The following is a 228,144-nucleotide window of genomic DNA, read 5'->3' on the forward strand; positions in this document are numbered from 1 at the left end:
ACTGAGCTACAAGCCCCTAACACGAGGGACATGCCGGCGCGCACCCGACTTATCGTCGGTGCGTCGCACAGCGCTCAGCCCTGGCGCGTGTTCGTCCGCGAAGAAAGAGAAACGAAGACGGCGAAATCCCGCCAATGGAGCTCAACAATCCTGAAACTGTTGGCCCCTGAATGTTTCTAAAACGGTTCGACAGTGAGCGTGAGCTCGCTGAAGAACCATCCTTAGAAAGGAGGTGATCCAGCCGCAGGTTCCCCTACGGCTACCTTGTTACGACTTCACCCCAGTCGCTGACCCTACCGTGGCCGGCTGCCTCCCTTGCGGGTTAGCGCACCGTCTTCAGGTAAAACCAACTCCCATGGTGTGACGGGCGGTGTGTACAAGGCCCGGGAACGTATTCACCGTGGCGTGCTGATCCACGATTACTAGCGATTCCAACTTCATGGGCTCGAGTTGCAGAGCCCAATCCGAACTGAGACGGCTTTTTGAGATTTGCGAAGGGTCGCCCCTTAGCATCCCATTGTCACCGCCATTGTAGCACGTGTGTAGCCCAGCCCGTAAGGGCCATGAGGACTTGACGTCATCCCCACCTTCCTCGCGGCTTATCACCGGCAGTCTCCTTAGAGTGCTCAACTAAATGGTAGCAACTAAGGACGGGGGTTGCGCTCGTTGCGGGACTTAACCCAACATCTCACGACACGAGCTGACGACAGCCATGCAGCACCTGTCTCCGGTCCAGCCGAACTGAAGAACTCCGTCTCTGGAGTCCGCGACCGGGATGTCAAGGGCTGGTAAGGTTCTGCGCGTTGCGTCGAATTAAACCACATGCTCCACCGCTTGTGCGGGCCCCCGTCAATTCCTTTGAGTTTTAATCTTGCGACCGTACTCCCCAGGCGGAATGCTTAAAGCGTTAGCTGCGCCACTAGTGAGTAAACCCACTAACGGCTGGCATTCATCGTTTACGGCGTGGACTACCAGGGTATCTAATCCTGTTTGCTCCCCACGCTTTCGTGCCTCAGCGTCAGTATCGGGCCAGTGAGCCGCCTTCGCCACTGGTGTTCTTGCGAATATCTACGAATTTCACCTCTACACTCGCAGTTCCACTCACCTCTCCCGAACTCAAGATCTTCAGTATCAAAGGCAGTTCTGGAGTTGAGCTCCAGGATTTCACCCCTGACTTAAAGACCCGCCTACGCACCCTTTACGCCCAGTGATTCCGAGCAACGCTAGCCCCCTTCGTATTACCGCGGCTGCTGGCACGAAGTTAGCCGGGGCTTATTCTTGCGGTACCGTCATTATCTTCCCGCACAAAAGAGCTTTACAACCCTAGGGCCTTCATCACTCACGCGGCATGGCTGGATCAGGCTTGCGCCCATTGTCCAATATTCCCCACTGCTGCCTCCCGTAGGAGTTTGGGCCGTGTCTCAGTCCCAATGTGGCTGATCATCCTCTCAGACCAGCTACTGATCGTCGCCTTGGTGAGCCATTACCTCACCAACTAGCTAATCAGACGCGGGCCGATCTTTCGGCGATAAATCTTTCCCCGTAAGGGCTTATCCGGTATTAGCACAAGTTTCCCTGTGTTGTTCCGAACCAAAAGGTACGTTCCCACGCGTTACTCACCCGTCTGCCGCTGACATATTGCTATGCCCGCTCGACTTGCATGTGTTAAGCCTGCCGCCAGCGTTCGCTCTGAGCCAGGATCAAACTCTCAAGTTGGACTTGAACTTTGAACCGGCTGATCACAACGTTTGACGAGGTCCCACCATTCTTCGCCGACCGAAGTCTGCGAGCTGCCTGCGATTCACATCGCTGGCAACGATGGTGTAACCTTTAAACGTGTACCGCCGAAGTCTTTCGTCCACCCTCAGAAAGTCAAAAGCCGAAGCTTTCAAGTATTCCGAGAGACGCAAGGACTCCGCCGTCCACGTTTCTCTTTCTTCATCTTCACTTGTCAAACAGCCCGGGATCCGATGACCCCACACCCTTAGAGGGTGGTTCTACCCTTCAGCGACGAACAGTGAACCTCAACCGATTTATGTCGGCTGCTGTGTCACTCATCGAAGTGAGGAGCATCAGTGGCGCGTTCGCTCGCCTTGGTCAATGACCCGGCGGCGCCGCGCTCAGTGGTTGGTTTATAGTCCCCACCCCTCGGGATTGTCAACGACCATTGTCAACAAATCGTCGCACGCCCAAATCGTGTGTGCAGTGCAGAAAAGTTCTCGTATTTTCTGTAGCTTAGGTCGGAGGTAAAAATTCGCGACCCAACCCGCGTTGCAAAAAACTTCAAAAAAAGTTTGTCGCCGACGAGCTCGAGAGGCCCTCCGGAACGGGTTCCCCAGCCCCCGGAACGGGGTCCCTGGCGCTCCAGACCGGGCAGCGGCATCGACCTGCTTCAGGAAGCTTTTCCACCTCAAACGCCGCACTTGAGCCACAATCCTGCGACGTTCTGGCTATAAGACATGCATTGAACCGCTCGTAACCTGTGGGGGCACGGGTGGTTTTTCAGGGGGACCAGGCGATTTTCTCCAAGAACCCGTCGCCTCTTCCCTACGCGGCCGAGCAACATCGAGAGATCTGCACACCATTGACGTTCGAGATCGCGGCTAGCTAATGGCCATCGGCTTCTCGATTTCGATGCGTGTGGCTCGCCACACTGCCGAGATTCCTCTTCGGAGGATTGAGGTGGGGACGACGACGAGCAGAGGTTGATCGCAGTTGCCGGAATTTGGGGGGATATCGGGTTGAGCCAACGGGCGTCACGCGGAAGCGGTAATGGGCGCGAGACCGGGATGATCGATCTCGGTCACGAACCGCCGCTTTCAGTCGACGGCACCGAGGCTGCGGTGATCGATCGCCGCCGTGTCTCCGTACAATGGTTCAGCGGCACCATTCTGACTGGATTATGTGGCGCGGCCCTGATCGGCGGCGCCGTTTTTGCGTCGCTCGACGGCGAGATGACCTTCGCCAAGGTGCCGGAGCGCGTCGAAGGCGCGCTGCGCGGCGCCTTCACCGGCAATGATCGCGTCGTCAGCCTGCACAAAGGCGACCGCCTGCCGCCGCCGAGCGAATCCTCCGCCTCCCGCAGCCTGGTGCGCGTGTCGACCGTGACCCGCGTCGGCAATCGCGACGTGATGCGGGTGCGGCCCTTCATCCGCATCTCCGGCAATCTCTCGATGACCACGAGCGATCTGTCGTCCAAGATTCCGGCATTCAACGCGCAGCGTCTGTTGACCGATGTCGGCTCCGACACGCCGGCGGCGGCCGAGGATCCGAATGCGGCCGACGCCGCCGAGCCCGACGCCGAGGTCTCTTTCGTCACCAAGGATCTCGGATCGGTGCTGCCGAAAGCCAAGCTCGCCGCCGTTGTCGCGCTCGACGACGTGTTGATGCGAGTGCGCGACGCCGCCAACTGGCGCGGCTCCGGCGGCTCGGTGCGCTACGCATCACTTGCTAATGCCGCAGCCGATGCCACCGGCGCCGGCCCCGATATCAGGATGGCCTACGCCACCGAGGGCAACACCTCCGACCCCTATGCCGGTTTCGAGACCCGCGTGGTGCCGGAGAACGTCACCCTGCTGCCGAAGACCAAGGAGCAGGTCACCGGCGGCAATCCGGTCGGCGAACGGGTTCACCTCGTCAAGAAGGGCGACAGCATCACCTCGATCCTGCGCGATCAGGGCGCAACGCCCGACGAGGCGAAGGCGATTGCCGCAACGCTCGGCCCGCGCGGCCGCGACGGCGGGCTGAAGGAAGGCCAGAAGGTGCGGATCCTGATGGCGCCGGCAGCGCCAGGCGCCCGGCTGCAGCCCTATCGCGTCATCGTCGCCAACGAATCCATCGTGGAAGCTGTCGCCGCCCTGTCCGATCTCGGCAAATACGTCGCCGTCGACGTGCAGAGCATGAACACCACGACCGACACCGCCGACAATTCCAGTGACGATGACGAGGATGATGGCAGCGGCGTGCGGCTCTATCAGAGCATTTATGAGACCGCGCTGCGCAACAAGGTGCCGCCGACCGTCATCGAAGACATGGTCAAGATCTACTCCTACGACGTCGATTTCCAGCGCAAGGTCCAGCCCGGCGACTCGTTCGACGTGTTCTTTGCCGGCGAGGACGAGGGCGTCACCAGCACAGAAAAGACCGAGGTGCTCTACGCCGCCCTGACCGTGGGCGGCGAAACCAAGAAATACTACCGATTCCAGAGCTCGGACGATGGCCTCGTCGACTACTATGACGAGACCGGCAAGAGCGCGAAGAAGTTCCTGGTGCGTAAGCCGGTCAACAACGCGATCATGCGTTCGGGCTTCGGCGGCCGCCGCCACCCGATCCTCGGCTATGTGAAGATGCACACCGGCGTCGACTGGGCCACCGCCTACGGCACGCCGATCTTCGCTTCCGGCAATGGCGTGCTTGAGAAGGTCGGATACGAAGGCGGGTACGGCAAATATATCCGCATGAAGCATTCGAACGGCTATGAGACGGCCTACGGCCACATGTCGGCCTTCGCCAAGGGCATGGAGATCGGCAAGAAGGTGCGGCAGGGCCAAGTGATCGGCTTTGTCGGTTCGACCGGCCAGTCGACCGGCCCGCACGTCCACTATGAAATCCTGGTCAACGGCCGATTCGTCGACCCGATGCGCGTGAAACTGCCGCGCGGCCGCTCACTCGAAGGCCCGATGCTGGCCAATTTCGAGAAGGCGCGCGACGGGATCGAAGCCCAGATGTCCAGCCGCGGCAGCTCGCGCATCGTCTCGGATGCAACGAGCTCCACGTCGCAGACGCGCTCCACCACCAACCGCTAGAGCGTTTTCGAGCGAAGTGGATACCGGTTCGCGTGAAGAAAACGCGTCAAAACTAGAATCCAGAGCGCCGTTCCGATTCATTCGGAACGGCGCTCTAGTTCAAAAACGGAACGATTTGCGTCGGTCAGGATTTGTCCCGTCGGGCAAACCTTGCACAGGAGGCGCGCATGACCAGCCTCACCCGCGAAGATGTGCTGAAGGCCGTCGGCCATGCCGACGATGTCACCATCGCCAGGATCATCGCATCCGGCGCCACGATCACCGAGCTTGCCGAAGCCCAGGCCTGGCTTGCCAATGACGAGCCGCTGATGAACGCCGGCAGGCCGCTGGCCACAGGCCGCGCCCGCGAGCTGGTCGATATTCTGTCCGAACTCGAACCCGCCGATGACGACGAGCCCGGTCAGCTCAGTCCACCGATCGTCCCGCAGGACTAGCCCGGACGACGAAGCCCTCCCCGCGACCGCGGGGAGGGCTTTTGCACGCGTATCAGTTCAGCTTGCGCTTCGAGACCGGTGCATCGAATTGCACGATCTCGGCGGTGTTGGGCACCTGACCGTTGAAGGTCAGCACGTTGCCCTTCTCCGAAATCAGCACGCGATCGCCGTCCTTGACCTCGCCGGCGAGGATCATTTCGGCCAGCGGGTCCTGCACGCTGCGCTGGATCACCCGCTTCAGCGGGCGGGCGCCGTAAGCCGGATCCCAGCCCTTTTCTGCGAGCCAGTTCCGCGCCTTCGGATCGAGCGTGAGCTCGATCTTGCGATCCTCGAGCAGCTTGGTCAGCCGCGCGAACTGGATCTCGACGATGCGGCCCATCTCGTTCCGCTGCAGCCGGTGGAACAGGATGATCTCGTCGATGCGGTTCAGGAATTCCGGCCTGAAATGCGCCCGCACGACGCCCATCACCTGATCGCGAACCGCCGCGGTGTCCTCGCCTTCCGGCTGATTCACCAGGAATTCCGAACCGAGGTTCGAGGTCATGATGATCAGTGTGTTGCGAAAGTCGACGGTGCGGCCCTGACCATCGGTCAGGCGGCCGTCATCGAGCACCTGCAACAACACGTTGAAGACGTCGGGATGTGCCTTCTCGATCTCGTCGAACAGCACGACCTGGTAGGGCCGGCGCCGCACGGCTTCGGTCAGTGCACCACCCTCGTCGTAGCCGATATAGCCGGGAGGCGCGCCGATCAGCCGCGAGACCGAGTGCTTCTCCATGTATTCGGACATGTCGAGGCGGACCATCGCGGTCTCGTCGTTGAACAGGTCAGCGGCGAGCGCCTTGGTCAGCTCGGTCTTGCCGACGCCGGTGGGGCCCAAGAACATGAACGAGCCGGTCGGCCGGTTCGGGTCCTGCAGGCCTGCGCGGGCACGGCGCACGGCGGTTGCCACCGCGCGCACCGCTTCGGCCTGGCCGACGACGCGCTTGGCGAGCGCGTCCTCCATTTTCAGGAGCTTGTCCTTTTCACCCTCGAGCATCTTGTCGACCGGCACGCCGGTCCAGCGCGAGACGACCTGCGCGATGTGGTTGGCGGTGACCGCCTCCTCCATCATCTCGCCGCCGTTCGGCTTGCTGCTTTCTTGCGCCTCGATGTCGGCGAGCTTCCTTTCCAGCTCGGGGATCCGGCCATAGGCCAGTTCGCCCGCCTTCTGGAATTCGCCGCGACGCTGCGCATTGGCGAGTTCGACGCGGAGCGCATCGAGTTCGCTCTTCAGCTTCTGGGCGTTGGAGAGCTTGTTCTTCTCCGCGCTCCAGCGCGCCGTCAGCGCAGCCGACCTCTCCTCGAGCCCGGCGAGCTCCTTCTCCAGGGTCTGCAAGCGGCTCTTCGAGCCGGCATCGCTCTCCTTCTTCAGCGCCTCCTGCTCGATCTTCAGCCGGATGATGTCGCGATCCAGCGAATCGAGCTCTTCCGGCTTCGAATCGACCTGCATCTTCAGCCGCGCCGCCGCCTCGTCCATCAGATCGATGGCCTTGTCGGGCAGGAAGCGGTCGGTGATGTAGCGGTTCGATAGCGTTGTCGCGGCCACCAACGCGGAGTCGGTGATGCGCACGCCGTGATGCTGCTCGTACTTGTCCTTCAGGCCGCGCAGGATCGAGATGGTGTCCTCGACCGTCGGCTCGCTGACATAGATCGGCTGGAACCGGCGGGCCAGCGCGGCATCCTTCTCGACATGCTTGCGGTACTCGTCGAGCGTGGTCGCACCGATACAGTGCAGCTCACCGCGCGCGAGCGCAGGCTTCAGCAGGTTGGACGCGTCCATCGCGCCGTCGGCCTTGCCGGCGCCGATCAGGGTGTGCATCTCGTCGATGAACAGGATGATGCCGCCCTCGGCGGACGAGACCTCCTGCAGGACAGACTTCAGCCGCTCCTCGAACTCGCCGCGATATTTCGCGCCGGCGATCAAGGCGCCCATGTCGAGCGACAGCAGCTTCTTGTCCTTCAGGCTCTCCGGCACGTCGCCATTGAGGATGCGCAGCGCCAGGCCCTCGACGATCGCGGTCTTGCCGACGCCGGGCTCGCCAATCAGGACGGGATTGTTCTTGGTCCGCCGCGACAGCACCTGGATGGTGCGGCGGATCTCCTCGTCGCGGCCGATCACCGGATCGAGCTTGCCGTCCCGCGCAGCCTGGGTCAGGTCGCGGGCATATTTCTTCAGCGCGTCGTAGGCGTTCTCGGCGGTCGCGCTGTCAGCGGTGCGGCCCTTGCGCAGCGCTTCGATCGCCGCATTCAGGTTCTGCGCCGTGACGCCGCCCTTGCTCAGGATGGAGGCTGCCTCGCTGCCCTTCTCGAGCGTGAGCCCGAGCAGCAGCCGCTCGACGGTGACATAGCTGTCGCCGGTCTTGTCGGCGGCCTTTTCCGCCGCGTCGAAGGCACGCGCCAGCTCCGGCGACAGGTAGACCTGTCCGGCACCGTTGCCCGAAACCTTCGGCAGCTTGTTCAGCGCCTCTTCGGTCGCTTTCAGGATCGCTCTGGAATTGCCGCCCGCACGGTCGATCAGACCGCCGGCGAGCCCCTCATTGTCGTCCAGCAGCACCTTCAACAGATGCAAGGGCGAAAACTGCTGGTGACCGTCGCGCATTGCGAGCGACTGGGCAGACTGGATGAATCCGCGCGAGCGCTCGGTGTACTTCTCAATGTTCATTCGTTTTCCCTCGGCCTGCCATCGTCACCCATTCAGGCATGACAACGGCATCTTCATTGGGTTTTCCGCGGGCCGCGTTGACGTTCCTCAACCAGCCTCTGGTCGTCGCCATCATTTTTCAGGCTTGCCGCAGATGTGGGCACTTGGTTCCGAAACGGAAGAGCCACAGTTTGCGATTTCACCCGGTGGAGCTCAGCGCCGCACGATGGCGACAAGGTAGCGGCAGGGCTGAGCAGTTTCGTTTCGGAAGACGATGTCCGACGGCGGCCCGAGCTCGACGCGGTCACCCGCGGCAAGCTCGTGGCGCTCCGCCCCTTCCATCAAGGTGAGGCGGCCGCTGATCACCCACACCACCTGGCGGACCAGGTGATAGGCGCTGGCAGGGAAACCGGCTTCCTGCCTGGCAGGCAGCTCGACTTCCACCAGTTCCAGCGGATTGGCCGGATGCAGGAACACCTGCCGCCGCAGATAGGCCGCCTTGGGATCGCGCCATACCGGCTGATCCTTGGCCCGCTGCAGGCGGGAACTGTGTGAGGCAATCTCGAACAGCGCCGCCATGGTCAGGCCATAGGCCGTGGCAATCCGCGACAGCGTCGCCGCCGTCGGGCTGGCCTCGGCCCGCTCGATCTTGCTCAGCATGGCCTTGGACACGCCAGCCCGCCCGGCGAGTTCCGCCAGCGACCAGCCGCGCCCCTCCCGTTCGGCGCGAACCCGCCGACCGAGAGCCTCATCGGCCTTGTCTTCTATAATTGACATAACGTCTTATATAGTGGACGGTAGGGAGCATTCAAGAGGCCCGTCGAGGAACGACCATGATTATCCGCCCCGCCACCGAGCAGGACATCCCTGCGATCACCGCGATCTTCAATGAGGCGGTCGCCAACTCGAACGCGATCTGGACCGAGAAGCAGGATTCCGACGCCGAGCGGCTGGCCTGGATGAGGGCGCGGCTGGCGCTGGGCTATCCGGTGCTGGTCGCAGCCGAAGGGTCTGTGGTGCTGGGGTACGGCACGTTCGGTGATTTCCGGGCCTTCCCGGGTTACCGCTACAGCGTCGAGCACAGCGTCTACATCCACGCCGATCATCGCGGCCGCGGCCTCGGTCGCGTGATCGTCGACGAGCTGATCGCTGCGGCCACCGCACTCGGCAAGCACGTCATGATCGCCGGCATCGACGGCGGCAATCCGGCCTCGCTCCGGCTGCACGCGCAGGCCGGCTTTGTCGAGGTCGCGCGGATGCCGGAGGTCGGGCGCAAGTTCGGCCGCTGGTTCGATCTCGTGTTCATGCAGCGCGTGTTGGACGCCCCGGGCGCGGCGCGGCCCGACTAGCTGCCTTGGCATTGGCGGCGGTTCTCCCCGTCCGCCAAACAGGCTAGAGCAGGCGAATGGACACGACGCACACCTCCTCCGCCCGGATCACCGGCATCTACCGCTATCCCGTCAAGGGTCTGACGCCCGAGCCGCTGCCCCGCGCCGAGCTCAAGATCGGCGAGACGCTGCGCTCAGATCGCCGCTACGCGATCGAGAACGGCCCGAGCGGTTTCGATCCGTCGGCGCCGAAATGGCTGGCGAAGCCGCATTTCCTGATGCTGCAACGGGACGAGTGGCTGGCGCCGCTGCGCGCCCATTTCGACGATGACAGCCATGTGCTGACGTTGCGCCGGGACGGCGCGATGGTGGCCCAAGGCGATCTCGAGACCGAAGCAGGGCGCGCGGCGATCGAGCGCTATTTCACTGACCGTCATGCCGGCCAGATCAAGGGGCCGCCCAAGGTGCTGGTCAGCCCCGGGCACAGTTTCTCCGACGTGCCGCGCAAGGTGGTCTCGATCATCAATCTGGCCAGCCTGCGGGCGATCGAGGACATGGTGCATGCGCCGGTACATCCGTTGCGCTTCCGCGCCAATCTCTATGTCGAGGGCTGGCCGGCCTGGCACGAGGCCAGCCTGCTCGACCAGACCATTGCGATCGGCAGCGCACGGGCCAAAGTGGTGAAGCGCATCACCCGGTGCGCCGCGGTCAATGTCGATCCCGATACCGGTGCGCGCGACCTCTCGGTTCCGAACACGCTGATGCAGCGCTTCGGCAACAACGAATGCGGCATCTACGCCGAGATCATCAGCGACGGTGGCGCGGCCGTCGGCGACACGATTGCCGCCGAATAGCCTGTAGCGTCGCAGGCTGGGCAAGGCGCGCGTGCGCCCCTGCCCAGCCTTCGACGGCTCAGTTCGACGGCATCACATAGGCGTAGATCCGGCCGCGCGAGACCGGCGTCTCGCGGACGCGGTGGCTGCTGTTGCCCGAGATCATGATCGGATTGCCCTTGGCATCGACGCCGGTGATGATCCCGACATGACCGCCGCCACGGCGGCCCATCACGGCGATGGCGCCGACCTGCGGCCCCGAAACGCGCGTGCCGTATTTGGCGAACGAGCTCGCCATGTCGGAGCCGGTGCCGCGATGGCCGGTCTGCTGCAGCACCATGTTCATGAAGCGCGCGCACCACAGGCTGGAGCGCCCGGTCGGATTGCCGCCGCCGAGATAGCGGCGCGCCGTGTCGACGATGCCGGATGAGCCGAAGCCGCCGGTCGCATTCATATCGGTGTTGGACGCGGTCTCAGCGCCGGGCAATACGGCCGCATTGGCCTCGCCGAAGCCGCCCGCCTGCATCCGGGCGTGACGCTCGGCGCGCGACAGCCGCGCTGCATGCCTGTGGTGATGATGGGCAAAATGCCGCGCGTGATGGCCGGTAGGGGCCGAATGCGCGTGACGCGCATGGTGCGGACGGGCGGAAGCCGGAGCGGCGGAAATCACGGCGAGCGTGAGCGAACACAGAGCCAGCGCCAAAACTCGAAGCGACCGGCGATACGCAAGCAACTGAACCATACTTCACGAGTCCTCTGAATCGCCCCCCGATTCCCCGTCGCGTTCCCACGAGGAATGCGGCGGTGGTTTTGAAAATCGGGATGTGGCGCGAGGAAGATTTCATGCGGCGCTCAGGAAACGATTTCTGGGTCATTCCGCGCAAATTCCATGACGAAAATAGCCAGAACTGCCGCATTGCAGCCGCGGAAATTAATTGCAAATCTGGGGGCGGCCAACGAGAAGGAATTTCAAATGCCCCACGCCCTGACGAAAGATCATGTCCGCCTCCACTTCGAAGAGGCAGGCAGCGGGACCCCGATCATTTTCCTGCACGAATTCGCAGCGGACCATACCAATTGGGAACCGCAGATGCGCTACTTCTCGCGCGGACACCGCTGCATCGCTTATTCCGCGCGCGGCTACACCCCGTCGGACGTACCTGCGAACGCCGACGTCTACACCTACACACACTTCTACACCGACGCGCTCGCGGTGCTCGACCACCTCGGCATCGCCAAGGCCCACTTCATCGGGCTCTCGATGGGCTCCTATTCGTCGCTGCAGGTTGCGCTCAACGCGCCGGAGCGCGCGCTGTCGATGACGCTGGCCGCCGTCGGCTCCGGCTCCAGCCTCGAAAATCTCGATGCCTTCCGCGCGCAGTGCCGCGCCAATGCCGAGCAGTACGAGGCGATCGGCTCGATCGAGGTCGCCAAGGTGACGCGCGAGGCGCCGAGCCGGATTCCGTTCCTGGTCAAGGACCCGCGCGGCCACGCCGACTTCTACGCCGCGCTCGCCCGCCACGACGCCAAGGGTTCGGCCAACACGATGCGCAGCTTCCAGGGCGGCAGGCCCTCGATCTACACCATGACCGACGCCATCAAGCGCGCGGCGACGCCGGCGCTGATCCTGTGCGGCGACGAGGACGACAATTGCATCGCGCCGAGCATGTTCCTGAAGCAGCATCTACCGGCCGCCGGCCTCGCCTTCTTTCCGAAGTCGGGCCATGTGCTCAACCTCGAGGAGCCGGCGCTGTTCAACGAGATGGTGGAGCGCTTCATTGCGCTGGTGGAAGCCGGCCGCTGGCCGGTGCGCGATCCGCGGTCGCTGGTCGCCGGATGATTGTCCCGTGTCGTCGCCGCGCGCAGGACGCAGCCAGAGCCCGCGCAGTGGATGCGGACAGCGCCCGCTGTCTGCGTCCGGAATGTGGGCAAACGAAATCCATCGACGTTCCCACGGCACCGGGCGAACGATGAGAGCAGGTTACCTTCTTCTGCTCTGCGCCGTTTCAATCGGGCTTGCGGTCGTCTCCAGGGCGGCTTGCGCGGGAGGCCTCGTTGAGGAAATGAAACTGGAGGCCGCGGGCGCTGCGGCGAACACGTCCTATCTCCTGGATGGGAAGCCGCAGCCTTCAATCCCGATCGGGTGGGCCGTGATGAGCCCAATGATCGTCGTCATCGGCGACGATCAGTACGCGCCCATTTTCGCGCCTTGCGATCCTGCCAATCCAGGTCTGTACTGCGTTGAAATCCTGAGAAACGGCGCGACGTTCTCGGAGCCGCTGGATATGGGGCACGCCTTCGTGCCGGACGGCTTTCAGGCCGAGCTCGCCTATCATCCCCCGCTGTTGTTTACCGACGGAACCAGGCTGCTGGTCACTTACTGGGTCCGCGCGAAGGATCACCGTTCCATCATCCAATTGCTCTCGCTCGATCCGAAGGCATCGACTCCCGCTCCTTGGACGTTGCTATCGAGGCTTGAGAACCGTGGTGACGAGCTTCTGAGCTACCTCGGAGGAGCGATGGGCCCTGCCGGCGAAATCGTGATCGCCGGATATGGGACCGGAGGACCTGCGCGAAGCCACCGGCTCGAAATAACAAAAATACTTCCGCCATACACCGGGCCCTGGATGCCGAAGCAGCTCATCGCCGAATATCCCTCGCCGGCCTACGCACCGGAATATCCGCATGTCGCCATTCGCGACGACGGCAGCATCAGCATCTTGACCGTGCTCGCCAACTACACGCCATGCTCAGAGAGTGAAGTGACATATTCCGTCTACAAGAACGTCATCGCGTTCGAGGGACAGTATGCCGGATCGTTCGTCGCGAGATGGAGCGACGCTACGGCGGACACCGTGGCCGATCCGGAAAACCACGGCGACAGCTGCCTGTTCGGGGCCGACCGCTATCCGCTGGCTCACTTCTGGGACAAGCAGTCGCGCGCGATCTATTCGATCGTACGCAGCGCCGACCTCGACGAGGTCGATGCCACGCACAAGGTGGCCTCGAACGTCCGCTTCTCACGGACGTTCAAGCTCTATCGGGATGGCAACCTGATCGTGCCCGACCTTGCAGTCTATTTCTCGCAATATTTTGCCGACCCCGAGCATCCCTGCTACAGCCCGCAGAGCGCGTGTCACATCCACGCCATGACGATGACCCGTCTCGACAATGGAGAATTCGTCATCTTCGCCAATGCCCGCGACGATGATCCCGCCATGACCTATTCAAAGATCGGCGTCATCTGGTCGAAAGATCTCCAGACATTCTCCGAGCCGGTCTATCTGCCGACGTCATACGGTCCTGGATACAGCGTATTCGTCGCGCAACCCGACAAGAACGGCATGCATTCGGTGGGCAAGCTTCAGTTCTTCAACGCGGGCAATACGTACAACCCGGCGCAACTCAATTACAACCAGCGCCTGACCGTGTGGCGCTATTCCCTCGAGTAGCGCCGGCCTCTCGTCGCAGGCGCGACGCGATCAACGAAAGCGCGAACGGTTCGCACGCGCCCGCCGATATCATTCGCCGCCTGTCGCCTGAGCGAACGTGGCGCGGATGTCTCTTTCCATCTCCTGTTCGAAATTGCATTTCCCGCAATACTGCGCCTGCTTGTAGAATTCGTAGTTCCTTCCACGCCTGACCGCCTGTTTTGTCACGGTGAGCGACAACGGCAGCGATGTCATGTCCCCGGCCGGATCGGGAAACTTCACATCGAGCGCAATATGGCCTTGCTCGTCGGGCCGCAATGCCGGGAAGTCCTGGATGAACGCCATCTTGGTGATGCGGTTGTCGACGATATCGGCGACGATTCCCTCCAGCCGATAGCCGTAGCGCACGTCGTCAGGGTGAATGACCAGCTTGCGCAGCAGGGGATGCACGATCAGCTTTGGGCTGGTCTTCTTGACGAAGACAAAGTTGGCGGGCTCGGAACCGGACGCCGCACCTGCGAACGTCCAGCGGCTTTTTGCGGCCTGGTCCTCCGTATTGACGATATGCTGTCCCGCCAAAGGATAGAGCTCGTTCGAGGGATTTTGTGCAAACTCCAATTCCTTCGAAGTCGGCGCCAGATCGTCCGCATCGGCCAGGGCCATTGTCGCGTTGCTGCCCGGCAGCGGCTTCGCATCGACCGGCGCCAGCTGGCCACCGAACGCGACGCCAAACCGGGCCTTGATTTCCCCGCTGGTCAGCCCCTTGAGATCAGGTGGCCCGTGGTCTGCAAAGGGGACGAAGTTTTCGTTCTGCGATCCGAAATACAGCCTGAAAGTCTTGCCGGCGGCATCGCTCCAGAAAATCCGGTCGCTTTCGAAGAGCATGGCGACGTCACCATTCTCCGGCACGGCCATATCCTTGAGATCGAGCTTCGTTGTCGCTCCCTCGGACGAAGCGTGAATATCCCTCAGCGTAACCATGCGGAACGGACGATTCGCCGACTCGATCATGATGTTGGTTGGGTTGCGGAGGTACGCGCCATCGACGGCATTGATACCGCGCTGCGGCAGCAGCAATCCGGTGGGAAACCGCTCGGCCGTCACATTCTGGAAGGTAATGTTCTCGGTCTGGGAATTTCCGCCGATCGCAAAATCGGTATCCATGTGACGTTTGCCACCATAGGCGTGGACGTTGCGGATCAGCGTGTCCCGGACGTAGGGGATGAACAGCGCGTGCCGGCTGACGTTCCAGACCGTGATATCCTCGATCAGGCTCCGGGAGGGATGCGGCGCAAGCAGCTTGTGATTCCAGATCTCGACCCCGTCGGTCGAGCCGGCAGCGTAGTTGCGTGCGAAGTACAAATCGACGTCCGACGTCGAAATGCGGCCTTCCGCATCCGCGTTGACGCGGTTGTCGGTATTGCGCGCATCGAAATAGGTACGGCTGCCTCCTTCCGCGAACGAATAACCGAACACGACATACGCACCCGCGGCGTGTCCAAAAGCCCAATTGTCCGTTACCCGGACGCCGGCGCTTTGCATCCAGAAGCCGTGCCCTTGATGACCATTGTCGAAGATTCCCATTCGGCTGACGAGATCATCGCCTGATCCGGTCGATCGGACGGCGAGGTTGCCGCGAAACGATCCGATCTCCGTGCCGTTCTCCGCAAAGAAATGCGAGCCGGCGATCGCGAACGTCACATTGTTCTCTGCCAGAAGATGACCGCCATGGTTGACGATCCCATGCTTCGGACTTCCCCACACGACGCTGTTGCGCACCACATGAGGCGGGACATCGATGCGCGCGCCCGAGACGACGTGGAAATGAAGCGCGTATCGGCCGACGGTGTTGCCGTCCGATCCGGGGACCAGTTTTCCGGTCTCATCGAGATCGGGTGCGGTCTGGGCCCGCTTCGCGTCGGTACGGCCGAGATCGCGGAACTCGGCGCCGTCGATGTTCACACCGGTCTGCTGATGCAGGAACATGATATGGCCGCGCGCCGACAGGGGCGCCGCAGCCTCGGAGGCAATACGGATGTTCCTCGTGAGGTTGCCCATCGGAACGGAGCTGCCGTCCGGTGTCAGATGCGCATGTCTGAGCGGCCGATCGAGCCGGATTTGGTCGCCATCGACGGCGGCAATGGTCGGCGTCTCGTCCTCGTTGCTCGTGTCGCTGGTCCCGGGCACGATCAATTCATCCCCGACGGCCCAGTTCGACGGCGGCTGATCGAACTTGAATTCTGAAGCTCCGGACAGGAGCTGGCTCTGCGGTATCTTCCAGGCGGTCTTTTCGGCGCCGTGAATCCGGATCGCGCCCATCGAAATCAGCCCGCCCGCCATGTCGAACGGATCATGCTTTCGGTCCCGGTACGTTCGCGCGGCGAAGGTGAGCTTTGCGACGACGGACTTCGGCACAGGATGATCTTCGGTCCCGATCTCGAGCGCCCCTTCAGGCGTGACGACGATCGTCCCGGCATTGATGGAGGCTGCGCGATCGGTGCTCCAGACCATGGCACCATCGACGCGAATCCAGTCGATCTTGGCAGGAACCTCCTGATCGACCTTGACGGTCACTCCGGATGGAATGCGCACCCTTGCGCCGGCGGCGGGCGGCTTGCCCTCAGCCCAGGTGGCGGGGGCGCTCCAGTCACCCGACTTCACGGCAACATCGGTCTCCGAGCACAGGGCCACAAGTTCGAGTGCCGCGGCATGCTCGCGATGGCGCGCCGGATTGGACGCGTGACCCGCAGCATGCTCGGACGCGTTCGCGTTGCAGGCGCCTTGCGATCGCGCGAGATGATGCTGATGCCCCGCGGGTTTGATGATACCAACAGCCCAGACGGCTGCGGACACTGCCGCAACGACAGCGAGCGCAATCGAGAAACCTGTTCGCATTGCCTTCCCCAGCAATTAACCGTTCGGCGTCAACCTGGATCGACCACCATCAGCCCGTGATCGATTTGCATCGCCTGGGGCGGCCCGCTGCATTGTCGCATGGCAATGGCGATCTGAAAAGCTAGACGGCGAATATCCGGCGCGATGCAACGGGACCGTGCACGCCGTGCATCGATTACTTCGCCTTGCCGCCCCGGCTGAGCAGAAACACGCCCTGCTCGCCGAACATGTTCCACACCCACCAGGGCAGGTTGAGCGGCACCGGGCGGCCGTAGAGATCGAGCGCCACCGCGCGCTCCATCTTGACGTTGATCTGCTCGCAGAGCTCCACGAAGTCCTTGATGGTACAGAAATGGATGTTCGAGGTGTCGTACCAGCTCGCGGGCAGATTCTCGGTGCGCGGCATGTGGCCGCCGATCAGGAGCTGCAGCCGCATCTTCCAGAACCCGAAATTCGGGAACGAGACAATGGCGCGCTGGCCAATCCGCAGCAGGTTCTCCAGCACCACCTTGGGCTGCCGCGTCGCCTGCAGGGTCTGCGACAGGATGACATAGTCGAACGCGTCATCGGGATAGTTGACGAGGTCGGTGTCGGCATCGCCCTGCACCACCGCGAGGCCCTTGGCGACGCAGCCATTGACGCCCTCGCGGGACAGCTCGATGCCGCGGCCGTCGATGCCGCGGCTCTCCAAGAGCTGCAACAACTCGCCATCGCCGCAGCCGACGTCGAGCACGCGCGAGCCCGGCCGTACCATCTCGGCGACCAGGAGATGATCCCTGCGATAGCCGCCAGTCCGCTCCGGCGCAACGCCCGGCAAGGGCAAGGTTTGCTGCATGCTCATGACTGGCCGCCGTCTTTCAGTCCGCGCGCCTTGCCTGCGGCCTGCAGGAAAGCGCGGGAGATCTCCAGGAACTCCGGCACGTCGAGCAGGAACGCGTCATGGCCGCGATCGGTCTCGATCTCGGCGAACGACACCCGCGCGCTCGACGCGTTCAGCGCATGCACCAGCGCCCGCGATTCCGAGGTCGGAAACAGCCAGTCGCTGGTGAACGACACCACGCAGAACCGCGTCTTGATGCCGGCGAACGCAGTCGCCAGCGCGCCGTTGTGATCGGCGGCGATGTCGAAATAATCCATCGCGCGCGTGAGATACAGATAGCTGTTGGCGTCGAAGCGCTCGACAAAGGACGAACCCTGGTAGCGCAGATAGCTCTCGACCTGGAAATCCGCATCGAACGAGAAGGTCGGCAGCTCGCGGTCCTGCATTCGCCGTCCGAACTTGCGATGCAGCGCGGCGTCCGAAAGATAAGTGATGTGCGCGGCCATCCGCGCGACCGCCAGTCCGCGATGCGGATGGGTGTCCTCGTCGACATAGCGGCCGCCGCGCCAGTCCGGATCGGCCATCACGGCTTGGCGGCCGAGCTCGTGGAACGCGATGTTCTGTGCCGAGTGCCGCGTCGAGCAGGCGATCGCGAGCGTCGAGAACACGCGCTCGGGATAGGCCGCGGTCCATTGCAGCACCTGCATGCCGCCCATCGAGCCGCCGACCACGCAGAACAGCGTCGTGATGCCGAGGCGATCGATCAGCATCGCCTGCGCGCGCACCATGTCGGGGATCGTGATGATCGGGAAATCGAGCCCCCACACCTTGCCGGTCGCCGGATTCAGCGACGCCGGTCCGGTCGAGCCCATGCAGCCGCCGATCACGTTGGAGCAGATGATGAAGTATTGTTCGGGATCGATCGGCTTGCCGGCGCCGACCATGGTGTCCCACCAGCCGGGCTTGCCGGTGACGGGATGGGTGTTGTTGACGTGCTGATCGCCGGTCAGCGCGTGGCAGATCAGGATCGCGTTGGACCTGTCGGCGTTAAGCTCGCCATAGGTCTGATAGGCGATCTGGAAAGGCGCGAGATCGATGCCGCAATCCAGCTTCAGCGGCTGATCCATGCCGAACTTCGCCACCAATGACGACGGGTGATCGGTCTCATGGGCGCGATCATCGCTCTGGGTTTGCGGTATCGGACGCACGTTGCTCATCTAGGCGACCCTGCCCTCGCGCGGGAGGGCTCGAACAGAAATCAGGCCATAAAAAAACCCGGCCTGAACAAGGTTCGGCCGGGAGCTGATCTGTCCCCGGCCTGTTTAGCGAGTTGTTTAACGTGGCTGCAAGCCGGCCGGCTCAAATGACCACGGAGTGGAGCGAACCTAGTCCTCAGGCCCCCCGTCGTCAAGGCGGCCAGCGAACGTCCCCTTGCCGGAGGCCATAGTTAACCGTTTGCGCAAGGCTGGACCGCGAGGTTTCTCTTTGCTTTCGCCGGCCGTCTTTCCTAATCAGGGACCCTGTCCGGCGCGGCATCGGGCCGCCCGGACGACAAGGTTTGAGAGCATGTCCAACCCACCCCCATCGCCGCCCTCGCTGCAGGAGCTGCGCAAGGAGATCGATGCGATCGACGAGCAGGTTCACCGCCTGCTGATGGCGCGCGGCGACATCATCGACCGCCTGATCCAGGTCAAGAAGACCCAGGAGGTCGGCTCGGCGTTCCGCCCGGCGCGCGAGGCCAGCATGATGCGCGAGCTGGTGCGGCGCCATCGCGGCATCCTGCCGCTCGACACCATCGAGGGCATCTGGCGCGTCATCATCTCGACCTTCACCTACGTGCAGGCGCCGTTCGCCGTGCATGCCGATGTGTCCGTCGGCGAGTCGGCGATGCGCGACTCGGCGCGGTTTCATTTCGGCTTCGTGGTGCCTTACGTCTCGCATTTCAGCGCGCAGGCAGCGGTCGAGGCCGTGACGAAGTCGAAGGGCGACCTCGCGCTAGTCTCCGCGATCGCGAGCCGCACGCCGTGGTGGAATGCGCTCGAGGCCGATGGCGCGCCGAAGATCATCGCGCGGCTGCCGTTCCTCGAACGCGCCGACCATCCCGCCGCGCTGCCGGTGTTCCTGATCTCGCGGGTCGCCGACGACGCCATGGTGACCGAAGTGCAGATCTGGAGCGTGCGCGTCTCAGGCTGGAACGCCGATGTTGCCCGAGCGCTCGCCCCGCTCGCCGAGATCGTCGCGGTCCCCGACACCGCGTTCGACGGCGCGGCCTTGCTGGTCTCGGTCACCGGGCACGATTTCGAGAAGATCAAGCTCGCCTTGATCGAGGCCGGCGCCTCGGTGCGCTCTTCGGCCCTCGTCGGCAGCCACGCAACGCGCTATACGGTGCCCTCTAACGGATCGGCCAAGAGCTAGCCGTCTGTATATCCGGAGTTGATAATGTCCCGCCCCGTGCCGAATCCCGGCATCCTCGATATTGCGCCCTACACGCCCGGCAAGAGCCCGGTGCCGGAACCGGGCCGCAAGGTGTTCAAGCTGTCCGCCAACGAGACGCCGTTCGGTCCGTCGGCGAAGGCGATCGCGGCCTACAAGGGCGCGGCTGACCATCTCGAGGACTACCCGGAAGGCACCTCGCGGGTGCTGCGCGAGGCGATTGGCCGTGCCTACGGGCTCGATCCCGATCGCATCATCTGCGGCGCCGGCTCCGACGAGATCCTCAATCTCTTGGCGCACACCTATCTCGCCCCCGGCGACGAGGCGATCTCGACCACCCACGGCTTCCTCGTCTACCCGATCGCCACCATGGCGAACGGCGCGAAGAACGTGATCGCGGCCGAGAGCAATTTCACGGCTGACGTCGACGCCATCCTCGAGGTGGTGACGCCGAAGACCAAGTTGGTCTGGCTCGCCAACCCGAACAATCCGACCGGCACTTACATCCCGTTCGACGAGGTCAAGCGGCTGCGCGCCGCGCTGCCCTCGCATGTGCTGCTGGTGCTCGACGCTGCTTACGCCGACTATGTCTCGCGCAACGACTACGAGCTCGGCATCGAGCTGGTCGCGACCACCGACAACACGGTGGTGACGCACACCTTCTCGAAGATCCACGGCCTCGCCGCGCTGCGGATCGGCTGGATGTTCGGCCCGGCGCATATCGTCGATGCCTGCAACCGGATCCGCGGTCCGTTCAACGTCACGACGCCGGCGATGCTGGCGGCGGTGGCGGCGATCGAGGACGCTGCGCATGTGCAGATGTCGCGGACGCACACCGAACAGTGGCGCAACTGGCTGACCGAGGAGATCGGCAAGCTCGGACTCAAGGTGACGCCGAGCGTCGCCAATTTCGTGCTGATCCATTTCCCGGCCGACACGGGCAAGACCGCGGCGGAAGCCGACGCCTATCTCACGCGGCGCGGCCTCGTGCTGCGCGCGCTCAACAATTACAAGCTGCCGCATGCGCTGCGCATGACCATTGGCACCGAGGAAGCCAACCGCCTCGTGGTCGAGGGCCTGCGCGACTTCCTGGCCGGAAAGTGAACATCGACGTGACCACGGCTCCGATCTTCAATCGCATCGCCCTGATCGGCTTCGGCCTGATCGGCGGCTCGATCGCGCGCGGCGCGCGCGCGCAAGGCCTGGTCGGCGAGATCGTGACCACCGCGCGCTCGGAGAAGACGCGCGCCCGCGTCGCCGAGCTCGGCATCGTCGATCGTGTCGTCGAGACCAATATCGAGGCGGTGAAGGATGCCGATCTTGTCATCCTGTGCATCCCGGTCGGCGCCTGCGGTCCGGTCGCGGCCGAGATTGCCGCCCATCTCAAGCCCGGCGCCATCATCTCCGACGTCGGCTCGGTGAAGGGCGCCGTCGTCAAGGACATGGCGCCGCATCTGCCCGACGGCGTGCACTTCGTCCCGGCGCATCCGGTGGCAGGCACCGAGCATTCGGGCCCGGATTCGGGCTTCGCCGAGCTCTTCATCAACCGCTGGTGCATCCTGACGCCGCCCGAAGGCACCGATCCCGCGGCGACCGACCGGCTGCGCGCGTTCTGGGCCGCGCTCGGCGCCAAGGTCGAGATCATGACGCCGGATCATCATGACCTCGTGCTCGCGATCACCAGCCATCTGCCGCATCTGATCGCCTACACCATCGTCGGCACCGCCGACGAGTTGGCGCAGGTGACGGAATCCGAAGTCATCAAGTTCTCCGCCGGCGGCTTCCGCGACTTCACCCGCATCGCAGCGTCGGACCCGACGATGTGGCGCGACGTGTTCCTCGCCAACAAGGACGCCGTGCTCGAGATGCTCGGCACCTTCACCGAGGATCTGTCGAAGCTCACCCGCGCGATCCGGCGCGGCGACGGCGAGGCGCTGTTCGACCACTTCACGCGCACCCGCGCCATCCGCCGCGGCATCGTCGAGATCGGCCAGGATTCCGCCGCGCCCGACTTCGGCCGGCCGCATGCGAATTTGAAGAAGTAGGGTCAGGCCCGCGATTTCTCCACTTGGTCGTCCTGGCGAAAGCCAGGACCCATTGCCACCGCATTGGGTTGTGAACGGGAACGTGGCCTCAGTGTCGTCCAGCAATTTACATTCGGGGTGATGGGTCCCCTGGGTTCACAAACGAAGTGCAACACTTCCTTGAGGAGGTGTTGCCATGGGGCGGACTTACAAGCAGCTCTCTCTGGACGACCGATGCGAGATTGCCTGTCTATCGGCCAATGGCAGCTCGGTCCGGCAAATCGCGGCAGCTCTGGATCGCTCGCCATCAACAATCTCTCGGGAACTGAGCCGTAATCGGAGCGTTCAGGCTGGCTACAAGCCAAATTATGCCCAGCAACAGATGCGAGCGCGGCGCTGGACGGGCGGACGCCTCGAACGGGAGCCCGTCCTGCGCCGCGCGGTGTTGCAACGCCTTCGCCGAGGTTGGTCGCCGGAGCAGATCGCCGGCCGGCTGGCCCGCGAGTGCGGGCACAAGGTGATCTCCCACGAGACCATCTACCGCTTCATCTATGGCCAACTCAGGCGCACCTCGGACTTCAACTGGCGACGCTACCTGCCGCGCGCCAAGAGCAAGCGCGGCCTCCGCGGCAAGCGAGGCGGCAGCCCCGCAAGCTTCATCGAAGGCCGTGTTTCCCTGGCAAATCGGCCCCTTGAGGTTGCCGACCGTAGCGTCGCCGGGCATTGGGAGGCCGATTTGATGATGTTCTCGAAGTACGGTCAGGCCGTGCTGACCGTGCATGAGCGCACCTCTCGCCTGCTGCTCGGCATCCGCCTTGCCAGCAAGGTTGCGCGCGGTGTCGCACGCCATCTCGTCCGCTTCTTCGCTGCCCTTCCACAAGAGCTGCGCCAGACCGTCACCTTCGACAACGGCACCGAGTTTGCCGGTCACTTGGCGCTACATCGCCTCTCGATCGAGACCTTCTTCTGCGATCCCCACGCGCCCTGGCAGAAGGGTGGTATCGAGAACGCCATCGGCAGGATGCGCCGCTTCATCCCTCGCAAAACGGATCTCGTAACCCTCTCGACCGCCAGATTCCGCCAGTTCATCGCCACCTACAACAACACCCCACGTAAATGCCTTGACTACCGCACGCCTGCGGAGTCCTTTGCCGATCAAGTGTTGCACTTCGAGTGTGAATCCACCTCCTGGCTTTCGCCAGGACGACGGTGAGGATAGTTCTCGCGCGATACGACGCACCGTCATTGCGTACTTCATCTCGGTGTCATCGCCCGCCCGAGTCGAAGGGCTGACAGGTTTTGCTGTGTTGCCCGTCGGGTTGATTTGTCGCACCCGGCTCGCGCCGAACAGCTTCGCGCCGCTTCATCGCCTCTGGTCAAGGCAACGACCGAAGCAGCACTCCATCGATCTTTCCGTCGGATGCCAAAATGATCCGCCATTCCATGTCGACATTGGCGAAGTTGACGTCATAGACATCCCAACCGTCTCGTCCGACGCCCTTGAAGCGAATCGTTTGCATGCCCCCGGCCAGATCCAGCGCGGCGATGATCGCCGGAGCCTGCTCGCGGGCCACCGCCGCCATGATGTCGCTCATGCCGGCGTAGTCGACGGCACCTTGCTGGTGCTGGATCATCAGGTGGCGGATCGCCTCCTCGGTTCCCGGCGACGGCGTCTTGCCATCTATCTTCTTTGCCAGCGCGGTCGCCGCATCTCGGGCCTGCTGGTCGTCGATCCGGGTCGCGTTGTGCGTCAACCCGCCTTGATGAAGCGTGAGGGCGTTCGTGATTCCGTCCGGCTCGACGACGAAGGTAATCTGCGCCGCCGTGGTCTTGAGAAAAAACGTGTGCTCGCTTTCGGGATATATCTCCGAGGCGAACTGTCCGAGAGGCTTCGCGAATAGATGACCGCCATCGCGTGTGATCGTCACCACCTGCCCGCCGATCTGAAACCGAAAATGACCGACGTAGCGCTCCATCACGCCGGGATCGATTTGAATCGCAGCGCGGGGCCGGGCCTGTTCGTAGCGCCGTTGAGCGACGGCATCGAAGGATGCTTCGGCAATATTGGTCTCTTTGGCCAGCACAATGAGGTCGGCGATCGAGAGCGATCCGCCGGCCGAAAGCTTCAAACGCGCCACATTCACCAATGCAAGGCCCTCATCGGCGCGGTTGCGCAGTTGAAGGATCGACGATTGTTGCATGGCCAGGATCTGGTCGAGATCGATCGCGCGGCCTTCGAGAAGCTTGGCGATTTGCGCCAGGCTGAGCCCCATTCGCTTTAGCGCGAGGATCTCGTGCAGGCGGCTGATCTCCGCGGCCCCATAGAGCCGCCAACGCTTCGCCGTGCGGCGCGGCGAAATCAGGCCGCGGCTCTCATAGAGCCGAAGTCCGCGTACCGTGAGACCGATGCGAGCGGCGCACTCTGCCGCGGTCAGCAAGACGTCCTTGTCGGCTTTGTCTCTCGGCTCGTTCATCGACGGAGGCCCTTTCGCCGGTACCCTACGGTGTGACCTTAGGTCCGGCCAAGGCCTTTTTCGGCGCGGCAGGCGATAAACCGCTTGAGCCGACCCCAAGGTCATAGGTCAGAAGCGGGCCAGGAAGACCCTTCAATGCAGAAGCAGCCAAGAGACACTCGCGCATGGACGACGGTCCTCCCACCTCGCCACTCAACCATAACAACGGGAAACTCATCTCATGAAAAAGCTTCTGCTCGGTGCGGTCGCTGGTATCGCCTGCGCGGCTCCTGCGGTCGCGGCCGATCTTCCGGCGCGAACCTATCCGAAGGCGCCGGCCTATACGGCGCCGGAGGCGGCCTATAACTGGACCGGCTTCTATATCGGCGGCCACGTCGGCGGTGCCTTCGCGGGCAACAACAGCCTGGGTGGGGACAAGGGCCGCTTCCTGGGCGGCTTGCAGGGTGGCTTCGACTACCAATTCGCATCGAGCTGGGTGATCGGTGCCGAGGTTCAGTTCAGCGGGCTTACCGGCAACGCTGGCAAAGGCTCGGCTCTTCCGGCAGGCACCCAGGTAACAGGCAATCAGCTTGGCTCGATTACCGGCCGGCTCGGCTACGCCTGGGGCCCGGCGCTCCTCTACGCCAAGGGCGGATACGCCGTCCGCGACAACCTCAATATCGGCGCCGGCTCCGGCGGAATTCCGGTGGTCGTTGCGACCAATGGCAGTCACCGGAGCGGCTTTACCCTCGGCGGCGGTCTCGAATACATGTTCGCGCGGAACTGGTCCGCGAAGGCCGAATATCAGTACTACAACTTCGGCAACACCACCTTCGCCGGCGGCCCCGCCACGATCGTCGGCGTCCGGTTCAGGGACGACGAGCATACCGTCAAGGTGGGCTTCAACTACCGCTTCGGCTGGGGTGGCTAGCACATAGGATGGGTAGAGCGCAGCGAAACCCATCCTGCAATTCCTGATCAGGGCCACATGGAAAGGGCCATCTGTCTCGTCACTTCCCCGACGCGCAAACCGTTCTTTGGATAAGGCTCCCCGACGGCCTCGATTTGCTGCCCGCATAGGCTCGCAGGATGGGCAGATCGACTCTTCCGGGGCGCCAGCCTGTCTACCAGTCGACGGAGCGGCCTGGTAGCCTCGAGCGAGAGAGGCCGTTGCCGGCAGTCCACCCGGCGGAGGCCGACTGGCGCGGCTTCGGTGACAGGAGCGACAAGATGATACTCAGTCCGGATCATGTGACGATCGCAGTGGCCGACGCCGGCCCAGCGATCGCATTCTTCGCACTCCTTGGATTCAGAAAGACTCACGTCGCGACCATCGACGGTGGCATTCCCGCCCAGTACATGGGCATGCCGGCCATGAAAGCGCAGCACATCACCCTCGCGCTTGAAGGAGCGGACTTCGAAATCCAGCTGCTCGAGTTCGACTCGCCCCCAGGCACCGATCCGGGGGTGCACCCGACCAACCTGCGAAAGCTCGGCTTCAATCACCTCGCGTTCCGCGTCGACGACATCGAGGCGGCCACCGCGCACCTGATCGCCAACGGTGTAACCATGCTGAGCGACGAGATGGACTACATCAGCCGAAAGCTCCGGCTGTTCGAGGGGCCCGAGGGCATCACCTTCGAGTTGGTCCAGCGGGACGAATGAAACTCCGCTGACATTCTATCCTCCTCATTCCAAGGCAGCCCGCAGGGCTGAACCCTGAATCCATTCATCTACAATCGCTGTGGCTCAATGGATTCCGGGCTCGTGCTTCGCACGCCCTCAGGTGCGCGTTTGCGCACCGGGGAATGACGAGGAGAGATGCCTACGCCGGCGGCAGGCCGAGCGACTGCGCGGCTTCCATCCAGACCGGCAATTCGCGCTGATACAGCGCATTGCTGTCCTTGAAGCCGATCGCGGGCTCCAGCACGAAGGTCGCGAGCACCTCCTTCACCTTAGGATCGCTGTTGGCGGCGACACAGAGCTCGGATAAGCGATCCACGATCGGCTGCGGCGTCGCCTTCGGCAGCGCCCAGCCCGAGAAGCCGCTCACGGTGAAGAATTTCGATGTCGCGCCCTGTTCGGGCAGCGTCTTGATCTCAGGGATCGCATCGACCTTCTTCGCGTGCACCCCAAAGACGACGCCGCGGCTGCTTTGCAGGACGGTTTGCGCAGCGGTGTAGCTGCCCATCGCGACATCGAGCGTGCCTTCCGCCAGGCCCGTCCACATCGGCGCTTCGCCGCGATAGTGGATCGGCTCGATATTGAGGCCGTATTGCTTGTTGAGCTCGTTGATCGTCATGTGCGGGGCCGAGCCCGCGCTGTAGGTGCCGAAATTCACCTTGCCGCTGCTCCGCGCATGGGCGACGAATTCCGCCAGCGTCTTGACGCCGAGCTTGGGGCTCGCGACCAGCAACAGCCCGGCGCCCGGAATGACGCTGACCAGCGCCAAATCCTTGTCCATGTCGTAGCCGGGGTTCTTCATCATCGCCCGGTTCATCACGTAAGTGGTCGAGATCGAGCACAGGATGGTGTGTCCGTCGGGCGCGGCGCGCGCCACCTCGGCGGCGCCGATCGAGCCCGAAGCACCCGCCTTGTTCTCGATGACGACGGTTTGTCCCACCTGCCTTGCGATGAATTCGCCGAAGGCGCGCGCCAACAGATCGGTCTGCCCGCCGGCCGGGTAGCTGCAGATCATGCGGATTTGCCGCGACGGCCACGCCGCCTGCGCCGAGGCGCCGCGCGACAGCAAGGGCATCGCGAGCGAAGCTGCTCCGGCAGCGATGACGTGACGGCGGCTGAATTCTGCTGGCATGTAAGTCCCTCCCCGATTTTTCAGCGAGGGTACCGCATCGGTCGATCTCAGCTACGGGACAGATTGGCGCAGCGGCTAGTCAGCGACGGCGCTCACCGTCGCATTCGTTGATCCCTGATCGGCCCCGCTGCCGAGATCGGCGCGACCTTCTGGGTCAGCCGCTGGCGGCCGACGAGGCCGGCGGTTGCCAGCATGACGTCGCCGCCGAACCACCACGAGCCGATCACGAACTCCCAGGCACGTGGCGGAATCTCGTCGAACACGATGCCATAGACCGACACCAGTGCGGCCAGCGCGGCGAGGAAGATGCCGCCCGCGCTCATGAGCTCGACGGCATCGATGCGCCCCGTGGCGCGCAAGGCGGGCCTTGGAATATCGATGCCGAGATAGAAGCCGACGGCGCCGATCACGATCGCCGTCACGATAAAGACAAGTGTACCGAAGAAGGCGATGTGCCCCTTCGCGAGCTGGGCCGCGACGAAGGTGCCGGCCATGGCGCCGGCCATCGCGAGACCTGTTCGCTGCAACACATGCGCGGCGCGGCTGACCATCATCAGTTCGCGGGCGAGCACGGCCCTCTCCTTTCTGCTCACGATCCTCATCTGCAGTGTCCTTTACCAGCGGTGCGCTCCCTCTCCCCGTTCTTACGGAGAGAGGGCTGGAGTGTGGGGCCGTCTCGGCAACAATGTCGACGAACGGACTCGCGAAAACTCCCCCTCACCCGGATCGCATCTTCATGCGACGTAGCCGAAGCTCTGCCCCGGCGTTCTTAAGGACGGCCGCCGAAGGCGACCTACGCCTCTCCCCGCACGCGGGGCGAGGTAACCGAAGCCCTAGAACGGGTAGTAGCGGATCTGGGTCATGACGATGTGGTCGTCGGTCTTCGGCGCGCCGCCGACACCTTGGAAGGCGAAGCGCTGGTTATAGGAGTACTGCACGCCGGCCTTGATCGCCCCGTAATCGCCCTTGAAGATCGTGTCGTAGAGACCGACCGTGTATTGCCTGACCTCCGAAGTGTTGCCGTTGCAGGTCGCCGCCGGCGAGTTCTCGATGTTGCATCCGAGATTGTTGTAGAGCGGATTGCCGTAGCCGAACGGCACCGTGCCGACATTGGAGAACGTCGCCTTGGTCTTCTCGAGGCCGGCATAGGCATAGAGATCGAGCGACGGCGTCGTGTGCCAGACCGTGCCGAGCAGGAACGCCGTGATCGGCAGCGGCTGGATCGAGCCGTCCTGGCGCACCGTCGCATCCGGGAACGGCGTCGCCGTGAAGCGGCCGAGCGCGCCGTGCGACGCCGAGCCCTGCAGCTCCAAGAGCTGCGGCACGATCTCCGCCGAGAAATGCCCGCCGAAGCTCACCGTGTTGACGTCGTGATTGGCGAAGTTGAAGCGATCGTAGAAGTCGCGATACATCGCCCAGCCCTCAACATGCAGCTTGTAGGGTCCGAGCCGCGGATCCCACGCACCCTTCACGGTGAAATCAGGCACGTGATTGAGGCTGACATTGTTGGCGTTGTTGAAGAAGCTGCCGCCCGGCCCGGTGAGGTTGACCAGGAGGTTCGGGTTGAGCACGCCCTGCGGGCCGGCCGCGGGCGTACCGACCAGCGGCGTGTTGCCGCCGAAGAACGAGGTCTGCGGGTTTTCCGCCGAGACCGCGAGCTTGAATTCGGGCCCGATGTCCTGCCAGACGCGAATGCCGGGCTGCCGCGCCGCAAGGAAGCCGGGCACCGATTCGAAATCGATCACGCCGGGCGCATCGACCCCGCGCGGATCGATGCCGGACTTGCTCGGCGCATTCAGCGACCAGCTCTGACCGGCAAGCACATGCAGGCCGAGATCGGTGCGGCTGACCTCGACGCTGGCCTGACGCAGCCGCGGGTTGAACGAGTTGGTGGCGACCGAGTTCGCGGTCTGCGCCGCGCCTTCGAAATCCATTTCGCCGTAGCCGGCGACGCGGGTGTTGGCGAAGATTTCGGCTTCCGCAAGTACCGAGAAGCGGGTCTGCCGCGCCGAGAAGCGCGATTCTCCGGTGTTGAAGTTCTTGCTCTGCGGGAACGGAATGAAGGCGTAGACCGAACCGGTGTCGGAGGCGAGATTGCGGGTGCGATAGATGCCGGTGAGATCGACCCAGCCGCCGAAGGTGAAGGTGACGCCCTTGTAGCAGAGCTTGCCCGATGCGCAGGGATCGAACGGCACCGGCGCCTTGGCCGCCATCCGCATGTTCTGCATTGCGCTCTGTCTTGCCGCCAGCGCCTCCTCCTTGCGCGCCTGCACTTCCATTTTCTGTTCGAGCTGCTTGAGCCGCGTCTTCAGCGCCTTCAGCTCGGACGCATCGTCTTCCGCAAACGCAGAACCAGTCGACAGCAGCATGCTGCCGAGCAGAATTCCCCCGAGAATTCGCATCGCTTCTCTCCCACGCGAGGTTGTTTCCTCAGGCCAGAGAGAGCGGTATTCGAGGACTGATATTCGCGGCGGCCCGCAATATTCCGGTCACGTTTTTCTCATAGCGGCCGCGGGAATGTTTTGCCGCGACAGACGATATCGCGCGCGAGGGGTTAAGGTGTCGATGCACTGCGGAGGGTGGATTTGCGCAGCACAATCCGCCTCTCAGCCTGCGGAGAGCGACGGCGGACATGTAACAACACCGGTCGCGAGATCGAATTGTCGTTCGGCGCCTGCTTCAGGCTGCCATGGACATTCGAAGGACGAAGGACAGCAACATGATCAGTGAAGTCATTGTGGTCGGTGACCTGAAGTTGCGGGATGACGCCTCGCTCGACGAATACAGCCGGCTGGGCGAACGCATGTACGACATCGTCAGCCGCCTTCCGGGATTCCTCTCGGTGAAATCGTTCAAGGCGGCGGATGGCGAGGAGCTCACCCTGTTTCGCTTTGCCTCGGAAGAAGCGCTCGAGACTTGGCGCCAACATCCGGACCATGTCGAAACCATGCAGCGCGGACATGCCGAATTCTACGCCAGCGGCTTCCTGCAGATCTGCAAGGTGATCCGCGAAGTCGGCCCGTTTGAGCATTCCTGACGATGCGCAGGTGCGTAGGGCGGATCAGCGTAGCGTAATCCGCCGCACAGCGGGGCGGTGAACAACGGCGGGTTACGGCTTCGCCTAACCCGCCCTACGAAACACCGCTCAGAACAGCGGCGGAACCTGCGCGACCTTCAGCGGCCCCAAGAACACCGCGCCGTCGGCGAAGCGCAGCGGGAAGTTGCGCGCCTTCTTGCCTTCGAGCGTGGCTTCCGTGCCGAGCGAATTGATGCCGGCGGAGATGCCGGCATTGGCGTTCTGCTTGATCACCTTGCCGAGGCCGGGGATCGCGCGATCCAACGCACCGAACAGATTGCTGAGGTCCTGGCTCTTCACGCCAGGTGCGACGCGATCGAGCGTCGCCTGCGGCACGCCGTCCTCCAGCATCTTGTCGATGCCGAGCGCGGGAATGACGCGCTCGAGGCCGGCCACCGTCATCTGCAGCTCGCCCTCGATGCGGCCTTGCGCGTTGAGGCGGAGCGTGCCGGCCGCGACCGACAGCACGTCGCCCTGCTCGATCCGCGACTGCTGGATCTCGACGCTGCCGCCGGCCGCCTGGATCTCGCGGAAGCGATCCGGCCACGGCTTCGGCGAAAAATCCTTCAGGCCGTTCAGCCGCGCATGGATGTCTGCGTTGAACGGCTGGGTGAGCAGGGGATGCACGTCCTGCAGGGTACCGCCGGCGATCTGCAGCACGGTCTCGATCGCCGGGTTGTTCGGGGCCGAGCCGTCGACCTGCCGGCCGTGCAGCTCGATATGATTGACGCGCATCAGCGGCGTCGGCGCGGGACCGCCGGTGCGATCGATCGCGAGATTGTCGAACACCAGCGAGGCGCGCTGCGGCACTGCCGGCAGGCCGACCACGCTGGAGCGTCCCAGGCTCCAGTTGACCTGTAGCGTCGGCTGCGCGTTGCGTTCGGCGATCGTGGCCGGTCCCTTGAACTCGGCGATCACGAGCTTGGGATCGTAGACCTGTGCCACGACCAGGATTTCGGCCAGCCGCGCCACGAACGCCATCTGCGGCGAGGCGGTCTGCGACACCAGCATCACGCTCGGATCGGTGCAACGGACCTCGAATCGAAACGGGTAACCCGCCACCGAACGGTTGCCGCAATCATAGACCCGGCCGGCCGTCGCCTCCTGCGCGCGCCAGGCATCGGCCTGCACGCCGACCTGCGAGGCGGCAAAGAACCAGAAGCCGCTCCACGCGACCGCGGCGATCAGGACCACGACAGGGACGGCATAAAGGCCGAAGCGCGAGCGACGGCGGGGGGCTGAGTTCAAATCGGACATGCGGCGTCCTTTGGCGGGCGAATTTGTCAAAATCGAAGCGGCGGCAGGCCGCGGGCACCGCTTACGCACCTGTTGTGCAATCCTCGCGCAACCTTTGCGTAACCCTCAGGTAACCCTTGGAAACATCACGGAATCTGCTTCGCTTCGACGGCGTGTTCTGCTAGCCCATCTGCGCGATGTCAGCAAATCCTCCCCATTCCGAAACCGACGGCGACCTCTGGGTGTTCGGCTACGGCTCGCTGATGTGGAAGCCGGGCTTCGAGTTCCTGGAGCAGGTGCCGGCACGGCTGATCGGCGAGCATCGCGCGCTCTGCGTCTATTCGTTCGACCACCGCGGCACGCCGGAGAAGCCGGGCCTGGTGCTCGGGCTCGACCGCGGCGGCGCCTGCCGCGGCATCGCGTTCCGCGTCGCCGCCCGGCTGCGCCACAACACCATCGCTTATTTGCGGGCGCGCGAGCAGACCACCAACGTCTACCGCGAGGTGATGCGCTCGGTGTGGCTGGAGAATGCGGCGCGCGATCGCGTCTCCGCTCTGGCCTATGTGGTCGATCGCGGCCATGTGCAATATGCCGGACGGCTGTCGCTCTCCGAGCAACTGCGCCTGGTGCAGCAGGGCCACGGCCGCTCCGGCAACAACCGCGACTATGTGCTCTCGACCGTCGCATCGATCGAGAAGCAGGGCTTTCGCGATGCGCCGCTGCATCAGCTAGCGGTGATGCTGCATGATTCGGGCACGACGCTGCATCGGGATGCGCGTGCGGCTGATGGGCTCGACCAGGCCTGAGTGCGGCCGCGCCATTGGCGTCGATCGCGTGAGGAACCCCGTTCGCGGAATTTTGCCACGGCGCGAACAACATTGTGGTCTCAATTTCCGGTCGCTGGAATGGAATGACCGGAATGCGCCCCTCTTTGCCCAAGCTCGCCGCGCTCGGCCTGCTGTTGCTGCTGAACTCACCATCCTATGCCGGTCTGCGAGAGGATGGCGCGGCGTGCGACGCCAAGGATCCGCATCCGGAACTCGCGATCCCCGCCTGCACCCGCCTGATCGCCGCCAATCCGAGGGGGCGCGACCTTTCGATCACCTATTACAACCGGGCGCTGGCCTGGCATAACAAGGGCGATCTGGAAAAAGCCAGGGCGGACTACGATCAGTCGATCGCGATCAATCCGTCGTTTGCGCCCTCCTATGGCCAGCGGGCGAAGGTGTATCTGCAAAACCAGGACTACGACCGCGCGCTGAGCGATTTCGATCAGGCGATCCGGCTCAAGCCTGCCGGTCCGTTCAGCGCCGGCTGGTTCAACAATCGCGCCGAGCTGTTCGTCGCCACCGGCGACTATGATCGCGCGCTGGCCGATTACGGCAAGTCCATCGAGCTCGATCCCAACTCGTGGTACGCCTATGTCAATCGCGCGCTGGTCTATGATTTCAGCGGCAAGGACCGGCTCGCGGCGCTGCATTGCCAGGATGCGATCAAGCTCGCGCCGCGCGCAGCCGGACCCTATTATTGCCGGGCCGTGGTCGAGATCAGCGCCGGCGATCTCGACAATGCCGCACGCGATATCAAACGCGCGATCGCGATCCAGGACGGGCAAGCCGAGTTCTACTCGCTGCGCGGCCTGACGCTGGCCAGCAAGGGCGAGCTCGACCAGGCCATGCGCGACTACGACCACGCCACGCAACTCAATGCACAGGGCGCGCTGAACTATGCACGGCGGGGCCTCACCGACGAGAAGAAGGGCGATATCGAAGGCGCGCGCGCCGACTTCCGCCACGCGCTCGACGTCATCGGCCTCGATCAGCTCGACCGCACGCAGGGCCAGCGCGTCGCCCGCGAAGGCCTGAAACGGCTGGATCAGGTCGCCACCACGGAGAAGAGCGTCGTCGCCGATCACGGCGCGACCAAACCTGACACGGTCAAGCCCGCCCCCGCGCTCGCCGCGGCCGTTCCGCTCGCGCCGCTCGGCGCGGGCCCGAAGGCAACGACGGCCGAACGGCGCGTCGCCCTGGTCGTGGGCAACTCGAAATACCGCTCGGTCCCGGCCCTGCCGAACCCCGGCCAGGACGCCGCGGCTATTGCCGACACGCTGCGCGCGGTCGGCTTTCAGGATGTCCGCCTCGTCACCGACGCCACGCGGGACAGCCTGGTCGAGGCCCTCAAATCATTCGCCAGCGCGGCGGACGGCGCCGACTGGGCGGTGATCTACTATGCCGGCCACGGCATGGAGATGGCGGGTGAGAACTATCTGGTGCCGGTCGACGCCAAACTCGCCACCGACCGCGACGTGTCGTTCGAGGCCGTCGCGCTGACCCAGGTGATGGGCGCCACAGAAGGGGCGCGCAAGCTGCATCTCGTCATTCTCGATGCCTGCCGCGACAACCCGTTCGCCAGCCAGATCAAGCGCACCGTCGCGTCACGCTCGATCGGCAGGGGATTGGCCCAGGTCGAACCCGACAGCGGCACGCTGGTCGTCTACGCCGCCAAGCACGGCCAGGTCGCGCTCGACGGCGACGGTGGTCACAGCCCGTTCGTGACCGCCCTGATCAAGCGCATGCAGACGCCGCGGATCGAGATCCGCAAGCTGTTCGACCTCGTGCGCGACGACGTCATGGCGGCGACGGATCGGCGCCAGCAGCCCTTCAGCTACGGTTCGGTGCCGGGAGCTGAGGATTTCTACTTCGTCGGCGCGAGCCAGAATGCGGCGAAGTAATCCGTGTCCGCGCAGTCGAGAACGATGCGATCGAGAATATGGCCGCCGTCCGGCATTTGTTGCGGCAAGACAAATCGCGGCGGGTGTATGGCGGCGGCCTGTGACATTTAGGCTTTTGCATCGCGGCACGGACGGATAGAAGCTCATCCGCGAACATCGACACTGATGCAATGAACCTCTCCGCCCCATTCATCCGCCGGCCGGTCGGCACCACGCTGCTGTCTCTTGGACTGGTGGTGGCGGGCATCATTGCGTTCTTCAAGCTGCCGGTGTCGCCGCTGCCCGACGTCGACATCCCGACCATCATGGTGCAGGCGACCCTGCCTGGCGCGAGCCCGGCCGACGTCGCTTCCACCGTGGCGAGCCCGCTCGAGCGCCACCTCGGCCAGATCGCCAGCGTCACCGAAATGACGTCGACGTCCTCGCTCGGCTCCGCCCGCATCACGCTGCAGTTCGACATCGACCGTGACATCCATGGCGCCGCGCGCGACGTGCAGGCGGCGATCAACGCGGCGCGCGCCGACCTGCCGACCAACCTCCGCGCCAACCCCACCTACCGCAAGTTCAACCCGGCCTCGGCGCCGATCCTGATCTACACCCTGACCTCGGACACGCTGACGCCGGCCGAGCTTTATGATGCCGCCTCGACCGTGCTGGCCCAGAAGCTGTCGCAGGTCGAGGGCGTCGGCGAGGTTTCGGTCGGCGGCGGCTCGCTGCCCGCGGTGCGCGTCGAGCTGATCCCGCCGGCGCTCTACAAATACGGCATCGGGCTCGAGGACGTCCGCGCCGCCCTGTCGAGCGCCAACGCGCACAGTCCGAAGGGTGGCATCGACGTCGGCGACCAGCGTTACCAGATCTATGCCAACGACCAGGCCCGCAAGGCCGCCGACTACAAGCCGCTGGTCGTCGCCTACCGCAACGGCGCGGCGGTGCGCCTGACCGACGTCGGCGACGTCATCGATTCCGTGGAGAATGTGCGCACGCTCGGCCTTTCCAACGGCAAGCCCGCCGTCGTGATGATCGTGTACCGGCAGTCGGGCGCCAACATCATCAAGATGGTCGACAGCGTGAAGGGGCTGATGCCGCAGCTCAAGGCCTCGGTCTCGCCCGCGATCGACATCACGCTGGCGATGGACCGTTCGAAGACGATCCGGGCCTCGCTGCACGATGTCGAGATCACGCTGCTGATCGCGGTCGCCCTGGTCATCCTGGTCGTGTTCGCGTTCCTGCGCAACGCCCGCGCCACGCTGGTGCCTGTGGTGGCGGTCGGCGTATCGCTGATCGCGACCTTCGCCGTGATGTATCTGCTCGGCTACACGCTCGACATCTTCTCGCTGATGGCGCTGACGGTTGCGACCGGATTCGTGGTCGACGACGCCATCGTGGTGCTGGAAAACATCACCCGCCACATGGATGCCGGGCTGTCGCGGCTCGAGGCGACGCTGGTCGGCACCCGCGAGGTCGGCTTCACCGTGCTGTCGATGAGCGTGTCGCTGATCGCGGTGTTCGTGCCGATCCTGCTGATGGGCGGCCTGGTCGGCCGCCTGTTTCGCGAATTCGCCATGACGATCACAATCGCGATCGTGATCTCACTGGTGGTCTCGCTGACGACGACGCCGATGATGTGCGCGGTGGTGCTGCGCAAGGAGGAAGGCCAGTCGCACGGCTGGATCTACCGGATCAACGAGCGCGTCTTCGAGCTGATGCTGAGCGGCTACCGCGCCACGCTCGGCCTCGCGCTGCGGCATCCGCTGCTGGTGATGCTGATCCTGGGCTGCACGCTCTATCTGAACGTCCATCTCTACACGGTGGTGCCCAAGGGCTTCGTTCCGCAACAGGATACCGGGCTGTTGATCGGCTCGATCCAGGCCGACCAGAGCACCTCGTTCCAGCTGATGCAGCAGAAGCTGACGCAGTTCATCGACATCGTGAAATCAGATCCGGCGGTCGATACCGCCGTCGGCTTCACCGGCGGCGGCGGCGTGGGTCCGGGCGGCACGAACACCGGCACCGTGTTCGCCTCGCTGAAGCCGATGGACGACCGCAAGCTGCGCGCCGACAAGGTGATCGAGCGGCTGCGCGACCCGCTGGCAAAGGTGGCGGGCGCCACCCTGTTCCTGCAATCGATCGGCGATCTCGGCGCCGGCGGGCGCTCGGGCAATGCGGCCTATCAATACACGCTGAAGGGCTCGACCTTCGAGCAACTGAACGAGTGGACGCCGAAGCTCGTCGCCGCCTTGCAGAAGGAGCCGACGCTCGCCGACGTCAACACCGACCAGCAGAACAAGGCGCTGCAAGCCAATCTGGTGATCGATCGCGACGCCGCCTCGCGGCTCGGGATCACAGTCAGCCAACTCGACAACACGCTCTATGACGCGTTCGGGCAGCGCCAGGTCTCGACCATCTTCGTCGCGCGCAACCAGTATCACGTGATCATGGAGGTCGCGCCGCGCTTTTCGCAGGACCCGCAGACCCTGAAGGAGGTCTACATCTCGACCTCGGGCGGATCGGCGAGCGGCACGCAGAGCACCAATGCGGTGGCCGGCACGGTGGCCTCGTCGTCGCAGAAGAGCCCGATCAACTCGATCGCCGCCAGTGTGGTGCGCAATCAGGCCACCAACTCGATCGGCGCCAGCGGCAAGGGCGTCGCCTCGACCGGAACGGCGGTCTCGACCAGCGCGGAGACGATGATCCCGCTGTCGAGCGTCGCCCGCTTCGAGCATGGCGAGACGCCGCTTGCGGTCAACCACCAGGATTTGCTGGTCGCCAGCACCATCTCGTTCAATTTGCCGCCGGGCGTCTCGCTCAGCACCGCGACCACCACGATCGAGAACGCGATGCACACGCTCGGCATGCCGGCGGGCATTTCCGGCGGGTTCGCGGGCTCCGCGAAGATCTTCCAGCAGGCGCTGGCGAACGAGCTGTTTTTGATTCTCGCAGCACTCGCGACGATCTACATCTCGCTCGGCATGCTCTACGAGAGTTACATCCACCCGCTGACCATCCTCTCCACCCTGCCCTCGGCCGGCGTCGGCGCGGTGGCGGCGCTGATGCTGTCGCATACCGACTTCGACATCATCGGCATGATCGGGGTGATCCTGCTGGTCGGCATCGTGAAGAAAAACGCGATCATGATGATCGACTTCGCGCTCGACGCCGAGCGCCAGCGCGGATTGTCGTCGCGCGATGCGATCTACCAGGCCTGCATCATGCGCTTCCGCCCGATCATGATGACGACGCTCGCCGCGCTGTTCGGCGCGGTGCCGCTGATGATCGGCCTCGGCGAAGGCAGCGAGCTGCGCCAGCCGCTCGGCATCGCGATCTTCGGCGGCCTGATCCTGAGCCAGATCCTCACGCTCTACACCACGCCGGTGGTCTATCTCTATCTCGACCGCGCCAGGCTCTGGACCCAGCGGCGCCGCGCCGCGCGCCGCGCTCGGCGAGCAGCGGCGAGCGCGTCCTGACCAAGCCGTGCACTCATAAAGCCGCCACGCGTGTCCGGGGTAGCGAGATCCGCCTTACCCTGAACAGCAGGCGTCGGCTATGCCTGAGTTGATGTCTGCCAAAGGCCAATAGCCGTCGTCAGCAGATGCAGCACAATACCAAGGGCTATTTCGGTGCGGACAGTCTATCAACTTCCTGTTGGAATTTCTGCATGTCATAGCCCGCGCCTTGCAGCATCGTGCTGTTGAAACGGACCAGCGCGGCGGTCGCGACGGCCTCCTTTATTTGCGCATCGGTCGCACCAGCGGCCTTTGCCAATTTGGTGTGACCGTAAACGCAATAGACACAGGGAATCTGTGCTGCCACGCCGAGGGCAATGAGTTGCTTGGTCTTCGCGTCCAAAGCCCCCTTGGGATTCATCAAGGCCAACTGTAGGTCCCAATGCTGCTTCAGTGCCTGGTCAGGAAGTGTCTGTTTGAAATAATCAGGGGCCTCCTGGGCGCTGACGCCTGGTTCCGTTGCCAAGGCCAACAGCGCTAAGCCAGCGCTCGCTAGTAAGGTTCTCATGACTGATCTCCCTTAAGGGGACGCCGACAAAAAATCAGCGCGCAACCATGGTCTCCTGCAATGAAAGTCGCCGCATCGCCTCCCTGTGGCTCGAAACCACACCAGCGGCTTGCAGCTACCTTGATTACAGCAGGGAAATGCGACCGGCGAAATATGCTCAATGGTCTATTTTGCGCAGCAGCAATTGGGAGTCGCCTATGTCTCTTGCGGGTCACAAGAGGGCATCTCGGCGACCGCCTGTCAGCGTTACCTCCCAAGGCGGACCTCCCGGATTTATTAGCTCAGATTGGATCGTCATCGCGCGTTAGCTTCTTGTCCGAGCGTGATCTCCGCCGCAAACGCTTCCGCGTTTGTCGCGGGGGGCGACTGCTTCGCACTTTGCCGGATCGTGCTCTGGGGTCGTTGACAGACCTTGTCCCGCCTTGCCAATTTGCCGAAAGGCCCAGCGCAAGGAACTGACATTGTGACTCCAGCACCCGAAATCGCCGCGTCGCGCTGGTTCAACACCAGCGAGCCCCTGAGCCTGGCCGGGCTGCGGGGCCGACCGGTTCTGCTGCACGCATTCCAGATGCTGTGTCCCGGCTGCGTCTCGCACGGCACGCCGCAGACACAGCGCGCATTCGAGCTGTTCAAGCATTCAGACCTGCAAGTGATCGGGCTGCACACTGTGTTCGAGCACCATGCGGCGATGACGGAGGTATCGTTGGAAGCCTTCATCCACGAGTACCGGCTGACCTTTCCGATCGGCGTCGACGAGGCCGGCGACGGCACGCCGATCCCGGTCACCATGCAGCGCTACGGCATGCAGGGAACTCCAACCAGCATCCTGATCGACCGCGACGGCAACATCGTGCATCACGGTTTCGGGCAGCAGAGCGACATGGCGCTCGGCGCGATCATCGCAGCCGAGCTTGCCGCGCCGCACGGCTGATACCGGCCCACACGGTCTGCAACCCATTCCCGCAGCTGCGTTATGACGGCGTCGCGCAAAGCGTGATACCGTTTCGCCAACCAGAACCATCGCCTTGCGGGAGGATCTCGTGAAAACCTATCAGCTCTACATCAATGGCCAGTATGTCGACCCCGCCAATGGCGAGTGGTTCGAGACGATCGATCCCTATCGCGGCGAAGCCTGGGCCAAAATCCCGCGCGGTACGGCCGCCGACGCCGACAAGGCGGTGAAGGCCGCCAACGAGGCGATGTGGCGCGGACCGTGGGCGAAGATGACCGCCTCCGCCCGTGGCAAGGTGATGCGCAAGCTCGGCGACCTGGTCGCGGCCAACGCCGAGCGCCTCGCCGAGATCGAGGTGCGCGACAACGGCAAGCTGATGGCCGAGATGCTGGGCCAGCTCCGCTACCATCCGGAGTGGTGGTGGTATTTCGGCGGCCTGGTCGACAAGCTCGAGGGCGGCCTGGTGCCGATCGACAAGGCGGACACCTTCGCCTACACGACGCATGAGCCGGTCGGCGTCGTCGCAGCGCTGACCGCCTGGAATTCGCCGCTGCTGTTCGTCGCCTGGAAATGCGCCGCCGCGCTCGCAGCCGGCTGCGCCGTGGTCGTCAAGCCCTCGGAATTCACCTCGGCCAGCACGCTGGAATTCGCGGCCCTCACCAAGGAGGCCGGAATTCCCGACGGCATCTTCAACGTGGTGACCGGCTTCGGGCCCGAGGCGGGCTCCGCGCTGATCTCGCATCCCGGCGTCGCCAAGATCACCTTCACCGGATCGGACACAACAGGCGCAAAGGTCTACGAGACCGCGGCCAAGAGCCTCAAACGCGTCTCGCTCGAGCTCGGCGGCAAGTCGCCGAACATCGTGTTCGAGGATGCGGACCTCACGGCGGCCGCGGCCGGCGCGATCTCCGGCATCTTCGCCGCGACGGGGCAGACCTGCATCGCCGGTTCGCGCCTTCTGGTGCAGAGCTCGATCAAGGAGAAGTTCGTCGCGCGCGTGCTGGAGCTGGCGAAATCCGCCAAGATCGGCGATCCCATGCAAGCCGACACCAATGTCGGCCCGATCACGACGCCGGCGCAGTACAAGAAAGTGCTCGATTACATCGATATCGCGAAGGCGGAAGGCGCGCGCTGCCTGCTCGGCGGCAAGCCGGCCACCGGCGACGGCATCAAGGGCGGCCAGTTCGTCGAGCCGACCATCTTCACCGATGTCGACAACACCATGCGGATCGCGCGCGAGGAGGTGTTCGGCCCGGTGCTGTCGATCATCTCCTTCGACACCGAGGAAGACGCCATCCGCATCGCCAACGACACGATCTACGGCCTTGCCGCCGGCATCTGGACCAAGGACCTCGCCCGCGCCATCCGCGTACCGAAGCAGCTCCGCGCCGGCACGGTGTGGGTGAACACCTACCGCGCCATCAGCTATATGATGCCGTTCGGCGGCATGAAGTTCTCCGGCGTCGGCCGCGAGAGCGGTATCGACGCGGTGCGCGAATATCAGGAGACCAAGAGCGTCTGGATCTCGACCGCGACGGACGTGCCGGCGAATCCGTTCGTGATGCGGTGAGGAGGGCTCAGATCTTTGGTTCACCTTTCCCTGATGGCGGAAAGGTGAACCGGGCTGACGCGCCGCTGCCGCTAATGCATCGCCATCGGATTGCCGCCGTCCACGACAATCGTCTGCCCCGTCACGCTGTCCATTCGGCAATAGGCCACCACAAGCTGGGCGATGTCATCGGCGCTTCCGGTTCGTCCAAGGACTGACTGGGCGCGCGCCGTTTGCCGCATGGCTTCGGGCACGCGCTCCGCCATGCGCGTTCCTTCAACCAGGCCGGGGGCAACACAATTGACGGTCACTTCGGGCGACAGCGTGACTGCCAGGCAATGGGTGAGGTGGATCAATGCCGCCTTGCCGACCGCGTAGGCGATACTGCTGCCGCCTGGTGCAACCCCGGCGATTGAGGCAATGTTGACGACGCGACCGGCCTTGTACCGCCGAAGCTCGGAGGCAAAGCCGCGCGCCAGCAGAAATGGTCCGCGAAGATTCGTTTCAAGGATCCGATCCCAGATCTCGGGCGTCAAGGCGTCGAGTTCCTTGAACGGGATGCCGACGTTCCAGGCAGCGTTGTTGATCAGGATATCCAACCGACCAAAGTGGCCGGTCACGGCTTTGACACACGCATCGATCGATTGAGGATCGCGCTGATCAAGCTGTACTGCGTGACTGCGCCGGCCAGCTTTCCGAAGCGCGTCGACCAGTTCACCCGCGCGCGCCGTTTCCGCCACGTAGGAAACGGCAACGTCCGCGCCGGCGGCGGCGAGAGCCTTGGCTATCGCCTCTCCGATTCCACCGGAGCCGCCGGTGACCAAAGCAACTTTTCCGTTGAGCTCCATGGCTGGCTTCCCCTTCGTCCACACGAACGGCAACGCTCGAGGCGAAAGATACACGTTTCAGCGCATCCGGCAAAAATTGCGGTAAATCCATGCGCGTCCGTGTCCGGGCGAATACGCTGTCTTTATCTCCCGCCTTGATCGGACCAATGACTATCGGCTTTCGACGCTCGATCGGCGATGATCTGGTTCGCTGATGCATGCCCCCGCGATTCTGTGCGACGGGAGGCCGAGCGTGAACGAGATCGGCCCTACCCCCTTGCCTCGCCCGGCACCCCGCCGAACAGTTGCGCCTGCTCGGCGCGGCCGGCGTCGACGATGCGGGTGGTGGCGGTTTCGATCTGGTCGCGCAGGCGGGTCATGAACTCGTCGCGCGGCAGGCCGGGCGGCAACGGATCGAGGAATTCGACCACCAGCGTGCCGGGATAGCGCATGAAGGTGCGGCGCGGCCAGAACAGCCCGGAATTGAGCGCGATCGGCAGGCACGGCACGCCGCTCTCGGCATAGATCTGCGCGACGCCGGCCTTGTAGTTCGGCGCGGCGCCGGGCGCGGTGCGGGTGCCTTCCGGAAAGATCACGAGCTGGCGGCCGAGCTTCACCTCCGCAGCCGCACGCTTCAGCGTCTTGATCAGCGAGCGCGGGCCGCCGCCGCGCTCGACCGAGATCATGCCGACCTTCTTGAGGTACCAGCCGAACACCGGGATCATCATCAGCTCGCGCTTGAGGATGAACAGGGGGTGCTCGAAGAAGCGCACCAGCGCGAACGTCTCCCAGAACGACTGGTGCTTGGAAGCGACGATCAGCGGGCCCTGCGGAATCTTCTCGATGCCGCGGAACTCGATCCGGATGTTGCAGATCACGCGCATCAGGAACAGGCTGGTGTTGGCCCACGCGGCCTCGATCGCCATCATCGCGCCGCGCGGCAGCAGCAGCGCCGGCAGCGCGACGATGCAGAGCAGCACCAGCACCAGATAGAACAGCACGTTGAAGATCAGCGAGCGCAGGAAAATCATTTCAGTCCTTGTTCGCCTGCGCCGTTGCCGGGCGGCGCGGCGTAGCTGCCGGCTGCTCGGCGAGATCGGAGGTCAGGTCGAGGCCGATATCGGCCAGCCGCACCCGCATCTCCGCAGCGACATATTTGGCGTATTCCGATAGCAAGAGACGGAACGTTCCGCCACTCGTCCACCACGGCTCGTCGCGCCATTTGTCGCCGACGACCGCGAACGGGATCAGCGTGATATCGGGCATCGCATGTGACAGTTCCACGATCGCCCTCGGCATGTGGTAGTTCGAGGTGACCACGATCAGCGACTTGAAGCCGCGTTCGTGCGCCCAGCGCCGCGTCTCCGCCGCATTGCTGCGGGTGTTGACCGCCGAGCGGTCGAGATCGACGCAGCATCGCATCAGCCCCTGGCTGTCCGGCACCGAGCGGGAAATGTCATTGGCGTCGTTGGTCGGATGCACGCCGGAGATCAGGAGGCGCTTGCCGTAGCCCGCCGCCAACAGCTCCATGGCGTCGGACACCCGCGACGAGCCGCCGGTCAGCACCACGATGCCGTCGGCATTGTGCGGCGGATCGGTCTCGACGCCGCGCAATTGCGACAGGAAGCCGATGAAGCCGACCGCGGCGGCAATGAAGGCAAGCGCCAGCGGCACGACGATGACGACGCGCAGCCAGCCGCGCGCCTGCGCGGCATGGCCTTTCGGCGACGTATCGTCGGGCTGCAAACTCATGTGATGCTGATATCCTTCCCCCCGGGGATTTTAGAGCATGATCCGGAAAAGTGGAAACCGGTTTTGCCCGGCCAGGCCGGCGCTGATGCGCGCGAAATCACACTCCGGCGGCGACACGCGATCACGAAACCGGCCCCATGATTGCGACGCCGCGGGCCGTCAGTCGATGTCGTCGAGCGTGGCGAACAGGGTGCGCCGCGACGCCCATGCGGTGATCGCCGCGATCAGCACCGCCTGCAACGCCAGGACGAGGTAGCCCGACGGACGCAGCGAGAACGTGCCGAGCAGAGCCGCGAACTGGTCGCCCACCGGCGTGCCGGAGAACCAGTTGGCGATCGACTCGGAGAAGCCGAACGCAAGCATCGCCGCGCCGCCGCCGATCAGCCCGCCCTCGAGACCGAGCCGGAGGAAATGCCGCAGGGAAGCGGTTGGCGATGAAGCTGTCGCCGGCGCCGACGAAATGCAGCACCTCGACGATCGGACGGTTGGACGCCATCGCGCCGCGGGTCGCGAACGACACCGAGATGATGGTGGCGATGATCACGAGGATCAGGATGCCGACGCCGGCAAACACCGTGGCGCCGGTCATCGAGCGCATGCGCTCGATCCAGGCGCGGTGATCGTCGACGCTGGCGGTCGGCGCGACCTGCGTCACCCGCGCGCGCAAGCCGGCGAGATCGAGCGTGGTGCCGGGCTGCACCCGCGCCACGATCACGCGCGGCACCGGCAGTTCGTCGATCGAGAGCCCGCTGCCGAGCCAGGGCTCCAGCAGCTTGGCGGATTCCTCCTTGCTGAACGGACGGACCTCGAGAATGCCGGGCTGCGCCCGCATCGCCTCCACCGCGGCCTGCGCGTCGCGGTCGAGGTCGCGGCCCGGCGAGGGGCGCACCTGGATGGTGATCTCGCTCGACACTTCGGACTGCCATTCGGCCGCCGACGCGCTGACCAGCAGCACGGTGCCTGTCGTCAGCGAGGCGAGGAAGGTCATGATCGCGACCACCGCGACCAGCGCGCGGCCCGAGATCGAGGCGCGCGGCACGATCGGCGACATGTTGCGCGCGGTGGCCGGGACCTGCGGACGCTCGCGCCCGAGATCGACCAACGACACTTTCTCGTCGCCGCTCCTACTCATAGATGTGCAGCCGTCCCTGATGCAGCACCAGCCGCCGCGCCTCGTATTGATCCATCAATGTAATGTCGTGGGTCGCGATGATAACCGCGGTGCCGGATTTGTTGAGCTCGATGAACAACCGCAACAGGCGGCGTCCGAGCGTCGGATCGACGCTGCCGGTCGGCTCGTCCGCCAGCAGCAATTGCGGCCGCGAGATCACCGCGCGCGCGATCGCCGCGCGCTGCTTCTCGCCGCCCGACAGGATCGGTGGCAGCGCATCCATGCGCTCGCCGAGGCCGACCCATTTCAGGAGGTCGATCACCTCGCGGCGATAGGTCGATTCCTCGCGGCCCATCACCCGGAACGGCAGCGCGACGTTCTCGTAGGTCGTCATATGGTCGAGCAGGCGGAAATCCTGCAGCACGATGCCGATGCGCTTGCGCAGGTCGGCGACCTGGTCCTTGCTCAGCAGGGAGACGTCCTTGCCGAACAAATTGACCAACCCGCGGGTCGGCCGCAGCGACAGGAACAGCAGCCGCAGCAGCGAGGTCTTGCCCGCGCCGGACGGCCCGGTGAGGAACTGGAACGAATGCGCCGGGATCATGAAGGAGAGGTCGCGCAAAATCTCCGGGCCGAGCCCGTAGCGCAGACCGACATTTTCGAACCGAACCAATGCGCTAGCTCCGTTCGAGAGGGCCTGTGGCCCAATACCCAATACTGGCGGCCCGCCGAGCGGCCGCGAACCGCACAGAAAGCTTGTGCGTCGGTTATGGTTTCCGATTCGTTAACGGTCGCTCAGTAGCATCCGGGCATACCACACGGTCGAGATTCGGCTCCATATGCATATCGTTTGCCCGCATTGTACAACATCCTACGCCATCAATCCGGCCACCCTGGGTGAGGCCGGACGCACGGTCCGTTGTTCCCGCTGCCGCGAGGTCTGGCTGGCCCGTCCGGAGGACGCGATCGGGGCGACCGCGCCGACCTTGGCCTATGAGGCCGCCGGCTCCAATCTCGCCGCCGAATGGGACGCGATGGGCCGCGAGGAGGCTGACACGACCCCGATGGTCGAAAGCCCCTCGATTTCGGCCGATTTGCCCACCGAGGACGCCGCCACGGAATGGCCGGCGGTGGCCGAGGCGGATGCCGCCGCCCATGCCGGCACCCAGGACACCGCCGGAAAGCGCCGCTTCCGCCTGCCGCGGCTTCCCCGGCTGTTACGCCTGCCTTCGCTGCCCCGGATACCCTTCATGCCGGTGATCGGCGCCCTGCCGACCACCTGCGCCGCGATGGGCGCGCTGATCATTGCGCTGTTCGTCTGGCGCAACGACGTGGTGCGGCTGCTGCCGCAGACCGCGCTGTTCTACAAGATGGTCGGGCTCGACGTGAATTTGCGCGGCCTCGCCTTCAAGGACCTCAAGATCACCAACGAGACCGTGGACGGCAAGCCGGTGCTGGTGATCGAGGGCATGATCGTCGGCCAGACCAGGAAGCCGGTCGAACTGCCGCGGCTGCGCTTCTCGGTCCGCGACGCCCAGGGCGCCGAAATCTATGCCTGGAATGCGGTGCTGGAGCAGCCGGTGCTCAATCCCGGCGAGCGCGCCTTCTTCAAGTCGCGCCTCGCCTCGCCGCCGCCCGAAGGCCGCAATATCGACGTACGCTTCTTCAACAAGTATGACCTCACCGGCGGCCGCGCCTGAGGCTGACGGCCACCACTTTCGGAAACCGACCATCGCCATGACGCGTGTTCTGATCGCCGACGACGAAGACTCGATGCGCTCGCTGGTGGCCCGCGCCATCGCCATGGACGGCCACGAGACCGTGACCGCGCAGGACGGCGCCGAGGCGCTGGAGATGCTGACGCGCGACGAGGGCGCGTTCGACCTGCTGCTCACCGACATCCAGATGCCCGTGATGGACGGCATCGCGCTGGCGCTGACCGCGGCGCGCGACTTTCCGGAGTTGAAGATCCTGCTGATGACCGGCTTCGCCCACCAGCGCGAGCGCGCCTCAGGCCTCGAAGCGATCGTGCATGACGTGGTGACCAAACCGTTCTCGGTTGCCGATATCCGCACCGCGGTGGCGGACGCGCTGGCGGCGAGGAAGGCGAGCTAGGGCGTCATTGCGGGGCGAAGCAACTTGCCTCACATTCCGTGTCATGCCCCGCGAAAGGGGGCATCCAGTACGCCGCGGCCCTCTCGATTCCATCGCTGGCGCCTCTGGAATACTGGATCGCCCGGTCGAGCCGGGCGATGACAGTAGAGGGCGCGGAGCCTTCGCCTCCGTCATTGCGAGCGAACCGAAGCAATCCATGGTTCAACGCAGGCGGAAGCATGGTTTGCTTCGTCGCTTCAGCGTAAAATTGCTTTGCAATTTTGTCGCGAGCTCCTCGCAATGACAATTGAGCCTCAATAATCCTTCAACAGCCGCTCGATGTAGTCGAGCTCGAACTGCGGGCGTGACGGATCGGCGAGGCGGCGGCGCAGCTCTTCGAGGATGCGGCGGACGCGCTGGACGTCGATCTCGCCGGGGATCTTCACCGTGTAGTCGTCGCCGAATTCGCGGCCGTGCAGCGGCCGGCCGAGCGGATCGGTCTGGTTGCCGCCGCTCTGCTGGCGGCCGGCGCGGTTGCCCGGGCCGTCGCCAGGCTGATCGCCGTCGCCCTGCTGCATCGCGTCGGCGAGGCTCTGCGCGCCCTTGCGCAGCGCATCCAGCGCGCGGCCTTGCGAATCCACTGCACCGTCGGCATTGCCCTCGCCGAGCCGCCCGGAGGCATCGCCCATCGCGGAATCTGCCTGGTCGAGCCCGTCGCCGTCATCACCCTGATCGCCGCCCTGGTCGCCCTGCTGGGCCTGGTCGCCCTTCTGGCCTTGCCCCTTCTGGCCCTTCTGGCCGCGCTGCTCCGGTCCCATGCCGCGCTTGGCGAGCTCTTCCTGCAGCTTCTTCAGACGATCGCGCAGCGCCTGCTGATCCTGCTGCAGGTCGCCCATCGACTGGTCGCCCTGCTTGCCGCGCATCCGGTCGCGACGGGAGTCCTGGCCCTGCTTGAAGGTCTTGTCGCGCAACTGCTGCTGCTTGCGGATCATGTCGCCGAGCTCGTTGAGCGACTGCTGCATGTCGTCGTCGCCCTGATTGGGCTGCGCCATCTGCAGGTTTTCCAGCATCTGCTGCATCTGCTCAAGTAGCTGCCGCGCCGCATCCTTGTCGCCGGAGCGCGACAGCCGCTCCATGCGATCGAGCATGTTCTTGAGATCCTGCTGGCTCAGCACCTTGGCATTGGGATCGAGAGGGCGGGCGAGCTGCTGCGGATTGTTGCGGAACTGCTCGACCATCTGGCGCAGGAAATTGTCCAGCGCCGCGCGCAGATTGTCGGTGAGCTTCTTGATCTCCTCGTCGCTCGCGCCGCGCTCCAGCGCCTGCTTGAGCGCGTCCTGCGCCGCGCGCAGCGCCTTGTCGACGTCACTGATGTTGCCATCCTCGATGGTAACGGCGAGCGCCCATAGGCTGGCGACGACCTCGCGCAACTGGTCGTCGGTGCGCGCCGCCTCGAGCTGGCGGCTCACGGTATGGAGGCCGAGGTAATAGCCGGTTTCCGGCATGAACATTTCCGGCGCGATCATCAGCGCGTCGAGCGCGACGTAGACCTGGCCGTTCTGGTTCGCATCGAGCGCCAGGATACGGCGCTGCTCGATCAGCGCGCGCGCCAGGGGCTTGGTGAACAGCCGCTCGGGCAGCCGCATGTTGAAGGGCTCGCTCCTGCCCTCATTGCCGGCCTCGTCCTTGGCGGTCAGCGTCAGCGTCACGTCGGCGCCGGCGTAAGGATCTTCGCTGAGATCCTTGACGGTCTGGCCGACGCCATTGCGGGTGCGCGCATTCGGCAGCACCAGCGGAAATTGCGGCGGCTCGAACAGCGGACGCGGCTGCGCCGCCTTGCCGTCGGCATCCTTTGACGCTTCCTTGGGCGCATCGGCCGGCCGCGGCGCGAACTGCGCGCTGGCTTCGGTGACGCCGTAATCGTCCTCGAGCCTGTAGGACATCTGCAAGGCGCCCCGCGCCTGCCGCTCCGGGTCCTTGGCGAGCGCAATCGACGGCGGGCGGTCCGGCGTCGCGGTGAATTTCCACTGCGGCTGGCCGGCCGGGGCGCGAACATGCGCGGTGCCGTCGCCGGTGATCTTGAAATGCCGCTCATTGGTGCCCTTGGGCGCCTGCCCCTCCGGCGCGACCTCGGCGACGCCGCCGCCGACCACGACGTCGATGGTGCCGCCGCTGGAGCGCACCAGCAGCGTGCTGCCGGCCGGAACCGCGAGCGGGGTCGAGTCGGCCGCGTTGGCGTCCTTGTTGGCGTTGGACAGGATGATCGGCGGCTTGCCGGTGTAGTTCGGCGGCGTTACCCAGGCGTCGACCCGGACATTGGCCGGCGCCATGATGCCGTTCCAGTCGAACGCGGAGGCGACCCGCAGGCCGCGCTCGTCACCGGCGGCGACATAGGTCGCGACCAGCATCACGATCACCAGCGCGCGCAGCGCCCACGGATCGTGCAGCGAGACCCGCGGCCGCGGCAGGCCGGCGCGGATGCGCTTGATCGAGGCCAGCGTGCGCTCGCGCTGCGCCTGCCAAAGCGCCAGCGCGAACGGATCCTTGTTGGTGAGCGTGTCGGAGAGCGTGGTCGCCGGGCGATGGCGGACGCCGGCGCCGCGGTCGAGCCGGCTCAGGCCCTCCTCGCGGCTCGGCCAGCGGAAGCGCAGCAGCGGCAACAGCGCCACGAGCGCGGCAATACCGAACAGGCCGGCGCCGGCCACGCGTGCTGCAAACGGCAGCACCAGCCACAGCCCGGCCCAGGAAGCGACCAGGAACAGGCCGGCGACCGTCAGGAACCGCGCCAGATGCGGCCACGCCCGTTCCCACGCAATCGCGAACTTTGCCCGCTGCAGAGCCTCGGCCAGCTTCAATTGCGTCAGCTTCAGCCGCGCGTCCGCATCGCTGTCGTTGACGGCGCGTGACGGGTTCTCAGACGGGTCGATGTTGGCTCCGCTCAATAAGATCTCCGGGTAGCCGGCAGGTCAGCCTAGCACAGCGGCGGCTTTGAGGCACCCGTTCCGCGACGTAACCCACACCGGGAAATACGCATAACACGAAGGCGTGACTGCGGCGGTTCGACCCCGTAACGTCCCGGCCGAACCAACGCCTTAACGCATGAGGAAACGACATGGACCAGAAGACGCACGACAAGGGGCTCGAAATCCGCAAGGCGGTGCTCGGCGAGGCCTATGTCAACAATGCGCTGAAGAATTCGGACAGCTTCAACAAGCCGTTCCAGGAACTGGTCACGGAATATTGCTGGGGCGCGGTCTGGGGGCGCGAGGAATTGCCGCGCAAGACGCGCAGCATGCTCAACCTCGCCATGATCTCGATCCTGAACCGGCCGCACGAACTGAAGGCGCACATCAAGGGCGCGCTGACCAACGGCGTGTCGCGCGACGAGATCCGCGAGATCTTCATGCAAGTCTCGATCTATGCCGGCATCCCGGCCGGCGTCGACAGCTTCCGCATCGCGCGCGAGGTGTTCGCCGAGCTCGACAGCAAGGCGTGAGGCGCACGCCGCCTCCGCATCGTCGTCCCGGCGAAGCCGGGACCACATCGAACGTGGGGCGCGCGGCTCGGCACATAGGGACGTAGAGGAAACGACATATGGAAATCGGATTCATCGGCCTCGGGAAGATGGGCTTCCCGATGGCGCGCCGGCTGATCGAGGCCGGCCACAGGCTCACCGTGTTCGACACGAGCAAGGAGGCACTCGACAGGCTGGTTGCGCTCGGCGCCGCAACGGCAACGTCACCGAAGGACATCGCCGACCGCGTCGAGACCGTGATGGCGAGCCTGCCCTCGCTGCAGGCCTCGCTCGAGGTCGCGACCGGCGCCGGCGGCGTGATCGAGGGCAAGCGCGTCAGGCGCTTCATCGATCTCTCCACCGTCGGCTCGCAGATGGCGGTGAAGATCCACGACCTGCTGGCGAAGAAGAACATCGTGCAGATCGACAGCCCGGTCTCCGGCGGCGTCTCCGGCGCCGAGAAGGGTACGCTGGCGGTGATGGTGTCGGGCCCGCGCGCCGATTTCGAGCTGGTGAAAGCCGCGCTCGACGTCATCGGCAAGGTGTTCTTCATCGGCATCAAGCCGGGCTCCGGCCAGACCATGAAGCTCGCCAACAATTTCCTGTCGGCGACCGCGATGGTCGCGACTTCGGAAGCCGTCGTGATGGGCGTCAAGTCCGGGCTCGATCCGGCGGTGATGATCGACGTGATCAACGCAGGCTCGGGGATGAACACCGCGAGCCGCGACAAGTTTCCGCGTTCGGTGCTGCCGCGCAGCTTCGACTTCGGGTTCGCCACCGGCCTGATGGTGAAGGACGTGCGGCTCGCGGTCGAGGAAATGCGCTCGCTCGGGCTGTCGATGGAAGTCGCCGAAGCGGTCGGCCGGCTCTGGGAAGTCATCATCCGCGACGAGGGACCGGACTCGGATTTCACCGCCGCGATCAAGCCGATCGAGAAGGCCGCGGGCGTGATCGTCGGCGGCGGCAAGGGCGGCAGTCACGCCGCGAAGTAAGCGCCGTCGACAAGATAACGCCGTCGTCCCGGGCAAGCGAAGCGCGACCCGGGACCCATAACCACAGGCTTTCGTGGCTTGGCTGAGCTGAGGCCCCAGCTCAGCACGACAATCGAGAGCGGTGGTTATGGGTCCCTGCTTTCGCAGGGACGACACCGTTTTAGTGAGGCGCGACGCCGGCCATCACAGCCAGGGCGCGGGCTTGTCCATCGCGATCAGCGCGTCGACGTCGATGCGTGGGCGGACCACGGCGTACTGGTCGTCCTTGACCAGCACTTCCGGCACCAGTGCCCGCGTGTTGTAGGTGCCGGCCTGCACCGCGCCATAGGCGCCGGCGGTCATGATCGCCAGGAGATCGCCGGCCTTCGGCTGCGGCAGCGAACGGTCGAGCGCGAGATAGTCGCCGGTCTCGCAGACCGGGCCGACCACGTCGGCGACCATGGTCGGTGTGCCCTGCGCAGGCTGGCGCACCGGCAGGATATCGTGATGCGCTTCATACAGCGTCGGCCGGATCAGGTCGTTCATCGCTGCGTCGATGATCACGAAGTTCTTGGCATCGCCCGGCTTCACATGGATCACGCGGCTGACGAGGATGCCGGCATTGCCGACGATCAGCCGGCCCGGCTCGAACATCAGCGTGCAGCCGAGATTATGCGTGACGCGCTTAACCATAGCGGCATAGGCCGCCGGCGCCGGCGGGGCAGCGCGGTCCATGTAGTAGGGAATGCCGAGGCCGCCGCCGAAATCGACATGCGAGATGTCGTGGCCGTCGGCGCGCAGCGTCTGCACGAATTCGGCGAGCAGCCGAAATGCGGCCTCCAGCGGGCCGAGATCGGTGATCTGGCTGCCGATATGTACGTCGGTGCCGGTCACCTTGATGCCCGGCAGCTTCGCCGCGCGGGCATAGACCTCGCGGGCGCGCGCGATCGGAATGCCGAACTTGTTCTCCGACTTGCCGGTTGAGATCTTGGCGTGGGTGCCGGCATCGACGTCGGGATTGACCCGCACCGAGATGCGCGCGGTCGTCTTCATCTCGACCGCAAGGCGCGACAGCATCTCGAGCTCGGGCTCGGACTCGATATTGATGCAGAGGATGTCGGCGGCGAGCGCGGCACGCAGCTCGCCCTCGGTCTTGCCGACGCCGGAGAACAGGATCTTCGACGGCGGTATGCCGGCCGCGAGCGCCCGCTTCAGCTCACCGCCGGACACCACGTCGGCGCCGGCGCCGAGCTTGGCCAGCGTGCGCAGCACCGACTGGTTGGAATTGGCCTTCATCGCGTAGCAGACCAGCGCCCTCTCACCGGCAAAGGCCTCGGTGAAGACGCGGTAGTGCCGCTCCAGCGTCGCGGTCGAATAGCAATAGAACGGCGTGCCGACGGCCTCCGCCAGTCCAATGAGATTGACCGCCTCGGCATGCAGCACGCCGTTGCGATAGTCGAAATGGTTCATGACACGCTTTTAGATATTAGTTGCCGAGCAAGGGATCGAGCACGAAAGACCGTTTATTGCCTTTCGACGCGGCCGGCGCGGCATCCGAGCCATAGGTCGGATTGAACACGCTGGGCTGGGCCGCGCGCTCGCTCTCGGTGTCGCCCGGTGCTGTGGCCGGCGCGGCGTTCGCGGTCGGCGGCAGGTCGAGCGGTCCCTTGCGGCCGCAGCCGCCGAGCGCAAGCGTTGCAGCGCTCAGCACAATGATGGCCCATCCCGAGGGGGTCAGGCGGTTCTTGCTAATCACGACGAATTCCCCAATTTGGGCGGCACCATACAAACATTGGCGTGCTCTGGCGAGAGGCGGAGCGCCATGAAATCACGACCAAATTTTCCGGATCAGCCCAATTTTCGCTCTTTTTCCAGCCGCTTGGCCCAGGCTTTGGCCTGGGCCATCACATTCTTCGGCGCCGTGCCGCCGAACGAGGTCCGGCTCTTGACCGAGGATTCGACGCTCAGCACCTTCAGCGCCTCTGCCGTAATCTTCGGTTCGACCTCCTGCATGGCCTTGAGCGGCAGCTCGTGCAGCGCCACGCCCTGTGCCGAGGCCAAGCCGACGATGCGCCCGGTGACATGGTGGGCGTCGCGGAACGGCATTTTCAGGGTGCGCACCAGCCAGTCGGCCAGGTCGGTGGCGGTGGCATAGCCCTCGCCGGCCGCGGCTTTCATCTTCGCCTCGTCCGGCACCAGATCCTCGACCATGCCGGTCATGGCGCGGATCGCGAGCGACAGCGCCTCGAACGCCTCCATGGCCCCCTGCTTGTCCTCCTGCATGTCCTTTTGATAGGCGAGCGGCAGGCCCTTCATCACGATCAGGAGCGCAGTGAGCGCACCGATCACGCGGCCGGTCTTGGCGCGCACGAGTTCGGCGGCGTCCGGGTTGCGCTTCTGCGGCATGATCGAGGAGCCGGTCGTGAACTTGTCGCTGAGCTTGACGAGACCGACCAGCGGCGAGGTCCAGATCACGATCTCCTCGGCGAAGCGCGACATATGCACCGCGCAGATCGCGGCCGCCGACAGCGTTTCCAGCACGAAATCGCGATCGGACACCGCGTCGAGCGAATTGGCCATCGGCCGGTCGAAGCCGAGCGCCCTGGCGGTCGCAGTGCGGTCGATCGGAAACGAGGTGCCGGCGAGCGCCGCCGCACCGAGCGGCGATTCGTTCAGCCGCTTGCGCGCATCGGAGAAGCGGCCGCGGTCGCGGCCGGCCATCTCGACATAGGCCAGGAGATGATGGCCGAAGGTCACGGGCTGCGCGGTCTGCAGATGGGTAAAGCCCGGCATCACGGTTCCGGCATGCTCCAGCGCGCGGGCGACCAGCGCCTGCTGGAACGCGGCCAGCGCCGCATTTGTCTCGTCGATGGTGTCGCGGACATAGAGCCGGAAATCGGTCGCGACCTGGTCGTTGCGCGAGCGCGCGGTGTGCAGCCGGCCCGCCGCGGGCCCGATCAATTCGGACAGCCGCGACTCGACATTCATATGGATGTCCTCGAGCGCGCGCTTGAAATCGAAATCGCCCTTGCCGATTTCTGACAAAATCGTGTCTAGACCTTTGCCGATATTTTTCGCATCAGCTGAAGTGATGATGCCCTGCGCAGCGAGCATCGCGGCGTGCGCCTTGGACGCGGCAATGTCCTGGGCGTAAAGGTGACGGTCGACGTCGATGGAGACGTTGATTTCCTCCATGATGGCGTCGGGACGCTCCGAGAACCGGCCGCCCCACATCTTGTTGCTCATGACATCTCGCTCACGAATTTGTATTTCAGGCCGTGCTGTTTCTTTGGCCGTAGTGGCGAAACAGCATGGCGGTTCCGGACGTATTCCCGGCACTGCATAGCCATATCTGACCCAGGATGACAAACGATATGCCCGAGACGACCCCATCCGAACCGACCGCCAAGCCGACGGCCAAATGGCGCATCCCGCTGGTGATCGGCGCCGTGCTGGCCGGGGCCGTGATCGGCTATATCGGCGTCTCCGGTCTCAGGCATCCCGCCGGCGGCGACGTCGCCTGCAACAGCGCGGTGGATCTGGCGAAGAAGATCGCCCCGCTCGCCCATGGCGAGGTCGCGGCGCTGACCATGGCAACCACGCCCTTGAGGCTGCCCGACCTGACATTCGAGGACGCCAACGGCCAGCCCAAGAAACTCTCGGACTGGCGCGGCAAGACGGTGCTGGTCAATCTGTGGGCGACCTGGTGCGTGCCCTGCCGCAAGGAAATGCCGGCGCTCGACAGCCTGCAGACCAAGCTCGGCGGCAAGGATTTCGAGGTGGTCGCGATCAACATCGACACCCGCGATCCGGACAAGCCGAAGAACTTCCTGAAGGAAGCCAATCTGACCAATCTCGGCTATTTCAGCGACCAGAAAGCCAAGGTCTTTCAGGACCTTAAGAACATAGGCAAGGCGCTGGGCATGCCGACCTCGGTGCTGGTCGACGGCAAGGGCTGCGAAATCGCCAATATCGCCGGTCCCGCCGAATGGGCGAGCGACGATGCGATCAAGCTGGTGAAGGCGGCGCTAGCCCCGGCCGCGGCAGGGTTCTGATCAGGCGACGGCGTTGAGGTTACCGCCGACGCCGGGACCGAGATTGGCGGTCGACGGCGTGCCGAGCAGGGTCTGAACCGCGAACTTTTCCGCATCGAGGTTCTGCTTGGTCACGCGGGTCGCGATCTGACCCTGCAGATTGCCCTGCTGCATCGACAGGATGCTCGACACCATGCTCATCATGTCCATACGCGGCACTCCCAAACTCGGCTCTTGCGTAGCGCGCGAAAGTTAATGCTTGGGTAACGCATGGCCGCGTCAGGCTGACGCATCGTCGCCCTCATGGCGCAACAGATCGCCGGGCTGGCACTTCAGATAGATGCAGATCCGTTCCAGCGTATCGAACCTGACGCCCTTCACCTTGCCCTGCTTGAGCAGGGACAGATTGGCCTCGGTGATCCCGACATATTCGGCAAGCTCTTTCGATTTCACATTGCGCTCGGCGAGCATCACGTTGAGCCGGACCCGGATCGGCATCGAAGACCTCAGACGAATTGCGCGTGTTCGTCGGCGATCGCATTGGCTTCGGCCATCAGCCAAGCCGTGACCGCAACCAGACCCGCGAACAGCAGCGCCAGCAGCGTGTCGGAACCGAGCGCGATGACGACGGACTTGCCCTGTGCGTAGGTTTGCCAGCTCAGCAGGATCGAGAGCAGCGCACCGATCACGGGCTTCAGCAGGGTCGAGAGCAGCATCGCGATCGCGAGGTCACGCAACCCCGCGACGTTTGCGGCCGTGAAGAAGCGGCCCTGCGCGAACGACGCGAAAGCGCGACGCACGCGCGACAAGCCCCAGATCAGACAGGCGAGCGGCAACGCCGAGACCAACAGACCCATCAGGCGGACCAGCCAGCCGATCGGATGGAATGCGATGCCGGTCAGCCCTGCATCGCGCAGGATCGCCTCATCCGGGCTCGCCAGCCAGTAGGCCAGCAATCCGACCGCGAGCACGAACGAGATGCCGGTGCACGCATAAGCGAGCACGCGGCTAAGCGCGCGGATACGTTCGAGGCGGGCCGGCCGCGCGGATGGGGAAAGGTCTGACGAGAGGGACGCGGACATGGCTCAACCTCGGGATTGCTGATCTAACATTATTGTTTTACGATAATTAGTATCTGCAAGTCAACCTGCCTTAGGAGATGAGATTATGCTCGTTCGTCCCGCTCACGCGATCCGCGCCGTCCTTCTCTTGACGACAGCGGCGCATGCGCAGCCCTCGACGTCGCGCGGACAGATCTCGGTCGCACAGGTCAGGGCCATGCTGGACCAGGCCGCGACCAATCCGACCGCGCGCCAGACACTGAGGGCCTATCTGGCCGGCACCGGCGAAACCGCCGGCTGGCTGCTCGATGCCGCGCGCAGCCTGCCGCCCTGCGCCCGGCGGCTGACACTCGACGCGCAACAGGCGCGTGATGCGATCGCGAGCGCGGCAGCCACCGCCGCGACCGAGACGCCGGCCACGCCCCTGATCATCCGCGACATGCTCAAGCGCGCGGGATGTCGCCTGACAGAATGAGAAGCGGACAATGCTTGCGCGGTCAGGCTGCGTTCGCGGCGAAGGCCGCACCGAGGGTGCGCAGCGCCTGCCGTGTCCGCGCATCCGACAGCTTGGAGTGAAGCATGACGTCGCGGGACGGCAATGGCGGCAGGCCAAGTCGCGGCCCGAGGTCGACGGTATCGGCCGGCGCCACCCGGCGCGCCAGCGCGGCAACGGCGAGGCCTGCGGATATCGCAGCGCCGATGGTCGAAAGCCCGCCACCGACGAACGCCTCGGTCCAGGCGATGCCGGCAGCGTTGAGCGTTTCGACCGCCATGGCGCGCACGCTGCAAGGCTCGGCTTGCGTCGCCAGGCGCAGCGGCTCACCGGGCCGATGGTGAAAATCGGGCGCGGCCATCCAGCCGAAAGGTTCTTCGAACAGCACGTCGCCGTCGCGGCGCTTGGCATCGTGGCGCAGCACGATCGCAGCATCGAGCCTGCCGTCGTCGAATGCGCTGAGCACCGAACGCGACGTATCGACATGCAGCTGGATCACCAGGCCCGGATCGGTCGTGTTCATCCGCTTCAGCAGCGAGGCCAATTCCGATCCGACGATGTGGTGGCTGATGCCGACGACAAGCCGACGGTGTTCGACCGCAAACGACCCGAGCGCCGATTGATGCGCGGCCACCAGATTGCGCGCGGCGCCGAGGAAGGCAGTGCCCTCCGCCGACAGTCGAACCAGCCGCGGCGTTCGCTCCAGCAGCCGGCGGCCGAGCCCATCTTCCAGCCGCCTGATCTTCAAGCTGACCGCGGACTGCGTGGTCTCCATGACCTGCGCCGCGCGCGTGAAGCTGCTGAGGTCGGCCACCAGGACAAAGGCCTGCACGGCCTCGACATCGAGCGCCTTCATGACCATCCATTTAAAAATGAAATCATTGAAATACATTATCATACCGTTTTTCAATGATCAACGAACTCCTAGGATTAGCGCAGTCAACGATTGCCACCAGGAGACAACATCATGCCGCTGACCCGCGTCTCACTGCGACGGGGCAAGCCCGCCGCCTACCGCAAGGCCATTCTCGAGAGCCTCTATCGCGCCATGCGCGAGACCTTCGATGTGCCGGACGGCGATCGCTTCATGACGATCTCCGAGCACGATGGCGACGATTTCGCCTTTGGCGCGGACTATCTCGGCATCAGGCGCAGCGACGATCTGGTCATCATCCAGATCACGGTCAGCAACACCCGCCCGGTGACGCAGAAGCAGAAGCTCTATCGACGGATCGCCGAACGGCTGACGGAGAGTCCCGGCCTGCGCACTGAAGACATCTTCATCAATCTGGTCGAAGTGCTTCCGGAGAACTGGTCGTTCGGCAACGGCGGGGCGCAGTACGTCCGATGACCGCGACACCGATCCTCTCGCCGCGCATGAGCGGCATCAAGCCCTCACCCGCATCGGTGCTGCGGCGCCGCGCCCGTGAACTGCGCGCCGTCGGGCGCGACATCATCGAGCTGTCGTCGGGCAATCTGGACTTCCCGACACCCGACCATGTGATCGCGGCAGCGCATGACGCGGCACTGCGCGGCGAAACCCGTTACACCGATGTCGACGGCACGCCTGAGCTGAAGCGGGCGGTGCAGGCCGCGCTGCTGCGCGACCATCATCTCGACTATCGGCCGGACGAGATCGTCATCACCAACGGCTCGACGCAGGCGCTGTTCAACGCGCTGCTCGCGACGCTGGCGCCTGAAGACGAGGTGATCATCCCCGCGCCGTATTGGGCGCCCTATCTAGATCAAGTGCGGCTCGCGGGCGCGACGCCGGTGGTCGTGCCGTGCGCGCAGAACAACGGCTTCAAGCTGCGCGCCGAGGATTTGCAGGCGGCGATATCGGCGCGAACGCGCTGGATCGTGATCAACAATCCGGTCAATCCCTCGGGTGTGTTGTATTCTCCGGAATATCTCTTCGAGATCGCCGCGATCCTCTTGCAGCATCCGGACATCTGGGTGCTTGCCGATGGGCTCTACGAGCACATCGTGTTCGATGGCCGACCTGCGCCGACGCTGGCGCAGATCGAACCGCGCCTGAGGCCGCGAACGCTGACCGTCAGCGGCCTCGCCAAGAGCTACGCCATGATGGGATGGCGCATCGGCTATGCCGCCGGCCCATCGGCGCTGATCCGCGCGATGATCACGATCCAGTCGCAGACGACGTCGGGCGCGTCGTCGATCAGCCAGGCCGCCGCGGTCGCCGCGCTCGACGGCGCGCAGGATGTGCTGGCCGAGCGCGGCGCCATCCTTCGCACGAGGCGTGACCGCTTTGCGGAACTCGTGAACGGTTGCAGCGGGCTCGCCTGCACGCCGCCCGGAGGCACGTTCTATCTGCTGGTCGGTTGCGCCGGCGTGATCGGCAAGCACGCGCCTGACGGCAAGCTGATTGCGACCGACCGCGATTTTGCGACTTACCTGCTTGAACACGCCGATCTGGTGGTGTTTCCCGGCGAGGATCTCGGGTTGTCGCCCTATATCCGCCTCAGCTTCGCCAACCCGTCATCGATCATCGAGGAGGCCGGCAGGCGGCTGAAGCGCGCCTGCGAGGCGCTGCAATGACGGCGCACAGGCAAAGCCAGCGCCTGGCGCTAACCGCGCATCTGCTCGGACTTGGAGTTGGTGTGACGATGACTGCAGGTCTCGTGCCCGCGACGCTTGCGCTGTTGCGGGCGCTGATCTGACGAGAGGGCGCGAATTACCGCGTCGGGACCGGCTTGTCGCCGCGGTAGTCGTAGAAGCCGCGCTGGCTCTTGCGTCCGAGCCAGCCGGCTTCGACATATTTCACCAGCAGCGGGCACGGCCGATACTTGGAGTCGGCCAGCCCCTCATGCAGCACCTGCATGATCGACAGGCAGGTGTCGAGGCCGATGAAATCGGCGAGCTCGAGCGGGCCCATCGGATGGTGCGCGCCGAGCTTCATCGCGGCATCGATCGCCTCGACGTTGCCGACGCCCTCATACAGCGTGTAGATCGCCTCGTTGATCATCGGCAGCAGAATGCGGTTGACGATGAAGGCCGGGAAATCCTCCGACACCGCGACCTGCTTGCCGAGCTTGGCGACGAACGCCTTGGCAGTGTCGAAGGTCACATCGTCGGTGGCGATGCCGCGGATCAGCTCGACCAGCTCCATCGCCGGCACCGGATTCATGAAATGAATGCCGATGAATTTCTCCGGGCGGTCGGTCGAGGCGGCGAGCCTTGTGATCGAGATCGACGACGAGTTGGTCGCGACGATCGCTTCCGGCTTCAGCACCGCACAGACGTCGTGGAAGATCTTGCGCTTGGTCTCTTCCTTCTCGACCGCGGTCTCGATCACGAGATCGCAATCGGCCAGCGCATCGATGGTCTCGGCGGAGGCGATGCGGTCGAGCGCCTGCTTGCGCTCGCCCTCGCTGATCCCCTTCTTGGCGACCTGGCGGGTCAGATTGCCGTTGATGGTCGCCAGCGCCGACTTCAGCCGGTCGGCGGAGACGTCATTGAGCACCACGTCGAAACCGGCCAGCGCCGCCACATGGGCAATACCATTGCCCATCTGGCCCGAACCGATCACACCGACCTTCTTGATTGCCACCGTCATCTTGTCATCCACCGGAACGGCGCGCATGTCGCGCCTGCCCAATTCCAACGATACCCGAAGTGAAGCCTTCCGGGTTGCCCAATCCGCCGGAAAACGTTTCCCGGGACCATGATGTGATTGCAGGCAATCACATCCCGATCCCATTTCCCCTGTCGGGCATGATCCTTCCGGAAAACCGTTTCCGGATCATTGCCTCGAAAATAACAACACCGGCCGGAGCTTACCCACCCGGCCGGTGTCTTGTCGCTTACTTTCCGAGCTTGCCGAGTGCTTCGGTCAGCTCCGGAACCGCCTGGTAGAGGTCGGCGACCAGGCCGTAATCGGCGACCTGGAAGATCGGTGCGTCCTCATCCTTGTTGATGGCGACGATCACCTTGGAGTCCTTCATGCCGGCCAGATGCTGGATCGCGCCGGAGATGCCGACCGCGACATAGAGTTCCGGGGCCACCACCTTGCCGGTCTGGCCGACCTGCCAGTCGTTCGGCGCATAGCCGGCATCGACCGCGGCGCGCGAGGCGCCGACGCCGGCGCCGAGCTTGTCGGCGAGCGGCTCGATGTACTTGGCGAAGTTCTCGCGGCTCTGCATGGCGCGGCCACCCGAGACGATGATCTTGGCCGAGGTCAGTTCCGGACGGTCGCTCTTGGCGACTTCCTCGCCGACGAACGTGGACAGGCCCGGATCGGCGGCGGATGCGGCGTTCTCGATCGCGGCGCTGCCGCCTTCACCGGCCGCGGCGAAGGTCGAGGTGCGGACCGTGATGACCTTCTTGGCGTCCTTCGACTTCACGGTCTGGATCGCGTTGCCGGCATAGATCGGCCGCTCATACGTGTCGGGCGCGACGACCTTGATGATCTCGGAAACCTGCATGACGTCGAGCAGCGCTGCGACGCGCGGCATCACGTTCTTGAAGCGCGAGGTCGCGGGCGCGACGAAGGCGTCATAGCCAGGCGCCAGCGCGACGATCAGCGCAGCCAGCGGCTCGGCAAGGTCGTGCTCATAGGCCGGACCTTCGGCCACCAGCACCTTGCTGACACCGGCAAGCTTGGCGGCAGCTTCCGCCGCCGCCTTGGTGCCCTGACCGCCACCGGCAACCAGCACATGAACGTCGCCGCCGAGCTGGCTCGCCGCGGTCAGCGCCTTGTTGGTCGAGTCCTTCAGGGTCTCGTGGTCGTGTTCGGCAATCAACAGCGTCGTCATCAGAGAACCCCGGCTTCGGTCTTGAGCTTGTTCACGAGTTCGGCGACGTCCTTGACCTTGACGCCCGCCTTGCGGCCCGCCGGTTCCGCGGTCTTCAGCACTTCCAGACGCGGCGTCACGTCGACGCCGTAGTCAGCGACGCTCTTGTCGTCGATCGGCTTCTTCTTCGCCTTCATGATGTTGGGCAGCGACGCGTAGCGCGGCTCGTTGAGGCGGAGGTCAGTGGTGACGATCGCCGGGCCCTTGAGCTTGATGGTCTGCAGGCCGCCGTCGACTTCGCGCGTGACCTTGAAATCAGAACCATCGACCTCGAGCTTGGAGGCGAAGGTCGCCTGCGACCAGCCGAGCAGCGCGGCCAGCATCTGGCCGGTCTGGTTCGAGTCATCGTCGATCGCCTGCTTGCCGAGAATGACGAGGCCGGGCTGCTCCGCATCGACCACCGCCTTGAGGATCTTGGCGACCGCGAGCGGTTCGACATTGCCTTCGGCCTTGACCAGGATGCCGCGGTCGGCGCCCATCGCAAGCCCGGTGCGAATGGTCTCGGAAGCCTGCGCCGGTCCGATCGACACCACCACCACTTCGGTCGCCTTGCCGGCTTCCTTCAGCCGCAGCGCTTCCTCGACGGCGATTTCGTCGAACGGGTTCATCGACATCTTGACGTTGGCGAGCTCCACGCCCGATCCATCGCTCTTGACGCGGACCTTGACGTTGTAGTCGACGACCCGCTTTACCGGCACAAGAACCTTCATCGATCCTCTTTCGCTTTGATTTTATGGGTTTCGGTTGGCTGGCGCGGAACCTAAAGGTACCGTCCCCCCCGGTCAACGCGGCAAAGCCAAAAAACCGTCCCCCGGTTTTGAACCAGTTTAGCGGTTCTGGCCCGGCACCCACAACACGTCACTGGCCCCTTTATTGTTCTGGAAGCGGCTGGCAACGAACAGGAAATCGGACAGCCGGTTCATATACTGGATACCAGCGGCATTGACCGTCTCGTCGGGTCGAGCGGCGAGTTCCACCATGATCCGTTCCGCGCGGCGACATATCGTCCGGGCGAGATGCAGATATGCAGAAGCTGACGTCCCGCCGGGCAGCACGAACGAGGTCAGCGGCGCAAGCTGGTCGTTCAGGCTGTCGATGTCGCGTTCGAGCCGCTCGACCTGGCTCGCCAGCATCCGCAGACGCTCAGCCTTGCCCTCGCGCTCGGGCACCGCAAGGTCGGCGCCGAGATCGAACAGATCGTTCTGGATCCGGCCGAGCATCGCATCGACCTCGGGGCTATCGGCCAGATGCAGCCGCACCACGCCGATCGCTGCGTTGGTCTCGTCGACAGTGCCATAGGCGGCAACCCGCAGATCGTATTTCGGCCGCCGCTCGCCGGTGCCGAGCGCAGTGGTGCCGTCATCGCCGGTGCGCGTATAGATCCGATTGAGAACGACCATGGCCGTGATCTCCTAAGGTTTGCGCATCGCGCACGTCGCTCGAAACCGCCCTACCGCCCCATCGCCCAGACCGCGAGCATCGCGATGACGATGGCGACGAACTGCAGCAGCACGCGCAGCCGCATCAGCTTCTGCGATGTGTTCGGCGAGCCGCCCTTCATCATGTTGACGAGGCCGAGCAAGAGCACCAGCGCGACGGCGCCGACGGCGATGGGAAGAATGATCGTGCTGAGGACAGATGTCATCTGCGGTACATAACACCGCAGGACGCGGACTTCCACACAGGCGGCGCATGCAACCAACTGGCTTTTCAATGCGTAATATCAGATGCTGGGTCCGTCCTCGGACCGAGCGGTTTTCGACAATGCCGGGTGGAATGTGAAGCAGCTTCGTTACGTCTACCACGTCGTGATGGATGCGTTTTACACGTTCCTCGCCGACGACGGCTGGGCGATCGCGAGCCACATTGCGCTGTCGACCCTTATGGCGCTGTTTCCGTTCCTGATCGTGCTGACGTCAGTGGCCGGCTTCTTCGGCTCCAAGGAGCTTGCCGACCAGGCGGTCGGACTGTTGCTGCAGGTCTGGCCGCAGCAGGTCGCCGAGGCGCTGTCCGGCCAGATCCACGACGTGCTGACCAGCACCCGCGGTGGCATCCTGACCATCGGCGCGGTGTTCGCGGTGTACTTCGCTTCCAACGGCGTCGAGGCGCTGCGGGTGGCGCTGAACCGCGCCTACGCCGTGATCGAGCCGCGGCGCTGGTACTGGCTGCGGCTGGAATCGATTGGCTACACGCTGGTCGCGGCGTTCACCTCGCTCGCGATGGCATTCCTGATCGTGCTCGGTCCGCTGATCATCGAGGCGGCGCGGCGCTATATTCCGTTCTTCGTCGAATCCAACGAGAGCCTGCTCAACACCGCCCGTTACGGCGTCACGGTACTGGCGCTGGTCGTCGCGCTCTTCATCCTGCATGCTTGGCTGCCGGCGGGCCGCCGCGGCTTCACGCAGATCCTGCCCGGCATCATCTTCACCATAGTGGCGTCGCTGATCTCGGGCATCGGCTTCGGCATGTATCTGGCGCGCTTCGCCAACAACTACGTCACGATGTATGCGGGGCTCGCCTCGGTGGTGATCGCGTTGGTGTTCCTATATTTCATCGCCGCAATCTTCGTGTTCGGCGGCGAGCTGAACGCGGCGATCATCAAGTCCCGGCTGCCGCGCGGCGTGCCGCTTCAAGCAGCGCAGTCGCGAGTGCCCGCGGAGAAACAGGCTTGACCAGGAAGGCGTCGGCGCCGGCGGCGCGCGCCGCGGCCTCGTCCTCGGCGCGACCGGAGATTCCGACGATCACGATGCGGCCGTGCGGCGGCGGCAGCGCGCGGATGCGCTTGATCGCCTCGACACCGCCGATGCCGGGCAGCACCATGTCCATCAGCACGGCGTCGAAGGCACCCTGCGCGAGCCGATCAGGCGCGCCCTCGCCCTGGCCGATGAATTCGGCATGGTGACCGAGCTCGGTCAGGATCGTGTTGAGCACGACGCGACCGAACGGATTGTCCTCGACGCTGAGCAGCCGCAGCCCCTGCGATGACGGCGTCGCTGCGCCTTCGCTCGAGGACGCGCCGACCGGTCCTGCGGCTGAAGCCAGCATAACGTTGAGCGTGAAGACGGTGCCGCCGCCCTTGCGCTGGGCCACGACGATGTCGCCCCCCATGGCGCGCGCGAGCTGCTCGACCGAGGAAAGGCCGAGCCCGGCGCCGCCGAACCGCGCGGCGATCGAGACATTGGCCTGCGAGAACGGCCGGAACAGGCGCTTGACCTCCGATAGCGTGAGACCGATGCCGCTGTCGGAGATCGCAAAGGCAACGCCGATCCTGCCGTCCGCCGTTCCCTTGGCCGATCCCTTGACCGATCCCTTGGCCGCGCGCGCCGGCGCGACGTGCAGCTCGATGCTGCCCTGCTCGGTGAACTTGACGGCGTTGTCGATCAGGTTCTCCAGCGCCGCGCGCAGCCGGACGGGATCGCCGACCGCAAATGCCGGCAGCTTGGCGGAGATCTCGACCGAGGCCCGCAATCCCTTGGCTGCGGCGCGGCCGGCCAGCGAATCCCCGGCATGGCGCGCCAGCGTGCGAAGGTCGAAGAAGTCCTGCCGGATCTCGAGCCCCGGCCCCTCGCTCCGGGCAGCATCGACGAACAGGGTCGCAAGGTTAGCCAGATGCTCGGCGCCGGCCTTGATGGTGTCGACCCAGCGCCGCTCGCGCTCGCCGAGATCCGATGTCGCGAGCAGATTGCTGATTGCCAGGATTCCGGTCAGCGGGGTCCTGACCTCATGGGCAAAGGCGGCAAGCGCGGTCTCGATCAGACCGGGACCGGCCTTCGGCGCAGTTCGCTTACGGCCCGGCTTCGCGACCGCCTTGGTGACCGTCTTAGTGACCGTCTTGGCGACGCGGGTCTTCGACGGCTCGCCCTTGGCTCGCCGCTTGCTGCGCCCTCCGCGCGATACTTTCGCCATGATCTCCGTGACCCCGCCCCGCGGGCAGCATGGCATGCCAGGAGCGGCAGAGTCACGGCGCCCTTTGGGTGAAGCCAAGGCAAGTCACGATGATGGTAACCAGTCCATCCACCCGCGGTACCTCACCCGCTTGCGGGCAGGGCTGTCGCACATGGCACTTGGCCGACAGCCATACGCGATAGCCTGCCGTCGCAGGGACGCGTCGCCAAAATATCGAAAACAACCCCATGCAAAGTAGCCGGCGGCTACCGGCGTTCGACACGGCAACTTGACACGTCGGGCAAATCAGCGGCAGACTTCCGTTATTCCGAAATCATGTGCAGCACGCTAGAGCAAGCCGACCAGGCGGCGGATATCGCCCGGGCTGGCGCCCTCTGCCCGCAGCTCGCGCAGCCCGGTCGCCCGGGTCGATTTCGACAGCTTTTGGCCGGCAGCGTCCCGGATCAGCGTGTGGTGCCGGTAGGCCGGCACGGGCAGTCCAAGCAGCTCCTGCAACAGCCGATGCACGCTGGTCGACCAGAACAGGTCAACGCCCCTGACCACATCGGTGACGCCTTGCATGGCGTCGTCGATCACGACCGAGAGATGGTAACTGGTTGGGGTCTCCTTGCGCGCCAGTATGACGTCGCCCCAGGCCTCCGGCCGGGCCGCCACGTTCCCGGTCTCGCCGGCCGGTCCCTCGCCCGCCTCCTGCCAGCGCAGCCCGCCGGTGCGCGCGCGTGCTGCCGCCATGTCGAGCCGCAGCGCGAACGGCGCGCCCTGCGCGATCAGCCGGTCGCGCTGCTCGGCCGAGAGCGATTTCGCCGCCCCCGGATAGAGCGGCGCGCCATCCGGATCGCGCGGCCACGCGCTGGCCGACTCGCGGTCCGCGACCAGCCGCGCAATATCGGCGCGGCTCTCGAAGCTCGGATAGACCAGCCGCTCGGCCGACAGGCGGTCGATCGCCGCGCCATAGGCGGCAAAATGCTCCGACTGCCGCCGCACCGGGGTCTCCCAGGCGATGCCGAGCCAGGCCAGGTCTTCATAGATCGCCTGCTCGAACTCGACCCTGCAGCGCGTCGCGTCGATGTCCTCGATCCGCAGCAGGAAGCGTCCGCCCGAATCGCGCGCCAGATCGTGGTTGAGCAGCGCCGAATAGGCATGGCCGAGATGCAGGTAGCCATTCGGACTCGGGGCGAAACGGAAAACGGGTGGCATGGTGTTCGATCGCGCGTCATTGCCGGGCCCGACCCGGCGATCTTGATTTGAGCATGATCTCGTAAACCGGTTTCCACTTTTCCGGACCATGCGGCTGGACAAGACTCTGTTACGATAGGAGATGGATGCGCGGGTCAAGCCCGCGCATGACAAGCCGAATGCAGATCCCGCAATGCTGATCCATCTCGAAACCCAGGCCGACCTCGACGAGGCCATCCAGAAGCTGGTCGACCAGGATCGCCGGCTGCGCCCGATCCTCGAACTGACCGGCATGCCGGCCATCCGGCAGCGCGAGCCGGGGTTTGCGGGACTTGCCGCGATCGTCTGCGGCCAGCAGCTGTCGACCGCGAGTGCTGCTGCGATCTGGGGCCGTGTCAGCCAGGCGTTCGACCCGTTCCACCATGATACGATTCGCAAGGCGCGCGCCGACCGGCTCGGCCGGCTCGGGCTCTCGGCAGCCAAGATCAAGACGCTGAAGCACATCGCGCGCGAGCTCGCCGAGGAGCGGCTGAACCTGGACGTGCTCGCCAACGAAGAGGCCGATGCCGCGCACAACACGCTGACCGCGCTGCCCGGGATCGGCCCGTGGACCGCCGACGTCTATCTCTTGTTCTGCCTCGGCCATGGCGATGCCTGGCCGGCGGGCGACCTCGCCGTGCAAGAAGCGGTCAAGGTCGGACTCGGGCTGAAGGAGCGGCCGACGCCGAAGCAGATGGCACCGCTCGCCGAGCCGTGGCGTCCGTTGCGCGGCGCCGCCGCGCATCTATGGTGGGCCTATTATCGCGTGCTCAGGAATCGCGAAGGCGTGATCGCCGGCGCGAAGTAGGTCGTGGAGAAAACATTCCAACTGCGTGAACGCGTGTTATAGCATCAGCAGACGAATATTCATTCAATTTGCCGGCCTCGCCCATTTTGCCCAGCACATCCTTCCAGCAAGGAGGACAGACCTGGTATCGCTTCGCATCCCGCTGACGCTTCTCCTGATAACCCTCGGGGCTATCGCCGCGGCGTGGTGGTGGCTGGGCATCCCGGTCAGCCTGGTGCGCGCTCCGATCGATCCGAGCGATAAAGTCCAGTGCATCTCCTACGCCCCGTTCCGCAACAATCAGACATCACTTGCTCCCGCGACGCAGGTCACGCCGGAACAGATCGCGGAAGATCTCGCCCAACTTGCGAAGATATCCGACTGCATCCGCACCTACGCGACTGATCTCGGTCTCGACCAGATTCCCGGGCTCGCGGCCAAGGCGGGGCTGAAGGTCATTCAGGGTATCTTCCTCGATCGGGACCGAAAGAAGAATGCGACGCAGGTCGAAACGGCGATCCGCCTCGCCAAGCAATATCCCGACACGATTGTCGCGCTCGTGGTCGGCAACGAGGTTCTGCTGCGCAAGGAAATGGCGGCGTCCGACCTCGCCGCCATGATCCGCTCGATCAAGGCACAGGTCAGCGTTCCCGTCACCTATGCCGACGTCTGGGAGTTCTGGCTGAGCAATCGCGAACTTGCTGACGTCGTCGACTTCATCACGATTCACATCCTGCCATATTGGGAGAATATTCCGATCCCCGCGGAACGTGCCGCTGCCCACGCTGACGAGATGCGCCGGCAGATCGCGGCGGTTTTTCCGGGCAAGGAAATCTTTATCGGAGAAGTAGGTTGGCCGAGCGAGGGGCGCATGCGCGAGTCCGCGCTGCCGTCGCGCGTCAATCAGGCACGCGTGGTCTCGGAGGTGCTCGACCTTGCCCGGCGCGAGCATTTCCGCGTCAATTTGTTCGAAGCGTACGATGAAGGATGGAAGCGCGAGATCGAAGGCACGGTCGGTGGCTCCTGGGGCCTGTTCGATTCCGAAGAACGCACGCTGAAATATCCGGCTGGCCTGCCGATCAGTAATTTTCCGTTCTGGAAATTGCAAATGTGCGGCGGAATGGCGCTGGCGATCCTGGTGTTCGGCGCGGCATGGCTGACCTTGCGTCGCAAGCCGAGGGAGCCAAAGGAAGCAAGGCTCGTGTCATGGCTTGCGGTCGGACTCTCTGCGACCACAGCCGGAATCCTGTTCGGGGTCGCCGCGCAACGACTGGTCTATGAGAGCTACGGCACCGGAGGCTGGCTGGTGTGGGGCTCGCTTCTTGTGGCGGCAACGGCCTCGCCGGTGTTCGGCGCTAACGCCCTGATGTCGGGTCGCACACCGCCCAGCTTTGCCGAATTGCTGGGTCCGAAGGGCTACCACACTGAATCGATACTGGTGACGATGCACGGATTGGCCTTGATGGTCACCGCCGTGATCGGCACAGCGACCGCACTCGGCCTTATCTTCGACCCGCGCTTCATCGATTTTCCGTTCGCCCCCCTCACGATGGCGGCGGTGCCTTTTGCAGCTTTGACGCTGCTCAATCCTCCCGGGAAGGGAAACCGCCCTCTCGCGGAATCGATGTTTGCCGGCATTTTCGTTGCAGCGGCAATCTACACTGGGCTCAACGAAGGGCCAGAGAACTGGCAGGCGCTGTGGACTTGCGCTGCCTTCATGTTGCTCGCGGCAACGTTATGGCGGGCCCGCGCCTGAAAATACGTACTAGAGCCCTTTTCCGTTCCGATGGAATCGGAACGGGGCTCTAGATTTTCGTTTTGACGCGTTTTCTTGACGCGAACCGGTATCCACTTCGCTCGAAAACGCTCTACCCGCGCAGCCTGACGCGGTCCTCGCGCGCGCAATCGGTGACGAAGCCGATGACGGCGCGCACCGAGGGAAGCTCGACCAGATCGGGATGGGCGAGCAGCCAGAGATCGGAGAGGCTCGACAGCTTCTGCGGCGCGACCCGAACCAGATCGGGATAGTCGGCCCCGACCAGGCAGGACAGCGCGCAAATCCCGAGCCCGGCCCGCGCCGCCGCAAGCATATCGCCCTGCGAGGAGCAGCGCATCACCAGCGTGCCCTGCCGCGTGATGACATCGCTCCACCGCGCCAGCCGCGCATTCGAGGCCTGGTCGGCGAACCCGATCACGCTGTGCCCCCGCCACTCGTCCGGCCGCTCCGGCAGCTTGCGCCCGACCGCATAACCGCGTGACGCATAGAAGCCGGCGCCGAGCCGTCCGATCTTGCGCCCGATCAGGTTCTCGTCCCCGGCATCGACCGGCCGCAGCACCACGTCGGCCTCGCGCCGCCGCACGCTTGCCGGAAACGGGTGGGTGATGATCTCGAGCTGGATGTTGGCGTGATCGCGCAGGAACGGCCCGAGGCGCGGCATCAGCCAATGCGCTGCCAACGTCGCGCCGATCGACAGCTTCACGACGCCGCGAGCCTGCTCGCCGGTGGCGGACGCGGCCGCCTCCGCGCGCAGCGCCGCCGCCGCCATCACCTCGGTGTGCTCGCGGAACTTGCGGCCATGCGGTGTCAGCGAGAGGCCATCATTGGATCGGGCGAACAGGCGGGTCCCGAGCTGCTTCTCGAGCGCCGCGACGTTGCGGCCGACGGTGGGATGGCTGATGCGCAGCCGCCGCGCCGCGCCGGCGAAGCTGCGCGTCTCCGCCACCGCGACGAAGGTCTTGCAAAGCTCCCAGTCCATGTTGCCGCCCGCGCCGTTGTTCATTTCTGGCCAATCAGCTGTTCAATATTGAACGTCATGACGCGGCCGTCCAGCCTTATATTGCCGCGCCAAGGGAGCCGCCGCTTCCGGCCATCACAACAAATCGCGATCCGTCCCGGCACCCGGCCGGGCGGCGCATGGAGGATCCGAACAATGTCGCTGCCCGCCTCGCTCGCCAACAGGCTTGAACTGCCGGTCGTCGGTTCCCCGCTGTTCATCGTCTCGGGGCCCGAGCTCGTGATCGCACAGTGCAAGGCCGGCATCGTCGGCTCATTCCCGGCGCTCAACGCCCGCCCGGTCGAGAAGCTCGACGAATGGCTGACGCGGATCGACAACGAGCTCGGCGAGTACCAGGCGCTGCATCCGGAGAAGAAGGTCGCGCCCTACGCGGTCAACCAGATCTGCCACGCCTCCAATGACCGGCTGATGCACGACATGGAAACCTGCGTGAAGCACAAGGTGCCCATCATCATCACCTCGCTGCGGCCGCCGTCCGAGATCGTCGAGGCCGCGCATTCCTACGGCGGCGTGGTGTTCCACGACGTCATCAACGTGAAGCACGCCCGCAAGGCCGCCGAGCAGGGCGTCGACGGATTGATCCTGGTCTGCGCCGGCGCGGGCGGCCATGCCGGCACGCTGTCACCGTTCGCGCTGGTGCGCGAGGTCAAGCAGTGGTTCAAGGGCACCATCCTGCTGTCGGGCGCGATCTCCGACGGCTGGAGCATCGCGTCCGCACTCGCGCTCGGCGCCGACCTCGCCTATGTGGGCACCCGCTTCATCGCGACCGAGGAAGCCAACGCCGACCTCAGGTACAAGCAGGCGCTGACCGAATATGCCGCGCACGACATCGTTTATTCGAACCTGTTCACCGGCGTGCACGGCAACTACCTCGGACCGTCGATCGCAGCCGCGGGCCTCGATCCCACCAACCTGCCGGTCGCCGACAAGACCAAGATGAATTTCGGCTCCGGCGGCAACACCAAAGCCAAGGCCTGGCGCGACATCTGGGGTTCGGGCCAGGGCATCGGCCAGATCACCGACGCCCCGCCGGTTGCCGAACTGGTGGCGCGGATGAAGGCCGAGCTTGCGCAGGCACGCGACAGCTTCACGACGCGGCTCAGCGCCTGATCGGCAATCCCTGATATCTCGCAGGAGAGCAGGATGAAGCGTCCGCTGTCATTGATCCTTCTCGCCCTGCTCACGACGATGTCCGGCATGGCACGGGCCGGCGACGGCCCGTGGGGCACGTTCGAGAAGAACACGCTCAATCCGGGCGAGGTGTCGCAGGCGACGCCGGCGGATGTCGGCCTGGCCTTCGAGCGCGTCGCAATACCGAGCCACGATCGCCGGCTCGACGGCTTCCTGGTGCATGCGGCCGCATCCTGCCAGCCGGCACCGGCGCTGCTGATCTTTCACGGCCGGGGCGAAACCGTCGCCGATTGGATCGCGGTGCAGAAATTCCTGCACGACAAATGTGTGTCCTCGCTGGTGTTCGACTATTCAGGGCACGGCCGGAGCAGCCCTCCCGGGACGATCGACAACATCAACGATGACAGCGTCGCGGCGCTCGATGCCTTCTTGAAGCTGTTTCCCGCCGACGGACGGCGCTGCTTGCTCAGCCACTCCCTCGGCGGCGGTCCATTGCTTTACGCGGCAACGCATAGTGACGCCAAACCGGACTGCATCATCGTAGCAAGCCCGTTCTCGTCGCTGCGCGATATCGCCATTCGAGGTGGCGCGCCCGAGCAGGCCATGCTCAAGCTGCCGGACGTCTGGAACAATGTCGACGCGGCGAGCCATGTGTCGATCCCCCTGCTTTGGGTTCACAGCCGATCGGACAAAACGATCCCTGTAGATCTCGGACAACGGGTCTATGATGCCAAGTCGGGGACGAAGACCTCCAGCGTGATCGATGGATTTGATCACAACGCGATCTACAAGGAGATGCCTGACGCGATCTGGTCACCGATCATCGCGTTTGCGAAGACCAAATGAGCGGCGCGGGCCGGAAACTAAGACCGAACACCGGCCGGACGATCGCGAGGAAACGGAACGGAATATGATCATCAGCGGCGACAGACAGATCAGCTATAGCGACATTCACGCCCGCATCGCGCGGGCGGCGACCGGCTTCCGCGCGCTCGGCGTTCAGGGCGGCAAGCCGGTCGGCATGATGCTGCGCAACGATTTCGCGCTGTTCGAGGTGGTCGCAGCGTCAGCCGCACTCGGTAGTCCGGTGGTGCCGATCAATTGGCATCTGAAGGCCGACGAGGTCGCCTACATCCTGTCCGACAGCGGGGCCGACACGCTGGTCTGCCACGCCGACTTGCTGCCGCAGATCCGCGACGGGTTGCCGCCGGCGATCAAGCTATTGGTCGTGACGACGCCGCCGGAGATCGCCGCAGCCTATGGCGTGGCGCCGGAACTCACGCACGCGCCCGATGGCGTCGCCGACTGGGACCAATGGCGCGACACCCATGCGCCGCTGACCGACGCTCCGCTCGGCGCCGCGCCGATGTTCTATACTTCGGGCACGACCGGACTGCCGAAGGGCGTGCGGCGCAAGCCGATGCGTCCCGAGCAGCTGCCGGCGGCGGCCCGTATCGGTGCGCTCACCTACGGCGTCAAGCCCGACGAAGATCAGGTGATCCTGATGAACGGGCCGATGTACCATTCGGCCCCGCATTCCTACGGCATGCTCGCATTCCGCAATGGCTGCAGCATCGTGCTCGAACCGCGCTTCGATCCCGAGGATCTGCTGCAACTGATCGAGCGTCACCACGTCACCCATATGCATATGGTGCCGACCATGTTCGTGCGGCTGCTGCGCCTGCCGGAGGAGACGCGGCGCCGCTACGACCTGTCGTCGCTGAGCTTCATCGTCCATGGCGCGGCGCCCTGCCCGGTCGACGTCAAGCGCGCGATGATCGGGTGGTGGGGACCTGTCATCAACGAATATCTCGGCTCCACCGAGACCGGCATCCCGGTGTGGCATTCGTCGGCCGAGGCGCTGGCCAAGCCCGGCACTGTCGGCCGCGCCATCGAGGGCGGCATCGTCAAGATCTTCCGGCCCGACGGCACGCAATGCGACGTCGGTGAGCCCGGCGAGATCTTCATGCGCCAAACCTTGATCTCGGATTTCGACTATCACGGTAATGCCAAGGCACGCGCCGAGGCCGATCACGACGGCCTGATCAGCGTCGGCGACGTCGGCTATGTCGACGCGGACGGCTATCTGTTCCTGTGCGACCGCAAGCGCGACATGGTGATCTCGGGCGGCGTCAACATCTACCCCGCGGAGATCGAGAATGCCCTGATCGGCATGGCAGGCGTCCGCGACTGCGCGGTGTTCGGCGTGCCCGACGACGAATATGGCGAGCGGCTGTTCGCCTGCGTCGAGCCGGAAGCGGGCAGCACACTGTCGACAGCGGCGATCCAGGATTTCCTGCGCGGCAAGCTCGCCAATTTCAAGGTGCCGAAGGACATCCGCTTCATGGACGCGCTGCCGCGCGAGGCCACCGGCAAGATCTTCAAGCGCAAGCTGCGCGACCTCTACCGCGACGGACAGCTTCGCTGACGAGGTGACGGTGAGGCGAACGGCGTTTGAAACTTAGTTGCTGTTGCAAAAGGCCGGCGATCGACGCAACTATGCCGGCGCATCTGAAGCCGGGATCATCGCCATGAACGCCACTGACTTCATCGTCATCCGCAACGACCTGCAGCAATGCAAGGTGATCGAGACGCGATTGCCGGACGCCACGGCGCTGCCGGCCGATGCGCTGCTGGTGAAGGTGACCCGCTTCGCCTTCACCGCCAACAACATCACCTACGCCGTGATCGGCGAGCAGCTGAAGTACTGGCACCTGTTCCCGGCGCCCGAGGGCTACGGCATCATCCCGGTGTGGGGCTTTGGCGAGGTGCTGGCCTCGAAACATCCCATGATCGCAGCCGGCGAAACGCTGTTCGGCTATTTCCCGATGGCGACCCATCTGGTGATCGAGGCGGCCGATGTCAGCAAGCGCGGCCTGCGTGACGGCGCCGCGCACCGCCAGGAGGTCTCGCCGGTCTACAATGCCTATGCCCGCGTCTCCGGCGATCCGACCTATGCCGGCCAGCAGGGCGATTTCCGCGCGCTGCTGCTGCCGTTGTTCATGCTGTCGTTCCTGGTCGACGACGCCCTGGCCGAGAACGCGTTCTACGGCGCACGCCGCGTCATCCTGTCGTCAGCCTCGAGCAAGACCGCGTTCGGGCTCGCCCATCTGCTGCACAAGCGCGGCATCCGGGTGATCGGGCTGACCTCGAAGGGCAATGTCGATTTCGTCACCTCGCTCGGCTGCTACGACGAGGTCGTCACCTATGACCAGGTTGCCACGATCCCATCGGCTGAGCCCGTCGCCTATGTCGACATGGCCGGCAACAGCGCGTTGCGCGAGACCCTGCACCGGCACTTCGGTGCGCAGATGGTCTATTCCGGCCGGGTCGGGCTCACCCATCGCGCGAGCGAGCCGGATGAGCCGACGCTGCCCGGTGCCAAGCCGGTGTGGTTCTTCGCGCCGGACCAGATCCGCAAGCGCGCCAAGGAATGGGGTCCCGGCGGCATCGACCAGCGTTTCGGCGCCGCATGGACAGAGCTCGTGCCGCATCTGCCCAACTGGCTCGATGTCGTCGAGCGGCGCGGCCCGGCCGCGGTGCGCGAGGCCTATCTCGATACCCTGCAGGGCCGCGTTCCGCCGGATCAAGGCCTGATCCTGTCGTTGGCCGAATAGGCGATATCCCGTCACGCCCTTTCTGCGGCCTCGCCAATGGGTATAGGCTTGCCGGCAAGGGAACGCCGCCAAGAAAACGTCACCAAGGGCGGCCGATGACGAGAAACGCTCAATGCTCGACAAGACGGACGATATTTCGGTCGCCGCCGACAATTGGCTTGTGCAGTTCGAGGATGCGCTGGCGGGCCCCGACGATGTGCTGCTGAAGCCGCTGTTCCATCCCGAGAGCTATTGGCGCGACGTGCTGGCGCTGAGCTGGAACATCCAGACCGTCAACCGCGCCTTTGCCATCATCGAGGAACTGCCCGCGCATGCCCGCCGCAGCACGCCGCATGATTTCCGCATCGATGCCGAGCGCGCGCCGCCCCGCCGGGTGATGCGCGCCGGCACCAACGCGATCGAGGCGATCTTCAAGTTCGAGACCGCTGTCGGCCGCGGCCACGGCATCGTGCGGCTGATCCCCGACGCCGCCGATAGCGATCGGCTGAAGGCCTGGACGCTGCTGACCGCGTTGGAGGAACTGAAGGGATTCGAGGAGCAGCAGGAACACACGCGGCCGCGTGGACAGGCTTATTCCCGGGACTTCCGCGGCCCCAATTGGCTCGACCTGCGCAAGGCGTCCGCCGAATATGCCGGCCGCGATCCCGATGTGCTGGTGGTCGGCGGCGGACAGGCCGGGCTCGCGATCGCCGCGCGGCTGCAACAGCTCAAGATCGACGCGCTGATCGTCGACCGCGAGGCGCGCGTCGGCGACAATTGGCGCAAGCGCTACCACGCGCTGACGCTGCACAACCAAGTGCAGGTCAATCATATGCCCTACATGCCGTTCCCGCCGAACTGGCCGACCTACATTCCGAAGGACAAGCTCGCCAACTGGTTCGAATCCTATGTCGATGCCATGGAGCTGAACTTCTGGACCGGTACCGAATTCGTTGGCGGCAGCTATGACGAGGCAAAGGGCCGCTGGACCGTCGAGCTGCGCCGGGCCGACGGCACGACGCGAAAGATACAGCCGCGCCATGTCGTGATGGCGACCGGCGTCAGCGGCATTCCGAGCGCGCCTGATATCCCCGGCTTGAAGAGTTTCTCCGGCAAGGTGCAGCATTCCAGCGGCTATGAAGACGGCGAGCATTGGGCGGGCAAGCGCGCGCTTGTCATCGGCACCGGCAACAGCGGCCACGACATCGCGCAGGATCTGCATTCCTCCGGCGCCCAGGTCACCTTGGTGCAGCGCTCCTCGACGCTCATCACCAATATCGAGCCGTCGGCGCAGCTGGCCTATGCCGCCTACAATGAAGGCTCGCTCGAGGACAACGATTTGATCGCGACCTCGATGCCGCTGGCGCTCGCCAAACGCAGCCACGTGCTGATGACCGAGCAGTCGAAAGAGCTCGACAGACCGCTGCTCGACGGTCTCGCAAGCAAGGGCTTCAAGCTCGATTTCGGCGACGGCGGCACCGGCTGGCAGTTCAAATACCTGACCCGCGGCGGCGGCTATTACTTCAACGTCGGCTGCTCCGATCTCGTCGCGAGCGGCGCGATCGACCTGAAACAGTTCGCCGACATCGAGACCTTCGTGAGCGAAGGCGCGCGGCTGAAGACCGGCGAGACGGTTGCCGCCGACCTCATCGTGCTCGCGACCGGCTACCGGCCGCAGGAAGAGCTGGTGAAGAGGCTGTTCGGCGAGGCGATGGCCGCGCGCGTCGGCCCGATCTGGGGCTTTGGCGACGGCCAGGAGCTGCGCAACATGTACACCCGCACGCCGCAGCCCGGCCTGTGGTTCATCGCCGGCAGCCTCGCGCAATGCCGCATCAACTCGCGCTATCTCGCGCTGCAGATCAAGGCGATCGAGGAAGGTCTGCTGCCGCGCGACGTCGGGCCGGTGGCGAGGTTACAATAGCCAACATCGTCATTCCGGGGCGATGCGCAGCATCGAACCCGGAATCCATCGGGCCACCAACTCTGAGGATAAATGGATTCCGGGCCTGCGCTTCGCGCATCCTGGAATGACGAAAAGGGGAGACAACAATGCCAACCATCCTCGGCACCGGCGAGCACCGCTACCGCGCGGTGGAGAACTTCGCAAAACTCCCCGACGGCTGGAGCCTGACGGACGTCGCCTCCGTCGCGGTCGACAGCAAGGACCGGGTCTATGTCTTCAACCGCGGCGACCATCCGATGGTGGTGCTCGATCGCGAGGGGAATTTCATCCGGGGCTGGGGCGAAGGCGTGTTCGCACGCGCGCACGGCCTGCATATCGACGCCGACGACAATCTCTACTGCACCGATGACGGCGACCACACCGTCCGCAAATGTTCTGTTGGCGGCAAGGTGCTGCTGACGATCGGCATCCCGAACAAGCCGGCGCCGTTCATGAGCGGCGAACCGTTCCATCGCTGCACCCATACCGCGCTGTCGCCGAACGGCGAGATCTACGTCTCCGACGGCTATGGCAATGCCTGCGTCCACAAATACACGCCCGATGGAAAGTTGATCAAAACCTGGGGCGAGCCCGGCACTGATCCCGGCCAGTTCAACATCGTGCACAATATCGCGACCGACGCCGACGGCTGGGTCTATGTCGCCGACCGCGAGAACCACCGCGTCCAGGTGTTCGACGGCAACGGCAGATACGAGACGCAGTGGAACAATCTGCACCGGCCGTGCGCGTTGTGCTGCTGCGGTGGCGGCAAGCAGCCGAATTTCGTGATCGGCGAGCTCGGCCCCGGCATGGCCGTCAACCGCAAGGTGCCCAATCTCGGCCCGCGGCTGTCGATCGTGGATGGCACTGGCAAGCGCATCGCCCGGCTCGGCGGCGAGCACGGCCCCGGCGTCGAGACCGGCAGATTCCTGGCGCCGCACGGCATCGCGCTGGATTCGCGCGGCGACATCTATGTCGGCGAAGTCGGCGTCACCGACTGGAAGACCAGCTTTCCGGACACCGAGATGCCCGCCGCGGTGCGCGTGACGCGGTGCCTGCAGAAGCTGGAGCGGGTGACGGCGTAGTTTTGTAAAGGCCGCTCTTTGTCTTACCCCGTCACCCTGAGGAGCGCCGCTCGCGCGCGTCTCGAAGGGTCGACGGCCCGGCTGGTGGCCGTGCATCCTTCGAGACGCCGCTTCGCGGCTCCTCAGCGACTGTGTTCTTCGTCAAGCGGGTTGCCATGGTTTTTGGTCCCTGAGCATGGCGTTGAGGGTGGTGAGAACTTTGCGCGCGACGGCGATGAGGGCGACCATCTTGGGCTTTCCAGCGGTCACCAGGCGCCGATAGAAGACCTTGAGCTGCGGATGGTATCGGCTGGCCGACAGAGCGGCCATGTAGAGCCCGGCGCGCAGCTTGGCTCTTCCGCCGCCGATCATGCTCTTGCCCTTCCAGCGGCCCGACTGGCGGGTGAACGGGGCAAGACCGGCGAGGCTCGCGATCTGGCGCCGATTGAGTGCGCCGAGCTCCGGCACCTCGGCAAGGAAGGTCCGCGCGAGGGTGTTGCTCACGCCAGGAAAGCTGACCAGCAGTTCCTCCTTAGCGCGCCAGACTGGCGAGCCGCGCACCAGCGTGTCGATGTCGTTGTCGATCTCCGGCAGCTCCTTCTCGAGGACCTTGATATGGCGGGCAAGGCTCTTGCGGACGCGGACATTCTCGGCCCGCTTCTCGCGCTGACGCTCGGCAACGATCATCTCGATGATCTGCCGTCGGCGACTGACCAGTTCAGCCAGCAGCCGGGCTTCCTGATCCGGCATGGCACGTGGCTCCGGCTTTACGGCCTCGACAAACCGCGCGATCACTGCCGCATCGATCGGGTCCGTCTTGGCACGCTGACCAACCGCCTGCGCGAAGTGCCGGATCTGGGCCGGATTGACCACCACCAGCGGCAGCTGAGCGCCCGCCAGCGCAGCAGCGACGATGGTCTCGAAGCCGCCGGTTGCCTCCACCGCAATCAGCGCTGGCGAGATCACCTGCAAGCGCGCAACGAGCTCTTCCAAGCCTTTGCCGTCACGCGCCACGGCAAAGGCTTCCCCGCTCGGACGCACATGCACGTCCAGCCGGTCCTTCGACACATCAATGCCAACGTAGATCGCGTCCATCTGCACCCCTCCTTGCGCAACCGGGCTCGCCAGGCGGCCCTCGCGACTGTTCGGGTTCAATGGAACAACGGACGGGGCGCCGCGCTGAGGATCGGGCTTCAAAGCCCTGGGATGAAGCGGTCTCCCGTCCGCTACCGCACCGGACACTCTATCCGATCCGGCGATTCGAGACTTACAAGGATGACGGGTCGAAGAGCGCCCGCCGCAATCAAATCTCGCCGATCACCTCGCGGCGGCGCTGCTCGGATTCTTCCGCGTAGCGCCGCATCGCGTGCGCTTCGGTGAGGAGGCCGATCGGCCGCCGGTCGCCGTCGTCCTCGACCACGGCGAGCGATTCCGCTTCGGCGGCGTCGAACACCGCGATCGCCTCCTGCACGTTCATGGCGGGATGCAGCACCACGTCGGCGTAGCGCAGGATGCCGGCAAGTCCCTTGTCGGCCTCGAGATCGGGCGCGTGCGCTTCCGCGACCAGCGCGAGCCCGGCATAACGCCCCTCGCCGTCGACCGCGACGACCTGGGTCTTCGATCCGGGCGGGAATTCCTCGCGAAACGCCTCGATCGGCATCGCGGCGTTCACCGTCGTCATGTCCTGCCGCATCATCTTGCCGACCGTGAGATCGCGGATCCAGCCGATATCGGCGGCGCTGCGGATGGTCTCGCCGCGCAGATGCAGCCGCCAGGTCGCGAACGAATAGCCGAACAGCTCGCGCGTGATCGTGGTCGAGATGATGACCGCCACCAGCACCGCGGTGGTGAGCCAGAGATTGCCGGTGGATTCCAGCGCGATGAACGACATCGTCAGCGGACCGCCGATCACCGAGGCCGACAGCGCGCTCATCCCGATCACGGCATAGGCGTTGGGATCGAGATTGAGCCCCGGCCACACGATGTCGACGCCGGCGGCGAACAGCCGGCCGCCGAGCGCGCCCATGAACAGCGTGGCGAAGAACAATCCGCCGCGGAAACCCGAGCCGAGCGACACGATCGAGGCAACCGCCTTCAGCGCGAACACGCCGGCGATGAAGGTGAGCGGCATCGCCACGATGCCGGCGAAGCGCAGCGCGCCATGGCCCGACGACATCACCTGCGGCGTCAGCAGCGCCATGGCGCCGACCGCTAGCCCGCCGAGCGCCGGCCGCAGCGGCGGCCAGAGCCGGGTCTTGGCGAGCAGCGTCTCGCACAGCGCCACCCCGCGCATGATCGCAATGCCGGTCAGGGCCGCGACCACGCCGAGCAGCGCGGCGATCGCAAGATCCCGCCCGAGCACGTCGCCGACGGTTCCGACGCCGACGCCGAGCGGCAGCGGCTCGAAGGCATGGGCGACGAAATAGCCGGTCACCGCCGCCACGCCGACCGGAGTCAGGCTCGCCGGCGTATAACCGCCGATCACAAGTTCGAAAGCATAGAAGGCGCCGGCCAGCGGCGCGCTGAAGGCCCCGGCGATTGCCGCCGCCGCGCCGCAGCCGACCATGATTCGCTGGTCGTTGCGGCGGAGATGAAAGCCGCGGCCGAGCGAGGCGGCCAGACCGCTGGACAACTGGGTATAGCCGGCCTCGAGCCCGACCGAGCCGCCGACGCCGCTCGACCAGATCGTCTGCAGCGCCACGATCACGCTGCCGCGGAACGACATCCGGCCGCCATACAGCGCGTTGGCCTCGATCGGATCGATTTCCCGGGCCGGCCGGACCCGAAGCAGCAGCAGGAACGCTACGCCAAGCACCAGTCCGCCAACCGTGGGAACCGCGAGCGCCCGCACGGGATCGATGCTGAGCTGGCTCGACAGCCGTTCGCCCAGCGGCAGATTGAACAGCACCGAATGCAATACGGTGACCAGGCTGCTCATGACCGCGACCACGAGGCCGCCGATGGCGCCGATCAGCACCGCCAGCACCACGAGGCTCGTCTCGTGCGCACGCACGAATGCGCGCAACCGGCGCGGCGCCTCGAGATAGCTTGTGGTCGTGGTCATCGGCAGGGTCCGTCACTGGCCGACAGGGCCTTGCGGCTCCCTTTAAGGGCCTCGCGGGCGGGAGGCAATCGGGGCAGGAACATGGCAGGGCATGGCGGATAAGCCGCTCATTGCTCTTCACAATCCCGTCACGCTGCCTGTAGTATGTGAGTGCATGCTGCTTCGCAGCTAATGGGAGATCAGGAGCGTTATTTGAACGCACATGTCTCGCAAGGCGGTTGGCCGGTGCTGGTCTTGAATGCGGACTTCCGGCCGCTGAGTTATTACCCGCTGTCGCTGTGGTCCTGGCAGGACGCGATCAAGGCGGTGTTCCTCGATCGTGTCAACATCGTCGAATATTACGACCGGGCGGTACGAAGTCCTTCCTTCGAGATCCAGTTGCCGAGCGTCGTCTCCCTCAAATCCTTCGTCAAGCCGACCACCCACCCCGCCTTCACCCGGTTCAACGTTTTTCTTCGCGACCGATTCAGCTGCCAATATTGCCTGTCGGGCGACGACCTCACCTTCGATCACATCATTCCGCGCAGCAAGGGTGGCCAGACCACCTGGGAGAACGTCGTCGCCGCCTGCTCGCCGTGCAATCTGCGCAAGGGCAATCTGACGCCGCAACAGGCCAAGATGTTTCCGAAGCAGACGCCCTACGCTCCGACGGTGCATCAGCTTCACCGCAACGGCCGGCTGTTCCCGCCGAACTATCTGCACGAGAGCTGGCTCGATTATCTCTACTGGGATACTGAGCTCGATCCGTAGGGCGCGCTGGCGGCGCGGAGGATATGTGCCGGGACTCGTCGGAGCGGCACTCGCTCAGGGATGAACGACGATCAGACCAAACGTTGGTTGCGACTGCAGCGCCGCCTCGTGTTCCGGCACCGCGCCTTCGCCATGGCGTTGACGCGCGTTGCCGAAGTGAACGACGCCGTTATGCGCGGTGATATCTATGTCGGCGGCCTCGCCGGCGAGGACTGGAGCCGGTTGATGCACGACTTCGGTTGAGAGCGGGCAGCGCGCTGCGTCGAGCAGTTATCGCGCGGTCACCCGTCTTTGGTCATCGCGGGACCTTATTCGACCGTTGGAGCGCGTCATCAACGCGGCATCTGCCCGTTGCCTTCCCGCTTGCCCAGCTCCGGCGCTGGCTGTCCCGGCGGGGGCAGTTGCGCTGCCAGGACCATGCCGAGCATTGCGATCGCCGCCATCACGAGCGTCCAGCTGACGTAGAGCTGGTGACCGATCAACGCGCCGCTCAGCAGCGGAGCGCAGATATTGGCGCCCGACATCAGCGATTGGTTGAGGCCCATGATCATGCCCTGCCGGTTGATCGCGGTGCTGCGCGACAGTTCAGCAGTCAGCGTGCTTCGGGCGAACATCATGCCGACGATGATCAGCGTCAGGAATGCCACAAGCAGGCTGATCCGGTCAGCGAACGCAAGTCCGACCAATCCGGCTGCCATGCAGGCGAACGCCGCCAGGACAATGATGCGATCGGACGCGAAGATATTCGCGCGGGTGATCAGGGCACATTGCACGACCATGTTGATGAAACCGGCATAGGCGAATACGGCGCCGAGCTCGCGGGCGCCGAAGGCATGCCCGTTCCAGCTGAACCGCGCCGACAGGAACAGGCCGATCTGCGACAGGAACATCGAATTGACGAAGAAGAACACGATAAGCAGACCGAGCACGCGCCACGCATACCGCAACCCGAGGATCGTGTGCGGCAGCGCCGGCTCGGGCACCCGCTGCTGATAGAGCGGCTCTGCGGCCGGATGATCCGGCGACAGCAGAGCGATCGTGGCGACGATGCTGATCAGCGACAACGCTGCGGCAGCCCATACCGGCGCGGTGTCGCCGAGTGGACAAGGAGGCCCGACAGCGCGGGGCCGACCAATAGACCGGTCCCGATCGCGCCGCTGGTCATGCCGAGCGCCGGCTTGCGGGCCTGCGGCGGGCTGTGCTCGGCCGCATAGGCGTGCGCCACCGAGATGTTGCCCGACGTCAGCCCGTCGATGATGCGGGCCAGGAACACAAGCGTCAGATTGCCCGCGATGGCCAGCAGAACGAAGCCGACGCAGGTGCCCACCTGGCTCACGACCAGCACCTTGCGGCGGCCGTAGCGATCGGAGAGCACGCCGACGATCGGGCCGGCGATCAGCTGACACAGCGCATAGACCGAGATCAGCGCACCGATCACGAATGGTGTCGCCCCAAGCCGCTGCGAGTAGAACGGCAGCAACGGCAGGATGATCCCCAATCCCGTCGCATCCACGGCCACGACGATGAAGGTCGGGACCAGCGCCAGACTGCTGTCGCCCCGGAATTCTTCGCCCGCTCCTGCCGTGGAGCTCGTGCCCATTGCCGCTTGCTCGATCGCTTTTGCGTGATCACCAAGAATGTTCCGGACTATATAGTTGCAGCCTACGCGACGGCTATACCGCTGCTGGTGCTGTCGCGGCAGGGGGAGAATGTCCGTCAGGGTGTGCTCGCCGATGAACTTGGGATCGAGGGGCCTTCGCTGGTGCGGCTGATCGATCTGCTGCAGACCGAAGGCCTGGTCGAGCGTCGCGAGGACCCGACCGACCGGCGCGCCAAGACGCTGCATCTCACCGCGGCCGGCGACGCCAAGGTCGAGGAGACCAACCGGATACTGCGCCGCGTGCGGGCCAGCGTGCTGAAGGATATCGGCAGCGAGGAACTTGCGGTAACCTTCGAGACGCTGCAGCGCATCGACGAGCGAGCGAGCCGCCTGCACGACGCCAAGAGCGCTGCAGCCAAGACCGCTTCAGATAAGACCGCTCCAGGGGCGAAATAGTCATGCGCGCGGAAGAGCCGTTCCTGGTCCGCCACGCGGATCTCATCTTCGCGTTGAAGACATTCGCCGCGTCGATGCTGGCGCTCGTCATCGCATTGGCGATCGATCTGCCGCGGCCCTATTGGGCGATGGCGACGGTCTACATCACGTCACAGCCGCTGGCCGGCGCGACCAGCTCGAAAGCGTTCTTCCGCGTGATCGGCACTCTGGTCGGCGCGAGCATGACGGTCGCCCTGGTGCCGAACCTGGTCAATGCACCGGAGCTGCTGTGCCTCGCGATCGCGCTCTGGGTCGGACTGTGCCTTTATCTGTCGCTGCTCGACGGCACGCCGCGCAGCTATGTCTTCATGCTGGGCGGATATACCGTCGCGCTGATAGGTTTCCCGTCGGTCGCCGACCCGGGCAGCATCTTCGATGTCGCGCTGGCGCGGGTCGAAGAGATCTCGCTCGGCATCATCTGTGCCAGCCTCGTCTCGACTGTGGTGTTTCCGCGCAGCGTCGCGCCGGCGGTCGGCGGCCGTGTCAGGAGCTGGCTGTCGGATGCGCGCCGCCTCTCCCGCGACGTGCTGCTTGATCACGGGACCAGCGAGACGCGCCGGGCCCAACGCCTTCGCCTCGCGACCGACATCGTCGAGACCGATACGCTAATGACCCATGTCGCCTATGACCGGCTGGCCGACGTCGGCACCGTGCGCGGCCTCGGCGAGGTCCGGCTGCGCATGCTGATGCTGCTGCCGATCATCACGTCGATCGAAGACCGCCTCGCCGCACTCGGCGAAGCGGCGGTGCAAAGGCAGCCGGAGCTGCGGCACCTGATCGACGATCTCGCCGCATGGATCGTCGACGACGATCGCCAGCGGCAATCCGGCGACGCGATCCGCGCTGCGATCGCCGAGCGGCAATCTGCCCTCGACGGCCTGGTGCCGCGCGAGCGCATCATCACGATCAGCCTGCTGCTCCGGCTCCGCGAGCTTGTCGACATCTCGGCCGACTGCCGCGCAATCGGCGATGCGATTGCCGCGGGGAAGGATATCTCCGCCGTCCCGCTGGCGTTCCACCCGGAGTCGGGAGCCGCGCCGGTCCGTCACCGCGACCACGGCATGGCGCTGTGGTCCGCCGCGGGGGCGGCGGTTGCCATCCTGATCTGCTGCGGGTTGTGGATTGCGACCGGATGGCCGGATGGCGCCTCGGCGCCGATGATGGCGGCGGTCGCTTGCTCCTTCTTCGCCGCGCAGGACGAGCCGGCGCGCAGCATCCGGGCCTTCGGACTGTTTTCGCTGGTCGCGATCGTCGTCGTCGCGATCTATCAGTTCGCGCTGGTGCCGGGCATCTCCCATGTCGAGGTTCTGATCGCCGCGCTCGCGCCGACCTTCCTGCTGTACGGCTTCCTGATCGCGCGGCCCAAGACCGCGCCGATCGGCATGGCGCTCGCCGCCAACACCGCGACGCTGCTGGCCTTGCAATCGACCTACAGCGCGGATTTTGCCAGTTTTGCCAACACGTCGGTCGCCTTCTTCCTCGGCGTCGTCATCGCCGAGATCGTGACGCGGGTCGCGCGCGGCGTGGGCGCCGAATGGATCGCCAAGCGGCTGATGACGTCGGGCTGGCAGACGCTGGCGGTCGCGGCCGAGCGGCGCGGCCACGGCGATCGCGCGCAGTTTGCCGGCCTGATGCTGCATCGGCTCGGCCTGTTGGTGCAGCGCATCGCCTTCATCTCCGAGAGCGACCGCCGCGATGCCGACAGCCTGGTCCAGCTGCGCATCGGGCTCAACATCATCGACCTCAGGCGGGCCCGTTACGGCCTCGCCGCATCGACCGTGCGTGCCATCGACGACATGCTGGACGACCTCGCGGCGTCGTTTCGCGCCCATGCCGACGAGGCAATGCCGGCCGAGCTGCTGTCATGCGTCGATGCGGCGCTCGCCGCGGTCGTCAAGGATCCCAACGAGCGCGCCCGGGACGATGCATTGCTCGGCCTCGTCGGCATCCGCCGCGGCCTGTTTCCGGATGCACCTGCGTATCGATCGCAGCCCGAGGAGAGCTTTGCTGCATGAGATATGAGCTCGACATCTACGGTGTCCTGGTCCCGGCGCTGCTGCTGTGGCTGATCGTGGCCTATGCGCTGAGCGCGGTGGCGAGCCGGATCATGCAGCGCTTCGGGCTCTACCGGCTGGTCTGGCATCGCGCGCTGTTCAATTTCGCCCTGTACGTATGCCTGCTGGGCGTCGTCGTCTATCTTTCGGAGTTTCTGCCATGAAAGGGAATTTCGCCTGGCTCGGCCGGGTTGCGCTGACCGCGATCGCGCTCGTCGCTGCGCTCGCCGTCGGCCGCGCGCTCTGGGTCTACTACATGGAGTCGCCATGGACTCGCGACGGCAGGGTCCGCGCCGACGTGGTGCAGGTAGCTCCCGACGTCTCCGGATTCGTCACCGACGTGCTGGTCAAGGACAATCAGCAAGTGCATCGCGGCGATATCCTGTTCCGGATCGATCGCGCCCGCTTTGCTCTCGCGTTGCAGCAGGCCGACGCTGCGGTCGCCGGCCATCGCGCGACGCTTGATCAGGCCGACGCCGACCTCAAGCGCTACAGTGCGCTGACCACCGATGCGGTTTCGCAGCAGAAGCAGGAGCAGGTCCTGGCTACGCAGCTTCAGGCCAAGGCCGCCTACGACCAGTCGGTCGCCGATCGCGCGGTGGCGCAGCTCAACCTCGATCGCAGCGAGGTGCATGCATCTGTCAACGGCACCATCACCAATATGGACCTGCGGCCCGGCGCCTACGTCACCGCGGGCAAGGGCGTGATGGCGCTGGTCGACACCGATACGCTGCATGTCGAGGGCTATTTCGAGGAAACCAAGCTCGCGCGCATTCGCGTCGGCGACAAGGCGCAGGTCCGGCTGATGGGCGAGCCGGTCCGGCTCACCGGACATGTCGAGAGCATTGCCGCCGGCATCGCGGACCGTGACCGTACGGACGGCGCCAACCTGCTTGCTAACGTCAATCCGACCTTCAGCTGGGTCCGGCTCGCACAACGCGTCCCGGTGCGCATCGCGCTCGATCACCTGCCGGATCGCATCGCACTGGTCGCTGGCCGTTCGGCCACGGTCGAGATCATGGACTAGAGCATTTCGGTCCTGATTGAATCAGGACCGAAGCTCTAGACTCTTGTTTTGACGCGTTTTCTGCACGCGAACCGGCGTCCACTTCGCTCGAAAACGCTCTAGCCGGCCATGCTCGCTATTGCACGCCGTAGCGCGTGAAGTCGTCGCCGATGCTGCCCTGGATCACCTTGGCCGCGGAGATGTCGACATTGCCGCCGGCCTTGTCGCCCTGTTTCAGCTTCGCCAGCCCGCGTCCGTAGAGCGCGCTTGCCAGCTTCGGATCGATGCGGAGCGCGGCGCTATAGTCGTCGATGGCCGCGCGGAGCTCGCCGGTCTTCAGATAGATCAGGCCGCGCGAGTCGTAGGTGGCGGCATTGGCCGATCCCGATTGCAGCGCCTTGTTGCAGTCTTGCAGCGCCTCCTGCAACGCGCCGAGGATGGCCCGGCTCCAGCAGCGTCCGTTCCACACGCCGTCGAGGTTCGGCTCGAGGCGAATAGCCTGATCGTAATCCTGCACGGCGTGGGCATAATCATGTTTCTTCAGATAGGCACCGGCGCGATTGGCAAAGGCTTCGCCGTAATTCGGGTTGAGCTTGATGGCCTGATCGAACGCGTCGGTCGCGCGATCGTATTCGCGCTTCCTGAAGTAGGCCACGCCGCGGTTGTTGAACGGCTTGGTGTAGGTTGGATTGAGCTCGGTGGAATGATCAAAATCCCCGATAGCGCGGTCATAGTCTTCCTTGGCGGCGTAGGCGTTGCCGCGGTTGTTGTAGGCGATCGCAAGGCCGGCCGGCGTCATGTCCTGCCCCGCATCGATCAGCGCCGTGCAGGCGCCGATGCGCGCGTCGGCCAGCGCGTGATCGACGCCGCTGCACAGCTCGATGTTGCGCAGATAGTTGCTCTTTTGCTTCGGGTTCTGCGCGCCCACCGGCGATGCAAGCAAAAGCAGAATGAACAGCGCCGTCAGGCCGCCACTCCCGCCGGAACCTGCACGAGGCTTCATGTCGGGCTCCGGTTTTGACGACGCCGCGTCACTGGTTTCCATGAATGGCCGCTCAAACCCGACGCCCTGCTCGCCTAGCACCCTCGACAAATATTCGGATTGAACCTGTGGTAGGTGTTTTGCTCGGGCTGCGGCGCCACGCGTGTCGCGGGCTTCCTGAGAAGCTTGCTCTTGCCCTCTTCCACGAGCGTCGCGAACCTGACCGTTCCATCGTCGGATATTTCGATGCGCGGCGTGGTGCCTCGAATTCCCATCGTCGCGGCGGGTGTGTCGATCTTCATGTCACCGGTCTTCGCAATATTGCCGGCAACGAAGGTGAACGTTCCATTGGCCAGCTTGAACAAGGTCGAATTCGACTTGCCGTTCGGGTCGTATACAAACTCGGTCAGGGTCATCTTGGCGTTGCTCGACAGATTGAACGAGGTGCCATCGGTGAAGTTGATCCCGACGCGTCCATCGACTCCGGTCTTCACCACGTCGCCCATATAGACGGGATCGCCAACCTTCGCTGGGGGCAATTGATCAGACAGCGCGGCCTGAACGACGACCGCACTGGGATGTTCGATCGTGACTGAACCCGTGACCGTCACGACCTTCCCGATGAACTTCGCTGAGGAATCCTGAACAGCGGGCTGGGCCGGTTCGGTTTGCGCCAGCACCGGAACGGACGTCAGTGCGGCGACGAGCGTGAAAACGGTGCCGGCGAGCAATTGAACAACAATATGAATGCGCACGATCCCCTCCCTCGAGAAGATCTTGTCGTGTCGCGGCTCGATGGTGATGTGGACCGCCGGGCCGAGACCGCAGGACCTTGAGTGCCAAGTTGCAGCAGACAGGCCTAAATGCCTGTACCAGTTCGACTAAAAATTAATAGGTGGACAATAAACTTGGTGAATATACACTAAATCTAGTGGGGCTCCACTCGCGATACTAGTGGGGCTCCACTCGCGATAAAGGACAGCAGTTCTGTCATTTTTGCGATAGCTCCCCGCCGTACTGGAATCACATTTCGACGACCGAATTTAATTTCAATCAGGACGTTTCTGCGGGCAAGCCTATGGCTGCCGGTGCGGGGTCATTTCACCTCGTCGCGGGCGCAAGCCAGACCAAGAAACATACGGCGCCGCGTTCCGCCTGAGCTGTTTAGCAGGCGAAAAGCCAATGTTAGTCGCGTCCGGCGTAGCGTTCGGGGACGCGTGTCTGGCCATGTTCGGCCAGTTGCCCCGAATGGTTGGCGTTGTTCAAACGGCCGCCGGCTGCGGCACGATCACGCGTGCACGCGGCGTTGCCATTCAAATCGTGCCCGGCGATCCCGTTTGCCAGGGCGACGTCATCGAGATCGCAGCCGGCGGCCGGGTCGCAATCCGCATGGTCGATGGCACGGTGCTCGACCTGCCGGCTGACACTCGACTGGAATTGGGCGACTTGGAAGACCGAGGTCGCACCCTCCGCCCGGGGAGGTTCGCCAAGGCCAGAAGCATCTTGCGCATGATCAGCAGCCGGCTGGCAGGTTCAACCGTCCTGGCGGCGGACACGCCTGTTGGCACCATTCGGGCCAGCGGCCTTGGCATGCTGTCGTTCGCGGCGCTGACACTCTCACTCCTGGAGGACGCGCGGGCTGCGGAGCCGAACGTCACGATCCTCGACGACGACAAGATCAACTACAAGGACCTCCACCACGGTGTGTTCGAGCTGGTGACCAAGGAGGCGATCCCCAGACACATCGTCGTCGACGATCCCGGAGTGACGATCATCTTGAGCCCCAAAGGGTCGTCGGTCGGGGTGAACCAGGTCACGAATAGCCCGACCCACATGGAGGAATTGCGCGACGCCCAGCAGGAGGCGCTTGCCAATTTCCAGAAGGGAACGGGATCAAAAGGGTCCGGCATGCCGGCTCCCGAAGGGTCGCCGCTGCTGCAACCCATCAATTTTATTCAGCCTGCCTCGCCGTCGCCGACGCAAGATCCGCTCGGGCCGCTGCCGGTCGTTACCTTGGCGCATATCGAGTTCTTCAAGCCGCCGCCGGCGCCGCCCGTGCCGCCGAGCCTGAACCTTGGCGCAGGACCGACGGAAGTCGATACGTCGGCATTCGATGACTTCAAGACCACGAGTGGGACCTTTTCCGCGAGCAGCCAGGGCGGCGCGCTGACCTTCGGTATCAGCGGTGGAACTGTGGGCAGCGTGCTAGTGGGTCAGTCGACATACAACGTATCGAGCGTTGGTCAGTTCGGCACGCTTTACGTCAACAGCATCTCCGGAAACTATACCTTCGTTCCGAACAATGACGCGATCAACGCGTTGAAGGTCAACGCGATCCAAAACTTCGTCATCACCGTGGGGGATGGCACGCTCTCGACGAGTGAGAGCTTCAACATTACCATCGTTGGTGTCGACGACGCCTCCATCATCTCCGGCGCCAAGGCTGGCGCGGTTGTGGGGGCAGTTGGCGTCAGCGGAGCCTCGCCCGGTCTGCTCATCGCGACCGGCACGCTCACCGACACCGACGTCGACGACCCCGCCAACACCTTCACCGCGGTGAACGCGCCGACGACAAGCGCGGGCGGCCATGGCACATTCACCCTAACGACGGGCGGCGTGTGGACCTATACGCTCAACAACGCCGACAGCTCCGTGCAAGCCCTCCACGTCGGCGACACGCTGACCGACAGCTTCACGGTGACCACGATTGGCGGAACCCCGCAGGTGGTGACGATCACCATCCACGGCCCGCTGATCGAGGCCAGACCGGCGCCGTCGCTGACGCTGAGCGAGACCCATCTGACGGCGACGGCGCTGGACGACAACATCGCCGGCTCGGTACCGGACGCCGCGTTGACGACGACCTCCGGCGAGTTCTCGGCGGCATTCGTTACCGAAGCGGGTCTGGCGGTCAGCTACGCGCTGACGATCACCGGCGGCAACGGTGCAGCGTCGGGGCTGATCGACTCGCACACCGGCCTCTCCGACGTGCTGGTTCAGAACGGTAACACCATCGAAGGCCATGTCGGCACAGCAAGCGGCACGCTCGCATTCACCATCACGGTCGATCCGGCGACCGGACGCGTAACCTTCGTCGAACACCGAGCGGTGGAACAACCGCTTGGCACCAGCCCGGACAACGGCGAAGCGATCGCGCTGGGGACAGGCATTGTAAACCTGATCGCGACGGTGACGAACAGCGACGGCCAGTACCAGGATGTAAGCATCGATCTCGGCAAGCAGCTGACGATCACGGACGATGCCCCGAGCATCAAGGCGAACGCAACCGCCCCGTCGCTGACGCTGAGCGAAACGCATCTGACGGCGACGGCGCTGGACGACCACATCGCGGGCTCGGCGCCGTGCGCGGCGCTGACGACGATTTCGGCCGATTTCTCGACGGCATTCACTTCGGTTCAAGGCGCCGATGGCGCGACGACCCACTATGCGTTGGCGATCAACGGCGGTAACGGCACAGCGTCGGGCCTGATCGACTCGCACACGGGCTGCGCCGACGTGCTGGTTCAGCACGGCAACACCATTGAAGGCCATGTCGGCACGGCAAGCGGGGAGCTGGCATTCACCATCGCGCTTGATCCGGCCAACGGAAGCGTGACTTTCACCGAGTATCGCGCGGTGACGCATCCATCCTGCACCAGCGCCGATGAAGCCGTGTCGCTGACCGCCGGCATCGTGAACCTGGTTGCCACCATCACGGACAAGGATGGCGACACCCAGAGCGCGAGCATCGACCTCGGCAAGCAATTGACGATCACGGACGATCACCCGACCATTTGCGGCTTCCCGGAGACCTTCGTCGCCGCTCAGGACAATCAGACCGCAAATGGCACTTACCATGTCGATTTCGGCGCGGATGGCGACGCCGCGATGCGCGTTGCCGTCCACGATGGCGCAGTCGGCTGCACGGGATACGATCTGGCCACGTCATCCCTGGGTGACGGCATCACCTCGGTGCACGTCACCGGACATGGCGATGACTACAGCTTCTACTATACGACCCATGAGGCGGGCGGCGGTGTCGAACTCGATGCGTATCTCGGGGATTGCGGTGGCACGCTGACCGATCCGTACTTCAAGTTGCTGATCGATCCGGATGGAACCTATTGCTTTGACCTTGAGCACGCCGGACTGTCGAAGAACGTCACCGTTAGCGGCTCCGATTTCGACGCCCCGGCCTGCGGCACGCCGTCATTGACCGCTCCGGACGGACAACTGGTGATTACCGGATCCGACTGCACCGGCCATCCGCTCGACGTCAAAGCGTCGGAGTGCGGTATCGCGGTCGGTGACAGCGGACTGCAAATGGATCCCACTGAGCAGTTGAATCTCGCGTTCTCCGGGAAGCAGTCGCAGGTCAGCTTCGATCTCACACAATGGCAGGGTTATGGCACCGCCGGCGTGATCCTCAAGGTTCTTGACGGCAGCGCCGACGTTCACGACTTCTGCATCGATGTTCCCAAACCGCTCTGCGGCAGTGCCAGCTTCGTGGTCCACGAGACATCGGACGCGTCGTTGATCGACACCTACACTTTTGATGCCGCGACGACGACGTACACGCTGTACGTTGACAAGGCATTCAATCAAGTCCAGGTCGACTACGATCGGCCGGAGGCCGGGCACCCCACCTTCGCGGTCAACAACATCAACTATACCGAAAAGACGAGTATCAACGCGGATCTCCTGTTCGATGTAACTGCGGTCGACGGAGATGGCGACTCGGCTACGACCAATCTTCAGGTCGATATTCAGTGCCATACGGCGGGAATGGACGCGTTCACATTCGCGCCCAGCCCGGACAGTGCTGCTGCACCACCGGTCGGCGGCAGCACCAGCGCTCCGGCGCCCGTCGTCAGCGCTGCGTCAACGAGCGGCCACGAAGACGCAGCATGGTCGCAGGCCATGGTGCCCTTCGCAGGGGGCGGAACGTCTGGAACCGAGCAGTCCTTTCATTTCGCGGAGCAGCTTCCGAGCCTTGAACAGCAGGGAGCTTCGGCCCCTCTACAATTCGATCAAGCCGCCGCGTGGTTTGGTCACAGCCAGGATTTCGCCGGCTTTCACCTGGCACAAGGGGCTGCAGATGGAGCGCCAGCAACTGGGCCGGCGATCGCCGAGCACCAGCCGGTTTATTCCTCAATCAACATGGACGCCGTCGTGACCCATACGCCTCACGATCTGATCGTCTAGCTATCCCCCGCGCTCAGGGCCAGCATCTGGCCCGCGTCGGATCTTGACGCGGGCCAGGATGATTTCTCGTATCAGTGCCAGCCTTCGCCGGCCTTCAGCGCCGCCGAGAGGCTGCGCACCGGGCGCGTCACCAGCGGATCGAGATCGAAGCGCTTCTCGAGCAGCCGAAGGATCGACGTGGTGTCGAAGTCCTCATGCGCGACGCCAGACTTGTTGAAGCGCTTGGCGATCAGCAGCGCCGGAATGCGGGTGCCCGGGCCCCACTGGTCCGCAGCACGGGCCTCGGCACCACGGCGGTTGTGCGGCGGGGGCGGAACGTGGTCCCACTGTCCGCCGAACTCGTCATAGGTGATGACGATCAGCGTGTCCCTGCCGTCCGGCCCTTCGACGATTGCCTTGACGAGATCGACGAGATGCTGGCTGCCTTCGGATTCGCTGGTGTAGCCCGGATGCTCGTTCTCCTCGCCGATCGGCTTGATGAAGCTGACCTGTTTCAGCCGGCCGTTCTTGGCCGCCTGGATGAACTCCGCCTCGTCCTTCAGGTGATCCCTGCGGGCCTGCGTTCCGGGCGCGAAATTGGCGAAGTAGTTGAGCGCCTGATGGTGGAACTGGAAGTCCACATCGGGGCAGTTCGGGAACACCGCCGTGGCGAGATGGTTCGGATCGGTGCAGGTCGTGCCGTTGCCGTTGGTCCAGCCGGACGCGCCGACGTCGCCATTGGCGTTTGACCAGCCGCCCGAATACCAGGCCCAGTCAACATGCTTGGCCGACAGCCGATCGCCGATATTCGGCGTGTGCAGTGGCGGCAGGCGCTTGATGTCCGGGGTGCCCGGCGAATAGGGCTGGTAGGTCGGCTGCGTGGTGTTGACCGCGTAGTCGCCGCAGGCGAGGCCAGCCGGCAAGCCGGGCTGGTTGCATTTCGCCGTCAGCTGCGCGTCCTTCACGGTCGAGACCGGCGTGTAGAGCGGCGTGCTGGTCGGCATGCCGTTGGCGTCGACGATCGCGTGAAAGTCATTGGCGCTGCCGTCGTTCAAGGCACCGACGAACTGCGGCGCCGCAGCCGCGACCAGGAACTGGTGGTTGAGGAACGAACCGCCGAAGGCGCCCTGGAAGAAGCTGTCGGCGATCACGTAGTTCGGCGCACCGTGGCCGTGGAGATAGGTGTAGATGGGCAGCTTCTTGGTGTCGTAATAGCCCATCACCAGACCCGCAGCGTCGCTGCCGGTCATGTAGCGGTTCTGCCGGCCGCCGTTGAGCTGGTACTGCTCGCTGTAGAAGCGATGCACGATATCCTCGGTGCAGCCGCCGGGCGAGCCGGTGCCGTTGAGGAAGCCGTGCGCCGCGAAGGCGCCAAGCGGCTTCGGACAGGTGGTCGCCGAGGTCGGGATGAAGTCGTTGATCTCGAACGGCTTGTTCTTGAAGGCGCTGAGGATCGCGACCGAGCCTGTATTGTCGGTGCAGGTCGTCGGCTGCGGCGACGGTGAGGTCAGGTTGACGTCATTCTGCAACAGACAGGCATAGACGGTCTGGTTGTCCTGCCGGACCTGCAGCGTATGCGCCTGATCGGCGTCGGAGGTGCCATTGATCCGGTCACGGCCGACATCGCCCCAGTGCCCATAGAGGTTATCGAAGCTGTGGTTCTCCTGGTAGATGACGACGATGTGCTTGTACTGATGCACACCTTCATGGCCGCGGTCGCGCAGGTCACGCAGCTCGTCCCTGACCTCGTGCTTGAACTCATCAATGATCTTTTCGACCAAATTCTCGGCCTTTGCCATCGGTGAGATGGCAACGGCGCCAGCAACAACTGCGAGCGCCGGAATGGCTCCCCAAAGCCGCATAGTGCTCTCCTGATTTCAGAAAGAAATAGAAATGGAGTTACACGCTATGCAAAACACATTTCGCCGGGATGACCGTTTTTCGACGCGCGCACAAACACGTGAAAAGATGCACGGGCCGATGAATTCGTCGTTCTGTCAAATGCAGATCGGCTTGCGTCCCGTTCATCGATCGTCATCAAACCGCAATCAACGATCGTCTATCCAAACAGATGGTCATTGATCCTGCCGACAGGAAACTGTCACCTCCGTGACATCTTCCGGTCTACGGCAGCGCATATGCATTGTGACAGGGGCGGTTTTCTCGCAATGGCTTGGGATATTCTGGCGTCCGGCTCCGGGAAATGTCGTGCGGCATCGGCCGATCTTGGCGTCACCGCATCGGTCGCACTGCTGACGCTCTTCGTTGTGCTCCTCCCATCGCGCGCGATAGCATTCCCGCTCGGCGGCGACCAGACCGTGCTGCCGGCCGGCACTGAATTTTCCGAGGAAGCGTTGGCCCGGCCGCGCGAAATCTTTCATTCCGAAGCCATGGGCGGGCGAAAGTCCTATCTGGTAAATCTCGGCGATCTCGCGTTCAATTCGCCTTCCATCCTCGGCGGCAAGGCCCGGCAGGCCGAGATGAGCTGCGGCACCTGTCACGTCAACGGCGCATCGAACCCGAAATTGTTCGTTCCGGGCTTATCCTCCCGCCCCGGCACCTTCGACACGACCAGCCTTGTCTTCAACGCCAAGACGTTCAACAGCATCCTCGATCCGGTCAGAATCCCGAGCCTGCGGGGCGCCCGCTTCCTCGCCCCCTACGGACATGACGGGCGCATGACCTCGCTGCGCGACTTCGTCTATAATGTCATCGTCAATGAGTTTTCCGGGCCGCGACCGAGCGATGCGGTTCTCGACGGCCTCGTCGCCTATATCAACGATATTGATTTCCTGCCCAATCCGAAGATTGCGCCGGGCGGCCGGCTTGCCGCGCAGGCCAGTGTTGAGGAACGGCGCGGCGAGGCGCTGTTCTTCAAGCCGTTCCCGAAGCAGGCCGAGCTGAGTTGCGCCGGCTGTCATCTTCCGGCCGGGACCTTCAACGACCAGCTGCGTCACGACGTCGGATCGGGCGGATTGGTCAAGACTCCCACGTTGCTCAACGCCAATTTCAACGCGCCGTATTTCCACGACGGCCGCTATGACAGCTACGAACAGGTCGTCGGTCATTTCGATCGCGTGTTCGACCTCGAATTGTCGACCCAGGACACGCAGGACCTCGCGGCCTATCTGAATGCGGTCGGGGACGGCGAACGCCCCTTCGACAAGGACGGCGTCGTGCTCCGGATGAAGGAAGTGCTGGAGCTTTCGAGCGTGCTCGAGGTCGCGATCCCGGCCGCCGACACCGCGGTGGTGTCGCTGGCCGTCACCGGGGTCGGCGCCGAACTGCGCGAATTGACCGAGCACATTCCCGACATCAGGAACACCTCGGTCGGCGGCAAGGACGAACGGCTCGCGGCGCGCGCAATCCTGAAGGATCTCGTTCTGACCTTGCGCCGTATCGACCTCGAAGTCGGGGCCGGCCGGATCGACGAAGCGATGGCGGAATACCGCAAATTTGCCCAGCTGGTGAATTTCGACGTTCCGGTCGCCCTGAAGAAGGCCGAGCCCTGGTCCCTCTTCAACAGCAACGTGCATCAGTCGCACTACACGGCGCTCGGCCGAATACTGCCGGTGACAGGCCGGCAGCCGCAGTAGTGCCTGCACTCACTGCGAAGCCGGCGGCGCGACCCATACGTCGCTCTGCTTGATCCGGCGGATCAGCGCTTGCGGGTCGAACTTGCGCAGACCTGCGGGAATTTCGAAGGTTTGCGCCGGCTGCGGTTCGTCGCGGATGTGATCGGCGACGATCACCGTCCCGTCCGCGGTCTCGATCTGCGCCGGAAACCCGCGCGCGCGGTCGACCCAGCCGGTAAAGCCCAAACCGGACGGCGCCGCTACGCGATAGACGTCGGTGTTGCGCCCCGCGATTGCTTCCTCTCCATCGCGCTGGCAGTGCCATGTCGCGACATCGACCGGCGCGGAGAGCTGCGCCATTGCCAGCCATTGCCGGCAGGGATCGCTTGGGTCGACCGGGACGAACAGCTGGGTGAGCGGGCTCGATTGCATCGCCTTCATATAGACGTGTGCGGCCGGGCGGACGAAATAGGCGCCGGGCTTGGCGGTATCGAGTAGAAAGAAGCCATCGGGCAGCGCGGTTGGATCGATCCGCGCCTTTCGGCCCGAGACCCGCAGCGTTCCCATGGCGGTTGTCGTATCGTCCTTCCTCGCGACGAGGTCGGCGGAAAACTGCTGCGCCGCGGCCGGCAACGGTACGTTGGCCAGGATGGCCATTGCGAACAGGCAGGCGGTAGCGCTCCTGCTGCCCTTCCACATCTTCTTGCATGTCTTCTTGCACGTCGTCACGTCGCGCTTCATCGCATATCCCCGGTCGGTCAGCAGGCGGGCAGGCAGAACATGACAGCGCCGACCGAACCAATGATTCGATCGGCGCCGATCTCAGTTCAAATCAAGACCTCGTCCTGGACGAGAGCTCGATCACTCGGTGTAGGACAACGCGACCGGCTTGCTGAAGTCGAACGCGTCGAACATGTCAGACAGCGCCGGGCTGTTGGTCGGGACGTACTCGTTATTCCTCGAGTAGGTCGGGTTCGGCAGGTTGTCGCGGCTGCGGTGCGTGAGCGGCTCGAGAGCCCAGTTGCGCTCAATGAACTTCAGCAGCGAAACGTGGTCGGCGTAGTTGTGGTTGACCTTGCCGCCCGTCGAATAGGGCGAGAGGATCAGGGTCGGAATACGCGGTCCGTCGCCGAAGAAGTCGATCGACTGCGTATAACCGGAGTCCCAGTAGCCGCCGGCCTCGTCCCAGGTGATGAAGACCGCGGTGTCAGCCTTCAGCTCCGGGTTGTTGTCCAGCGCGTTGAGCACGTTCAGGACATAGGCCTCGAACAGATCAACCTTCGAGCTCTGCGGATGACCGTCGAGCAGACCGTCCGGCTTGCCGAACGACACCGCGGGCAGCGTGTTGTGCTGGATCGCCGTGATCAGATCCGCCGTGTCCTTCATGTGAGCCTGACGCACGGTCGGATTGGCCATGATCGAGGTCGCATACTGGAACGGGTTGCAGATCTGGCAGTAGGCAACACCGAGCGCGTGCGCCGGATCGGCGACCGCGGCGGCGCCGAGGTTGGGGTTCGAGGGGTTGGCGGCAACCGCAGCGTTGGAAAGCGCCACGGCGTCGTTGAACGCACCACCATAGAACGCCCAGGTGATGTTCTTCTCGATCAGAGCGTCACCGATCGTGCGAACCGACGACGGCGGGACGTTGTTGCCGCCCGACAGCGCGCCGTTCGGCAGATAGCCCGGATTGACGTTGTTGAGCATGTAGTAGTGGTTCGGCTTGCAGTTCGGCTCCGCCGCGTACGGCAGATTGTTGAGATAGGTGACGATCGGCTTCACGCCGGGCTGGAACACGTCGGAGCAGTTGCTCCAATTGCCGTCGACACTATAGCGGTTGACCGAACCCGCGACCGGATTCGGGTTGGCGATCAGGGTGGCCGGCGGCGTCACCGGATTGCCCTTGCCGTCGCTCCAGAAGGCCGCATCGCCGGTGCCGAGCATGAAGTGGTTCGCGCCGGTGCCACCGTGGAACGACTGGTGGAAGTTGTCGCTCAGCGTGAAGCGATCGGCGAGCATCTTCAGGATCGGAGCCTGACCCTGCTGGGCATTGTAGAAGCCCATCGAGTTGGCCATGCTCTTGTTGGATGCCGAATAGGTCGCCATCACGAACGGGAACAGGTCGTTCTGGCAGCCCGAATTGTTCTTCTTGGTGGCGTTGGCGGCGCTACAATCTTCCTGCTGCCAATCCTGATAGAAGCGATGGGTCGAGTCGCCGGTGTAATCGTCGTCGCTGATCTGCTCGCCCTGCAGCTGGAACGGTCCGTTCAGACCGCCGGCGCCGGGAATGCGGGTATCCAGCACACCGGTCGGCAGGCCGCTGAAGCCGGTGGTCAGGATGTCGAGATCGGCCGGGTCCATGTCCTTCTCGACGCTGGCTTCGGTGATCGTCTTGAACGGGGCGCCGGTGTCGCTCTGCGCGGTCGGCGTACCGTTGGTGTTCGGCTGCGGCATCAAATTGGTCGCGTTGTAGGGCGACTTCGCGATCGCCGGCGCGCCGATGTAGAAGGACGGCTGGCCCGCAACCGAGTACTGCTGCGCTTGCGCGAAGTTCGGTCCCGGCGTTCCATCCTCGTTGACGATGCCCTTCGACAACAGGTTGGAGATGGTCTGGCCCTTGCCCTTCGGCTTGTAGATACCGAACGTGTGATCGAGGCCGCGGTTCTCACCGATCAGGATGATGACGTGCTTGATCGGCGAAGCGGTCTTGCCCTTGCCGCCGTGATCCTTGTCGTCGTGATCGTGATCATGCTTGACGCGATCAGCTTCCTGATGCGCCTGGTGATTGTGATGCGGACGCTTGTCCCAATCACTGTGTCCGCCCGGATAGTGAGCGGCATATGCGGCTGTTGCGACGAGCACCGTTGACGCGATGCAGAGCGCGGTGCTGGTTCGCCAGTGCTTTTTGTAGTTCAAACTCATTGTCGACCTCAGGGTGTTTGCGGTTAGCAACACACACTGCTTAGTGCGACAGTATGACGCATGGTTTTCGCTTACGTGAAAGCGCGCGAGAAATTTCGAAACGTTCAAATATTTTCTGTGGAGACATCTGCTGCTTCAGCTGCATCTCCACGATTCTATTCTTCAGCTGAAGATCGAAAGCAGATGCAGCGCCCACGGAACGACGCGGATCGCAAATGCTCTATGAATCAGTTCGATTAATGCGAGATGTGCCGCGAGCGCATCACCTCGCGCAGCGCAGCGTAATGCTGATCATGCACATCCTGATTGAACAACGACCACGGCTCGGCGCTCGCCAGTAATGCAGGCACCGCAGCAGCCGTCAGATTGCGATAATTCCTGAACTCGGTTGCAGCATCGGCGTTACGCCCCGCGGCAACGGCCATCTCGATTCGCCGCAGCGTGAGCACGAGCTCCTTCAGCCCGTTGCGCGCAAGCACGCGCTGCTGCTCGCCGCCCGACACGCTGGTGTTCTTGCGATCGGGATATCGCTCGGTCAACTCGCGCAGCTCGCGGCCGATCGTATCGACTGCAAGCGCGACGATGTCCTTGTCGCCGGCAGGAATCGCGGTCGCGAGCACTGTCGAGAAATCGTTGATCTCCTTCAGCGTTGCACCGGCACCGTCGCGTTCATAGGGCTGCACGCCGTCGCCGACGGCCGTGAGATAGGCGACGAGGTCACCCTTGTCCTGCGCCGAGAGATCAAGCTGAAAGGTCCGGTCAAAATAATCAACGACCTGGTTGAAATTGTCGAAGCGGCCATCGTGGAAGTATGGCGCGTTGAAGTCGGCATTGCGCAGGGTCGGCGTCTTGAACAGTCCGCCCGAACCGACGTCATGCTGCTGGTGATCGACAAAACCGGACGACGGAACGTGGCACCCCGCGCAGCTCAGCGCCGGATCGTGCGGGAACGGCTTGGCGAACAACGCTTCGCCGCGGCGCTCCGCGTCGGTGATCTTGCCGGCCAGCCGCCCGGCGGGACCAAGGCTCGGATTGGGCAGGAAATCGATGTCGTGAAGATAGGCCACGATCGCATCGAGCGTGGCCGGCGACGGTTCGGGACCTGCGAACTCGCTGGTGATGACGTTGTGGACGAAGTCACGCAGCGAGGCGAACCGGCCATCGGCGCCGTAGGGTGCAAGATAGCGGGCGCCGCGCAGGCTCGGGATCCGCACCGGATCGAACGACAGGTTGTTGGCCTTCGGATTGAACAGCGGGCCCGTGGTGTCGAACGTGCCGGGCCGGCTCGACATCTTCGGCATGAAGAACTTGGCGTTGTTCGCACCATTGACGTGGCAGGTCCCGCAGCTCACGCCGGCCTGCCGCGCCACCTCGCCGAGCAGCCCCGGAGAATTGAAGGCGAGATCGCCGAGATTCACCAGATACGACTTGGCTCCGGTCCGCTCGGACTGAAACACCTCGCGCGGCTTGTCGAGCGCATCCTCGTTCAGCTCGGTCGCAACCGGCAACACGGTCTTGTCGCCATCGACCGGAAACGCCGCCGCGCGCCCGAGCAGCGCGAGGGCGATGACCGCGGAGAGCAGCGCGGCCGGACGCAGGTGAAGCGATCTCATCGCGCCTGCGCCTCCAGGGTCGGGCGCTGCAGCCCGAGCTTTGCCGAGGCGCTCTGCAATGCGACGACCAGCTCCTCGCTGGTCTGGCGCAGATCGGCGATATTGACATGCGGCAGGTCCGGCGTCGCGACGATCGCCTCGAGCTGCTCGATCCGGTTCGTCACCATCTCGTCGAGCTTGCCGTCGACCGTATTGAGCGCGGCAGAGAAGATCGTGTGGTAGGCAAAGTCGATGCCGGCGATATTGTTGCGCATGTCGTCCAGCGAGGTGCCGCTGATGCGCGACTCGCCGCCATCGGCTTTGCTTTCACCGACTTCGTAAGCGAGCCGCACGGTGCCATCCAGGAGACCCTGCGGCGTCAGCTTGATATCCTTGAGCTTGCCGTGAAGATCGTTCAGGTGATCGACCAGGCCCGTGGCATCGGTGGCGACATCGGTACTACCAGCCCCGAACAGTTTCGCTTCGATCGCGTGAAATCCGCTGTCGGCATTCGGCCAGGCGTCGATCTGCGCATCGAGCTCGGGCACGAAGCCTGCAGTGAACACTTCCGAGCGCTCCCATCCGGCGCGCGCCGACAGCCAGGCCTTCTTGGCGCCGGGCAAATCCGCCGCAGCGGCGCGCTCGCGCAATGCACGCGCGCCCGCCAGCGCACTGGCAACGCCCTCGATCAGATACGGCCGATAGCGCTCGGCGCCGTCCTCGAGCGCGCCCGCATTCGCGGCGCGCACGCCTGCCGACGCTACCAGCAGAGCAAGGCACGCCGCCACTCGCATCTTGTGCATAGTCAACCCACTCGTCTGCCGCGAAGGGCTCGCGGCACATAATCGGGGCGAACTATTGTCGGTATCCTATGCGGATTTGTGACAGCGCAGACTTTTTGTCGCATCTTTTCTGCTTCGCGATCGTTGTTGACGATCACAATCCCGCAAACGCATTGCTCGATTGAAAATGCACTGTTCAACGCGCGTGAGTTGTTGCAACACAGTGTGTTCAAGCGTCACACTTGTCCCACCACCATGCCAATCGATCGCGAAGCTCTTTATTTCATTGCATCCTACGGCACGCTTTGCGTGCTGTGCTGCACCGTCGCGCTGATCGATCTGCGCCACGGCATCATTCCCGATTGGCTGAATCTCGCGATCGCGGCATTGGGGCTTGCACATGTCGTCATCACTGAAAGTATCACAGCCGCGTTCAGTGCGATGGCGATCGCCGCTCTCGTCGGCGCCCTGTTCTTTCTATTGCAGAGACTCTACTTCGTCTTGCGGCATGTGGACGGCTTGGGACTGGGCGACGTCAAGTTTCTTGCCGCCGCGACGATCTGGGTCGGCGCTTTTGGGATTCCGACCCTGCTGCTGATCGCGGCACTCGCGGCACTTGCTGTCGCCGGCAGCCTGCAACTCGCGGGGCACGAGATGAAGCGCCAGACGTCGATCCCGTTCGGTCCGTTTCTGGCGCTCGGGCTTCTCCTGACGCCGGCCCTGCAGGGCTGGCTGGGATTGAACTAGCGCGGGAGCGAGTGCTCAATCACCGCTGGATCCGCGCCGCCAGCGGCCTCCTGTCGGCACTGACGGGAACGAGGCGGACATCGCCGCTCTCCTCGGTGCCCGGCTGAGGTAATGTGAGCACGGCATCGTGCTCGTCTTTCTGCATCGTGACTTCGCGTCCGCTGATGGTTCGCAGCTTCCATCCCTGGAAATCGTCGCCGAGCTTCAGCCGCAATGCGGTCTTGTTCGCTTGGTCGAGAAAGATCCCGAAGCTTTCGTCGTCTCCCGCGATCGTGCCGACGAGCGACAGCGGCGGCGGTTCGAGCACGACCTTGCGCGGCGGCGTCGGCAACGGCTTGCTGACTTCCGGTTCCGCGACGACGGCAGGCGGCGGCCGCCGCGACGGCGAGAACACCGGGCGGTCGCGGGTGTTGGACAGCGTCTTGAGCGGAATGCCCCACAGCGGATTTGCGCTGAGCGGCCGGGGCGTCGGAGCCGGCGAAGGCGTCACCCGGACCGAGGTCACCGGTTCGGACGGCGGCGGTGAACTCAACACCGGCCCGCCCAGGCGGGTATCATCGAGCGTCCCGGCGTCCAGTGCATCGCCGGATGGGTCAGGCACCGCAGCCGGCGCCGAATAGGCTGACACCGCCAACAGCACGATGGTTGCAGCGAAGCGTCGCATCACTTGGCCCCTCGCCATTGTCCGGATACACCGAGCAGCACGCGCAGTCTGCCGGGATCGGCGCCCTTGGCCGCTTCGTCGGCGACGGGTTGCACGACCAGTTGGTCGATGAACAGGAACGGCATGCCGGCTTCGAGATCGTAGAGCACCTGCTGCAATTGCGCCTGCTCGATCTCGCTGCTCGCGACCATGCTGATGAAGCCGGCCTTGGCCGGCGCGTTGGGAACGTCGAGCTGCGTCGACAGCACGTTGCCGCCGGCCTTGATCACCGCGCCCGATACGCGTTGCAGCAGCGTGGCGCCGGCAACGGTGACGGTCGCCCCCTCGAGATAGGCGGAGCCGGTCGGCATCGGGGACTGGCCGGGCGCGGTATTCGCCTTGGATCGTCCCTCGAGTTGCTCCAGCATTCCGGCCGACGCCGCAACATCACTGCGCAGGCCGATGATATCCGAAAGCGACGAGATGACGACGAACAGCAGCAGCACGAAAAGGCCGAGATAGCTCGCGGTTGCGACCAGTGGCGAAGTGCTGACGGCGGTCAGCGATCGGGATGCTGCGCTCATGAGCCGGACCCAAAAGAAGCGGATAAATTAGCCTCGACGTGGAACCGCTCCGCCGATTCATTCGCGGCGCGGGTCGTCGGCGCGAAGAACGTCGCGCGGGTGAATTGCGGCGACTGCTCCAGCAAGCGGATCAGGGAGGGCGCATCCTGGGTCAGTCCCACCACCTGCACCTTATTGCCCTCGATGCGGAGCTCCGTCACATAGGTGGTGTCGGGCAGGACGCGCGAGATAGCTTCCAGAACCATGACGCTCGACGGCGTCGTCTGCTTGCGCTTGGCGAGCAGGCCGATGCCGGACGAGTCGCCATTGGCATCGAGACGCAGCGCGGCGCGGCGCTGCGAGATCCGGTGTTGCAGGTCCTCCTGCTCGGATTGCAGCCATCCGCCGAGATAGATGTTGAGCAGCAGGGAGACCGCCGCCGCAGCCGCCGTCGAAACCAGGCCGATGCGCAACAGGCGCGGAACCGCAGGTCCGCCAAGGCCGCGCAGCGATCTGTCGAGCAGCGTCACCTGCTGCGGGGCGCCGTCGCCGCCAACCGCCGGCGCCGAGACCGCAACGGAGCCGGCGCCGAGCATCCCGGCCATCCGGACCAGCGGATCGACCTTGGTCGCCGCGGTCGCACTGAACGCGACTTCAATGCGGTCATTGGCGATCGCCTGTGGCGAACCCCAGCCAAACACCGCATCGGCCGCGGTCCATGGCGTCAGCCGGTCGACCTGCGCGCGGATCATGCCATCGAGGAAGTCGCCCGCCTGGCTCGGGAAATCGAGTACGCGGCTGACGACGTAATCAGATCGCAACCGCACCTCGATGCGGCTGCCGTCGAACGCGGTCTTCCACTCTGCCGACAACGGAGGCTGCGGCGCGTCGTGATCGAGCCGGAACGAAACCGGCTCCGACGGCGAGCCGTCCCTCGCCACGGCGGCGCGGGCCGTGTACGTGCCGTCTGCATTCTCGTCGAGCTCGATGCTGCGCCGGAGCATGAACCTGCCGGCAACGCCGTCGACGGCCGTCGCGACCGCGCCGATCCATTGCTCGAACCATTGCCGTGCCTCGGCGAGCATAGCCATCAACCTCTCCTCTGCGGCAGAACCGTACTGCGCGGCTCGACATCGTTCTGCCAGGACAACACACGATAGGGCTCGACCTTGTCGCCGAGCGCGATCACCGCTTCAGACGTGGTGCGGTGACCGTTGCGGAACCGGATCGAGATTGCGATCCGATAGCAGGGGCTCTGCGCCGTCGATGCCGCAGTTTGCGGGTTCGGCGCCTGCGATCCAGCGGTGAGGCTGCCGCTCGGCGGGGGAGCCGGCGAGCCGAAACCGTCCTGCTGCTTCCCCGATGCCTTGTCCACGGCAAGAGCGACTTCCGGCGCAGCGATCGCCGGATCGACATCCGGACTGCCGTTGAACACCGTCACGAACGGCAACACGCGATCGACGAATGCTTCGGGGATGCCGGCGACCAGCGCCAGCTCATTGACATGGGTGAACAGCCCCTGCCGCGGCGAATAACCGAGCGCGTTGTAGCGCGCGGCCTCCACGTTCTCGCTGCCCGGCACCGGCCGGGTTCGCCAGCCGACGATCCGATCAGCGTACTCGCTGGCCGCGTCCTTCCGGGCGCCGAGCACCACGAAGAGGCCGATCAGCATCTCCTTCGATGCATAGTTCAGGTCGACGCGGCCGGCCTCCGACGCGAAGGTGACAGCAACGCTGGCGTCGTCCAGCCCGAAATGAAACGCCCCGTGCTGCGGCCTCGTCTTCTCATCCGTCAGCGTCAGCTGATAGGCGGTGAGTTCGAGCCCGGCCGACACCAGCGCCTCGGTCTGCAACGACAGGTCACTGGCCGCCAAGGCGCGCGCCGACGCGGCAAGATAGGCCGAGAAGATGATCGCCAGCGACGACAGCGCAAGCAGGATCCAGAGCACCGCAACGATGACGAAGCCGCGATTGGCCTGCGATCGGCCGATATTGCCGGAGGCGCCCATCAGGTCTTCCCCTGATCGGCAGCACCGTCGGCACTTTGCTTGTCGCCGCAATTGCCGTCCGGCTTGGTGCAGTCGCTCGGAAGCTGGACGTGGACCGGCGCGATGGTCGACACCGACAGGACGCGCTGGCTCGCCGCGTCACGCACGGTCAGCCGGATCATCGCCGGCAGCTTGTTGGCATCCTTCCACACACTCTTCCAGGCCCGGTCGGGACCGGCATAGGCGAACGACAGGCGATAGGGTGCGCGCAGCAGCACGACGGGGCTGCCGAGATGCACCTGTTCCGACAGCGACACCCCGTCGGTCAGCGGCGCGAAGCGCGTCTGCGAACGAACCGTGACAAACTCGCCGCGATCCCGGGTTTCGCCAAGGCGCACCAGGTCGAGCCCCGGCCCCGCATTCGGCCCCACCGACGTACGCACGAACATCACGGACAGTTCCGATCCGTCGAACAGCGGCTTGTGGGTATCGCGGCTGGCGGCAACGAATTCCGCCGCTGCGAGGTCAGCGCCGATCCGTTCCAGCGCGATGCCGATCAATTCGCTGCGCTGGATCCGGTCGAGCCCCCTGTTCCAGCTCGGCAGCCATTGCGCCGTGATACTGGCGAGCGCCGACAGCAACAGCCCCATCAGTGCCAGCGCGACGATGGTCTCGATCAGCGTGAAGCCGCGTTCATGCGTTCGCTGTGCTGTGCCTGCCGGGGTCATTCCGATGACCTCGGCATCAGGCGCACGGTGCGAATGTCGGACAACGCGCCGCCCGGAGACTTGACGCGAATTCGCACCAGCTCCGGCGCCCAGGGCACGTTGCCCTCGGGTACCGTCCAGTCGCCACCGAGCGGACTGACCTCGATGGTCCAGCGGTAGCCCTCAGCCTGTCCCGTCGACCTGCCTGACTGCAATTCGGCGCGCGGCGGAATGCCGACCGTCATCAATGTGCGCACCGCCTGCATCAGCGCAACGTGCTGCTCCATGGCCCGGACGCCGCGCGTCTTGACGCCCATCACCGCGCCGATCGCAACGATCGAGACAGCCACCAGCGCCAGCGCCACCAGCACCTCGATGATGGTGAACCCTGCATCCGTGCGGTTAGTTGGCGGCAACGTCGCGAGCAACGATTTCAACCCTTCCGGTGAGCCAGTTGACGCGGACCTCATATCCCGCATCGAGCCGCGTCAGCGCGATTGAGCCGCCGCAGGAACCGCCATTGGCGAAGAAGCGGATGGTCGACAGTGCGGCGCGGCGCTGACAGCTCTGCGGCAGCACCGCATCGAACCGCACGTCATCAGGGATTCGCACCGTCATGCGCGACGCGCCGGAGTGAATCACCCGGCTCGCCGCATCGACCAGGGTCGCAACGCTCGTGCTGCGCTCGATGGCGGCATTGCGATCGGCCTTCAGCAGCGTTGCGGTCTGCAACGCATAGGCCTGCAAGCGCGATCGCGAGGTCTGGTGCGGAATGAACGGGAGCAGCACGGCCGCCAGCAGCGCGATGATGGCAAGGACGCACACCATCTCGAGTAGGGTGAAACCGCGCTGCGACGCCTCATTCATGCTCGCCATGCATCCTTATTGTTGGTCGTTGTTGGCGGCTGTCGTCTTTTCAAGCGAGATGTCGGCCGAGGTGCCGCTGCCGCCCTCCTGACCATCGGAGCCATAGGAGACGATATCGTAGGGGCCGTGTTCGCCGGGCGAGCGATAGAGATAGGCATGGTTCCACGGATCGTTCGGAACGTTGCCGCCCTTCAGATACGGACCATTCCAGGCGGCGACCCCCGGCGTGCGCCGGACCAGCGCGGCAAGTCCCTCCGCCGTGGACGGGAAGCGCCCGGCGTCGAGGTAGAACAGGTCGAGCGCGCTGGAGAAGCTCTGCAACTGAATGCGCGCGGTCTTGACCTTGGATTCGCTGAGATAGTTGAGCACGCGCGGCCCAATCAGCCCCATGATGAGGCCGATGATCGCGATCACCACCAGCATCTCGACGAGGGTAAAGCCCGCCTGCCCTGAACGTCGAGGCGGTTGTGCGCGCGTCGGATCGCGTCCCGCTCGCATGGAAAATGTTTCGATGATCGTGTTGCGCGATATCATGACCGATGACCCCTGCTCTAACCGACTAGCTGCGTGACCGAGAGCAGCGCTGTCATGACCGACACGATCAGTCCGCCGACGACGGTGCTGATCGTGATGATCGCCAGCGGACCGACGATGCCGACGACGCGGTCCAGGCTGCGCTGCAATTTTGCTTCGTAGAATTCCGCGACCCGCCCGGCCAGCACCGGCAGCTGCCCGGTCTCTTCACCGAGTCGCAGCATGCGGACCGCCATTGGCGGCAGGCTGTCCGCCACGGCGAGCGCGTCCGACAATTTTCCGCCATGGCGGACGCGATCGGCGGCGGCGGTCCAGTTCGCCTCGCTGCCGGTCACCGCCATGATGTCGACGAGGATGCGCAATGCCGCCGTGAGGTTGACGCCGCTGCCGAGCAGGACGCCGAGATTGCGGCAGAACAGGCTCGCGCGATAGAACTGGAAGGCGCTGCTGATGCCCGGCACCCGCGAGATCCCGCTGACCAGCGCGGCGCGCACGCGCGCCTGCCGCAACAGCCACCATGCGAGCGCAATCGTCGCCGCACTGATCAGGCTTGCCGCCGTGGCATTGGCGCGCAGGAAGTCCGACACCGCGATGAAGCTGGCGAGCGCCGTATCCGACTTGCCGCCGAAATCGCCGAGCACCGTCGAGAATTGCGGCAGCACGAACAGCAGGAAGAACAGCATCACGCCGGACGCGGCGACCAGCACGAAGGCCGGATACTGCATCGCGTCGGTCAGCTTGCGCCGCATCTGCTCGGAACGCGCGCGCTCGGTCCCCAGCATCTCGAGCACCGAATCGAGCGTGCCGGAGATCTCTCCCACCCGGACCAGCGCGATATACATCGGCTGAAACAGGGTCGGATGATCGGCAACCGAATCGGCAAAGCTCTCGCCGGTGAGCAGGGCTGCGCGGATCTTTGCCACCACCGGACGCATCCGTCCGACATCGGCATCGCCGGACAAAAGCTCCAGGGCATCGTCGAGACGTGCGCCGGCCTTGAGCAGCAGCGCGAGATCACGCGTGAACGTGGTGACCTCGACAGCACTCGGCCCGCCGAACAGGCTGCGGCCACCGGTGGCGCCGGATGCGCGCCTGTCCTCGGTGGTTTCGATCGGCAGCAGCTTGAGATATTCGATCCGCCGCGCCACCTCGGACGCGGTCGGTGCCGAGATCGTGCCGTTCACGATCTCGCCCGCCTGGGTCAAAGCGCGATAGCGATAATTCGGCACGGCGTCACCGCACCGTCGCAACGCGGAGGATCTCGGCGGGCGAGGTCAATCCGGCGCGGCATTTGGCAACCCCGTCATCGAGCATCGTGGTCATGCCCCCCCGGATCGCCATCGTATCGATCTTCATTCCGTCGGTTCGCTCCCCGATCAGTTCGCGCAGCTCATTGGACAGTTCGAGCAGCTCGAACACACCGAGCCGGCCGCGATAGCCGGTCCCGCCGCAACGTTCGCAGCCGCATGGCTCGTGAATGATCTCGCCCTCCCGGAACCCGAGCGCGGCGAGCCGGGGATCCTCGGTGAAATCGGCCGTCGCCAGCGGCCGCGCGGTCTTGCAGCGCTCGCACAATTGCCGGACCAGGCGCTGCGCGATCACGCCGCGCAACACCGACCGCAGCAGATAGCCTTCGACCCCGAGGTCGAGCAGGCGCGGCACCGCGGCAGCCGCCGTCTCGGTATGCAGCGTCGTCAACACCAGATGCCCGGTCAGCGCCGCATGCACCGCGACATGCGCGGTCTCGGAGTCGCGGATTTCACCGACCATGATGACATCAGGGTCCTGGCGAACGAAGGACCGCAGCGCGGTGGCGAAGGTCAAGCCGATCGCCGGCTTGACCTGGGACTGGTTGACGCCGGGGATCTCGTATTCGACCGGGTCCTCGATCGTCAGAATCTTGCGGCTGGGCTCATTGAGGATCGAGAGGATCGTCGCCAGCGTCGTGGTCTTGCCGCTGCCGGTCGGTCCCGTGATCACGACCATGCCGTATGGCAGCTTCAGCAGCCGCCGCAGCTTGGCTTCGTCGGGCTCCAAGAATCCCAGCTTCTCGACGACCAGCAGACCGCGATCCTTGGGCAGGATACGGATGACGGCGGATTCGCCGTGTTGCATCGGCATGATCGCAACGCGGATATCGATGTCGGTGCGCCCGGCCCGCAGCCGCGCCGCGCCGTCCTGCGGCAGGCGACGCTCGGCGATGTTGAGATTGGCGATGATCTTGATGCGGGAGACCACCGCCTGTGGCAGCACCCCCGACAGCGCCGCGACCGGCCGCAGCAGGCCATCGATGCGTAGGCGCACCATGAGGCCGGCGGAGAACGGCTCGATATGGATATCGCTGGCGCGCAGCTCGACGGCCTTCTCGATCAGATCATTGACCGCGCGCACCACCGGCGCGCCGCTGGCGAGATCGCGCAGGCTCTCGATGTCGTCTTCCCGGGGCAGCGCTGCCGCCATATCGGCGGTCTCGGCCTCCTCGGCGCTGGAAGAGTTGTTCAGGGCGATGGCGACGTCTTCCGACGAAGCCACCTTCACAGTGATGCCGGCGCCGAGCACGATCTGCGCCGCCCGCAGCGTCGCCTGGTCGGTCGGGTCGACGACCGCGAGGACAGTGCTCCCATCGCCAGTTCGGCACGGATAGACCATGGTCTCACGCAGGAAGCGCGGCGAGAACGCCGCGACCAGCGGTTCGGCCGATGTCATGTCCTGGAGTGTCAGGCGGCCGAGCCCGAAGAAGCGCGCGGCCTCATCGGCGAATTCGGTCGGTGAGAGGCTGGTGACCTCCCACAGCTTCAATTGCTTGAATTCGGCGCCCTGCCCGGTCCGCTCGGGCGATCCGTCGATCGGCGCCAAATGATTGTTCTGGCGCAGATAATCCACGAACCGAACGGACAGGTCGTTGGCCATTCTCGATATCCCGCCACACTATCCCGGATCAGTCCGTGCCATCCGCCGCAGCGTTCGGCTCTCGGCAATTCTGCGGTTATCGATCCGAAGTGTGACAGCTGTGCGAAGTCACATCGTTCGCCTCGCTCAAGAAACCTTGACGTGGCATCGCGGACACGGCTGCGCCCAGCTGCACGTTTGGGGCGCGACGCGATGGGCAGGTCGCGAACGACAATCATGTAACTAATTTATTTCTGTCATGTTCGATCGATAAGAGTCCCTCCGGGGTAGGACCGATCGTCGCACGCCGTCGAAATTTCAGTTAGTCAGAGCGAAGGGCCTTCATGCAACGCGTAGGCACAGTGGGCCGCTGCCCGACGATCCGTGGCGGCCTGGCAGCCATTTTTGCCTTGACGTCACTGGGGTTGCTGGCGTCCTGCAATTCCGCGACGGTCGGCGAGAGCGTGGACGCGTCTCAGGTCGACGTCACCGACAAAGTGCGATCGCTCGATCTCTTGCCGCGCCAGCCGCAACCGGTGAGCGGGCTTGCGGCAGCGGGCGGCAGCCAGGGCGGCAGCGTCCGCGCGGCGATGTATGAGGGAAGCGAAGTAACCGGCGTCGCCGACGCGCGGCCGCAGCCGGCGTCGAGCGGCAATGGCTTCGATCTGAATTTCGAGAGCACGCCCGTTGCGACCGTCGCCAAGGTCGTGCTCGGCGACATCCTGCATGTCGGATACACCATCGACCCGCGGGTGCAGGGTACGGTGAGCCTGGTGTCGGTCCGCCCGGTGCCGAAATCCGACATGGTCTTCGTGCTTGAAAACGCGCTGCGCCTGAGCGGCGTGGTGTTGCTGAAAGATACCGCGGGCTATCGCCTGACGCCGCTCGGCGACGCCGTCGGCGGCGGCCGCGTCGATGCTGCGGCGGCCAATCCCGAACCCGGATTCGGCATCTCGGTGGTCCCCCTGCAATATGTGTCGGCGCAGACCCTGCTGAAGCTGACCGACAGCTTCGCCACCAGGGCGGGCTCGATCCGCGCCGACACGACGCGCAATCTGCTGCTGATCCAGGGCACCGGCGCCGAGCGCCGCACCGCGGTCGATACCGTGCTCAGCTTCGACGTCGACTGGATGCGCGGCCAATCGGTCGGCATCTTCCCGATCTCGAGCGGCTCGCCGGCACCCGTCATTGCGGAGCTGGAGAAGATCGTCGATTCCGGCGAGAACGGTCTCAGCCAGAACGTCATCAAGTTCATGCCGATCGCACGCCTCAACGCGGTGCTGGTGGTGACCAAGAAGCCGGACATGCTGCACACGGCAGCAACCTGGATCAAGCGCCTCGACCGCAACGACACCGCGCGCACCTCGGTCCATGTCTACCGCGTCAAATACGGCGACGCGCGCCAGATCGCGCGGGTTCTGACCGACATGTTCCTCGGCGGATCGTCCGGCAATCTGCTCGACAGCGCCGACAGCCAGCTCGCGCCCGGCTCCGGCACCTCGTCGACGTCAAGCGTCGCCGACCGTCTGTCGGCGAACGGCAACTCGGGCTCGAACTCGGGCAGCTTTGCCTCGCGCGGCACGTCAGGGACAGGCGCAGCCGGCCAGGGCCTCGGCCAGGGATTTGGCGCCGGCGGGCAAGCGAACAATCAAAATCAGGGCCAGGGCAACAATGCCGCGCTGGATGCCGGACGCGGCGCTGGTTCGGGCTCGGGCAACGGCCAGCCCGTCATGCAGGACGTACGGATCACGCCCGATGTCGTGAACAACAATCTGCTGATCTATGCCGACCAGGCCAACTACCGCATCATCGAGTCGACGCTGCAGCAGATCGACGAGCCGCAGCTCCAGGTCGCGATCGATGCGACGATCGCCGAGGTCACGCTCAACAACACTTTGTCCTATGGTGTGCAAACCTATCTCACCAGCAGGAACCTCGGCCTGAAGCCGAACATGGGCTCGTTCACGGGCACCCAGGCCACCACGGCGCCCGCGACCACCACGGACGCGACCACCGGGGTCGCCTCCGTCGCAGGCTCGGTCACCAATGCCTTCATCAACCGCGCCTTCCCGGGCTTCAACTTCCTGATCGGATCGGAGACGCAGCCGAGCCTGATCCTGGATGCGCTGCATGCCGTCACCAGCGTCAAGGTGCTCTCCAATCCGTCGCTGGTCGTGATCAACAACCAGGTCGCGACCTTGCAGGTCGGTGACGTCGTCCCGGTGTCGACCGGCAGCGCGACGGTGCTGACCGGAAGCAACACGGTGGTCAACACCATCGACTATCGCAACACCGGCATCATCCTGCGGGTCTCGCCGCGTGTCAGTGTGAACGGCACCGTGCGGCTCGATGTCGAACAGGAAATCAGCAACGTTCCGCAGACCAGCGCGAACAGCCTGACCCCGACGGTATCGGAGCGGAGGGTCAAGAGCCAGATCGCGGTCGCCAATGGCCAGACCGTGCTGCTGGCGGGCCTGATCAGCGAACAGCAGAGCGGCAACCGCAATGCCCTTCCGGTGCTTGACCAGATTCCCGGCCTCGGCGACGCCTTCGGGCATCAGAGCAACGCGACCCAACGCACCGAGCTGATCATCTTCATTCGCCCGCAGATCATCCGCAACGGTTCCGACGCCCAGATTGTGGCCGAGGAGCTTCGTTCGAAACTGCGCGGCAGCATCGCCACGACGACGACCAATGCGCCGATCACCACCAGCTTCCATTGAGCAGGGCGACACGATGCTCCTCACGCGCGCGCTTCGGACAAACCTTTGCGCTTCGCTTGCGGTCGTGGCCTGGGCGATGACCGCATCGGTCGCGAGCGCCGACAGTCTTGTGCGCGGAACGGCCGCCTTCCATCGCGGCGACTATGTCAGGGCATTTCACGAGCTCTCGCCGGCCGCCGATCGCGGCAACGCAAGAGCCCTCGGCATGCTCGGCTTCATGTATGAGCACGGCTTCGGCGTTCCGCAGGCCTACGCGGCCGCCGCCGATCTCTACTATCGCGGCGCCATGCAGGGCGACCCGTTCGCACAAGCCATGCTGGGCTTGAACTACGACAAGGGCCACGGCGTTCCGACCGATTTCTTGCTGGCCTACAAATGGCTCAATCTGGCGGCGGCCCGCACCGGCGGGCGACAGCGCGATGCCTATCTCCGCTTCCGCGATGCGGTCGCATCCAAGCTCTCAACCTATGAGATCATCGCCGGCCAGCGGTTTGCATTGGAATGGGTCCCCGACCGGCAGGCACCGGACGTGCATCTGACGGTCAAGTAGCTTCCCGCGCCGGCTTCAAGCTGGGAGGCGCGTGTCCCCTCTGCACCTTGCGCCGCGAGAGCCGGCGCCAGCCGATCACGATACCGCTGATCGAGACGATCGTGCCGACCGCCGACAGCAGCCAGACCACGACGTCGCGCGCCGGCGAGATGCGCAGCAGCAGCGGGAAGTCCAGACTGTGCAGCGCGTTGAACAGCCAGCGGTAGGACCGGCGGCTGTCATCGCTGCGGTCGAGTATCTCGGCGCTGACCGGAGAGATGTGCAGCCAGGTGTGGGCGGGATCGTCGAAGGCGATCCGCAGCACCGGAAGCTCACGCGCATGGTGCAGCGTGTACCAGTAGGCGTCCGGCTCGTCGAGTTGTCGCACCGATATCAGCGCTGCTCCGGGCATCGCGCGCCGGGCGGCCGCGACGATCTCGTCCTGCGAGAGTGTCACGGGCGCGCCGGTCACGGGATCGGCAAGACTTCGACGGCCATTGCTGTCGTCGAGCATCACCAGGGGGCGGCCGCCGATCCAGATGTAGCGCGCTTCCACGGCCTGCGCGGATGGCGCTGCCCGGAAGCCGGCAACGATATCGGGTGTGTCGTGACCGCTGTATCCGGCTGCGATCTCGCGCATAACGCCACGGCCGGAGAACGCGCCGCCGGGATTGAGCGACAGCCAGCCGCTGAACATCCAGGTGAAGATGAAGATGCCGCCGATCAGGCCGGCGATGTGATGCCAGGCCATCCAGCTGCGATAGGGCGAGACGGCGCCATCAGCGTAACGGCGCGTCAGCCGCAGGCGGAGAATGCCGATCCAGAAGCCGGTGACCGCGACGACCAGACACACACCCGAGATCCACAGCACCACGTCCCGCCAAAGCGGGCCGTCCTTGCGCAACACGGTCGGATAGATCCAGTGCGGGATCGAGCCCAGCCAGTTCCAGATACGTTCCTGCCGCGTGGTGTCGAGCGCGATCTCGCCGCTGCGCGAGGAGACATAGAGCTCGGTGCCGTCAGCGTCGCCAAGGCCGATCAAATAGAGCGGCCGCAACGGATCGAAGCGTGCGGTGACCGACCATTGATCGCGCGTCACGGTATCGAGCAATTGCGGCTGCACGGCACGCGGGTGGTGCCGGGCAATGGCAAGCGCCTGGTCGGGCGCGATCCGGTCGATCACGCTGCCGTCGATCGCCGAGATGGTGACCGCGCCGCCCTTCCATCCGGTCACGCGATAGACCGGAACGTCGTCCATCATCGAGAGCCGGAGATCGCGCGGATAATGCTCCGTGCCCGCGATCGCCAGCGCGCGATCGGGAGCGACCTGCACCTTGTTCCAGAGAATGACGGGGAGCGCGGACAGGCGCTCGCTGTCAGTGAGGCGCGGAAACGCCACGTACATCATGACGAGACCGGAGATGAACCACATCGCGAAGAACAGACACGTCGCAATGCCGATCCAGCGATGGACGACATAGAGCCATCGCCGCGATCGCCGGATCAGAGCCTTGCGCATGGTCAGAACTTCACGTTGACGGACAATTCGGCGGTGCGCGGCATGCCAAGCAGCCACTGCCCCGTCCCGTTCGAGGTCACCGCGTAGACCTTGTCGAACAAATTGTAGACCCGGAACGCGACGGTGGTGCGGTCATCCGGCTTCCACCTGACACCGCCGTTGACCACATTGTAGCCCGGCCGCAACTGGGTGTTGGCAAGGTCTGAGTACATCGCACCGACCATCTGCACGCCGCCATAGACCGACCAGTTCGGCGCGAAGTCCCAGGTCAGCCAGACGTTGGCGACCTTCTGCGGCACGTTGATCGGGACATTGCCGGCATAGCTGACGAGCTTGCCGCCGACCGACTGGGTGTTGTTGTCATACTTGGCCTGCAACATCGCGACATTGGTGTCGATGCGCCAGCCGTCGTTCAGCGCCAGGCCGACCGTTGCCTCTACTCCGCGGGATGATTGCTGACCGATCTGCAGCGAAGCGCCGGGAGTGCTGGGATCGGCAACCAGCAGGTTGTTCTTGACGATCTGATAGCCGGCCAGCGTCCATTCGCCGCGGCCGCCCAGGAACGATTGCTTGACCCCGAACTCGGTCTGCTTGCCGGTGGACAGCTGAAACGTCTTTTGCGAGGCCGACAGCGAGATGATGTTGCCGACCGGATCGACGCCGACCGCATACTGGCCATAGAACGCGAGGTTCTTGATCGGCTCATACACGATGCCGGTGCGCCAGCTCGTGCCCGACAGCGTGGTTTCGAAGCTGTTCGTCGGTGTCTTGTAGTCAGTACGGTCGACCTCAGGGCGATCGTACCTGACGCCAGTGACGAGCGACAACTGATCGGTCAGCGATAGCCGATCTTCGGCGAACAGCGCGTATTGATTGACGTTTGCATTGAAGCCCGGCGTGGTCGGAGACTTGGTCACAAAGAACGACCCGGGATCAAACACATAGGGAGCGACCGAGGAGTTCGTGGGAATGGACGGAACGCTTGAGTTGTTGGTATGGAAGAACTCGATGTGATTGACGTCGAAACCGGTCACGAACCGGTTCTCGAGGCCGAAGATGTGGCCGCTGAAGGTCGCATCCATGCGGTTGCCGACCTGCTTCTGATCGTGGAATATCTCAAGATAGCTCGTGCGATCGATCAGCTGCGTCTTGGGGTTGAAAGTGTAGTTTTCGATATCGCGCCAGTGCCGCTCGCTGTTCAGATAATACAGCGTGTTGTTGACCTTGATGCCGTCGGCGACATCCCACTCGGTCTTGAACTGGGTCCAGCTGTCCTGGTAGCGGATCGCGCTGTCCGATGCGTTGTAGTTCTTGAAACGCAGCGCGTCCTGGATCTGGCCGTTGATCAGCGGCGTGCCGAAATAGCGCGACGGACTGCGGTCGCCATAGTCTTCGGAGAGCGTAAAGGCGAGATTTTCCGATGCCTGCACGCGCACGGCGGCGGAGACCACTGCATTCGAGGTCTTGTCGCGATCGACCCAGCCGTCCGACATGTTGCCGGTGGCGTTGATGCGGTACGACACATTGGGATTGATCGGCCCGGTGCTGTCCACCGACAGCCGTCGCGTCATGTTGCTGTCGAGCGAGACCTCGGCCTCGTTATAGGGCGTGCCCTGCGGCTTCTTCGGAACGACGTTGATGACGCCGCCAATCGCGCCTTCGCCGTACAGCACGGAGGCCGGGCCGCGCAGCACCTCGATGCGTTGCGTCGACCAGGTGTCGTAGGGGAACGTCAGGGTGCCGGAGCCGACGTAGAAGCGCGTCCCGTCGTACAGCGTCATCACCGAGTTGCTGCCGGCAAAGCCACGGGTGCTGAACGACAGGCCGCCATTGCCGGGCGCCGGCGTTGCGATGAACCCAGCCGCATTCTGGGTGACGGCGTCGAGCACATTATGCTGGCCGCGTTCGGCGATGGTCTGCGCCGTGATGATCTCGACGCTGGCCGGCGTCTGCAGCGGCGTCAAATTGAGACGGCTGCCGGTGCCGCCCTGCGTGGTGGCGTTGAGCGTCGGCGACGCCGATCCGGAAGCGCCTGACACCGCAGCATGTGGCGCGCCAGCGGCTGCCGCCGCCGTTGCAGGTCTCGCGCGTGACCGCGATGCGGCGGCAGGATTGCTGCTTCGTGCCGCAGGCTTGGGCCTTGCGGATGTCGCGGGGGCGACCTCGATCGGATCGAGCGTCGTGGGTGGAGGTGTTTGTGCCGAACCCTCGGCGGGCAGCAGCAGCGATGACAGGGAGCAAACGAGACCGAGGCGCCAACGGCGCGCGGCGGGAGAGGACGGAGACATGAAAAGACTCGCGGTAACGTGGCACGTCACCGCGAACGCGGAGTGGCGCAGTGCCCGAAAGGCAATGCTCCGATCCCACCAGGACGCCCCCGCCCGATGTGCTCGCGTGTGACCACGACTGACGGCAGGTCTCCTGGCTCACGGGTCATCGCCTGTCGACGCCTTCCCGGGCCTGAAAGGCCCAGTGGCAAATTGACGAAAGGCTCGCCGTTTACAGTTGCGGGGACAGCTGCGGCATTGGGGTTACCCTCGCACCGCATTCCCTTTTGATCCCCGAAGGGAACCGTCGAGAGAAACGATAGGTGGTGCGGGATGGGCTGTCAATTCGACGCGATTGTCGCACACATGCTTTGCGCGGTGGTGCTGCGGCGATGACACAGCGGCATCGGCGGCTGACGCGGGTACTTCTTATCCCCGTCATCCTGAGGTGCGAGCGGAGCGAGCCTCGAAGGATGCACGGCCACCAGCCGGGCCGTCGACCCTTCGAGACGCGCTTCGCGCTCCTCAGGGTGACGGGAAACTAGCTTCGCATCACTCGGCTTCGACGCATCCCTGCATCACCTCATCGATCTCGGCCCGCGACAGCGCGCCCATTTCGGCGATGAACACGATTCGCGTGCGCGGCACGCCCGGTGCCGGCACGCCGCCGGCAGCCAGCGTCGCGCGTCCGCCGGCGAGTTGAAATACCGTCAGCCGTCCGGGCTGCTCCACCGTCTCGAACAATCCCTTCGCCCGCGCCAGCTTCGGCGCCAGTTTGCCGATCGCCTGCTGCAAGCGCGGCAACCGCACCGGCCATTCAGAGGTCCAGCTCAGCGTCTCGAACCGGTCGGATACCGGCCGTCGCGGCGCGGTCTCGCGCGGCGCCGGCACCTGATCGAGGTCGGCCGGAAACAGCAGCGCGGCCGGCACCTCGCCATGCAGCGCATCGACCACCACGGCCGCCGGACGCACCGCCCGCACCGCATCGCGGATCGCTGTGCACGCGGCTGCATCGGCCAGATCGACCTTGCTCAGCGCCACCACATCGGCCGCCCGCAGCTGCGAGCGCAGCAGCGCATCGTTCAGCATCGCCGCAGGCTGCGTCGCGTCGACCACGCACAGCACCGCCTCTAGCGGCGCCTCCTTCCAGATCACGGGATCCATCAGGTTGCGCACGATGTCGGCAGAATCGGCGATCCCGCTGGTCTCGATCACGATGAATTCGGGACGCGGATCACGCCGCAGCAGGGTTGCGAGCGTGCGCAGCAGATCGCCTTCCAGCGTGCAGCAGATGCAGCCATTGCTCAGGCTGACCACGCCGTCGCTGGCGCCGGCGATCAGCTCCGCGTCGATATTGATCGCGCCGAAATCATTGACCACCGCAGCGATGCGCCGCCCTTGCGCATGCGCCAGCAGATGGTTGACGACCGTGGTCTTGCCCGCCCCGAGAAAACCCGCGACCAGCAGGATCGGGACCGGCATCTCAGCCTCCGGCAATCGGCCGGCGCACCGGCCGGCCCGGCCGTGCGGCGACGTCAAGCACCCCATCGTTGATCAGCGGCTGGCCGCTGACCACGAGATGCCGCACGCCTTCCGCCGGGCGGTTCATCGCGGAGAAGGTCGCGCGATCGCTGAGCGTCTCGAAGTCGAACACCACGACGTCAGCGTCGGCGCCCGCCTGCAGCCTGCCCTTGGCACGCATTGCCGGCGTGCTCGCGGACAGGATTTCCGCCGGGATCAGCGCGCATTTGCGGATGCCCTCGAGCAGCGACACCTTCCGACGCTCGCGCACCCATTCGCGGATGAAGCGGGTGAAGCAGCCGGCCGAACGCGGATGCGAGGTGGCATCGTCAGGCAGCGGCCAGGCGTCGCCGGTGTAGGGGCGGCCATCCGACAGCGTCCACGGCATCGCGTCGGACGCGATCGCACCGCCCGGATACAGCACCGCCATGTCGAGCAGGTCGCGATGATGCTGATTGTTCTCGATATCGAGCACATGCCACAGCACCAGCGTCGAGGGTTCCGCGGCCTGCGCGGCCAGCAACTCCTCGCGGCTGCCGAAGCGGTGACCGTCGGTCACGCGCTGCACCGAATCATAGCCGAGGCCGTTGCGCTCCTCGAACTGGGGATCGCTGAAGAAGGTCGCCGCCAGCACGGTGGAGCCGGTGCCGTAGGGATAGGCCTCCACCGTGATCGGCAGGCCCTGCGCCTGCGCCTTGGCGATCAGCGCCACACAGCGCTCGATGTCCGTCTTGCTCGACGAGTTGAAGTGACAGATGTGCATGTGCGCGCCGGTCGCGCCGGCATAGCCGATCAGGCGGATATAGGCCTCGGCCGCGCTCTCGGGATCGATGCGGGACATGTAGGCGACATGGGTGAAGGTCGGCACCGCATGATTGGCCGCGAGCTGGCACACCGCAGTCAGTTCCTGCACGCCGGCGCCCGGCGCATAGGCGTTGAGAATACCGATGCCGATGCCACCCTCATTCAGGGCGTTGGCAAGGCGCGCGAGGATACCGCCGACCTCGCCCTCGGTCGCCACGTTCTCGATCCAGCGGCGATCGCGCATCGCTGCGCCGAACGATTCCAGCGAGCTTTCCGAATTCGAGCCGGTCATCGCGCCGATCCGCGCGAACGCCCAGTTGGCCGCGGCGCCGTAGTTCAGCACCCGCCCCTTCTCGGCCTGGCGCTTGTACCAGGATGCCACCGGCAGCACGCCGGCCTCGAGGTCGAGCGATGTCGTCACCCCGTCGAACGCCTGCATGCGATCGGCCGGAATGGTCTGGCCGTGCGCGTGCAGGTCGATGAAGCCCGGCGCGACCACGAGTCCGGTGGCATCGATCTGCCGCTCGGCGCCGCCGAGCCCGGTGCCGACCGCGGCGATCTTGCCGTCGACAACCGCGATGTCGCCGATCGCGTCCATCCCGCTGGCCGGATCCACCACCCGGCCGCCGCTGATCACCAAACCACCCATCTCACCACTCCCCGCATTGTCCGACACCGACCGGTCTCTTTTCGAGCACAGAGAAGCGCATCGCACTGATCGCAGCAAGCCGGGCCACGGTTGTGGCGACATGCTGTGACGGAATATCCGCCGCGCCGTGATGGCGATTGCAGAGAGACCTCCCTACGTTCCGGTTGGACGTCGCGAAGGCAGGCCCCGCCAGAGATCGGCACCGGGCTTGACGCGGCTCGCCACGAGTTTCGGCGGCATGCGGTCCCTGGCGATCGCCGCTTCGACCGCGCGCTTGAGCCTGACATTGTCGATCTGTGCCAGGAATCGCTGGATAATGGCGTCCTGGTCCGCCCCCCGACTGGAGATCGCCGCGCACAGCTCCGCGGTCGTCCGGCGGAAGAAGTGGAAGCCGTCATCGGCCGCGCCACCCAGCCGGTCGACCTCGCCGGCCGCGCCGAGCGCGTGCATCCGATCGTCGTCGTCGAGCGTCACCGCGAAGCGCAGCACGGCAAGCTGCCAGGTCCGGAACAGCTTGCTCTCCGGTTCGGTCGCATTCTCGCGCATCAGTCGAACACCCCGCGCGCCGATGCTCCTTCGGCCGTCGAGGGAGGTCAGACGCGGCGCGACTATCCTTGCGCGGGAATAGGTTTTCGAGAGGAGCGCGCGCGCGATCGCATAGGAATCGCATAGGCGGAGCGCACGGAGTCCGAATACGCTCAAATCCCCTCGAATTGCAGCCGCGCCAGCCGCGCGTAGAGGCCGTTGGCCGCCACCAGCTCGGCGTGGGTGCCCTGCTCGACGATCCGGCCCTGGTCCATCACAAGGATGCGGTCGCAGGACAGCACGGTGGCCAGGCGATGCGCGATCACCAGCGTGGTGCGATGACGCATCAGTTCCTCCAGCGCGGTCTGCACCAGCGTCTCGCTCTCGGCGTCGAGCGCCGAGGTGGCCTCGTCGAGCAGCAGCAGCGGCGCATCGCGCAGGATCGCGCGCGCGATCGCGATGCGCTGGCGCTGGCCGCCGGACAGCGTTACGCCGCGCTCGCCGAGCTGGGCGTCGAAGCCTTCAGGCAGCCGGCGCAGGAATTCAGTGGCATGCGCCAGATCGGCGGCGCGCTCGACCTCGGCGTCAGTGGCATCGGGCCGGCCGAACCGGATGTTGTCGCGGGCGCTCGCGGCGAACACCACGGAATCCTGCGGCACCAGCGCGACCCGCGCGCGCACCTCGGCCGGATCGGCCTGCCGAATCGGCACGCCGTCGAGCGAGATGATGCCCGATTTCGGATCGTAGAAGCGCAGCAGCAAATGGAACAGCGTGCTCTTGCCGGCGCCGGACGGGCCGACGATCGCGACCTTCTCGCCCGAGCCGACCTTCAGCGACACGCCGTCGACCGCCAGCGCATTGGGCCGGGTCGGATAGGCGAAGCTAACATTGTCGAAACCGACATCGCCGCGCGCAGGCTGCGGCAGTGCGCGCGGCGAAGCGGGAGCTGCGATCTGCGGCCTGACGCGCAAGATCTCGAACAGCCGTTCGGCGGCGCCCGATGCGGCCGAGACCTCGCCCCAGACCTCGCTGAGCTGGCCGAGGCCGCTCGCGGCGAAGGCCGTGTAGAGAATGAACTGGCCGAGCCGGCCGGGGCTGATGGCGCCGATCAGCACGTCGTGCGAGCCGACCCACAAAATCACGACGACGCTGGCGAACACGATGAAGATGACGATCAGCGTCAGCACCGCACGCGCCTTGGTCGAGCTGCGCGCGGCTTCATAGGCCTGCTCGACCTCGCTGGCAAAGCGCGTCCGGGCGAGCCGCTCACCGGTATAGGCCTGCACGGTGCGGATCGCATTGACCAGCTCGCTCGCATAGGCGCTGGCATCGGCCAGCGTGTCCTGGGCGTTGCGCGACAGCCGCCGCACCCAGCGGCCGAACGCGACCAGCGGAATCACGATCATCGGAATCGCGAGCAGCACGAAGCCGGAGAGCCGCGGGCTCGTGATCACCATCATCGTGGCAGCGCCGAAGAACAGCATCAGATTGCGCAGCGCGATCGACACAGAGGCACCGACCGCGGACTTGATCTGCGTGGTGTCGGCGGTGAGCCGCGACACCAGCTCGCCGCTTCGTGCCGAATCGAAGAACGAGGGCGACAGCGAAATCAGATGCGCGAACACGTCGCGCCGGAGATCGGCGACGATGCGCTCACCGATCGTCATCACGAGGTAGTAGCGCGAGGCGCTGGCACAGGCGAGCACGGCGACGACCGCGATCATCACGCTGAAATAGCTGTTGATCATCGCGATGCCTTCGGGCGTGAAGCCGAGGTCGATCATCCGCCGCACCGCGACCGGCACGATCAGCGTGGTGATCGCCGCGATCGTCAGCGAGATCAGCGCGAGGATCGCGCGTCCCTTGTAGCGCGCCACATAGGGCGCGAGCGCAAGCAAAGGCCGCAAGCGGGCACGGCTCTTCGCCGGCTCCATGATCTGGCTCTCGATGAAGGCTTCCTCATCGAGCAACGCGTCGCGCGGCGGCTCGGGGGTGCCGCGAGGGGTCTCAAGCTGTTCGGCTACACTCATTATCTAGACCGGTTCTATCGCCCCCCACATAGGCCCCCGGACCCCCGGCTGGCAAATCCGGTAAAGTCCCAATCCGGTGATGGGCTTAAGCCCTTTCTTGGCTTGTTTTGGGCGGCACCATGGGTTATAGAGCCGCCCAAATCCCGTATCCAATACATCTTGAGACGGGCGCTGGCGCGCCGAAGGAACTGTCATGAAAGCCGATATTCATCCGAATTATCATACGATTAAGGTCGTCATGACCGACGGCACCGAGTACCTGACCCGCTCGACCTGGGGCAAGGAAGGCGACACGCTGAACCTCGACATCGACCCCAAGTCGCACCCGGCCTGGACCGGCGGCAGCCAGCAGCTGATGGACCGCGGCGGCCGTGTCTCGCGCTTCCAGAAGAAGTTTTCGGGCTTCCTCAAGAAGGACTAAAGTCCGCTTCGGGATTACCCAGCGATCAAATGCAAAACGCCTCCGTTTCGGGGGCGTTTTTGTTTTCGGGCTGCTCCGGATCGGCCGGACGGACGAGCGCGCGGCTCTCTCCATGCGTCGTCCTGGCAAAGGCCAGGACCCATAACCACCGCATTCGGTGATGAACGGCATCGCGGCCCCAGCGCGCGCAACAATTGAGGATTGGCGTAATGGGTCCTGGCCTTCGCCAGGACGACATTGAGTGTGTGGCGCCGCGTACACCTCAATCGTCGTCCTGCGCAAACACGCGCGCGAGGCGGGCACTGCCAGTTGGACCGCCGTGACCCTAGCGATCCCCAAAGGCGAGCCGCGCGCCGAGCGCGACCAGGATGCTGCCGCCGATCCGCTGCATGATCCGCTGTGACCTCCGGGAGCGCTGCAGCTTCGCCATCACGGCGCTGGCAAAGAACACGCAGACGATATCGACCGCCGAGAACGTCAAATTGACTGTCGTGCCGAGCAGAAACAGCTGGGCCCAGACCGGCAGGCTAGCCGACGCATCGACGAATTGCGGCAGGAACGCCAGGAAGAAGATCGCGGTCTTCGGATTGAGCACCTCGACGACGATGCTTTGCGCGAACGCGCGCTCCGCGGAGAGCGGCGCCAACTCGGGACGCTTGGCGGTGCCGCGATCGCGAAACAGCGACAGTCCGAGCCAGATCAGATAGGCCGCACCGGCAAGCTTCATCGCCATGAATAGCGGCGGCACCGCATGAAACAGCAGCGCAAGGCCGGCGGCCGCTGCGACGACGTGAACGTAGCCGCCGAGATGCAGCCCGAGCGACGCCATCAGCCCCGCACGCCGGCCGCCCGCCAGGGTGCGGGCCGCGGCGTACAGCATGGCCGGCCCCGGGATCAGCGCGAAGGTTGCGGTCGTGATGGCGAAGGCGAGGTACAGTTCCATGTGTGGGCGTCAATCTCTGAAGGGGCTAAGCGAGCGCAACTTCCTCCGCCGTCATTGCGAGCGAAGCGAAGCAATCCATCTGCCCGCATACGCAGATGGATGGATTGCTTCGTCGCCGTCGCTCCTCGCAATGACTGGCTTGGAGCACGTCAGTTCGCCGGAATCATCGCCGCGACCTCGCGGTCGACGGGATTGTCGCTGGCGCCGAGGCCCGCGATGACACCGGCGCGATCCTCGAGCTTGCGGTTCTGGCTCATCTTCTTCTTGGCGTCGATCCGGGTGATCGGCATCCGGAAGCCGACGATGCCGCGCAGCTGCGCCTTGATGAAATCGTCAGGCGCATCGCTGACCTGCCAGACTTCCTTGCGCGTACTCTCGTGCAAGCGGGTCAGTCGCGTCACGACGTCGAGCAGCCGGTCCGGATCCTCGAAGAACTCGGCGAAGCCATAGGCGTGCACGGCGAGGTAGTTCCAGGTCGGCACCACCTTGCCGTGCTCGGCCTTGGTCACATACCAGGACGGCGTCACATAGGCGTCGGGTCCGGTGAAGATCGCCATCGCTTCGCCCACGGCAGGCAGCTTCCATTGCGGATTGGGCCGCGCGACGTGACCGTACAGCGTGCCGTAATCGCCCTCGTCTTCATTGAGGATCAGCGGCAGTGGCGTTCCGATCAGCCCGTCCGCGGTTGCGGTGACCAGTGTCGCGAGCTTCGAGGCCCGCATCGCGGCGTGGATCGGGCCGAGCTCATCCATCTTGAAATGCGGCGGCAAGTACATCGAAGACCTCATTGAATTGTTGCTCACACAATAGCGCTGAAGTGGCCTATGATAAGAGCCACTTTCGATCACAATGACTGGTCCACTATGCCCCGCCTGCGCGCCACCATCAGCATCCCCTCGCTGCGGACGGTCGACCGCGCCGCCGGGCAGGTCGGGCGGCAGATCGCGCGGGCGCTGCGCGCCGCCATCGCCAATGGCGAGCTGAAGGCCGGGGAGTATCTGCCGTCGACCCGCGCGCTGTCGGCCTCGCTCGAGGTGGCGCGCGGCACGGTGACGGAAGCCTTCGAGCAATTGCAGGCCGAGGGCTATCTGGAATCGCAGGTCGGCGCCGGCACCCGCGTGGCGCCGACGCTTGCGGAGCAAGCACGGCCACCCCACCCGCCGGCCGGCCGCAGCCCGAACAAGCCTGCGCCGATCGCGTTGCCGCCGCGTGCGATGCGGCTTGCCAAGGTGGTGGCGGCTTTCACGCCGATGCCCGAAGTCCCGTTTGCGATCGCGGTCCCCGGAGGCGCGGTCGCGCCTGACGACAACTGGCGCCGCCTCGGCAACCGCGTGCGTGCGTCGCGCGCCGCAGCGCCGGCAAGCTATGGCGATCCGCGCGGCCTGATGGAGCTGCGGCAGGCGATCGCCGACTACGTGCGCAAATCCCGCGCGGTGCATTGCGAGCCCGAGCAGGTCGTGATCACGGCCGGCACGCAGCAGGGCCTCTACCTCGCCGGCCGCGTGCTGCTGTCGGCGGGCGATCGGGTGTGGACTGAGGATCCGGCCTATCCCGGCATGACGGCCGTGCTCGACGATCTCGATCTCGTCACCACGCGTGTTGCAGTCGATGCACAGGGCATCGACGTCGATGCGGCGGTTGCCGCGTGTCCGGATGCGCGCGCAGCTTTCGTGACGCCCTCGCATCAATATCCGCTCGGCATGCCCTTGAGCATGGCCCGCCGCAACGCGCTGGTGGCGTGGGCGCAGCGAAGCAATGCGTGGATCGTCGAGGACGATTACGACAGCGAGCTGCGCTATGCGGGTCATCCGTTCCCGTCGATGCAAGGCCTCGCGCCGTCGCGGGTGATTTATCTGGGCACGCTGAGCAAGGTGCTGTTTCCCTCGCTGCGGCTCGGCTACGTCGTGGCGCCGCTGCCGCTGATCGACGCCTTCGCCGGCGCGCGGGCGCTGCTCGATCGGCATTCACCGACCGCCGACCAGCATGTGCTGGCGGCGTACATGCGCGAGGGATTGTTCGAGGCGCATATCAGGCGCATCCGCGGCGTCTACGCCGCGCGCCGCGCGACACTGATCTCGGCGCTTGCGCGCCACATGCCTGATGATTTCACGCTGCAGCCAAGCGACCAGGGCATGCATCTGTTGCTGTGGATGCCGCAAGGCTTCGACGATGTGCAACTGGCGAAGGCCGCACTTGCGGGCGGCATCGTCGTGCGGCCGATTTCACCGATGTATTACCGCGCGCCGCGGTCAGGCCTGATGCTCGGCTTCGGCGGCTTCGAACCGGAGGAGCTGGAAGCAGCCGCGATACGGCTGCGACGCGTGATCGATCAGCACACGTCACAGCGGCGGGCCAAGCCACGCCGCACTGAGGCTTCACACTGAGCTGACTGTTCGTATCTTACTGCTCGAACGCGGCCTTGAGCCGGTTCAGCTGCGGCACCAGCGGATTGCCGATCGACGAGCGATCCGGCGCCGGCGCGTGGATCGTGGTGTCGAGGCGGCGGACGCGCGCCTGCAGATCCATCGAGCGGGCGATCAGCTGCTGCAATTGCTCCGGCAGCTTGGTCACCATGTCGACCGGGCCGGGATCGGCGGCCGACAGCTTCACCTTGGTCTTCTCGCGATTGGCCTGGGTCAGCGTCATCTCGCCTTCCTTGACCGCGCGATGCAGCAGCAGCCAGGACGCGAGCTGCATCAGCCGCGTGGTCAGGCGCATGCTCTCGGTGGCATAGGTCAGGCTGACGGAGCGTTCCAGCGCCTTGGCCTCGGCACGGCCGTCGCCGTCGAGATAGGCGGCGGTCTGCTCGACCAGGTCCATGCCTTCCCGGAACAGCACGCCAAATGCCGCAGAATTGGTCAGCCGTTCACTGAACAGCACAAGCCCGGCTTCGTTCTGGGAACGATCCGCCATGGTTAACGCCCTCACACCATCGTAACGCCCACTGGCATCTGACGCGCCAGCTTATGATGAACAAATCATTGCGCGGGCGCGCCGCAGAGTCCAGCCGCAACCGGATTTATGGTTTCCAACGGATAGGACGCACAAAAAAGAGCCGCCGTTTCCGGCGGCTTTTGAAGTTGATAACAGGGAGGCGTCAAACAGAGTGGACAGGAGCCACTCGGTGTCCAAACGAGGACAATCCAGTCATAATCGAGAAAGCTTAACCGATCGTAAATGAACGGATTTCTTCAGGCTTTGTTTGCCATGTCGGCCATTGACCTAGTTTGGGACAGGTCCGCGTTGATTCCCATGAGTCGTCCCGGCCTAGTGCGCAATTGCGCACGGGGCCGGGACCCATAACCACCAACCCCCACGTTGCGCGCAGCTGTGGCCCCAGCCGTACGCGACGATGAACAGCGGTGGTTATGGGTCCCGGATCGCGCTCGCTTTGCTCGCTTGTCCGGGACGACGTGGTCTGATGTCGAAGACCTACGACTTGAAGAACGCGTTCGCGGCGTCCTTCGACGCGCGCTTCTTCGTCATCGCCTCTTTCAGGCGATCGACTTCGGTCGTGAGCAGCGCGATGCGCTCGGTCAATTCCTCGACCGACAGCAGCGAGAGATCCTGTCCGATCTCGTGGGTGATCTTCTTCCGCGGCCGGTCCTCATCCTCAATCGGCATGTGTCCTCCCCGCGATCATGATCTGGCGCCTGGCGTCCAGAGCTGGTAAATGTCGTTGTGCAGGAGAATTTTGCAGTGACTTTCGTGTGCGCGCAACATCTGACGCGAATGCCCCGGCCCGACCGCAAGGAGTCTGACCGGACGGGATAGTGCGCCTGCGCGCCAGGCATGAGCCGACCCCAAGCCCTTCCGATCACGCGGGAGGGCTTTTGATTTTTCCGATCTGGGGTCGGCATCACCGAACGCGAAAGACCCTAACCCATGACCAAAATTCTCATCACCAGCGCCCTTCCTTACGTGAACGGCGTCAAGCATCTCGGCAATCTGATCGGCTCGCTGCTGCCCGCCGACGTCCACGCCCGCTTCCGCCGGCAGACCGGTGACGACGTGCTCTTCATCTGCGCGACCGACGAGCACGGCACGCCGGCCGAGCTCGGCGCCATCGAGGCCGGGCAGGACGTCCGGGCGTTCTGCGACGCGCAGCACGCGGTCCAGGCCGACATCTACCGGCGCTTCGGTCTGTCCTTCGATCATTTCGGGCGCACCAGCGCGCCGCACAATCACGCGCTGACGCAGCACTTCTATCGCCGGCTCGACGCAGCCGGGCTGATCGAGGCGCGCACCTCGCGGCAGGTATGGTCGCCGGCCGACCGGCGCTTCCTGCCCGACCGCTACGTGCTCGGCACCTGCCCGCATTGCGGCGATGGATCGGCGCGCGGCGATCAATGCGACCAGTGCGGCACGCTGCTCGACCCGCCGGAGCTGATTGACCTGCGCTCGGCGCTGTCAGGCGACCGCGCGCTCGAGATCCGCGACAGCCGTCATCTGTTCCTGCGCCAGTCGCAGCTTGTCGAGAAGATCGGCGCCTGGATCGATAGCCGCTCCGGCTGGCCGCCCTTCGTGGTGTCGACCGCGAAGGGCTGGCTCAATACCGAGCTGCGCGACCGCTGCATCACGCGCGACCTTGCCTGGGGCATCGCGGTGCCGCGCGAGGGTTTTGACGGCAAGGTGTTCTATGTCTGGTTCGATGCGCCGATCGGCTATATCGCGGCGACACAGGAATGGGCCGCGGCAGCGCCCGGCCGCGACTGGCGGCAATGGTGGTGGCAGGCCAATGACGTCAGCTACATCCAGTTTCTCGGCAAGGACAACATCCCGTTCCACACCGTGAGCTTTCCGGCGACGCTGATCGGCTCCGGCGAGCCGTGGAAGACCGCCGATGTGATCAAGGGATTCCACTGGCTCAACTACGAGGGCGGCAAGTTCTCGACCAGCCGGAAGCGCGGCATCTTCACCGACGCGGCGCTGGAGGAATTGCCGGCTGATCTCTGGCGCTGGTGGCTGATCGCCAACGCGCCCGAAAGCGCCGACGCCGATTTTGCCGTCACCAAGATTCGTTGCCGATGTGAACAAGGATCTCGCCGATATCTTCGGCAATCTTGCCAACCGCATCATCAGCTTTGCGCACCGCGCCTTCGACGGCCGAATACCGGATGGTGGTGTACCCGGTGAGGCCGAGCGGCAACTCGCGCTTGATCTGGAGCAGCGCATCGCAGCACTGCACCGCCATCACACGGCGCTGGAGTTTCGTGCGGCGGCAGCTGCGACCCGCGCGATCTGGGACACCGCGAATGCTTACCTGCAACACGCAGCACCATGGACGGCGATCAAGTCCGATCCGGCACGCGCCGCGATCATCACCCGCACGGGCTTGAATCTTGTCGCGCTCTGCGCCACGCTGGCGTGGAGCATCGTGCCTGATCTCGCGGCGCGCGTGCTTGGCGCGCTCGGTCGCGACGATGTGATCCCGTCCTGGCCCAATGGCCCACTCATCCCGCTGCTGGATCGTGGTGCCGGCACGCCGGTCGCGAAGCTCGGCCCGCTGGTCGAGAAGATCAGCCCCGAAAAAGCCGACCATCTGACCAGGCGGTTTGGGGCTTAATGGCGTTTCGCTTCGTTGCAAAAGGCGGTATGCCACGAGCCAATCCACTTCACCGACCAGGGACGAACCATGCCAAACCTGCCCGCGCAAATGACCGTCGTTGCCATCAGCAAGCCAGGTGGCCCGGAGGTGCTGGTGCCGGAGACCCGCGCGCTGCCGGTGCCGGGTCCCGGCGAAATCCTGGTCAAGGTCGCGGCCGCCGGCGTCAATCGCCCTGACGTCGCGCAGCGCTCCGGCTCCTATCCGCCGCCGCCCGGCGCGAGCGATCTGCCCGGCCTCGAGATCGCGGGCGAAGTGGTCGCGCTCGGCGACGGCGCCAAGCACAAGATCGGCGACAAGGTGATGTCGCTGGTCGCCGGTGGCGGCTACGCGCAATATTGCATCGCGCAGGACGCGCAGGCGATGACCGTGCCGCCCTCGTTGTCGATGCAGGAAGCCGGCGCAATTCCGGAAACGCTGATGACCGTGTGGCACAATGTGTTCGAGCGCGGCGCGCTCAAGGCCGGCGAGACGCTGCTGATCCACGGCGGCTCGTCGGGCATCGGCACGATGGCGATCCAGCTTGCCAAGGCATTCGGCGCCAAGGTGATCGTCACCGTCGGCTCGCAGGACAAGGCCGACGCCTGCCTCAAGCTCGGCGCCGATCGCGCGGTCAACTACAAGACCGAGGATTTCGTCGAGGCCGTGAAGCAGGCGACCGGCGGCAACGGCGCCGATGTCATCCTCGACATGGTGGGCGGCGACTATATCGACCGGAACTATGACGCCGCCGCGGTCGAGGGCCGCATCGTCCAGATCGCGTTCCTGTCGGGAACACCGAAGGCCACAGCCAATTTCGCCAAGCTGATGGTCAAGCGGCTGCACCACACCGGCTCGACCCTGCGCCCCCGTAGTAATGCGGACAAGGCGGCGATGGTCGCAGCAATCGAGGCGAAGGTGCTGCCGTTGCTGCGCGAGGGCCGCGTCAAACCGCTGATGGACAGCACATTCCCGCTGGAAAAGGCCGCCGACGCGCACCGGCGCATGGAGACCAGCGAACATATTGGCAAAATTGTGTTGGTGGTTTAACTCTCGCAGCGGAAGCAGGGGCGGAAACCCTTTGATTCCCTTCGCTTTCGTGTCATTTATCGCGCCACCTCCGGGCCGGTCGCCGGGCCCGGGCAGTTTGTCGATCGCGGAGTACTGACATTGCGTCTGATCAGGTGCCTTGCGCTGCTGGCGCTGGGCCTCATGATGTTTGCCGCTGCGCCTGACGCGTATGCGATCGACGCGGTCAGCGTGCGCAGCGATGCGCCGGCGATCGACCTCACCGCGGTTCTCGGCCATCAGCGCAGCGAAGCCGACCGCATCCAAGTCTCCACCGCACCCGGAACCGACGGCATCGTGCGCCGCATCGAAGTTCGCGCCCGCGAAGGCGGCCAGAACTGGGTGGTGTTCGCACTCGCCAACAACACCGACGACCAGCTCGACCGCCTGATCGTCGCGCCGCACTACCGCATCGTGTCATCAGGCCTGTTGTGGCCGGACCTCGGCCTGTCGCGCATCGCCACCATCACACCGTCGGTCGGCGATCGACCCGAGCGGCAGGAGAGCCCGACCGCCGACGTGTTCCGCATCACGCTCGATCCCGGCGCTGTCGTCACCTATGTCGCGGAACTGCGCACCGACAAGCTGCCGCAGCTCTATCTCTGGGAACCCGACGCCTACAAGGACAAGGTCAACTCGTTCACGTTGTACCAGGGCATCGTGATCGGCATCTCGGGCCTGCTCGCGCTCGTGCTCACGATCTTGTTTGTGGTCAAGGGCAGCATCATGTTCCCCGCCGCGGCGGCGCTGGCCTGGGCGGTGCTGGTCTATATCGGCGTCGACTTCGGCTTCTGGGGCAAGGTGCTCGACATGTCGAACAACGCCGAGCGCGTCTGGCGCGCGGCGGGCGAGGCGATCCTCGCGGCGACACTGCTCGTGTTCCTGTTCGCCTACCTCAATCTCAGTCGCTGGCATGTGCGCTACTCGCACATCACGATCGGCTGGCTCGTCTTCCTCGGCTCGCTGGTGGCGCTGGCGCTGTTCGACCCCGCGGTCGCCTCCGGCATCGCGCGGATGTCGCTGGTGATGATCGCCTTCGCCGGCTTCGCACTGATCGTCTATCTCTCGACCCACGGCTTCGACCGCGCGGTACTGTTGATCCCGACCTGGTTCCTGCTGGTGGTCTGGGTGGTCGCGGCCGGCATGACGGTCGCGGGTTCCGTGACCAACGACATCGTCGGCCCGGCACTGCTCGGCGGCCTGGTGCTGATCGTGATGCTGATCGGATTTACGGTGATGCAGCACGCCTTCGCCGGCGGCGGCGCCACCACCGGCGTCGTCTCCGATGTCGAGCGCCGCGCGCTGGCGCTGACCGGCTCCGGCGATCTGATCTGGGACTGGGACGTCTCCGCCGACAAGGTGTTCACCAGCCCGGAGACCGAGGCGCTGCTCGGCCTCAAGCGCGGCACGCTGGAGGGTCCGGCGGCGAAATGGCTCGAAGTGCTGCACCCGCTCGACCAGGACCGCTTCCGCGCCGCACTCGACAGCGTGCTCGACCAGCGCCGCGGCCGCCTGGTGCAGGATTTCCGGCTGCGCACGCCCGACGGCCATTTCATGTGGTTCGCGCTGAAGGCGCGGCCGGTGGTCGGCTCCGACGGCGAGGTCTCGCGCGTGGTCGGCACCCTGACCGACGTCACCGAGTTCAAGAACTCCGAAGAGCGGATGCTGCACGACTCGGTGCATGACAATCTGACCGGGCTGCCGAACCGCCGGCTGTTCATGGATCGCCTCGGTGCGGTTGCTAACCTGGCCAAGACCATGCCGAACCTGCGGCCAACCTTGATGGTGATCGATCTCGACCGCTTCAAGCAGGTCAACGACTCCGTCGGCATTGCAGTTGGTGATTCCATTCTGCTGACGCTGGCGCGCCGTCTCACACGCATCCTCAAGCCGCAGGACACGCTGGCGCGGATGGCCGGCGATCAGTTCGGTCTGATCCTGCTGTCGGAGCAGGACCCGGCGCGGATCACCAACTTCGCCGAGACCATCCGCAAGACCATCCGCGCCCCGATCGCGTTCAACGACCGCGAGATCTTCCTGACCGCGTCGATCGGCCTTGCGCTGTCCGATCCGGCGGCGCCGCTCACCGACGAGATCATCAAGGACGCCGAGCTTGCGATGTATCACTCGAAGCGGATCGGCGGCGACCGCATCGACGTCTACAAGCCGGCGATGCGGGCACGGAAGACCGACCGCCTGACGCTCGAGAGCGACCTGCGCCGCGCCATCGAGCGCCAGGAGCTCACGATCCTGTACCAGCCGATCGTGCGGCTGGAAGATCGGGCGATCGCGGGCTTCGAGGCGCTGGTGCGCTGGGACCATCCCAAGCTCGGCCGGATGTCGCCGTCGGAGTTCATCAACGTCGCCGAGGAAACCGGCCTGATCGTCGATCTCGGCATGTTCGTGATGGACCAGACCGCGCGCCAGCTCGCGGTGTGGCAGCGTGCGATGCGCGCGCGCGAGCCGATCTTCGCGTCGGTCAACGTGTCGTCACGGCAATTGCTGCGCCACGATCTGATCCACGATATCCGCACCGTGCTGTCGCGCTCCTCGGTGGCGCGCGGCACGCTGAAGCTGGAGCTGACGGAATCGCTGGTCATGGAGAACCCGGAGCACGCCGCCCAGATGCTGGCGCGGATCCGCGAGCTCGGCACCGGGCTGTCGCTCGACGATTTCGGCACCGGACATTCCTCGCTGTCCTATCTGCAGCGCTTCCCGTTCGACACCATCAAGATCGACCAGTCGTTCGTCCGCACCACCAGCCGCGGCACCCGCCCGGTGATCCTGAAATCGATCATCGCGCTGGCGCACGATCTCGGCATGGAAGTGGTCGCGGAAGGCGCCGAGACGGATTCGGACGCCGTCGAGCTCTACCAGCTCGGCTGCGAATACGCGCAGGGCTTTGCCTTCGGCGAGCCGATGGACGCCGACGCCGCGACGCGCCTCCTCACCGAGGAACGGCTGGAAGCCGCGAGCTAGATCTTGTCGTCCCGGCCTCGTGCGCAATTGCGCACGGGAGCCAGGACCCATACGCCGCGGCCCATCCATGACGCGCTGGGGCCAGTTGCCTTCGTAACAACAATGCCCTGTGGTTATGGGTCCCGGCGTTCGCCGGGACGACGATTGGGCATGCGCTTGAACCTGACGCTCTTGCCGTCGGCCTGGCGCGTGGCGATGTAGCCGGCGTCGAGGCAGGCTTCGCGCTGCGGCATCTTCTCCTGCGGGCTGCGCAGGGTTTCCCACCACGACGCCCGGTGCGCGGCGCGCGGCAGCGCCGCATCGATGATCGCCTCGATCTCCTCGAAGGTCAGCACGAATTCGGGCAAATGCTGCTTCTTCAGATAGTCCCGCAGCGCGTCGTAGTCGTTCACAACATCCTCGATGACAAAAAATCAGGTCCCGGCAACCACCCGTTAACCCATTCAGCGGCCGCTGTCGCCATTTAAGGCGACAACAAGATTTCCCGTTGCATGACGGCGCTTTGGAGCGGGACATGCCATTTCGACGGGGAAACGACGCAAGGCGGCGCTGGCGGCTATCGGCTAAGCTGCTGATCGCTGCATCCGTTGCGACCGTCGTCGGCTTCTCCGCGGTCTGCGCCGGCGTGATGTTCGACATGCGCCGCGGCGAGGAACAGCTGGCCCGCCGCACCCTGGAGAATCTGGCGTCAGGCATCGAGGCCGACATCAGCCGCAACATCGAACTCTACGACCTGTCGCTGCGCGCGGTCGCCAGCAATCTGGAAATGCCGGAGATCCGCGGCGTCAGCAAGGAACTGCGCCAGCTGATCCTGTTCGATCACGCCGCGACCGCAAAGCATTTCGGCGCGATCCAGGTGTTCGACACCAAGGGCAATCTGACCATCGACGCGGCGAGCCTCGATCCGCAGCCGGAGAACCGCAGCGACGAGGAGTATTTCGCCATCCAGCGCGACCATCCCGACACCGGGCTGTATGTCAGCCGACCGATGCTGCATCGCGGCGCCTACGCCATCGTGCTGAGCCGGCGCATTGCCGGCGAGGACGGCCGCTTTCTCGGCGTCGTGGTCGGCTCGATCCGCTTCAGCTACTTCCACGATCTGTTCGGGCGGCTGAACCTCACCCCGGGCGACACCATCACGGTGCTGCGCAACGACCGCACCATCATCATGCGGACGCCGTTCGATCTCGACGTGATCGGCAAGAACCTCGCCGAGCAGCTGGACTGGCGATCCGAGAACCTGAAGGTAGGCGGCGCGTTCTCCGGCAAGGGTCCGGTCGACGACACGCCGCGGCTCTATGTCAGGCGCAGCAGCAGCGGGCCGCTTTACGTCGTGGTCGGCAAGCCGCTCGAAGCCGTCTTCAATCTATGGCGCACCGAGGCGATCAGGATCGGCGCGATCATGGCCTTTCTGGTGCTGTTCGTGCTCAGCGCGACGCTGGTGCTCGCCCGCGAGATCGTCCGCCGCGCCGACGCCGAGGACAAGCTTGAGGAGCTCGCGACCACCGACGCCCTCACCGGCCTGAAGAACCGGCGCAAGTTCGATGCCGAGATCGACCGCGAATGGCGCCGTGCCGGCCGCTACGGCCAGCCGGTCGCACTGCTGATGATCGATGCCGATCATTTCAAGGCCTACAACGACACCTACGGACACCAGGCCGGCGACCAGGTGCTGGTCGGAATCGCGATCTGCATCTCGGACGCGGTGCGCCGCGCCGGCGATTGCCCGGCACGCTTCGGTGGCGAGGAGTTCGCCGTGCTGCTGCCCAACATGACCGCGCTCGAGGCCTTCAAACTGGCGGAGACCATCCGCGGCAAGGTCCAGCAATGGTGCGAGGGCGAGCTGATCACGACGGTGAGCGTCGGCGTCGCCAGCATGCGGCCGCTCGCAGGCCAGCAATGGTCCGACCTGATCGAAGCCGCCGACAAGGCGCTCTACGCCGCCAAGGCCAACGGCCGCAACCAGTCGGTGCTCGCCACCGTGCCGAAGATCGCGCTGGTGGCGTAGGGAGCTGTACATGCACTGCTCTCGCGGTTCATCGTCATGACGAAGCCGATGTCACGCCACATCCACTGCGTCGTCCCGGCGAAGGCCGGGACCCATAACCACCGCATGTGATTGTAAACGGGATTGTTGCCGCAGCGTCGCGCAACAACGAGCATTCGGCGTAATGGGTCCCGGCCTTCGCCGGGACGACACTGAGTTTGCTGCGGCGTCGAAACTCATACATCGGCATTCTGAACGCCGCTGACGCCAACTCAGCCGCGGTGCTTCTTCTTTGGCTTCTTGCCGAACTTCGGTTTCGAAGCCGACACGTCCGGCCAGTGTCCGGCCTGGCCGGGCTTGTTCCGATTCTTCTTTTTCTTGCCGAACCCTGGCTCGCTGTCGAATTTCGGCTTCGCGCCTTTGCCATCCCGGTCGGATCGGAACGCGGCTCTCGGTTCCTGTCTTGGCGCATAGTCTTCACGCGAACGGCCCGCGCCTTCGCTCGAAAATGCTCTCGCCTCGCGGTCCGGCTTGCCGCGTCGCTTTGCAGCCACCTCGTCACGCGGTTCGTCGCGGCGCGGTGCGCTGTGGCCGCCGTCATCCTTGTCGCGCCAAGGATCGTGCCTGGGCTCGTGCCTGGGCTTGCGCGCCGGCTTGTCCGAGGGTGCCTGGCGCTGCGGAGCGTCCGCCAGCGGCTCGATGCGGATGGTGTCTTCCTTGTCCGGACGCTTGATCTTGACCGCGAAGGAATCCGCGACCCGCGCGGCGATCTCGAACTCGGTGGTCGTATCCGAGATCTTGATGGCGCCGATGTCGTGCTTGTCGATGCCGCCGCGGCGGCAGATCATCGGCAACAGCCAGCGGGCTTCGGCATTCTTCCTGCGTCCGATGGAGGCGCGGAACCAGACGGTAGCCTCCTCCATGCCGTGACGCGGGGAAGCCTTGCCGGCCTTCGATCGCGGCCCGGCCGGACGATCCTCGCGGCGCGAGGTGCGCTCGCCGCGGCGATCGTCGCGCTCGCGGCCGCGTCCCTCGCCGGGATCGAGAATGTCTTCAGGCGCAGGCAGCCGCGCGCGATAGAACTGGGCCAGCGCCGCGGCGATCGCCTCGGGCGACCGTTCGGCAAGCAAGGCTTGCGCGAGCGCCAGGTCGTCGGAGGTCGTCTCCTCGGAGAACACCGCATCCTGCATCAGGCGGTCATGGTCGAGCTTGCGGATCTCGTCCGCCTGCGGCGCAGAACCCCAGACCACATCGATGCCAGCCAGATTCAGCAGCAATTCGGCGCGGCGCCGCCGTGCCGGCGGGACCAGCAGGATGCTGACACCCTTGCGGCCGGCGCGGCCGGTGCGGCCCGAGCGATGCTGCATGACCTCCGGGTCTTTCGGCAGATCGGCATGAATGACGAGATCGAGGCTCGGCAGGTCGATGCCGCGCGCCGCCACGTCGGTCGCGACACAAACCCTGGACCGTCCGTCGCGCAACGCCTGCAGCGCCTGGGTGCGCTCGTTCTGGGTCATTTCGCCTGACAGCGAGGCCACCGAGAACCCGCGCTCGAGCAGCGCCGCCTGCAAATGCCTGACGGCTTCTCGCGTGTTGCAAAACACCAGCGCGCTCGGCGCCTCATGGAAGCGCAGCACGTTGACGACCGCGTGCTCGACATCGTCGGCGGCCACCCGGATGGCACGGTACTCGATATCGGCGTGGCCGCCCTCGTCGCCCGCGACCTCGATCCGGAACGCCTGTTGCTGATACTGCTTGGCCAGCGCGACGATGCCGCGCGGAAACGTCGCCGAGAACAGCAAGGTGCGGCGGGTGTCCGGCGTGGTCTCGAGAATGAACTCCATGTCCTCGCGGAAGCCGAGATTGAGCATCTCATCGGCCTCGTCGAGAACGACGACCCGCAAGCCCGAAATATCGAGACGGCCGCGCCGCAAATGGTCGCACAACCGGCCGGGCGTGCCGACCACGATGTGGGCGCCTGCGGCAAGCTCGCGCTGCTCGCGGCGCGGGTCCATGCCGCCGACGCAGGAGACGACGCGACCGTCCGCGTGTTCATAGAGCCATGCGAGCTCGCGCTGAACCTGCAAGGCGAGCTCGCGGGTCGGCGCGACGATCAGCGCCAGCGGCGCGGCCGCCGGCTCGAACCGCTCGGCGCCGTCGAGCAGGTCCTTTGCCATGGCCAATCCGTAGGCAACGGTCTTGCCTGAGCCGGTTTGGGCCGAAACAAGCAGATCACGGTCAACGGCGTCGTCCGCGAGCACGGCAAGCTGGACGGGGGTCGGCTGTTCGTAGTTGCGCTCAGCCAGGGCGCGGGCGAGCGGCGAACTTGTGGTCGGAAAGGGCACGAGATGGGAAACCTTGATTGGTCCGGGTGCAGAACGTCGAGCGGGACGACCTGAGGCTGCGTACCCGGCAGGCGGCACAGCCGCATGACGATTTGGGCTGCTTTACGCCAAGAACAACCAAACCGCCATGCCCCCGCAGCGGAAAAAGCCGCGGATCAGGCCGGTTGCCCGATCGGGGGCCGGCTGCCGGCGATCCGGTCTATCAATCCGGACAGCCGCGACGGCGGCGGGCCGGCTGCGGCAATCAGGCCGCCCGCCCCTAGCAGCACGCCCGGCATCAGCTCGCAGGCCAGCAGCCGATCGCGCTGATATGGACCGGGCATGCGGAGCGTGCCGGTTTTCGCCGCCGAGAAGCCGAAGCGGTCATAATAGGCGGCGTCGCCGACCAGGATGACGGCGCGGTGACCGAGCCGATGCGCCCGCTGCAGGGCCTGCCGCATCAGCGCGGCGCCGATGCCGAGGCATCGCGCCTCCTCCGCCACCGCGAGCGGGCCGAGCAGCAGGCAGGCGTGACCGGTGCCGGTCACGATCGGCCACAGCCGCAATGTGCCGACCAGGTGGCTGCCACGGCGCGCGACAAACGCGAGGCCGCGCGCAGGCTTGCGGCCCTCGCGCAGCCGCTCCGAGGTCTTGGCCAAGCGGCCAGGACCGAATGCAGCGTCGAGCAGCCCCTCTCGCGCCGCCACGTCCGAACGGCGTTCCTGACGGATCGCAACCGGCTTGTCGTTCGGAGAACCAAATGAGGACATCACGCAACCCTCGCCAGATAGATGAAGACCTCGTCGAGGTCCCGGCACTTGAAGCGCTCGGCGAGCTCGCCCGGGCGTCCCATCGCGACGACGCGGCCGTGGCTCATGATGACGACGAAGTCGCAGAGCTGCTCGACCTCGGTCATGTTGTGCGAGGACAGCAGGATGGTGGCGCTGCGGCGCTTCTGATAGGCGCGCAGCCGGCTGCGCACCCACTCGGCACGGTCAGGGTCGAGCGATGCCGTCGGCTCGTCGAGCAGCAGCACGTCCGGGTCGTTGATCAGTGCCTTCGCGACGGCGACGCGTGTCTTCTGCCCGGCCGAGAGCCGCCCGGTGACGCGGTCGAGCACGTCGCCGAGCTCGAAATCCTCGATCAATTCCTCGATCCGCGCCTTGAGATTGGCGACACCATAGAGCCGTCCGAACACCGTCAGGTTCTGCCGCACGGTGAGTCGCCCCGGCAATGCGACATAGGGGCTTTCGAAATTCATCCGGCTGAGCACCTTGTGACGCTCGGTCGCCATGTCGTGGCCGAGCACCATGGCGCGGCCAAGGCTTGGCACCACCAGGCCCATGATCATGGCGATGGTGGTGGTCTTGCCGGCGCCGTTGCCGCCGAGCAGGCCGACGGTCCAGCCCTTGGGCACGTTGAAGTTCACGTCGTCGACCGCCCAGTGGGTGCGGTACTTCTTGCAGAGGTCCTCGACCGCGATGGCCGGCGCCTCATCGATACCGAGGCTCACAGGCGCATTGTCCTGCGCGGGGGTGGTGGTTGGCGACACCGGTGTCAGATGTCTGCGGGGCAGAAAGCGTTCGATGCTGCTCATGGATGTCTCCCTTACTCGCCCATGGTGAGCAGGCCGCCCTTGTGGCGGGCGCTCTGCAACAGGGCAACGAATGTGGCGAAGCCCATGCCGAGATAGACGGCATTGAGCGCGAGGCATTCGATCATCAGGTCGGTGCGGAAGGTGCCGTCGAGCAGCACGGCGCGCATGCCCTCGAACACATAGGTCGGCGTCAGCGACCAGGCGACCGGGTGCAGCCCGACCGGCAGCGCCTCGACCGGGTAGTAGACGCAGCACAGCGGCAGCAGCACGATCATGATCGAGTAGGCGAGACTTTCGGCGCCGAGTCCCTGGCGGATCACGAGGCCGGCGACGACGAGCCCGATCGCCCAGCTGGTCAGCACGAGGTTGAGGAAGAACAAGATCAACCCCGGCCCCATCGCATAGACGTTGAAGCCGAACAGCAGCAGCGTCAGCAATGTCACCGGCAACGTGCCAATCACCAGCCGGATCAGGCTCATCAGCATCAGCGAGGCCGCAAGCTCGGCCGGCTGCAACGGGCTCATCATCAGATTGGCGAGGTTTCGCGACCAGATCTCCTCCAGGAAGGTGAAAGTGAAGCCGAGCTGGCCGCGAAACAGCACATCCCAGAGCAGGACGGCGCCGAGCAGCAGGCCGGCAGTGGAGGCCATCGCCGACTTGCTTTGATAGAGGTAGGTATAGAGGAAACCCCACACCATCATCTGCATCGCCGGCCAGTAGACGATCTCGAGCAGCCGCAGCCATGACGAGCGCAGGATGTAGTAGTAGCGCGCCGTCATGGCGGCGATGCGGTTCAGTGACTGAGTCATGGCACGCACTCCTCTCGCCGAGATCAATCGAACTCGCGGCGGATCGGGCGGCGCTTGCCGACCTTGGGCGGAAACGCGAGCAGCGCGTTGGCCTGCACCCGGACCGGATGCTCGAGGCAGGCCGCGAGCAGATCCTCCAGATGTGCGACCGAGCCGTGCAGCCGCGACATCGGCGTATCCTGGCCGAGCACGACGCGCGCCTCGACGAGGTCGACGCCGCGCTGCACGATCTCGAACTGCGCCAGATGCAGGTTGCAGTCGAACATCCAGCGATAGGTTGCATCGAGAATGCTGCCCGCCGGGACCTTGCGGCCGTCGCGGTTGACGAAGGCATCGTTGAGCCGGCCGTCGATGCTGGCGATCTGCGACCAGTTGATGTCTGATGGCGCCGGATTGGCCGGCCGCGTGATGTAGTCGCCCTGCACGTAGCGGATGAACGGCATCGCTTCGTTGAGCAGGTTGGTGATCACGGCGATGCCGGACTGGCCGTCGGCCTGCGGCGCCATCGTGACGGGATCGAGCACGTCGAGATGCACGGTGTCCTCGCAGACGTGATACTGGCCGTCGGGCATCTCCAGCGCGATCCGCGTGGCTTCCTCGGAGGAGTATTCGTCGAGCACGGGCACGCCGAGCTGCCGCGACCATTCCTGACGGGCAGTACGCGAGGAATATTCCGAATGCGTCACCGCGAGATTGAGCGAGGAACGGAACTCGTCGACATGCGGCATCAACGCATCGAGGCTCGACGGATAGAGCGAGAGGATCTTCGGCCCGAGATAGCGCAGATGCTGGGAGACGCGCGCCGGCGGGATCAGGTTCGAGATGAAGGCGGTCGGATAGTCGCCGCCGATCGAATCGAACCACCACGGCACGGTGTAGACATGGGCGAGCAGGTCCTCGGCGCGGTAATTGCCGCCGCTCTGCATCGCGAACTGGCGGACGCCCTGGATGGTGTCGGTGATGACGGCGTCGTAATCGACGCGGATCAGCAAGGTCTGGCCGGACGAGCCCGACGAGCGCGTTGGAAACAGGTTTTCCGGCTTGTACTTCTTGTTGACGCACTGGTCCGGGAAGGCCGCGACCAGCTCGGGCTTGGTGATGACAGGGATCTTCTGGATGTCGTCATAGTCGCGCAGATGTTCCGGCTTGAAGCCGGCCGCATCATACTTGGCGCCATAGACCGGAATGTCGCGATAGGCGAGCTCGACCAGCTCCTTGATCCGGGCGAACTGCCGCGCGCGGATTTCCGACACCGGCAGATAGGGGTGCCGCATGCATTCGCCGAGATAATTCGCAGTGGCCGCGACGAGCTCGGGCGCGGCCTCGTTGGAGGGCTGGAAGTCCGGCCGGGTGTGCTCGGTCTCCCAGAACTGGCGCTGCGGCGCGCTGGTCGCATCGGCGGGAACGAGGGACGCGGCGGCTTGATCATGCTCCGGCACCAGAGCAACGCCGTCATCGGAAACACTGATTGCAAGGGAGGACGTCATCTTCAGCTCCATGATTGACGGAAGACCGCCCGTTCATGGCGCTATCAATGGCTCGCAGCGCCGGCTCCCGCCGTGACGCGCGTCACACGCGGTCGCACCCCGCGCGCAGGCTGAGACGTAGGGCGGGTTAGGCGAAGCCGTAACCCGCCATTACTCCAGCGCATCGCGTTGCTGCGGGTTACGCTGACGCTAACCCGCCCGACAAGGCTGATGCTTCAGGTGCCTACTTGCCCCAGGTCGCCTTCCTGATCCGCCCCTTGCCGCCGCATTTCTTGCAGGGCTCGGGATAGATCTTCCGTCCCGGCTCGCCCGGCTGCTTCACCTCCGGAAAGCCTGTCCCGTTACACGCGTCACACTTCTCTTCATTGGAAATAAGGTGCTTCACCATCAACCGTCCCGGATTGAAGAATCAGAAGCCCGCGGGCGCGGACTTCTGCCACCTATCGAATACGAACGGCGGCGGGTTGTGGTTTCAGGTGCATGGCTGCCCTGCGCAGCGACGCAGCAGCGAGATCGGGGGAACGACAACGGCACGATCGCTGTTGTCAGCCTCTTCCTCGCGCCACGTCACTTCGCCTTGAGCGCCTTCTCGTGGCTCTCGAGTGCGGATGCCATCAGCTTCGGCAGTTGCGCGGCATAGACCTCGATGAAGGTGGCATCGCCGCAGGCCTCCGGATCGCGCGCGGCCTGCTCGGCGACGCGCGCGGCCTTGGCTTCGCATTTCGCGAACATGTGCCAGAACCAGTCCGGGCTCTTGCCGAGCGCCGGCCTGTGCTTCTTGATGACGGCGGCGCCGACCGCGCTCATCGCGTTGACGACGCCGGCGCCCAGCGTGCTGATGGCCCGCGCGTTCAGGATATCCTCGCGCGATTGCGCGGTAGCGTTGCTTGCGGTCGCTCGTCCTTTGGCCGGCATGCTCAAGCTCCTTGTCGATCCCTGGTCCGTCCTGTGCGGCGGACAAAAGCATCGGCCGGGGAGGTTGAGGAAGGCTCAAGGGGCATGGTTGAAAACCGCTATGGATTTCATTCCGGTTTTAGGCGCTTCCGAGCGATCGGGCCTGGAGGGGATTTTGACCTCCCCTCCGCTGTGGAATCCGTCAGCGACCGTTACCCATTGGCACCGTAGCGGTGGATCAGCTGGTCGGCGACGTCGTCGAGATTATCTCCGACCATCTGCGGCTGCGGACCGACGCCAAGCACATCGTTGCCGGGCCGCTTGATCAGCGCGGCCTCCCAGCCGGCGGCGACTGCGCCGAGCGTATCCCAGGTGTGGCAGGCGATCAGGCAGAACTCCGACGGCTTGGCGCCGAGCTGCTGCTCGACATAGCCGTAGGCCTGCCGCGACGGCTTGTGATGCTTGACGCCGTCGGCGGAAAAGCGCCGCTCGAACAGATCGACGATGCCGCCGTTGGTCAGCTGCCGCGTCTGCACTTCCAGCAGATTGTCGGTCAGCGTGAACAGCCGAAAGCCCGCCGCGCGCAGCTTGCGCAGCGCCGCCGGCACTTCCGCATGCGGCGGCATGGTGGAGAATTTCTCGGTCAGCTCCTTCTTGTCTGACTCATTGATCCTGATGCCGCGGGTGTCGGCCAGCATCTTCATGACGGCCGCGCCGATGTCGGTGAAGGGCACGTAGCAGCCCGCCACCGTGAGCGAAGCCGAGTACATGATGAAATTCGCGAACCACAGCCGCATCGCGCTCTTGTCATTGAAGATGCGCGCGAACACCGGTTCCATGGTCTCGAGGTCCAGCAGGGTCTCGTTGACGTCGAACAAGATCAGAGGAAGCGCCATTTTTTTCTCCGTTTGGTTGGGTTGGTTCTCAGCCCCTGTCCTTGATCCGGCTGCGATGCGCGGCCTGCTTGGCGCGGTTGCCGCAGACCGCCATGCTGCACCAGCGGCGCGCACGCGCCCGCGTGTGATCGGCAAACATCAGCGTGCAGGCCGGGCCCTCGCACGCCTTGATGTCGGAAAAGCTTTCCTCGCAGACGACCTTGGCCATCGCCTCGCCGATCGGCAGCAGCAATGTTTCGGCCGAGCGCCAGCGTCGCGTCCGCTCCAGCGCGAAGCCGTCATGATCGTCGTGACGATGCGGCACGATCCGGCTGAACGCTTGATCACTTTCGAGCAGCCGGTTCAGCGGCTCCATTTCCTTAAGCGCACGCGGCGTCAGCGGCCGGCCCATATGCTTGCGGACGAAGCCGCGGAACCATTCGCGCAGATCGCGCGCTTGACCGGCAACCTTGTCGAGCTCGCCCGGCGCCGCCCGCGCCATCAGCCCGTCGAGCACATCTGACGGCACCAGCTTCGCCTGTGCGAGCCACCGCACCAGGCCGTCGCCATCGGCGATCCAGTCGACCGGCGTATCGACCGGGGTCGCGATCGAGTTGATGAAATCGAGGCCCGGGCTATCGGCGATGAACATCGCGGGCGGGTGGGACTGCACGGTGGCGCTCTCCTGGGCGGCTTTCTCTGAACTCGGTCAGAATAACCTGCTTAAATGCCGTTGACAAGTTACTAGTATTGGGCCATAAGCGACATAACCCGTCAATTGACATTTTACTGGTTACTACTGAAACAAGGGAGCTCAGGATGTCGAACAAGGATGTCAGCGTGGTGCTTGCCCATGGCGCGTGGGCGGACGGGTCGAGCTGGGCGCGTGTGATCACGGCGCTCGATGCCGAGGGCATCACCGCCGTCGCAGCGCCGCTGCCCCTCACTTCGCTCGCCGACGATGTCGCCGCGCTGAACCGCACGCTGGATCGCGTCGAGGGACCGATCGTGCTGGCGGGCCACGCCTATGCCGGCGCTGTGATCGCCGAGACCCGCTCGCCGCGCGTCAAGGCGCTGGTCTATGTCGCGGCGCTGGCGCCGGACGAGGGCGAGACGGTGGCCGATGTGTTCTATCGCGCACCGCCGCATCCGTTCGCACCAAAACTCGCGCCCGACACGAGCGGCCTGATCTGGTTGCCCGAGCCCGCCTTCGCATCGGCTTTCGCGCAAGGCGCGCGCGCCGAGGACCTCGCAGTGCTCGCGGCCGTGCAGCGGCCGATCTCACCCGCCTGCATCACGGTGCCGGTCGGCCGCCCGCTCTGGAAGGACGTCCCGAGCTGGTTCCTGGTTGCCGAGGAGGATCGGATGATCGCGCCCGAGACCCAGCGCAGTATGGCGGCGCGGATGAAGGCTGCCGTGCGTTCACACGCCGTCGATCACACCCCGATCGTGACGGCGCCAAAGCTCGTCGCCGACATCATCCGGGAAGCCATCCACGGCGTTACAGAGCACTGACGTCTTTAATCAAAGGACAGGAGCGCTGCCATGCAGGAGAAACATTTGTCGGCCGACCGGCTCGGCGCGTTTTCCGATGCGGTGATCGCCGTCATCATCACGGTGATGGTGCTGGAGCTGAGAGCGCCGGACGGCTCGCGGTTCGCCGACTTGCTGCCGCTGTGGCCGACCGCGATCAGCTACGCGGCGAGCTACCTGTTCATCGCCGTGATCTGGGTCAATCATCACCATCTGCTGCATCTGGTGCGGCAACCGACGCCGCGGTTGATCTGGCTGAACTTCGTCCATTTGTTCGCGGTCTCGCTGCTGCCGTTCGCGACCGCCTGGGTCGCACGCTCGCACATGGCCGCGGCACCGGTGGTGGTCTATGCGGTGATCTTCCTCCTCATTGACCTCGCCTATCTCGCCTTCGAACGCGCGGTGCTGGCACAGGCGGATCAGAGCATGATGCCCCAGCAGGTGCGGACATGGACCCAGCGCCGCACGCTGCTCGCGCTGCTGGTGTTCGCGGCCGGCGCCGCCATCGCCCCCTTCGTGCCGCTGCTCGGCTTCGCCACCGTGTGCTGTGCGCTGCTGCTTTATCTCAGGCCCGAGGCGATCAGCGGGCTTGCGAAGCAGACCAAATCCTAACCCGCCAACCACACCACCACATCGCGACCACAAGGAGTGACAGATGTCCGAGATCAAATATCGCACGGCCGATGCCGACGGCTTCAAGGTGTTCTATCGCGAGGCCGGTTCGCCGGGCGCGCCAAAACTGCTGCTGCTGCACGGCTTCCCGAGCGCGGGCCACATGTTCCGCGATCTGATCCCGCAGCTTGCGGACAAGTTCCACATCGTGGCGCCGGACCTGCCCGGTTTCGGCCAGTCGGACATGCCGCCGCGCGAGACGTTCAGCTACACCTTCGACAACATCGCCGGCGTGATCGATCGCTTCACCGAGGTGATCGGCTTCGATCGGTACGCGGTCTATGTGTTCGACTATGGCGCGCCGACCGGCTTCCGTCTCGCGCTCAAGCATCCGGAGCGGATCACCGCGATCATCTCGCAGAACGGCAACGCCTATGAGGAAGGCCTCAGCGACGGCTGGACCCCGATCAAGGCCTATTGGCAGGACCCCTCGCAGGCGAACCGCGACGCGCTGCGCGCCTTCCTGACGCCGGAGACCACGCGCTGGCAGTACACTCACGGCACATCGGATCCGCAAGCCGTGTCGCCGGACGGCCAGAACCTCGACAATTACTACATGACGCGGCCTGGCGCGCATGACGTGCAGCTCGATCTGTTCGGCGACTACAAGAGCAACGTCGCGCTCTACCCGGCCTTCCAGTCCTACTTCCGCACCCATCAGCCGCCGCTCCTCGCGGTGTGGGGCAAGAACGATCCCTTCTTCCTGCCGCCGGGCGCCGAGGCGTTCAAGCGCGACAATCCGAAGGCGGTGGTCAAATTCTTCGACACCGGACACTTCGCGCTCGAAACCCATGCCGCCGAGATCGCGCAAGCCATCCGCGAGTTCCAGAGCCGCTGAAGTCGCGCGCCGATCACCCCAGGGAATGCACATGACCCAATCCGTCGCCATCGTGACCGGCGCAAGCTCCGGCATCGGACGTGCCACCGCGCTGCGGCTCGCGCGGGATTTTTCTGCCATCGTCCTCGTCGCGCGCAGTGGTGAGAAGCTGCGCGAGGTCGCTCAGGAGATCGAATCCAGCGGCAGCACGCCGCTGATGCTCGATCTCGACCTCGCCTCACCGGCGGCCGCCGACGACGCCGTCAAGGCCACGCTGGATCGCTTCGGCCGCATCGACGCGCTGGTCAATGTTGCAGGCTCAGTACCCGGGCTCGATCTGTTCGAGATGACCGACCAGCAGTGGGATGCGGGTCTCGCGCTCAAGTTCCATGGCGCCAGGCGGCTGACGATGCACGCCTGGGACGCGCTGAAGGCATCGCAAGGCGCCGTGATCTTTACCTCAGGCAATGCGGCCGTGTCGCCTCGCGCGGGCGCGGCTGCGGTGGGCACGATCAACGCTGCGATCGAGGCGCTGGCAAAGGCGTTCGCCGAGCGCGGCATCGACGACGGCGTGCAGGTGAACTGCGTGTCGCCGGGCGCCATCATGACCGGACGCCGCCTTGCGATGCTGGAGAAATCAGCGACAGCCAGGCAGGTCGACATCGACACCGCCAAGGCCGACTTCCTCAGGCAGGCCGGCATCAAGCGCTTCGGCTCGCCGGAAGAAATCGCCGACCTCGTCGCGTTCGCCGTGTCGCCGCCGGCGCGCTGGATGACCGGCACCGTGCTGCGCATGGATGGCGGCGAGATCAGGACCGTGTAAGACAGCACTCGACGTGTGAGAGCAAATGCGTGATCCTCGCAGCCTCGACTGACATCCAAGCGAGGTCACGCCAATGCCAACCTATACCTGCACCAGTGCGCAAGGCCGCCTCAGCGCGGAACAGAAGGGCCGGATCGCGGGCGAGATCAGCCGGATCCACGCCGAGGTAACGGGCGCGCCGAGCTATTTCGCACAGGTGATCTTCAGCGACGTCACGCCCGGCAACTGGTTCATGGGTGGCGTCCCGGTCGCGCATGACCACATCTTCGTCTACGGCGATATCCGCGCCGGCCGCGCCGCCGTCGACAAGACGCGAATGATCAAACTGATGGCGGACGCGGTCGGAGCCGCCGCCGGTGTCGACAGCAAGCGCGCGGTGTGGGTCTATCTCAACGAGTTGCAGCCGCGGCAGATGATCGAGTTCGGCCATGTGCTGCCCGAACCCGGCGACGAGCCGGCCTGGACCGACGCTCTGCCGGAAACGGATCGCGTTTTCATGCAGTCGATCACCGGGCGGCGTTGAAGCGCTACACCCCCGTGACGCGCCAGATCACGTTGCCGACATCGTCGGCCACCAGCAGCGAGCCGTCGCCGCCGAGCGCGACGCCGACCGGGCGTCCGTACGATACCTTCTCGTCGGGCGCGAGGAAGCCCGACAGGATGTCGCGCGCCGGCCCCGAAGGACGGCCGTTCGTAAACGGCACGAACACCACCTTGTAGCCCGACAGCGTCGAGCGATTCCACGAGCCGTGCTGGCCGATCACCATGCCGTCGGGGAAACCCGGCAGCGTGCCCGCCGGCATCCAGCACAGCCCGAGCGAGGCGGTGTGGCCGCCGAGCGCGTAGTCCGGCTGGATCGCCCTGGCGACCATCGCCGGATCCTGCGGCACGCGATCGTCGACCGTCTGGCCCCAGTAGCAGTAGGGCCAGCCATAGAAGCCGCCATCGCGCACCGAGGTGAGATAGTCCGGCGGCGTCTCGTCGCCGATGCCGTCGCGCTCATTGACGACGGTCCACAGCACATTGGTGGTCGGCTCCCAGGCGAGCCCGACCGGGTTGCGCAGGCCGCCGGCGAAGATGCGGCTGGTGCCGGCTGCGAGATCGAGCTCATAGATCGCGGCCCGGCCCTCCTCCACCTTCATGCCGTTCTCGGCGATGTTGCTGAGCGAGCCGACGCCGGCGTAAAGCTTCTTGCCGTCGGCGCTCGGCAACAGGCTGCGCGTCCAATGTCCGTCGGGCTTGAAGCTGACGAGCTTGCGTCCCTCCGCCGTGATGCGGTCTGCACCCGCGGTGTAGGGAAACGCGACCACGCCGTCGGTGTTGCCGACATAGAAGGTGTCGCCGATCAGCGCCATGCCGAACGGCTGACGCAACCCTTCCATGAAAGCACCGCGGCTTTCCGCGACGCCGTCGCCATCGCGGTCGCGCAGCAGCGTGATGCGGTTGGCGCTGTCGCCGAGTGCCGCAGCGCGGCGCATCGTCGCCTGCATCGCATAGTGGAAGACGCTGCGCGGCGTGCCTGCGATTTGCGTCGCCTCCGCGATCAGGACATCGCCGTTCGGCAGCACGTTGATCCAGCGCGGATGGTCGAGCCCGGCGGCAAAGGCGTTAACCTTGAGTCCTGCTGCTGCGGTCGGAAGCTGGCCCTTGTCCCAGCCGCGCGCCGTCGGCATCTTCAGCGTCGGGATCGCGCCCTGCGACTTCGCCGCCGGAATCTGCGGCGCGCTGCCCCAGGCCGGTGCAGGCTCGGCGCCCTGCATCCGCCGCCACGCCACGGCGCCGGCCCCGATCGCCGCGACGACGCGGGCAAAAACTCCAGACGTGCTCATCGACTTCCCCTGTTATTCGCGCCCCGTTATTGCGCCCTCCCGGGCGGCCGCGGCCCGCAGCAGCATTCGCATAATGCCGGCCCTGATGACAGTAGTTATACGATCTTCGCAGCCGCCATCGAATCGGGGAGACTGGCCGTACGCTCCCTTGTCAGAGCGTTTTCCTCCCTGAGACCTAGCCCGCCCCGGTCGGCGGGCTTCCTTTTACGAAACGCCAGGCTTTTCGAAGCACTGCGGGCGCGGCCGGCTGCGGGGCGTTATAGCCGAAAACGCATAGCGGCCCGGCACCGGATGCATTGGACCGGGCACAGCGACGGCGCAACAGGGCTGGCAACCGGACACGTATGACGCCGCAGCGATGCGGCTTACTTCACCATCGCGCCGTAGACGATGTCCTGCACGTTCTCGCGATAATATTTGCGAAGCTCGCCGGGCGCTGCGGTTCCAACCACCACGACGAGGTGCTCCTTCGGATCGCAGAAGAACTGCGTGCCATAGGCGCCGTTCCAGGTGAACTCGCCGGGATTGCCCGGCACCGACGCCAGCCCCTCGCTGGTCCGCACCGCGACCGCCAGCCCGAAGCCGAAGCCGCCGCGATGCGGCTCGACCGCAGCGACATTGTTCTTGATCTCGGGCCCGAGATGGTTCGACGTCATGAGATGTACGGTCTTGGGGCTGAGGATGCGCTTGCCGTCGAGCTCGCCGCCATTGAGCAGCATCTGCCCGAAGCGGACGTAATCGCCGACGGTCGCGAACGAGCAGGCGCCGCCGCAGTCGAACTTGGTCGGCGTGTCGAGCAGCTTGATGGCTTGCGGCTTGCCGGTGAGCGGATCGTTGGGGAACGGATGCGCCAGACGCGCGCGCTGGGCGTCGGTCGGGTGGAACGTCGCTTCCTTCATGCCGAGCGGCTTCCAGACATTGGCCGAAAGATAGTCGCCGAGCCGCTGGCCGGAGACCTTCTCGACGACGGCACCGAGCACGTCGATCGAGAAGCCGTATTCGAACTCGGTGCCGGGCTGGTGCACCAGAGGCAGCTTGGTGATGCGGTCGATGAAGGCCTGAGTGTCGCCTTCGACAGCCGGCGCGGTGCCGTCGGGATAGAGCCGTGCCAGCGCGCTCGAGCTGTCGGGCCGGCCGCCATACATCAGGCCGGAGGTGTGGCGATAGAGATCGTGGATGTAGATCGGCCGGGCCTGTGGCTCCATCGTCAGCGAACCGTCGGCCTGCTGTACGCCCACCTTCATGTCGGCAAACCCCGGATAGAACTCGGCAACCTTGGCCTGCAGCGGCAGGCGGCCCTGCTCCATCAGCGTCAACCCGGCCACCGCCGCCATCGGCTTGGTCATCGAGGCCAGCGCGAACACGGCATCGATCGGCATCGGCGTGCCCTTGACCGGGTCGAGCTGGCCATAGGCCTTGTAGTGCACAAGGCGGCCGTCGCGTGCGATCGCCACCACGGCACCGGGCACGCGCTTGGCCGCGATCTCGCGCGCGAAGAAGTCATCGAGCCGCGCCAGTCCCTGATCCGAGAAACCGGCCTGATGCGCCGACGCTTCCGGCAGCGGCGGCGCGGCATGGGCGATGTTGACGGCAAGACATGTGGCGGCGGCAGCCGCGGCAATGGCGAACGTTCTCATTGTTTCCTCACCAGGAACCGCGGGCGATTGTTATGACTTCGCTGCCCGCTCCGGCAGGCTTAGATCACGCCGGCAAGGGCGACAAGGCGTCGCGGCGCGCGGCGGTGTCGCCGGGGCGCATGTCTGCGTCGGCGAAGAACGGCTCGACCTCGTGCTCGAACGTCTTCAGCGCGGCGCCGATTGCCTGGTGCATGTCGAGATATTTGTAGGAGCCGAGCCGGCCGCCGAAGATGACGTTCGGATGCGATGCCGTCATGGCGTGATAGGACGTCAGCATGGCGCGGTCGGCTGCGGTGTTGATCGGATAATACGGCTCGTCGGTGCGGCCAGCGAAGCGGGAATATTCGCGGTAGATCGTGGTCCGCGCCCCGGCATGCGCGCGCTCCGGATGCAGGTGCCTGAACTCGTGGATGCGGGTGAACGGCACCTCGGCGTCGGCATAGTTGATGACGGCGGCGCCCTGGAAATCGGCGACGTCATGGACCTCACGCGCGAAGTCGACGGTGCGCCAACCGAGATGGCCGCAGGCATAGCCGAAGAAGCGGTCGATCGGTCCGGTATAGATCACGAGCTGGCGCGGGTTGATGCGGTCGGCGACGTCGAAATAGTCGACACCGAGTTGCACCGCGATCCTGGGATGATCGAGCATCCGGCGGAAGATCGCAGTGTGGCCATCGAGCGGCATGCCCTCGTAGCGGTCGGCGAAGTAGCGATCGTCGAAGGTGAAGCGCACCGGCAGGCGGCCGATGATGTCGGCCGAGAGCTCGCGCGGATCGGTCTGCCACTGCTTCTGCGTATAGCCGCGGATCAGGAGATCGTAGAGCGTGCGGCCGACCGAGGCGATCGCCTTGTCCTCGAGATTGCCGATCCCGGAGGCACCATGCCTCCCGGATGCGCCATGCGCTGCGGCCTCGGCCGCGATCACGGCGCGCGCCTGGTCCGGCGACATGATGCGGCCGAACGCGGCGCACACCGTCGCAAGGTTGATCGGCATCGAATAGACGCGGCCGTTCGCCACCGTGAAGACGCGGTGGCGGTAGTCAGTGAACTCGGTAAAGCGGTGCAGATAGCGCCAGACGGTCTCGGAATTGGTGTGGAAAATATGCGTGCCGTAGCGGTGCACCTCGACGCCGCTGTCGGAATCGACCTCCGAATAGGCGTTGCCGCCGATATGCGGCCGGCGGTCGAGCACGCAGACGGAGCGGCCGAGCCTGCTCGCCACCTGCTCGGCAATCACGGCCCCGAAAAAGCCGGCGCCCACCACGACGACGTCGAAGCTCTCAAGCTGCATGTGGCCCCCGCTCCCCGCGCGGGCCCGGGCTGTAGCCCGCCGCGACATCCCGACGGAGCTTCAACGGCGCTGCGGCCGACTTCCGGCGAAGATTTTGGTTAAGGCCGCGATAATTTCGTGCCCGGAACAGCGGGCTCGGCCGTTCAACTGACAGCATGCGAGGCGCTGGGTTTATCCGCGCGCGCAGCAACAGCATCATGCGCGGGGGCCCGATGTCCGTAATCTGCGTCCTGTATTCCAGCAATACGACCTATGATTCGCTGCGCGGCATTCTCGCGATGGCCGCCGCCGAGCTCGACCGGCTCGGCCATGAGGTCAAGATGCTCGACCTGCTGGCGCCGGATTTCTCGGCCAGGCTCAACGCGCTGTTGCCACGAAAGACCGAGACGATGGCACTCGGCTTCTCCGGCATCGGGCTCGATATCCACACCAAGGACGGCAAGCTGTTCTGGGACGTCGCCCAGATCCCCGTCTTCACCTGGTTCTGCGATCATCCCTGCTACTTCGCCAAGCGGCACGGGCTCGAGAGCCGCTACACCGCGCATGGCTACGTGTTTCCCGACCATGCCGCGTTCAACCGCGATCATCTGGGCGCCAACGGCGCCGTGTTCGCGACCCATATGGGCATCCCCGATCCCGGCTTCTTCGGCGGCCTGCCGCCCGAGAAGCGCAACGGCCGGCTGATCTTCGCCAAGTCCGGCTGGAATCCGCTGGCGCTCGAGCGCGGCTGGCGCAAGACGATGCCGCCAAAGCTGTTCGCGCTGCTGTTCGATGCGATCGCCGAGGCGCGCGGCAAGACCTGCAGCGCGTTTCCAGAAATCATCGTCGACGTGGCCGAGCGGCATCTCGTCTATCTGAAGCCGGGCGGCGACCTGTTCAACGTGATCCTGACCCGGCTCGACAACTACACCAGAGGCGTCCGCACCCGCGAGGTGGGCGCGGTGCTCGCCGACTATCCGGTCGATTTCATCGGCGGCGGCTGGAGCGATCTCGACGTCAGCGGACGCCCGGCCCGCGTGCTCGGCGCGATGACCTTCGATGCGATGCGCGAAGGCCTCGGCAGCTATCTCGCCGCGGTCTCGCTCAATCCCAATATCGACCTGTCGGTGCACGACCGGGTGTTCTTCGCACTCGGCGCCGGCACCGTACCGGTGTTCGACGCCAATCGCTTCTCGGCCGCGGAGATGCCGCATCTCGCCCGCTACAGCTTCGGCCAGGACACGACGAGCGTCGCTGCCGCCGTCGAGGCCCTGCTGGCCGATCCCGCCGCCGCCCAGGCTGCGACCGCCGCCACGATGAGCGAACTCTATCCGCGCTTCTCGATGCAGCGGTCGGTGCAGGATATCCACGAGATCACGATGTCGATCGCGGGTGCCGCCGGCGCCAATCTGTTGCCGGCCGAGCCGGTCCCGGCAGGCGTCTGGACACCAAAACAGGCGGCCTGATCGCACCGCCATTTCCGTGGCCGCCTCGCGCCGGCTGCGCTACCCTGTGCCCGTCACCTTCGATCGGGTCCAGCATGAACCGCCGTGCGTTTGTCTCGGGACTGGCCATCGCCGCGGCGCTCGCGGGCCTTGCCACGGTGCCGGCCGCTGCCGACGGCAAGCGGGTGGCGCTGGTGATCGGCAACGGCGCCTACAGAAGCGTGCCGGCGCTGTCCAATCCGCCGACTGATGCCGGCGATATCGCCGCGGCGCTGAAGCGCCTCGGCTTCGCGGTCACCCTGATCACCAACGGAAGCTTCGACGAGATGCGGCGCGGCCTGATCGCATTCGGGCGCAATGCCGCCGGGGCCGACATGGCCGCGGTGTATTTCGCCGGCCACGGCATGGAGATCAACGGCGACAACTGGCTGATCCCTGTCGATGCCGAGCTGAAGCGCGATACCGATGCCGCCAATGAAGCAATCAGCCTGCAGAGCGTGATGCTGCAGGTGTCCAGCACCGGAAGTCTCGGCCTCGTGATCCTCGACGCCTGCCGCAACAATCCGTTCGCGGCGAAGATGAGCCGCTCGCTCGCGACCCGCGCCGCCGCCAGCAATGGGCTCGGCCGCATCGAGCCGGTCGGCAACGTGCTGGTCGCCTATGCCGCGCGCGACGGCACCACCGCGCTCGACGGCGACGGCCACAACAGCCCGTTCGCCGCAGCGCTGTTGCGCAACATCGAGGCGCCGGGCGTCGAGGTCACCTTCATGTTCCGTAACGTCCGCGACGACGTGATGGAGGCGACGCGCAACGAGCAGCAGCCCTTCGTCTACGGCTCGCTGTCGCGCAAGGCGATCTATCTGGCAGCGCCGCCGGCCGACGCAACGGCGCCGAAGCAGGCGAACGCGACACCGGCGGCCGCGGCTCCCGCCTTGTCGGCGCCACCAGCGACCGCGGCCGGCCCCATCGATCCCGCGCTGGTCGGCACCTGGGAAATCATGGTGGCGGGCAGCCGCGGCCAGTCGCGCTGGATCTGGCAGATCATGACCGACGGCACCTACAAATTCCACGCCGAGCCCTTCCGCTCGGCGCAATCACATGAAGGCACCGTCACCTTCGCCAACGGCAGCTGGACGCTGCACGCGCTGAAGGGACTGCGGAATTATAGTGATGCCGGCTCCTACGAAATCCACGACAGCACCGCCGTAATCACCGGCAAGCTCGGCACCGGCTATTGGAAACGGAGCGTGGAGTGAGGCGGCGCGATGATGCGCCGCAAGCTTCGCCACCCGTTCATAAATCCAGTTGCCCCGTCGCCGGATAGACCACCGTGCCATCGCTCTGCACGACGGCGCCTTCGGTGAGGCGGGCGGGTTCGAGGCGGCCTTCCCCCATGATGTGGACGACGGTCTCGCCCGACGCCATGAGATAGTCGGCGACGATGCGGCGGTGGCAGCGCCACCACACGGCTTCCGAGCACATGATTGCGCAGCGCAGCCGGTGGCCCTCGTCGCGCAGATGCTGCAGGCTCGCGTGAAATTGCGGCGACAGCGCATAATCCGCGTAGTTGTGGAAGCTCTCGTTGCTCCAGAACCCATTGACTGAAGGCGGCACGCCTCGCGCCTTGCCGCGCAGCCCGCCGAGATCGGCCAGATGCTCATACGAGATGCCCGCGGCCGCCAGCGGATCGGGGAGCGTGTCCCTGTTGAACCGCGGATTGGTCCGCGACCCCGGCACCGTTCTGATGTCGACGACACGGTCGATCTTGGCCGCGGTGAGGAGGACGATGAAGTCCTCGAGACTGCGGTTGGAATGGCCGACCGTGAAGAACGGAAGCGCCGCGGCTTTGCTAGGCATGATGGAGCGCGCTGCCCTTGTGCGCCGCGACGTGATCGGTCTTGTCGCTCTTGATCTCGTATTGCGGATCGGCTTCCGAGGCGCGGTGCATGTGCCCCTTGTAGTCGAAATCACTGGTGTGAACCGCGATGATGGTGCCCGAGACGTGGCCTGCCTCGGAATTCCATCTGACGTGATCGCCGACCTTGAATCGTCTGGCCATCTCGCAATCTCCGGTTTCGTCGAGCACGGCAGGTTCTGGCGATTTGGCACGGCCAACGCCAGCAACCTGACCGGCACAGCATAGCCGGAGGAAGGCGTCCGCGCCTTGCTGATTCCGACTAAAGCGGCTTCATCAAGTCAGCGGAGGTTGCGCCTTCTGGGGCGATGTAGATCGCAAGCAATGTCGCCGGCACGGTCGCGCTCGGATTGCGCGAGACCCGATGCACGGCGCCGGCCGGCTCCCACCAGGCGTCACCCGCCTTGTAGGTCTGCTCCGGACCTTCGCCGACTTGCGAGGAGATCGAACCTGCGACGACGAACGCCATCACGCCATTGGCATGGGCATGCGCCGGCGATCCGGTGCCGGGCGGATAATGGACTTCCACGAGGCTGATCTCGCGCCTGGGATCGCCAGGCAGCGCTTGCTTGATCACTTCGCGCCGGGTCGACGCGGAATTTTGTGCCTGCGCCGTCGCGTCCGCGCCGTACGCCGCGGCGATCGCTGCGAACAGGGATAACAGCGATGCGCGGTTGACATCCCTTCTGGTCAAGTCTGCCTTCGTCATGAGAGTGGCCCTTGGTTGCCTCGTTGTCGCGAGGTGCTGGCTGCGTGAAGCCACGATGTAGCCCGGCAGTGGCCTAGGCTTTAGGGCCAAATTCCGACACATTGACTAGGCCATGACGATGACTGCGAGGACACCGGCGAAACGCCCGCGGGGCCTGATCCGCGGCCACCGCACGCCGCTGTACCGGCAGATCTACGAGCGCTTCCGGCAGGCGATCGCAACCGGTCAGCTCCGCCCCGGCGACCGGCTGCCGTCGGTGCGCGACCTCGCCCGCGAGTTTGCAACCGCGCGCGGCACCGTGGACGCGGCGTTCGCCATGCTCGCGGGCGAAGGCTACGTCGCGAGCCGCGGGCCGGCAGGCACGATCGTCTCACCCGAGCTGAACGCTGCGGCAGCGACGGCGCCCGGCCATCGCCCCAATGCGTCACGCACCCGGCCGCAGGCACGCGCCGAACCGAAGCTTCTGCAATTGGGATTGCCGGCGCTCGACCTATTTCCGCGCAAGGCCTGGGCGAACATGGTTGCGCGCGAAGCCCGCCGGATCTCGTCCGCCGACATGGCATATCCTGATACGGCCGGCCTGCAGCCATTGCGCCAGGAGGTCGCCGCCTATCTCGCATCCTCGCGCGGGATCGCCTGCCAATGGCAGCAGATCGTGATCACCAGCGGTTTTCAGGACGGGCTCGATCTGGCGCTCCGGGTGCTGCTTCGGCGCAATGACCGGGCCTGGATCGAGGACCCGTACTTCCCGCCGGTTCGCGCCGCGCTGGAGATGGCGGGCGCGAGACTCATTCCGGTTCGCGTTGACGCGGACGGGATGCGGGTTACTGACGGCATCAGGCAGGCGCGGAAGGCCCGCATCGTCGTGGTCACGCCATCGCATCAATCTCCGCTGGGGGCTGCACTGTCGCTGCCGCGGCGGCTGGCACTGCTCGGCTGGGCCAACACCGCCGACGCCTATGTTATCGAGGACGATTACGACAGCGAATTCCGCTTCGTCGGCCGCCCGCTGCCGGCGCTGAAGAGCCTCGATCGTGAGCAGCGCGTGATCTATGCGGGAAGCTTCAGCAAGACATTGTTTCCCGGCTTGCGGCTCGGCTATCTGGTGCTGCCCGACCGGTTGCTCGGACAATTCGTCGAAGCCAGCGCAACGCGGACCGCGGGACACGGCCTGTTCGAGCAACGCGTCGTCGCGGCCTTCATGGCCGAGGGACAGTTCGCGCGGCACCTGAAGCGCATGCGCAAGCTCTATGCCGCCCGCCGCGCCGCCCTGGTCGATACGCTCGAGGCCGAATTCGGCGAGCAGATTACGATCGCGCTCAAGCCGGGCGGCATGCATCTCGTCGTTCAGTTCACAGGAGGTGTGCGCGACGTGGCGCTGGCGGAGCTTGCGAAAGCCGCCGGCTTCGGCGCCGAGGCGCTGTCGGCACGAACCATCGCGCATCAATCCGTCGAGGCACTGCTGGTCGGCTTCACGAACGTCGCCGAACCGGATGCACCGGCGGTCGCGCGGCGACTGAGGCACGCTCTCCAGCCATCTCTGAAAAAGCGCCGGGCAGCTGACCCCGCGGTTACAGCTGCTTTATTCCCTGCGAGCGGCGATCAGGGCCGGTCAGAGCGGCTGGGAAGTTGGAAGCCAGTCACCCCGAAGAAAATTCCGAACTCGCATACTATTGAAATTGCTGTTGGATTTTCCAACCTGCGAATAGTCGTCCCGGAGCCGGCCAGGGTTCCCGTCGGTGAGCACGCGATCACGCACGGCCAAACTCGTCATGGCGGGCGGGGTATTTCAGGAGAAGGTTCAAATATTTAGGCAGTGAAGAGGCTCGCTTTCTTCGGATCGTCGCAGCCTTGAGTTCAAATCGTCGTGCGAACCTTGCGGACGTCAACCTAAGGGCCACCTGATGCGACGAATGTGAAGGACCCTACTTCGGGACCGGCCTCCCGCCCCAGGCTCGATCGAGCCAGCCGGTCATGAAGGGACAAAAACGCTGATTTGAAAAACAATGAGCTTCCTTCCGGGCTGAAACTTACAGCAAGCGCAGAACGATGCGTAAAGAATGTCACGATTTCATTTGGTTGACGGTCCAAATTGAGCCTCCCTATGGTTGTGCGGCCAAGGAGTCGCATCTAGCGTCGGCGCCAGCCGGATTTTGATGCAAAGCCCCCTAAGGACGATTTCTCGCGACGCGGCCTGACGGCTGCGCCGCCCATGCGGCTCCTTTCGGAGTCGCCAGACCTGGAGACGACTGCAATGTCTACCTCTGCATCCCCGAAACTCGCAGAATCGACCGCCGTCAACGAAGCCATCAAGGCGCGGATGGCGCCGAAGCAGGCGACGCAGGCCGCGCCGGTCGACATCACCGCCAATCCGGTGGCCAAGATCGTCTTCAATCCCGAAGCCGCGCCGGAAGAGCGCAGCCGCCAGATCGGCACCCTGCTCTCGCCGGACCTTGCCGAGGAGTGCAAGGCGTCGATCAAGCAGCTTGAAGCCTACAAGGAATATCTGGCGCAGCAGCGCACGCTGATGCAGCGCAAGCTGATCGAGCTGTCATCGACGACCGTGTTTGCCAAGATGAAGCAGACCTTTGCGGACATGAACAAGGGCGTTCTCGACTTCCGCGAGATGATACATCCGCTGGTCGACAATCTCGATGCGCTCTACACGCTGCGCACCGCCGGCGACAATGTCGTGCTGGATACCTTCGCGGAGATCGAGGACGATCGCAAGCGCGAGGCCGATTGGGACCGCCGCACGTCGGGCGTCGAATCCGAAGCGCGGCAGATCACCTCCGACAAGGAGATGCTTGAGCGCGACATCGCCAAGCTGAAGACGCAGACCGGCCTGTTCGGCGGCATCAAGAAATCCGCCCAGGCCGAAATCGCCGCCAAGGAGCTCCTGATCGCCAAACGGATCGATGACCTCAAGGCCTGCCGCGACAAGGCGCAGGCGATCATCGTGGAGAAGGCCGAGCGCGACGCCAAGCAGGGCAAGTTCAAGGCCGAGAAGGACCAGGTCCGCAAGATGCTCGACATTTCGGGTCCCGAGCACGTCAAGCGCGTCGAGGGCATCATCAAGGCGGCGCTCGATTACATCGACAAGTCGCAGGTCACGGTCTCGGAGCTGCGCGACGAACTCGGAGGGATCGAGGGGCAAGCCGACAAGCTGGTCAAGATCAACTCGCAGATGATCACGGTGGTCGCGATTCTCGACAAGGGCATCGACCTCGCCTCCGCGGCGAACAAGGACAAGGTGCAGGCGCTGTCGACCGCAAAAGAGGGCGAGGACACGCTTGCCCGTCTCGAGCGCGAGCGCAAGAAGAACGATTTCGAGCGCCACGTCACCGCTCTGCTCGACAGCGGGCGCGGCACCAAGAAGACCGTGGCCGATCTCGAGAAGGATGCGGTCGACGCCAACACCTTCCACGACGCCCTCGGCAAGCAGAACGTCAATCTGCGCGAACTGTCCAGCGACGGCATCGCGAGTGTCGCCACCAGCCTGAACACTACCATTCAGGCACTCAACAACTCGGCGCTCAACGAGGCCTCGGAGAGCGTGCGCGATTCGATGCGGGCGATGAATGCGGTGACCGACGACGTCGCCAACAAGGAGGTGATCCGCCAGGCGCTGCAGGTCGACGAGCAATCCAAGCGGATCATGGAGAAGGTCGAGTCGATGTCGAACATCGCCGAATCGCTGCAGGCCGCCAACAAGCTGCGCGAAGACGGCCTCTCCAACATCCAGAGCCGGCTCGGCGAGCTCAACGATGTCACCGCCACCGTCCGTGCGCGGCTGCAGGAGAGCATCGGCATGGACGCCAAGGATCCCGGCGCGTCGGCCGCTGCCGCGGCGCCGAAGCCGGTCGACGACAAGGAAATCACGTTCGGGCAGATCTGAGCTTGTTTCCCGCGTGCAGCCTGACCGATGGACATCCCCATGGCCGACAATTTTCTGATCACCGGCAGCGACAAGCTCGCCAGCCGGAAGAACTTCAAGCTGGTTGGCCGCGCGGAGAAGTTCGAGGAGCTGTGCACCATCCTGACGCGGATGGAAGCCAACAGCGTGATCGTCTCCGGTCCGAGCGGCGTCGGCATCACCACGCTGGCGCTGGCGCTGCAGGCGCGCAAGGCCGATCCCGACGCGCCATTCGACATCGTCAACAAGCGGCTGTTCTGGCTCGACACCGACGGCCTGTTCGGGCTCGGCGACAACGACGCGATCGTCAAGCAGTTCAAGGCGATATTTGCCATCCTGAACCGCACCCCCGATAGCGTTCTGATCGTCGAGGACACGCTCGATCTGATCGATGCGCTGCGCAATAGCGGGCTGATGCACATCGTCAACGCGCTGACGGCGATGGTGAAGGCGAAGAAGACCCAGGTCTTCCTCGAGGTGCGCGAGGCCGACCTGACGCAGGTCCTCAAGTGCCATTCCGACTTCCGCGATCACTTCACGCTGATGGATCTGACCGAGCCGGTCGGCGCCGAGCTCGAGGAGATCGCGCTGCATGGCGCGAGGGATCTCGAGGAGAACTACGAGGTCCGGATCGATCCGGCGGCGGTCAAGGCCGCGATCGACATGTCGAGCAAGTATCGTTCGCTCGACACCGGCCTGACGGCGGCGCAGCCTGCGCGGACCCGGACCCTGCTCGATCGCGGCATGGCGCGCTATTTGTTGCGGGCGCACTCGACCCCGCCGCTGCTCGCGGAGCTTGAGGCGGAGCTCGCGCGTCTTGTGGCCGGCGGGCCAACTTCCGGAAACGAGGAAAAAGCTGCTGCCGTGCGCGCCGCGATCGCGCGCCACAAGGCCGAGTTCGCCGAATACCAGGCCAGGATCAAGGGCTACTACGCGGCGCAACGCGAGGGCGAGAAGTCGATCGCGCACATGGAGGCCCAGCTGCGCACCCTCGAGGAAGAAGAAAAGAAGCGGCACCTCGACGAGCCCGCCGGCAAGGCCACGGCGAGCGATGCCGACTTCGATCTGATCGCCAGGGCGTCCGGCTATGCGACGCCCGAGATTCTCCAGCTGCGCGGCGACATCGCGCGGACCCAGGCGGCCGTCGACGAAAATCGGGTGAAATACAAGGCCGTCACCAGGGAGATCAACGATCGGCTGCTGTTCACCGCGGCGATGGTGATCGATGAATTCTCGCTGATCTCCGGCATCGACGCCTCCAAGCTCAAGCAGAACGACGCCGTCAAGCTGCTCAACCTCCACGGCGCGCTGAAGCGGCGCGTGTTCGGTCAGGACGCGGTGCTCGATCACGTCGATCGTGCCGTCAAGGTCTGGCGGCGGGGACGGCGCACCGACAGGCCGCTGCCGTTCCTGTTCTGCGGCGCCAGCGGCGTCGGCAAGACCGAGGTCGCCAAGGGGTTGGCGGAGGCGTTGTTCGACACCGACAAGGCGTTGAACCGCTACGACATGGGCGAGTTCATGGAGAAGAACGACGTCACCAAGCTGATCGGCGCGCCTCCGGGCTATGACGGCTTCGCTGCCGGCGGCGAGATGACCAATTCGGTGCGGGCCAATCCGTATCAGGTCATGCTGTGGGACGAGATCGAGAAGGCTCATCCCGACATCTTCAACATCTGCCTCAACATCCTCGACGACGGGCGCTGCCGCGACAATCTGGGCCGCAAGGTCGAGTTCGGCGACGTGGTGATGCCGATGACCACCAACATCGGCGCGGACCATGCGCTGCGGGTCGGCACCGGTCCCGGCGACCTGACCCAGGAAGAGGCCTACGAACTCACCATCCGCGACCTGAAGAAGGCGTTCCGGACGGAATTCCTGAACCGCTTCGAGGGACGCGAGAACATCATCCTGTTCCACAAGCTCAACATGGACACGATCGAGAAGATCGTGTTCCGCGAAATCTCACGCATCAACGCATTCTACGCGGCGCAAACGATCGAGGTGCGCTTCCCCGAGGCGCAACTGCGGGAGTTCTGCGACAAGACCTATTCGCCCGAGATCGGCGCGCGCGGCCTGCCGGGCCGCATCAAGCGCATCGAGGCCATGATCGTCGAGAAGACGATGGCGGACGGCGCCTTCGGCGGCACGCTCGACATCGGCTTCGATGCCACGAGCCGTAACTTCACGTCGAGCTGGATCCCCCATGACAGAAAAGCCGCATAACGACGCCGACGCGTTGCTGGACGGCATCGACAAGACGCTGTCCGACTTCAAGACCAAGGCATACGAGGCCAAGAAGTCCTATGACCAGTCGGATATCGGACGCGCCCACCGGGAGCTGAGCATGCTCGGCCGGTTCTGGTCGCAATTCGTGCGTTCGTGCGGGTGGATCTACCTGACATTGATCGCGCCGGTCACCTGGCGGCTCTACCGCTTCGTGCGATGGGCGTTCGCCCGCTACCGCGCGCTTTGGGCGCGCTGCGTCTACACCAAGGACGCCTATGGCGATCCACAGTTCAGCAAGGCCCGCGGCGGAATCATGATCCTCGCGACGATCGTCGCCTGCTACCTCGTCTATGGCGCAGCAACGGTCGCGGCGACCTTGCCCTGGTACCTTGCCACCGTGCGACACGACGAGCAGCTGTACCTCTCCAACTCGCAGAACCTCTCAAGCTCGCAAACCGACGGCCTGGAGACCCACGAGGTCTACGGCTGCGAGACGCTGCCCTGCACCGATCAGAACACGGTGACGTTCCGGGTACGCTCGACCTGGTTCAACGAGATCTGGAGCGTGCTCCATCATGGTGCGCTGTTCTATCCCGGCTATGTCGCCGCCGCGGTCAGCCCGGTGCTGAACCGCTGCATCATCACCTCCTACGGCATCCGCAGGAAATTCCTGGTGCGGACCTGGGAACTCTATCCCGACCTCGTGCAGGTCGAATGCATGCCGACCGACGCCGGTGGAGGCAAGGACGGCAAGGTGATCGACAACAAGGACTATCGGTAGATCGCTTCACGCTGATCCATGCGACGCCCCGGTCAAGCTTGCCATGAGGGGGATGGTGCCCAGGGGCGGGATCGAACCACCGACACTGCGATTTTCAGTCGCATGCTCTACCAACTGAGCTACCTGGGCATACCCGCGGGGCCGAAAAGGCCGAAGCGAGCGGGCGGTTTATAGAGAGGTCGGGGCGCTGTGTCCACCCGGCTTCGCGAAACGCTTCGCCGGGCGCCGCCCGCCCGGCGTTGTTTCCCCAACTTGTTGGGAAATCTCGGCTATTCCGGGTCTTCTGCGTCGTCCTCGCGACCGGGAACGACATAGCGGCCGCTGAGCCAGCGGTTGAGGTCGACGTCGCGGCAGCGCGACGAGCAGAACGGGAGAAAGGCCTGCTGGGCGGGCTTGCTGCAGATCGGGCAGGCGCGTGGGGTGGCCGGGGGTGTTCGGGCTTGGTCGGTCATGGCTGGGATGGAGTTTATACCAGTTGGCGATTGAGGAGGCGGCCGCATGTTCCACGTTCACCGTCGGCTTCCCTTCTCCCCTTGTGGGAGAAGGTGGCGCGCGCCAGCGCGACGGATGAGGGTCTCTGTCCGCGGAGACAGACCCCTCACCCGGAATTCAAGCTTTGCTTGAATTCCGACCTCTCCCACAGGGGGAGAGGTGCAGTGCCGATGCGGCGCAGGAAGAGGGTCTCTTCAGACCTCACACCGCGACGGCGTTGAGCCAGCCGTGGCGGATCGGAAAGCCCTCGCCGCCGAGCAGGGTCACGGTCTCGTAAAGCGGCAGGCCGACCACGTTGGTGTAGGAGCCGACCATCTTGACCACGAAGGATCCGGCGATGCCCTGCACCGCATAGCCGCCGGCTTTGCCGCGCCATTCGCCGGAGCCGATATAGGCCTGGATGTCGTCGTCGCTGAGTCGCTTGAAGCGCACGCGCGTCTCGACCAGGCGCTGGCGGAACGCCTCGCGGGGCGTCACCACGCAGATCGCGGTATAGACGCGGTGGTTGCGGCCCGACAGCAGCCGCAGACACTGCGCGGCCTCGTCGACCAGATTGGCCTTCGGCAGGATGCGGCGGCCGACCGCGACCACGGTGTCGGCGGAAATGATGAAGGAGCCGCGCAGATCGTCGTCGAGCTGCACCGACTTCAGCGCGGCGTCCGCTTTCGCACGCGCCAGGCGGTTGGCGCAGGCGCGCGGCAACTCGCCCCGCCGCGGGGTCTCGTCGACATCGGCCGGACGCAGCGCGTCGGGCTCGATGCCGGCCTGGTTGAGCAGGGCCAGCCGCCGCGGCGAACCGGAAGCAAGAACGAATTTGGGACGGCCTAGCATGCGGGCTTTTGGGCTGAATCGGGGGGACGGACGCGGGCGGAACCTATCGGATGGGGCATGGATGCACAACCTTGGAACCGGCCGCGAATCGCGCTTCCCCGTGGGCGACAAGGCCCATAAGCACAGCTGTTTGTCAGTCTGGCGACAAGGGGCGGACGATGCTGATCGGAACACGTGGGTCCCGGCGCTGAGCCCTACAGGTTCGCCACGCCGGCCTTGGTGAAGCGGCGGCGGATGCGCATCAACAGGCCGTCGCAAACCTCGCGATAGGCGGCGAGCTTCTGCTCGCGATTGCCGCTGGTGCCGGTCGGATCAGGGGTCGGCCAGTATTCGACAGCGGCGGCGAGCGTCCGGGTCAGATCCAACGCCTTGTGGTGCGCCTCGGGCGACAGCGTGATGATGAGGTCGAAGTTCAGCCCCTCCCAGTCCTCGAGCTCCTCGAAGGTCTGTGGCTTGTGGCCGGAGATGTCCTGGCCGAACTCGGCCATCACGGCGACCGCGAACGGATCGAGCTCGCCCTTCTTCACGCCGGCGGAGCGGACATAGACGCCTTGCGGAAACATCTGCTGCAGCAGGCTTTCGGCCATCGGCGAGCGCACGGCGTTGTGCCCGCATGCGAACAGCACGGCCTGCGGGGAGCGCGCGCGTGGCGCTTCCATGCGATCAGGCTTTTTTCGACCGGGGTACGCCCCCGTCGTCTGGCGAAGTGGCGATCATCTTCGGGATCATGCGCCTCTCTTCTTGGCGCATGATCCGATCCGAAAACCGGTACCCACTTTTCGGGATCATGCGCCTTCACCCTTCCAGTGCAGCACAGTGATCAGCGTGAACAGCCGCCGCGCGGTCTCGAAATCGACGCGCACCTTGCCCTTGAGCCGCTCCTGCAGCGTGCGCGAGCCCTCGTCATGGATGCCGCGGCGGCCCATGTCGATGGCCTCGATCTTGTCCGGTGTCGCGGTACGGATCGCCTGATAGTAGCTGTCGCAGATCATGAAGTAGTCCTTCACGACGCGGCGGGAACGGCGTCAGCGACAGCAGATGCGCCACCACGGGCGCGCCGTCCTCTTTTCTGATATCGAACATCAGCCGGTTGCCGGTGATCGCGATATGCAGGGTGTAAGGTCCCGGCCCGGCCGCGCCTTCGGGCGCGAACAGGTTCTGCTCGACCAGGTCGTAGATGGCGATCGCCCGCTCATGCTCGATGTCGGGGCCGGAACGGCCGATCGATTCCTCGTCGAGCGTCACCGCGACGATGCGATTGTTGGAATCCTCGTCGTCTGGTGGCTTGTTCATGAGAGGTTGAGGCGCAATCCGACGGAACGTGAATGGGCATCGAGACCTTCGGCCTGGCCGAGCGTCATCGCGGCGGGCCCAAGCGCACGAAGCTGATCCGGCCCGCACCGCAGGATCGAGGTTCGCTTCATGAAGTCAAGCACCCCGAGGCCCGAAGAGAACCGCGCCGAGCGCGCGGTCGGCAGCACGTGGTTGGAGCCGCCGACATAGTCGCCGATCGCCTCCGGCGTATGGGGCCCGAGGAAGATCGCGCCGGCGTTTCGGACCTTCTTCGACAGGCCCTCGGCGTCCGCGGTCATGATCTCCAGATGCTCGGCCGCGATCGCGTTGGCGAGATCGACCGCATCGTCGAGTTTTGCGACCATGATGATCGCGCCGAAGTCGTCCCACGAGGCGCGCGCAATCGCCGCACGCGGCAGCGTCGCAAGCTGGGCCTCGACCGCACGCTCGACGTCGGCGGCGAGCCGTGGGCTGTCGGTAATCAGGATCGACTGCGCGCTGACGTCATGCTCGGCCTGCGCCAGCAGATCGGCCGCGATCCAGTCGGCATTGCCGGTGTCGTCGGCAATGACCAGCACCTCGGAGGGGCCGGCGATCATGTCGATGCCGACCTTGCCGAACACCAGCCGCTTCGCCGCGGCGACATAGGCGTTGCCGGGGCCGACGATCTTGGCGACCGGTGCGATCATCGCGGTGCCATAGGCCAGCGCCGCCACCGCCTGGGCGCCGCCGACCCGGTAGATTTCCGAGACGCCGCCGAGACCTGCTGCCGCGAGCACCAGCGGGTTGAGCTTGCCGTCCGGCGCCGGCACCACCATCACCACCCGCGGCACCCCGGCGACCCGGGCCGGCACGGCATTCATCAGCACCGACGACGGATAGGCCGCCGTGCCGCCGGGCACGTAGAGCCCGACCGCATCGACCGCGCTCCAGCGCCAGCCGAGCTCGACACCGGCCACGTCAGTGAAGCGCTCGTCCTTGGGCAGCTGGCGGCGGTGAAAGGTCTCGATCCGGTCGCGCGCGAATGTCAGCGCCTCGATGGTCTTGGCGTCGCAGGCCGCAACCGCGGCGTCGATCTCGGCAGCGGTGATGCGCAGGCCGGCGGCGTCGATGTCGAGCCGATCGAACTTCTTGGTCGCCTCGAGCAGCGCCGCATCGCCGCGGGCCGCCACGTCATCGACAATGGCGCGGGTGGCGCGCTCGACGTCGGCCGACACCTCGCGCTTGGCCGCCAGGAATTCGCGGAAACGCTGGTCGAAATCGGCGCTCTGTCGGTCCAGGCGAACGGGCATGGCGGCTTTCTGAAGAGGATTTTCGGTCCCTGCTCAATGGCGCGGCGGATAATGGCCGTCAACCCTTGGGGCTGCGTCATTCCGGGGCGATGCGAAAGCATCGAACCCGGAATCTCGAGATTCCGGGTTCGGTCCTGCGGACCGCCCCGGAATGACGAGCTCAATTACCCCGCCCCCACCCCGAGGTCGTCTTCCCCGAGATCGGTCAATTCGCACTCCAGGCACTCCACATCGAGCCGCAGCGCTCCGCCCTGGCCGAACATCAGGAGTGCGCTACCGCCCGGCGGGTCGGAAGCATGGAATTCGATCCCGAGCAGTTCCAGGCTTGCCTCCGGGGCCTCCAAATCGATATTGCGCGACTTGCATGCCAGCACCCGGTCGAACCTGAGCGCGGCGATCAGCCGGCGCGAGCAGGTGCCACCGGCCAGGGTCTGCTCCCAGTCCAGCCTGTTCAGGCCGACCACGAGGCGTTTCTCGTCCTGGCGCCAGACGATGTCGGCGGGCTGGACGCGGGCGTCCTGGACATGGGCGGAGATGACCGCGAGGTCATCGGCATCGAGGGCGATCAGTTTCAGCGGTGCGGGTGGAGACATGACGGTGGTTATAACGCCTTCGGCCGCCGGAGGTACCGCCTCGCCGAAGGAAATCCGGCGCAAGGGAACCTGTCCTGCCGCCCGGTCAGAGGCTGTTGATGTCTTCGCTCTCCAGCCCCGCTTCGGGTAGCCGTCGCGGGCGACTTTCAGCATGGCGCAGCCGAGCTGTTCCGAAGTCGTCATGTAGCTCGGGGCCACCCGCACCAGGAACGAGAGCAGCGGCGAGGTCGCGACATAGATCGCCTGCACCCAGCCGGTCTTCGAGCGGACCCCGTGCAGCGGCTGGATACCGGCGGGCCGGAACATGTAGGCGGCCTTGAACGGCAGCTTGAGCAGGTCGTTCTCGGTCTTGCCCTTCACCCGCGCCCACATCACCGCGCCCTGCTCGGTGGAATCGGTGCCGCGCCCGGTGACATAGGTGAACACCATGCCGGGATTGAGCCGCGCCAGCGTTGTCGCCGCCGCCAGGGTGATGTCGTAGGTCAGATGGCGGTAGCGCGCCTCGTCCATGCCGATCGAGGAGACGCCGAGGCAGAAGAAGCACGCGTCATAACCCGTGAGCTGCGGCTCGATCGCGCTGTAGTCTGTGAAATTGTCGCAGGTCAACTCGACGAGCTTGGCATCGCGCTGCCCGGTCGGGCTGCGCCCCACCGCGAGCACGCGCTCGACGCTGGGATCGAGCAGGCACTCGCGCAGCACCCCCTGCCCGACCATGCCGGTCGCGCCGAACAGGATGACCTTCATGTTGCGTCCTCTTCCCCGGCCTTACCGGATGCGCTCACGCGCAGCCGCCCGTCAGCCCTTGATGAACGCCAGCAGATCCTTGTTGATCGTCTCGGCTTCGGTGGTCGGCATGCCGTGCGGAAAACCCTTGTAGGTCTTCAGCGTGCCGTTCTTCAAAAGCTTGGCCGAGAGCGGACCGGAATCGGCGTAAGGCACGATCTGGTCGTCGTCACCATGCATCACCAGCACCGGCACGTTGATCTTCTTCAGATCCTCGGTGAAGTCGGTCTGCGAGAATGCGACGATGCCGTCGTAATGCGCCTTGGCGCCGCCCATCATGCCCTGCCGCCACCAGTTCTGGATCACGGCTTCCGACGGTTTTGCGCCGGGCCGGTTGTAGCCATAGAACGGCCCGGCCGGAATATCGCGATAGAACTGCGAGCGGTTGGCCGCGAGCTGGGCCTGCAGGTCGTCGAACACCGACTTCGGCAGCCCGCCGGGATTGGCCGCGGTCTGCACCATCAAGGGCGGCACCGCGCTCAGGATCGCGGCCTTCGCCACCCGGCTCTCGCCGTGGCGGGCGATGTAATGCACCACCTCGCCGCCACCGGTGGAATGGCCGACATGGACGGCATTCTTCAGGTCGAGATGCGCGGTGACGGCCGCGAGGTCGTCGGCATAGTGGTCCATGTCATGGCCGTCGGCGACCTGGGCGGAACGGCCGTGGCCGCGGCGGTCGTGGGCGACCACGCGAAAGCCGTGCCCCACGAAGAACAGCATCTGCGCGTCCCAATCGTCCGACGACAGCGGCCAGCCGTGGCTGAACACGATCGGCTGACCCGAACCCCAATCCTTGTAGAAGATGTCGACGCCGTCTTTGGTGGTGATGGTGGGCATCTGATTGCTCCTCTTGTTGCGTTACGTCATTCCGGGGCGACGCGCAGCGTCGAACCCGGAACCTCGATCGATTGACTCTGGATTCTGGGTTCACGCTAGCGCGTGCCCCGGAATGACGTGGCATGAACAGATGTGTCGGATCAGGCGAACGTGACCGGCCTGAACCGGCGCCAGGCGCCGATGATCACCACAGCAAAGAACACCAGCACGATGCCCTGCACCACCGCGAACACCGGACCGGACGGCGGGTTCGGCGGCACCGCCGGCGCCAGCGCCTGTAGCGCGGGCACCTTGAGGAAGCTCTGGATCACGAGCACGAAGACATTGAGATAGAGCGAGATCATCGCGGTCACGATATAGATCGGGCGCCAGGCGCCCTTGAGCTGCATCGCATACAGCGCGATGCAGGCGATCGCGAGCAGCACCAGCGAGAGGCCGCCGATGATGTGCGAGGGCAGCAGCTTGTCGGTCACCAGAGGCGGGATCACGAAGCCGGTGGCGTTGGTCAGAATCGTGAGGATGAGGAAGATCGCGGTCAGCCCGGGCATCGCCCGCGAGCCGAGCAGGCCGAACATCACGATCACACCGGCGACGATGGCGATCAAACTGATAATGACGTGCACAAGCACTAACGTCGTCATGTGGCGCACTCCCCGCTGAGACCCGCGCACGAGGTTACGATGCGTGCCGGAAAATTGCTACATGGTTCGATAGCAGGACGGCTGACATCTCATGAAAATTCGTCGGCGCCGACACTTGCCGAAAATTGTCGCACGCGTGTCGTACGCACGTGCGCCTCGTGAGACATTGAATCAATAATAGCGCGGGATCGGCCCGTTATGCGGCGTCTTGCGCTTCGACAGGTCGAACAGCACCTCGTCGACATAGCACCAGCCCCAGCCTTCCGGCGGATCGTAGCCCTCGATCACGGGATGCCCGGTGGCGTGGAAATGCGCCGTCGCATGCCGGTTCGGCGAGTCGTCGCAGCAACCGACATGGCCGCAGCTCCGGCAGATCCGCAAATGCAGCCAGCGGCTGCCGCTCTTCAGGCATTCCTCACAGCCGAGCGCGCTCGGCGTGACGTCCTGGATGCCGGCGATATGGGTGCAGCCTTTTGTCATTCTTGGTCCCTCATGCGGAAGCAATTGCTTCGAGTTCAGCTCAGCGAATTCGCTGGCCTAACCCGTCATCCCCGCGCAAAGGCTTCGCCTTTGTCGCTGGAGGAGCGCGTCTCGAAGGATCGACGGCCACCAGCGGGGCCGATTCATCCTTCGAGGCTCGCTCCGCTCGCACCTCAGGATGACGGGGATAGTTCGTGCTCGCCGCATCGATCGCCCATTATCGCTACAACGTCGGGCTCCCGTCATCGGCGAGATAGCCATGCAGCGCGGCAACGACCTGCGCGCCCTCGCCGATCGCGCCGCCGACGCGCTTGACCGATCCGGAGCGGACGTCGCCGACCGCGAACACACCGGGCACCGAGGTCTCGAGCAGCGGCACCGCGGGCGCGCCCTCGCCGTTCTGCACGCCGGTCATCACGAAGCCGCCGCGATCGACCTGCACGCCGCAGCCCTCGAGCCAGCCGGTCGCCGGATCGGCGCCGACGAACAGGAAGAGATTGCGGATTTCCATGGTGAACTCGTCGGGCGCGAGCCGGCTCCGCCAGCGGACGCGCTCCAGCGTCTCCGCGCCTTCGAGCCCGGTCACCTCGGTGTTGAACATCAACTCGATGTTCGGCGTCGCCTCGATGCGCTCGATCAGATAGCGCGACATGCTGGCCCCGAGCCCGCCGCCGCGGATCATCATGTTGACCCGGCGCGCATGCGCCGACAGGTACACCGCGGCCTGGCCTGCGGAGTTGCCGCCGCCGACCAGCACGACATCCTGGTTGGCGCAGAGCCGCGCCTCGATCGGCGAGGCCCAGTACCAGACGCCACGGCCTTCATAATTCTCGAGATTGTCGATCGTAGGCCTCCGATAGCGCGCGCCGCTCGCGACCACCACCGACTTGGCGCGCAGCGTGTGCCCGCATCCGGTGGCGAGCGCGAACGCGCCCGACGCTTTCGAGCAGTCTAGCGATTTGATCGAGACCGGGATCAGCATCTCGGCGCCGAACTTCTGCGCCTGGTTGAAGGCGCGCCCGGCCAGCGCCTGGCCGGTGATGCCGGTCGGGAAGCCCAGATAGTTCTCGATCCGCATGCTGGCGCCGGCCTGGCCGCCGAAGGCGCGGGAATCGAACACCGCGACCGACAGGCCCTCGGAGGCCGCGTAGACCGCGGTGGAGAGCCCGGCCGGGCCGCTGCCGACCACCGCGACGTCATAGATCTTGTCCTGCGCACTGTTGCCGATCATGCCGAGCGCCATCGCAAGCGCGGTCTCGGACGGATTACGCAGCACGGTGCCGTTGGGACAAACCACCAGCGGCAGTTCGGCGCGCGTCGGCGAATAGCGCGCGACGAGGTCGGCGGCATCCTTGTCGGTCTCGGGATCGAGCACGTGATGCGGCTGGCCATTGCGCGCCAGGAAATTCTGCAGCGGCGCCATGTTGCCGACCGACGCCGAGCCGATCAGCACCGGCCCGCCGGCGCCGCCCTGGATCAGGCTGACGCGGCGCAGGATCAGCGCGCGCATGATGCGCTCGCCGAGATCGGCCTCGGCGACCAGCAGCGCGCGCAGCCGCTCGGGCGGCAGCAGCAGCGTCTCGACGGGACCCTCGGCATGGCCGTCGACCAGTGCGGCGCGTCCGGAGAGCTGGCCGATCTCGGCAAGGAATTGCCCCGGCCCCTGGTCGATGATCGGCGTAACACGGCCGAGGCCATCGCGCTGAGAGATCGACACGCAGCCCGACAGCACCACGAACATGCCGGGCCCCGGCTTGCCGGTCTCGAACAGCGCCTCGCCATCCCCATACGACCGCGGCTCGCCGAAGCGGCGCATCCGCTCGATCTCGTGCCCAGTCAGGGTCGGAAAGGTCTGCTCGTGGCGCGGAAAGGCGGTGGCGCGCGCGTTGAGGGGAGTGATCATCGTGTCGTCTACAGCCATCGACCTGCTTCCTCGCAGCCAAGTTGCGAACCGGCTAACGCTCCGGTCCGTTTTCGTCCGCGTCATCTAGGTGAGTGGCGGGCAATTCGGAAGACGCGGCCTCGTCGCGACCGCGCGCCTGCGATTTCCGCCGCTTCAGGTTTTCGCGCAGCGCCAGCTTGAGACGATCCTGTCGTGAATCCTTCACGCGGGCTCCGGCCTGCCCGCCGCCCTTGCCTTGATCGCCTGTCATTCCCGAAACTCTCAAACCGCCGACGTCCTGCGCGAGGCCGACCATAGCCAATGGCCGCCGCCCGCGCACCCTGCCCGGTCGGCCAGTTGCGCCAGGCGGCATGATTCGGCGGCCGGGCGGATCAGGAGCTTTCCGACTGGAACGGAACCCGATCGGACCGAAATCGGCCGGATTGGACGGAATCGCTAGCGAGGAACGCCGATTTCTGCCGATTTCGCCGCCAACAGGGACGCTGTTTCGCTTGCGCCAACGGGAGGCCTGTGGCAAGAACCGCCCGCTTGGACGGGCCCATGGGGCCGATTCAATTTTTCCCGGGCACGCTGCCGTAGCTCAGTGGTAGAGCACTCCATTGGTAATGGAGAGGTCGACAGTTCAATCCTGTCTGGCAGCACCAGGACCTTCAATAAAACAATGGCTTATCGACACCGCAATAAGGCGGAGGCTTTCGCATGCCCTTGGGGGAGCGAGCGGGGGAGCAGGAACCTTGGGACAAAGTGCGGCGGTCACGACCTGCCCGATGGGCGCCCCAGCTAACGCGACGAGGGCTCACAACCTCGGCAAGAAGCGGGGAAGATCACATCCATTCAGGATAGGCTTTATGTGGACCGCGTGGTGATTCGGCGCGGCTATCTCATAAGACTGAGAATTGGTTTCGTCGGGCCGAGCGTTTCGGCTCATTTTAGGAGTTCGTTGTGTCGAAAGCCCCCCTTCCACCTATTCGGCTATCGCAGCTGCGGTTTGGCCACATCGACGCTCGGAACGAGGTCACCACACGAGACTCAGCTGCAATGGAGCATTTTCGGCAGTCCTTCTTGGAGCCGAGCGGAATCAGGATCGACGACTTCAAAAGTGGCGTTCGATACTTCGTGTACGGGATGAAGGGTTCAGGCAAGACAGCGTTCTTGCGTTACTTGAGCATGACCCTCGAAGAACAGCATTGCATAACGAGATTCATCTCGTTTGCCACGCAGATTTCGGATCAGCAGCGAGCCAGGTTGTTCCAAGATGCTGGGATCACAGCGTACGAGCAAAGCACCGAAGACGACGAGGATGTCGGTCTCAGCGTTGTGAACGTTTGGCTTCTCTTCATCTTCAAGCAAATCGCAAACGTTATTGAGGCAAACCAAACGGCATTCACTCGCAACAAGGAAATCAGCACCTTCTGCGACTTGGTACGACGGTTTCACGAGGGTGAGACAAAGGGCCTGTTCAAGTGGCTATCAAACATGGCCAAGCGAGGACGCTACAGCTTCAAGTCGCGCCACTTCGATGCCAAACTTCAAGGCAAAACGGCGGACGCGGACAAGGATTTTACCATCGATCAAATTGTCGAGCAGTGTTTCAACTTGCTCTCGAAGCTCTTTTACGAAGGCACTCACGGAGCGTACATCTTCTTTGATGAGCTGAACCTGTCGTTCGGATCGCGCAACCAACACCGCCGTGACGCGACGTTGATACGCGATCTCATCATCGCGATAGATCAAGTGAACGCGTTCTTTACGGAACAAAAAATCAACATCTTCATTCTAGCCGCAGCCCGATCGGAAGTGCTGCACGCGCTCAACGTACCTACCCTAGAAATAAATAAAGTACTCTCAGACAAGGGCGCAGAATTGCGCTGGTATGGTCAGACCGCAAGTGAGACATGGCCCATAACTCGACTGATCGAGCGAAAGATTCAGGCATCCGAGAGACTTCTCAAAAGAGAACCGTCACCCGACGTGTTCGACCAGTACTTTCAACGCGGGATTTTCAATATGGAGCCGCAGGTCCTGATGGTTGAACTCACATGGTGCAATCCGCGCGATTTAGTTCTCCTACTCGGTAAGGCGGCGGAGGCTTCTGAAGGTGAACTCCGATTTGGTGAAGCCGTCATAAACCGCGTGCTGGAGAGGTTCAGCGAAGACGCCTGGAATGAGCGTGTGGAAGAACTCAACGTCAAATATTCGAAAGTCGAAATCGATTCAGTGAAGCGGATTTTGCTGAGCTTTCAGCCTTGGTTCAAGGCAACCGATTTTTCCGTACAAGCGAAAACCAAAGAGTCAGACCCGAATATCAAGACGCTGATGAAGAAAAAGACTGCCGAAAGAATTTTGGAGGATCTCTATCGAATAGGCGTGATTGGTCAGTCGAGCCGAGAACCTGACTTATCAAGTGGCGGGCTTCGGCAACTGCGTGAACACTGGGCTTACAGGGGCGACCTCAACTTCGACCCGACGGCCTGGATGATAATTCATCGCGGGCTTTGGCCGCAGTTGCGTCTGGGGCGCATTCAACCAAATCCCGCAACGCTCAAGCCGATGGAGCCGAGACGGCCTAGTCGAAGCCCGGCGCGGCACCCTAATCGAACGAGACGATAACGTCGGCCAATTGCTGCGGTCGCGCCCTCACCCCTACGTAGATACCTACATCATCCACTGCCCGCAGGATTATACGGTTGTGGTTTATGGACTCTACCCGAATCGGAACTTACATTGGCGTCCGACGCGATGCCGGAACGGTTAACGGGTCGGCTTTGAAAACCGTAGCAGGCTGTGGTGGCCTAGTGGGTTCGACTCCCACTCGCGTCTCCAGTTTCGACTGGCGAGAGGAAGAATATCGGGGCGAGCACCACACTCGCCCCACCCTCCCTTTGTTCCTGCCGATAGGCAAATTTTCCGCGAATCCAGGCAGCCGTTTACCCCTTGTTTGGGCGATTCGGGCCTTATATGGTCAAGTCTCGTAGCGACAACACCACCGGGCTCGCCCGTGTTGCTACGAAACGTTGAGAGGAGACTCTCGACTGGAGACGCGAGTGTAAAAACACAAGGCCTCACCGCAAGGTGGGGCCTTGTTGTCTTCTACCACGGGCAATAGTTGCGCGCCTCGCGATCCTTGCAGGACTGACAAACGCGGTTGTGACGGCCCTCTGAGGGGAAGACCTTGTTGCAACACATGCAGGAACGAGGCGTCTTGTTGGCCCATCGCTGCTCATGCTGTTCAGTCGCCAGCTGCTTTCGGCGCTCGCGCGTGTATGTCGAGGGAACAGCGCTTCGGTAAGCCCTGGTCACCTCTCCAGGTGAGAGCAGCGGCTGGAACGACAGGGTTCTTTGATAGAGCCTATGGTTGATGGCCTTCCCCGTGATGCCCAGGGCGAACAGCTCGCCCAATGACATGCCAACGGCGACCTTGGTCCATTGACCACGGACCGGTTTGAAATCCATGCGAGATAGGCGAGTGTCGATCATTTGCCGGCCAGCGCACGCACCTTCTTCGCGGCAACTGCACGCGGAGACTCAGGTCGGTTGATGATGTCGCTGTATCGGGCGGAAAGCCGATTGCCCGCCTGCATCACGCGACTAATCGCCTGAGAGGTCGCATCGTACTGCGCTGAATCAACCGGCGCGAATTGTGCCGCTGCCCTCTTCCGCAGAGCGTCCTGCGCGGCCGGGCTGAGCCCAGAGAGGAAGGGCTGGGCGTGCAGGATCGCGGCAACCGTCGCTTTGTCGCCTGCATCCACGGCGCTCATGCAGAAAGTGAGCCGATCACCATCGCTCATACTCTTGACATGCGCGCGCACCTCGGCAGCAAGAGCGAGCCCTTCGCTGGTCTTCCGACTGGGATTGTCGATCGCTGCGGCAACACGGCTTTCAAGCGTCTGATGGAGGCCCTTCAGTTCCTTCATCCGGCGATCGATTGACGGGCCGATCCTTGCCCATGCCTGCTGAGCGGCTTCGACCAACTCATCGGTGGCGACGACGAGCGTAGGAACGCCGTTCACCATCCGGACGTCTTGTCCCGATCTCAGGGCTTCCTTCCGCTGCGCGGCGCTCAGTGGCCGTGACTCACCGGTTGCCTTCTCGGCATCGTTCAACAAACCGAAGCTGTCATGGCAAATCTTCAGTGCTTCGCGCGCCGCAGAGTATGCATGCACGCCAATTGTGTCAGGTTGATTCAAAACCTTGCCGACGCCAGAGAGTGTGTCGGGGTGCATGCTGATCGGAACATCGGTCCGGATGGGTGTGTGCTGTTCGAGCTGGTCGGTCATGGTCGGCTCCTAGTGGTAGGGATTGCCAAAGTCAGTGCTGCTGTAATCGTCGGGACCATCGGACGGCCAACTGACGCGAGGGCCGTCTCTGTAGATATTGTTCTGTCCAGAGGTGTTTTGGTGCTCCATTGCCGCGTAGCGAGCGGCATCGGCCGCGTGATCGGGGCCGGTTGTCAGCACATCTTCAGGACGTGACGGATCGCGCTGGATGAAAGGCACGGTCTGCCAGAAGTATTTGCAGCGCGCGGTGATCCACATGCCCGGACGGCCGTTCCGCTCCTTGGCGTTGTGGAGCAGCTGCCGCATCGTGGACCAACCAGCGACCCGCTGCTTCTGGGGCCGTTGGAGATTCACGCCGAGCTCGTACAGAACTTGGAGGAGCGTATCCTGCAAGCCAGCGGCATCGTCGCCGACGCCATAGGTGTTCGCATTCCAGCGCCCGCACATCTCAAGGATCGCTTCAGCCAATTTCCCGGGAGGCCAGCGCAATCCCTCATTCGGGTCGTTCGGGTCTACGGTCGCAAGCTCATCAAGCAGGATGAGGCTGTTGCGAGGGAACGGCCCAATGTCGCCCGGAGCCTTGAGACATACGTAGGTGACCGAGGGCGCGGCGCTGCCCCAATCCATCGCGAGGTACGAGCGCCACTCCTTCGTGACGGGATACGGCCACGCGACGGGGAGCATGTGAACCTTCTCGTCGAGCGTGCCGCCGAAAAAAGCACCGCGCGCAATATTCCAATCGCCGTTGATCCAAGCCCGGAAGAGTTCGTCGTCGTTGCCGCATGCTGCCCGGAGGCGCCGCTTGTAGTCTTCGTGATCGAGATGCGGATTGTCGATCAAGGTCGAAGGACAATTCACCCACGTTTCGCCATCCAGCTCGTACGGATGCCAGGCAAGCTGCCGCGCGATGAAATTCTGATGGATGAGTGCGTGCAGCGGTCCGCCCGGGTTGGCAGTGCGGACCTCACGGAGCGGGATGCCTTCGGCGCCGCGCAAATTCGATTTCAGCAGGTCAACCCATCGGCGGTCGGCCAGCAGACCGAACTCGTCAATGATCAAGAGCGTGAAAGATCGCCCCTGATACTTCTTATATGCGTTCGGACCGTCGAGCTGACCGCATTCGACAATCGCACCATTGGGCAGCCGGAACGTGTGCTCTGCACGGTTGTGTCGAACGCCCTTGCCATAGGCGGTGGTGAGCAGGCCATCCAACTGCTCCTCCAGCTCCTGCGTTGCCTTGTGCGTCTCGCGGATGATGAGCGGCCGTGCGTCCTCGCCGTACTTCTCAACGTGCCGCAGCACGAGCAGCAACGCGCCGGTTGACTTGCCGCCACCACGGCCACCGGCCATGAGCAAGTTCCAATGCTCGGGAACAGACAACACGGTGGACTGATACGGCGTGGGTGCGAGGATGCTGCTCATAGCATCGGCTTTCGAGCACGGGTCGCAGTGCCGTCAGCGTTGCGACCACCTGTGTAGAGCGGCGGACGAATGCACTGGCGCGCGAAGACGGGATTGCCGACCGCGTCAACGCCAACCTGCTCCTGCTCGAACTCGCCCATGTCGCCGGGCTGAAACATGAATGGCGATCGCGTGGTGGTCACTGCTGATCCTCCACGGGCTTGGGCTGCTCGATTACGCTGACGGCGCGCAGGTAGGCTTCGGGCGTTGCAGCGTCGGGCAGGTTGATGATGATGTTGGGTCGCGCATCGGGCCTATCGCCCTCGACCCAACCGAGGCGAGCCTTGGTCAGGTAGATGGCGGCGACCACGTTGCCCTTGCGTGCGGCGGTCAGCAGGTGGTGTGTCAGTTCGTCAGCGAGCAGCGCCTTGCCACCGGTCATCGCCTCTTCGACGTTGGCATCGCGCTTCACGATGTCCATCAGCGTCTTGCGGTGGAGGCCGAGCTTTCGCGCGATGGTGGCTTGGTCCTGACCTTCAGCGGCCATCGCCTCGATGACCTTCAGGCCAGCAGGAGTGACCGTGCAGGTGGCGGTTCGGCTGGTGCCAGCACGGGTGATGAGCGCCGCACGCGTGGACAGCGCGAGCTGCAGAGCGGTCTTACTCTTGGGAGCGCCGGTGGTGGTTGGTTGCTTGGTCATAGGCGACCTGATAGCGCCCCAAAGCCAACGGAAACTCAGGTCTTATTCTCTGCGGTGGGTCGCGAGCCTGAGGTCTGCCCAGCGAGCCCTGTGGCGAGCTCCAAGGCGAGGGGGGAGTACGAAGCGGCGCGGCGCGAACCTTCTCTATGGAAGGGAGAGGCCGAACGGCGAAACGCTCAGCGCTAGTGAAGGTTAGTGCGAGCTGGTGCACGCCGGGGGAGCTCTAGGGGAGCTGCAAGGCGTCGATGAACCTCGTACTGCTGTGTTTGGGTGATTTCGCCGGTGTCTTTTTTAGCCGCGTGAGGGCCGGTTTCGCATGCCTACCGCCCAGGGTGCATCCGACCTCGTTCCTCGCGCGTTCTCGCTTTTCGTTCTCCACTGCAGGAACGACGAAAGCCCATGAGCTGATGGCCTTTCTTGTCCGTTCCTCTCGTTCCTCCTCTTATTCTAGAAAGAGAGTAGAGGTAGAGGGAGTAGGCCTACGGCCAGCCCTCTTGGGCAGAGATGCAAACCACCCCGCTGGAACGGAACGCGGGAACGATAGCGAATTCGTTTGCCTCTGGTGAGGCTTAGCCGTGCCTCCCCCAACAAGGAACGCCACCGGAGAAGGAACGCCTCACACCCAAGGCCCGACGCCCAGGTGCAAACGCCCAGCGGAAGCTAATGGTGCGACACGAGCGGCGCAAAATGAAGCTCCGGAGGCGGATCGCCATGGAAGAAGTGATACTCGGCCAGCAGCCGTTCCAGCCGCTCCCTGTAGTCCGCAGCGGCCTCGTTCGTCGACGAATACAGGAAGCAGGCATTCTCCGTCGTCGTCGTCCACACGTCGTCGAACGTGTGCGGGTCACGAGCAAACACCAGCGCGTCGTTGATGCACATCTCGTAGTCGGTCCAGCCGACGGAGCCCAGCCGCGAGTACTCCCGTGATACAGGCAGCCAGCAATGACGGTACGTCGGCGACTGCATCTTGATCAGCGCATAAGGCAAGACCTCTTGCCTGCCCAATGCCAACAATTGATGGATGCGCATGTCAGAACGGTGCCTCCTCTTGGACGAATTTCTCCTCGCGGTGTTCCTGATACGCGAGCGTTAGCTTGTTCTCGGGCGGTGCAGAGCGTTTGACCTCAATCAATCGGCGACTGCCTTTGACGTAGCACCAAGTCGGCACACCATTTACTCTCTGCCTTTTGCGCTCCCAGCCGAGCTTGCGGAGGCTCGTGCCAATGGCGGACTTGTTTTGCTGACTCTTGTGGGTAGGGCCGAGGCCTAGAATTGTCCAAGCGTCATCGCACTTGAACATGCCCTGGCGAGAGCCGAGGACATCCTCAAACACGTCCACGAATGGATGCATCTCTACCCTCGCCTCCTGCTCCACCGCAGCAGCCGTCCAAAGCCTTTCTTCCAGATGAATGCTAGCATCGGTTGCCTCGCGTGCACCAGCCTCCGCCCACAGTTGATCGCGATCGCGTCGAAGAGCTTGCAAGTCGAATTGTTTGATCTGCACCGGCCAGATGCGTCGGTTGCCCGTAGGATCGATAAGGTAATGCGCGCTATTCGTAGTACCTGCTAATACACATTGTCGCAGCACGTTTACCGAAAGGCGCTCGTAAGACATGCGCGCGTTGTCCGCTTGCCGCGAAAGAAAACTTTTAAGCAATTCAGATTTGGCTGCGCTAAGGCCATGCAGTTCAGCGGCTTCGATAATCCAATGCCCCTGCGTGACTTCGATGACCTCTTTGGACTTCGCGCCGAGAACCATGTTGTCGGTGAACCATTCGTCTCTCACCGCGAGGGTCCGCAGCGCGGTGGACTTATTGGTACCCTGGGCGCTCTCCAGAACGAGCAATTCGTCAAACTTCACACCGGGCTGTCGGACACGACGGACAGCAGCAGTCAGCCAGTGCAGGCCCACGGCACGGGTGTAATCCGTGCGCGGAGCACCGCCGTAAGTCGTCAACCAGCCATCGATGCGCGACACGCCATCCCAAACGAGCCCATCGAGATAGTCTACAACAGGGTGGAACTGTGCTTGGCGGGCTGTATCCAGCACGACGTCGAAGAACAAATCCTTCGTCGGCAGAAATCCGAAGCGCTCCTTGATAAGCAGCCGCAAGCGCCTAACCGAGTGATCGTCAAGAAACGGCCCCTCGCCGTCCAAGCCTTCGATCAGAGCTCTATCGCTAAACGTATCGTACCGGACCGTCACGCCTAACTCCCGCATAGCCACTACGATGTTTTTCGGCTCGGTTGATAGCGGCACGCCTTCCTTACTGACGATAAATTGGAGTTGATCCAGAGCGACCTGTTTCTTCGCCTGCTCAATCTGGCGGATCGCGTAGCGTTCAGCGCCCCGGCCCTTCTCCAAGATGCTTTCGCTGATGGCAAACTCGGGGTCCATCAGGATCGAGAGCACGGCGCCGTCGGGCACCTCACAGCGCAGCAAATTGCACACGCAGTCGAACACCCAAGCCGAACGGCTGTTGTCGCCCTCTTTGGGCTCGTCAGGATGCCGTCCCTGCACGCAGATAACCTTGACGCGGTCGGGGACGTTCCACTTATCGAGCTCGTTGATATCAGCGAGGCGCTTCACAGCGGCCGCATCGATATTGACGGCAACCGGTGCGGCAGCGGTCGTCGCAGCAACCGACGCAGGCGTGAATGCACTCAGCGGATGAACGTTCTCCGGCGCCCAAGTGATAAGCTCAGCGAGCGCAGGCTTGCGGCCCTTCTTAACCTTCACCGCATTCGGAAGATTGACGGTGCCGGGCAGCCGCATAACTCGTGAGATGTCGCTGCACGAGTCACCGCCGAAAAGCTGCTCAAGCTTCTGATTGTAGCGCTTGGCCTCCTCAGCCAGGGCGACATCGCCGCTAATCGGAATGGACTTTTCAAGTTTCCAGAACGCCTGCACGCCCGAGCCCGAAAAGACAACAGCGGTAGGCGCTGGGAAACCAGCGGGCAGGTTCTCGGCGAACAGGGCGATGCACCGCTTGCGCTCCGCCTCCAAATCCTCTCCCGCACGCGGGTCTACGTCTACGTGCAGGAACGCGACCTCCTCGATGTCGGTGAGCGCCGCTTTTTTGTTGAGGTCTCGCACAGTCGGGTTAACCGACCAGTAGAAATTGGTATCGCCGGTCTTGGCCTGCTCTGTGAGCCAATCAGACAGAGCTGTCTGCTGATGCGGACGGAACGTCTTGGTATCCGTGCCCTTTTTATCATTACGAATAGCCGTGAGCACCCATGGCCCATCGGGATGGACCTTGGTCAGGAAGTCGATTGCAGCATCGTTGTCAGGCTTCGGAAAGGTCATGCCGGGACCTTTCGATCTCGGCGCGATGCAACGGCCTGATGCGCACGCGTGCGACGGAGCCCAGCGCTGCTGTCAGCGGCCTCCACCTGGGCCTGCATCCATGCATCAACCTGCGACTCAAGGAACACAACCTTGTGCGGTCCAAGAGCGACAGAGCGGGGAAACGTTCCGGCCTTGATGCGCTCGTATAGCTCTGTCTTGCACAGGCAGACCCTGTCGAGCACCTGCTTCACGCTAATAAATCGCTCGGCCATGGCCGAATTCCTTCCAATAAATCACATGGAAGGCTTATGCCCCGAGTGTGGATGGTGAAACTTAGGTCTTATTCTTTTTGGTTCGTGGACGAAGGACGTTGCGCGTCAAGCCCGCCGCATTCGTGAGGGAATACCTTGGGTCGCCGCACTCCTGCATTACAAGAAACAGCAACCGGGCCTCGGCATTGCAGTATTTGAGGTTATATGGCCTTGGGCCAAAATTCGGTTTGAAGGTCTCTCCCACGGTAGCCTCCCACCAGTTGGCGATCCGCCGCACGATCGGAGGGAGATAGAAGAGAGGTGGGCCATCACTCCGATAGCGGTTGCCGCCGGGGTTGCCTCGTTCTCTCTTGTAGAGTTGATCGTAGAGCTTCACCCACTCCTTATCAGCCCATCGTTCAGAGTCATCATCCATTAGTCCGCGGTAATCATAGGAAAACGCCGGGTGGTTTGCACCGAGACGTTTTTGTTCGCGTTTATGAGCGAGAGCTCCCGCCCCGTAATCTTTGAAATTATCCTCGTACACTCGCTTGTAAGTTCGGGATCTCAATCGGCGCGCCTCCAAACGAAACATGCGTTTGGCTTCTACGAGCAGCGCGCGGACCGCACGAATGCTTGGCTGCAAATCAACACTTGGCTTTTCTACTTCCACATAAGTAGGGCGACGCTTGGTCTTATCGCGGCGACGTCGCATCAGAGGCATTGCCACCTGCGCAATGACGAATACGGCGGGGTCAGCGTCTTCGACGTCTACGTCCGGTGGGACAAGCTTGATCACCTCACCACCCCCATCACGTGCTGGGCATAGGCAGCGAGCGCGGCCTTCTTCTCCTCAAGGTACCCATACTTATTATATGTCTTCTGCAGGCCCGGTTTGGCATGCCCAAGGACAGCGTCACGGACCTCCTGATTGAAGCCCAGGTGAGCGAGGCGGGTCTCGCAGGTGACGCGGAAATCATGCACGCGGAAATAGGCCAGCTTGGCTTCCGGGTCGTCTTTCTGCATCGCGCCGAGAGCAGCATCATCCAGTCGCCGCTTGGCTTTCGAGAAGCCTGACACGGGAGTGGTGCCGTCCATCGTTGAGAAGATGAAGTAGTCGTTGCCCTCCCAAATAGGCAGCGTGTCGAAGATCGACCATGCTTCGTCGGATATCGGCACGATGTGGTCGCGCTTGCCCTTGTAGCGGGCCTTTGGAACTTCCAAGAGGCGCTTCTCTGCGCTGATCTCGGAGCGGGACGCAGCGGCCCATTCGTTGCGGCGTTGTCCTATTAGCATCAGCATTTGGTACATCGGACCGAATGGGTACATCAGACTGCGCGCCGCGTTCCATACATAGCGCAGTTCGTCATCCATCAGCGCCCTTCCCGCGTCCTCGTTGGGCTTCAGGTCGCCGCGCCGCATTCCGTGGACCGGGCTAGCAGCAACGATCTCACGGTCAACCGCCCAGTTGAAGAACCGAGACAGATGTTTGCGGACCTCGATGGCGATGGACGTTTTCTCGCTGGCGACCAGTTCGTCTAGCAGCTCGTGCACGTCACTGCGCCGAAGGTCCTGCACCGGCATATCGGACCACTCTGGCTCCACGTACCGTTTCAGGGTGCTCTGGATGTTCTTCCAGTTCTTCACGTTCGGCTTCAGCTCCAGCTCGACAAACCGAGCGCAGGCCTTCTCGAACGTGTTGGTATGCCGGATGAGGTTCTTTTCCCGGCGCTCATCCCGTGGGTCGCGCCCTTCCGTGGCCGCCTGGATGATCTTGCGCGCCTCGTCTCGGGCTTCCGTGAGCTCCAACGGCGGGGTCGCGCCCAAGGTGATTCGGTGTTGGGCTCCGGTAAGCAGCCGCCCGTTGCTGTTGGCGCCGCCCTCACCCGGCACCTTGTAGATGACGCTGAACGACTTGACGCCGCGCGGGGTCACACGAAGGACAAGCCCCGGGCAGACCTCGTCCTCAATCTCCATCCGGCCACTCGGCGGAGCGGCGGCCGGGTCGTATTTCAGCCGTTCGATGCTTTGTGGGGTGAACCGTTTCTGCTGACGCGTGCGAGCCATTGAATCCTCCGGGGGAGCGTCGGGGGAGCGAAAACTGCGCATTTCCATGCGAACTCGCCCGAACTCTACCGAAGGGATTATAGAGCGATTACAAAGCCTTGGGCCCTCAAATACTTACTCATGGTTACTATCTCGGCCGATACACCTCTACATTGGTAATGGAGAGGTCGACAGTTCAATCCTGTCTGGCAGCACCATTCTCCCAGCGATTGCTGCCATCATTGCGGGCATCGCCGCGTTCACCGCATCAATGCGCGAGCAGCAGCCCCGCCCCGCCGATCATCAACACGACGTAGAACGCGAACACACTGCCGACCCATTTCCAATCGATCTGTCCGTGTTCGGGGCTGAGGCTTTCGATGATGCCGTGCATGATGGTTTCCTTGAGAAGTCGCATGCGCGGCGTATAGACGGCTCCCCGAGCACATCATGTGACTCACTTCACACTTTACTGTCGCGGAGCGGACCCTAAGCGTGACCGGCCCAGAACTCAGAAAATTACGCAAACATCTCGGCGAGGCGCTCGGCCGGGAGCTGACGGCGGCTGACATGGCGAAGCTGTGCGGGCTGCCGGCGGCCGGCGGCGCCGAGAAACTCCGCAAATGGGAAGTCACCGGCCCGACCCCGAAGGTGGCGGGCCTGCTGCGCGTGCTGGCGATGGCGAGCGAGCACTATCCGATCCTGGAGAAGTTCGACGTGTTCGATCGCCACGACGTTCCGGTCAGGGATCGCGCCGCACGCCGCCAGGCGTTCCGCGAGCAGATGCGCGACGACGTGCGCAAGCGATTGGACTAGCAGACGGCTTGGTTAACGGAACAAGCGCGTCGCGCGCGGCGCGTTAAGCTTTCCGTCATTCCGGCTTAAGCGTTCGTTAGGCACAACAAAACGTTTCACCGCGAGGGGCGCGACTTAACGCGCCAAGTCGTCTTCCGGTGACAGCATTTTATTCAAATGCGGTCTAACGCATCGCCATGGATGGCGCCATTCACGCTGCGCCTCATGACTTGTCCGGAGACTGCCCCCATGAAGAAGTTCCTGCTCGCAACCGCAGCCGCAGCTGTTGCCGTCGCTGCCTTTGGCGCGACCGCCCAGGCCGCCGATCTCGGCTCCCGTGGCTATTACCAGAAGGCGCCTGTTTACGCCGCGCCGCTCTACAACTGGACCGGTTTCTATCTCGGCGGCCATCTCGGCGGCGTGTTCTCGCAGAACAACACGTTCAACGGCCTCGCGCTGTCGGACTCCAGCGCCCGCTTCATGGGCGGCGTCCAGGGCGGCTACGACTGGCAGCTGTCGCCGATGTGGGTGATCGGCCTCGAAGGCCAGTATTCCTGGGTCGGCGGCCACCAGCTCAACGCGATCTTCCCGGGCGGTTACGTCTACAACAACAACCAGCGCGGCATCGCCTCGATCACCGGCCGCGTCGGCTACACCTGGGGCCCGGGCCTGATCTATGTGAAGGGCGGTTACGCCTATTCCGACAACAGCGAAACGGTGACGCTCGGCGGCGCACCGATCGGCTTCGCGCTCAGCGACAACCACAGCAACGGCTGGACCATCGGCGGCGGCGCCGAATACATGTTCGCGCCGAACTGGTCGGCCAAGGTCGAGTACCAGTACTACGACTTCGGCGACAGCCGCTTCACCGCACCGGGCGCGCTGGTGCCGGTCGGCAGCTTCCACAATGACGAGCACACCGTGAAGGCCGGCCTCAACTACCGCTTCAACCTCGGCAACCTCGGTGGCCCCGCTTACGGCCGGTACTGAGGTTACTGATCACCACAACCAAGAGTGGAAAGGCCGGCTCGCGCCGGCCTTTTTGCATCCGAACGCGCGCATCTGTTCCGCACAGCGAACCAACACCGCGTTGGCGCGCGGCAGCCGCGAAAAATCCCGCAGATCGTCGCAATTTTCCCGATTTTGTTAACCCGCCGCACCGATACTCCCGCGCCGGGGAAACATCCAAGAGTAGTGGCCAGGAGTATGGCCAGGGGGCACGGGGCAATGGCGTTTCGTTTCAAGCTCGGCAAACCAAATCTCAAGCGTATCCATCTGCCGCAGATGGGCGTCAGGGGCAGCCTGTTCGCGGCATTCGCCGTGATCGCAGGCATGGCGCTGGTAATCAGCGCAGGCGCCGGCATCGTGCTGCATCAGCTCGGCGGCACCATGAGCGATCTCTCCGGCCGCGACATTCCGCGGCTCGCCGCGAGCCTGCAGCTTTCCGCGCAGAGCGCCTCGCTCGCAGCCCAGGGGCCCGGCCTGCTCGCCGTGCAGAGCGAGGATGCGCTGAACGACCGCACCAAGAAGGTGCAGGAGGTCGCGCAGCAAACCAATGCCAAGCTTGGCGAGATCATCGAACTCGGCGCCGACAAATCCGTCGTCAGCGCGCTGCAGGAGAATGTCAAGAACACCGACGAGGCGACCAAGAGCCTGATCTCGGCGGCGCATGAACGGCTCGATGTCGGCGCGCTGCGCGACAAGCAGTACAACGCGCTGCGCAAGGCGCAGGGCGCTTTCGTCTCCGCCGCCGGTCCGGCGATGCTCGATGCGCAGACCCGGCTCAACGCCATCCTCGGCGCGGCCGATGTCTCCGCAGACGCTGCCACCGAAGCGGCCCGCACTGTCGGCCAGATCGGCAACGTGCTCGCCGCCGGCAATCTGATGGCCGCCGACATGACCGCGGCGCTGTCGGCCAATTCCAGCGAGACGCTCGATGCGATCGAGGCGGAGTTCAAGAAGGGCCGCGACCGCGTCAAGTCCAACCTCGAGGACCTGCCGAACAATCCGGCGATCGTTGCCGTGCGCGACACCGCGCAAAAGCTGCTGGTGCTCGGCGAGGGCAAGACCGGCGTGTTCAAGATCCGCCAGAAGGAGCTCGACGCGATCGATTACGGCCAGACCATCCTGGAAGAGACCCGCAAGCTCAATGTCGGGCTCGGCATCAGCGTCCAGCAGTTGGTCGACGCCGTGCAGAAGGAGACCGACTCCGCAACCTTCCAGGCACGGCAGCAGATCTCGCTCGCGACCACGGTGATGATCGGGCTCGGCGCGCTGACGCTGGTCGGCTCGTTCCTGTTCGTCTGGCTCTATGTCGGGCGCAACATCCTGCGCCGCATCCGTGGCCTGCAGCGCTCGATGCAACTGTTGTCCGACGGCGACCTCGACACCGAGATCCCGCAGAGCCGCCAGCGCGACGAGATCGCCGTCATGGCCGACTCGCTGCAGGTGTTCCGCGAGAGCATGATCGAGAGCCGCGAGCTCACCGAAAACCAGAACAAGGACCGCTCCGCCAAGGCCGAGCGCGCCTCGCGCATGGAGACCCAGATCGTCGCGTTCGAGTCCAATGTCCGCGGCGCGCTGGGCAGCCTGCAAACCGCTGCGAACTCGATGCAGTCGACCGCGCAGAGCATGTCGGCGACCGCCGACCAGTCGAGCGCATTGGTCAACGCGGTGGCCTCGGCCGCCGAGGAGACCTCGGTCAACGTACAGACGGTGTCGGCCGGCACCGAGGAGCTGTCGTCATCGATTTCCGAGATCGGCCGCCAGGTCGTCACCTCCGCAGAGATCGCCCGCAAGGCGGTCGAGGAAGCCAGCGCCACCGACACAACCATGCAGGGCCTTGCCGACAATGCCGCGCGGATCAGCGTCGTGGTCGACCTGATCCAGACCATCGCCTCGCAGACCAATCTCCTGGCGCTCAACGCCACCATCGAGGCGGCGCGCGCCGGCGAGGCCGGCCGCGGCTTTGCCGTGGTCGCCTCCGAGGTGAAGAACCTTGCGAGCCAGACCGCCAAGGCGACCGAAGAGATCCGCCAGCAGATCGTCAGCATGCAGGAGGTGACGACGACGGCGGTCACCGCGATCCGCAACATTTCGAGCACGATCGGCGAGATCAACGACGTCACCACCGCGATCGCCGCCGCGGTCGAGGAGCAGGGCGCGGCGACCCGCGAGATCGCCCGCAACATCCAGCACGCCGCCGGCGGCACCAGCGAGGTGTCGAGCAACATCGTCGGCGTCTCGACCGCCTCGGCCGAAGCCGGCGCCGCAGCCGGCGAGGTGCTCAGCGCCTCCGACGCGCTGCGCCGCGAGGCCGACGTGCTGCGCTCCGAAATCGACGGCTTCCTGTCGAGCATCCGCGCGGCGTAACGAGCTACGTCGTTCCGGGGCTATGCGAAGCATAGAACCTCAGGTGCGCAACTGCGCACCGGGGAATCTCGAGATTCCGGGTTCGCCTCTTCGAGGCGCCCCGGAATGACGGCGCAAACTCACGCACCCCGCTTCGCTTGATCCGGGCTACGGAATTCTTGGATTTCCCACCACATTCTCCGGACGACTATCTGATTTTTCGGCTGGCGCGGCGGCCCGGGTCCCGCTAAGTCGGTAGCATGCATACGAAGACCGACAGCCTGCCCTCCTCGGCGGAGGCATTGCGATACCCCTGGGAGAACCATCCCGGCCACGACCAGGTCGTGGAGGTTGCCCCCGGCGTGCTGTGGGCGCGGCTGAAGCTGCCGTTCCGCCTCAACCATGTGAACATCTACCTGCTCGCCGACGGCGACGGCTGGACCATGGTGGATGCCGGCTTCGGCAATGAGGAATCGATCGCGGCCTGGACCACGTTGTTCGAGGGACCGCTGAAGCACGTCAAGGTCAAGCGGCTGATCGTGACGCATTCGCATCCTGATCATGTCGGCCTCGCCGGCTGGATCACCGAGCGCTTCGACTGCCCGCTATACATGTCGCAGGTGGAATACCTGCAATCGGTCTATCACCAGAACCGCGGCACCGAGGAGCGGCGCAACGCGCAGCGGCTGTTCTTCCGCCGCCATGGGATGGACGAGGACCTGACCGAGAAGCTGCTCGGCCGCGGCCAGGATTACCTGAAGCGCGTGTCGGTGCTGCCGCCGTCCTATCACCGCCTCACCCATGGCGACGAGGTCGTGATCGGCACGCGGCGCTTCAAGGTGATCACTGGCGGCGGGCACGCGCTCGACCAGGTGATGCTGTATTGCGCGGCCGACAAGCTGTTCCTGTCCGCCGACCAGGTGCTGAGCAAGATCTCGCCCAATGTCAGCGTCTGGGCGGTCGAGCCCGAGCAGAACTCGCTCGGCGAATATCTGGCCTCGCTGGCCAGCCTGACCACCACCCTGCCCTATGACGTGATGGTGCTGCCCGGCCATGGCGTGCCGTTCTATGGGCTAAAGACCCGGATCAAGCAGCTCGCCGATCACCATGAGGAGCGCTGCCGCCTGATCGCCGAGGCCTGCCGCGAGGTGCCGCAGACCTCCAAGGAACTGGTCCCGGTGGTGTTCCACAAGCACGTGCTGGACGAGCACCAGATGGGCTTCGCCGCTGGCGAGTTGGTCGCCCATGTCAACTACATGCTGGTCGAGGGCCGCCTGACGGCCGAGATGCACGACGACGGCATGCTGCGCTTCAAGACGACCTGAGCGCCGGGCCGGGCGGCAAGGCATCGCCCGGCGATTTGACCAAAATCAAGCCAAACCGAGCTAGCTAGGGCAATTTGCCCAACTGCGGCGCATGCCCGGATGTGGGCCAGTGCATAGACATTAGAGCTGGAAAAGCTCTAAGAAGAGGCAGCTTTTCCGGTCAGGTTCCGCTTTCTGGGTTCGCCGATGAATTACAGCCAGTTTTTCCAAACCGCCCTCAACCGCCTGCATGACGAGCGGCGCTACCGGGTGTTCGCCGACCTCGAACGGATCGCGGGACGCTTCCCGCACGCGACCTGGCATTCGCCGAAGGGCAGCCGCAACGTCGTGATCTGGTGCTCCAACGACTATCTCGGGATGGGCCAGCACCCCAAGGTGGTCGGCGCCATGGTCGAGACCGCGACCCGCGTCGGCACCGGCGCCGGCGGCACCCGCAACATCGCGGGCACCCATCATCCGCTGGTGCAACTCGAGGCCGAGCTCGCCGACCTCCACGGCAAGGAAGCCTCGCTGCTGTTCACCTCGGGCTATGTCTCGAACCAGACCGGCATCTCGACGCTCGCCAAGCTCGTTCCGAACTGCCTGATCCTGTCGGACGCGCTGAACCACAATTCGATGATCGAAGGCGTGCGCCAGGCCGGCTGCGAACGCCAGATCTTCCGCCACAACGACGTCGCGCATCTCGAGGAGCTTTTGATCGCCGCCGGCCCCGACCGGCCGAAGCTGATCGTCTGCGAGAGCCTTTATTCGATGGACGGCGACGTCGCGCCGCTCTCCAAGATCTGCGATCTTGCCGAGAAATACGGTGCCATGACCTATGTCGACGAGGTGCACGCGGTCGGCATGTACGGCCCGCGCGGCGGCGGTATTGCCGAGCGCGACGGCGTGATGCACCGCATCGACGTGCTCGAAGGCACGCTGGCGAAGGCGTTCGGCTGCCTCGGCGGCTATATCGCGGGCCGCGCCGAGATCATCGACGCGGTGCGCTCCTACGCGCCGGGCTTCATCTTCACCACCGCGCTGCCGCCGGCGATCTGCTCGGCCGCAACCGCTGCGATCCGCCACCTAAAGACCTCGAACTGGGAGCGCGAGCGCCATCAGGACCGCGCCGCCCGCACCAAGGCGATCCTGACCGCCGCCGGCCTGCCTGTGATGTCGAGCGACACCCATATCGTGCCGCTGTTCGTCGGCGACCCCGAGAAGTGCAAGCGCGCCTCCGACCTGCTGCTCGAGGACCACGGCATCTACATCCAGCCGATCAACTATCCGACGGTCGCCAAGGGCACCGAACGGCTGCGCATCACGCCCTCGCCCTACCATGACGACGGCCTGATCGACGCGCTGGCCGAGGCCCTGCTCCAGGTCTGGGACGGGCTCGGCCTGCCGCTGCGCCAGAAGTCGCTGGCCGCCGAGTAACCCTATCCGCGTCCACCCCCGAATTTGGGCCGGCCGTGCATCGCGCGGCCGGCCCTTTGCGTTATAATCCTGGCACCCGGCCCTCCCAGCGGCCGGGACAGGAGATGAGCAGCGATGCTGCACGACTGGGGCGTCATCGCCACGGCGTTCGCCTACATCGGATTGTTGTTCTTCATTGCCAGCCGCGGCGACCGGAGGTCGGCGGGCGCGCGCGGCCGTGCCAGCCAGTGGATCTATCCGCTGTCGCTCGCGATCTACTGCACCTCCTGGACCTTCTTCGGCTCGGTCGGCTTCGCCACCCGCACCAGCGTCGACTTCCTGGCGATTTATGTCGGCCCGATCGTGATGATCGGGCTGTGCACGCCGCTGCTCCGCCGCGTCATCGCGCTCGCCAAGTCGCAGAACATCACCTCGATCGCCGACTTCATCGCCGCGCGCTACGGCAAGAGCCAGGCGGTCGCGGCCACCGTGGCGCTGATCGCGATCATCGGCTCGGTGCCCTACATCGCGCTGCAGCTCAAGGCGATGGCCTCATCCCTGGAAACCATCCTGAGCGAGGATCAGGCGTTCTCGAAAATCCCGATCATCGGCGACATCGCGCTGATGGTGACGCTGGCGATGGCGGTGTTCGCGGTGCTGTTCGGCACCCGCCACACCGACGCGACCGAGCACCAGCACGGACTGATCCTGGCGATCGCCGCCGAATCCATCGTCAAGCTGGTCGCCTTCATCGCCGCCGGCGCCTTCGTCACCTTCTGGATGTTCTCCCCGGTCGAACTCTACGAACGCGCCCTGAAGACGCCGGAAGCGGTACGCGCGATCGAATATGTCCCGTCGATCGGCAACTTCCTGATCATGACGCTGCTGTCGTTCTGCGCGGTCATGCTGCTGCCGCGCCAGTTCCATGTCAGCGTGGTCGAGAATTCGACGCCCGGCGAAGTCACCCGAGCGCGCTGGCTGTTCCCGCTCTACCTCGTCGTCATCAATATCTTCGTGATTCCGATCGCGATCGCAGGCCTCGTCATCTTCCCGTTCGGCGCCGTCGATGCCGACATGTTCGTGCTGGCGCTGCCGATCGAGGGCAATGCGCAATTGCTCAGCCTCGCGGTGTTCGTCGGCGGACTTTCGGCGGCGACCGCGATGGTGATCGTCGAATGCGTCGCGCTGTCGATCATGGTCTCCAACGACATCGTGCTGCCGCTGGTGCTGCCGCGCAGCGACGATGCCCGCGCCGGTCAGAAGGACTTTGGCGACTTCCTCCTGAAGGCGCGCCGCTTCTCGATCTTCGCCATCATGGTGCTGGCGTATTTCTACTATCGCGCGCTCGGCAACACCCAGCTGGTCGCAATCGGCTTGCTGTCCTTTGCCGCGATCACCCAGCTCGCGCCGGCGTTCTTCGGCGGGCTGTTCTGGCGCCGCGCCACCGCACGCGGCGCCATGGCGGGCATGCTGGTCGGCTTCGCGATGTGGCTCTACACGCTGTTCATCCCGAGCTTCCTCGAAAACTCGACCACCGGCCTGATGCTGCTGCAGCATGGGCCGTTCGGGATCGAGGCGCTGCGGCCGCAGGCGCTGTTCGGCGCCGATTTGCCGCCGCTGCTGCACGGCGTGCTGTGGAGCCTTGCGCTCAACATCGTCACCTACGTCTTGTTCTCCCTGGCGCGCGCGCCGTCCTCGATCGAGCTGTTGCAGGCCGACGTGTTCGTGCCCAACGCACTGGCGCCGATCGCGCCGAGCTTCCGGCGCTGGCGCACCACGGTGACGGTGCAGGACATCGAGAGCACGGTGACGCAATATCTCGGCCCCGACCGCACTCGTGAGGCGTTCGCGGCATTCGCCCTCGACCGCAATATCGTGCTGTTGGCATCGGCGCCGGCCGATTTCGAGCTGCTGCAGCACGCCGAGCGGCTGATCGCCTCCTCGATCGGGGCAGCGTCCTCGCGCCTCGTGATGTCGCTGCTGCTGCAGCGGCGGACGGTGTCGGCCAAGGCCGCGCTGAAGCTGCTCGACGACTCCCACGCCGCGCTGCATTTCAACCGCGAGATCCTGCAGACCGCGCTCAATCACGTGCGCCAGGGCATCGCGGTGTTCGACGCCGATCTGCAGCTGATCTGCTCCAATCGCCAGTTCTCCGAACTGCTCGCGCTGCCGCCGCATCTGGTGCAGCTCGGCATCCCCTTGCCCGAGATCCTCGAATTCATGGGCGCGATCAGTCCGCCGCCGACCGGTGACAGCAACAACCTGCTCCAACTGCGGCTGCGCGCCTACACCACCGAGGGCGAGCCCTATCTGGAACGCTTCACCGACCGCCATCTGGTGATCGAGGTCCGCGCCAACCGTATGCCCGGTGGCGGGCTCGTCATCACCTTCTCCGACGTCACGCCGAGCTTCGAGGCCGCCGAGGCGCTGGAGCGCGCCAATGCGACGCTGGAAAAGCGGGTCCGCGACCGCACCGAAGAGCTGACGCGGCTGAACTCCGAGCTCGCGCTCGCCAAGGGCATCGCGGAGGACGCCAACGCCTCCAAGACCCGCTTCCTGGCGGCGGCTAGCCACGACATCCTGCAACCGCTCAATGCGGCGCGGCTCTACGTCACGAGTCTCGTCGAACGCCAGAACGGCGGCGAGGATTCGCGCCTGGTCGAGAACATCGACGACTCGCTCGAGGCGATCGAGGACATCCTGGGCGCGCTGCTCGATATCTCCAGGCTCGATGCCGGCGCCATGACGCCGGCAATCACGAGCTTCCGGATGGCCGATTTGATGCGCTCGCTGGAGATCGAGTTCATGCCGATCGCGCGCGACAAGGGCCTCGATCTGCGCTTCATCGCCTGCTCGCTGCCGGTCGAATCCGACCGCTCGCTGCTGCGCCGGCTGTTGCAGAACTTCATCTCCAACGCGATCAAATATACCCCGCGCGGCCGCGTGCTGATCGGCTGCCGCCGCCGCGGCGACACGCTCCAGATCAGCATCTTCGACACCGGCGTCGGCATTCCGGTGCAGAAGCGCGGCGAGATCTTCAAGGAATTCCATCGCCTCGAGCAGGGCGCCCGGATCGCCCGCGGCCTCGGTCTCGGCCTGTCGATCGTCGAGCGGCTGGCGCGCGTGCTCAACCATCGCATCGCGATCTCGGCCAATGTCAGCGGCGGCTCGGCGTTCTCGGTCACCGTGCCGGTCGCGACCGCCGTGAACCATACCGCGGCCGTCACCACCGCCACGCCGCTGTCGAAGACCCCGATGAGCGGCTCGCTGATCGTCTGCATCGAGAACGATCCCGCCATCCTCGACGGCATGAAGACGCTGCTGACGGCGTGGGACGCCGAGGTGATCGCGGTGCTCGATGCCGACGGCGCGATCAGCGCGATCGAGGCCGCCGGCGGCCGCGTCACCGGCGTGCTGGTCGACTATCATCTCGACCGCGGCAACGGCGTCGCCGCGATCCGCGAGATCCGCCGCCGCTTCGGCGACGGCATTCCGGCGATCCTGATCACCGCCGACCGCAGCCCCGCGGTGCGTCTGGCCGCGCGCGAGGAAAACATCGCGGTGCTGAACAAGCCCGTGAAGCCGGCCTCGCTGCGCGCGCTGCTCGGACAATGGCGCACCCAGCAGATGGTGGCGGCGGAGTAGCGGAGTGCCGCGAGCGCGCGCCTACGAACAACCAAGGCATCACTCAGCGCTGACCGGCCGCGGCGAAATCGCGCGCGCGTTTGTGCTGAGAGAAAAGAGCACGTAGATTCGTTTCCGAATCCCGACCGATGGGATCCACGGAGGAATTTATGACGCTCGATGATTTGGTTTTCACGCCCGACGGTCGAGAGACGCTGCGCGATTTGCTTTTCACGTTTGATGGTCGAATCGAACGCAGAAAGTTCTGGCTCGCCTCGCTTGTGTGGATTCTTGTTCCGATGGCGATTTGGGCAGCACTTGTTCTCGTTGGATGGCTGTCCTCCCTCGCATGGATCGCAGCAGTGGCTGTTGTCTTTGTCACCAGCATTCTGTCGATCCTTTCGGCGATCGCCGTTGGCATCAAACGCCTGCACGATCGCGGCAAGAGCGGGCGGTGGCTCCTGCTGTTTTGTTTGGGGCCGGCAGTCATTGGAACGATCGGCGAGGCGGCTGGATCAGCGCGCATCGCCAGCCTCATCTCTACCGCGATCGGCGTCTGGGCGCTTGTCGAACTCGGTTGCCTTCCTGGCACCGCTGGACCGAACAGATATGGACCCGGTCCGCTCGCCACGCCCGGCGCAAGATCGGCTTCGACATGAGAAAACAATAGCCGCAGCACGTCATGTTGACGGCGATCGATCGGCTTGCGGCCTGCGCAGCGCCCGCAGGCGGAGCCCGGCCGCGAAGGCGAGCATGGCCGGCACCACGAAGCTCGCCGGCACCCAGAAGGCGGCGCGTGCCATCGTCGCGTCGGCAATCGCAGCCGACAGGCCGCTGGCATTCGCGATCAGGCCAGCGATCGCCGCGCCGAACGCAAAGCCCATCTGCTGGATGGTCGGCACCGACGAGGCCGCGACCACCTCGTCGCCTGCCTTGGCACTGTCCATGATGCGATGTGCGACGAGCGGCCAGCACTGGCCGATACCGGCTCCCAGCAGCGCGATCGCCACGACCAGCAGGATGATGGACGCCGCGCCGTCCGGACCGAGCCACCCGATCGCGGCGAGACTCGCTGCCATGATCGCAGGACCGGTCAGCATCAGGCGGTCCGCGCGGCGGGCCGACACGCCGGCCGTCAGCAGCGAGGCGGCGCTCCAGCCCAGCGACGCGCAGGCGACGGTGAAGCCGGCCGAGAGCGGATCGAAGCCATGCAGTTGCTGCAGGAACATCGGCACGTAGATCTGCAACGGACTGAAAGTAATGCAAAGCAGCAGCGCGAGCCAAAGCCCGACGCCGGTGCCGGTGCGCCAGGAGAACGCGTCGCTCGGCAGCAGCCGGGGTGACGCCAGCCGATCGAGCCGCAGCATCGCGACAAACGAGACGATCGCCGTGACGATCAGGCCGAGCTTCAGGACGGACGATCCGGCAGCAGAGGCGGCCGACGTCGCGGCGATGGCAAGGCAGATCAGCGCGACACGGCCGAGCGGCAAGCGCGCCGGCGACGCGCGCTGCACCGCCGTGACCGGCGGCAGCACGAAGAAGGCAGCGATCGCCAGCACGGCGGCCGTTGCGGCGCTGGCGACAAAGGCGCCGCGCCAGCTCGCGAAATGCGCGAACAACCCGCCGACCAGCGGGCCGATCAGCACCGACATGCTCCAGCTCATCGACATCAGCGCGATGGTTCGCGACCACATCTGTTCGGGAAACGTGCCGCACCAGCACATAGGCGACGGCAGCCTCGAGGCCGCCGCCAAATCCCTGGATCAGCCGGCCGGCCACGATCCAGCCTATCGCGGGGGCGAGCGAACACAGCACCGCGCCGACGCCGAAGATCGCAACGCCCACGCAGTAGACCTGCCGGGCGCCGAGCGCGGTGGAGAGCACGCCGACACAACTCGCCGCGACGATCGAGGACGCCAGATAGGCGGTAGTCGGCCAGCTCAGCATGGCGACGCCGCCGAGTTCGCCGACGATCGACGGCAGCACTGTCGTCAACATCAGGACGTTCATGGACTGCAGCAGCACACCGCCGAGCAGGATGGCCAGTGTCGGGATCCATTCGCGCTTGAGGAGCGATCGCCACCCCGCGCGGACTTGTTGTTGCTCCATGTCGGAGTTCTCCTTCCGGACTGGCGCCAAGGCAGTTGCACGCGGCGGCGATTTCCGGTTATTTTAGATAGTATCTTGTTTCTAAAATAGGCCGATGAGTCAAGACGACATCAACAGCCAGGATCGCATCCTGTTCGAACTGAAGACGCGGGGCCCGCAGACCGCCGCCGGCATCGGCGCGCGCCTCGACATGACGCCTGCCGGTGCGCGCCAGCATCTGCTCAAGCTCGAAGCGGCGGGCCTCGTCGAAAGCGGCGATGAACGCGAAGGGCGCGGGCGGCCGCGGAAGTATTGGCGTCTGACGGCGCCGGGCCACGCGCGTTTCCCCGACCGCCATTCCGACCTCACGCTGGATCTGCTGCGGTCGATGCACGCGGTATTTGGCGAGCGCGGCCTGGAGACGCTGATCGCGCATCGCGAACGCGCCGGCATTGCCGACTACCGGAAGGCGGTCGGAACCGAAGGCTCACTCCGACAGCGGCTCACGGCGTTCGCCCGGATCCGCAGCCGCGAAGGCTATATGGCAAGCGTGGTCAAGGACGCCGGCGGCTTCCTGCTGATCGAGAACCACTGCCCGATCTGCGCGGCGGCGGCAGCCTGTCAGGGCCTCTGCCGCTCAGAACTTGCGGTGTTTCGCGCCGTGCTGGGCAGCGATGTCGTGGTCGAGCGCGTCGATCACATCCTGGCCGGTGCGCGACGCTGCGCGTACCGGGTGATGCCGGCTGCGTAACTCAGCTCGACGGCGTGCCCTGGCGCCACTGGCCGCCGGCGATCTTGGCGGCGGCGATTACGGCCTGGGTGCGGCTTTCGACGCCGAGCTTCTGCAGGATGGCCGAGACATGGGCCTTGATGGTCGCTTCGGAGACGCCGAGCTCGTAGGCGATCTGCTTGTTGAGCAGCCCTTCGGACAGCATCATCAGCACCCGCACCTGCTGCGGGGTCAGCGTCACCAGACGGTCGCGCAGCCGCGTCATGTCGGGATCGCCGGCCGCCGACAGATCGGTGTCCGGCGGAACCCAGACGTCGCCCTCCATCACCTTCATGATGGCGTCACGCAGCGTCTCGACGCCGAAGCGCTTGGGGATGAAACCGGAGGCGCCGAAATCGAGCGAGCGGCGAATGGTTCCGACATCGTCGCTGGCGGACACGATGACCACCGGAATCGCCGGATACTGCGCCCGCAGATAGATCAGGCCGGAGAAGCCGCTGATCCCCGGCATGCTCAGGTCGAGCAGAATCAGGTCGACCTCGGAGTCCCGTTCCAACAGCGCGGTCAGGTCCTCGAACGATCCGGCCTCGCTGATGGTGGCCGAACTCACGACGCTGGACACCGCCTGACGCAACGCATCGCGGAACAGCGGATGGTCATCGGCGATGACAAGATGAGTATTGGCAGCAGCAGTCATCTCAGTCCCACAAGCGGGCTTTGGGAAGCCCGCGCCGTTCGGTTGTCGCCCGCGTGGCAGTATCACGCAAGCCCTTGATAATACCAGATGCCAACTCAGTTAACCCGCCGAGCTTGTGCGCCGCAACAGACGCACGCGGGGACGTTCCATCCAGCTCACGCCTCCAAAGATAAGTTCAAGCGTGCAAAAGCCAAAAGTCTTATTGGGACGGGTTTCACTGCGATGTTACCCTCGAATTAAGCCTAAGACCCATTCGGGTCTAACCCGCCAGCCGGGGGCGAGCATGGCAGCAATAATTCGGGGGGAGCAATCCAGATGTCCACTATGACTGCAACTTCGGCGCGGCCCGCCGGCATGACGAAGGATGAGCGTTTTGTCATCCTGGCGTCGTCGCTCGGCACCGTGTTCGAATGGTACGACTTCTATCTCTACGGGTCACTGGCCGGCATCATCGGCGCGCAGTTCTTCTCCGACTATCCGCCGGCGACGCGCGACATCTTCGCGTTGCTGGCCTTTGCCGCGGGCTTCCTGGTGCGTCCGTTCGGCGCCATCGTGTTCGGCCGGGTCGGCGACATCGTCGGCCGCAAATACACCTTCCTCGTCACCATCCTGATCATGGGCCTGTCGACCTTCATCGTCGGCCTGTTGCCCAGCGCCAAGACCATCGGCATCGCGGCGCCGATCATCCTGATCTCGCTGCGCCTGTTGCAGGGCCTCGCGCTCGGCGGTGAGTATGGCGGTGCGGCGACCTACGTCGCCGAGCATGCGCCGCAGGGCAAGCGCGGCTACTACACCTCGTTCATCCAGACCACGGCAACGCTCGGACTGTTCCTGTCGCTGCTGGTGATCCTGTTCACCCGAACCTTCACCGGCGAGAAGGACTTCGCCGATTGGGGCTGGCGCATTCCGTTCCTGGTGTCGGTGCTGCTGCTCGGCATTTCGGTCTGGATCCGTCTGCGGCTGAACGAATCGCCGGTATTCCAGCGGATGAAGGAGGAAGGCAAGACCTCCAAGGCACCGCTGACCGAAGCCTTCGGGACCTGGAGCAACGCCAAGATCGTGATCCTCGCCCTGCTCGGCCTGACCATGGGCCAGGCGGTGATCTGGTACACGGGCCAGTTCTACGCGCTGTTCTTCCTGCAATCGATCCTGAAGGTCGACGGTTACACCGCCAACCTCCTGATCGCCTGGTCGCTATTGCTCGGCACCGGCTTCTTCCTGGTGTTCGGCGCGCTGTCGGACAAGATCGGCCGCAAGCCGATCATCCTGGCCGGCTGCCTGATCGGCGCACTCACCTTGTTCCCGATCTTCAAGATGATCACGACCAACGCCAACCCGGCGCTGGAAAAGGCTTATGAGACGGTCAAGGTGCAGGTGGTTGCGGATCCCGCGGGCTGCGGCGATCTGTTCAACCCGGTCGGCACCCGCGTCTTCACGGCGCCCTGCGACACCGCCCGCGCCTTCCTCGCCCAGTCGTCGGTGAAGTACTCCACCGTACCGGGCCCGGCCGGCTCGCCGGTGAAGGTCACCGTCAACGACAAGGAAGTGCCGTACACGGACGCCAAGACGTCGAACCCCGCAATCCTCGCGGCGGTGCAGGCGGCGGGCTATCCGAAGGTGGGTGACGCCGGGATCGTGAAGATGTCGAACCCGTTCGACGTCTTCCGTCCGCAGGTGGCCTCGGTCATCGGGCTGCTGTTCATCCTGGTGCTCTACGTCACCATGGTCTACGGCCCGATCGCCGCCATGCTGGTCGAATTGTTCCCGACCCGCATCCGCTACACCTCGATGTCGCTGCCCTATCATATCGGCAACGGCTGGTTCGGCGGCCTGCTCCCGGCGACTGCGTTCGCGATCACAGCCTCGACCGGCGATATCTACTCCGGTCTCTGGTATCCGGTCATCTTCGCGGCAATCACCGTCGTGGTCGGCGCGCTTTTCATTCCGGAAACCAAGGACGTCGACATCACCAAGACCTGACCAGTCGACATCGCAATCACAATGCATCGGCCGCGGAGCGATCCGCGGCCGATGTCGTTTTGGAAGCCAGAGCTTGGAAGCCAGACCTTGGAAGCGAGGTGCAACCCGTCAGCGCGTGGCGCCGATGAATTGCAGCACGATCTCGCGCCGGTGCGCCCTGGCGCGATGCTCGATCAGATAGATGCCCTGCCAGGTGCCGAGAGCCATCTCGCCATCGAGCACCGGGACCTGCAGCGAGGTCGCCGTCAGCATGGTCTTGATATGCGCCGGCATGTCATCGGGACCTTCGGTGTCGTGACGCCAGCCGCCGTCTTCGGGTGCCGCGCGATCGAGCGCCGTCATCAGATCGACCAGCACCGTCGGATCGGCATTCTCCTGGATCGTCAGCGAGGCCGAGGTGTGACGGATGAACAGCGTCACCGCACCCTCGCCGGCACGCACCTCGCGCAGGAATTTTGCGACCTCGCGCGTGATGTCGGTGAAGCCGGCACCGGGCGTTTCGACCGTCAGGCGCGACGACACGGTGCTGGTCGCCGCGACCGAGGATGGCGCCGAGCGCGACATTTGCTTCGATGAACTCATCTGCAGTCTCTCAACTCGTCGTCCCGGCCTAGTGCGCAATTGCGCACGGGGGCCGGGACCCATACTCCGCGGCCCCTCACGTTCAAAGACTCGGAGTGGATATCCTTTGTAACCAATACGCTTCGGTGGTTATGCGTCTCGGCTTTCGCCGGGACGACACCGTGGATGTTGCAAACGCCGTATCAAATCTTGCCGCCATTGACGTCGCGCTGCACGCGGTTGGCCATCTCGATCAGCCGCCGCCAGGCCCGCTCCACGAACGACATCATGCGATCCATGTCGCGGTCGCTCGGCAGCGGGATCTCGATCTTGCGCTCGCCCTCGGCGACCTTCGGCTCAGCCTTCTTCAACGAATCCGATTTCGGCAACGCCTCGTCGGTCTTGGCCGATGGCGCGCGCGCGGCGAGCTCGCCCTTCAGCTTGTCATTGTCGGTTTGCAGGCGCCCGATCTCCGCATCCAGCGCCGCGCGCTCGTCCGGCACCATGTAACAGGCCCAGCCGGCGTTGGAATTGGTGCAGGTCGACACCGCGCCGGTGCGGGTGTCGAGCCGCAGGAAGCCATCGCCGGCCGGCGACAGCGCGTAGCGGCCGTTCTCGGTATCGGGCGCGGTTTGCGCGAGCGCGGCGCCACTTGAGATCAGGATGGCAACGATTGCGATGGACAATTTCGAAGTTGACATCGCGATGGGCATGGCTTGCTCCGCCTCAACCTGATTCCTGCCCCTAGACCACAGAGCTATAGGGCCTGCGGCCTGACTTCAACGCGTCCTCGAGCAATTCGATCCGGTCCTGCCCCCAGAACACCTCGCCATCGAGCACATAGCCGGGCGAGCCGAACACGCCGGCGTCCAATGCAGTCTGGCGATTCTGCTCATAGGCCGCGCTGATCGCATCGGAGGCGGAGCGCTCCACCAGCTGCCGGCCGGGCAAGCCTGCATCGTCGGCAAGCTTCACCAGCGTCGCAGCATCGGCAAGGTTGAGCTCAAGCTCCCACACCGCGGGATAGGCGCGTTGCAAAAACGGCTCGGGATCGAGCCCGGCCTCGAGCATCGCGATCACGACGCCATCGGCAAGCCGCCCATTGAACGGCCAGTTGGCCGGCTGGAGGTGAAAATTCAGCCCGCGCTTGTCGCGCCAGCGCTGCAACTCGATCATCCGGTAGCGCTGGCGCACCGGATGGCGCTGGGCGAGCGGCAACCCGCCGGTCTCCGAGAACAGATCGACCAGCAGCACGGGCCGGTAATTTACCTTGAGATCGTAAGCGCTTACGAGCCGCACGAAGGGCTTGTGACCGATATAGGCCCAGGGGGATTGCAGCGAGAAGTAGTAGTCGATCTGGCGTGACATGCGGAACCTTGACTGCGCAAGAGGATGAGGACTTTCAGCGATCCCAGCAGAGCGGGAAATGCCGCGCAACATGGCTTCAAAGCATACAAGCTGTTGCACTGCGAACACTGCGTCACTCTGACCTTGAATATCTTCAAATAAATCCAGCAGAATCAAAGCAATAACTGGTTACGACGCAATCTTGACTTGATTAGACGCGGTAAGTATGGTCCGCGCGGCTTTTGACGGGGACGGGCGCAATTTCCATCATCCGCGGCTTCGGTTAGTGTTTGCAGCATGGCTGAGAACACCAACGACGGCGCAGGTGGAAGTCGCGATCAATCGCCTCCTGACGAAGCTGCGCTTTCCGCAAGGCTCGGAAGTCTCGATCATCGGTTGTCAGAAATTCGCGACAGCCGCAGGAGCAAGACTGATCAATCCGGTACTGAAAGCGGGGACAGTGCGGCCAGAGCTTCGGCGATGGCGCTCGGTTTCCGCCTTTCCTCGGAGCTGATCGCGGGCGTTGTCGTCGGAGCGGCGATTGGCTGGGGATTCGACCGTTTGCTGTCGACGTCGCCATTCGGCTTCATCGTGTTAACGCTGCTCGGCTTCGTCGCCGGCGTGGTCAACGTGGTGAGGTCCGCGGGCGTGGCCTCAGGCAAGCGCTGAGCGCTGGCGGGAAGTCACGACATTTGAAATTCGATTACCGGCACGATGGCCGGTGGACCAAGAGCCGCGCGGATGAAAATCGACCCGATCCACCAGTTCAATATCGAGCCCCTCTTCACGCTCGGCCACATCGGCAATCACACGATCGCCTTCACCAATTCGTCGCTCTTCATGCTCATCGCGGTGCTGCTGATCGCGCTCCTGATGCTGGCGAGCGGCCGGGAACTGGTTCCAGGACGGCTGCAGTCGGTCGCCGAAATCTCCTACGAGTTCGTCGCGTCGACGATTCGCAGCACGGCCGGCTCGGAAGGCATGAAGTTCTTCCCGCTGATCTTCTCGCTCTTCATGTTCCTGTGCGTCTCGAACCTGGTCGGCGTGATCCCCTACACCTTCACGATCTCGAGCCACCTGATCGTCACCGCTGCCCTTGCGCTGCTGGTGTTCTTCACCGTCCTGATCTACGGCCTCTACAAGAACGGCCTGAAATTCTTCAAGATCTTCGTCCCCTCCGGCGTTCCGATCTACATCCTGCCGCTGGTCATGTTCATCGAGATCCTGTCGTTCTTCCTGCGGCCGGTCTCGCACAGCGTTCGTCTGTTCGCCAACATGCTGGCCGGCCACATCGCGCTCAAGGTGTTCGCGGGCTTCGTCGCGATGCTCGGCTTCTCGCTCGGCGCGCTCGGCTGGTTCGGCGGCGTGCTGCCGCTGGCGCTCACGGTCGCGCTGTACGCGCTCGAACTGCTGGTCGCATTCCTGCAGGCCTACGTGTTCGCGATCCTGACCTGCATCTACCTCAACGACGCCATTCATCCGGGACACTAAGCGGTCCGGGGAATCTCCACCCACCAATCTGTCTATCTTTCTCAAGGAGCTACAAATGGAACCGGCAGCAGCAAAACTTATCGGCGCGGGCATCGCGTGCATCGGCATGGGCGGTGCGGGCGTCGGCGTGGGCATCATCTTCGGCAACTACCTCGCCGCTGCGGTGCGTAACCCCTCGGCCGCTCAGGGCCAGTTCGGCAACCTGATCTTCGGCTTCGCCGTGACCGAAGCGCTCGGCATCTTCTCGCTGCTGATCGCGCTGCTTCTGCTGTTCGTTCCGCTCTGAGCGGCACCCCGGTTCCGCTTTAGCGGCAACCCGGTTCCGCTCTCGCGGTAACCCCTTCGCGCCGCCCAAAGGTCGTCCCAAAGGGCGGCGCGCATGACAGCAACAGGAGAACACCGTGGCTGAGAGTCATGGCGAGGCAAAAGGCCAGAATGCCGGCGCCCACACCGAGGCCGATGGCGGACATCACGGCGGAGCTTTTCCGCCGTTCGATTCCTCCAATTACGCTTCGCAGCTGGTGTCGCTGGCGATTGCATTTGTCGCGCTCTATCTGATCGTGTCGCGTTTCGCACTGCCGCGCGTCGGCGGGACGATCGATGCACGCCAGAACAAGATCGAGGGCGATCTGGCGGAGGCGCAGAAGCTGAAGGACGAGTCCGACGCCGCGCTGAAGGCCTATGAAACCGAGCTGGCGAATGCGCGCTCCAACGCGCAGGCGATCGGCAACGAGACCCGCGAGAAGCTGAACGCGGCTTCGGAAGTCGAGCGCAAGGCGCTGGAAGAGAAACTGGCGGTCAAGCTCGCCGACGCCGAGAAGCAGATCGCAACGACGAGGACCAACGCCATGAGCAACGTCCGCGGCATCGCGGCGGATGCGGCCGGCGCCATCGTCCAGCAACTCGCCGGCGTCACGCCGGACGCGAATGCGGTCAACAGCGCCGTCGACGCGTCGCTGAAGGGATAGACGATGTTTTACGAACCGGAAACCTGGGTTGCGATCGCCTTCGTCATTCTGCTGGTCGTGTTCGGCTATCTCGGCGTCCATCGCACCCTGCTGACGGCGCTCGACCATCGTGCCGAGCGCATCAAGGCCGAGCTCGAGGACGCCCGCCGTCTGAAGGACGAGGCCAACAAGCTGCTCGGCGAATACAAGGCGCGCCGCGCCAGCGCGGAGCGCGAAGCCGCCGACATCATCGCCAACGCCAAGGCCGAAGCCGAGCGGATCGCGGCTGAAGCCAAGACCAAGATGGAAGATTTTGTCGCCCGGCGGACCAAGACCGCCGAAGGCAAGATCGCCCAGGCCGAGGCACAGGCGGTGGCCGATGTGCGCGCCGCCGCGGCCAACGCCGCCGTGACCGCCGCCTCGACCATCCTGTCGCAGTCGGTCAAGGGTTCGGTTGCCGACGACCTCGTCGGCAAGGGCATCGCCGAAGTCCGTTCCAAGCTGAACTGACGCGATCAGACTTCCTTCCGGAAAAGGCCGGCGCGAGATCATCGCGCCGGCCTTTTTCTTTGTTCCTGCTGCTTCTTATGCCAGCGGCCGCGTCACGGCCGGCGCTAGTGCTTCTTCTTTGGCGCGCGGGCCTTGGGCTCCGGCTTCAGCGCCTGCGGATCAAAGCCGATATAGAAGATGTAATCGTCGTTCTCCGCGGCCGACGGCGCCGGATAGACGACATCCTCGGCGACCAGGCTGAACGGCACGCTGCCGCTGTCGTCCATCTGCACCGTGGTGGTGTAGGCCTTGGTGGCGATGGTCTTCTCGCCGACGCCGCCCTTCACCACGGCGACGCGCAGCGGCACCTGGATGGTCGGCGGCGCGCCCTGGGGGCCAACGATGATCCGCCCCTGGATACCGATCTTGGCCGTGATCTGGCCGCTGTTCAGATTGCATTCTCGCGCCGTGCGCGTGATCGAGGCCAGGAATTTGACGTCGTTACCGACCGCTTCCTTGCCGTCCACGGCCACCGAATAGGTCGAGGCCCCGGAGCGGATCTGCACCGGCGGGCAGGTCAGCCCGGCGTCGGCATCGTTGAGCGGCTGCGGTGCCGCCGCCGTCGCCGGCTTCGAATCGGACGAACCGCCGCCGAACAGGCTCTTGAAGCGGTCGCTCAGCGACTGCGCCGAGCTGGCCTCCGGCAGCAGGGTGGCACCGAGACCGATCGATACCGCCGCCGCGAGCGCGAACCTGATCACCCTGTCACCCATGCGATGTCCCTAAAGCCTCCAAACCAGAGTTCCCCGTTTCGCGGGCGTTATAGCAAGCCAATGGCGGCGAACCCAAGGCATGTCGAGATGGCATGTTGCAAAGGCATGTTGCAAGGGCACGCTGAAAGCATCCTGAAACGGCTCGGATGCGCCCGCCATCAGCCATTGGCCCAAGATTCAACCGCGGAAATCCTCGTGCAGCAGGCCGAACAACAGGTGGTCCTGCCAGATGCCGTTGATGCAGAGATAGCGCCGCGCCAGGCCCTCGCGGGTGAAGCCGCACTTCTCCAGCACGCGGATCGACGACGCATTGGAGGGAATGCAGGCCGCCTCGATGCGATGCAGGTTGAGCTCGCCGAACAGCGAGGGCAGCAGCACCCGCAGCGCCGTCGTCATGTAGCCGCGATGGGCGTGCGGCAGGCCGACCCAATAGCCGATCGTGCCGGCCTGCACGATGCCGCGGCGGACATTGGCGAGCGTGATACCGCCGATCATCACCCCGTCCGATTCGCGGAAGATGATGAACGGATAGGAGCGGTCGGCGGCGATATCCTCGCTGTAGCGGCGCAACCTGCGGCGGAAGCCGGCGCGGGTCAGGTCGTCGGAGGGCCAGATCGGCTCCCATGGCGTCAGATAGGCGCGGCTGAACTCGCGCAATTGCGCCCATTGCGGGAAATCCGACATCTGCGGCGCACGCAGCAAAAGCCCGTGCCCCCGCGGCATCAGTGCAGCCGGTCCACCGGACGGCAAACGAAACAGGGCCATGGCCCAACACTCCCCGACCTCACCCTCGTCCCGCGTTTGCGGGGTCGAGACGAGCAAAGCTCGCTCTTAGAGGGTCGGGGTGAGGAGCCCTTTCCGCAGCCTCGATCTGCGGCTCGATCCCTCACCCGAAGCCTTCGACTTCGACCCCTCCCCGCAAGCGCGGAGCGAGGTGAACCCAAAACCTAATGCAGCAGCGTCTTTGCCTTCGACTTCGTCAATCCTTCCGCAAAAGACACCGCCGTGTCCAGACCCCTGCCGCTGCCGAGCGCAACAACGGCGGGCCGGCTGCGCGACAGCAGCGCGCGGGCGGCGTTGCGGCTCGATTCGACCGACACCGCGTCGATCCGCGCCACCAGCTCTTCCACCGTCTGCGGCCGGCCATAGGCTAGCACATGGCGTGCCAGTTGCTCGGCCCGGGATGAACAGCTTTCCAGCGCCATCAACAGGCCGGCCTTCATCTGCGCCTTGGCGCGGGCGACCTCGGCCTCGGTCAGGGTTTCCACCGCGTCATTGATGACGTCGACGATGACTTCCATCATTTCCGGCGCGTCGGCGGGATCGGTCCCGGTGTAGAGGCCGAAGAAACCGGTGTCAGTGTAGGGGGCGTGGAAGGTGTAGATCGAGTAACACAGCCCGCGCTTCTCGCGCACCTCCTGGAACAGCCGCGACGACATCCCGCCGCCGAGCGTGTTGGTGAAGACCTGCAACGAGAACAGCGACAGGTCGGTCTGCGGCACGCCTTCGAGCGCCAGCGTCAGATGCGCCTGCTCGAGTTCGCGATGCACCACCCGCGAGCCGCCCTTACCGAACATCGCAGGCTGCGGCGCCGGCGCCGGCGTGGCGTCGAAGCTCGCGAATTTCTCGGCGACGTCCTCGACGACGCGCTTGTGATCGACGGCGCCGGCGGCGGCGACCACCATGTCCGGGGCGCGGTAGTGCGTCGACAGATAGCCGCGCAGCGTGTCGCGGTTGAAGGCCTTCAGCGTCTTGGCGGTGCCGAGCAGCGAGCGCCCCATCGGCTGGTCCGGATAGCAGAGCTCGTTGAGATGTTCGAACACGACGTCGTCGGGCGTATCCTGCGCCGCGCCGATCTCCTGCACGATGACGCTCTTCTCGCGCTCCAGCTCGTCCGGCACGAAGGACGGATTGGCGAGGATATCGGAGAGCACGTCGAGCGCCAGCGGCACGTCGGCCTTCATCACCCGCGCGTAATAGGCCGTGGTCTCGGTCGAGGTTCCGGCATTGAGGTCACCGCCGACCGCCTCGATCTCCTCGACGATCTCGCGCGAGGAGCGCCGCGCCGTGCCCTTGAACGCCATGTGTTCCAGGAGATGCGAGATGCCGTGCTCGTTCGGCTTCTCGTCGCGCCCGCCGACCCCGGCCCAGACCCCAAGCGCCGCAGTCTCCAGATGCGGCATGGTGTCGGTGACGACGGTCAGGCCACTCGGCAGCTTGGTGATTTCAACACTCATCAGGCAACTCCCTGCTTGGCGGCACGGCTGACCGACAGCACGAAGCGCTCGACCTCGGCGGAATCATTCTTCATGACCGTCATGTATTCGGATTTCGTCATCAGGCTTCCGAGCCAGGCCGGCAATTGCGGGCGCACCCCGCAGGCCGCCTCGACTGCATCGGGGAATTTGGCCGCATGCGCGGTCGACAGCACGATGTTCGGGATCTTCGAATCCGAGGTATCGCGGTCGGCAACCGCGAGCGCGACCGCGGTGTGCGGATCGACGAGATCACCGGCCTCGCGCCAGGCGGCGCGGATCGCGGCCGCCGTCTCGGTCTCGTCGGCGCGGCCGGCATCGAAATCGCGGCGTACCGCGGCCAGCGTCGCATCCGGCAGCACGAAGCGGCCGGACTGCTTCAACGAGGCCATCAGGCGGCGCACCTGATCGGCGTCGCGGCCGCTGGCCTCGAACAGCAGCCGCTCGAAATTCGAGGACACCTGGATGTCCATCGACGGCGACGCCGTCGCGTGCACCTCGCGCACCTCGTAATTGCCGGTCTTCAGCGTGCGCGGCAGGATGTCGTTGACGTTGGCGGCAATCCGCAACCAGCGGATCGGCAGCCCCATGCGCTTCGCCACATAGCCGGCGAAGATGTCGCCGAAATTGCCGGTCGGCACCGTGAAATCCACGGTCCGCTGCGGCGCGCCGAGCGCAACCGCCGAGGTGAAATAATACACCACCTGCGCCACGATGCGCGCCCAGTTGATCGAGTTGACGCCCGACAGCGCCACCTGGTCGCGGAAGCGATGGTTGTTGAACATCTCCTTCACCAGCGCCTGGCAATCGTCGAACGTGCCTTCGATCGCCAGCGCGTGGACGTTGGAAGCACCGGTCGTCGTCATCATGCGCCGCTGCACCTCGGAGATGCGCCCGTTCGGGAACAGCACCACCAGGTCGACATTGTCGAGATTGGCAAACGCCTCGACCGCGGCGCCGCCGGTATCGCCCGAGGTTGCGACCACGATGGTGGTGCGCTGCGCGCGCTTGGCCAGCACGTGATCCATCAACCGCGAGATCAGCTGCATCGCGACGTCCTTGAACGCCAGCGTCGGCCCATGGAACAGCTCGAGCAGGAACTGGTTCGGCCCGACCTGGTCGAGCGGCACCACGGCGGGGTGGCGGAAGGTGGCATAGGCCTCGTTCGCCATGCGGCCGAGCTCGGCGTCGGAAATCTCGCCGGCGACAAACGGTCGGATGATCTCGACCGCGACCTCCCAATAGGGACGCCCGAAGAAAGCGGCGATGGTCTCGGGCGACAATTGCGGCCAGGTCTCGGGCACGTAAAGCCCGCCGTCACGGGCAAGCCCGGTCAGCATCACATCGCAGAAGCCAAGCACCGGGGCCTCACCCCGGGTCGAAATATACCGCGTCAAACCGCCCTCCAAAGGCTTCGATTAGAGCCTTAAGCCTTTGATATCGTGGATTTATCGAGTTCGCCGCATGCGACCCGATATGGTTCACCATAGAAGATCGGACCAACAATGGGTAGCCCGAAGCGCGCGCCTCGGGGGCGTGCGGAGTGGTGAGTGGCGTCGCCCGCGACCCACCGTCAGCGCCGCATTCACAACCGTCGTCCTGGCGAAAGCCAGGACCCATAACCACCGCATTCGGTGATGACCGGGATCGTGGCCCCAGGGTCGCGCAACAATTGAGATTCGGGGTAATGGGTCCTGGCTTGCGCCAGGACGACGTTGAGTGTGTTGCACGATCCGGAGCAAGCCCGGTGTCATCACCCGTTAAGGCGCACGCGGGTGATCCAGTATTCGTCCCTAACCGCTCGGCGGCGCCAGCGGCTGCACGATCTCCTGAAACGGCGGCAGCGCCTCGCAGCGCGCGGTGTGGGCCTGCAGCGCCGGATAGCGTGCATCGAACAGATGCGGATGCGCCTCGCCGGCGAAGCGCAGCGCGCAAGCCACCGCGATATCGGCATGACCGATGCGATCGCCCAGCCAGTACGGCGCCAGCACCGCCGCGCGCTCCTTTTCCAGCACCGCGAGCACGCCCGCAATCTGCGCCTCGCAGCGCTCGACCCAGAGCTTCAGCTGCTCCTTGCGCAGCACGCGCTCGTAGACAAGGCTCACTGCCTTGTCGGCGAGCCCGGTCGCCAGCGCCGTGATGCGCAGATGCCTACGCCGCGCGGGCCCCGAGCGCGCAATCATCGCTCGCTCCGGCCCGACCAGTTCGTCGAGATAATCTAGGATCGCACCGCTCTCGATCAGCGCCTCGCCATCGTCGAGCACCAGCGTCGGCACCCGTCGCACCGGATTGTACGCCGCAACCTTCTCCGCGTCGCCGAAGGTCGACCACGGCTTGTGCTCGAACGGCAATCCATAGAGCCGCAGCGCGATCGCGGTGCGGCGGACAAAGGGCGAGTCGTACTGGCCGATCAGGAACATCTGTTTTCTCGTCGGTCATGCCGTGGCAAGGCGTTGCCGCGAAAGCAGGGCTTTCGAAGGTCGGGCGGCCAAGCCGGGTCAGAGGTTGCGCTTTGCACCATCCTAGATGGCTTGCGCCGCGTTGCAACCGGATCATGATCCGGTCTGACTATCCAACCACCGGCACATGCCTCGCCGCATCGCGCGGCAGCTTGCCGTCGAGCCTGGGATCGTCGGCCACCTCGATCTGCCGCTTGAACGCACGGAAGCCGGAGCGCTGGTAGAACGCGATCGCGGAGGGATGATCGAAGGTGCAGGTGTGCACCCAGACGCGGCTGACGTCGCGCGACCAGGCGATCTCGAGCGCGCGGTTCATCAGGAAGCGCGCGGCGCCGGTGCCGATGAATTTTGCGGTGACGCCGAAATAGAGCAGCTCGCATTCGCCTGATACGCTGAAGTCGAGTTCGAGCAGGCCTTCATCACGGTCATCGACGACCAGCCCGTAGAGCTCGACGCCGGGCGCATGAATCCGCCCGCCGAGATCGGCGTCATCGAGCCCCGTGCGGGTGAACCACAGCCATTGCTCGCCGACGCGGCGGTAGAGATCGCGGTACCAGTCGAGCGCCGGCGGCTCGACCTTGCGCAGGCGCGACGCGCCCGGCGGATCGTCGCGCCGCGGCGGCCGCTCGGTCATTTCCAGATGTGTGACGACGGCGGCGATCTTGCCGTGGGAGACGTCGGAGTAGCCGTCAGGCAGCAGCATCGCGCGACCTTTGTTTCGATACGATCGGCGGGAAATATCCGCATGTCGCGGCAGATGCAATGCAACGCGGCGTAACAATGTTACCGATTTTTCAGTCGGTGCTTTGGCGAATCAGGCGCTCCATGTCGCAAGGCCACCGGAGCAACGACCGTGTCGCGCCATCACACGCTGCCGCCGATCATCTATACGCCGCCGCCACCGAAGCCGAAGCCCACGCGGCGCCGGCGCGGCGTCGGATACGCTTACGGCGCGAGCGCTGCTGATGAGGCCGCGGACATCGAGGACGGCGCAGCGGTGCGCAGCGCTCCGGTGCTTCCGCAGCATGCGCGTCCGGTCGAGACGGTCGCGCGGCGCACGCCGTCACCGAACGGCAAGCTCAGCGACGACACGCTGCGCGCGATGCCGGGACCTATAACCACAGGATCGGGTTGCTCAAGCGCGCTGTGGCCCCAGCGCGCAAGGACAATTGGCATCGGTGGTTATGGGTCCCGGCCTCCGCCGGGACGACGTAGAGTTTTGGGCCGCCGCCTTGCTTACTTTGGCCCCAGCGCCGTCACCTCGGCGTCAGCGAGATCGCCTCGGCGGTTGCGGCTTCCACGGCGCCACGGCTGTAGAGCAGCGGGACATATTGGCCGGTGGCCCAGAGCGGCGCGAGGTCGCGGTAGTGGCCGCTGAAGGGATCGCCGGATTGGCCGGGCGTGTTGATGGTGCGGCTCGCATCCCAGTTGCCGACATCGAGCACCATGCGGAACGAGGCGCCCGCGGTGAGATGATAGTCGGAGCGGCGATAGGTGGCCGCACGCGGCACGTTGGCAGCGCCGCCATAGGCGAGCGGGCCGACTGTCATCTGCGCCGCGGTCGCCTTGTCGGCGAGCGGCATCAGCGCGTGATCGAACTTGGCGACATGCAGGCGGCCCCAGCGCCACGTCGACGCATCGCCCCCGAGCTTGCCGGCGACGTCGGCAACGGCCTCGCCGAGGCTGTCGCGCAGCACGCGGTCACGTCCGCCGGCGGGATCGCTGCCGAGCGCGGCGTCGGGTTTTTCGAGATAGTCGACGATGGCGGAGATGCTTGAGGCTTCCGGCGCGATCAGCTCGGCCGCCTTCGGCGCCGTGGTCTTGAGCAGTACCGGGCCGAGATGGTTCGCGATCCAGACCTCGTAGACCGCGGCTGCCGCGCTGTCCTCAGCGTCGCGCGCATCCCACGCCTTCAACAGTTCGAGGCCCTTCTTCACATCGGCATCGTCTGACGACAGCGGCTTCAGCAGCGCGACGAGGCGCCGCGCCAGCATGCCGGTGTCGTCGTTCTGCAACGCCATCGCGTCCGCGAGCGTCACCTTGCTGTTGGCCTGCAGCACCTCGGTGATGCGCTGCCAGCGCGCGCTGTCGGACCATTCGAAGCCGACCCTGCGTTCGTTGACCGGATAATCCGCCGGCAGGTTCATCTGGTTGGCGGTAGCGATGAAGCCCTGCTTCGGCTGGTACTGCTTCGGCAGCTCATCGAGCGACAGAAAGCCCTGCCACTCGTAGCGGCCATCGCCGGGCACCGGCATCAGGCCGTCGAAGCTGGTGCGGCGCGGCGCCTTGCCGGCGGCAACCCAGCCGATATTGCCGCTAGTGTCGGCATAGACCTGGTTCTCCGACGGCGCGCCCCAGCGCCGCATCGCGCCGAGGAAGCCGTTCCACGACTTCGCGGTCATGTAGTCGGACGAGCCGAAATAGGCCGAGGTACCCGGCTCGAACCAGATCGAGCGCACGGCGAAGGCGTGCCTCTTGTCGGCGTCGACATAGATCACCGGGCCGTGGCGGGTGAACTTCAGCTCGAGGTCACGGTCGGTCTCACCCTTCACCGCCTCCTTCTCGTGGACGATGCGCATGTCCTCCCAGCCCGTGCCGTAGCGGTACTGGTTCGGATTATCAGGGTTGAGCTCGTAGACGTAGAGGTCTTCCTGGTCGACGTTGAAGATGGTGAGGCCAAACGCGATGGTGTCGTTGTGGCCGATCGAGATGCCCGGCAGTGCCGGTTCGCCGGCGCCGATCACGGAGATGCCGGGCGCGTTGAGGCCGACGATGTAGCGCAGCGACGGCACCGAGTGCTCGCGATGCGGATCGTTGGCGAGAATCGGCCGTCCGGTCGCGGTGCGCGATGCCGCGATCACCCAATTGTTGGAGCCGATGGTGTCGCGCTGCTGATCGGCCTCGGCCAAGTATGTGTCGGGATCATGCGCCAGCGCGGCCTTCTGGTCCTTCGGCGCGGCGAACTTCACCGGGCGCGTGGCGAGGTCGTAGGCCGCGAGCACGCCCTTCGGCACGCTGCAGGGATCGAGCCCATCGGGGATCTTGGTGGTCCAGGTGGGTTCGAGCTTGACGCGGAAGCGATCGGCATCGAGGCCGGCGGCGCAGGCGACTAGCGCCCGCTTCACTTCGGAGGCGACGTTGCGCGTGAGACCATGGCTGCGGACCCGCACCACATCCTCCGCCGACCACAGGTCCGGCATCGTGCCCGCGATCCTGAACTCGATCGGCAGCGGCCGCTTGCCCGCTTTGACATCCGCGACATAGGCGTTGACGCCGGCGATGAAAGCCTCCGCATAGGTTTTCGCTTTCGGACCATAGGCGGCCCATTCCGCATTCATGTCGCCGCGATAGAGGAACTGACGCAGCGCCTTGTCCTGCTCGGCATAGGCGGGGCCGAAATCCTTCGCCAGGAGGCCGAGGCCGCGCTTGCGCCAGAGATCGATCTGCCAGAGCCGGTCGCGCGCGGCGTTGAAGCCCTGCAGGAAGAACAGGTCGTGCTCGTTGCCGGCATAGATGTGCGGGATGCCCCAGACGTCGACCAGGATCTGGCCCGGCGCCGTCAGCCCGGCGACGCCGGTCTTGACCTCGCGCGCCGCGACGAGCGGGCTCGCCTTCTCGCGCGCCACGGCGGGCGCGGCGAGCCACGCAGTGCAGAGCGCGGCGGTGAATAGTCTCGCGACGCGGTTGAGATCCGTGTTCATGTTGTTTCTCCCGATGGTTGTTATTGGTTATGAGACGTCTCCAGCCGCAGCGGCACTGCGCCCCCTCTCCCGCTTGCGGGGGAGTGTTGGGGTGGGGTGTCGCCGCGATAGGACTAGCCATTATGCGGTGAAAGCCCCCACCCGCTACGCTCTTCGAGCGCAGCGACCTCCCCCGCAGGCGGGGGAGGTGCAGCGAGGCTGCCGCGCGAATTCACTACTCCCCCCTCGTCGCTCGCCAGCACGCCCTTCACCGCGCGGGCCCAGCCGGCGAGCTTGCGGTCGCGCGTGGCTTCGCTCATCGCCGGCCTGAAGCGGTGTTCGAGCCGCCAATTGTCAGCGAATTTCGCGGGCTCCGGATAAACGCCGGCCTCGAGGCCGGCGAGATAGGCCGCCCCTAACGCCGTGGTCTCCTGGATCATCGGGCGATCGACCGGCGCGTTGAGCAGATCGGCGAGCCGCTGCATGGTCCAGTCGGATGCGGTCATGCCGCCGTCGACGCGCAGCACGGTGTTGGCGGCGTTCGCCTCCGGCCAGTCGGTGCGCATCGCGGCCCACAGGTCGAAGGTCTGGTAGCAGACGCTCTCCAGCGTTGCATGCGCGATCTCGGCCGGGCCGGTGTTGCGGGTCAGCCCGATCAACGCGCCGCGGACACGCGGATTCCAGTAGGGTGCGCCCATGCCGACGAAGGCCGGCACCAGATAGACGCTCTGCATCGAGTCGGATTTATCGGCGAGCGGCCCGGTCTCGGCGGCATGCTTGATGATGCCGAGCCCGTCGCGCAGCCATTGCACCGCGCTGCCGGCGACGAAGATCGAGCCTTCGAGCGCGTAGGTACGCTGGCCATTGAGCTGATAGGCGATCGTCGTCAGCAGCTTGTTCTTCGAGGCGACCGGCGTGGTGCCGGTGTTGAGCAGCGCGAAGCAGCCGGTGCCGTAGGTCGACTTCATCATGCCGGGCTCGAAGCAGGCCTGGCCGATGGTCGCGGCCTGCTGGTCGCCGGCGATGCCGGAGATCGCGATCGGGCCGCCGAACAGATCCGCGGTGCTCTCGCCGAACCGGGCGGAGGAATCCTTCACCTCGGGGAGCATCGAGCGCGGCACGCGCAAGAGGTTGACGAGGTCGTCGTCCCACGCCCCGGTATGGATGTTGAACAGCAGCGTGCGCGAGGCGTTGGTGGCGTCGGTCGCATGCACGCGGCCGCCGGTGAGCCGCCACAGCAGATAGCAGTCGACAGTGCCGAATAGCAGCTCGCCGCGTTCGGCGCGCTCACGCGCGCCCGGCACGTGATCGAGGATCCAGGCGACTTTGGTGCCTGAGAAATAGGGATCGATGATCAATCCCGTTTTGGCCGAGATCGCCGGCTCATGGCCCTCGGCCTTGAGTTTGGCGCAGATGTCGGCGGTGCGGCGGTCCTGCCAGACGATCGCGCGATGCACGGCCTGGCCGGTGGCACGGTCCCACACCACGGTGGTCTCGCGCTGGTTGGTGATGCCGATCGCAGCGATGTCCTTCGCCTTCAGCCCGGCCTTCTCCAGCGCCTCGCGGCACACCATCACGGTCGAGGTCCAGATGTCCTCCGGCTCGTGCTCGACCCAGCCGGAGGCCGGAAAATGCTGCGGAAACTCCTGCTGCGCGACCGCGGCGATGGAGATGTCGCTGCGAAACACCATCGCGCGCGACGATGTGGTGCCCTGATCGATGGCCAGCACGAAAGACATGAGCGTTTCCCTTTAGGCGTCGTAACAGGCGCCAAGGGAGCGGATTACCGCGGCGAGGTCAAGATTGCTGGTGCGTGTGGCGGGATGGTCGAAGCAAACCCCCGCCACGGTATCAATCCCGTCATCCCCGCGCAAAGGCTTCGCCTTTGTCGCTGGAGGAGCGCGAAGCGCGTCTCGAAGGATGCACGGCCTCAGTCGGGCCGTCGCCCCTTCGAGACGGCCGCTACGCGGCCTCCTCAGGGTGACGGAGACAGATTAGACCCGATCACATCGGCCGGTAGGTCCTGACGTCGCCGGGGACGTTGACGCCGATCTTGATCGCGCCGACCGAGCGGATGATGTCGTCGCCGAGCAACTGGGCGAAGCAGGCGTAGCCCCAGTCGTTCATGTGCAGGCCGTCGGCGATGACGAAATCGTCGATCGGGATCGCCTGTTTCTCGTGCCAGTCGCGCATCACCTCGAAGCGCGGGAAGATGCCGACATGGCGCAGCGCAGCGATGCGGCCGAGCAGCTTCACCATGCCGCGCGCGCTCTCGGGGCGCTCGGTGACGCGCGGCGAATATTGCGGATCGACCAGCACGACATCGGCACCGGACGCCTGCAACCGCGCCACGCCGTCCTCGACCTGCTTGGCGGTCTCGGTCGGATCGAGGTTGCGCAGCACCGCGTTGGTGCCGACCTGCCAGATCACCATGTCGGGATGGACGTCGAGCACTTCGGTCTGCAGCCGCTTCATCATCTCGGGTGCATCCTCGCCGCCCTTGCCGCGATTGAGCACGCTGATGTCGGCGGACGGATACTGCCGGCGCAGCTGCGCGGCAAGCCGGCTCGGATAGGTGAATTCCGGCGCCGACGAACCGTAGCCCTGGGTCGAGGACGAACCGAACGCGATGATGACGACCGGCTTGCCGGCGGCGAGCTTGGCCGCGACATGCGGCAGCGAGCCGGTCGAGTTCGGCACGCCGGTCGGCTGATGACAGGGCACGCGGTGGAAGATGTCGCTGGCGGATTTCGCGACCTGCTTCACCTTGTCGAACGCCTTGGCGGCGACGCCCGGTTGCGGATTGACCGCATCGGCTTCGATCGCGGCGGGCTTCGCAGCATCGCCCCTGCCGGCTTCAGTCTTTGCTCCCGGCGACAGCGCCGCATGCTGGTCAGCCTGGCCGGTCTGCGCACACAACGGCACGATTGAGAGCGGTGCGAGCAGCACGAGCGCCGCAACGGCGCACAGACTCCGCCCTGAGATTGGGCGAAAAGGGAAGGCAAAACGCATCAACTCGGCTTCCTCTAATTCTGCTGCACCGGGCCCAGATGGGCCGCATCGATCACGAATTTCGCCAGTGCGCGGCCGAGACAGGCATGAACCTTCTTGGCCAGGTCGACACCATGCGAGGTGCTGAACAGGTCAAAATATCCGGCGTCGCTCCACTGCTTCATAATCGCGAACCGGTCGAACAGCGGAACGTCGTGCTGCTGCGCCACCACCTTGATATTGTCGAGATATGGCGGCGCAGAGATCATCGTTTCCGTACGCGGGCTGTATTGCAGATTGACCAGCACCACGTCGGTCCCGGCGCCCCGCAACGCAACAACGCCGTCGTTGATGGCGGTGCGGAAATCGTCAGGATCGACTGCTCGCATAGCATCGACCGTCCCGGTCTGCCAAATAACCAAAGTAGGCTTTTTTGCTTCGACAAGCTTAACAAGGGTTCCCGCGGTCTCCTCGGCGGTGCTCTTTGCCTGTAATTCTACGGATAAATCGATGGTCGCTGCCGGAAATGCCTCCTTCAGCGCCGCCTGCAGCGTGGCCGGATAGGCGCTCGCCTCGTTGCCGGGGATGGTCGAGGAGCGGCTGCCCACCACCAGCACGTTGAGCGGCTTGTTGGCCTTCACCGCGTCGGTGACCTTCGGCAGCGAACTCTCGCTTGCCAGCAGATAGGCCGGCACATCGCACGGCGGAGCCGGCTCGGCGGCGTCGCCGGCGCGCGCGGGCACGGCCGCCAAACAGGCGGCCAGCAGCATCAGGCCCAGCATCGTCCGCGCGGACTTCATGCTCCCCCTCCCGCCAGATCGGCGTTGCCGGCGGCGCCTTTTTTCGAGGCGCCTTTGTCGGCGGAGTGCTTGTACCACGAAATAATCCACGCCATGCCGCACATGATGAGGATGCCGAAGACGCTGATCAAGGCGTGCAGTGCGGCACCGCCAGACACTTCGGCAAGCACGAAGTGACCGGCGAAGGCGAGGAAGACCCCGAGACAGAATATCTCAAGCGAATGCTGGCCACACAGGATCAAAGGTCGCAGCCAGGGCGATTTCAGGCCCGGCCAGTCCCGCGGCAGGAAGCGCACGGTGAGGGCTGCGAGCGCCAGGAAATGCGCGAACCGCAACACGTCCAGGTCGGTCTTGTTGATCGGATACATCCATTGCTCGATCACCTTCGGCATGATGTGGCCGAGCTGCGGCACGTACCAGGTCAGCGTCACGAAGAACGCGGCGACGAGATAAGCGATGCAGATCCACATCGTGATGTTCGACGACAGGATGCGCGACATCCGCCGCGCGCCGCCGAGCGCGCACCAGGCGCCGAACACGAACAGCAATTGCCAGGCGAACGGGTTGAACGCCCAGAAGCCGTTCGGATAGGCCGACAGGTAAAGATCGAACTGCCAGGTCAGCGCGTAGAGCAGAACGGACAGGCCGAGCGTGACATCGGGCTTCCACTTCATCAGCCACAGGATCAGCGGCAGGAACAGCATCAGCACGATATAGAGCGGCAGCACGTCCATGTTAACGGGGCGGAAGCGCAGCAGCAGCGCCTGTACGATGGTGACGTCGGGCTGCTTCAGGAAGTCCATGATCCCCATTTCTTCAGTGTAGAGCGGGTTCTCGAACGAGGTCGCGACATAGGAGATCTCGGCGAGGAAGATCGTGAACAGGAAGACATGCGCGACATAGATCTGCCAGACCCGGCGCAGGATGCGCGCGGTCGCGATCACGAAGCCGCCCTCCAGCATCGCGCGGCCATAGACGAAGGCCGCGGTGTAGCCGGAGATGAAGATGAAGATCTCGGTGGCGTCGGAGAAGCCGTAGTTGCGGATCGTGAGCCAGGTCAGAAGATTGGTCGGCAGATGATCGATGAAGATCAGCCACAGCGCGAGCCCGCGGAACAGATCGAGCCTGAGCTCGCGCTCGCCGGTCACCGGCAGCGTGATCGCGGGCGCCGCAGCTTTCGCCTTCACCTCGGCATCAGCCTTTGCCTCGGCTTTGGCGTCGGCCGCCGGCGAACCGGCTATGGGATCGGCAATCGAGCTCATCAAGCACCGTGTCGGCCGCGGACGCCCCGCATGCCCAGCTGAAAAGATAATATCGGTCCACAACTTGCCGACAAAGCACAGAGTGCGGCGACATGCGGCCGCGCTTTAGAGCGGAACTATGTTGAAACCACGATGAACAGGCAGCCTCCGGGACCGGCTTTTCACGGCCCGCCCGGCGATTGGTTCCGGCTGACCAATTGGCTATGATGGGCGCCTGTTTGCGCGTGATCCGGCCGAAAGCGGATTTTGCGCCGAGATCATCGGATTGAGCCGTATGTACCGTGCCGTTACCCGCCAGATCGAAGTCACCGTCGAGCCGAACTTCATGCCGGAGCGCTCGTCGATCGACCGGCGCGAATATTTCTGGTCGTACAAGATCGTGATCGTCAATTCGGGCCCGGAAACGGTGCAGCTGCGGACGCGGCACTGGATCATCACCGACGCCACCGGCCGCCGCCAGGAGGTGCGTGGCGAGGGCGTGGTCGGCGAGCAGCCGGTGCTCGCGCCCGGCGAGCGCTTCGAATACACCTCCGGCGTACCGCTGCCGACCGCCTCCGGCTTCATGACCGGCAGCTACCAGATGGTCACCGAAGCCGGCGAGCGCTTCGACATCGACGTGCCGACCTTCTCGCTGGACAGCCCGAGCCCGGACGGGAAAAGGGTGCTGAATTAGCCGCGCCGTCGGTGCCGCCGCGCCCCAAGTAGTCACCGGGGATGCGGCCATCAAATTTCTGAATAATGGAAATGGTTTAGGGGTTTCCTGATTTTGCCCGACGGACGGACGCGCACGGCCGGCCTCAGGTCGTCATCATTTCAACGACCAGTTGCGCTTGGGGCGGCTTGACCGCCCGCGATCAATGCAATCGACCGGCCGGCGCCAGGAACCAATGGCTCGCGAGACTCTTGGCCCCCTGACACAAGCACTTTTGGAGAAATCATATGAAGAATCTCGCGATCTATTTGGCAGCCGGCGCAAGTGCCCTTGTCATGACTGCCACAAGCACGGCTTTCGCCGCACCGCCTTCACTCGGCGCATCGGTCGGGCCGGAGAGCAACATCCAGAACGTTCGCATGGTTTGCGATGAAGCCGGCCGTTGCTGGCGCGCACGTGGCGAACGCCGCGTCATCGTCCGCGAGCCCGGTGATTCATACGGATACGCGCCTCGCGAGCGCTACATCGAGCGCCGTGGCTATGAAGAGCGTGATGGCATCGGATTCCGCGCTCCAGGCGTGAGCATCGGAATCGGGACCGACCGCTACTGAGGAAACCGGAAAGGCGTCAGAGCGGCCGCGGAGCAATCCGCGGCTTTTCTTTTTGGAGGCATCTCAAACGGCGTGGACTGGATCCACCGGAAGCCTGCCCCAGCTTCACAAGTGAGGGGCACTGGCGCCACGCATGCGCTCCAGGAGCCAGAAAGCCCCGATCGCAACGAACGAGAGCACGAAGATTGCTCCGCACGCCAGGAAAGTCTGTAGGAAGCTCGTATCCATGCCATCCTCCTTTTGATCGCTTGCAAGGGTGGTGTGCGGCTAACGCGCTCAATCTGCCAAATTGTCGCGCGTGACCATCAAGCCGCCGGCTTCAGAAATTCGCGGCGACCAGATCGTATGATCCCCTGCTTCCGCGGACATAGACCCTGGCCGCAGCGGCGCATATCCGATCGCGGTTGGCATCGAAGGCGTGGAGAAGGCCCGGCTCGTCGAGGTAGGCATCCGATTGAAGTCGCTTCAATGCGCCTTCGGTGACGAAGAACGATGCCTCAATAGCACTGTCATATCCCCAAAACCGCACGGCGCGACGCGTTTGGTCGTATGAACGACTATGATTTGGAAATTCGATCATGGGTGGGGCCTATCAGGTTGTTCCACAGCTTGTCGTGATCCGTAACGCGCGCATTGAAGCGACGTGACGTTTGGCCGATCGGTTACAAGATTTGGCAGCTAAGGCTTCGAGCTTCCGCAAAGGGGATGCTGTAACAATACAGTTGCGCTGCTGTTCAGGTGGCTACTCCGCGGTCGAATGACAAGCCCACTCGGCACGGATCGGGGCAATCGCTCGCGTTTTCGTGCCGGATACGTCCAGATTCGCCCAATTGCGCGGAAAACATTCTGCCGAAGAGCCAGCTTATGATGATACGGTCGATTATGTCTCCAGCCGACCTCCGCACAGACCCGGGTGCTGCAAGCAGCTTGGCACCGCAGCAGGACGTTGTAGCGGAAGAGAATGTCAGCCTTCGACTTCTCCTCGCGCAGGCCGCGATCGATGCCCAGAGTTTGCTGACCGCAGCCGGCCTTGACGCCAAGGAGCGCGAAGCGGCTGACAAGCTGCAGAGGGTGATCCTCGAGGAACTGCACCACCGCATCAAGAACACGATCGCAACCGTCGGTGCCATTGTCTCCCAGAGCCTGAGCAACCTGGACGGGGTCGAACATGCCCAGCACGCCATCGCGGGCCGGTTGCTGGCGCTCGGGCGGGCACACGATCTCCTTCTGCAGGCAAGATGGAGCAGCGCGGATCTCGGCACGGTCGTCCGCGGCGCCACCGAAGCCTTCAACAATCCGGACGAGCCGAAATTCTCGATTTCAGGACCCGGTATTCGCATGACGTCGGGCGCCGTCGTCGCCATCGCAATGACGCTCAACGAGCTCTGCACGAACACCACGAAGTTCGGCGCCCTGTCCGTCCCACAGGGGCGGATCGACATCAGTTGGACGCTGGATCAACCAACACAGCGCTTGCATCTGACATGGAGCGAGAAGAACGGTCCGGCAGTCCACCCTCCGGAACGGCGCAGCTTCGGGACACGGTTGGTCGAGACGCTCGGCAGGCAGCTGCGCGGCGACGTGCGGCTAAGCTATGAGCCGATCGGTTTCGTGTACACATTCGACGTACCATTGGCTTCTCTTACTTCGTGAAGCGCACAGCCGACGTCCCGAACTCGCGCCAATGTCTGGATATCGCCCTCGATTGCGAATTGAGTCGACTACCGGACGTAAGGAGTATCTACTGCGGTTACCACTGCTCCGCCTCTGGCCGATACCAGTGACTGAGAGTGCTGCAAGCTCCCGCCAGTGACCAGGAGAGCTATGTGCCGATTGCTCAACACAGCCAGCCTGAACCGCCGCCGCATGATCTTCCGGCGTTGGAGGCCGTGAGGATAGGGGATGCTGCGAAGCCATTCCCGTCCGGCCTTCAGCGCGACGCGATGCTTCGCAAGGCGCGGCTGGTCGAAACCGCCTCGCACATCAATGATTGGCTGACATCTCCCGGCCTGCGAAGGCCGAGCTAACTGCCGATCTTGAGGAGAAAGCCCAGTACGGGGCCGACTGAGGCCGCCATTCTTCCGATGCCACTGGGGCGTAGCCTCCGGTCGCCTCTCGCCAAGCGATGGCTTCGACGTTGCTTTCAACCGTGCTTCAGGAACAGGCGACCGCGGTGAACGTTGTCGCGGTGCAGATATTCGCGCGCGCCATCCGATTTGCTTGTGCCCGATGATTTGTGGCCTTGGTGCTCGTTATTCGACCCTTCGCCTCCCATATACAAGTCAATCCTCGTCAGCATCGAGATTGGTCGGAATGCGCGGAGACCTCCAAGGAAAGGGCCCGCCATGTTCAAATCGCAGCAGTATCGCGCCAAGGCAGCCGAATACGGCGAACTGATCAAGCGTTCGAGCAGTCAGGGCGAAAGCCGCAAGTTTCGAGAGCAGCAAGACCGTCTCGCTTCGCTCGCGGACAACGAGCAAGGACTGGCGGACAATTTCGACAACGCAGTAAACGTTGCGGAGCAGGACCGCTCTCGCGGCGCCGCCCTCGCCGCCGAAGAGGAGTACGTTCTGCGGTGTCTCGGCGCGGCCATCATCATGCAATGGAACGTCCTGCCGAAGGCGCTGCAGCGGGAAATCTTCGACACCGCCGGATCAGTCGGAAAACTGTTGGAGACGTCGGCGCTCCGCGGGCAGATCGCGCGCTTCCTGCACAAGCACAAGGATGATGCCGGTCGCGACAAGCTTCTGGAGGCGCGTCAGGACGCGAGATCGGGCGCTGCGGCTTTGTCGCGATGGGACAATGAAGGAGGTGCAGTCCCCGACGGACTGCCGATGTGAACCAACGACGACAACAGGAGATTCACCATGTCACTTACCCAATTTGACGTCGATGACGGACAGCACAGCATGGACGGGCTGCGACTTCTCGCCCGTGATGGAAATGAACGGGTCGAGGCATTCATCGGCCGCAAGGTGATGGACGTCTGGGCCGAGTCTGTCGAGCACCGCGGCGGACATCAAAGCCTGTTCCGCGATCAATACAACGCACTCGGCAGGCTGAACCTGGCGGCGATCGAGCGCATCGTCAGTGCGAAATACCAACGCGGTGCTGCGTTCAACCGGCAGCATCCCTATGTCGAGGTACTGTTCTCGGACATCACCGATAGCGGGGAGACCTTGAATCTGAGCGGGCTCGTGCGCGAGACCCTGCCGCCCGCGTTTCACCGGTTGAGTTGAGATCGATCCAGGAGGAATTCCCATGACGAAGAAATCCCTGCTCTCCATTGACGAACCCGAATTGAAGAAGCCGTTGCGCGCCGACCGGCCTCCGACCGAAGGTTTCGTGATTATCGTCGACAAGCAATTCAAGTCGGAGTTCGACAGCGCCGAGGCTGCTGAAACCTCTGGCCGACAATTGAAGGCGGCTTATCCGATGCTTCAGATCGAAATCTATGACGCCGCCAGCAAGGCCCGCACCTTGCTGAGCTGACAGGCCTGGTTACCGGGCCTCGTGGTCGGCTTTCCGCCTACTCCACGCCGGCTTCCTGCGGCGTGAATTCATACACCGACGAGCAGAACTCGCAGGTCACGACCACCTTGCCGTCCTTGACCATCTCGGCGCGATCGTTCGGCGCAAAGCTCTTCAGCATCGACGACACCGCATCGCGTGAGCAGGAGCATTGCGCGCGCAGCGTTTGCGGGTTGAAGACGCGCACGCCGCGTTCGTGGAACAGGCGGTACAACAGCCGCTCGCCGGAGAGATCGGGATCGATCAGCTCGACGTCCTCGACGGTGGAGATCAGCGACTGTCCCTCGACCCAGGCGTCGTCGTCCGGCACGCTGTGCGTGGCGGTGCCCTCCGGCGCATCGCCGGGATGCAGATCGGCCTGCTTGGCGCGTTCGGGGGCCTTGGGCAGGAATTGCAGCAGGATGCCGCCGGCGCGCCAGTGCAGCTTGCCGCCTTCGCCGCCGCGCATCTCCTCACCGACCGCGAGCCGCACCCGCGTCGGAATCTGCTCGGAGCGCAGGAAATATTCGTGGGCCGCCTCTTCCAGGCCACCGCCGTCGAGCGCGACCAGGCCCTGGTAGCGGCTGGTGTTGGCGCCCTGATCGATGGTCATCGCAAGGTGGCCCTTGCCGAGCAACTCACCCGAGCTCTGCCCCTCCTTGAGGCGCGCCACATCGTAGCGCGCATAGGCACGCAGCCGATCGGGCGCCTGGAAATCGACGATCAGGAGCGAGACCGGACCCTCGGTCCGGGTCTGCAGAATGAAGCGGCCCTCGAACTTGACCGACGAGCCGAGCAGCGTGGTCAGCACGATGGCCTCACCCAGCAGCTTGCCGACCGCGGGCGGATAATCGTGCTTGTGCAGGATCTCGTCGAGCGCGGGGCCGAGCCGGGTTAGCCGGCCGCGCAGGTCCAGCGCACCGACCTCGAAGGCCAGCACGGCATCGTCGACAGGAACCGCCGAGGGCGCGCGAATGGGCGTCTCGGGCTCGATTTTGATGTCAGGGGATTGTGAAACCATGGCGCTCTATCTGGGGTCTCGGACCATGAAATAAAGGGGTTCACTCAACGAGAGATCGTCGTCCCGGCGAAGGCCGGGACCCATAACCACCGGATTTTGTCGCGACACAAGGCGTCTCCCCTTGTGCCTCTTTCACGGGCCGCGGCGTCTGGGTCCCGGCCTTCGCCGGGACGACAACGCCTTAGCGACCTACGCTTACGCGACTTCGTTAAAACACCAGGCCAGAATGCCCTTCTGCGCATGCAGGCGGTTTTCCGCCTCGTCGAAAACCACGGATTGCGGCCCGTCGATCACCTCGTCGGTGACCTCCTCGCCGCGATGCGCGGGCAGGCAGTGCATGAACAACGCGTCCGGCTTGGCGAGCGACATCAACTTGGCATTGACCTGATAGGGCTTCAGCACGTTGTGGCGGTGCTCGCCCTCCTTGTCGCCCATCGACACCCAGGTGTCGGTGACGACGCAGTCGGCGCCGCGCACGGCGGCTTCCGGATCGGTGCCGAGCATGATCGGCGCGCCGGTGGCCTTGATCCAGTCCCGCATCGGCTTCTTCGGCGAGAGCTCGGGCGGCGTTGCGATGTTGAGGTTGAACTTGAAGCGCTCGGCGGCGTGCGCCCAGGAGGCCAGCACGTTGTTGTCGTCGCCGGTCCAGGCCACCGTCTTGCCCTCGATCGAGCCGCGATTTTCCTCATAGGTCATGAGGTCGGCCATCACCTGGCAGGGATGCGAACGCCGGGTCAGGCCGTTGATGACGGGCACGGTGGCGTGAGCGGCGAGCTCGAGCAGCGCGTCATGGTTGAGGATACGGATCATGATCGCATCGACATAGCGCGACAGCACGCGCGCGGTGTCGGCGATGGTCTCGCCGCGGCCGAGCTGCATCTCGGCGCCGGTCAGCATGATGGATTCACCGCCGAGCTGGCGCATGCCGACGTCGAACGACACCCTTGTGCGGGTCGACGGGCGCTCGAAGATCATCGCCAGCGTCTTGCCTTCGAGCGGCTTCCTGCCCTTTTCATGCGCCTTCAGCTTCGCCTTCATGGCGGCGCCGGCAGTGAGCATGTTGCGCAGCTCGCCGAGCGGCAGCTCGTTGATATCGAGGAAGTGGCGGACCGGCTTACTCATTATCCGGCCGCCTTCTTCGGCTGTGCTGCCGATAGTGTCGCGCAGGCGCGCTCGAGCGAGGCGATCGACTGGTCGATCTCAGCCTCGGTGACGATCAGGGGCGCGAGGAAGCGCACGACATTGTCGCCGGCGCCGACGGTGAGCAGCTTCTCGTTGCGCAGCGCGGCGATCAGATCGCCCGACGGCACCACCGCCTTGACGCCGATCAACAGGCCCTCGCCGCGCACCTCCGACAGCACGCCGGGATAGCGGTCGACCGCGGACGCGAGCTTCTGCTTGAGCAGCAGCGACATCTTCTGCACGTGCTCGAAGAAGCCGGGCTTGAGCATGACGTCGAGCACGGCATTGGCGGCGGCGACCGCGAGCGGATTGCCGCCGAAGGTCGAGCCGTGCGAGCCCGGCGCCATGCCGGCCGCAGCCTGCGCGGTCGCCAGCACCGCGCCGATCGGGAAACCGCCGCCGAGCGCCTTGGCCAGCGACATCACGTCCGGCGTGACACCGGTGCGCTTGTAGGCGAACAGCTCGCCGGTGCGGCCCATGCCGGTCTGCACCTCGTCGAAGGCGAGCAGCAGGCCGTGCTCGTCGCACAGCGCGCGCAACGCCTTGAAGAAGGCCTGCGGCGCCGAGCGCACGCCGCCCTCGCCCTGCACCGGCTCGATCAGGATGCCGGCGGTGTGGGGACCGATCGCCTTCTTCACCGCCTCGATGTCGCCGTGCGGCACCTGGTCGAAGCCGTCCATCGGCGGGCCGAAGCCTTCGAGATATTTCGCCGAGCCGGTCGCAGCCAGCGTGCCCAGCGTGCGGCCGTGGAAGGCGCCTTCGAAGGTGATGATGCGGTAGCGCTCGGGATGGCCCTTGGAGAAGTGATAGTGGCGGACCAGCTTGATCACGCCCTCCATCGCTTCCGCGCCGGAATTGCAGAAGAACACCAGGTCGGCAAAGCTCTGCTCGCACAGCCGCGCGGCCAGCACCTCGCCGTCCGGGCTCTTGAACAGGTTCGACATGTGCCAGAGCTTGGTCGCCTGCTCCTGCAGCGCCTTGACCAGATGCGGATGCGCATGTCCGAGCGCGTTCACCGCGACACCCGAGGTGAAATCGAGATAGCGGTCGCCGTTGGTTGCGATCAGCCAGGCGCCCTCGCCGCGCTCGAAGCCGAGATCGACCCGGGCGAAGACGGGGAGCAGATGCGACGAGGCGTTGGTCATGGCGTTCACTGCCGTTTTAAAGCCGTCAATTGCTGCGCGCCTTGACGCCAACGCAGCAACCGCCAGCTTCGGAAAACAAAACGGCCGCCTTTGCGGGCGGCACGTGCGGGTCATTCTATGCGGCGGCCGGTCAGTGTCAATCGCCAGGAGCCGGCCTTTGCCGGCCTTCCTGCAATGCGAAACCAGCGCAATCCGGAGCATTCCGGT

General features: G+C 64.7%; 204 protein-coding genes, 4 tRNA genes, 1 rRNA gene, 5 pseudogenes and 2 riboswitches (1 of these 216 cut by a window edge). Of the genes and pseudogenes, 88 read left to right on the plus strand and 126 right to left on the minus strand.

Translation table 11 applies throughout. The features are described 5' to 3' along the window. Positions 1–16 (minus strand) — tRNA-Ile (locus ACVIGA_RS16235); it reaches 61 nt to the left of the window's first position. Positions 17–225: 209 nt separating this feature from the next. Further along, a 16S ribosomal RNA gene (locus ACVIGA_RS16240) occupies positions 226–1,716 on the minus strand. 1,025 nt (positions 1,717–2,741) lie between these two features. On the opposite strand from ACVIGA_RS16240, the gene ACVIGA_RS16245 reads away from it, so the two are divergent. Together ACVIGA_RS16245 and ACVIGA_RS16250 are read left to right on the plus strand one after the other, a co-directional pair. Then, the gene (locus ACVIGA_RS16245; RefSeq protein ID WP_456667143.1) at positions 2,742–4,805 is read left to right on the plus strand and encodes a M23 family metallopeptidase; all 2,064 of its coding nucleotides are present in this window, start codon (positions 2,742–2,744) and stop codon (positions 4,803–4,805) included. A gap of 167 nt (positions 4,806–4,972) precedes the next feature. Beyond that, the gene (locus ACVIGA_RS16250; RefSeq protein WP_456667144.1) at positions 4,973–5,239 is read left to right on the plus strand and encodes a hypothetical protein; all 267 of its coding nucleotides are present in this window, start codon (positions 4,973–4,975) and stop codon (positions 5,237–5,239) included. 52 nt (positions 5,240–5,291) lie between these two features. Here the strand turns inward: ACVIGA_RS16250 and clpB are convergent, their stop codons facing one another. Together clpB and ACVIGA_RS16260 are read right to left on the minus strand one after the other, a co-directional pair. Beyond that, complete coding sequence (gene clpB, locus ACVIGA_RS16255; RefSeq protein ID WP_456667145.1) at positions 5,292–7,943, minus strand: ATP-dependent chaperone ClpB; 2,652 nt, start codon at positions 7,941–7,943, stop codon at positions 5,292–5,294. A 192-nt stretch (positions 7,944–8,135) separates the two neighbouring features. Further along, entirely contained in the window at positions 8,136–8,699 is a 564-nt protein-coding gene (locus ACVIGA_RS16260; RefSeq protein WP_097673914.1) for a helix-turn-helix domain-containing protein, read from the minus strand. Positions 8,700–8,755: 56 nt separating this feature from the next. On the opposite strand from ACVIGA_RS16260, the gene ACVIGA_RS16265 reads away from it, so the two are divergent. Then, complete coding sequence (locus ACVIGA_RS16265; protein WP_456667146.1) at positions 8,756–9,271, plus strand: N-acetyltransferase family protein; 516 nt, start codon at positions 8,756–8,758, stop codon at positions 9,269–9,271. Between the two features lie 56 nt (positions 9,272–9,327). Beyond that, on the plus strand, positions 9,328–10,104 hold the full coding sequence (locus tag ACVIGA_RS16270; RefSeq protein WP_456667147.1) for an MOSC domain-containing protein: 777 nt from the start codon (positions 9,328–9,330) through the stop codon (positions 10,102–10,104). Positions 10,105–10,162: 58 nt separating this feature from the next. On the opposite strand, the gene ACVIGA_RS16275 is transcribed toward ACVIGA_RS16270, so the two are convergent. After that, positions 10,163–10,825, minus strand: coding sequence for a TIGR02594 family protein (locus tag ACVIGA_RS16275; protein WP_456667148.1), 663 nt, complete (start codon positions 10,823–10,825; stop codon positions 10,163–10,165). A gap of 231 nt (positions 10,826–11,056) precedes the next feature. Between ACVIGA_RS16275 and ACVIGA_RS16280 the strand changes: the two genes are divergently transcribed. Next, positions 11,057–11,923 (plus strand): alpha/beta fold hydrolase, encoded by an 867-nt coding sequence (locus tag ACVIGA_RS16280; RefSeq protein WP_456667149.1) that lies wholly within the window; start codon positions 11,057–11,059, stop codon positions 11,921–11,923. A gap of 7 nt (positions 11,924–11,930) precedes the next feature. Continuing rightward, entirely contained in the window at positions 11,931–13,535 is a 1,605-nt protein-coding gene (locus tag ACVIGA_RS16285) for a hypothetical protein (protein ID WP_456667150.1), read from the plus strand. 69 nt (positions 13,536–13,604) lie between these two features. Here the strand turns inward: ACVIGA_RS16285 and ACVIGA_RS16290 are convergent, their stop codons facing one another. The 3 genes from ACVIGA_RS16290 to metX form a co-directional block, all read right to left on the minus strand. Further along, positions 13,605–16,409 (minus strand): G8 domain-containing protein, encoded by a 2,805-nt coding sequence (locus ACVIGA_RS16290; RefSeq protein ID WP_456667151.1) that lies wholly within the window; start codon positions 16,407–16,409, stop codon positions 13,605–13,607. A 175-nt stretch (positions 16,410–16,584) separates the two neighbouring features. Then, entirely contained in the window at positions 16,585–17,250 is a 666-nt protein-coding gene (metW, locus tag ACVIGA_RS16295; RefSeq protein ID WP_223974186.1) for a methionine biosynthesis protein MetW, read from the minus strand. Continuing rightward, positions 17,247–18,446, minus strand: a complete 1,200-nt coding sequence (gene metX / locus ACVIGA_RS16300) for a homoserine O-acetyltransferase MetX (RefSeq protein ID WP_456667152.1) — start codon at positions 18,444–18,446, stop codon at positions 17,247–17,249. Before metX ends, metW begins: the two co-directional genes overlap by 4 nt. 84 nt (positions 18,447–18,530) lie before the next feature. Then, positions 18,531–18,610, minus strand: a riboswitch (SAM riboswitch). 185 nt (positions 18,611–18,795) lie between these two features. On the opposite strand from metX, the gene ACVIGA_RS16305 reads away from it, so the two are divergent. The 4 genes from ACVIGA_RS16305 (at position 18,796) to ACVIGA_RS16320 (ending at position 22,899) form a co-directional block, all read left to right on the plus strand. Beyond that, a complete protein-coding gene (locus ACVIGA_RS16305; protein ID WP_456667153.1) occupies positions 18,796–19,644 on the plus strand; it encodes a chorismate mutase in 849 nt (282 codons plus the stop codon). Between the two features lie 24 nt (positions 19,645–19,668). Beyond that, positions 19,669–20,766 (plus strand): histidinol-phosphate transaminase, encoded by a 1,098-nt coding sequence (hisC, locus tag ACVIGA_RS16310; RefSeq protein WP_456667154.1) that lies wholly within the window; start codon positions 19,669–19,671, stop codon positions 20,764–20,766. Positions 20,767–20,774: 8 nt separating this feature from the next. Beyond that, the gene (locus ACVIGA_RS16315; RefSeq protein ID WP_456667155.1) at positions 20,775–21,707 is read left to right on the plus strand and encodes a prephenate/arogenate dehydrogenase family protein; all 933 of its coding nucleotides are present in this window, start codon (positions 20,775–20,777) and stop codon (positions 21,705–21,707) included. 175 nt (positions 21,708–21,882) lie between these two features. Beyond that, the gene (locus ACVIGA_RS16320; protein WP_456667156.1) at positions 21,883–22,899 is read left to right on the plus strand and encodes an IS30 family transposase; all 1,017 of its coding nucleotides are present in this window, start codon (positions 21,883–21,885) and stop codon (positions 22,897–22,899) included. 163 nt (positions 22,900–23,062) lie between these two features. Here the strand turns inward: ACVIGA_RS16320 and ACVIGA_RS16325 are convergent, their stop codons facing one another. Beyond that, the gene (locus ACVIGA_RS16325) at positions 23,063–24,160 is read right to left on the minus strand and encodes a MerR family transcriptional regulator (protein ID WP_456667157.1); all 1,098 of its coding nucleotides are present in this window, start codon (positions 24,158–24,160) and stop codon (positions 23,063–23,065) included. Positions 24,161–24,380: 220 nt separating this feature from the next. Here ACVIGA_RS16325 and ACVIGA_RS16330 point away from each other — a divergent pair, with 220 nt between their 5' ends. Then, entirely contained in the window at positions 24,381–25,070 is a 690-nt protein-coding gene (locus ACVIGA_RS16330; RefSeq protein WP_456667158.1) for an outer membrane protein, read from the plus strand. Positions 25,071–25,309: 239 nt separating this feature from the next. Then, positions 25,310–25,804 (plus strand): VOC family protein, encoded by a 495-nt coding sequence (locus ACVIGA_RS16335; RefSeq protein ID WP_223974195.1) that lies wholly within the window; start codon positions 25,310–25,312, stop codon positions 25,802–25,804. A 160-nt stretch (positions 25,805–25,964) separates the two neighbouring features. On the opposite strand, the gene ACVIGA_RS16340 is transcribed toward ACVIGA_RS16335, so the two are convergent. The 3 genes from ACVIGA_RS16340 to ACVIGA_RS16350 all read right to left on the minus strand — a co-directional run bounded on the left by ACVIGA_RS16340 (position 25,965) and on the right by ACVIGA_RS16350 (position 29,356). Further along, the gene (locus ACVIGA_RS16340) at positions 25,965–26,954 is read right to left on the minus strand and encodes a Bug family tripartite tricarboxylate transporter substrate binding protein (RefSeq protein WP_456667159.1); all 990 of its coding nucleotides are present in this window, start codon (positions 26,952–26,954) and stop codon (positions 25,965–25,967) included. A gap of 92 nt (positions 26,955–27,046) precedes the next feature. Then, positions 27,047–27,526, minus strand: a complete 480-nt coding sequence (locus ACVIGA_RS16345; protein WP_456667160.1) for a hypothetical protein — start codon at positions 27,524–27,526, stop codon at positions 27,047–27,049. A 261-nt stretch (positions 27,527–27,787) separates the two neighbouring features. Beyond that, a complete protein-coding gene (locus ACVIGA_RS16350) occupies positions 27,788–29,356 on the minus strand; it encodes a hypothetical protein (protein ID WP_456667161.1) in 1,569 nt (522 codons plus the stop codon). A 317-nt stretch (positions 29,357–29,673) separates the two neighbouring features. On the opposite strand from ACVIGA_RS16350, the gene ACVIGA_RS16355 reads away from it, so the two are divergent. Beyond that, positions 29,674–29,991, plus strand: a complete 318-nt coding sequence (locus ACVIGA_RS16355; RefSeq protein ID WP_456667162.1) for an antibiotic biosynthesis monooxygenase family protein — start codon at positions 29,674–29,676, stop codon at positions 29,989–29,991. Between the two features lie 108 nt (positions 29,992–30,099). Here the strand turns inward: ACVIGA_RS16355 and ACVIGA_RS16360 are convergent, their stop codons facing one another. Beyond that, the gene (locus ACVIGA_RS16360; RefSeq protein WP_456667163.1) at positions 30,100–31,287 is read right to left on the minus strand and encodes a DUF2125 domain-containing protein; all 1,188 of its coding nucleotides are present in this window, start codon (positions 31,285–31,287) and stop codon (positions 30,100–30,102) included. A 176-nt stretch (positions 31,288–31,463) separates the two neighbouring features. Here ACVIGA_RS16360 and ACVIGA_RS16365 point away from each other — a divergent pair, with 176 nt between their 5' ends. The 3 genes from ACVIGA_RS16365 to ACVIGA_RS16375 all read left to right on the plus strand — a co-directional run bounded on the left by ACVIGA_RS16365 (position 31,464) and on the right by ACVIGA_RS16375 (position 37,461). Next, positions 31,464–32,072: a gamma-glutamylcyclotransferase gene (locus ACVIGA_RS16365; RefSeq protein ID WP_456667164.1), complete on the plus strand. Its 609-nt coding sequence runs from the start codon at positions 31,464–31,466 to the stop codon at positions 32,070–32,072. Positions 32,073–32,185: 113 nt separating this feature from the next. Next, positions 32,186–33,997, plus strand: coding sequence for a caspase family protein (locus tag ACVIGA_RS16370; protein ID WP_456667165.1), 1,812 nt, complete (start codon positions 32,186–32,188; stop codon positions 33,995–33,997). 170 nt (positions 33,998–34,167) lie between these two features. Next, positions 34,168–37,461, plus strand: coding sequence for an efflux RND transporter permease subunit (locus tag ACVIGA_RS16375; protein ID WP_456667166.1), 3,294 nt, complete (start codon positions 34,168–34,170; stop codon positions 37,459–37,461). A 145-nt stretch (positions 37,462–37,606) separates the two neighbouring features. On the opposite strand, the gene ACVIGA_RS16380 is transcribed toward ACVIGA_RS16375, so the two are convergent. After that, positions 37,607–38,008 (minus strand): carboxymuconolactone decarboxylase family protein, encoded by a 402-nt coding sequence (locus ACVIGA_RS16380; RefSeq protein ID WP_456667167.1) that lies wholly within the window; start codon positions 38,006–38,008, stop codon positions 37,607–37,609. Between the two features lie 463 nt (positions 38,009–38,471). Between ACVIGA_RS16380 and ACVIGA_RS16385 the strand changes: the two genes are divergently transcribed. Then, a complete protein-coding gene (locus tag ACVIGA_RS16385) occupies positions 38,472–38,939 on the plus strand; it encodes a peroxiredoxin family protein (protein WP_456667168.1) in 468 nt (155 codons plus the stop codon). Between the two features lie 109 nt (positions 38,940–39,048). Then, complete coding sequence (locus tag ACVIGA_RS16390) at positions 39,049–40,530, plus strand: aldehyde dehydrogenase (protein WP_456667169.1); 1,482 nt, start codon at positions 39,049–39,051, stop codon at positions 40,528–40,530. A 71-nt stretch (positions 40,531–40,601) separates the two neighbouring features. Here ACVIGA_RS16390 and ACVIGA_RS16395 read toward each other — a convergent pair whose 3' ends face one another. The 5 genes and pseudogenes from ACVIGA_RS16395 to ftsE form a co-directional block, all read right to left on the minus strand. Beyond that, on the minus strand, positions 40,602–41,357 hold the full coding sequence (locus ACVIGA_RS16395; protein ID WP_456667170.1) for an SDR family NAD(P)-dependent oxidoreductase: 756 nt from the start codon (positions 41,355–41,357) through the stop codon (positions 40,602–40,604). Between the two features lie 248 nt (positions 41,358–41,605). Continuing rightward, positions 41,606–42,367: a lysophospholipid acyltransferase family protein gene (locus tag ACVIGA_RS16400; protein ID WP_456667171.1), complete on the minus strand. Its 762-nt coding sequence runs from the start codon at positions 42,365–42,367 to the stop codon at positions 41,606–41,608. A 1-nt stretch (position 42,368) separates the two neighbouring features. Beyond that, positions 42,369–43,088: a YdcF family protein gene (locus ACVIGA_RS16405; RefSeq protein ID WP_456667172.1), complete on the minus strand. Its 720-nt coding sequence runs from the start codon at positions 43,086–43,088 to the stop codon at positions 42,369–42,371. A 159-nt stretch (positions 43,089–43,247) separates the two neighbouring features. Beyond that, positions 43,248–44,220 (minus strand): annotated as a pseudogene (locus ACVIGA_RS16410) (cell division protein FtsX). Further along, positions 44,213–44,872, minus strand: a complete 660-nt coding sequence (ftsE, locus tag ACVIGA_RS16415; protein WP_021079468.1) for a cell division ATP-binding protein FtsE — start codon at positions 44,870–44,872, stop codon at positions 44,213–44,215. Before ftsE ends, ACVIGA_RS16410 begins: the two are co-directional and overlap by 8 nt. A 166-nt stretch (positions 44,873–45,038) precedes the next feature. On the opposite strand from ftsE, the gene ACVIGA_RS16420 reads away from it, so the two are divergent. After that, a complete protein-coding gene (locus ACVIGA_RS16420) occupies positions 45,039–45,899 on the plus strand; it encodes an MJ0042-type zinc finger domain-containing protein (protein ID WP_456667173.1) in 861 nt (286 codons plus the stop codon). 37 nt (positions 45,900–45,936) lie between these two features. Continuing rightward, a complete protein-coding gene (locus tag ACVIGA_RS16425) occupies positions 45,937–46,314 on the plus strand; it encodes a response regulator (protein ID WP_029079732.1) in 378 nt (125 codons plus the stop codon). Between the two features lie 293 nt (positions 46,315–46,607). Here the strand turns inward: ACVIGA_RS16425 and ACVIGA_RS16430 are convergent, their stop codons facing one another. Then, on the minus strand, positions 46,608–49,235 hold the full coding sequence (locus ACVIGA_RS16430; RefSeq protein ID WP_456667174.1) for a TIGR02302 family protein: 2,628 nt from the start codon (positions 49,233–49,235) through the stop codon (positions 46,608–46,610). 170 nt (positions 49,236–49,405) lie between these two features. Between ACVIGA_RS16430 and ACVIGA_RS16435 the strand changes: the two genes are divergently transcribed. Continuing rightward, positions 49,406–49,789 (plus strand): carboxymuconolactone decarboxylase family protein, encoded by a 384-nt coding sequence (locus tag ACVIGA_RS16435; protein WP_456667175.1) that lies wholly within the window; start codon positions 49,406–49,408, stop codon positions 49,787–49,789. Positions 49,790–49,887: 98 nt separating this feature from the next. Further along, complete coding sequence (locus ACVIGA_RS16440; protein ID WP_456667176.1) at positions 49,888–50,799, plus strand: NAD(P)-dependent oxidoreductase; 912 nt, start codon at positions 49,888–49,890, stop codon at positions 50,797–50,799. 183 nt (positions 50,800–50,982) lie between these two features. On the opposite strand, the gene lysA is transcribed toward ACVIGA_RS16440, so the two are convergent. The 3 genes from lysA to argH all read right to left on the minus strand — a co-directional run bounded on the left by lysA (position 50,983) and on the right by argH (position 54,024). Next, complete coding sequence (gene lysA, locus ACVIGA_RS16445) at positions 50,983–52,248, minus strand: diaminopimelate decarboxylase (protein ID WP_456667177.1); 1,266 nt, start codon at positions 52,246–52,248, stop codon at positions 50,983–50,985. A 16-nt stretch (positions 52,249–52,264) separates the two neighbouring features. Further along, positions 52,265–52,534, minus strand: coding sequence for an LPS translocon maturation chaperone LptM (gene lptM, locus ACVIGA_RS16450; RefSeq protein ID WP_212318253.1), 270 nt, complete (start codon positions 52,532–52,534; stop codon positions 52,265–52,267). A gap of 92 nt (positions 52,535–52,626) precedes the next feature. Continuing rightward, entirely contained in the window at positions 52,627–54,024 is a 1,398-nt protein-coding gene (gene argH, locus ACVIGA_RS16455) for an argininosuccinate lyase (RefSeq protein ID WP_456667178.1), read from the minus strand. 128 nt (positions 54,025–54,152) lie between these two features. Between argH and tlpA the strand changes: the two genes are divergently transcribed. After that, on the plus strand, positions 54,153–54,833 hold the full coding sequence (gene tlpA / locus ACVIGA_RS16460) for a thiol:disulfide interchange protein TlpA (RefSeq protein ID WP_456667179.1): 681 nt from the start codon (positions 54,153–54,155) through the stop codon (positions 54,831–54,833). Here the strand turns inward: tlpA and ACVIGA_RS16465 are convergent, their stop codons facing one another. From ACVIGA_RS16465 to ACVIGA_RS16475, 3 genes are all read right to left on the minus strand, one after another. Further along, positions 54,834–55,022, minus strand: coding sequence for a putative motility protein (locus tag ACVIGA_RS16465; protein WP_092123268.1), 189 nt, complete (start codon positions 55,020–55,022; stop codon positions 54,834–54,836). Between the two features lie 69 nt (positions 55,023–55,091). Beyond that, the gene (locus ACVIGA_RS16470; RefSeq protein WP_456667180.1) at positions 55,092–55,310 is read right to left on the minus strand and encodes a helix-turn-helix domain-containing protein; all 219 of its coding nucleotides are present in this window, start codon (positions 55,308–55,310) and stop codon (positions 55,092–55,094) included. An 8-nt stretch (positions 55,311–55,318) separates the two neighbouring features. Beyond that, entirely contained in the window at positions 55,319–55,894 is a 576-nt protein-coding gene (locus ACVIGA_RS16475) for a DUF2975 domain-containing protein (RefSeq protein ID WP_456667181.1), read from the minus strand. Between the two features lie 85 nt (positions 55,895–55,979). Between ACVIGA_RS16475 and ACVIGA_RS16480 the strand changes: the two genes are divergently transcribed. Then, positions 55,980–56,348, plus strand: coding sequence for a chlorophyllide reductase (locus tag ACVIGA_RS16480; RefSeq protein ID WP_456667182.1), 369 nt, complete (start codon positions 55,980–55,982; stop codon positions 56,346–56,348). Between the two features lie 22 nt (positions 56,349–56,370). On the opposite strand, the gene ACVIGA_RS16485 is transcribed toward ACVIGA_RS16480, so the two are convergent. Then, positions 56,371–57,228 carry a LysR substrate-binding domain-containing protein gene (locus ACVIGA_RS16485; RefSeq protein WP_456670822.1) on the minus strand — a complete coding sequence of 286 codons (858 nt, stop codon included), beginning with the start codon at positions 57,226–57,228 and terminating at the stop codon, positions 56,371–56,373. A 105-nt stretch (positions 57,229–57,333) separates the two neighbouring features. On the opposite strand from ACVIGA_RS16485, the gene ACVIGA_RS16490 reads away from it, so the two are divergent. From ACVIGA_RS16490 to ACVIGA_RS16500, 3 genes are read left to right on the plus strand one after another with little or no spacing between them, the layout of a single operon-like run. Beyond that, positions 57,334–57,717 carry a tautomerase family protein gene (locus ACVIGA_RS16490; RefSeq protein ID WP_456667183.1) on the plus strand — a complete coding sequence of 128 codons (384 nt, stop codon included), beginning with the start codon at positions 57,334–57,336 and terminating at the stop codon, positions 57,715–57,717. Then, entirely contained in the window at positions 57,714–58,925 is a 1,212-nt protein-coding gene (locus tag ACVIGA_RS16495; RefSeq protein WP_456667184.1) for a pyridoxal phosphate-dependent aminotransferase, read from the plus strand. The genes ACVIGA_RS16490 and ACVIGA_RS16495 overlap by 4 nt, the downstream gene beginning before the upstream one ends. After that, complete coding sequence (locus ACVIGA_RS16500) at positions 58,922–59,047, plus strand: hypothetical protein (protein ID WP_456667185.1); 126 nt, start codon at positions 58,922–58,924, stop codon at positions 59,045–59,047. The genes ACVIGA_RS16495 and ACVIGA_RS16500 overlap by 4 nt, the downstream gene beginning before the upstream one ends. A 14-nt stretch (positions 59,048–59,061) precedes the next feature. Here ACVIGA_RS16500 and ACVIGA_RS16505 read toward each other — a convergent pair whose 3' ends face one another. The 5 genes from ACVIGA_RS16505 to ACVIGA_RS16525 form a co-directional block, all read right to left on the minus strand. Further along, positions 59,062–59,943, minus strand: coding sequence for a 3-hydroxybutyryl-CoA dehydrogenase (locus ACVIGA_RS16505; protein WP_223974232.1), 882 nt, complete (start codon positions 59,941–59,943; stop codon positions 59,062–59,064). 247 nt (positions 59,944–60,190) lie between these two features. After that, entirely contained in the window at positions 60,191–61,141 is a 951-nt protein-coding gene (locus tag ACVIGA_RS16510; protein ID WP_050422791.1) for an electron transfer flavoprotein subunit alpha/FixB family protein, read from the minus strand. Continuing rightward, a complete protein-coding gene (locus ACVIGA_RS16515; protein WP_456667186.1) occupies positions 61,141–61,890 on the minus strand; it encodes an electron transfer flavoprotein subunit beta/FixA family protein in 750 nt (249 codons plus the stop codon). Before ACVIGA_RS16515 ends, ACVIGA_RS16510 begins: the two co-directional genes overlap by 1 nt. Before the next feature lie 117 nt (positions 61,891–62,007). After that, positions 62,008–62,580, minus strand: coding sequence for a cob(I)yrinic acid a,c-diamide adenosyltransferase (locus tag ACVIGA_RS16520; protein WP_456667187.1), 573 nt, complete (start codon positions 62,578–62,580; stop codon positions 62,008–62,010). Between the two features lie 50 nt (positions 62,581–62,630). Beyond that, positions 62,631–62,825 carry a twin transmembrane helix small protein gene (locus ACVIGA_RS16525; protein WP_097673957.1) on the minus strand — a complete coding sequence of 65 codons (195 nt, stop codon included), beginning with the start codon at positions 62,823–62,825 and terminating at the stop codon, positions 62,631–62,633. Between the two features lie 166 nt (positions 62,826–62,991). Between ACVIGA_RS16525 and ACVIGA_RS16530 the strand changes: the two genes are divergently transcribed. Further along, complete coding sequence (locus ACVIGA_RS16530) at positions 62,992–63,852, plus strand: YihY/virulence factor BrkB family protein (protein ID WP_456670823.1); 861 nt, start codon at positions 62,992–62,994, stop codon at positions 63,850–63,852. Here the strand turns inward: ACVIGA_RS16530 and ACVIGA_RS16535 are convergent. Both ACVIGA_RS16535 and gluQRS read right to left on the minus strand, forming a co-directional pair. Continuing rightward, a complete protein-coding gene (locus tag ACVIGA_RS16535) occupies positions 63,779–65,086 on the minus strand; it encodes an ATP-binding protein (RefSeq protein ID WP_456667188.1) in 1,308 nt (435 codons plus the stop codon). The two genes, ACVIGA_RS16530 and ACVIGA_RS16535, sit on opposite strands and share 74 nt — an antisense overlap. A gap of 327 nt (positions 65,087–65,413) precedes the next feature. After that, positions 65,414–66,283 carry a tRNA glutamyl-Q(34) synthetase GluQRS gene (gluQRS, locus tag ACVIGA_RS16540; protein ID WP_456667189.1) on the minus strand — a complete coding sequence of 290 codons (870 nt, stop codon included), beginning with the start codon at positions 66,281–66,283 and terminating at the stop codon, positions 65,414–65,416. Between the two features lie 172 nt (positions 66,284–66,455). Here gluQRS and ACVIGA_RS16545 point away from each other — a divergent pair, with 172 nt between their 5' ends. Both ACVIGA_RS16545 and ACVIGA_RS16550 read left to right on the plus strand, forming a co-directional pair. Continuing rightward, entirely contained in the window at positions 66,456–67,109 is a 654-nt protein-coding gene (locus ACVIGA_RS16545; RefSeq protein ID WP_223974432.1) for a DNA-3-methyladenine glycosylase family protein, read from the plus strand. Positions 67,110–67,230: 121 nt separating this feature from the next. Then, the gene (locus tag ACVIGA_RS16550) at positions 67,231–68,844 is read left to right on the plus strand and encodes a glycoside hydrolase family 17 protein (RefSeq protein ID WP_456670824.1); all 1,614 of its coding nucleotides are present in this window, start codon (positions 67,231–67,233) and stop codon (positions 68,842–68,844) included. A gap of 112 nt (positions 68,845–68,956) precedes the next feature. Here the strand turns inward: ACVIGA_RS16550 and ACVIGA_RS16555 are convergent, their stop codons facing one another. Further along, positions 68,957–69,844, minus strand: a complete 888-nt coding sequence (locus ACVIGA_RS16555; protein ID WP_456670825.1) for a LysR family transcriptional regulator — start codon at positions 69,842–69,844, stop codon at positions 68,957–68,959. A 174-nt stretch (positions 69,845–70,018) separates the two neighbouring features. Between ACVIGA_RS16555 and ACVIGA_RS16560 the strand changes: the two genes are divergently transcribed. The 6 genes from ACVIGA_RS16560 to ACVIGA_RS16585 all read left to right on the plus strand — a co-directional run bounded on the left by ACVIGA_RS16560 (position 70,019) and on the right by ACVIGA_RS16585 (position 77,637). Next, positions 70,019–70,993, plus strand: a complete 975-nt coding sequence (locus ACVIGA_RS16560) for an NAD(P)H-dependent flavin oxidoreductase (protein ID WP_456667190.1) — start codon at positions 70,019–70,021, stop codon at positions 70,991–70,993. A gap of 33 nt (positions 70,994–71,026) precedes the next feature. Continuing rightward, positions 71,027–71,860 carry an alpha/beta hydrolase gene (locus ACVIGA_RS16565; protein ID WP_456667191.1) on the plus strand — a complete coding sequence of 278 codons (834 nt, stop codon included), beginning with the start codon at positions 71,027–71,029 and terminating at the stop codon, positions 71,858–71,860. Positions 71,861–71,924: 64 nt separating this feature from the next. After that, positions 71,925–73,442 (plus strand): acyl-CoA synthetase, encoded by a 1,518-nt coding sequence (locus tag ACVIGA_RS16570; protein WP_456667192.1) that lies wholly within the window; start codon positions 71,925–71,927, stop codon positions 73,440–73,442. A 103-nt stretch (positions 73,443–73,545) separates the two neighbouring features. Further along, positions 73,546–74,631 (plus strand): DUF2855 family protein, encoded by a 1,086-nt coding sequence (locus ACVIGA_RS16575; protein WP_456667193.1) that lies wholly within the window; start codon positions 73,546–73,548, stop codon positions 74,629–74,631. Positions 74,632–74,743: 112 nt separating this feature from the next. Further along, positions 74,744–76,531, plus strand: a complete 1,788-nt coding sequence (locus ACVIGA_RS16580; RefSeq protein ID WP_456667194.1) for a flavin-containing monooxygenase — start codon at positions 74,744–74,746, stop codon at positions 76,529–76,531. Positions 76,532–76,659: 128 nt separating this feature from the next. Further along, the gene (locus tag ACVIGA_RS16585) at positions 76,660–77,637 is read left to right on the plus strand and encodes a peptidyl-alpha-hydroxyglycine alpha-amidating lyase family protein (protein WP_456667195.1); all 978 of its coding nucleotides are present in this window, start codon (positions 76,660–76,662) and stop codon (positions 77,635–77,637) included. A gap of 141 nt (positions 77,638–77,778) precedes the next feature. On the opposite strand, the gene ACVIGA_RS16590 is transcribed toward ACVIGA_RS16585, so the two are convergent. Beyond that, a complete protein-coding gene (locus tag ACVIGA_RS16590; protein ID WP_375777642.1) occupies positions 77,779–78,711 on the minus strand; it encodes an IS110 family RNA-guided transposase in 933 nt (310 codons plus the stop codon). Between the two features lie 208 nt (positions 78,712–78,919). Next, the gene (locus tag ACVIGA_RS16595) at positions 78,920–80,680 is read right to left on the minus strand and encodes a chloride channel protein (protein ID WP_456667196.1); all 1,761 of its coding nucleotides are present in this window, start codon (positions 80,678–80,680) and stop codon (positions 78,920–78,922) included. 192 nt (positions 80,681–80,872) lie between these two features. Here ACVIGA_RS16595 and ACVIGA_RS16600 point away from each other — a divergent pair, with 192 nt between their 5' ends. Both ACVIGA_RS16600 and ACVIGA_RS16605 read left to right on the plus strand, forming a co-directional pair. Continuing rightward, positions 80,873–81,430 (plus strand): HNH endonuclease, encoded by a 558-nt coding sequence (locus ACVIGA_RS16600; protein ID WP_016845270.1) that lies wholly within the window; start codon positions 80,873–80,875, stop codon positions 81,428–81,430. A gap of 60 nt (positions 81,431–81,490) precedes the next feature. Next, positions 81,491–81,673, plus strand: coding sequence for a hypothetical protein (locus tag ACVIGA_RS16605; RefSeq protein WP_456667197.1), 183 nt, complete (start codon positions 81,491–81,493; stop codon positions 81,671–81,673). Positions 81,674–81,762: 89 nt separating this feature from the next. On the opposite strand, the gene ACVIGA_RS16610 is transcribed toward ACVIGA_RS16605, so the two are convergent. Beyond that, positions 81,763–82,494, minus strand: coding sequence for a hypothetical protein (locus tag ACVIGA_RS16610; protein WP_456667198.1), 732 nt, complete (start codon positions 82,492–82,494; stop codon positions 81,763–81,765). Beyond that, positions 82,485–83,030, minus strand: coding sequence for an MFS transporter (locus tag ACVIGA_RS16615; RefSeq protein WP_456667199.1), 546 nt, complete (start codon positions 83,028–83,030; stop codon positions 82,485–82,487). The genes ACVIGA_RS16610 and ACVIGA_RS16615 overlap by 10 nt, the downstream gene beginning before the upstream one ends. A 24-nt stretch (positions 83,031–83,054) precedes the next feature. Here ACVIGA_RS16615 and ACVIGA_RS16620 point away from each other — a divergent pair, with 24 nt between their 5' ends. Genes ACVIGA_RS16620 through ACVIGA_RS16635 form a run of 4 tightly spaced genes read left to right on the plus strand, consistent with a single transcriptional unit; the run spans position 83,055 to position 86,606 of the window. Further along, positions 83,055–83,486: a MarR family winged helix-turn-helix transcriptional regulator gene (locus ACVIGA_RS16620; RefSeq protein WP_456667200.1), complete on the plus strand. Its 432-nt coding sequence runs from the start codon at positions 83,055–83,057 to the stop codon at positions 83,484–83,486. A 2-nt stretch (positions 83,487–83,488) separates the two neighbouring features. After that, complete coding sequence (locus tag ACVIGA_RS16625) at positions 83,489–85,540, plus strand: FUSC family protein (RefSeq protein ID WP_456667201.1); 2,052 nt, start codon at positions 83,489–83,491, stop codon at positions 85,538–85,540. Next, the gene (locus ACVIGA_RS16630) at positions 85,537–85,743 is read left to right on the plus strand and encodes a DUF1656 domain-containing protein (RefSeq protein ID WP_097673999.1); all 207 of its coding nucleotides are present in this window, start codon (positions 85,537–85,539) and stop codon (positions 85,741–85,743) included. Before ACVIGA_RS16625 ends, ACVIGA_RS16630 begins: the two co-directional genes overlap by 4 nt. Then, positions 85,740–86,606, plus strand: a complete 867-nt coding sequence (locus tag ACVIGA_RS16635) for an efflux RND transporter periplasmic adaptor subunit (RefSeq protein WP_223974261.1) — start codon at positions 85,740–85,742, stop codon at positions 86,604–86,606. The genes ACVIGA_RS16630 and ACVIGA_RS16635 overlap by 4 nt, the downstream gene beginning before the upstream one ends. Before the next feature lie 115 nt (positions 86,607–86,721). Here the strand turns inward: ACVIGA_RS16635 and ACVIGA_RS16640 are convergent, their stop codons facing one another. Together ACVIGA_RS16640 and ACVIGA_RS16645 are read right to left on the minus strand one after the other, a co-directional pair. Further along, on the minus strand, positions 86,722–87,588 hold the full coding sequence (locus tag ACVIGA_RS16640) for a tetratricopeptide repeat protein (protein WP_456667202.1): 867 nt from the start codon (positions 87,586–87,588) through the stop codon (positions 86,722–86,724). A gap of 74 nt (positions 87,589–87,662) precedes the next feature. After that, the gene (locus tag ACVIGA_RS16645; RefSeq protein WP_456667203.1) at positions 87,663–88,322 is read right to left on the minus strand and encodes a FecR family protein; all 660 of its coding nucleotides are present in this window, start codon (positions 88,320–88,322) and stop codon (positions 87,663–87,665) included. A 472-nt stretch (positions 88,323–88,794) separates the two neighbouring features. Between ACVIGA_RS16645 and ACVIGA_RS16650 the strand changes: the two genes are divergently transcribed. Further along, complete coding sequence (locus ACVIGA_RS16650) at positions 88,795–92,772, plus strand: DUF5801 repeats-in-toxin domain-containing protein (RefSeq protein ID WP_456667204.1); 3,978 nt, start codon at positions 88,795–88,797, stop codon at positions 92,770–92,772. A gap of 71 nt (positions 92,773–92,843) precedes the next feature. On the opposite strand, the gene ACVIGA_RS16655 is transcribed toward ACVIGA_RS16650, so the two are convergent. Then, positions 92,844–94,613, minus strand: a complete 1,770-nt coding sequence (locus ACVIGA_RS16655; RefSeq protein ID WP_456667205.1) for an alkaline phosphatase family protein — start codon at positions 94,611–94,613, stop codon at positions 92,844–92,846. Positions 94,614–94,919: 306 nt separating this feature from the next. On the opposite strand from ACVIGA_RS16655, the gene ACVIGA_RS16660 reads away from it, so the two are divergent. Next, complete coding sequence (locus ACVIGA_RS16660) at positions 94,920–96,347, plus strand: cytochrome c peroxidase (protein ID WP_456667206.1); 1,428 nt, start codon at positions 94,920–94,922, stop codon at positions 96,345–96,347. A gap of 9 nt (positions 96,348–96,356) precedes the next feature. On the opposite strand, the gene ACVIGA_RS16665 is transcribed toward ACVIGA_RS16660, so the two are convergent. From ACVIGA_RS16665 to ACVIGA_RS16680, 4 genes are all read right to left on the minus strand, one after another. Next, positions 96,357–97,067: a hypothetical protein gene (locus ACVIGA_RS16665; RefSeq protein ID WP_456667207.1), complete on the minus strand. Its 711-nt coding sequence runs from the start codon at positions 97,065–97,067 to the stop codon at positions 96,357–96,359. Positions 97,068–97,187: 120 nt separating this feature from the next. Next, positions 97,188–99,245 carry an alkaline phosphatase family protein gene (locus ACVIGA_RS16670; protein WP_456667208.1) on the minus strand — a complete coding sequence of 686 codons (2,058 nt, stop codon included), beginning with the start codon at positions 99,243–99,245 and terminating at the stop codon, positions 97,188–97,190. A gap of 236 nt (positions 99,246–99,481) precedes the next feature. Continuing rightward, on the minus strand, positions 99,482–100,858 hold the full coding sequence (locus tag ACVIGA_RS16675; protein ID WP_456667209.1) for a cytochrome c peroxidase: 1,377 nt from the start codon (positions 100,856–100,858) through the stop codon (positions 99,482–99,484). Continuing rightward, the gene (locus tag ACVIGA_RS16680) at positions 100,855–101,640 is read right to left on the minus strand and encodes an EfeM/EfeO family lipoprotein (protein ID WP_456667210.1); all 786 of its coding nucleotides are present in this window, start codon (positions 101,638–101,640) and stop codon (positions 100,855–100,857) included. Before ACVIGA_RS16680 ends, ACVIGA_RS16675 begins: the two co-directional genes overlap by 4 nt. A 126-nt stretch (positions 101,641–101,766) precedes the next feature. On the opposite strand from ACVIGA_RS16680, the gene ACVIGA_RS16685 reads away from it, so the two are divergent. Continuing rightward, the gene (locus ACVIGA_RS16685; RefSeq protein ID WP_456667211.1) at positions 101,767–102,366 is read left to right on the plus strand and encodes a prepilin peptidase; all 600 of its coding nucleotides are present in this window, start codon (positions 101,767–101,769) and stop codon (positions 102,364–102,366) included. A 19-nt stretch (positions 102,367–102,385) separates the two neighbouring features. Here ACVIGA_RS16685 and ACVIGA_RS16690 read toward each other — a convergent pair whose 3' ends face one another. The 10 genes from ACVIGA_RS16690 to ACVIGA_RS16735 are packed head-to-tail and all read right to left on the minus strand — an operon-like array spanning position 102,386 to position 110,577. Beyond that, complete coding sequence (locus tag ACVIGA_RS16690; RefSeq protein ID WP_456667212.1) at positions 102,386–103,030, minus strand: hypothetical protein; 645 nt, start codon at positions 103,028–103,030, stop codon at positions 102,386–102,388. Further along, complete coding sequence (gene gspM / locus ACVIGA_RS16695) at positions 103,030–103,593, minus strand: type II secretion system protein GspM (RefSeq protein WP_375778438.1); 564 nt, start codon at positions 103,591–103,593, stop codon at positions 103,030–103,032. The genes ACVIGA_RS16690 and gspM overlap by 1 nt, the downstream gene beginning before the upstream one ends. After that, complete coding sequence (locus ACVIGA_RS16700) at positions 103,590–104,663, minus strand: PilN domain-containing protein (RefSeq protein ID WP_456667213.1); 1,074 nt, start codon at positions 104,661–104,663, stop codon at positions 103,590–103,592. Before ACVIGA_RS16700 ends, gspM begins: the two co-directional genes overlap by 4 nt. After that, entirely contained in the window at positions 104,663–105,580 is a 918-nt protein-coding gene (locus tag ACVIGA_RS16705; RefSeq protein WP_456667214.1) for a general secretion pathway protein GspK, read from the minus strand. The genes ACVIGA_RS16700 and ACVIGA_RS16705 overlap by 1 nt, the downstream gene beginning before the upstream one ends. Beyond that, positions 105,580–106,287 (minus strand): PulJ/GspJ family protein, encoded by a 708-nt coding sequence (locus ACVIGA_RS16710; RefSeq protein ID WP_456667215.1) that lies wholly within the window; start codon positions 106,285–106,287, stop codon positions 105,580–105,582. Before ACVIGA_RS16710 ends, ACVIGA_RS16705 begins: the two co-directional genes overlap by 1 nt. Then, complete coding sequence (locus tag ACVIGA_RS16715; RefSeq protein WP_456667216.1) at positions 106,284–106,694, minus strand: prepilin-type N-terminal cleavage/methylation domain-containing protein; 411 nt, start codon at positions 106,692–106,694, stop codon at positions 106,284–106,286. The genes ACVIGA_RS16710 and ACVIGA_RS16715 overlap by 4 nt, the downstream gene beginning before the upstream one ends. After that, entirely contained in the window at positions 106,669–107,133 is a 465-nt protein-coding gene (locus ACVIGA_RS16720; protein WP_092126604.1) for a type II secretion system protein, read from the minus strand. Before ACVIGA_RS16720 ends, ACVIGA_RS16715 begins: the two co-directional genes overlap by 26 nt. Before the next feature lie 15 nt (positions 107,134–107,148). Beyond that, complete coding sequence (gene gspG / locus ACVIGA_RS16725; protein WP_223974284.1) at positions 107,149–107,631, minus strand: type II secretion system major pseudopilin GspG; 483 nt, start codon at positions 107,629–107,631, stop codon at positions 107,149–107,151. 53 nt (positions 107,632–107,684) lie between these two features. Next, positions 107,685–108,896, minus strand: a complete 1,212-nt coding sequence (locus ACVIGA_RS16730) for a type II secretion system F family protein (protein WP_456667217.1) — start codon at positions 108,894–108,896, stop codon at positions 107,685–107,687. 4 nt (positions 108,897–108,900) lie between these two features. Continuing rightward, positions 108,901–110,577 (minus strand): GspE/PulE family protein, encoded by a 1,677-nt coding sequence (locus tag ACVIGA_RS16735; protein WP_456667218.1) that lies wholly within the window; start codon positions 110,575–110,577, stop codon positions 108,901–108,903. 323 nt (positions 110,578–110,900) lie between these two features. On the opposite strand from ACVIGA_RS16735, the gene gspD reads away from it, so the two are divergent. Both gspD and ACVIGA_RS16745 read left to right on the plus strand, forming a co-directional pair. Next, positions 110,901–113,279, plus strand: a complete 2,379-nt coding sequence (gspD, locus tag ACVIGA_RS16740) for a type II secretion system secretin GspD (protein WP_456667219.1) — start codon at positions 110,901–110,903, stop codon at positions 113,277–113,279. A gap of 76 nt (positions 113,280–113,355) precedes the next feature. Beyond that, positions 113,356–113,829 carry a tetratricopeptide repeat protein gene (locus tag ACVIGA_RS16745; RefSeq protein WP_456667220.1) on the plus strand — a complete coding sequence of 158 codons (474 nt, stop codon included), beginning with the start codon at positions 113,356–113,358 and terminating at the stop codon, positions 113,827–113,829. Here the strand turns inward: ACVIGA_RS16745 and ACVIGA_RS16750 are convergent. From ACVIGA_RS16750 to ACVIGA_RS16775, 6 genes are all read right to left on the minus strand, one after another. Continuing rightward, on the minus strand, positions 113,822–115,327 hold the full coding sequence (locus ACVIGA_RS16750; protein ID WP_456667221.1) for a PepSY domain-containing protein: 1,506 nt from the start codon (positions 115,325–115,327) through the stop codon (positions 113,822–113,824). The two genes, ACVIGA_RS16745 and ACVIGA_RS16750, sit on opposite strands and share 8 nt — an antisense overlap. A 2-nt stretch (positions 115,328–115,329) precedes the next feature. Next, positions 115,330–117,615, minus strand: a complete 2,286-nt coding sequence (locus ACVIGA_RS16755; protein ID WP_456667222.1) for a TonB-dependent receptor — start codon at positions 117,613–117,615, stop codon at positions 115,330–115,332. 106 nt (positions 117,616–117,721) lie between these two features. Then, positions 117,722–117,918: riboswitch (cobalamin riboswitch) on the minus strand. A gap of 228 nt (positions 117,919–118,146) precedes the next feature. Beyond that, on the minus strand, positions 118,147–119,076 hold the full coding sequence (locus ACVIGA_RS16760) for a CobW family GTP-binding protein (RefSeq protein WP_456667223.1): 930 nt from the start codon (positions 119,074–119,076) through the stop codon (positions 118,147–118,149). Position 119,077: 1 nt separating this feature from the next. Further along, positions 119,078–120,568 (minus strand): amidohydrolase family protein, encoded by a 1,491-nt coding sequence (locus ACVIGA_RS16765; RefSeq protein ID WP_456667224.1) that lies wholly within the window; start codon positions 120,566–120,568, stop codon positions 119,078–119,080. A 153-nt stretch (positions 120,569–120,721) separates the two neighbouring features. Continuing rightward, complete coding sequence (locus ACVIGA_RS16770; RefSeq protein ID WP_456667225.1) at positions 120,722–121,114, minus strand: hypothetical protein; 393 nt, start codon at positions 121,112–121,114, stop codon at positions 120,722–120,724. A gap of 152 nt (positions 121,115–121,266) precedes the next feature. Continuing rightward, positions 121,267–123,123: an ABC transporter ATP-binding protein/permease gene (locus ACVIGA_RS16775; RefSeq protein WP_456667226.1), complete on the minus strand. Its 1,857-nt coding sequence runs from the start codon at positions 123,121–123,123 to the stop codon at positions 121,267–121,269. A gap of 193 nt (positions 123,124–123,316) precedes the next feature. Here ACVIGA_RS16775 and rpmE point away from each other — a divergent pair, with 193 nt between their 5' ends. Next, complete coding sequence (gene rpmE / locus ACVIGA_RS16780; protein WP_223974299.1) at positions 123,317–123,544, plus strand: 50S ribosomal protein L31; 228 nt, start codon at positions 123,317–123,319, stop codon at positions 123,542–123,544. Between the two features lie 325 nt (positions 123,545–123,869). Here rpmE and ACVIGA_RS16785 read toward each other — a convergent pair whose 3' ends face one another. Continuing rightward, positions 123,870–124,487: a LysE family translocator gene (locus ACVIGA_RS16785; RefSeq protein ID WP_456667227.1), complete on the minus strand. Its 618-nt coding sequence runs from the start codon at positions 124,485–124,487 to the stop codon at positions 123,870–123,872. 149 nt (positions 124,488–124,636) lie between these two features. Beyond that, a complete protein-coding gene (locus ACVIGA_RS16790; RefSeq protein WP_456667228.1) occupies positions 124,637–125,263 on the minus strand; it encodes an FMN-binding negative transcriptional regulator in 627 nt (208 codons plus the stop codon). A gap of 87 nt (positions 125,264–125,350) precedes the next feature. On the opposite strand from ACVIGA_RS16790, the gene pdxR (ACVIGA_RS16795) reads away from it, so the two are divergent. Then, positions 125,351–126,871 (plus strand): MocR-like pyridoxine biosynthesis transcription factor PdxR, encoded by a 1,521-nt coding sequence (gene pdxR / locus ACVIGA_RS16795; RefSeq protein ID WP_456667229.1) that lies wholly within the window; start codon positions 125,351–125,353, stop codon positions 126,869–126,871. Positions 126,872–126,887: 16 nt separating this feature from the next. On the opposite strand, the gene rcdA is transcribed toward pdxR (ACVIGA_RS16795), so the two are convergent. Then, positions 126,888–127,400: a protease adaptor protein RcdA gene (rcdA, locus tag ACVIGA_RS16800; RefSeq protein WP_092123179.1), complete on the minus strand. Its 513-nt coding sequence runs from the start codon at positions 127,398–127,400 to the stop codon at positions 126,888–126,890. 519 nt (positions 127,401–127,919) lie between these two features. Next, positions 127,920–128,111: a DUF1192 domain-containing protein gene (locus ACVIGA_RS16805; protein ID WP_223974305.1), complete on the minus strand. Its 192-nt coding sequence runs from the start codon at positions 128,109–128,111 to the stop codon at positions 127,920–127,922. A 261-nt stretch (positions 128,112–128,372) separates the two neighbouring features. Between ACVIGA_RS16805 and metG the strand changes: the two genes are divergently transcribed. The 4 genes from metG to ACVIGA_RS16825 all read left to right on the plus strand — a co-directional run bounded on the left by metG (position 128,373) and on the right by ACVIGA_RS16825 (position 134,118). After that, positions 128,373–129,623: a methionine--tRNA ligase gene (metG, locus tag ACVIGA_RS16810; RefSeq protein ID WP_456667230.1), complete on the plus strand. Its 1,251-nt coding sequence runs from the start codon at positions 128,373–128,375 to the stop codon at positions 129,621–129,623. Then, positions 129,517–130,053 (plus strand): hypothetical protein, encoded by a 537-nt coding sequence (locus ACVIGA_RS16815; protein WP_456667231.1) that lies wholly within the window; start codon positions 129,517–129,519, stop codon positions 130,051–130,053. The genes metG and ACVIGA_RS16815 overlap by 107 nt, the downstream gene beginning before the upstream one ends. 69 nt (positions 130,054–130,122) lie before the next feature. Then, a complete protein-coding gene (locus ACVIGA_RS16820) occupies positions 130,123–131,121 on the plus strand; it encodes an NAD(P)H-quinone oxidoreductase (protein ID WP_456667232.1) in 999 nt (332 codons plus the stop codon). A gap of 120 nt (positions 131,122–131,241) precedes the next feature. Continuing rightward, positions 131,242–134,118, plus strand: a complete 2,877-nt coding sequence (locus ACVIGA_RS16825; protein ID WP_456667233.1) for an EAL domain-containing protein — start codon at positions 131,242–131,244, stop codon at positions 134,116–134,118. A 113-nt stretch (positions 134,119–134,231) separates the two neighbouring features. Here the strand turns inward: ACVIGA_RS16825 and ACVIGA_RS16830 are convergent, their stop codons facing one another. Next, positions 134,232–134,510 (minus strand): DUF7662 domain-containing protein, encoded by a 279-nt coding sequence (locus ACVIGA_RS16830; protein WP_456667234.1) that lies wholly within the window; start codon positions 134,508–134,510, stop codon positions 134,232–134,234. A 122-nt stretch (positions 134,511–134,632) separates the two neighbouring features. Between ACVIGA_RS16830 and ACVIGA_RS16835 the strand changes: the two genes are divergently transcribed. Continuing rightward, on the plus strand, positions 134,633–136,126 hold the full coding sequence (locus tag ACVIGA_RS16835) for a sensor domain-containing diguanylate cyclase (protein WP_456667235.1): 1,494 nt from the start codon (positions 134,633–134,635) through the stop codon (positions 136,124–136,126). A 251-nt stretch (positions 136,127–136,377) separates the two neighbouring features. Here ACVIGA_RS16835 and ACVIGA_RS16840 read toward each other — a convergent pair whose 3' ends face one another. From ACVIGA_RS16840 to ACVIGA_RS16880, 9 genes are all read right to left on the minus strand, one after another. Then, the gene (locus ACVIGA_RS16840) at positions 136,378–138,450 is read right to left on the minus strand and encodes a DEAD/DEAH box helicase (RefSeq protein WP_456667236.1); all 2,073 of its coding nucleotides are present in this window, start codon (positions 138,448–138,450) and stop codon (positions 136,378–136,380) included. A gap of 155 nt (positions 138,451–138,605) precedes the next feature. Further along, complete coding sequence (locus tag ACVIGA_RS16845; protein WP_456667237.1) at positions 138,606–139,199, minus strand: GNAT family N-acetyltransferase; 594 nt, start codon at positions 139,197–139,199, stop codon at positions 138,606–138,608. Further along, positions 139,199–140,026, minus strand: coding sequence for an ABC transporter ATP-binding protein (locus ACVIGA_RS16850; RefSeq protein WP_456667238.1), 828 nt, complete (start codon positions 140,024–140,026; stop codon positions 139,199–139,201). The genes ACVIGA_RS16845 and ACVIGA_RS16850 overlap by 1 nt, the downstream gene beginning before the upstream one ends. Before the next feature lie 11 nt (positions 140,027–140,037). Beyond that, complete coding sequence (locus tag ACVIGA_RS16855) at positions 140,038–140,835, minus strand: ABC transporter permease (RefSeq protein ID WP_456667239.1); 798 nt, start codon at positions 140,833–140,835, stop codon at positions 140,038–140,040. A gap of 23 nt (positions 140,836–140,858) precedes the next feature. Further along, the gene (locus tag ACVIGA_RS16860) at positions 140,859–142,322 is read right to left on the minus strand and encodes a phenylacetate--CoA ligase family protein (protein ID WP_456667240.1); all 1,464 of its coding nucleotides are present in this window, start codon (positions 142,320–142,322) and stop codon (positions 140,859–140,861) included. Between the two features lie 223 nt (positions 142,323–142,545). Beyond that, positions 142,546–142,710, minus strand: coding sequence for a hypothetical protein (locus tag ACVIGA_RS16865; protein WP_223974327.1), 165 nt, complete (start codon positions 142,708–142,710; stop codon positions 142,546–142,548). 179 nt (positions 142,711–142,889) lie between these two features. Then, positions 142,890–143,237: a hypothetical protein gene (locus ACVIGA_RS16870; RefSeq protein WP_223974328.1), complete on the minus strand. Its 348-nt coding sequence runs from the start codon at positions 143,235–143,237 to the stop codon at positions 142,890–142,892. A 191-nt stretch (positions 143,238–143,428) separates the two neighbouring features. After that, the gene (locus ACVIGA_RS16875; RefSeq protein WP_456667241.1) at positions 143,429–144,112 is read right to left on the minus strand and encodes a haloacid dehalogenase type II; all 684 of its coding nucleotides are present in this window, start codon (positions 144,110–144,112) and stop codon (positions 143,429–143,431) included. Between the two features lie 28 nt (positions 144,113–144,140). Beyond that, on the minus strand, positions 144,141–144,743 hold the full coding sequence (locus ACVIGA_RS16880) for a CGNR zinc finger domain-containing protein (protein WP_456670826.1): 603 nt from the start codon (positions 144,741–144,743) through the stop codon (positions 144,141–144,143). A 167-nt stretch (positions 144,744–144,910) separates the two neighbouring features. On the opposite strand from ACVIGA_RS16880, the gene ACVIGA_RS16885 reads away from it, so the two are divergent. The 5 genes from ACVIGA_RS16885 to ACVIGA_RS16905 all read left to right on the plus strand — a co-directional run bounded on the left by ACVIGA_RS16885 (position 144,911) and on the right by ACVIGA_RS16905 (position 148,459). After that, positions 144,911–145,606: an alpha/beta fold hydrolase gene (locus ACVIGA_RS16885; protein ID WP_456667242.1), complete on the plus strand. Its 696-nt coding sequence runs from the start codon at positions 144,911–144,913 to the stop codon at positions 145,604–145,606. 30 nt (positions 145,607–145,636) lie between these two features. Beyond that, positions 145,637–146,236 (plus strand): TMEM175 family protein, encoded by a 600-nt coding sequence (locus ACVIGA_RS16890; RefSeq protein ID WP_456667243.1) that lies wholly within the window; start codon positions 145,637–145,639, stop codon positions 146,234–146,236. Positions 146,237–146,279: 43 nt separating this feature from the next. After that, a complete protein-coding gene (locus tag ACVIGA_RS16895) occupies positions 146,280–147,134 on the plus strand; it encodes an alpha/beta fold hydrolase (protein WP_456667244.1) in 855 nt (284 codons plus the stop codon). A 31-nt stretch (positions 147,135–147,165) separates the two neighbouring features. Then, positions 147,166–147,936, plus strand: a complete 771-nt coding sequence (locus ACVIGA_RS16900; RefSeq protein ID WP_456667245.1) for an SDR family oxidoreductase — start codon at positions 147,166–147,168, stop codon at positions 147,934–147,936. A gap of 73 nt (positions 147,937–148,009) precedes the next feature. Beyond that, positions 148,010–148,459 carry a tautomerase family protein gene (locus tag ACVIGA_RS16905; protein ID WP_456667246.1) on the plus strand — a complete coding sequence of 150 codons (450 nt, stop codon included), beginning with the start codon at positions 148,010–148,012 and terminating at the stop codon, positions 148,457–148,459. A 4-nt stretch (positions 148,460–148,463) separates the two neighbouring features. On the opposite strand, the gene ACVIGA_RS16910 is transcribed toward ACVIGA_RS16905, so the two are convergent. The 3 genes from ACVIGA_RS16910 to glf form a co-directional block, all read right to left on the minus strand. Beyond that, on the minus strand, positions 148,464–149,765 hold the full coding sequence (locus ACVIGA_RS16910; RefSeq protein WP_456667247.1) for a PQQ-dependent sugar dehydrogenase: 1,302 nt from the start codon (positions 149,763–149,765) through the stop codon (positions 148,464–148,466). 365 nt (positions 149,766–150,130) lie between these two features. Then, complete coding sequence (locus ACVIGA_RS16915; protein ID WP_456667248.1) at positions 150,131–151,402, minus strand: serine hydrolase domain-containing protein; 1,272 nt, start codon at positions 151,400–151,402, stop codon at positions 150,131–150,133. Positions 151,403–151,466: 64 nt separating this feature from the next. After that, positions 151,467–152,693: a UDP-galactopyranose mutase gene (glf, locus tag ACVIGA_RS16920; RefSeq protein ID WP_456667249.1), complete on the minus strand. Its 1,227-nt coding sequence runs from the start codon at positions 152,691–152,693 to the stop codon at positions 151,467–151,469. A 212-nt stretch (positions 152,694–152,905) separates the two neighbouring features. Here glf and ACVIGA_RS16925 point away from each other — a divergent pair, with 212 nt between their 5' ends. Both ACVIGA_RS16925 and ACVIGA_RS16930 read left to right on the plus strand, forming a co-directional pair. Next, positions 152,906–154,138, plus strand: a complete 1,233-nt coding sequence (locus ACVIGA_RS16925; RefSeq protein ID WP_456667250.1) for a hypothetical protein — start codon at positions 152,906–152,908, stop codon at positions 154,136–154,138. Between the two features lie 74 nt (positions 154,139–154,212). Then, on the plus strand, positions 154,213–155,373 hold the full coding sequence (locus ACVIGA_RS16930) for a caspase family protein (RefSeq protein WP_456667251.1): 1,161 nt from the start codon (positions 154,213–154,215) through the stop codon (positions 155,371–155,373). A gap of 37 nt (positions 155,374–155,410) precedes the next feature. On the opposite strand, the gene ACVIGA_RS16935 is transcribed toward ACVIGA_RS16930, so the two are convergent. The 3 genes from ACVIGA_RS16935 to ACVIGA_RS16945 all read right to left on the minus strand — a co-directional run bounded on the left by ACVIGA_RS16935 (position 155,411) and on the right by ACVIGA_RS16945 (position 156,726). Continuing rightward, positions 155,411–155,974, minus strand: a complete 564-nt coding sequence (locus ACVIGA_RS16935; protein WP_456667252.1) for a DUF488 domain-containing protein — start codon at positions 155,972–155,974, stop codon at positions 155,411–155,413. Next, positions 155,967–156,176 (minus strand): DUF2945 domain-containing protein, encoded by a 210-nt coding sequence (locus ACVIGA_RS16940; RefSeq protein ID WP_456667253.1) that lies wholly within the window; start codon positions 156,174–156,176, stop codon positions 155,967–155,969. The genes ACVIGA_RS16935 and ACVIGA_RS16940 overlap by 8 nt, the downstream gene beginning before the upstream one ends. Before the next feature lie 118 nt (positions 156,177–156,294). Then, the gene (locus ACVIGA_RS16945) at positions 156,295–156,726 is read right to left on the minus strand and encodes a cupin domain-containing protein (protein ID WP_456667254.1); all 432 of its coding nucleotides are present in this window, start codon (positions 156,724–156,726) and stop codon (positions 156,295–156,297) included. A 127-nt stretch (positions 156,727–156,853) separates the two neighbouring features. Between ACVIGA_RS16945 and pdxR (ACVIGA_RS16950) the strand changes: the two genes are divergently transcribed. The 4 genes from pdxR (ACVIGA_RS16950) to ACVIGA_RS16965 all read left to right on the plus strand — a co-directional run bounded on the left by pdxR (ACVIGA_RS16950) (position 156,854) and on the right by ACVIGA_RS16965 (position 163,664). After that, a complete protein-coding gene (gene pdxR, locus ACVIGA_RS16950; protein ID WP_456667255.1) occupies positions 156,854–158,554 on the plus strand; it encodes a MocR-like pyridoxine biosynthesis transcription factor PdxR in 1,701 nt (566 codons plus the stop codon). Positions 158,555–158,995: 441 nt separating this feature from the next. After that, positions 158,996–160,639, plus strand: coding sequence for a hypothetical protein (locus ACVIGA_RS16955; RefSeq protein WP_456667256.1), 1,644 nt, complete (start codon positions 158,996–158,998; stop codon positions 160,637–160,639). Between the two features lie 39 nt (positions 160,640–160,678). Then, positions 160,679–162,880, plus strand: coding sequence for an AAA family ATPase (locus ACVIGA_RS16960; RefSeq protein WP_456667257.1), 2,202 nt, complete (start codon positions 160,679–160,681; stop codon positions 162,878–162,880). Beyond that, entirely contained in the window at positions 162,861–163,664 is an 804-nt protein-coding gene (locus ACVIGA_RS16965) for a hypothetical protein (RefSeq protein ID WP_456667258.1), read from the plus strand. Before ACVIGA_RS16960 ends, ACVIGA_RS16965 begins: the two co-directional genes overlap by 20 nt. Before the next feature lie 53 nt (positions 163,665–163,717). Here the strand turns inward: ACVIGA_RS16965 and ACVIGA_RS16970 are convergent. The 13 genes and pseudogenes from ACVIGA_RS16970 to ACVIGA_RS17030 all read right to left on the minus strand — a co-directional run bounded on the left by ACVIGA_RS16970 (position 163,718) and on the right by ACVIGA_RS17030 (position 173,104). Further along, a tRNA-Phe gene (locus ACVIGA_RS16970) sits at positions 163,718–163,793 on the minus strand. A gap of 140 nt (positions 163,794–163,933) precedes the next feature. After that, entirely contained in the window at positions 163,934–164,116 is a 183-nt protein-coding gene (gene yacG / locus ACVIGA_RS16975) for a DNA gyrase inhibitor YacG (protein ID WP_456667259.1), read from the minus strand. 241 nt (positions 164,117–164,357) lie between these two features. Next, on the minus strand, positions 164,358–164,987 hold the full coding sequence (locus tag ACVIGA_RS16980) for a Maf-like protein (protein ID WP_092123132.1): 630 nt from the start codon (positions 164,985–164,987) through the stop codon (positions 164,358–164,360). A gap of 194 nt (positions 164,988–165,181) precedes the next feature. Continuing rightward, entirely contained in the window at positions 165,182–165,646 is a 465-nt protein-coding gene (locus ACVIGA_RS16985) for an arsenate-mycothiol transferase ArsC (RefSeq protein ID WP_212317204.1), read from the minus strand. A 126-nt stretch (positions 165,647–165,772) separates the two neighbouring features. After that, a pseudogene (locus ACVIGA_RS16990) lies at positions 165,773–166,280 on the minus strand (UPF0262 family protein). Next, complete coding sequence (gene hisD / locus ACVIGA_RS16995; RefSeq protein ID WP_456667260.1) at positions 166,277–167,572, minus strand: histidinol dehydrogenase; 1,296 nt, start codon at positions 167,570–167,572, stop codon at positions 166,277–166,279. Before hisD ends, ACVIGA_RS16990 begins: the two are co-directional and overlap by 4 nt. 164 nt (positions 167,573–167,736) lie before the next feature. Then, positions 167,737–168,165, minus strand: a complete 429-nt coding sequence (locus tag ACVIGA_RS17000) for a DUF2948 family protein (protein WP_375781000.1) — start codon at positions 168,163–168,165, stop codon at positions 167,737–167,739. An 85-nt stretch (positions 168,166–168,250) separates the two neighbouring features. Next, positions 168,251–168,909, minus strand: a pseudogene (locus ACVIGA_RS17005) (epimerase). A gap of 51 nt (positions 168,910–168,960) precedes the next feature. Next, positions 168,961–169,785, minus strand: a complete 825-nt coding sequence (locus ACVIGA_RS17010; protein ID WP_223974369.1) for an alpha/beta fold hydrolase — start codon at positions 169,783–169,785, stop codon at positions 168,961–168,963. Positions 169,786–169,925: 140 nt separating this feature from the next. Next, complete coding sequence (locus ACVIGA_RS17015; protein WP_456667261.1) at positions 169,926–170,426, minus strand: hypothetical protein; 501 nt, start codon at positions 170,424–170,426, stop codon at positions 169,926–169,928. Between the two features lie 171 nt (positions 170,427–170,597). Then, positions 170,598–170,906, minus strand: coding sequence for a UBP-type zinc finger domain-containing protein (locus tag ACVIGA_RS17020; RefSeq protein WP_456667262.1), 309 nt, complete (start codon positions 170,904–170,906; stop codon positions 170,598–170,600). Between the two features lie 223 nt (positions 170,907–171,129). Further along, positions 171,130–172,827, minus strand: coding sequence for an FAD-dependent oxidoreductase (locus ACVIGA_RS17025; protein WP_456667263.1), 1,698 nt, complete (start codon positions 172,825–172,827; stop codon positions 171,130–171,132). A gap of 34 nt (positions 172,828–172,861) precedes the next feature. Next, positions 172,862–173,104 carry a hypothetical protein gene (locus ACVIGA_RS17030; RefSeq protein ID WP_456667264.1) on the minus strand — a complete coding sequence of 81 codons (243 nt, stop codon included), beginning with the start codon at positions 173,102–173,104 and terminating at the stop codon, positions 172,862–172,864. Between the two features lie 274 nt (positions 173,105–173,378). On the opposite strand from ACVIGA_RS17030, the gene ACVIGA_RS17035 reads away from it, so the two are divergent. The 3 genes from ACVIGA_RS17035 (at position 173,379) to ACVIGA_RS17045 (ending at position 175,632) form a co-directional block, all read left to right on the plus strand. Then, positions 173,379–173,453 (plus strand) — tRNA-Thr (locus tag ACVIGA_RS17035). 298 nt (positions 173,454–173,751) lie between these two features. Next, positions 173,752–175,419 (plus strand): P-loop ATPase, Sll1717 family, encoded by a 1,668-nt coding sequence (locus tag ACVIGA_RS17040; protein WP_456667265.1) that lies wholly within the window; start codon positions 173,752–173,754, stop codon positions 175,417–175,419. A gap of 123 nt (positions 175,420–175,542) precedes the next feature. Beyond that, positions 175,543–175,632: transfer RNA gene (locus tag ACVIGA_RS17045), tRNA-Ser, on the plus strand. A gap of 650 nt (positions 175,633–176,282) precedes the next feature. Here the strand turns inward: ACVIGA_RS17045 and ACVIGA_RS17050 are convergent. The 10 genes from ACVIGA_RS17050 to ACVIGA_RS17095 all read right to left on the minus strand — a co-directional run bounded on the left by ACVIGA_RS17050 (position 176,283) and on the right by ACVIGA_RS17095 (position 185,170). Then, on the minus strand, positions 176,283–177,086 hold the full coding sequence (locus tag ACVIGA_RS17050; RefSeq protein WP_456667266.1) for a hypothetical protein: 804 nt from the start codon (positions 177,084–177,086) through the stop codon (positions 176,283–176,285). Positions 177,087–177,095: 9 nt separating this feature from the next. After that, a complete protein-coding gene (locus ACVIGA_RS17055; protein WP_456667267.1) occupies positions 177,096–178,508 on the minus strand; it encodes a terminase large subunit domain-containing protein in 1,413 nt (470 codons plus the stop codon). Beyond that, positions 178,505–178,690: a hypothetical protein gene (locus ACVIGA_RS17060; RefSeq protein WP_456667268.1), complete on the minus strand. Its 186-nt coding sequence runs from the start codon at positions 178,688–178,690 to the stop codon at positions 178,505–178,507. The genes ACVIGA_RS17055 and ACVIGA_RS17060 overlap by 4 nt, the downstream gene beginning before the upstream one ends. Then, entirely contained in the window at positions 178,687–179,187 is a 501-nt protein-coding gene (locus tag ACVIGA_RS17065) for a hypothetical protein (RefSeq protein WP_456667269.1), read from the minus strand. Before ACVIGA_RS17065 ends, ACVIGA_RS17060 begins: the two co-directional genes overlap by 4 nt. 660 nt (positions 179,188–179,847) lie before the next feature. Further along, positions 179,848–180,216, minus strand: a complete 369-nt coding sequence (locus ACVIGA_RS17070) for a hypothetical protein (protein ID WP_456667270.1) — start codon at positions 180,214–180,216, stop codon at positions 179,848–179,850. Position 180,217: 1 nt separating this feature from the next. After that, on the minus strand, positions 180,218–182,497 hold the full coding sequence (locus ACVIGA_RS17075) for a VapE domain-containing protein (RefSeq protein WP_456667271.1): 2,280 nt from the start codon (positions 182,495–182,497) through the stop codon (positions 180,218–180,220). Continuing rightward, complete coding sequence (locus ACVIGA_RS17080) at positions 182,494–182,751, minus strand: helix-turn-helix transcriptional regulator (RefSeq protein ID WP_456667272.1); 258 nt, start codon at positions 182,749–182,751, stop codon at positions 182,494–182,496. The genes ACVIGA_RS17075 and ACVIGA_RS17080 overlap by 4 nt, the downstream gene beginning before the upstream one ends. Positions 182,752–182,812: 61 nt before the next feature. Further along, positions 182,813–183,529, minus strand: coding sequence for a hypothetical protein (locus ACVIGA_RS17085; protein ID WP_456667273.1), 717 nt, complete (start codon positions 183,527–183,529; stop codon positions 182,813–182,815). Continuing rightward, positions 183,526–184,797, minus strand: coding sequence for a tyrosine-type recombinase/integrase (locus tag ACVIGA_RS17090; RefSeq protein WP_456667274.1), 1,272 nt, complete (start codon positions 184,795–184,797; stop codon positions 183,526–183,528). The genes ACVIGA_RS17085 and ACVIGA_RS17090 overlap by 4 nt, the downstream gene beginning before the upstream one ends. Positions 184,798–185,044: 247 nt before the next feature. Further along, positions 185,045–185,170 carry a hypothetical protein gene (locus ACVIGA_RS17095; protein WP_275948971.1) on the minus strand — a complete coding sequence of 42 codons (126 nt, stop codon included), beginning with the start codon at positions 185,168–185,170 and terminating at the stop codon, positions 185,045–185,047. A gap of 101 nt (positions 185,171–185,271) precedes the next feature. Here ACVIGA_RS17095 and ACVIGA_RS17100 point away from each other — a divergent pair, with 101 nt between their 5' ends. The 7 genes from ACVIGA_RS17100 to ACVIGA_RS17130 all read left to right on the plus strand — a co-directional run bounded on the left by ACVIGA_RS17100 (position 185,272) and on the right by ACVIGA_RS17130 (position 195,925). Continuing rightward, positions 185,272–185,592 (plus strand): hypothetical protein, encoded by a 321-nt coding sequence (locus ACVIGA_RS17100; protein WP_223974373.1) that lies wholly within the window; start codon positions 185,272–185,274, stop codon positions 185,590–185,592. A 228-nt stretch (positions 185,593–185,820) separates the two neighbouring features. Then, positions 185,821–186,561 carry an outer membrane protein gene (locus ACVIGA_RS17105; protein WP_456667275.1) on the plus strand — a complete coding sequence of 247 codons (741 nt, stop codon included), beginning with the start codon at positions 185,821–185,823 and terminating at the stop codon, positions 186,559–186,561. A 237-nt stretch (positions 186,562–186,798) separates the two neighbouring features. Continuing rightward, entirely contained in the window at positions 186,799–188,943 is a 2,145-nt protein-coding gene (locus tag ACVIGA_RS17110) for a methyl-accepting chemotaxis protein (protein WP_456667276.1), read from the plus strand. 239 nt (positions 188,944–189,182) lie between these two features. After that, on the plus strand, positions 189,183–190,247 hold the full coding sequence (locus ACVIGA_RS17115; protein ID WP_212317191.1) for an MBL fold metallo-hydrolase: 1,065 nt from the start codon (positions 189,183–189,185) through the stop codon (positions 190,245–190,247). Positions 190,248–190,433: 186 nt separating this feature from the next. After that, a complete protein-coding gene (gene hemA / locus ACVIGA_RS17120) occupies positions 190,434–191,663 on the plus strand; it encodes a 5-aminolevulinate synthase (protein ID WP_456667277.1) in 1,230 nt (409 codons plus the stop codon). Positions 191,664–191,777: 114 nt separating this feature from the next. After that, positions 191,778–195,287, plus strand: a complete 3,510-nt coding sequence (locus tag ACVIGA_RS17125; protein WP_456667278.1) for a PAS domain-containing hybrid sensor histidine kinase/response regulator — start codon at positions 191,778–191,780, stop codon at positions 195,285–195,287. A gap of 149 nt (positions 195,288–195,436) precedes the next feature. Beyond that, entirely contained in the window at positions 195,437–195,925 is a 489-nt protein-coding gene (locus ACVIGA_RS17130) for a DUF805 domain-containing protein (protein WP_456667279.1), read from the plus strand. 21 nt (positions 195,926–195,946) lie between these two features. On the opposite strand, the pseudogene ACVIGA_RS17135 reads toward ACVIGA_RS17130, so the two are convergent. Beyond that, positions 195,947–197,375 (minus strand): annotated as a pseudogene (locus ACVIGA_RS17135) (MFS transporter). Positions 197,376–197,469: 94 nt separating this feature from the next. Between ACVIGA_RS17135 and ACVIGA_RS17140 the strand changes: the two are divergent. Beyond that, positions 197,470–198,105, plus strand: coding sequence for a helix-turn-helix transcriptional regulator (locus ACVIGA_RS17140; RefSeq protein ID WP_456667280.1), 636 nt, complete (start codon positions 197,470–197,472; stop codon positions 198,103–198,105). Between the two features lies 1 nt (position 198,106). Here the strand turns inward: ACVIGA_RS17140 and ACVIGA_RS17145 are convergent, their stop codons facing one another. After that, entirely contained in the window at positions 198,107–198,781 is a 675-nt protein-coding gene (locus ACVIGA_RS17145) for a response regulator (RefSeq protein WP_223974381.1), read from the minus strand. A gap of 315 nt (positions 198,782–199,096) precedes the next feature. Between ACVIGA_RS17145 and ACVIGA_RS17150 the strand changes: the two genes are divergently transcribed. Further along, the gene (locus tag ACVIGA_RS17150) at positions 199,097–200,761 is read left to right on the plus strand and encodes an MFS transporter (protein ID WP_456667281.1); all 1,665 of its coding nucleotides are present in this window, start codon (positions 199,097–199,099) and stop codon (positions 200,759–200,761) included. Positions 200,762–200,869: 108 nt separating this feature from the next. Here ACVIGA_RS17150 and ACVIGA_RS17155 read toward each other — a convergent pair whose 3' ends face one another. The 3 genes from ACVIGA_RS17155 to ACVIGA_RS17165 form a co-directional block, all read right to left on the minus strand. Further along, positions 200,870–201,343, minus strand: a complete 474-nt coding sequence (locus ACVIGA_RS17155; protein WP_456667282.1) for a secondary thiamine-phosphate synthase enzyme YjbQ — start codon at positions 201,341–201,343, stop codon at positions 200,870–200,872. Positions 201,344–201,525: 182 nt separating this feature from the next. Next, entirely contained in the window at positions 201,526–202,035 is a 510-nt protein-coding gene (locus ACVIGA_RS17160) for a hypothetical protein (RefSeq protein ID WP_456667283.1), read from the minus strand. Positions 202,036–202,066: 31 nt separating this feature from the next. Continuing rightward, complete coding sequence (locus ACVIGA_RS17165) at positions 202,067–202,690, minus strand: DsbA family protein (RefSeq protein WP_456667284.1); 624 nt, start codon at positions 202,688–202,690, stop codon at positions 202,067–202,069. A gap of 276 nt (positions 202,691–202,966) precedes the next feature. On the opposite strand from ACVIGA_RS17165, the gene ACVIGA_RS17170 reads away from it, so the two are divergent. From ACVIGA_RS17170 to ACVIGA_RS17190, 5 genes are all read left to right on the plus strand, one after another. Next, positions 202,967–203,338: an AtpZ/AtpI family protein gene (locus ACVIGA_RS17170; RefSeq protein WP_456667285.1), complete on the plus strand. Its 372-nt coding sequence runs from the start codon at positions 202,967–202,969 to the stop codon at positions 203,336–203,338. 72 nt (positions 203,339–203,410) lie between these two features. After that, on the plus strand, positions 203,411–204,160 hold the full coding sequence (locus ACVIGA_RS17175; protein ID WP_223974389.1) for a F0F1 ATP synthase subunit A: 750 nt from the start codon (positions 203,411–203,413) through the stop codon (positions 204,158–204,160). A 55-nt stretch (positions 204,161–204,215) separates the two neighbouring features. Next, positions 204,216–204,446 (plus strand): F0F1 ATP synthase subunit C, encoded by a 231-nt coding sequence (locus ACVIGA_RS17180; protein WP_016847054.1) that lies wholly within the window; start codon positions 204,216–204,218, stop codon positions 204,444–204,446. Positions 204,447–204,561: 115 nt separating this feature from the next. Continuing rightward, complete coding sequence (locus ACVIGA_RS17185) at positions 204,562–205,128, plus strand: F0F1 ATP synthase subunit B (RefSeq protein ID WP_223974390.1); 567 nt, start codon at positions 204,562–204,564, stop codon at positions 205,126–205,128. A 3-nt stretch (positions 205,129–205,131) separates the two neighbouring features. Next, entirely contained in the window at positions 205,132–205,617 is a 486-nt protein-coding gene (locus tag ACVIGA_RS17190; protein ID WP_223974391.1) for a F0F1 ATP synthase subunit B family protein, read from the plus strand. Positions 205,618–205,721: 104 nt separating this feature from the next. Here ACVIGA_RS17190 and ACVIGA_RS17195 read toward each other — a convergent pair whose 3' ends face one another. The 12 genes and pseudogenes from ACVIGA_RS17195 to ACVIGA_RS17250 all read right to left on the minus strand — a co-directional run bounded on the left by ACVIGA_RS17195 (position 205,722) and on the right by ACVIGA_RS17250 (position 219,816). Continuing rightward, entirely contained in the window at positions 205,722–206,369 is a 648-nt protein-coding gene (locus tag ACVIGA_RS17195; RefSeq protein ID WP_223974392.1) for a hypothetical protein, read from the minus strand. Positions 206,370–206,546: 177 nt separating this feature from the next. Further along, complete coding sequence (locus ACVIGA_RS17200; protein ID WP_021076543.1) at positions 206,547–207,134, minus strand: GNAT family N-acetyltransferase; 588 nt, start codon at positions 207,132–207,134, stop codon at positions 206,547–206,549. Positions 207,135–207,316: 182 nt separating this feature from the next. Beyond that, entirely contained in the window at positions 207,317–208,606 is a 1,290-nt protein-coding gene (locus ACVIGA_RS17205) for a M16 family metallopeptidase (RefSeq protein WP_223974394.1), read from the minus strand. Continuing rightward, entirely contained in the window at positions 208,606–210,021 is a 1,416-nt protein-coding gene (gene thrC, locus ACVIGA_RS17210) for a threonine synthase (protein WP_456667286.1), read from the minus strand. Before thrC ends, ACVIGA_RS17205 begins: the two co-directional genes overlap by 1 nt. Before the next feature lie 396 nt (positions 210,022–210,417). Continuing rightward, positions 210,418–211,044 (minus strand): glutathione S-transferase family protein, encoded by a 627-nt coding sequence (locus tag ACVIGA_RS17215; protein WP_456667287.1) that lies wholly within the window; start codon positions 211,042–211,044, stop codon positions 210,418–210,420. Positions 211,045–211,192: 148 nt separating this feature from the next. Continuing rightward, a complete protein-coding gene (locus ACVIGA_RS17220; RefSeq protein WP_456667288.1) occupies positions 211,193–211,786 on the minus strand; it encodes a GNAT family N-acetyltransferase in 594 nt (197 codons plus the stop codon). Positions 211,787–212,028: 242 nt separating this feature from the next. Beyond that, positions 212,029–212,259, minus strand: a complete 231-nt coding sequence (locus tag ACVIGA_RS17225) for a hypothetical protein (RefSeq protein ID WP_456667289.1) — start codon at positions 212,257–212,259, stop codon at positions 212,029–212,031. Between the two features lie 80 nt (positions 212,260–212,339). Continuing rightward, the gene (locus tag ACVIGA_RS17230) at positions 212,340–214,784 is read right to left on the minus strand and encodes a penicillin acylase family protein (protein WP_456667290.1); all 2,445 of its coding nucleotides are present in this window, start codon (positions 214,782–214,784) and stop codon (positions 212,340–212,342) included. Positions 214,785–215,005: 221 nt separating this feature from the next. Then, a pseudogene (glpK, locus tag ACVIGA_RS17235) lies at positions 215,006–216,502 on the minus strand (glycerol kinase GlpK); the annotation flags it as partial. A 265-nt stretch (positions 216,503–216,767) separates the two neighbouring features. Next, positions 216,768–217,712, minus strand: coding sequence for an SGNH/GDSL hydrolase family protein (locus ACVIGA_RS17240; RefSeq protein ID WP_456667291.1), 945 nt, complete (start codon positions 217,710–217,712; stop codon positions 216,768–216,770). Between the two features lie 77 nt (positions 217,713–217,789). Beyond that, positions 217,790–218,554 (minus strand): SGNH/GDSL hydrolase family protein, encoded by a 765-nt coding sequence (locus ACVIGA_RS17245; RefSeq protein ID WP_456667292.1) that lies wholly within the window; start codon positions 218,552–218,554, stop codon positions 217,790–217,792. Next, positions 218,551–219,816, minus strand: coding sequence for an OpgC domain-containing protein (locus tag ACVIGA_RS17250; protein ID WP_223974411.1), 1,266 nt, complete (start codon positions 219,814–219,816; stop codon positions 218,551–218,553). Before ACVIGA_RS17250 ends, ACVIGA_RS17245 begins: the two co-directional genes overlap by 4 nt. Before the next feature lie 274 nt (positions 219,817–220,090). Between ACVIGA_RS17250 and apaG the strand changes: the two genes are divergently transcribed. Together apaG and ACVIGA_RS17260 are read left to right on the plus strand one after the other, a co-directional pair. After that, the gene (apaG, locus tag ACVIGA_RS17255; protein ID WP_092123063.1) at positions 220,091–220,489 is read left to right on the plus strand and encodes a Co2+/Mg2+ efflux protein ApaG; all 399 of its coding nucleotides are present in this window, start codon (positions 220,091–220,093) and stop codon (positions 220,487–220,489) included. Between the two features lie 266 nt (positions 220,490–220,755). Beyond that, positions 220,756–221,079, plus strand: a complete 324-nt coding sequence (locus ACVIGA_RS17260; RefSeq protein ID WP_456667293.1) for a hypothetical protein — start codon at positions 220,756–220,758, stop codon at positions 221,077–221,079. Between the two features lie 319 nt (positions 221,080–221,398). On the opposite strand, the gene ACVIGA_RS17265 is transcribed toward ACVIGA_RS17260, so the two are convergent. Beyond that, positions 221,399–221,659 carry a DUF1488 family protein gene (locus ACVIGA_RS17265; RefSeq protein WP_092123059.1) on the minus strand — a complete coding sequence of 87 codons (261 nt, stop codon included), beginning with the start codon at positions 221,657–221,659 and terminating at the stop codon, positions 221,399–221,401. Between the two features lie 302 nt (positions 221,660–221,961). On the opposite strand from ACVIGA_RS17265, the gene ACVIGA_RS17270 reads away from it, so the two are divergent. The 4 genes from ACVIGA_RS17270 (at position 221,962) to ACVIGA_RS17285 (ending at position 224,571) form a co-directional block, all read left to right on the plus strand. After that, complete coding sequence (locus ACVIGA_RS17270; RefSeq protein WP_456667294.1) at positions 221,962–222,732, plus strand: sensor histidine kinase; 771 nt, start codon at positions 221,962–221,964, stop codon at positions 222,730–222,732. A 569-nt stretch (positions 222,733–223,301) separates the two neighbouring features. Then, on the plus strand, positions 223,302–223,919 hold the full coding sequence (locus ACVIGA_RS17275) for a hypothetical protein (protein ID WP_456667295.1): 618 nt from the start codon (positions 223,302–223,304) through the stop codon (positions 223,917–223,919). Between the two features lie 27 nt (positions 223,920–223,946). Then, complete coding sequence (locus tag ACVIGA_RS17280; protein ID WP_212317160.1) at positions 223,947–224,318, plus strand: signal transduction histidine kinase; 372 nt, start codon at positions 223,947–223,949, stop codon at positions 224,316–224,318. 22 nt (positions 224,319–224,340) lie between these two features. Further along, a complete protein-coding gene (locus tag ACVIGA_RS17285) occupies positions 224,341–224,571 on the plus strand; it encodes a hypothetical protein (protein ID WP_456667296.1) in 231 nt (76 codons plus the stop codon). Positions 224,572–224,608: 37 nt separating this feature from the next. Here the strand turns inward: ACVIGA_RS17285 and ACVIGA_RS17290 are convergent, their stop codons facing one another. From ACVIGA_RS17290 to ACVIGA_RS17300, 3 genes are all read right to left on the minus strand, one after another. Further along, entirely contained in the window at positions 224,609–225,610 is a 1,002-nt protein-coding gene (locus ACVIGA_RS17290; protein WP_456667297.1) for an Hsp33 family molecular chaperone, read from the minus strand. A gap of 195 nt (positions 225,611–225,805) precedes the next feature. Beyond that, positions 225,806–226,732 carry an ornithine carbamoyltransferase gene (gene argF / locus ACVIGA_RS17295; protein WP_223974423.1) on the minus strand — a complete coding sequence of 309 codons (927 nt, stop codon included), beginning with the start codon at positions 226,730–226,732 and terminating at the stop codon, positions 225,806–225,808. Next, entirely contained in the window at positions 226,732–227,937 is a 1,206-nt protein-coding gene (locus tag ACVIGA_RS17300) for an aspartate aminotransferase family protein (protein WP_223974425.1), read from the minus strand. Before ACVIGA_RS17300 ends, argF begins: the two co-directional genes overlap by 1 nt. Positions 227,938–228,144: the final 207 nt, after the last annotated feature.

This window comes from Bradyrhizobium sp. USDA 3240, from assembly GCF_054063295.1.

Excerpts from the sequence above, each read along its gene's own strand:
- ACVIGA_RS17110 (WP_456667276.1), top strand. The coding sequence starts at position 186,799 with ATGGCGTTTCGTTTCAAGCTCGGCAAACCAAATCTCAAGCGTATCCAT.
- ACVIGA_RS17090 (WP_456667274.1), bottom strand. The coding sequence starts at position 184,797 with ATGGCTCGCACGCGTCAGCAGAAACGGTTCACCCCACAAAGCATCGAA.
- ACVIGA_RS16700 (WP_456667213.1), bottom strand. The coding sequence starts at position 104,663 with ATGGCTATGCTCGCCGAGGCACGGCAATGGTTCGAGCAATGGATCGGC.
- ACVIGA_RS17215 (WP_456667287.1), bottom strand. The coding sequence starts at position 211,044 with ATGTTCCTGATCGGCCAGTACGACTCGCCCTTTGTCCGCCGCACCGCG.
- ACVIGA_RS16330 (WP_456667158.1), top strand. The coding sequence starts at position 24,381 with ATGAAAAAGCTTCTGCTCGGTGCGGTCGCTGGTATCGCCTGCGCGGCT.
- ACVIGA_RS16365 (WP_456667164.1), top strand. The coding sequence starts at position 31,464 with ATGTCAGCAAATCCTCCCCATTCCGAAACCGACGGCGACCTCTGGGTG.
- rpmE (WP_223974299.1), top strand. The coding sequence starts at position 123,317 with ATGAAAGCCGATATTCATCCGAATTATCATACGATTAAGGTCGTCATG.
- ACVIGA_RS16520 (WP_456667187.1), bottom strand. The coding sequence starts at position 62,580 with ATGGTCGTTCTCAATCGGATCTATACGCGCACCGGCGATGACGGCACC.
- ACVIGA_RS16490 (WP_456667183.1), top strand. The coding sequence starts at position 57,334 with ATGCCGCTGACCCGCGTCTCACTGCGACGGGGCAAGCCCGCCGCCTAC.
- ACVIGA_RS16720 (WP_092126604.1), bottom strand. The coding sequence starts at position 107,133 with ATGAATGAGGCGTCGCAGCGCGGTTTCACCCTACTCGAGATGGTGTGC.
- yacG (WP_456667259.1), bottom strand. The coding sequence starts at position 164,116 with ATGACCGACCAAGCCCGAACACCCCCGGCCACCCCACGCGCCTGCCCG.
- ACVIGA_RS16870 (WP_223974328.1), bottom strand. The coding sequence starts at position 143,237 with ATGCCGGCCAAAGGACGAGCGACCGCAAGCAACGCTACCGCGCAATCG.
- hisD (WP_456667260.1), bottom strand. The coding sequence starts at position 167,572 with ATGCCCGTTCGCCTGGACCGACAGAGCGCCGATTTCGACCAGCGTTTC.
- ACVIGA_RS16355 (WP_456667162.1), top strand. The coding sequence starts at position 29,674 with ATGATCAGTGAAGTCATTGTGGTCGGTGACCTGAAGTTGCGGGATGAC.
- ACVIGA_RS16980 (WP_092123132.1), bottom strand. The coding sequence starts at position 164,987 with ATGCTAGGCCGTCCCAAATTCGTTCTTGCTTCCGGTTCGCCGCGGCGG.
- gluQRS (WP_456667189.1), bottom strand. The coding sequence starts at position 66,283 with ATGCCACCCGTTTTCCGTTTCGCCCCGAGTCCGAATGGCTACCTGCAT.
- ACVIGA_RS16405 (WP_456667172.1), bottom strand. The coding sequence starts at position 43,088 with ATGAGTTTGCAGCCCGACGATACGTCGCCGAAAGGCCATGCCGCGCAG.
- ACVIGA_RS16565 (WP_456667191.1), top strand. The coding sequence starts at position 71,027 with ATGAAGCGTCCGCTGTCATTGATCCTTCTCGCCCTGCTCACGACGATG.
- ACVIGA_RS16960 (WP_456667257.1), top strand. The coding sequence starts at position 160,679 with ATGGCCGACAATTTTCTGATCACCGGCAGCGACAAGCTCGCCAGCCGG.
- ACVIGA_RS16485 (WP_456670822.1), bottom strand. The coding sequence starts at position 57,228 with ATGGTCATGAAGGCGCTCGATGTCGAGGCCGTGCAGGCCTTTGTCCTG.
- ACVIGA_RS16530 (WP_456670823.1), top strand. The coding sequence starts at position 62,992 with ATGGATGCGTTTTACACGTTCCTCGCCGACGACGGCTGGGCGATCGCG.
- ACVIGA_RS17150 (WP_456667281.1), top strand. The coding sequence starts at position 199,097 with ATGTCCACTATGACTGCAACTTCGGCGCGGCCCGCCGGCATGACGAAG.
- ACVIGA_RS16820 (WP_456667232.1), top strand. The coding sequence starts at position 130,123 with ATGCCAAACCTGCCCGCGCAAATGACCGTCGTTGCCATCAGCAAGCCA.
- ACVIGA_RS17220 (WP_456667288.1), bottom strand. The coding sequence starts at position 211,786 with ATGCTGCTGCCTGACGGCTACTCCGACGTCTCCCACGGCAAGATCGCC.
- ACVIGA_RS17180 (WP_016847054.1), top strand. The coding sequence starts at position 204,216 with ATGGAACCGGCAGCAGCAAAACTTATCGGCGCGGGCATCGCGTGCATC.
- ACVIGA_RS16535 (WP_456667188.1), bottom strand. The coding sequence starts at position 65,086 with ATGGCGAAAGTATCGCGCGGAGGGCGCAGCAAGCGGCGAGCCAAGGGC.
- ACVIGA_RS16305 (WP_456667153.1), top strand. The coding sequence starts at position 18,796 with ATGTCCAACCCACCCCCATCGCCGCCCTCGCTGCAGGAGCTGCGCAAG.
- ACVIGA_RS17000 (WP_375781000.1), bottom strand. The coding sequence starts at position 168,165 with ATGTCTCCACCCGCACCGCTGAAACTGATCGCCCTCGATGCCGATGAC.
- ACVIGA_RS17250 (WP_223974411.1), bottom strand. The coding sequence starts at position 219,816 with ATGAGCTCGATTGCCGATCCCATAGCCGGTTCGCCGGCGGCCGACGCC.
- ACVIGA_RS16900 (WP_456667245.1), top strand. The coding sequence starts at position 147,166 with ATGACCCAATCCGTCGCCATCGTGACCGGCGCAAGCTCCGGCATCGGA.
- ACVIGA_RS16895 (WP_456667244.1), top strand. The coding sequence starts at position 146,280 with ATGTCCGAGATCAAATATCGCACGGCCGATGCCGACGGCTTCAAGGTG.
- ACVIGA_RS17175 (WP_223974389.1), top strand. The coding sequence starts at position 203,411 with ATGAAAATCGACCCGATCCACCAGTTCAATATCGAGCCCCTCTTCACG.
- ACVIGA_RS17105 (WP_456667275.1), top strand. The coding sequence starts at position 185,821 with ATGAAGAAGTTCCTGCTCGCAACCGCAGCCGCAGCTGTTGCCGTCGCT.
- ACVIGA_RS16890 (WP_456667243.1), top strand. The coding sequence starts at position 145,637 with ATGCAGGAGAAACATTTGTCGGCCGACCGGCTCGGCGCGTTTTCCGAT.
- ACVIGA_RS16865 (WP_223974327.1), bottom strand. The coding sequence starts at position 142,710 with ATGGTGAAGCACCTTATTTCCAATGAAGAGAAGTGTGACGCGTGTAAC.
- ACVIGA_RS16985 (WP_212317204.1), bottom strand. The coding sequence starts at position 165,646 with ATGGAAGCGCCACGCGCGCGCTCCCCGCAGGCCGTGCTGTTCGCATGC.
- ACVIGA_RS17225 (WP_456667289.1), bottom strand. The coding sequence starts at position 212,259 with ATGCCAATTGTCCTTGCGCGCTGGGGCCACAGCGCGCTTGAGCAACCC.
- ACVIGA_RS16930 (WP_456667251.1), top strand. The coding sequence starts at position 154,213 with ATGAACCGCCGTGCGTTTGTCTCGGGACTGGCCATCGCCGCGGCGCTC.
- ACVIGA_RS16955 (WP_456667256.1), top strand. The coding sequence starts at position 158,996 with ATGTCTACCTCTGCATCCCCGAAACTCGCAGAATCGACCGCCGTCAAC.
- ACVIGA_RS16680 (WP_456667210.1), bottom strand. The coding sequence starts at position 101,640 with ATGCACAAGATGCGAGTGGCGGCGTGCCTTGCTCTGCTGGTAGCGTCG.
- ACVIGA_RS16475 (WP_456667181.1), bottom strand. The coding sequence starts at position 55,894 with ATGTCCGCGTCCCTCTCGTCAGACCTTTCCCCATCCGCGCGGCCGGCC.
- ACVIGA_RS16875 (WP_456667241.1), bottom strand. The coding sequence starts at position 144,112 with ATGGCGCTTCCTCTGATCTTGTTCGACGTCAACGAGACCCTGCTGGAC.
- ACVIGA_RS17115 (WP_212317191.1), top strand. The coding sequence starts at position 189,183 with ATGCATACGAAGACCGACAGCCTGCCCTCCTCGGCGGAGGCATTGCGA.
- ACVIGA_RS16400 (WP_456667171.1), bottom strand. The coding sequence starts at position 42,367 with ATGATTTTCCTGCGCTCGCTGATCTTCAACGTGCTGTTCTATCTGGTG.
- ACVIGA_RS16770 (WP_456667225.1), bottom strand. The coding sequence starts at position 121,114 with ATGCGCGAGAATGCGACCGAACCGGAGAGCAAGCTGTTCCGGACCTGG.
- tlpA (WP_456667179.1), top strand. The coding sequence starts at position 54,153 with ATGCCCGAGACGACCCCATCCGAACCGACCGCCAAGCCGACGGCCAAA.
- ACVIGA_RS16510 (WP_050422791.1), bottom strand. The coding sequence starts at position 61,141 with ATGACGACGCTGTTGATTGCCGAACACGACCACGAGACCCTGAAGGAC.
- ACVIGA_RS16375 (WP_456667166.1), top strand. The coding sequence starts at position 34,168 with ATGAACCTCTCCGCCCCATTCATCCGCCGGCCGGTCGGCACCACGCTG.
- ACVIGA_RS17265 (WP_092123059.1), bottom strand. The coding sequence starts at position 221,659 with ATGATCGAATTTCCAAATCATAGTCGTTCATACGACCAAACGCGTCGC.
- ACVIGA_RS16785 (WP_456667227.1), bottom strand. The coding sequence starts at position 124,487 with ATGGAACTGTACCTCGCCTTCGCCATCACGACCGCAACCTTCGCGCTG.
- ACVIGA_RS16515 (WP_456667186.1), bottom strand. The coding sequence starts at position 61,890 with ATGAAGGTTCTTGTGCCGGTAAAGCGGGTCGTCGACTACAACGTCAAG.
- ACVIGA_RS17160 (WP_456667283.1), bottom strand. The coding sequence starts at position 202,035 with ATGCCCATCGCGATGTCAACTTCGAAATTGTCCATCGCAATCGTTGCC.
- ACVIGA_RS17020 (WP_456667262.1), bottom strand. The coding sequence starts at position 170,906 with ATGACAAAAGGCTGCACCCATATCGCCGGCATCCAGGACGTCACGCCG.
- ACVIGA_RS16470 (WP_456667180.1), bottom strand. The coding sequence starts at position 55,310 with ATGCCGATCCGGGTCCGGCTCAACGTGATGCTCGCCGAGCGCAATGTG.
- ACVIGA_RS16765 (WP_456667224.1), bottom strand. The coding sequence starts at position 120,568 with ATGGGTGGTTTGGTGATCAGCGGCGGCCGGGTGGTGGATCCGGCCAGC.
- ACVIGA_RS17070 (WP_456667270.1), bottom strand. The coding sequence starts at position 180,216 with ATGCGCATCCATCAATTGTTGGCATTGGGCAGGCAAGAGGTCTTGCCT.
- ACVIGA_RS16370 (WP_456667165.1), top strand. The coding sequence starts at position 32,186 with ATGCGCCCCTCTTTGCCCAAGCTCGCCGCGCTCGGCCTGCTGTTGCTG.
- ACVIGA_RS16425 (WP_029079732.1), top strand. The coding sequence starts at position 45,937 with ATGACGCGTGTTCTGATCGCCGACGACGAAGACTCGATGCGCTCGCTG.
- ACVIGA_RS17190 (WP_223974391.1), top strand. The coding sequence starts at position 205,132 with ATGTTTTACGAACCGGAAACCTGGGTTGCGATCGCCTTCGTCATTCTG.
- ACVIGA_RS16275 (WP_456667148.1), bottom strand. The coding sequence starts at position 10,825 with ATGGTTCAGTTGCTTGCGTATCGCCGGTCGCTTCGAGTTTTGGCGCTG.
- ACVIGA_RS16835 (WP_456667235.1), top strand. The coding sequence starts at position 134,633 with ATGCCATTTCGACGGGGAAACGACGCAAGGCGGCGCTGGCGGCTATCG.
- ACVIGA_RS17270 (WP_456667294.1), top strand. The coding sequence starts at position 221,962 with ATGTCTCCAGCCGACCTCCGCACAGACCCGGGTGCTGCAAGCAGCTTG.
- ACVIGA_RS16790 (WP_456667228.1), bottom strand. The coding sequence starts at position 125,263 with ATGTACTTGCCGCCGCATTTCAAGATGGATGAGCTCGGCCCGATCCAC.
- ACVIGA_RS16665 (WP_456667207.1), bottom strand. The coding sequence starts at position 97,067 with ATGAAGCGCGACGTGACGACGTGCAAGAAGACATGCAAGAAGATGTGG.
- ACVIGA_RS17260 (WP_456667293.1), top strand. The coding sequence starts at position 220,756 with ATGAAGAATCTCGCGATCTATTTGGCAGCCGGCGCAAGTGCCCTTGTC.
- ACVIGA_RS16845 (WP_456667237.1), bottom strand. The coding sequence starts at position 139,199 with ATGTCCTCATTTGGTTCTCCGAACGACAAGCCGGTTGCGATCCGTCAG.
- ACVIGA_RS17195 (WP_223974392.1), bottom strand. The coding sequence starts at position 206,369 with ATGGGTGACAGGGTGATCAGGTTCGCGCTCGCGGCGGCGGTATCGATC.
- ACVIGA_RS16880 (WP_456670826.1), bottom strand. The coding sequence starts at position 144,743 with ATGTTCATCGCCGATAGCCCGGGCCTCGATTTCATCAACTCGATCGCG.
- ACVIGA_RS16905 (WP_456667246.1), top strand. The coding sequence starts at position 148,010 with ATGCCAACCTATACCTGCACCAGTGCGCAAGGCCGCCTCAGCGCGGAA.
- ACVIGA_RS16440 (WP_456667176.1), top strand. The coding sequence starts at position 49,888 with ATGGAAATCGGATTCATCGGCCTCGGGAAGATGGGCTTCCCGATGGCG.
- ACVIGA_RS17065 (WP_456667269.1), bottom strand. The coding sequence starts at position 179,187 with ATGACCAAGCAACCAACCACCACCGGCGCTCCCAAGAGTAAGACCGCT.
- lysA (WP_456667177.1), bottom strand. The coding sequence starts at position 52,248 with ATGAACCATTTCGACTATCGCAACGGCGTGCTGCATGCCGAGGCGGTC.
- ACVIGA_RS16495 (WP_456667184.1), top strand. The coding sequence starts at position 57,714 with ATGACCGCGACACCGATCCTCTCGCCGCGCATGAGCGGCATCAAGCCC.
- ACVIGA_RS16650 (WP_456667204.1), top strand. The coding sequence starts at position 88,795 with ATGTTCGGCCAGTTGCCCCGAATGGTTGGCGTTGTTCAAACGGCCGCC.
- gspM (WP_375778438.1), bottom strand. The coding sequence starts at position 103,593 with ATGAGCGCAGCATCCCGATCGCTGACCGCCGTCAGCACTTCGCCACTG.
- ACVIGA_RS16710 (WP_456667215.1), bottom strand. The coding sequence starts at position 106,287 with ATGACCCCGGCAGGCACAGCACAGCGAACGCATGAACGCGGCTTCACG.
- ACVIGA_RS16915 (WP_456667248.1), bottom strand. The coding sequence starts at position 151,402 with ATGAGAACGTTCGCCATTGCCGCGGCTGCCGCCGCCACATGTCTTGCC.
- argF (WP_223974423.1), bottom strand. The coding sequence starts at position 226,732 with ATGAGTAAGCCGGTCCGCCACTTCCTCGATATCAACGAGCTGCCGCTC.
- ACVIGA_RS17095 (WP_275948971.1), bottom strand. The coding sequence starts at position 185,170 with ATGCACGGCATCATCGAAAGCCTCAGCCCCGAACACGGACAGATCGAT.
- ACVIGA_RS16480 (WP_456667182.1), top strand. The coding sequence starts at position 55,980 with ATGCTCGTTCGTCCCGCTCACGCGATCCGCGCCGTCCTTCTCTTGACG.
- ACVIGA_RS16340 (WP_456667159.1), bottom strand. The coding sequence starts at position 26,954 with ATGCCAGCAGAATTCAGCCGCCGTCACGTCATCGCTGCCGGAGCAGCT.
- ACVIGA_RS16615 (WP_456667199.1), bottom strand. The coding sequence starts at position 83,030 with ATGGGCACGAGCTCCACGGCAGGAGCGGGCGAAGAATTCCGGGGCGAC.
- ACVIGA_RS16855 (WP_456667239.1), bottom strand. The coding sequence starts at position 140,835 with ATGACTCAGTCACTGAACCGCATCGCCGCCATGACGGCGCGCTACTAC.
- ACVIGA_RS17145 (WP_223974381.1), bottom strand. The coding sequence starts at position 198,781 with ATGACTGCTGCTGCCAATACTCATCTTGTCATCGCCGATGACCATCCG.
- ACVIGA_RS16935 (WP_456667252.1), bottom strand. The coding sequence starts at position 155,974 with ATGCCTAGCAAAGCCGCGGCGCTTCCGTTCTTCACGGTCGGCCATTCC.
- ACVIGA_RS16555 (WP_456670825.1), bottom strand. The coding sequence starts at position 69,844 with ATGGACTGGGAGCTTTGCAAGACCTTCGTCGCGGTGGCGGAGACGCGC.
- ACVIGA_RS16775 (WP_456667226.1), bottom strand. The coding sequence starts at position 123,123 with ATGAGTGTAGCCGAACAGCTTGAGACCCCTCGCGGCACCCCCGAGCCG.
- ACVIGA_RS16260 (WP_097673914.1), bottom strand. The coding sequence starts at position 8,699 with ATGTCAATTATAGAAGACAAGGCCGATGAGGCTCTCGGTCGGCGGGTT.
- ACVIGA_RS16625 (WP_456667201.1), top strand. The coding sequence starts at position 83,489 with ATGCGCGCGGAAGAGCCGTTCCTGGTCCGCCACGCGGATCTCATCTTC.
- ACVIGA_RS16660 (WP_456667206.1), top strand. The coding sequence starts at position 94,920 with ATGGCTTGGGATATTCTGGCGTCCGGCTCCGGGAAATGTCGTGCGGCA.
- ACVIGA_RS16885 (WP_456667242.1), top strand. The coding sequence starts at position 144,911 with ATGTCGAACAAGGATGTCAGCGTGGTGCTTGCCCATGGCGCGTGGGCG.
- ACVIGA_RS17165 (WP_456667284.1), bottom strand. The coding sequence starts at position 202,690 with ATGTCACGCCAGATCGACTACTACTTCTCGCTGCAATCCCCCTGGGCC.
- ACVIGA_RS16465 (WP_092123268.1), bottom strand. The coding sequence starts at position 55,022 with ATGGACATGATGAGCATGGTGTCGAGCATCCTGTCGATGCAGCAGGGC.
- ACVIGA_RS16585 (WP_456667195.1), top strand. The coding sequence starts at position 76,660 with ATGCCAACCATCCTCGGCACCGGCGAGCACCGCTACCGCGCGGTGGAG.
- ACVIGA_RS16605 (WP_456667197.1), top strand. The coding sequence starts at position 81,491 with ATGAACGACGATCAGACCAAACGTTGGTTGCGACTGCAGCGCCGCCTC.
- ACVIGA_RS17230 (WP_456667290.1), bottom strand. The coding sequence starts at position 214,784 with ATGAACACGGATCTCAACCGCGTCGCGAGACTATTCACCGCCGCGCTC.
- ACVIGA_RS17285 (WP_456667296.1), top strand. The coding sequence starts at position 224,341 with ATGACGAAGAAATCCCTGCTCTCCATTGACGAACCCGAATTGAAGAAG.
- ACVIGA_RS17200 (WP_021076543.1), bottom strand. The coding sequence starts at position 207,134 with ATGGCCCTGTTTCGTTTGCCGTCCGGTGGACCGGCTGCACTGATGCCG.
- ACVIGA_RS16525 (WP_097673957.1), bottom strand. The coding sequence starts at position 62,825 with ATGACATCTGTCCTCAGCACGATCATTCTTCCCATCGCCGTCGGCGCC.
- ACVIGA_RS16350 (WP_456667161.1), bottom strand. The coding sequence starts at position 29,356 with ATGCGAATTCTCGGGGGAATTCTGCTCGGCAGCATGCTGCTGTCGACT.
- metX (WP_456667152.1), bottom strand. The coding sequence starts at position 18,446 with ATGAGCAACGTGCGTCCGATACCGCAAACCCAGAGCGATGATCGCGCC.
- ACVIGA_RS16570 (WP_456667192.1), top strand. The coding sequence starts at position 71,925 with ATGATCATCAGCGGCGACAGACAGATCAGCTATAGCGACATTCACGCC.
- ACVIGA_RS16290 (WP_456667151.1), bottom strand. The coding sequence starts at position 16,409 with ATGCGAACAGGTTTCTCGATTGCGCTCGCTGTCGTTGCGGCAGTGTCC.
- ACVIGA_RS16280 (WP_456667149.1), top strand. The coding sequence starts at position 11,057 with ATGCCCCACGCCCTGACGAAAGATCATGTCCGCCTCCACTTCGAAGAG.
- ACVIGA_RS16320 (WP_456667156.1), top strand. The coding sequence starts at position 21,883 with ATGGGGCGGACTTACAAGCAGCTCTCTCTGGACGACCGATGCGAGATT.
- pdxR (WP_456667229.1), top strand. The coding sequence starts at position 125,351 with ATGCCCCGCCTGCGCGCCACCATCAGCATCCCCTCGCTGCGGACGGTC.
- ACVIGA_RS17170 (WP_456667285.1), top strand. The coding sequence starts at position 202,967 with ATGGCTGAGAACACCAACGACGGCGCAGGTGGAAGTCGCGATCAATCG.
- ACVIGA_RS16850 (WP_456667238.1), bottom strand. The coding sequence starts at position 140,026 with ATGAGCAGCATCGAACGCTTTCTGCCCCGCAGACATCTGACACCGGTG.
- apaG (WP_092123063.1), top strand. The coding sequence starts at position 220,091 with ATGTACCGTGCCGTTACCCGCCAGATCGAAGTCACCGTCGAGCCGAAC.
- ACVIGA_RS17025 (WP_456667263.1), bottom strand. The coding sequence starts at position 172,827 with ATGGCTGTAGACGACACGATGATCACTCCCCTCAACGCGCGCGCCACC.
- ACVIGA_RS16635 (WP_223974261.1), top strand. The coding sequence starts at position 85,740 with ATGAAAGGGAATTTCGCCTGGCTCGGCCGGGTTGCGCTGACCGCGATC.
- ACVIGA_RS16940 (WP_456667253.1), bottom strand. The coding sequence starts at position 156,176 with ATGGCCAGACGATTCAAGGTCGGCGATCACGTCAGATGGAATTCCGAG.
- ACVIGA_RS16925 (WP_456667250.1), top strand. The coding sequence starts at position 152,906 with ATGTCCGTAATCTGCGTCCTGTATTCCAGCAATACGACCTATGATTCG.
- pdxR (WP_456667255.1), top strand. The coding sequence starts at position 156,854 with ATGACGATGACTGCGAGGACACCGGCGAAACGCCCGCGGGGCCTGATC.
- ACVIGA_RS17140 (WP_456667280.1), top strand. The coding sequence starts at position 197,470 with ATGAGTCAAGACGACATCAACAGCCAGGATCGCATCCTGTTCGAACTG.
- ACVIGA_RS17125 (WP_456667278.1), top strand. The coding sequence starts at position 191,778 with ATGCTGCACGACTGGGGCGTCATCGCCACGGCGTTCGCCTACATCGGA.
- ACVIGA_RS17300 (WP_223974425.1), bottom strand. The coding sequence starts at position 227,937 with ATGACCAACGCCTCGTCGCATCTGCTCCCCGTCTTCGCCCGGGTCGAT.
- ACVIGA_RS16325 (WP_456667157.1), bottom strand. The coding sequence starts at position 24,160 with ATGAACGAGCCGAGAGACAAAGCCGACAAGGACGTCTTGCTGACCGCG.
- argH (WP_456667178.1), bottom strand. The coding sequence starts at position 54,024 with ATGAGCAACAAGATGTGGGGCGGCCGGTTCTCGGAGCGTCCCGACGCC.
- glf (WP_456667249.1), bottom strand. The coding sequence starts at position 152,693 with ATGCAGCTTGAGAGCTTCGACGTCGTCGTGGTGGGCGCCGGCTTTTTC.
- ACVIGA_RS16640 (WP_456667202.1), bottom strand. The coding sequence starts at position 87,588 with ATGAAGCCTCGTGCAGGTTCCGGCGGGAGTGGCGGCCTGACGGCGCTG.
- ACVIGA_RS16745 (WP_456667220.1), top strand. The coding sequence starts at position 113,356 with ATGACCGCATCGGTCGCGAGCGCCGACAGTCTTGTGCGCGGAACGGCC.
- ACVIGA_RS16805 (WP_223974305.1), bottom strand. The coding sequence starts at position 128,111 with ATGCCGATTGAGGATGAGGACCGGCCGCGGAAGAAGATCACCCACGAG.
- hisC (WP_456667154.1), top strand. The coding sequence starts at position 19,669 with ATGTCCCGCCCCGTGCCGAATCCCGGCATCCTCGATATTGCGCCCTAC.
- ACVIGA_RS16420 (WP_456667173.1), top strand. The coding sequence starts at position 45,039 with ATGCATATCGTTTGCCCGCATTGTACAACATCCTACGCCATCAATCCG.
- ACVIGA_RS16675 (WP_456667209.1), bottom strand. The coding sequence starts at position 100,858 with ATGAGATCGCTTCACCTGCGTCCGGCCGCGCTGCTCTCCGCGGTCATC.
- ACVIGA_RS17010 (WP_223974369.1), bottom strand. The coding sequence starts at position 169,785 with ATGCCCACCATCACCACCAAAGACGGCGTCGACATCTTCTACAAGGAT.
- hemA (WP_456667277.1), top strand. The coding sequence starts at position 190,434 with ATGAATTACAGCCAGTTTTTCCAAACCGCCCTCAACCGCCTGCATGAC.
- ACVIGA_RS16250 (WP_456667144.1), top strand. The coding sequence starts at position 4,973 with ATGACCAGCCTCACCCGCGAAGATGTGCTGAAGGCCGTCGGCCATGCC.
- ACVIGA_RS16755 (WP_456667222.1), bottom strand. The coding sequence starts at position 117,615 with ATGTCTCCGTCCTCTCCCGCCGCGCGCCGTTGGCGCCTCGGTCTCGTT.
- metW (WP_223974186.1), bottom strand. The coding sequence starts at position 17,250 with ATGAGCATGCAGCAAACCTTGCCCTTGCCGGGCGTTGCGCCGGAGCGG.
- gspG (WP_223974284.1), bottom strand. The coding sequence starts at position 107,631 with ATGCGAGCGGGACGCGATCCGACGCGCGCACAACCGCCTCGACGTTCA.
- ACVIGA_RS16270 (WP_456667147.1), top strand. The coding sequence starts at position 9,328 with ATGGACACGACGCACACCTCCTCCGCCCGGATCACCGGCATCTACCGC.
- metG (WP_456667230.1), top strand. The coding sequence starts at position 128,373 with ATGACCAAAATTCTCATCACCAGCGCCCTTCCTTACGTGAACGGCGTC.
- ACVIGA_RS17130 (WP_456667279.1), top strand. The coding sequence starts at position 195,437 with ATGACGCTCGATGATTTGGTTTTCACGCCCGACGGTCGAGAGACGCTG.
- ACVIGA_RS16910 (WP_456667247.1), bottom strand. The coding sequence starts at position 149,765 with ATGAGCACGTCTGGAGTTTTTGCCCGCGTCGTCGCGGCGATCGGGGCC.
- ACVIGA_RS17205 (WP_223974394.1), bottom strand. The coding sequence starts at position 208,606 with ATGAGTGTTGAAATCACCAAGCTGCCGAGTGGCCTGACCGTCGTCACC.
- ACVIGA_RS17015 (WP_456667261.1), bottom strand. The coding sequence starts at position 170,426 with ATGACGACGTTAGTGCTTGTGCACGTCATTATCAGTTTGATCGCCATC.
- ACVIGA_RS16655 (WP_456667205.1), bottom strand. The coding sequence starts at position 94,613 with ATGCGGCTTTGGGGAGCCATTCCGGCGCTCGCAGTTGTTGCTGGCGCC.
- ACVIGA_RS16360 (WP_456667163.1), bottom strand. The coding sequence starts at position 31,287 with ATGTCCGATTTGAACTCAGCCCCCCGCCGTCGCTCGCGCTTCGGCCTT.
- ACVIGA_RS16380 (WP_456667167.1), bottom strand. The coding sequence starts at position 38,008 with ATGAGAACCTTACTAGCGAGCGCTGGCTTAGCGCTGTTGGCCTTGGCA.
- ACVIGA_RS17080 (WP_456667272.1), bottom strand. The coding sequence starts at position 182,751 with ATGGCCGAGCGATTTATTAGCGTGAAGCAGGTGCTCGACAGGGTCTGC.
- ACVIGA_RS16575 (WP_456667193.1), top strand. The coding sequence starts at position 73,546 with ATGAACGCCACTGACTTCATCGTCATCCGCAACGACCTGCAGCAATGC.
- ACVIGA_RS16670 (WP_456667208.1), bottom strand. The coding sequence starts at position 99,245 with ATGAGTTTGAACTACAAAAAGCACTGGCGAACCAGCACCGCGCTCTGC.
- ACVIGA_RS16965 (WP_456667258.1), top strand. The coding sequence starts at position 162,861 with ATGACAGAAAAGCCGCATAACGACGCCGACGCGTTGCTGGACGGCATC.
- ACVIGA_RS17280 (WP_212317160.1), top strand. The coding sequence starts at position 223,947 with ATGTCACTTACCCAATTTGACGTCGATGACGGACAGCACAGCATGGAC.
- ACVIGA_RS17290 (WP_456667297.1), bottom strand. The coding sequence starts at position 225,610 with ATGGTTTCACAATCCCCTGACATCAAAATCGAGCCCGAGACGCCCATT.
- ACVIGA_RS17245 (WP_456667292.1), bottom strand. The coding sequence starts at position 218,554 with ATGAAGTCCGCGCGGACGATGCTGGGCCTGATGCTGCTGGCCGCCTGT.
- ACVIGA_RS16590 (WP_375777642.1), bottom strand. The coding sequence starts at position 78,711 with ATGGACGCGATCTACGTTGGCATTGATGTGTCGAAGGACCGGCTGGAC.
- ACVIGA_RS16265 (WP_456667146.1), top strand. The coding sequence starts at position 8,756 with ATGATTATCCGCCCCGCCACCGAGCAGGACATCCCTGCGATCACCGCG.
- ACVIGA_RS16395 (WP_456667170.1), bottom strand. The coding sequence starts at position 41,357 with ATGGAGCTCAACGGAAAAGTTGCTTTGGTCACCGGCGGCTCCGGTGGA.
- ACVIGA_RS17155 (WP_456667282.1), bottom strand. The coding sequence starts at position 201,343 with ATGAGTTCATCGAAGCAAATGTCGCGCTCGGCGCCATCCTCGGTCGCG.
- clpB (WP_456667145.1), bottom strand. The coding sequence starts at position 7,943 with ATGAACATTGAGAAGTACACCGAGCGCTCGCGCGGATTCATCCAGTCT.
- ACVIGA_RS16760 (WP_456667223.1), bottom strand. The coding sequence starts at position 119,076 with ATGCCGGTCCCGATCCTGCTGGTCGCGGGTTTTCTCGGGGCGGGCAAG.
- ACVIGA_RS16545 (WP_223974432.1), top strand. The coding sequence starts at position 66,456 with ATGCTGATCCATCTCGAAACCCAGGCCGACCTCGACGAGGCCATCCAG.
- ACVIGA_RS17030 (WP_456667264.1), bottom strand. The coding sequence starts at position 173,104 with ATGGTCGGCCTCGCGCAGGACGTCGGCGGTTTGAGAGTTTCGGGAATG.
- ACVIGA_RS16435 (WP_456667175.1), top strand. The coding sequence starts at position 49,406 with ATGGACCAGAAGACGCACGACAAGGGGCTCGAAATCCGCAAGGCGGTG.
- gspD (WP_456667219.1), top strand. The coding sequence starts at position 110,901 with ATGCAACGCGTAGGCACAGTGGGCCGCTGCCCGACGATCCGTGGCGGC.
- ACVIGA_RS16860 (WP_456667240.1), bottom strand. The coding sequence starts at position 142,322 with ATGACGTCCTCCCTTGCAATCAGTGTTTCCGATGACGGCGTTGCTCTG.
- ACVIGA_RS17055 (WP_456667267.1), bottom strand. The coding sequence starts at position 178,508 with ATGAGCAGCATCCTCGCACCCACGCCGTATCAGTCCACCGTGTTGTCT.
- ACVIGA_RS16630 (WP_097673999.1), top strand. The coding sequence starts at position 85,537 with ATGAGATATGAGCTCGACATCTACGGTGTCCTGGTCCCGGCGCTGCTG.
- ACVIGA_RS17050 (WP_456667266.1), bottom strand. The coding sequence starts at position 177,086 with ATGACCGACCAGCTCGAACAGCACACACCCATCCGGACCGATGTTCCG.
- ACVIGA_RS16580 (WP_456667194.1), top strand. The coding sequence starts at position 74,744 with ATGCTCGACAAGACGGACGATATTTCGGTCGCCGCCGACAATTGGCTT.
- ACVIGA_RS16735 (WP_456667218.1), bottom strand. The coding sequence starts at position 110,577 with ATGGCCAACGACCTGTCCGTTCGGTTCGTGGATTATCTGCGCCAGAAC.
- ACVIGA_RS16560 (WP_456667190.1), top strand. The coding sequence starts at position 70,019 with ATGTCGCTGCCCGCCTCGCTCGCCAACAGGCTTGAACTGCCGGTCGTC.
- ACVIGA_RS16705 (WP_456667214.1), bottom strand. The coding sequence starts at position 105,580 with ATGGGCGCCTCCGGCAATATCGGCCGATCGCAGGCCAATCGCGGCTTC.
- ACVIGA_RS16500 (WP_456667185.1), top strand. The coding sequence starts at position 58,922 with ATGACGGCGCACAGGCAAAGCCAGCGCCTGGCGCTAACCGCGCATCTG.
- ACVIGA_RS16750 (WP_456667221.1), bottom strand. The coding sequence starts at position 115,327 with ATGCGCAAGGCTCTGATCCGGCGATCGCGGCGATGGCTCTATGTCGTC.
- ACVIGA_RS16595 (WP_456667196.1), bottom strand. The coding sequence starts at position 80,680 with ATGACCACGACCACAAGCTATCTCGAGGCGCCGCGCCGGTTGCGCGCA.
- rcdA (WP_092123179.1), bottom strand. The coding sequence starts at position 127,400 with ATGGCGGATCGTTCCCAGAACGAAGCCGGGCTTGTGCTGTTCAGTGAA.
- ACVIGA_RS16505 (WP_223974232.1), bottom strand. The coding sequence starts at position 59,943 with ATGACGGTGGCAATCAAGAAGGTCGGTGTGATCGGTTCGGGCCAGATG.
- ACVIGA_RS16690 (WP_456667212.1), bottom strand. The coding sequence starts at position 103,030 with ATGCGACGCTTCGCTGCAACCATCGTGCTGTTGGCGGTGTCAGCCTAT.
- ACVIGA_RS17075 (WP_456667271.1), bottom strand. The coding sequence starts at position 182,497 with ATGACCTTTCCGAAGCCTGACAACGATGCTGCAATCGACTTCCTGACC.